The organism is Arthrobacter sp. Y-9 (assembly GCF_029690065.1).
In the GTDB taxonomy this organism is placed as follows: Bacteria; Actinomycetota; Actinomycetes; order Actinomycetales; family Micrococcaceae; genus Arthrobacter_E.
Genome location: NZ_CP121463.1, coordinates 686,254 through 916,939, shown reverse-complemented (window position 1 = coordinate 916,939; position 230,686 = coordinate 686,254). Strand labels below are relative to the sequence as shown.

Below are 230,686 nucleotides of genomic sequence, written 5' to 3'. Positions count from 1 at the left end.
GCGATCCCGGCCACGCCCGCGACGCCGACCGCCACGAAGTACCGCAGCGCCTGGCGCAGGATCACGCCGTCGCGCCATGGGCTGGAGACACGGAGACGCCGTTCCCCGGCGGCCGCGTCGGGAGCCAGCCGCCAGACCACGAGGCTCAGAGCCAGGCTCACCGCCGAGGACGCGCCTCCGACGACGAAGGGCACCCACAGCGGCATGGGGTGGGTGACGGAGGCGGAGGCGCCCAGGGCGAACAGGGCCCAGAACGGCCCCACGGGATTGAGTTTCGCGGCGTCCGCCACCACCGATCCGAATGCGGCGAAGCACGTCTCCACCAGGACCAGGACGGGGGTGGGGGCGTGGAGGTGCGCCAGCACGGTGCCGATCAGGACGGCGGAGACCAGCAGGGCGGACGCTTCGAGCTGGTGGACCACCCGCCACAGATGAGGTTCGCCCCGGCCGTACATGCTGGTGAAGGCGCCGAACACGGCATAGATCGACCATTCGGGATGGCCGATCATCAGAAGCGTGACCATGGGGATCGCCACACTGAGCGCCACGCGAACCGCGGCGACTCCGTGGTTCCCGGCCGGCCCTGTGGCGAAGAATCCGCGACCCGTGCTGAGGAGTGCGCCCACCAAAGCCTTTCCTGGTGAGGCTGCTTCGCCAGGTCAGACCCCGGCCGCGGCAGCCCCGCCCGCTTCCCGGGGATCCTCGCGGATCCCCTCAGGGAAATCCTAGGTCCCCCTCAGGGGTGCGGGCGAACCGGCCCCGTCACGAACCGGCTCCGTCACGAGGTGGCGTTCAGGCGTTCGCGCGGGACACCTCGTGCAGCGCGGCGACCAGCGCCGCCAGCTCCTGGTGCTCGCCGGCGTCGCCCAGGATGCGTTCGAGCGCCTCGTCATGGACGGGCTTCGCCCTCTCATACAGCTCGCGGCCCGCGGCCGTGAGCTCGGTGTAGATCCCCCGGCGGTCGTCCGCACAGAGGATCCGGGTCAGCAGGCCGCGGTCCTCCAGCCGGGTCACGAGGCGCGTGGTGGCACTGGCGCTCAGCGCCGTGGCACGGGCGAGCTGCTGCATGCGCATGTGCCAGCCGTCCTGCCGGCTCAGCGCGTCGAGGACGGTGTATTCGACCACGGAGAGCTTTACCTCGTCACTGAGGGCGCGCTCCAGACCGGCCTCGATCACACCGTGCAGTGCGGCGAGGGTGCGCCATCCCTGGGCGCGCACTTCGACGGCGTCGTCGTCAATGCTCATGGGGACCTCCTGAAGGCTCGGCTTGCATCGCTTGCTTGCGTGTGCAACTATTGCATCTGCAAGTGAAATAACCAGCGCTTGCAACTAAATTCAGTCTAGCAGGAGTGTTCACCACCATGCCTATCGGTCTTCTCGCGCTCTCCGTCGGCGCCTTCGGGATCGGGCTGACCGAGTTCGTCATCATGGGGCTGCTGCCCGAGGTCGCCACCGACTTCGGCGTCTCCGAAGCAACCGCCGGATGGCTGATCTCCGGATACGCCCTCGCCGTCACCGTCGGCGCACTACTTCTCACCGCCGCTACCACCCGGCTTCCCCGCAAGCCCGTGCTGCTCGGGCTCCTCATCCTCTTCATCGTCGGCAACACGCTCTCCGCGATCGCCCCGAGCTACGGGGTCATGCTGACCGGCCGCATCCTCGCGGCGCTCTGCCACGGCGCGTTCTTCGGCATCGGCGCAGTGGTCGCCTCCGGTCTCGTGGCACCCGCCAAGAAGGCCCAGGCCGTGGCCATCATGTTCACCGGTCTGACTGCCGCCAATGTGCTCGGCGTGCCCTTCGGGACGCTGCTGGGCCAGCAGTTCGGCTGGCGCTCGACCTTCTGGGTCATCTCCGCCACCGGCGTCGTCGCCTTCATCGGCATCGCATTCCTGGTGCCGGCGCTGCATCAGGACGGCAAGGCGCCCAGCCTGCGCCACGAGCTCACCGCGTTCCGCAGCGGACAGGTCTGGCTCTCGCTGCTCGTCACGATCCTCGCCTACGGCGGCATGTTCGGCGCTTTCACCTACATGGCCTACACGCTCACCGGGATCTCCGGCTACCCGAGCAGCGCCGTGCCGTGGCTCCTGATGCTTTCCGGCGCTGGCCTGTTCGTCGGCAACTGGATCGGCGGCAAGCTCGCCGATCGTGACATCGACAAGACGCTGATCTTCTTCGTGGCCGGCCTGCTCGTGACCCTGGTGCTCTTCGGGTTCCTCGCCTCGATCCCGTGGGTCGCCGCCGTCGCGCTGTTCGTCATGGGCGGCTTCGGCTTCGGCACGGTCCCCGGACTGCAGTCCCGCATCATGCACTACGCGGGCGGCGCGCCCACCCTGGCGTCCGGCGCGAACATCGGCGCCTTCAACGTGGGCAACGCCCTCGGCGCCTGGGCCGGCGGTCTGGCGATCTCCGCCGGGCTCGGCTACGCCTCCCCCGTCTGGACCGGCGCGCTGATCACCGTCCCGGCGCTGATCATCATGATCGTCGCCGCCCTGAAAGCCCGGCGGGAACAGCCCGCCACCCTCTCCACCGAACCCGAGCAGGCTCCGGCCACCGCCTGAGCCCGCCGAACCATCCAACTCCCAGGAGGACGACACGATGACCACCATCCCCACCATCAGCCTGAACAACGGCATCGAGATGCCGCAGCTCGGCTTCGGCGTGTTCCAGGTCCCGGACGCGGAGACGACGGCGGCCGTCGCCGAAGCGCTCAAGGCCGGTTACCGCAGCATCGACACCGCGGCCATCTACGGCAACGAGCGCGGCGTCGGCCAGGCGATCGCCGACTCCGGCATCGACCGCGGCGAACTGTTCGTCACCAGCAAGGTGTGGAACGCGGACCAGGGCTTCGAGGAGACCCTCGCCGCCTACGACGCGAGCCTGGAGAAGCTGGGCCTGGACTACCTGGACCTCTACCTGATCCACTGGCCGGCCCCCGCGAACGGCCGCTTCATCGACACGTGGAAGGCCCTCGAGAAGCTGTACGCCGACGGTCGCGTCCGGGCGATCGGCGTCTCGAACTTCGAGCCGGATCAGCTGGAGCAGCTGCTCGCCGAGGCCACGGTCGTCCCCGTGGTGAACCAGGTGGAGCTGCACCCGGCCCTGCAGAACCGCGCGGTCCAGGCCTTCGGCGCCGAGCACGGCATCGCCACCGAAGCCTGGAGCCCTCTGGCCCAGGGCGCGGCGCTGCAGGACCTGTCCGTGCTGGCGATCGCTGAAGCCCATGGCCGCACCCCCGCCCAGGTGATCCTGCGCTGGCACCTCCAGCAGGGCCGTATCGTGATCCCGAAGTCCGTCACGCCGTCGCGCATCGCAGAGAACCTGAACGTCTTCGGTTTCGAGTTGAGCGCCGAGGAGCTCAGCGCGATCGACGCCCTGGAGAAGGACGGCCGCACCGGTCCCCACCCGGCGACCTTCAACGGCTGATCCCTGTTTCCGCCCCTGTGCGGGAGACGGCGATGCACCTCGCCGCCTCCCGCACAGGGTTAGGCCCGGGTTCCTAGTCCACCGGAAGCGCTCCGCGAACGGCGTAGCGGTGCAAGGTGACGCCCGCTTCAAAGGAGGCTTGTTCCAGCAGCTCGAGTTCCAGCGGTTCGTCCACCTGGTCGAACAGCGGGCGCCCACGGCCCAGGATCGCCGGGTGCGTGAACAGCATGACCTCGTCCAGAAGGTGCGCGTTCAGTAATTGAGTGGCGAGGGTGGCGCCGCCGACGCCGATGTCGCCGCTCTCCTCCGCCCGCAGCGCTGCCAGCTGGGTGATCGCATCGTCCCCGCCGATGATGCGGGTGTTGTACTCGGCGCTGGTGCGGGTGCGGGAAACGAGCACCTTCGGGACGTCCGTCCAGATCTCGCCGTATTCGCGCATGAAGTCAGGCAAGGAGGTGTCGGTCCGGGCCTTCGGCCAGAACGACTCCATGGTCTCGTAGATGACCCGGCCGGAGACGTCCATGCTGAGGCCCCGGGCCCTCGCGTTGAACTCACGGTGCAGGGACTCGCCGATGCGCATCCAGTCGCCGCCGCCCTCCTCCCCCGGCTCGCCCTCGATCATCAGGTCCAGCGAAACATTCATCCAGTACACGAAACGGGCGGCCATGCCCTCACCTCCGGAAGGTCGGATGGGGTGGCGCCGACGACACGGCACCGGTCTCCGGGGCCCAGGAGGCCGGGTTTCCGCCCGGACGAGGCCACGGACTGTCATCGTAAGACGGCGGGTTCCGGATGACCAGGGCCGGGGGGCGTCGGCGGCATGTGCTTCCTCCCGTCACGCGTCCCTCGTGCGCTCCACTTCGGGGAGCCCTGTCGAGAACCCGTCGATGCTGAAACGGTTATGTTCCTGCTGGTACGCGACCAGACCGTCCTCACCCTTTCGTTCCGCCCAGGAATCCATCAACGGCCGCTGTTCCTGGAATTCGTAGAGTGGCACCCCGAACCCACAGGATGTCTGCACCATCTCGATCTTCAGATCGAACACGTTGCGCGCGCCCCGCAACGGAGGGAACAACGCCACCAGACCATCCCACTCCGGGTCACCCCGATGCACGGCTCTCGCTGAGCCATACAGGCGAAGGATGCTGGGTTTGGCAGTGAAGGCACAGAACATGAGCGTCATCCGTGGCGTATCGCGCAGATGGGCAGCGGTCTCATTGCCGCTGCCGGTGCCGTTGAGCCACACCACGCGGTCCGGACTCAGGACCCTCAGGGAATCCAGCCCTTTGGGCGAGACATTCACCCGCCCGTCCCGTGCCGCCGTCGCGACGAAGAACATCTGCTGTTCGCGAATGAAGTCCGTCAACTGGTCTGTGAGCTGTTCGTACCGTCTCGCCATGACCTCATGGTCGCACGCGGGACATTGTTGGTGCCCCAACAGGGACTCGAACCCTGACTGAGCGGATTTTAAGTCCGCTGCCTCTGCCAATTGGGCTATTGGGGCGCGGATCCATCTTATCCGTGCCACGGCGGTGCGCCGCCGCCGTCGGCACTTGCGTGCTCAGTTGTTGCGGGTTCCGAAGCCGCACACCCGCAACAACTGAGCACGCAAACCAAGGCGACAGGAAAATCCCCGGAAACGACGACGGCGCCGCCCACCTTCTCGGTGAGCGGCGCCGTCGAGCGCTGGCAAGCGGCAGCCGGGCCTCCTCACGGAGGCCGAGGACTTACTTGGCGGCCGGTTCAGCCGGCTTCGGGGCCGGACGAGCGGCGGCCTCGAACGCGCCACGCGGGTTGTCCAGGTCCACGAGCTGAGTGGCGTCACGGCCCGCGAACAGGCTCAGGAACCAGCCACCGACCACGCGGAACTTGCGCTCGAACGTCGGCATCGCCATGCCGTGGTAACCACGGTGGGCGAGCCAGGCCGGCCAGCCCTTGAGGCCGATGCGGCCGAGCAGGTTGATGTTCGCGACACCCTTCCAGGAGCCGAAACCGGCCACGGCGCCGAGGTTCTTGTGCTTGTAGTCGTGCATCGGCTTGTCCCAGCGGGAGGCCCACAGGTTCTTGGCGAGGACCTTGGCCTGGCGCAGCGCGTGCTGAGCGTTCGGCACGCAGGTGCCGTCCGGCAGGCCCTTGCCCGTGAGGTCCGGGACGGCGGCGACGTCACCTGCGGCCCAGGCGTTCTCGATGATGCCTTCGTCACCGGCGATGCGGAGATCCGGCAGCACGCGGACGCGGCCGCGGGGCTCGAGCGGGAAGTCGGTGGAACGGACCATCGGGTTGGCCTGCACACCGGCGGCCCAGATGAGGGTGTCCGCGGCGAACTCGCCGGCCGGGGACTTGTCCGCCATGTTGATGAGCTTGAGCTTGTCCTCGGCGTCGGCCAGGGACGTGTTCAGCAGCACCTCGATGCCGCGGCTGCGCAGGTGCTCGACGACCCACTCGGCCTGCTCGGCCGTGACCTCGGGCATGATGCGGCCCATGGCCTCGACCAGCACGAAGCGGATCTCGCTCTGGTCGACGCGGGGGTTGTCGCGGACGGCCTGACGGGCCATGTCCTCGAGCTCGGTGATCGCCTCGATGCCGGCGAAGCCGCCACCCACGACCACGAAGGTCAGAGCGGCCTTGCGCTTCTCGGGATCGGTCATGGTGGAGGCCAGCTCGATCTTGTTGAGGACCTGGTTGCGCAGGGCCACGGCCTCTTCGATGGTCTTCAGGCCGATGCCCTTGTCCGCCAGACCCGGGATCGGGAAGGTGCGGGTGATGGCGCCGGCGGCCAGCACGACGTCGAAGTACGGGATCTCGAACGGAGCGCCACCGTCCGCGGGGGCCACGACGGCCTTGCGGTTGGCGTGGTCGATCGCGGTGACGCGGCCCTGGATGAGCTCGGTCTCCTTGAGGTGCTGACGGTGGGAGACCACCGCGTGGCGCGCCTCGATGTTGCCGCCGGCCACCTCGGGCAGGAACGGCTGGTAGGTCATGTAGGGAAGCGGATCGACGACGGTGACGATGCCACCGGCCTTCGCGATCTTCTTCTGAAGCTTGAGCGCTACGTACAGTCCGACGTAGCCGCCGCCGACGACGAGAACGCGCGGGCGGTCCTGCAATTGGGGAGCAAGGGGCTGCTGAGTGATTGCCATACCCTCAGGATAGCGCAGTTTGTGAAAACATTCACATAGTGCGAACGGGACCGATCAGCTCCCGGCGGGCGGCCCTCCGGAGGTCTTTTCGGACACGTCCTCATGGGTGGCGGCAGGGGCGCCGCCGGCCTCGCCTCCAGGCGCCGCCGTGGTGTCGCCACCCTCCCCCGGAGCCCCGGGAGCTGCCTCGCCGTTCTCCCTTCGGCCCACTGCGCGGACGTGCAGCACCGCGGCCACCAGCATGGCCAGCAGGACCACCGAGAATCCCAGGACGAGCGTGGCGGGCAGCGCCGAATCGAGCCCGTCCGCGCTCTGCGCGACCGGCGGGGCCGCGTCGCTCGCGGTCGGCTGAGGCATGAGATTGCCGGCCCCCGCCGGAGGCTTCCGGGTCGGCTCCCCGCCGCGCCGGTGCACCCGGATCCACTCCGAGATGCTGCCCAGCGGATTGCTCTGCGCCTCCGGCACCTCGGCCGTGAGCGCCTTCTCCGCGTCCAGGACGCCGAAGCCGTAGAGCGGATCGCGGCCGGGCTCCCCCACGTCCTTCGCGGTGGTGACGATCCGGTTGATGACCTGCTTGGCGCTCATGTCCGGGTACTTCGACCGGATGAGTGCGGCCACGCCCGCCACGATGGGCGCGGCGCCGGACGTCCCGCTCCAGGTGGCGTACCCGCCGCCCGGCAGAGCGCCCTCCAGTTCCTCCGCGGGCGCCGCCACGGCGATGCTGATGCCCTGCGAGGACGAATCCTGGCTGGCGATGTTCTTCCGGTCGAGACCGGCCACCGTCACGACGCCGGGGATGGTCGCGGGAGCGCCCACCTGGAGGTTGCCGCTCCCCCGGTTCCCGGCGGCCGCCACGACCACCACGTCCTTCTGCTCCGCGTAGAGGAACGCGGCGTCCCAGCTCTGAGGCCAGTCCGGGGAGGAGCTGCCCAGCGAGATGTTGATGACCTTCGCACCGTGGTCCACGGCCCAGCGCACAGCCTCGGGGATCTGATCCTCGTCCGACTTGCCCGCCGGGTTGGGCGAGCCGAGCCACGTGGAAACGGAGAGAAGCTGCGCTTCGGGGGCCACGCCCACCATGCCGTCCGGACCGGCGCCCATGTTCTGCACGGTGGGCGCCGCGGGCTTGGAAGCGGACGGCGACGGCGAAGGCTTCGGCCGGGTGCCGTGCCCGCGGCCGGCCAGGAGGCTCGCCACGAGCGTGCCGTGCTCCGGCTTGGCGCCGATGCTCTTGGTGCCCCCGGCGTTCCCGGCGCCCGAGACGTCCGTCCCCTCGACCACGGAACCCTTGAGATCCGGGTGCGCCGTGTCGATGCCGGAGTCGATGATCGCGACCTTGACCCCGGCCCCGCGGCTCTCCTTCCAGGCCTTGGTGACGCCATAACCGTCCAGCCAGTACTCACCCGACCGGATGCTGTCCGCCTGGGCGGGGGCCGCCAGGGAGAGTGATGCCGCGATGGTCAGCACCAGCGCCGTCGACAGGACCCGGACACACCAGCCCCGTCCTCGTGCGCGGTGCGCGTCTTGTGCCCTCATGTGCTCCCGTCGTTCCGTCTCGGGGTCCGGCCAGTCACTCCCGCAACCGGCCGTCCCGGGCGAAGCCCCTCAGGCGATGCTGAGGGCGATTCCGTCCAGAATATCGTGTTCGCTGGTCACGGCCTCCTGAAGACGCCCCTCGCTGAGGTCCTCGAGCCGGCCGAGCACCGTCCGCCACACCAGGGCTCCGGCGCCGATCACGTCGACCCGGCCGGGGTGCATGAACCCGAGCGCGGCGCGCTCGTCACGGGTCATCGCCAGCAGGCTGTCGCACGCGCGGCGCAGCTCGGCGAAGCTCAGGTGCACGCCGTGGATCCGGCCGGAGTCGTACTGCTCCAGGCCCAGCGCGTGCGCGGTGATGGTGGTGATGGAACCCGCCACGCCGACGACGGCGCTCGCGCGGCCGAGCGGGACGGTCTCGAGCACGAGGTCGAGGGCCGCGTTCACATCGGCTTCCGCGGAGGCGGTCTCCTCGGCGGTGGGCGGGTCGCTGCGGAGGTGGCGCTCGGTGAGCCGCACACAGCCGACGTCCACGCTGCGGGCCGCCCGCACGCCGTCGTCGTCGCCCAGAACGAATTCGGTGCTGCCACCGCCCAGGTCCACCACCAGGGTCAGTTCCTCACCGCGCGGCGGCAGGACGCTCGCGGCGCCCGCGAAGGACAGCGACGCCTCCTCGTCACCGCTGATGACCTCAAGCTCGACGCCGAGGCGCTCCCGGATGCCGTCCACGAACACCTGGCGGTTCCGGGCGTCGCGGCTCGCGGAGGTGGCGACGAAGCGGATGTCGGCCGGGGTGAGGGCGACGGTCCCGTCCTCGGCCGAGTCACCGACGGGGGCTGGGTTCTCAGCGATCAGGCGGGCGTACTCCTCGGCCGCGGCGAAGGTGCGCTCCAGCGCCTCCGGGGCGAACTCGCCGGTCTTGTCCACGTCCTGACCCAGGCGCACGACGCGCATCTCCCGGACCACGTCCTCCAGACGGCCCTTGGCGTCGCGGTCGGCCACCAGGAGGCGGATGGAGTTGGTGCCGCAGTCGATCGCGGCGACACGGCGCGTGGTGGAACGGCGGGGCGCGGGACGGCCGACCAGATCGGGGCGTCCCTGCGGGCCGTGACGGCTGAGGTCCTCGGCGGGAGCCTGCCCGCTCGTGTCCCAGGCGCCGTCGCAGGAGCAGCGGTCCGCGGTCCACCACTCGGCGATGCCCTCGAGGGCCTCGTCACCCAGGACGTTGACGCCCGGGCCCGCGGCGAGCGAGTGGCCCACCAGGACATGGAGGCACTTCACCCGTTCGGGCATGCCGCCGGCGGAGATCCCATCGATCTCCGGGACCTCCCCGACGCCGCTGATGCGGCCGATCTCGCGACGCGCCGCCAGGTAGGCCTCGTGCGCGGCGCGGTGGGAGGCGGCCAGCTCGGGATCCTGCGCGAGACGTTCGTTCATCTCGTTCATCCGGCCCGTCGCTTCGAGGCGGGAGACGGCCGAGGTGATGACGGGATGCGTCAGGTAGAAGGTGGTGGGGAACGGCGTGCCGTTGCCCAGCCGCGGGGCGGTGGCCGCCACGAGCGGATTCCCGCACACGCATCGCGCGGAGATCTCCACGACGTCGCGGACGGGACGGCCCAGCTGACGGCTCAGCGTGTCCAGGTCCTGTTCGGTGACCGTGCGGTCCTCGCCACCGGTGGGCTGGTGCGCCGTTGCGCTCATGTTCGAAATCCTCACTGCGACTGTTCAGAGGCGACTGGTCAGACCTGTGGCACGGGGCCCAGGGACGTCGTGTTACTTGGTGGCTTCCCGGACCGAGTCCAGGAACTTCTGGGTCCAGGGGGTGTCCCCCGGCACGGGAGCGGTGGTGCCCTCCGGAGCGCTCACTCCGGCGGTGCCGCCTTCCTTCCCGAAGACCCAGTACCCGATCTCACCGGGCATCACCATGTTAATGCGGTCACGGGCCTGCTGCTGGACGTAGGCGGGATCATGCCAGCGGACGATCTGCTTCTGCAGTTCGTCCTGGTCCGCCTGCTTGTTCCGGATGTCCTCCTGCAGCTGGGCGATCTGCTGGCGCTGATCCCACCAGTTCTTGACCGTGGGCGCCAGGAGGACGGTGATCGCGAGCATGACCAGGCCGAGGGCCAGCAGACGGCCGGAGAACGCCCGCGCGGGAACCGGCGTGGGTTCCGCGGCGGCTTTCCCCGCGCCCCGAGCTGCGGACGACGACGCCGGTCCGGCCGCCTTGGCGGACTTCGCCCCGGTCGCTGCCCCGGACTGCTTCGGCTTGGCCGAGCCGGACGCGCCACCGCTCGCCGGCCTCGCCGCCGTGGACGCCGCCCCCGAGCCGCTCTTCTCCCGGGCCTTCGCCGTGAAATCCGCGACCGTGCGTTCGGCTTCCAACCGCTGGCCTGTGCCCTGCTGTCCTGTGCTGCCCTGCTGTCCTGCCGGGCGGGCTCCGTGCGAACGGGACTCCTCGGAGGCTGACGTGCCTGACCGGGGCGCCGGCTTGCGCGTCGCGGAGGAACCGCCGTCGAGCAGTGTCGCGCGCGGAACCTTGGGGCGGCGGGTGGCCACGGTGATCACCTCGGAAGTTCGGTCGGGGGTGGTGCCGGCAGGTCGGTCATCTGCCGGGAGTTAAACGCCGGAACGGCGGTCATGGTTCCTCAACCATAACCGCCGTTCCGCACAGCGTCCGGGCTTTAGCCCTTGAAACGCGGGAAGGCGGCGCGGCCGGCGTAGACGGCGGCGTCGGCGAGCTCCTCCTCGATGCGCAGGAGCTGGTTGTACTTGGCGACGCGCTCGGAGCGGGCCGGGGCGCCGGTCTTGATCTGGCCGGCGTTGGTGGCGACGGCGATGTCCGCGATCGTGGTGTCCTCGGTCTCGCCGGAGCGGTGGGAGGTGATCGTGGTGTAGCCGGAGCGCTGGGCCAGGGAGACGGCGTCCAGGGTCTCGGTCAGGGAACCGATCTGGTTGACCTTGACGAGCAGGGAGTTGGCAGTGCCCTTCTCGATGCCCTCGCGGAGGCGCTCCGGGTTGGTGACGAACAGGTCGTCGCCCACCAGCTGAACCTTGTCACCGAGGGTGTCGGTGAGGTGCTTCCAGCCGTCCCAGTCGTTCTCGTCCAGCGGGTCCTCGATGGAGACCAGCGGGTAGGCGTCGACGAGCTCCGCGTAGTAGGCGCTCATCTCCTCGCCGGAGAGCTGCTTGCCCTCGAACTGGTAGGCGCCGTCCTTGTAGAACTCGGAAGAGGCGACGTCCAGGGCCAGGGCGATGTCCTTGCCCGGGGTGTAGCCGGCCTTGACGATGGCTTCCTGGATCAGGTCCAGTGCCGCACGGTTGCTCGGCAGGTTCGGGGCGAAGCCGCCCTCGTCGCCGAGGCCGGTGGACAGGCCCTTCTCCTTCAGCACGGACTTGAGGTGGTGGTAGACCTCGACACCCCAGCGGAGGCCCTCGGAGAAGGTCTCGGCGCCGAGCGGGACGATCATGAATTCCTGGATGTCCACATCGGAGTCGGCGTGGGAGCCACCGTTGAGGATGTTCATGAGCGGCACGGGCAGCACGTGGGCGTTCGGGCCGCCCAGGTACTTGTACAGCGGGAGGTCGGCGGACGCGGCGGCGGCGTTGGCGACGGCCAGGGAGACACCCAGGATCGCGTTGGCGCCGAGCTTGCCCTTGTTCGGGGTGCCGTCCAGTTCGATCATGGCGGCGTCGATGCTGCGCTGGTCCGTGGCGTCGAAGCCTTCCAGCGCCGGGCCGATCTGCTCGATCGCGGCGTCAACGGCCAGCTGGACGCCCTTGCCGAGGTAGCGTCCCTTGTCGCCGTCACGCAGTTCCACGGCTTCGTGCTCGCCGGTGGAGGCGCCGGAGGGAACCGCGGCGCGGCCCAGGGAGCCATCGCTCAGGAGGACTTCAACTTCAACGGTCGGATTGCCACGGGAATCGAGGATCTCGCGGGCGTGGATGGCATCAATGAGCGCCATGGAAAAGCTCCTGTTCTTCAGCTGACGTATCACCGTGTGACACATCGCTCACTCAGTCGTGGATGGGCCGTGCGGTGCAGGACGGCCTCGTCCCGCCACAAGCCTAGCGCAGGGCCTCCGCGCATTCCTCCCGGGGCGGGACTTTTGACGCCGCCATCCCGCGGTGTGAAGAAACACCGTCAAGAAACACCCTCGCGGGGCTCTCGACGGCGCAGCGCGGCACGCAGCGACCGTTCGGCGTCGAGCCCCCGTTCCTGAGCGTCCGCGACCAGCGCGAGGAGCACCTCGCCCAGGCTCTCCTCGTCCTCGCACTGCACCGGCGACGCCGACGGCGGGGGCAGCAGCGCGCCGCCGTCGCGCCGGGCGCGGGACAGCAGCTTGGCCGCTCGCGCCAAAGCGGGGAGTGACGCGGGGACCCCTTCGAAAACGGACTCACGCTGGGGCTTCTCCGCCCGTTTCACGGCGTCCCAGCGGGCTTCGATCTCCTCGACCGTGGCCGGAAAGCTCTCCCGGAGGCTGCCGTCCGGGTGGAAGACGTGGGGATTGCGCCGCACCAGTTTGAGACGGAGGCCCTCGGCGACATCCGCGAAGGCGAAGCGGCCGTCCTCCTCGGCGATCCTCGCGTGCAGCACCACCTGAAGGAGCACGTCGCCGAGCTCCTGGGCCAGTTCTGCGGGGTCCGCCGTGCCGTCCTCGACGGTCTCGACCACCTCGTGCGCCTCCTCGATCAGGTACTCGAGGAGACTTTCATGGGTGAGGGCACGGGTCCAGGGACAGTGGGTGCGGAGGGCCGCGATGCAGTCCAGGAGCCTCTCGGTCCTCTCCCCCGCGCCCACTGTCGTCTCCATGGTTCCCGCCGGTCCTCAGGCGAGGTTGGCGTAGGCCTCGTTGATGTACTCCACCAGGGCTTCCTTCTCTTCCAGCGGAAGGAAGGCGGCCTCGGCGGCGTTGAGGGTCAGCTCGAGCAGATCGTCCAGGTCGTAGTCGAACGTCTCGACCAGGAGGTTGAACTCGTCCGTCAGCGTGACGCCGCTCATGAGGCGGTTGTCCGTGTTGATCGTGACGTTGAAGCCCGTCTGGTACAGCATGTCGATCGGGTGTGCGGAGATGTCTTCGCCGAACGACGCGATCGCGCCGGTCTGCAGATTGGACGACGGGCAGACCTCGAGCGCGATGCCGCGATCGCGGACCCAGGCGGCGAGGGTGCCGAAGGACACCATGCCGATCTGCTCGCCGTCCTCGTCGGCCTCGAAGTCGACCGTGACGTCTTCCGCGATCCGGACGCCGTGGCCCAGGCGCAGCGCACGGCCGTCGACCAGGGCGGACTGGATGCTGGCCAGGCCGTCGGCCTCACCGGCGTGGACGGTGGCCGGGAAGTTGTTCTCGGCGAGGTAGGTGAAGGCGTCACGGAAGCGCGAGGCCGGGAAGCCCAGCTCGGCGCCGGCGATGTCGAAGCCGACGGCGCCCTTGTCGCGGTGGCGGACGGCGAGCTCGGCGATCTCCTGGCCACGGTCGGCGTGACGCATGGCGGTGATCAGCTGGCCCACCTGGATCTCACGGCCGGACTCCTCGACGGCGGCCATGCCGGCTTCGAGGCCTTCCTGCACGGCCTCGACGACCTCGTCCAGGGTGAGGCCCTTCTGCAGGTGCTGCTCCGGAGCCCAGCGCACCTCGCCGTAGACGACGCCGTCGTCGGCCAGGTCCTCGACGAACTCCTTCGCCACGCGGATCAGGCCTTCACGGGTCTGCATCACGGCGATGGTGTGGTCGAAGGTCTCGAGGTAACGGACCAGCGAGCCGGAATCCGCGGAGTCGCGGAACCACTGGCCGAGTGCGACCGGGTCGGTCGAAGGAAGGTCGTGCCCGACGGCGGCGGCGAGCTCGATGATGGTCGCGGGACGCAGCCCTCCGTCCAGGTGATCGTGGAGGGAGACCTTGGGCAGGTCCCTCAGGTCGAAGTCGGGGGCGGTTGCGGAATCATTGAGCGCTTCAGTCACGGTGCTAAGCGTAGTCGGGGAGGGGTCCCCATGCGAGGGCCCGTGCTGGGCCCCTGGCGCCGAGGGACCCGCTGTGAGCGAAGCGAACAGTGGGAGGCGCTAGGGAGGTACGAGCGTGGGGAGCCGACTACGCGGTAGTCGGCTGGGCCCACGGGGGCGAGGGCCCCGCCTTCCCCTCACCACTCCCCCTTGTTAGCGTGAAGGCATGGCCGACCTCGACCCACGGCTCGTCGAGCTGTACGACCTCGACAATCCGGATGGCCCGGACCACGACTACTACCGTTCCCTCGTGGACCATGCCGGCGCCCGTGCGGTGCTGGACCTCGGCTGCGGCACCGGGATCCTCACGGTCACCTTCACCGCGCCCGGCCGGCGGGTGGTCGGCGTCGACCCCTCTCCCGCGATGCTGCACTTCGCGAAAAGGCGGCGCGGCGCCGAACAGGTCGACTGGATCCTCGGGGACAGCCGCTCCATCCCGCCCGGCGCGCACGACGTCGCCGTCCTGAGCGGGAACGTCGCCCAGCACATCCCGGACGGCGCGTGGGAGCGCACCCTGGCGGATCTCCACGCCTCGCTCCGGCCCGGCGGGCTGCTCGTCTTCGAGAGCCGCAACCCCTCCGACCGCGCCTGGGAAGCCTGGGCCTCGGCCGCCCCGACGGAGCGGGACACTCCCCACGGCAGACTCCAGGAGTCGTTCGAACTCCTCCACACGGACCTCGCCGAAGCGGGCGACGGCGCCGTCACCCTCCGATCCCGGAACCTCCTGGACGGTGAAGACCTGTCCCACGACTTCACCCTCACCTTCCGGTCCGAGGCCACGCTCGTCGAGCAGCTGGACCGCTCGGGTTTCGACGTCCGGGCCGTCTGGGGCGATTGGGACCGCACTCCCGTCCGCGAGGACTCCCGTCTCCTCGTGATCGAGGCGATCCGCCGCTGAATGGCCGTGTGCCTGCCTCTCGGCTAGGCTCCGGTCATGGGGAACGACGACGGCGCGCCGCGCCCAGGGGGCGATCTCGCGGAGGACTTCGCCCGGGCCATGCTGGGCTCGCCGCGCGGGCTCCGCCTCACCTTCACGTGCTTTCAGAACCACTTGGTGAAGCTCATGGACGGCGACTTCGATGGCCCGGTCGGGCAAGACCACGCGGCGTTTTTCAACGCCTGTCACGACGAGCACGTCGCCACCGAGCTGTCCCGCCGCGCACCAGGCGAGCGGGGCTGGCAGGGACTGCCGCGGCGTTTCGGGCGGGGCGTGCGTGAACCGGCCGAGCCCCAGATGCCGGACCCGCTCCCCTACGAACAGCTCGCACAGCGCATCCGCTGCTACGACCCCTCGCCCGTGACCGGGCCGGAACTCCTCGAAGCCCTGGAGGTCACCGTCGCCGAGGCCTCCTACTGGGGCGACGTCCACGGCGAGGAGATCCTGGCCGCGCAGGAGCCGATCCGCCGGGCGCTGTTCCCCTTCGCCCGAGAGGCCGCCCGCGCCATCCTCGCCTTCGGACTCGACGCGAGTCCCGTGGCGGTCACCTCCTGGGTCGTGGAATTCGACAACAGCGCCGCGGGCCTCCCGTTCGGCGCCCCTCCCGCGCAAGACGACGCCGCCCAGGTGCTCGACCAGTGGTGGGACCGGACCACGGCCTGGGAAAGCAGGATGATCCTCGAGCTTCCGGCGGACCCCTCGACACGTCATTCGGGCGAATGGTGGTCCACCCCGCCGTCGGGGCTCGTCCAGTCCTGCCCCGCCTGGCCCGCCGCCATGATCGATCCACACCACGGCGCCCACCCCGGCGAACCGGTCGGACTGAGGCTCGTGGAGGATCCGCACGGCTGGGAACGCGCCGTGGCGTACCGCCTCGAGATCCCCCGCCCGCCGGAGCCCCTGCGGCTCTTCGTCATCGACAGCCCACGGGACTGGGCCTGGCTGTGCGCCCGCTTCCCGTTCGACGTGAGCGCCACCAAGCGGCACGACTGGCACCGGATCACGGGCGAGATCGAGCCGTGGCTCATCCCCGACTTCGACGCCATGGCGGCGGAGTTCGACGCCGTCCACCTCACCCTGCGCGGATACCTCAGCTCCGCGGGCGTCGCCATCCCGGTGCCTCGTCTGGTGGACCCCGGCGAGGGGCCGGAGGTGCTGGAGCAGGATCTTCCCGCCCGTCCGCCCGCGGGTCACTCGGTCATCGCGGGATGGGCCCCGCTGAGCACGTACTGGCTCGTGGACGCCCGCGTGGATCCGGACTCCGGGACCGCCTGGGCGAGTGACGGGCAGCACGCGTGGTGGCCGGCGTCGTCGTCGGCACCCTGACGCACGACACGACGCAGGAGCCGCCACCAGAGCCCGGAAACACCGAGGCCCCCGCCGAAGCGGGGGCCTCAGTCCGTCACGTGACGGAGATCAGGGGGCCGGCGGATTTTCGGCCGGCTTGGACACGGTCGGCTCGGCAGCGCCGTCCGCACCGGTTCCGATCGCGCGTTCCTTCTTCAGGCTCACGGGGCGCTCCGGGACGTCGTTCCGGCCGAGACGCTTATGCCACCAGCGCAGGACATGGTCGATCACGTATCCCAGGACGATCGCGAAGGCCACGGCGATGCCGGCGCTGGCGAGCGGGTTGTGATGGAGCCACGGGATGGAGCTCGCCACCAGACCGATGATCAGTGAGTACGCCACCCAGGTGACGCAGGCGAAGGCATCGAGGAAGAAGAAGCGACGGTGCGGGAAGCCCGTGGTGCCGGCCACGTAGTTGACGGCCACGCGGCCCCAGGGGATGTACCGTGCCGTGAAGATCAGGACCGCGCCGCGCTTCTGCAGCTCGTAGTCAGCCCATTCGAAGACCTTCCGGACCTTCGGCCGCCGCATCCAGCGCCAGCGGTCCAGTCCGATCTTGCGGCCCAGCATGTACGCCATGTTGTCACCGGCCATGGCGCCGACGAGCGCCGTCAGGCCGAGGATCCAGAGGTTCGGTTCCCCGGCATGCCGGGAGTAGGCGGCCAGGGCCACGATGAGGGTCTCACTGGGGACGACCATCGCGAAGCCGTCCACGAAGAAGAACACCAGGAGGACGGGATAGATCCACCACTGGCCAGCGGCATGGAGGATCGCCTGATCAATGAATTCCACGCGGGCCGTGTCTCCTGTTTGATTTTCGAAACAATGGGGAAAGTGTCCCACGGTGGCCGTGCCGTTCGCTACACGGCCACCGTGAAAGTCACACATTAAACAGTAGGCCCGGGCCCCGCCCCGCGGCGTCAGCCCCTCGGCCGAAATGCGACAGCCCCGCTCTCATACCCAGGACGGACACGATCCGTTCCCCAGGAGGAGAGCGAGGCTGTGCTGCGCCGTCAGACGCAGGCTGCGCACGAGGGTCAGTCGGCCGCGATGCGGTCCAGGACCAGCCGGTTGCCGGCCCGCGAACCCTCCGGAGCGATCAGGGTGGCGCCTTCCAGCGCCTCCTTGGCCCGCTCGAAGCGCTCCGGGGTGTCCGTCAGGAGCGTCATGAGCGGCTCCCCCGCCCGGACCACCGCGCCGGGCTTGGCGTGCAGACGCACCCCGGCCCCGGCCTGGACCACGTCCTCCTTGCGGGCGCGTCCTGCACCGAGACGCCAGGCGGCCACGCCGACCTTCAGGGCGTCCAGTTCCACGAGCACACCGTCGGCCGGAGCCAGGATGGTCTCGCTCTCCTTCGCCACCGGGAGCGGCGCGTCCGGGTCGCCGCCCTGCGCGGAGATCATCCGGCGCCACACGTCCATCGCGCGGCCGTCACGCAGCGCTGACGCGGGATCGGCGTCGCGCACTCCTGCGGCCTGCAGCATCTCCTCGGCGAGGCGGACCGTCAGCTCGACGACGTCCTCGGGGCCGCCACCGGCCAGCACCTCCACAGACTCCTCGACCTCGATGGCGTTGCCCGCGGTGAGGCCGAGCGGCGTGGACATGTCGGTCAGAAGCGCCACGGTGTTCACCCCGGCGTCGTGGCCGAGGGCGACCATGGTGCGCGCGAGCTCACGGGCCTGCTCCTCGTCCTTCATGAAGGCGCCGCTGCCCACCTTGACGTCCAGCACCAGCGAACCGGTGCCCTCGGCGATCTTCTTGCTCATGATCGAGGACGCGATGAGCGGGATGGCCTCCACGGTTCCCGTGACGTCGCGAAGCGCGTAGAGCTTCTTGTCCGCCGGGGCGAGGCCCGAACCGGCCGCGCAGATCACGGCGCCGACGTCCTGGAGCTGGGCGAGCATCTCCTCATTGCTGAGGTCCGCGCGCCAGCCCGGGATGGCCTCCAGTTTGTCCAGGGTGCCGCCCGTGTGGCCGAGGCCGCGGCCGGACAGCTGCGGCACGGCCACACCGTACACCGCCACGAGCGGCGCCAGTGGCAGCGTGATCTTGTCACCCACACCACCGGTCGAGTGCTTGTCCGTGGTGGGCATGGACCCCTGGGCATTGACCGGGCCGCCCGCGCGCGGGCGGAGCGAGGAGAAGTCCATCCGCTCGCCGGAAGCGATCATCGCCGCCGTCCAGCGTGCGATCTCCTCGCGGCTCATCCCGTTGAGCAGGATGGCCATGTTGAGAGCGGCCATCTGCTCCTCGGCGACCACACCGCGGGTGTACGCGTCGATGATCCAGTCGATCTGGCCGGGGCTCAGCACCCCGCGGTCACGCTTGGTGCGGATCACGTCCACCGCATCGAATGCCTCAGTCATGGGTCCCCTCCTGGTGGTCCTGACCCTCCGGCGCTGCCGGACGGTCCTCCTCGAGATGCTGCGGACCGAACGCGTCCGGCAGCACCTCATCCATGGTCTTGATCCCGTGACTCGTCATGAGCACCATGTCCGGGGCCCGGAATTCGTAGAGCAGCTGTCGGCAGCGGCCGCAGGGCATCAGCACGGATCCGGTGCCGTCGACGCAGTAGAACGCGCGGATCAGACCGCCGCCGCCCATGCGGATCTGCCCCAGCAGGGTGCACTCCGCACACAGCGTGAGCCCGTAGCTCGCGTTCTCCACATTGCAGCCCGAGACCACCCGGCCGTCGTCCAGGAGGGCCGCCGCACCCACGGGATACCGCGAGTACGGCGCGTACGCCTTCTCCATGGCGACGACGGCGGCCTGCCGCAGTGCGTCCCAGTCGAGCTCCGCGGTGGCCGCGCCCGCCGTCGTGTCCCCCATGGCTATTCCTTCACGTAGGGGACGCCGCTGGCCGCAGGCGGCCGCGAGCGGCCCACCAGACCGGCGACCGCCAGGATCGTGACCAGGTACGGCAGCATGGCCATGAACTGGCTCGGCACCGGGGTGCCGATGATCGTGACGAGCGACTGCAGATTGTCCGCGAAGCCGAAGAGCAGCGCGGCCAGGAAGGCGCCGATCGGGTTCCAGCGGCCGAAGATGAGAGCTGCCAGGGCGATGAAGCCACGGCCGCCCGAGATCTCCTTGGTGAAGGAGTCCACGGCCACCAGGGTGAAGTAGGAACCGCCGATGCCGGCGATCGCGCCACCCAGGGTGACGTTCCAGAACCGCGTGGCGTTGACGTTGATGCCCAGCGTGTCGGCGGCCTGCGGGTGCTCGCCCACGGCACGGACCCGCAGACCCCACTTGGTCTTGAACAGACCGACCCACACGACGAACACGGCCACGTACATGAGGTAGCCGATGATCGACTGCTTGAAGAGGATCGGGCCGATCAGCGGGATGCTGGACAGCACCGGGATCTCGATCACGGGCAGGTGAGCCGGTGAGTTCAGCTTCTCCGGGTCGCTCTGCATGAGGGTCGAGAAGAAGAAGCCCGTCAGACCGGACACCAGCACGTTCAGGACCACGCCCACGATGATCTGGTTGACCAGGTAACGGATGCTGAAGACGGCCAGGACCATCGAGACGAGAGCGCCCGCCACCGCGGCGGCCAGCAGGCCCGCGAAGGCGTTGTGCGTCACGCTGCCCACGAGGGCCGCGGTGAACGCGCCACCCAGGAGCTGGCCTTCGATGGCGATGTTCACGACGCCGACGCGTTCGCAGAGCACGCCGGAGAGGGAACCGAACACGAGCGGCACGGCGAGGGTCACCGAACCCGCCAGCAGACCGGCCAGGGAGATCTCGTGCAGGCGTGCGCCACCGACGACGGCGGTCAGGAACGCGATGACGAACGCCGCCGCGAAGACGGCCACGGCCCAGATCGGCACCGTGCGGCCACGGTTCCGCAGCAGGACGGACCAGGCGGCGATGGCGAGCATGATGAGACCCAGGATGAGGCCGGTGGCCTTCGCCGGGAGCGTCACCACGGGGAGCTGGAAGAAATCACCGTCCTGGGAGATCTCGAACCCCGCGGTCGAGTCCGGGCCCAGGATCCCGCAGAACAGGAAGGTGGCGACGGCCACCACGCCGAGCATGACGGGGATCTTCCAGCCGACGGGCTTCAGGCCGGCCTCCACCGGGGCGGGACTTGCGACTGCTGTGCTCATACGGCACCTCCGGTGAGCGGGACGGCCTTGGTGGCCTTCTTCTTACGGTTCATCCCGAAGACCGCCTTGACCAGCGGCGGGGCCGCGATGAACAACACGATGAGGGACTGGACGATCAGGACGATGTCGATGGGGGTTCCGGTCTGGATCTGCATCTGGACCGCACCGGCGCGGAACGCTCCGAAGAGCAGGCCGGCGGCGAAGGTGCCCCACGGGGTGGAGCGGCCGAGCAGGGCGACCGTGATGGCGTCGAAGCCGTAGCTCGCGGCCACACCGTCGGTCAGGACCTTCTCGGTGCCCGCGACCTGCGCGACGCCGCCCAGGCCGGACAGCGCGCCGGCGAAGGCCATCACGAGGACGGTGGCACGGGATACGTTGACGCCCGCGGTCTGCGCGGCCTTCGGGTTGGCGCCGACGGCACGGAACTCGAAGCCCCAGGTGGAGCGGTTCAGGAGCCACCAGACGAACACGGTGGCCGCGATCGCCAGCAGGAAGCCGGCGTGCAGACGGTACTGGTCTCCGGCGATCAGCGGGTAGACCGCGTTCGGGTCGAGGGTGGGCGAGATCGGGTTGGTCTCCCCCGGGCGCTGGAACTCCGGAGTGGTCAGCAGGTACCGCAGGAAGTACAGGGCCACGTAGTTGAACATGATGGTCAGGATGACCTCATGGGCGCCGGTGCGAGCCTTCAGGTAGCCCACGAGGCCACCCCAGACCGCGCCGCCCAGGACACCGGCGATGATCACCAGCAGCAGGTGCAGGAACGGGGGCAGGTGCCAGGTGAAGCCCAGGTACGCGGCGAGCGTGCCGGAGACGATGATCTGGCCCTGGGCGCCGATGTTGAACAGGCCCGCACGGAATGCGAGGGCCACGCCCAGCGCCGCCGTGATGAGCGGCGTCGCGATGGTCAGGGTCTCCATGAAGGGCCCGAAGTGACCCAGAGGACCCGTCGCCTCCGGGGAGTACACGGCTCCCTGGAACAGCGCGACGTACGAATTGGTGGCCGCCTTCCAGAGAGCGCTCAGGAAGTCGGTGGGACGGGCGAACAGGTACCCCGCCGTGGTGGCGACGTCCTTGTCCGTGGCCGCGATGAGCAGGCCGCCCAGCACCAGGGCCAGGAACACGGCCAGGAAGGAGACCATCGCGTTGCCCGTGAAGATCTTCTTCACGATCTCCTGACCGTCCAGCCGAGGCTGTTCTTGCTTACTCACCGGCTTCTCCTGCCTGATCCGTCTGAATGTCCGTGGCCTGATGGCGTCCGGGGTGCTGCTGCGTGGCGGTGTTGTGGACCGCGTCCTCCGGCGAGAGGCCCGCCATCATGAGGCCGAGCACGTCGCGGGGGGTGTCCGCGGGGACGATGCCCACCACCTTGCCCTTGTAGAGGACGGCGATGCGGTCCGCCAGTTCCACCACCTCGTCGAGTTCGGTGGACACGATCATCACCGGGATGCCCTTGTCCCTCTCCGACACGATCCGGCGGTGCAGGAACTCGATGGACCCGACGTCCACGCCGCGGGTCGGCTGGGACGCGATGAAGAGGCGCAGCGGCCGGGACAGCTCCCGGGCCATGACCACCTTCTGCTGGTTGCCGCCGGACAGCGATCCCACCGGGGTCGCGCCGGACGGGGTGCGGATGTCGAACTCGTCGATCTTCGCGGTGGCGTTGGCGGCCACCTTGCCCGGATCCATGGCGACACCGCGGGCGAAAGGCGCCTGATCGTAGAGGTCCAGCACCAGGTTCTCCGCGACCGAGAACGGCCCGACCAGGCCGTCCTCCTTACGGTCCTCGGGAACGAAGCCCACACCGGCGTGCAGGACCTCCTTGACGTTACGTCCCAGGAGCTCCTTGCCGTCCAGCGTGATCGAGCCGGCCACGTGATCCTGAAGGCCCAGGATGGCCTCGGTCAGTTCGGTCTGGCCGTTGCCCTGCACGCCCGCGACGGCGAGGATCTCCCCTTCGGCGATGTCCAGGTCGATGCCGTCCACCACCCGCTGGCCGTTCGGGGCCAGGACGGTCAGATCGCGGATCGAGAACGTGGTCTTGCCGGGCTTCGCGGGTTCCTTGTTCAGGGTCAGACTGACGGGACGGCCCACCATGAGCGCGGCGAGTTCCGTGGTGGAAGCACTCGGATCGGCGTTGCCCACCACCTTGCCGCGGCGGATCACGGTGATGGTGTCGGAGACGGCCCGCACCTCGCGGAGTTTGTGGGAGATGAAGAGGATCGAGGTGCCGGAGGCCTTGAGCTGGCGCATGATGTCCAGGAGCTCGTCGGTCTCCTGCGGGGTCAGCACGGCGGTGGGCTCATCCAGGATGAGGACCTTCGCGTCCCGCACCAGGGCCTTGATGATCTCCACGCGCTGCTGGACGCCCACGGGGAGGTCCTCCACCAGGGCGTCGGGGTCGACGTTGAAGCCGTACTGGTCGGAGATCTCGCGGATCCGGGTCTTGGTGGACTCCAGATCCAGGAAGCCGCCGGCCTTGGTGTTCTCGCCACCCAGGGCGACGTTCTCCGCGACGGTGAACACGGGGACCAGCATGAAATGCTGGTGCACCATGCCGATGCCCGCCGCCATCGCATCGCCCGGGCCGCGGAAGCTCATGGGCTTCCCGTCCACCACGATCTCGCCCTCGGTGGGCTCGTAGAGGCCGTAGAGGACGTTCATGAGAGTCGACTTCCCCGCGCCGTTCTCACCGAGGAGGCAGTGGATCTGCCCCGGCTCAACCACCACATCGATATGATCGTTGGCCACGAAAGTGCCGAAGGTCTTGGTGATCCCCCGAAGCTCAAGTTTCACGCTGTTGTTTCCGTTCCATCAGATGATGCCCTGTGCGGTCGTCCCATTGCATCGAATACCCAGCAGGCTATCCCAGCACCGGGTCCACGGTGCAGGTCTTCACTCACGCAAAGCGCCGCCGCCCCCGGCCCGGCGGAATTCACCGGGCGACGGGGGCGGCGGCACTCACGCCGGAAGCCCTACTGCTTGGGGCTGGCCTTGGACTCGACCTTGATCTTGCCGTCGATGATGTCCTTCTTCAGGGCATCCAGCTCGCTCTGGAGATCGGCCGGAACGGCCGAGGCGAGGTCGTGGAACGGCGCCACGTCCACGCCGCCGTTGGCGAGCGTGCCGACGTACGGCTTGGCGGTGAACTTGCCGTCCTTGTCGTCCTTGACCACGGTCTCCACAGCTTCGTCCATCTTCTTGATGACGGAGGTCAGCATGAGGCCCTTGTACTCGGGGGCGGTCAGGTAGCCGTCGGAGTCGACCCACACGAGCTTGACGTCCTTGCCACCGGCCTTGGCTTCCTTCAGAGCGCTGGCAGCGCCCTTGCCCACCGGACCGGCGACGGGCATGATGATGTCCGCTCCGCCGTCGAGCAGGGACTTGGTGACCTGCTTGCCCTTGTCCTGCTTCTCGAAGTCACCGGTGAAGGTGCCGTCCTGCTTGTCCTTGTCCCAGCCGAGGACCTGGACGTTCTTGCCCTTCTTCTCGTTGAAGTACTTCACGCCGTCCGCGAAGCCGTCCATGAAGATGGTGACGGTGGGGATCTTGATGCCGCCGAAGGTGCCGACCTTGCCGGTCTTGGTGGTGGAGGCGGCGGCGTAACCGGCCAGGAACGCGGCCTGAGCCGTGTCATAGATGATCGGCTTCACGTTGGCGATTTCCTTGTCGTACGCGAAGTCGATGATGGTGAAGTGCTTGTTGGGGTTGGCCGCGGCCTGTGCCTTGGTGGCGTCACCCAGGAGGAAGCCGACCGTGACGGTCAGGTTGCAGCCGGCGCTGACCATGGCACGCAGATTCGGTTCGAAGTCGTTGTTCGACTTGGACTCGATCTCCTTGGTCGTGATGCCCAGGTCCTTCTCGGACTTCTTCAGACCTTCGTAGGAGGACTGGTTGAAGGACTGGTCATCGAAGCCGCCGGAGTCGGAGACGATGCACGCCTTGTAGTCACTGCTGCCGGCCGCGGAACCGGACTTCTGCTCCGGGGCTGCGCCACAGGCGGACAGCAGCAGGGCTGCGGCGCTCATGCCTGCGACGCCGACCAGCGAACCGCGCTTGGCTGCGCCGAGGGCGCGCGCCTGCTTGGAAATCTTCAAGGATCCTCCAGAAAACTCGAAATGCCCAAGCATCCATGGCCCGGGCGGTGATGAAGGCAACATTACTCAGTGATCCACGCCGCCCGCTACCACGGACGGCTGGATATGCACTGATCGTTGAATATTTGTTACCTATGGGTAGGCCTAGGCCTCGTCGAGATCCCTGATGGTGCGCAGCGCGGCCCCGGCGAGGACCCTGATCCCGTAGCCGAGCGCACGCTCATCGAGGATGTAGTCGCCGCGGTGCAGATCGTATTCCTCGCCCCCGGGCGTGCGGGTGCCCAGACGCATCATGGCGCCGGGGACGTCGGCCAGGAACCAGGCGAAATCCTCGCCGCCCATGGACTGCGGCGTGAGCACGACGGCGCTCTCGCCGAGCTCCGCGCGGGCCGCGGCCTCGATCAGGGCGGTCTCGTGTTCCGAGTTCACCACCGGCGGCACGCCGCGGGTGTGCTCCAGGTGCACATCCACGCCGTACGGCGCCGCGACCTGCTGCACCACGCTGTCCAGGAGCTCCCCGGCGCCGTGCCAGGCGTCACGGTCCAGACAGCGCATGGTGCCGGCCATGTACCCGCTGGCCGGGATGGCGTTGGGCGCGGAGCCGGCGCTGATCTGCCCCCACACCACGGAGACGGCGCTGCGGACGTCGATCCGGCGCGACAGCACGGCGGGGACGCTCACGGCGATCTGGGAGAGCGCGAACACGAGGTCCTCGGTCAGGTGCGGGCGCGACGTGTGGCCGCCGCGCCCCGTCAGCTCGATCTTGATGGTGTCCGACGCCGAGGTGATCGCCCCGATGCGCGTGCCGATGTGCCCGACGTCGATCTTGGGGTCGCAGTGCAGCGCCATGATGCGCGGCACCCCGTCCAGGACGCCCTGGGCGATGCAGGACAGCGCGCCGCCCGGCATGGTCTCCTCGGCGGGCTGGAAGATGATTCGGACGGAGCCGCCCAGCGGCTCGGCCTGGTGCATTGCGTGCAGGACGAGGGCGACGCCGAGCATGGTGGTGGTGTGCACGTCGTGCCCGCAGGCGTGCGTCACGCCGTGATTGGTGCTCGCGAAGGGAAGGCCCGTCTCCTCGATGATCGGCAGGGCGTCGATGTCCCCGCGCAGCGCGGTGGCGATGGGCCCCTCCCCCACGTCCACCACGACGCCGGTGCCCTCGAGGCGCCGCGGGCTCAGCCCGGCGGCCTCCAGGCGCGCCACGAGTCGGTCCGTGGTGCGGAACTCCTTGAAGGAGAGCTCAGGGTGCGCATGCAGATCCCGGCGGAACTCGATCAGCTCCGGCAGGAGCGGTTCCAGCCAGGGTCCGGCAAGCTGCGGCGGGTTCGATTCGCTGGAGTAGTTGCGCACCCTGACACTTTAGAGCGGGCGTGCGGAAAAACCTCAAAAGGTCACGCGGGGTTACAGAACGTCCGTGTCGCCACTCGCCTTGAAGGCGTCCACGGCGCTCTTCACGCGCTGCGCGTGCTCCGTCGTCGTCACCAGCAGGGCGTCCGGGGTGTCCACGATCACGACGTCCTTGATGCCGATCAGCGCGATCACCCGCTTGGTGTCCGCCACCACGACGCCGCTGGCGTCCTCGGTGAAGACGCGCGGGTCATCGCCCAGGACGGTGACGTCATCGACCTCACGCGCGCTGTTCAGGCGGCCGATCGCCGCGAAGTCCCCGACGTCGTCCCAGCCGAACTCGCCGGGCACGACGGCGACGTCGCCGGCGGCCGCGGCAGGCTCGGCCACCGCGTAGTCGATGGCGATCTTGGGCAGGGTCGGCCAGATGCGCGCCGTGACGGCGTCGCGCTCCGGAGTGTCCCACGCACGGGCGATCTCCAGGAGACCGGCGTGCAGCTCGGGCTGGTTGATCTCCAGGTGCTTGAGCATGAGGGCGACCGGCGCCACGAACATGCCGGCGTTCCAGACGTAGTCACCGCTGTCGAGGTACTGGCGCGCCACGGTCTCGTTGGGCTTCTCCACGAACTCCACGACGGCGTGGGCGTTCGGGGCCTCCTCGACGTTCAGGAGTTCACCGACCCGGATGTAGCCGAAGCCCGTGGAGGGGTGGGTGGGCTTGATGCCGATGGTGACGATCTTTCCGGTGGCAGCGGTGTGGATCGCTTCGCGCACGGCGGCCTGGAAGACGTGAGTGGGGCTGATCACCTGGTCGGCGGCGAAGGAGCCCATGATGGTCTCCGGGTCGCGCTCGTGCAGGATGGCGGCGGCCAGGCCGATCGCGGCGGCGGAGTCCTTGGGCTCGCTCTCGAGCACCAGGTCGCGGTCCGAGAGTTCGGGGAGCTGGCGGCAGACGGCGGCGCGGTGGGCCTCGCCGGTGACCACGAGCACGCGGCCTTCCGCCAGGGGCTCGAGCCGGTCGTAGGTCGCACGGATGAGGGTGCTCCCCGAGCCGGTCAGATCATGCAGGAACTTGGGTGCGGCCGCACGGGAGAGGGGCCACAGACGGGTACCTACGCCGCCGGCAGGGATGACCGCGAAGAAGCGGGCCATCGCGTGGCTGCGGGCGTCCACATTGTCGTTACTCACCCCCACATGGTAGGCGACGGACCCCCTGATGACGGCGCAGGCCTGCCCGGGCGCACCGCGCGTTTGTGGCATTAATCTCATGCGCAGTCGCATTTGCCCGAATTCCGCACTCGCATTATTGGGGCAAGGCAAAGCTAAATTGAATAAGCTGTGAGCGAAGCCTAGATTTGGCTTGGGCCATCAGGCTCACACAGCATGCGTTCCCCCGCATGGACTACATGCCAGCGCTGCCGTGTTCCAGGGAGGTTTATTCAGTGCCGACGAAACCAGCTGGCACCTTGTACCGCGGCCGGGAGGGCATGTGGTCTTGGGTTGGGCACCGCATCACCGGTGTTGTGATCTTCTTCTTCTTGTTGGTGCACGTCCTGGACACGTCGCTGGTCCGCGTGTCCCCGGAGGTCTACACCAGCGTCATCGGGGCGTATAAGAACCCCCTCATGGCCGTGGGCGAGACCGGCCTGGTGGCCGCGATCCTCTTCCACGCCTTCAATGGCCTGCGCGTCATCGCGATCGATTTCTGGAAGAAGGGCGCCAAGTACCAGCGCCAGATGCTCTGGGCCGTGCTCATCATCTGGGTCGTGGTCTTCGCAGCCTTCGCCATCCGTCACCTCAGCCTGGCACTGGGAGGTCACTAAGCCATGAGCACGATTCAGGCTCCTCGCAGCGGCAACAGCCGCATCGCCCCGCAGTACCGCCGCACGTCCGGTTCCAAGGGCAACTTCGAGATGTTCGCATGGCTCTTCATGCGGCTCTCCGGTGTCATCCTGGTGGTGCTGATCTTCGGCCACCTCTTCGTGAACCTCATGGTCGGTCAGGGCATCCACGCCATCGACTTCGGCTTCGTGGCCGGCAAGTGGGCCGACCCGTTCTGGCAGTTCTGGGATCTGGCCATGCTGTGGCTGGCCTTCCTGCACGGCAGCAACGGCGTCCGCACCATCATCAACGACTACGCCGAGAAGGACAGCACCCGCCGCGTCCTGAAGACGCTGCTCTACGTGGCGTCCGCCGTCGTCGTGGTCCTGGGCACCCTGGTGATCTTCACCTTCGATCCGTGCCCGGTGCTCAACGGCCAGCTCATGGACGGCGCGCCGTCCTTCTGCCCGGCCCCGTAGCGTCCAGGCCGTCCGCGGCCTGAGCAGAAGATTTTCCTGGAAGAGAGAAGGCATCTGAGAATGCAGGTCCACAAGTACGATGTTGTGATCATCGGCGCCGGTGGCGCCGGAATGCGCGCAGCGATCGAAGCTGGCCAGCGTGCCCGCACGGCCGTGCTGACCAAGCTCTACCCCACCCGCTCCCACACGGGCGCCGCTCAGGGCGGCATGTGCGCAGCACTCGCCAATGTCGAAGAGGACAACTGGGAGTGGCACACCTTCGACACCGTCAAGGGCGGTGACTACCTGGTGGACCAGGACGCGGCCGAGGTCATGGCGAAGGAAGCCATCGACGCCGTGCTGGACCTGGAGAAGATGGGTCTGCCGTTCAACCGCACGCCCGAAGGCCGCATCGACCAGCGCCGCTTCGGCGGTCACACCCGCGACCACGGCAAGGCGCCTGTCCGCCGTGCCTGTTACGCCGCGGACCGCACCGGCCACATGATCCTGCAGACGCTCTACCAGAACTGCGTCAAGCACAATGTGGAGTTCTACAACGAGTACTACGTCCTCGACCTCCTGACGGTCGAAGAGGACGCGGTCCGCGAGGACGGCACCCCGTACCAGCAGAAGCGCGTCGCCGGCGTGGTCTCCTACGACCTCGCGACCGGTGAGCTGCACGTCTTCCAGGCCAAGAGCGTGGTGTTCGCCTCCGGCGGCGCCGGCAAGGTCTTCAAGACCACGTCCAACGCCCACACCCTGACCGGTGACGGCATGGGCATCGCCTTCCGCCGTGGCATCCCGCTGGAGGACATGGAGTTCTTCCAGTTCCACCCGACCGGCCTGGCCGGCCTCGGCATCCTGCTCTCCGAAGCGGCCCGTGGCGAAGGCGCCATCCTGCGCAACTCCGAAGGTGAGCGCTTCATGGAGCGTTACGCCCCCACCATCAAGGACCTGGCGCCCCGTGACATCGTGGCCCGCTCCATGGCCAACGAGGTCCGCGAAGGCCGGGGCTGCGGTCCGAACAAGGACTACGTGCTGCTCGACCTGACGCACCTGGAGCCGGCTCACATCGACGCCAAGCTCCCGGACATCACCGAGTTCGCCCGCACCTACCTGGGCGTGGAACCGTACACCGAGCCCGTGCCGGTGTTCCCGACGGCGCACTACGCCATGGGCGGCATCCCCACCAACATCGCCACCGAGGTCCTCCAGGACAACGACACGGTGATCCCGGGCCTGTTCGCCGCCGGTGAGGTGGCCTGCGTGTCCGTGCACGGCTCCAACCGTCTCGGCACCAACTCCCTCCTGGACATCAACGTCTTCGGCAAGCGCGCCGGCGTCGCCGCCGCGGAATACGCCAAGGGCGCCGACTACGTCGAGCTGCCGGAGGATCCCGAGGCGTTCACCCTCGGCCTGCTGGACTCCGTCCGCAACGCCAATGGCACCGAGCGCGTCGCCGCGATCCGCAAGGAACTCCAGGACACCATGGACGCGAACATGCAGGTGTTCCGTTCCGCGGAGACCCTGAACCAGGTGCTCCAGGACATCGCCTCCTTCGAGGAGCGGTACAAGAACATCTCCATCCAGGACAAGGGCAAGCGCTTCAACCTGGATCTCCTCGAGGCCGTCGAGCTCGGCTTCCTGCTGGAACTCGCCAAGGTCATGACCGTGGCGGCCCTGCACCGTGAGGAATCCCGCGGCGGTCACTACCGCGAGGACTTCCCCGACCGCGACGATGCCAAGTTCATGAAGCACTCCATGGCTTACAAGGACTCGGAGTCGTCCGCCGAACACGTCGCCGGCATCCGTCTGGACACCAAGCCGGTGATCTTCACCCGTTACGAGCCGATGGAGCGTAAGTACTGATGACTGCCGCAACCGCTGAACCCGCATCCAAGGTGGAGCTGCCGGCGAGTGCCGGAGGCGGCGGGGAGATCCCGTCCTTCGACATCACGCTGCGCGTCCGTCGTTACAACCCGGAGGTCTCGGAAGAGGCGCACTGGGATGACTTCACGCTCACCATGTACGGCACCGACCGTGTCCTGGACGCCCTGCACAAGGTCAAGTGGGACCACGACGGCTCGCTCTCGTTCCGCCGCTCCTGCGCCCACGGCGTGTGCGGCTCCGATGCCATGCGCATCAACGGCCGCAACCGTCTGGCCTGCAAGACCCTGCTGAAAGACCTGGACACGTCCAAGCCCATCACGGTGGAACCGATCAAGGGCCTCCCGGTGGAGAAGGACCTGATCGTGGACATGGAGCCGTTCTTCCAGTCCTACCGCGAGGTCATGCCGTTCCTCATCCCGGGCGGCCACGAGCCGACCAAGGAACGCCTGCAGTCCCCCGAGGACCGTCAGCGCTTCGATGACACCACCAAGTGCATCCTGTGCGCCGCCTGCACCTCGAGCTGCCCGGTGTTCTGGACCGATGGCCAGTACTTCGGCCCGGCCGCGATCGTGAACGCGCACCGCTTCATCTTCGATTCCCGTGATGACGCCGGTGACATGCGCCTGGAGATCCTCAACGACAAGGAAGGCGTGTGGCGCTGCCGCACCACCTTCAACTGCTCCGAGGCCTGCCCCCGTGGCATCCAGATCACGCAGGCGATCGCCGAGGTCAAGCAGGCGATCCTGACCCGCAGCATCTGATCTCAGCAGCCGACGGACGGCGCCGCTCACCTCACGGTGAGCGGCGCCGTTCGCGTTTCCGGGCGCCGTCGTGCACGCCGGGCCGTCCTCGCCGCCTGGGCGTGCGGCAGGCAGCCATGACGCCGAGGCGCTTCACATCCGGCGCGTGCGGCGGCGGCCCGGTACGCTTCTGAGGGCTACGACAGATGAAAGGCGGCCCGATGCCCACCACCCTCAAGGTCAGCTTCGACGGCAGCACGGGCGCACGCCTGGCCGGCATCCTGGACGTCCCGGACGGCCCGGTCCGCGGCTGGGGTCTGTTCTCCCACGGACTGACGCTGGGCAAGGACAGCCCGTCGGCCTCGAGGATCTGCAAGGGCCTCGCCGAGCAAGGGGTGGGGATGCTGCGCTTCGACAATCTCGGGCTGGGCGATTCCGCCGGGGACTGGTCGGACGGCTCCTTCAGCGTCAAGGTGGCGGACACCATCAAGGCGGCGGAGTTCCTGCGCGGCGAAGGCAAGCAGATCAGCCTCCTGGTGGGCCATTCCTTCGGCGGGGCCGCGGTGCTCGCCGCAGCGTCGTCCCTCCCCGAGGTGGCCGCCGTCGCGACCGTCGCGGCGCCGTATGAGCCCCGGCACGTGGAGCACATGTTCGATGCCGAGGTGGACACCATCCTCTCCACCGGAAGCGCCGAGGTGGACCTGGGCGGCCGCCGTCGCGAGGTCCGCCGGCACTTCGTGGAGGACGTCCAGCAGGCCGATCTGCGGGAGTGCATCCGTGGCCTGCACCGTCCCCTCATGGTGCTCCACTCCCCCACGGACAACACCGTGGGGATCGACAACGCCAGTGCCATCTTCCAGACCGCCCGGCACCCCCGGAGCTTCGTCTCGCTGGAAGGCACCGAGCACCTCCTGACGGGCAAGGGTCAGGCGGCGCGCGTTGCCCGCATCATCTCCGCGTGGGCGGAGCAGTACCTGACCGTCTGAGGTCGGCGGGGGACTCAAGGGGCCAGAGGGACCGCGGCGGCCAGGGAGCACGCAGGTGCCGGCGAAGCCCGCCGACGGCCGCTCAGGCCTCGTCAGACCCTGTGGGGGATGCCGCTTCGACGTCGGCCGCACGCACGGTGGTCCACGACGTGCACAGCAGCAGCACCATGCTGAGCAGGTTCAGCCACACCAGGACACCCACGACGATCCCGAACGACGCCATGACCGGGTTCTTGGTGGCCATGCCGAGCAGTTCGCTGCTCAAGGCCTGCATGATCGTCAGGATGACGGCACAGATCACGACGCCCTCGAGGAACGGGCGGCGCGGGAACTTCAGCCGGGCTCCCACGCGCATCAGCAGCGCCCCGGTGCAGCCGTTCAGGATCAGGCCCGCGGCGATCGCCAGGAACGGGAACCGCACGACCCGTTCGAAGGGTGTGCCGGCCAGGAGGTGGGCCAGCAGGTCGCTGGAGAGCAGGGTGATGCCGACGCTGAGCAGCAGAGCCAGCGCCATCAGCAGGAGGGTGGCCAGGTCCAGGAGCCGCGCGACGACGAAGTTCTCCTTGAGAGGCGACTGCACGGCCACCTGCCGCATGCCCTCGCGGGTGCCGCCGATCCAGCCCAGCGAGCTGAACAGGGCGACGATCAGGGACAGGACCACGGTCCAGCTCAGGCCGCCGGGATCGAGGAACTTGTCGGGGTCGATGAGGCCCGGGCCGTCACCGCGTTTGAGCACGCCGGGCAGTGCTTTGGACGCGGCGGTCAGGATGCTGTCACGGAATTCCGGGTGTCCGTTGAGCACCAGGCCACCGATGCCGAAACCGGCCACCGTCAGCGCGCCGATCGAGAAGAACATCCGGAAAGCCACCCCGCCCGCCACGAGCGAGCCGTTGCGGGCCTGGAAGTTGCCCCAGACCCTCAGGGGAAGCCAGGTGGCACTCAGGGCCGCCAGCCAGGCGAAGAAGGCCACGAGGAAGGCGGGAGTCCGCTGACCCTGACCGAATCCGCGCCAGAGGGCGTCCCGGCGTCGTCGTTCCTCACGGCGGAGGCCCGCCCTGTCGAGAGGCGAGACCTCCTCCCCCGCCGGGTCCTCCGGCAAGGGTTCTGTGCTGTTCTCGGGCGCCTCAGCGCTGTTTCGGTGTCCCGCCAAGAGGAACTTCCTCCCGTAGTTTCCAGAATCCGTTGGCCACGTGCTCGTACACACCGATGCGGTCCACCGTGATGGTGGCCGCGTAGGAGGCCAGGGCCTCCTCGGCGTCGGTCAGACTGCTCTCCCCTACATCATGGGCCACGGTGACGTGCGGGTGATAGGGGAAGGCTGGTTCGCGGTCCAGCGGCCCGGCCTGAAGGGCCTCGTGCAGCTGCACGCAGTCTTCGAATCCGTCGACCACGTTCAGGTACACCACGGGTGACACGGGCCGGAAGGATCCGGTGCCGTTCAGGGTGATGGTGAACGGATCCGTGTCCGTGGCGACCGAGCGGACGTGCTCCAGTGCGCTGGGCCAGTCGGCGGCCGGGGTGGTCGTCACCAGCGTGATGTGCGCGGGGACGTGGGAGGCCATGGGATCGCCGAAGGAGGCACGCCAGACCTGGAGTTCGGACGCGATGTCCTCCGGGAAGCCGATGATCACGCCGACGCAGGGCTGCGCCTCCTCAGCAGGGTCGGGACCCTGCTGAGTGACGGCGCCCCCGGCGTTCGGCTCCTGGCACATGGGTTCAGTCTGCCTGTCCTGCAGGAGCCAGGAAACCCACCTTCTCGTAGACGTCCGCGAGCACCGGCGCGGCGACGGCTCGGGCCTTCTCCGCGCCCCGGGCCAGCAGACGGTCGAGTTCGGCCGGATCCTCCAGCAGTTCCAGCGTGCGGGCCCGGATCGGCTCCAGACGCTCGACGACGGCGTCCGCGACGGCGACCTTGAGGTGGCCGTACATCTTGCCCTCGAACTCCCCGACCAGCGTCTCCACGGGGGTGTCACTCACGGTGGAGAGGATCTCGAGCAGGTTGCTGACGCCCGGCTTCTCCTGGCGGTCGAAGGAGATCTCCGTGCCCGCATCCGTCACGGCGGACTTGATGCGCTTGGCGATCACCTTCGGCTCATCGAGGATGTTGATGAGGCCGTTCGGGCTCGACGCGGACTTGGACATCTTGGACGTGGGCGCCTGCAGATCGTAGATCCGGGCGCCGTCCTTGCGGATCAGGGCCTTGGGCAGGCGGAACGTCTCGCCGAAGCGGTGGTTGAAGCGCTGGGCCAGGTCACGGGCCAGCTCCACGTGCTGCTTCTGGTCGTCACCCACCGGCACGGCGTCCGGCAGGTAGAGCAGGATGTCCGCGGCCATGAGCATGGGGTAGGTGAACAGGCCCACGCCCGCCGAGTCCAGACCGCCCTTGGCCGACTTGTCCTTGAACTGGGTCATCCGGGAGGCCTCACCGAAACCGGTGATGCACATCATGACCCAGGCCAGCTGTGCGTGCTCGGGCACGTGGGACTGGACGAACAGCGTGGACTTTTCGACGTCGATGCCGCCGGCGATGTACTGAGCGGCCGTCCGCCGGGTGCGCTCGGCCAGCTCGGCCGGGTCCTGGGGCACGGTGATCGCGTGCATGTCCGGGATGAAGTAGAAGGAGTCGTAATCCTCCTGGGCCTTGACCCAGTTGACCAGGGCCCCCAGGTAGTTGCCCAGGTGCAGCGAATCCGCGGACGGCTGCATCCCGGAGAGGACGCGGGGCCTGCGGTCGGCGTGCAGGGTGAGGAATTCTTCTTCGGTGATGGTGTTGTGGCTCATGGTGTCCTTGGGAACGCGCGGGTCACCCCGGCGCGCTGCCTCTCAGAGGCTGTAGTCGACCACCAGGGGTGCGTGGTCGGAGAAACGGGTGTCGTAGCTGGCTGCGCGGTCCACCACGGCCTGCCGCGCACGGGCGGCGAGGGCGGGGGTGGCCATGTGGTAGTCGATACGCCAACCCGTGTCGTTGTCGAACGCCTGGCCCCGCTGGGACCACCAGGTGTACGGACCGTCCACCGGTCCGGCCAGCTCACGTGCCACGTCCTTGAACCCGATCTCCTCACCGAAGAACCGGTCGAAGTAAGCGCGCTCCTCCGGCAGGAAGCCCGCGCGCTTGGTGTTTCCGCGCCAGTTCTTGATGTCCAGCTCGGTGTGGCCGACGTTGAGGTCACCCGTGATCAGGACGTGGTCGCTCTCGGCGGCCAGTGCCGGCAGGCGGGTGATCATCGTGTCGAGGAAGCGGTACTTGTCCACCTGCTTGGGGGTGTCCACTTCACCCGAGTGCACGTAGGCACTCACGACCGTGAGCTTCTCGCCGTTGGGGAGCCCGAAGTCGGCTTCCACCCAGCGGCCCGTGGTGGCGAAGTAGTCATCACCGATGCCCACGCGCGTGGCGAGGGGCTTCTCCCGGGAGACCAGCGCGACGCCGGCACGGCCCTTGGCTTCCGCCTCGGCGTGCAGGATGTGCCAGCCCTCACCGATCAGGTCGAAGACCACATCGTCAGGGGCGCGAACCTCCTGAAGCGTGAGGATGTCCACGTCCCGGCCGGCGAGCCATTCGGCCATGCCCTTGCGGTAGGCGGCCCGGATGCCGTTGACGTTGACGGTCGCAATGCGCAGATAGTCCTTCTCAGCCACGTTCACCCTCGTAACTCTAGTCGATGACGGTGCCGGTCACCGGTGCCTCGGTGGCCCCGCCGGACTTGATCATGTCACGTGCGTTGGTGGCGGTGATGGTGATGGTCTCGAGGGCGCGGGCGACCATGTCCTGGTCCCCTGCGGAGCCCTTGGCAAGCTCCTCCTCGATCACCCGGGCCTGCACCTGGACGATCTTGAACGAGTGGTCCAGCTTCATGTCCCGCATGCGCGTGGACTCGCCGTCCTGCGCCACCAGGCGGGTCCCCTCGGAGGACGACGTCGGCGCCCGGCCGGCCGCCGCGTTGAAGGCGTTGCTCGCTTCATTCAGCTTGGCCGCGGCGCGCTTGGTCGCACGCTGGATGCTGAACACGACGAACGCCGCGAGGAGCAGCCATCCCAGCGAGATGACGGCGACGAACCAGCCCACCACGCTGTTCTGGTTCGCGGCGAAGATCACGGCCACCAGGAAGGCGAGGACCAGGACGGACATGCCCAGGCCGCCGATCCTGAAGGTGCTCGCCTTGGCGGCGCTGAAGCGCGTGCCGGCGCCGGACTGGGTGTCTTCGGGTCCAAGAGATCGCATGCTTCCATTCTCTCTCAATCCCGGACCCCGCCCGTCCATGTTCCCGCCGGGCGAACGGACGGGGTGGGAGGGGCGTGGTGCGGGGTGCTCGCTGTCCGCCGAAGGGGGCGGGGGCACAGCGGCGAACCCGCTAGGAAGGGGCTGGCCTTGCTGTCTCGCACTCGCCACCGTCCTGAACTCGCTATGAACGGGTTGACCTCGCTACTCCGGGTAGCGATTTCAGTCGATTCGTAGCGAGTTCAGCGAAGTGTGAGTCTCCGCCAGGGTGAGAATGCCGTTGGGAGGGAGGGTCGGGCCGTTCTCACGCAGTCGACGCCTCGGTCCGGGACCCGCTCGGACCGCAGAGATTTCCGAGGGCGATTTCCATGGCTGCGTGAGCCCTGACTTCGGAGTCTATGGTTGCACCGGAGGCTGACCTCGCTATCCGTGGCCCGTTCGGCCGACCGAACTCGCTAGGAACTGGTTGACCTCGCTACTCCGGGTAGCGAGGTCAGTCGATTCGTAGCGAGTTCAGCGGAGGATGGGGCCGGGCCGGCTTGAGGGCTCTCGGGCTGGCCTCGAGTCGGCTGAGTCCGCTGGTGAGGGGGTGAATCCGCTCTCAGATGTAGCGGATTCACCCCTTTGCCAGCGGACTCGAGGGGAAGTGGCTCCCGACACCCGACCGGATCAGGAGTTCGCTCGGAGGACTTCCAGGCGCTGGCGGTACTCGGTCTCGTCGATCTCTCCGCGGGCATAGCGTTCCCGCAGGACCGACTCCGCGCCCATCCGGCCGGCCTGCCCGGCCCAGTGACGCCGGCGACGGGCGAAGAAGAACAGCCCGACGAAGAGCAGGATGAACCAGAACAACGGGAAGATGAGGAACCAGGGAAAGAATCCCCCGGCCCACATGCCATGAGCGGCGATGGCCGGGGCTGCCAGAAGTGCTGTGGTGACCATGATGGAACCTTTCGTGGGGCCGTACTCGACGGCCGTGACGGGCCGGTGTTCCGGCCTGATTCCATCCTTCGCGGATCGTTGTGTTGAGGCGTCTGCCGTGGGGAAACACTTCGCGAGCGCGTGTACTCCCGCGGGAGTACGGGTCCGGAGCACTCCTGGGGCTGGCAGTGACGGAGCGACACTGCCTCGGAGGGCCACAGGGCCACAGGGCCACAGAAGCACAGAGCCACCAATGCAGCGTCGCCGCGGCCCGGTCCCCGAGAGGGTAAGTAGCCACCACTCCCGAGGACCGCGCCGACACGGGATCAGCAGGCCACCGAGCCACGGGACGGGACCACCCAGGTCACCGGGGTCGCAGTGCCACCACCGCAGCGTCGGCGCGTGACGGAAATGCGGCGTCGAATGGGCACCTCGACGCCGGCCTCCCGGGGCGAAGCGGTCCTGCATCTCAGCGTCACAGCATCAGCGAAGACACCTCCAGGTCACGGCGTCCATCCCGGCCTGACCAGCCCGGACTCGTAGGCGGCGACCACCAGCTGCGCCCGGTCCCGGCACCCCAGCTTGCCCATGATCCGGGAGACGTGGGTCTTGGCCGTGAGGGGCGTGATGTAGAGGCGCTCGGCGATCTCAGCATTGTTGAGCCCTTCACCGACCAGCGCCAGCACTTCCCGCTCGCGTTCGGTGATCTCGGCCAGGCTCCGGGGCGCCGCCGAACCGCCCTGGCCCTTGAGGTAGTCCAGGACCCGACGGGTGACCGGCGCCGAGAGGAGCGCGTCGCCGTCGTGGACCGCACGGATGGCCCGCAGCAGCTCCGCCGGTTCGGTGTCCTTGACGAGGAACCCTGCGGCGCCGGCCCTGATCGCGTCCACGATGTACTCGTCCAGCCCGAAGGTGGTGAGGATGATGATGCGCGGCAACGGACCCTGGCGGGCGATGTCCCGGGTGGCCTCCAGCCCGTCGCCATCCGGCATGCGGATATCCATCAGCATCACGTCCGGCCGGGCCCGCCGTGCGAGAGCCACTGCCTCACGCCCGGTGGACGCCTCTCCCACGATCGCCAGGCCGCCCTCCGCGTCGATCAAGGCCCGGAACCCGGCCCGGATGAGACCCTGGTCGTCCGCGAGCGCCACCCGGATGGGACGGTCGGTTTCTGATTCGCTGGTCGTCATAGTGCTCCTTCCGCCCCCGGAGTTCCCGTGCTGTCGTCGTCCGCGCCGCTCGACGGGCTATCCACCGGTCGGGGCACACCGACCTCGAGAAGGAAGCGGCCGCCCTCCGCGAGGACGGACATCCATCCGCCGCACGCGGCCACACGCTCCCTCATGCCGCGGAGCCCATGACCCTCGGATATCGCACTGGTCGTCCCGTCCATCGGGCTGCTGAGCCGGAACCACACCCCGTCCTCGCGGGATCCGCACTCCAGGACGGCTTCCTGGGCACCGGCGTGCCGCCGGATGTTGCTCAGTCCTTCCTGGACCGCCCGGAACAGGGCATCCGCCGTCGCAGGGTTCAGAGACGAAGGTCCGGCCTGCCAGGCCTCCAGACCGTCGGGTGGTTCGATCTCCACCCTCACGCCGACGGCGCGCGCCTCCTCCACCAGGGCCTCCACCTCGGCGAGGGACCGGTGACGCACGGGCGGTGTGCGAGGCGCGCTCCGGGAGGCATCCTCGCCGGCCCTCACGGGCGGGGAGAACTCATGACCCGCCGGGTGCTGCTCCCGCAGGACATCCAGCAGGTCCCGCACCTCGGCCAGGGAGTCCTTGCTCGCGTCCTTGATGTTCCGCAGCGCTTCGGTCAGCCGCGCCGGGTCCTTCTCCCCCAGATGGAGCGCAACGGACGCCTGCACGTTGATCAGCGACAACGAGTGACCGACCACGTCATGAATGTCGCGAGCCAGAGCCAGAAGGTATTCGTCCCGTTCGGCCTGCTCCCGCGCCGCCCGCTGCTCTCTCAGTTCCGCCAGCCTCGACCGACGACGCCGGCCCGCCTCCCCCAGGAGGACGAGGACCGCCAGCCATGCGGTCGCCGCCGCCAGGGCCGGCGTGGCCGCCCAGCGCGAACCGGCCGCCCAGGGCGGCGACCAGAACGCCTCGCGCAAAGGGAGCCATCCGAATTCCTGCAGCACGGCCAGCAGCCCCACGAGGCCCACCACGGCCCACGACTGCCAGCGCCGGCCTCGCAGCGAGGCATTGAACAAGGCCACGGCGAAGGCCACGAAGACCGGTCCCCAGGGCAGGGAAAGAAGCACATAACAGCCCGCGAGCAGCACCTGGACAGCGAGCACCAGGGCCGGCCGGCGGCGCATGAACAGCAGCGCGGCAGGACCGGCGAGCAGGAACAGTATCGTCACCGGAGGCAGATCGAAGCCGCGCCAGTGAGCCATGGCGACCGTGCCCAGAACCTGGACCACCGCCACGGCGCACGGAATGCCGAACTGGACGATCCGGCGTCGGCGGGCACTGTTCATGATCCCGAGCCTAAACGTCGCGGCAGCCGGCCGCGTCCCCCAGGTGGAGTATGTGGAAAAGCGCTGCTCCGGCCGTCACGGCTGTGGTTTGCTCGCCTTGCCGTCGAGCCACAGTTCCGTCGACGCGTCGGCATGGGTGCCGCCACTGCCCACGTGTTTGTCGCTGATGGTGGGTCCGTTCTTCAGGACGTGAACCAGCGCCATGCCATGCCCGCGCCCCAGGCCGTACTCGTCCTTGAGCCACTCGAGAACCACGCCCGCTTTCACCCCCGCCTCGCCGAAGCCCTTGGCCTCGGCCTCCTCGACCAGCTGCCGCGGGGTCTTGCCGGTCTTGTCCTCGATCGCGTCGAGATATGCCTGAAATGACATGTCGTGTCCTTCGTCGTCGTTGGTCGTCGTGTCGTGCTGCTCCGTCGCGGCCGGGTCGGCCGGGACGGATTACCCGTCCTGGTCCCGGAACTCCTGGATGATCCGCGGTGAGTCATGCAGGCAGACCATCAGCAGCGGGACCTGGCCGTGATTCGTGAAACCGTGCCAGCGCCCTGCCGGGACGATCACCGTGGATCCGGCGCCCACAGGGCGGTCGCCGTCGTCGAGGTGGAAGGTCGCTTCGCCTTCCAGCATCAGCCAGGCCTCCACGTAGGGGTGCCGGTGCACGGCGGGGCCCTTCCCCGGAGGGGTCCGGACGAGGAAGTAGGAGAGACCCACCCCGAAGTCCCCGCCTTCGAACCGTTCCGCCGTCCCGCCCGGCAAGGTGAGGCTGCCGGGCTCCAGCAGCACCATGCTCTCCGCGTCAATCTCGTCCTCCTCAGGCACCGCCGTCCGGCGGTGTGCCTTCACTCTCGCGCACTCCGGATGCCGCAGCTAACCTTTCGATATGGATCGAAACATCGTGACATTCCGGCTCGGGCTGGAGGATGTCGCATCCCTGAGATTCGGCATCTCGCCGGGGCACGAACTCGCCGCGGCGGTCCGTCTGGTGCAGACGGCTCAGTCCCGGCCGCTGCATTGGGGCTGGCTCCGGGAAGCGCGGCAGTCCGTGCCGCAGGAGGCGTTCGGGCTCCTGGCGCTCCTCATCGCGCCGCAGGGGTACTTCCCGGACTTCCTCACCGGCCCGCCGGGTCCCGACCTCACCCCGGCCGAGGAACTCGCCACGCTCCGGTCCACTCCCCCGGAGGTCGCAGCGCATCAGCTGCGCAAGGTCCTGCGTCTCGCGGAAGGGCCCCGGCACGCCGCGGTGGAACGGATGGCCGAGCGCCCCACTCTCGCACTGGGACGCATCGCGGAGGCCTGGTCCGCGGTGTGGGACGCGCTGCTGGAGCCGCAGTGGCCGCAGATCCGCCGGCTCCTGCTCGCCGACATCTCCCACCGGACCGGCGTCATGGCCGGACACGGAGCGGGAACGATGGTCGGAGGCCTCCACGACCGCGTGTCCTGGCGGCCTGGCGAGGTCCGCGTGCGGATGAACGCCTGGCAGGAGGAGGTGGACTGCCGCGGGCAGGGGCTGCTGCTGGCGCCCTCGGTGCTGTCGAGCCCGTGGTGTTCGGTCCTCACGGAGGCTCCCGTGCAGCCCACCGTGTTCTATCCGGTCCTCGGCCTCTCACCGGAGTGGCATCGGTCCGGCACCCCGTCCGACGGCCGGGCGCTCGCCCGTCTGCTGGGCACGGGACGGGCCACGGTCCTCAGCGTCCTCGACGGCCTGCGGAACACCAGCGATGTAGCACGCCTGTGCGGAATAGCGCCGTCGACGGCGGTCCACCACCTCGCCGCCCTGCGCGACGCCGGGCTGGTGAGCAGCACACGACGGGGCGCCGCCGTCGAACACCAGAGGACCGCCCTGGGCGACGCACTGCTGTTCACGGCCGGTTCCGCGGGTCCCCGCGAACGCGACCCCGCGCCGAAGGGGCGATGAGCCGCACGCCGGACCAGGACGGAGTCGGGAAACACGACGGCGCCGGAGCCCGCGAAGGGATCCGGCGCCGTCGTGCGTGGTCGGGGACTCAGGCGTGCGCTGCCGCGCGCTCCGCCGCCTCCACCACATTGGTCATGAGCAGGGCCACCGTCATGGGACCCACGCCACCCGGGTTCGGGGAGATCCACCCGGCCACCTCGGCGGCGGCGGGCTCGATGTCACCGTAGACGCGGCTCTTGCCGGTCTCCGGGTCCGTCTCGCGGGTCACGCCGACATCCAGCAGGGCCGCGCCCGGCTTGACGTCGGACGCCTTGACGATGTGCCGCACGCCCGCGGCGCCCACGATCACATCGGCCTGGCGCAGCAGTTCCGACATGTTCGTGGTGCCCGTGTGGGTCAGGGTCACCGTGGCGTTGATCTCGCGACGGGTGAGCAGCAGCCCGATGGACCGGCCGATCGTGACACCGCGCCCGACCACCACCACGTGCTTGCCCTTGAGGTCGTAATCGTTCCGCAGCAGCAGTTCGATCACGCCGCGCGGGGTGCACGGAAGCGGGGTGTCGATGGGGTTGTTCACGTTCAGGACCAGGCGCCCCAGGTTCGTGGGGTGCAGGCCGTCCGCGTCCTTGGCCGGATCGATCCGTTCCAGGATCGCGTCCGTGTCCAGGTGCTTCGGCAGCGGGAGCTGAACGATGTACCCGTGGCAGGTGGGGTCCGCATTGAGTTCATCGATGAGGGCCTCGACCTGCTCCTGGGTGGCATCGGCCGGCAGCTCCTTCTGGATCGAATTCATCCCGATCGCCTTGGACTGCTTGTGCTTCATCGACACGTACAGCTGGGACGCCGGATCGGCGCCCACCAGCACGGTGGCGATGCCCGGGACGACGCCGCGCTCCTTGAGAGCGGCCACGCGTTCCGTGAGCTCCTGCTTGATCTCAGCGGAGGCCTTCCGGCCGTCCAGAATCTTCGCGGTCATGGACTGTTCCGTCACTGAGAGAGGCCGGGGTACAGCGGGAAGGCCGAGGCGAGGACGTCCACGCGGGCACGCAGGGCGTCGATGTCGGCGCCGGGGAGCAGCGCAAGCGCGATCACATCCGCGACCTCGGTGAACTCGGCGTCGCCGAAGCCACGGGTGGCCAGGGCGGAGGTGCCGATACGCAGGCCGGAGGTGACCATCGGCGGGCGCGGGTCGTTCGGGACGGCGTTGCGGTTGACCGTGATGTGGGCCTCGTGGAGGAGGTCCTCGGCCTGCTTGCCGTCGATCGCGGCGTCACGGAGGTCCACCAGGACCAGGTGCACATCGGTGCCGCCGGAGCGGACGGCGATGCCGGCGTCCTTGACGTCCTGCTGGTTGAGGCGGTCGGCGAGGATCGCGGCGCCGCGCAGGGTGCGCTCCTGACGGTCCTTGAACTCCGGGGTGCCGGCGATCTTGAAGGCGGTGGCCTTCGCAGCGATCACGTGCATGAGCGGGCCGCCCTGCTGGCCCGGGAAGACGGCGGAGTTGATCTTCTTGGCGAGATCGGCGTCGTTCGTCAGGATGAAGCCGGAACGCGGGCCGCCGATGGTCTTGTGCACGGTGGAGGACACCACGTGGGCGTGCGGGACCGGGTTAGGGTGCACGCCGGCCGCGACGAGGCCGGCGAAGTGGGCCATGTCCACCCAGAGGTAGGCGCCGACCTCGTCCGCGATCTCACGGAAAGCGGCGAAGTCGAGCTGACGCGGGTAGGCGGACCACCCGGCGATGATCACCTTCGGCTTGTGCTCCAGGGCGAGGCGGCGGACCTCCTCCATGTCCACGAGGGAGGTCTCGGGGTCCACGCCGTAGGCCACGATGTTGAACAGGCGGCCGGAGAAGTTGATCTTCATGCCGTGGGTCAGGTGACCGCCGTGATCCAGGGACAGGCCGAGGAGGGTGTCGCCGGGGCGGGCGATCGCGTGCAGGACGGCCGCGTTGGCGGTGGCGCCGGAGTGCGGCTGGACGTTGGCGAACTCGGCGCCGAAGAGGGCCTTGGCGCGCTCGATGGCCAGCGACTCGGCGACGTCGACTTCCTCACAGCCGCCGTAGTAGCGGCGTCCGGGGTAACCCTCCGCGTACTTGTTGGTCAGCACCGAGCCCTGGGACTGGAGCACGGACACGGGGACGAAGTTCTCAGAGGCGATCATCTCGAGGTAGGTGCGCTGGCGATTCAGCTCACGCTCGAGGACGGCGGCGATTTCCGGGTCGACTTCAGCCAGCGGAAGGTTGCTGACGGATTCCTGCGCGGGTACAGAGGTCACAGAATACTCCTGGCGATACGTGGAGGTGATTGCAGGTCAGGCTCCTGGCGCCGTCGCATGGTCCCCCGGCGCGCCGCTGAAGCGCAGGCCAAGGATCCACGCGGCAACGCGTAGGAAAACGTGACCCTCGGCCCAGGCGGACGATCCGTGGTCTTCGACTGTGCCGCTCCCTGATGGTGACCCATCCGACGCCAGTTGCGACGGCACTAGCGTACCGCACGGCGGATATCCTTAGCCTTGTGATTGAAGCGCCTACGTCATACACGCTGACCCTGTCCTGCCCCGACCGCCCCGGCATCGTCCATGCCGTCTCCGGTGCCCTCCTGACCGTCGGATGCAACATCGCCGACTCGCAGCAGTACGGCAGCGTCACCACCGGCACGTTCTTCATGCGGGTGGAGGTCACGACGTCGGCGGGAGCCGAAGCGGTCCGCGCGGCGATCGCCCCGGTGGCCGACGCCTTCGGGATGCGCTGGGATGTGCACCCGGTCGGCCGGAAGGTGCGCACGCTCGTGCTGTGCTCGACGGCGGCCCACTGCCTCAACGACCTGCTCTTCCTCCACCGTTCCGGGACTCTGCCCATCGAGATCCCGGCGATCGTGTCCAACCACACGGATCTGGCCCCGCTCGCCGAGTTCTACGGCATCCCGTTCCACCACATCCCCGTCACCGCGGACACGAAGGCCGACGCCGAACGGCAGCTGCTGGAGATCATCGAGAAGGAGGAGATCGAGCTGACCGTCCTGGCCCGCTACATGCAGATCCTCTCGAACGACCTCTGCCGCGAGCTCGAGGGCCGCGCGATCAACATCCACCACTCCTTCCTCCCGTCCTTCAAGGGCGCCAAGCCGTACCACCAGGCGCACAAGCGAGGCGTGAAGCTCATCGGCGCCACGGCCCACTACGTGACCGCCGACCTCGACGAGGGCCCGATCATCGAGCAGGAGGTGATCCGCGTCAGCCACGCCCGCACGGCCGAGGAGTTCGTGCAGATGGGCCGCGACGTCGAGGGCCGCACCCTGGCTCAGGCCGTCCAGTGGCACGCGGAGCACCGGGTCCTCCTCGACGGCACCCGGACCGTGGTGTTCAACTAGGGCTTCGCCGTTGTGCGCCCTGATTCACTTCCGGCGGGGATATTGACCCGCAGGAAGTGAATCAGGGCGCAATTCGTTGGGACGACTCAGCACAGAGGCGTCCAGCGGGGCCGCGTGGAAACAGGGAGACCGGCGCTACGGAGCAGAGTCGCCAGCCGCTCCGGTTGCACCACGTCCGCCCAGGTCCAGCGAACCACCGTCAACCCGAGTCTCCTCAGCCGGTCTTCGCGTGTCTTCTCGGCCATGACCACCTGAGAGACGGTTCGGCCCTTCAGGTATTCGGGCTTGACGTACTTCTCGTCCCCGTCGAACTCGCCCACCAGATTCCAGTTCCGCCAATAGAAATCCGTGTATCCGATCAAGCCAGACCGGTCCTGGAATGCGGACTGAAGCTCCGGCTGAGGAAATCCCTGGTCATACATGGCCACTCGACTCAGGGACTCGCCCGGCAGGAACCCGTCACCGTCTGCGAACGCGAGCCTGGCCTCCAGTTTCCTCCGTTTCGGACCGCTCACCACCTGCTCGATCAGCCGTCGGATGGCTGCCCTGTCACACCGCTCCGGTGCACCCGGTGGCGGACCCTGGGTGGGGCCCACGCGTTCCTTGCGCATCAGCCGTTCGGCGCCTGCCGGCGTCGAGCGCCGGTCGACGTGTTCCGCGAATCCCACATCCTCAGGGAGGGACCAGCCCTGAGAAATGTGAGCGATCCTGCGGGGCTCCATCTGCGACCGATCGCCGGGATCCCACCCGCCTACCGCAGCCTCCGAGGGGAGCGGCCGCGGGTTCAGCAAACGATCCAGGATCGCCACACCCCACGCGAAATCCTCTCGAAGTGCGACGTCGAGGGCCGTGTTCACAGGGTCGGAACACGGGAGCGTCCGGACCGTCAGGACGTGCCGATGGCGTCCGTCGGGCTGGTGCCGGACGATCCCAGGCTGTGAGCGGCCTCCGCCCCGGATGGTGTCGGCCAAGTGCGCTTGCTCAGGGAGCCGACGGAGTGGGAGGCCCAGCATGAAGGCGCTGCTGATCCCGTGGAGGGGCAGTCGGACATCGGCGGTCTCCACGGCGACACGAAGAAAGAGCTCGTGACGGTCGGCTGGAGAAGCGTTGTTCCACTCCTCGGAACCGACGTAAAACCCACGTCTAATCCTCCGTAGCTTTCCCTGTTTGGTACGCCGCGCCAGTTCCCCGGAATCCATCCCATGCATCAGCACATCAGCGGTCCGTATGAGGTGGATCGACTTCCTGTTCATACGGAAATCCTGACGGCCAGCGGCGCCGGAAGCTCCTGCGAGAGGACCGATGTGGACAACTGCGGTGAGGAAGGCCAGGAGTGTGTACATACAGAAGCGCGCCCTGATTCACTTTTCGCGAGTCAATATCCCCGCAATAAGTGAATCAGGGCGCGCAATCGGCCAAGCGAGCGGCCCGCCCGAGTCAGGCCAGGCGCTTGGGACCGTACTCGGCCAGGAACTCGCCCGGGCCGGGGTTGCCCTCAGCGGAGGCGCCACCCAGGTGCTTCACGACGCCCCACACGGCGTTCAGGCCCGTGGTGACGGCGCCCTCGGCCCAGCCGGCGGTCCAGGACACGTCGTCGCCGGCCAGGAAGATGCCGCGGTGCGCCTCATCCAGGGACTCCTGGTCGAAGTGGGTGTAGAGGCGCTCCTGGTACCGGTAGTGGCCCGGCAGGTTCGCTTTGAACGCGCCCATGAAGTTGGGGTCGGACTCCCAGGACACCGTGATGGGTGTGCCGATCACGTGGCTGCGGATGTCCACGCCCGGGTAGATCTGCTCCAGGGAGTGGATCATGAGGTCGGCGCGCTGCTCCCCATCGAGGCTCAGCCACTTCAGGGCGTCGTCGTTCCAGGTGTAGGAGAGCAGGATGACGGCGGGCTGGTCCGGGCCGTTGTCCAGCAGGTAGGTGCCGCGGGTCAGACGGTCGGTGAGGGTCATCGACATGACTTCCTCGCCGGTCTCCGGATTGCGGTCCTTCCAGAACGGGCGGTCGACCATCACGAAGGTCTTGGAGGACTGCATGTAGTGCGAACGCTCGATCGCCGTCCACATCTCCGCCGGGAACAGCGCTTCCTCGGTGTGGATGCGCGTGGACAGGAGCCACGACTGGCAGGTCGTCACCACGGCCGCATACTCGCTCGCCCGGCCCCAGCGCTCGGTGACCGCGATGCGGGAGGTGGGGGCGCCGTCGTCGTCCTTCACGCGGGCGATCCGGGCCACCGCGCCACGCGGCGCGCCGCCGTGCAGGCTGGCGAGGGAGGTGCCGGCTGGCCAGTGCTTGAGGTCCGACGGCGCGTGGTTCCACAGTGCCTCCGGGATGCGGGCCGCGCCGCCCACCACGCCGCGGTGGTGGTCATCCGCGTCGGTGTAGACCACGCGCAGGATCTCCAGAATGGAATTGGGGAAATCGGTGTCCCAGCCGCCGGTGCCGAAACCGACCTGGCCGAAAGCCTCGCGGTGCGCGTAGCCCGCCTCCTTGAAGGCGCGGCTCTTGGCGATGAAACCATAGAAGGTCTCCTCGTCCAGCTCCTCGAGGAGCGAATCCCAGATCTCCTTGATCTTCGCGGTGTCGCGGGCCTTGAGCGCGTCCTGCATCTCGGTGAACCGGGCGTTCTCCTCCATGCAGGCCTTCCAGGCGGCGGCCACCTCGTGGAAGAACTCCGGCAGATCCCCGGGCTTCTCGGCGTAGTACTTCCGCCCCTTCAGCTCGATCACGGTGCTCGACGTCACCGGCGCCAGCGGGTTGGGGAAGTCCGTGGTCTCCAGGCCCAGCAGGTCGATGTAGTGGTACAGCGCCTTGCTCGACACCGGGAAGCGCATGCCGCCCAGGTCGGCGGTGACCTCGGGTGCGCTCGGGAAGCTCGCGGTGCGGAGACGCCCGCCGATCCGGTCCGCCTCGTAGACCACGGGCTTCAGGCCGAGCTTCATGAGTTCGTACGCGGTGACCAGGCCGGAGAGCCCGGCGCCCACCACGGCCACCTCGGTGCCGTACAGCTCCTCGGGGACGCTGCCCAGACCCGCGGGGTTCTGCAGGTAGAGGTCGTAGCTGAACGGGAAGTCCGGGTTCAGCATCGTGATGGGCGCGGTGCCCTCGGACGGAGAGGGAAGGGCGGTGGGTTCCATGGGTCCTTGCCTTGTGTTTCGTGTGCTGCGGGTGAAGAGGGAGGGACGGACTCAGTCGTCCTGGTGGCTGAGCTGGTAAGCCTGTTCGTTCAGGCCGCCCACGCGGGAGTTCCGGCGGCCGAAGGCGAGGTAGATCACGACGCCGATCAGCATCCAGGCGCAGAACACCAGCCAGGTCATCCCGTCGAGGTTCGCCATCAGGAAGAGGCAGGCCAGGGCGCCGAGCACCGGCACCACCGGGTACAGCGGGACGCGGAAGCTGCGGGTCTTGCCCGGCTTGGTGACGCGCAGGTAGATCACGGCGACGTTGACGAGGGCGAACGCGAACAGGGTGCCGATGCTGGTCGCGTCGGCGAGGGCGCCGAGCGGGACGAAGGCGGCGGTGAGCGCCACGACGACGCCGACGATCCAGGTGCCCTTGACCGGCGTGTGGGTGCGCGGCGAGACCTCGCCGAACACCTTGGGCACGAGACCGTCACGGGACATGGTCAGCAGGATGCGGGTCTGACCGTAGAGCACGGTGAGGACCACGGAGACGATGGCGAGCACGGAGGTGACCGCGAAGACCAGGGCGATCCACGGCTGATGGGTGATCTCGTTGATGATCTGGACGAGCGGGGCCTCCACGCCGTCGAACCACTGCCAGTTCCGGGCGCCGATCGCGGCCACGGCCACCAGGACGTACACGGTGGTGACGATCAGCATGGACAGCAGGATGGCCCGGGGCAGATCGCGCTTGGGGTTGCGGGCCTCCTCACCGGCAGTGGAGGCGGCGTCGAAGCCGATGTAGGAGAAGAACACCTTGGAGGCGGCGGCGCTCATGCCGGCGGCCCCCATCGGGAGGAGCGGCTCGAAGTTCCCGGCGTTGAAGGCGGTGAAGGCGACGATGCAGAAGAAGACCAGGATGCCGACCTTGGCGAACACGATGATGGTGTTGACCAGGGCGCTCTCCTTGGCGCCGCGCACCAGGAGGACGGTCGCCAGGAGGACGATGATGAGGGCCGGGAGGTTGACCAGGCCACCGCCGCCCGGGGGCTGGGAGATGGCGTCGGGCATCTGGATGCCGAACACCCCGATGGTCTCATTCACATACTGACCTGCGCCGACGGCGACGGCAGCCACGGAGACCGCGTATTCCAGGACGAGGCACCAGCCGCAGATCCACGCCATGCCCTCGCCCATCGTGGCGTAGGAGTAGGAGTAGCTGGAACCGGCCACAGGGACCATGCCTGCCATCTCGGCGTAGGAGACCGCGGAGAGCAGTGCCGCGAAACCGGCCACGACGAAGGAGAGCCAGATGGCGGGGCCCGCGATCGGCACCGCGTCCCCGAGGATGACCAGGATGCCCGTGCCGAGCGTGGCGCCGACGCTGATCATGGTCAGCTGCAGCACGCCGAAGTTCCGCTTGAGGCTGCCGTGTCCGGAGTTGTCCCGGGCGTCGCGCTCCATCTGGGCGATCGACTTGCGGCGGATGAGCTGCCGGCCGAGGCTCGGCGTCGCGCCGGGCAGCGTCTGGGGTGTTGTGGTCATGGGGAGTTCCTTGCGTCTTGGGCGGCCGCCCGGCGTCGTTGCCGGGCGAGGGACCGCACCGTCGAGGTCCCGGGCTGGGCGAGGCCAGGTCCGGGAACCGATGGGGTGGGGAGAAGGCCTAGTACCAAGGCTAGGACTGTGAGCCAGCTCTCACGATGGTGCATTTTGAACTAGAGTCTTGGCTCATGGGACAAAGTGCACATTCCATCCATGGTGCCGCGAGTGCCGGGGAGGCACAACTCGACGTGCTCCCGGGCCTGACGACCCACCGGTTCCTGGGCCGGCTCCCGGACGGAATCCGAGTGCTCCACGACGCCGGAGACGTCCCGTTGCGCTGGGTGGAGACGAGCGAACTCGACGACCCGACGCCGTATCTTCTGGACCACGAGCTCCTGCTCACCGCCGGTCTGCCGTTCCTCGGGGAGGGCGGGACGGAGAAGGCCGTGGACGCGTTCGTGGAGCGCCTGGCCAGGGCCCGTGTCTCCGCCCTGGCGTTCGGGCTCGAACCCCATTTCGACTCCGTCCCCCCGGCGGTGGTGTCCGCCTGCGAGCGCCACGGCGTGACCCTCTGGCAGCTTCCGCCCACCCTTCCGTTCGCGGCGGTCGGCCTCGCGTTCTCCCGCCTCCTGGAATCCGGCAACGCGAGCGTGCTGCGGCAGCTCACCGAGGCCAATCGGCAGCTGATCCGGGCGGCTCTCGGCGAAGGCGGCGAGCAGGAGCTGCTGGACGCCCTGGCGCAGCGGGTCTCCGGCGAGGTGCTGCTCTTCGGCGCTCACGGGCAGCTCCGTCTCACGGCCGGCTCGCGGTCCGCCGGGGCCGAGGTCGTGGCGGAGGCGGCGGAACTGGCCCTGGATCTGTTCGCGGGGAGCGGTCCGCGGGTCGAACTGCGGGAGACGTCCGACGGCGCCCTGCTGGGCCTTCCGCTGCGAGGTTCGCCGGGACGCGGTGCGGCTGCGCGCCCGCCGTCCGGTGCCCGCGCGGTCCCGGCCCAGCGTGGCCCCCGCCGCGGCGAGCCGACGCTCGGGGCCCTCGTGCTCCGCACCGGGCATCCACTCACGGCGACGGAGAACACGATGGTCTCCACCGCCGTCGGGCTCCTGGAACTGCTGGCCCGGCAGCGCGCCGCAGGGTCCCTCTCCCCCGGCCAGCTGGCCACCCTGCTGCTGCTCCGCGGCGACGCGCCCGGCGACGACGCCGCGCTCTCCACCCTGCTCGGCGACAGCGCCCCGGGCACCGGGTCGGGCCTGCGGGTGGTGATCGCCCACCCGCACGCCGAAGACGGCGCCGAGATCCCCGCGGAGGTCCTGGCGTGGCGGCGGCTCTGGGAGACCAAACTCGTGGTCCACGACGGCACGCATCTGCTCGCCGTCACGCGTCAGGAGCCCACGGCCGCGCGGCTGTCCCGGGTGGAGGCTGAGGGTTACGCCTGTGCTGTGTCCCGCCCGGCGCCGCGGCTGGGCAAGGGCGGTTCGCTGGCCGGGCACGCCCTGCAGCACGTCCCGCGGCTGCGACTGGAGGCCATGGCGCTGCTCGCCCGCGCCGAGGAGGAGCGCAGGAGCCTGCTGGCCGAACAGCAGCCGCGCACGTTCGCGGAGCTCATGCCCCGGGAGGCCGGGGCCGGGGTCGCGCGGGAGGTGCTCGGACCCCTGCTCGCCCTCGAACCGCCGCGACGGGATCTGCTCCTGCGCGTGCTGCGGGCGTGGCTCGCGGCGCACGGCTCGTGGGACGGGGCCTCCAGCGCCCTGGACATCCACCGCAACAGCGTGCGGCGGCACGTGGGGGTCATCGGGGACACCCTGGGCCGCGACCTCGGTGACGCCTCGGTCCGGGCCGAGCTGTGGCTGGCCCTCGGCTTCCTCGGGACGGGTCTCCCCGGGGCGGTGCCCGCCGATCCCTCAGCGGCGTCCGACGAGCCGGATCCGGGCGCCGTTCAGGAGAGCCAGGACCGGTAGAGGTCGGGGCGCCGTTCCTCGAGATACGGGACGTCCGCGCGGGCCGTCGCGAGTTGCCCGGGATCGACGTCCACGAAGAGGACGGCCGCATCCTCGTCCGCCTCGGCGAGCGTCCGCCCGAACGGATCGGCCACCACGCTGCCGCCGCTGAGGTGGAAGCCGTCCTCGACCCCGGTGTGGTTCACATAGGCGAGGTACAGGTGGTTCTCCATCGCCCGCGTCGGAATCAGCCGCTGCGGCACCTGCGAGTAGCCGCTGCCGAGCGCGGTCGGCACCATGAGGACGTCCACCCCCCGCAGCGCCGCGGCGCGCACGGTCTCGGGAAACTCGACGTCGTAGCAGATCACGGTCCCGAGCCGGAGTCCCTGATAGTCGACGACGGCGGCGGGCTGGTCCCCGGGGGTGAAGACCTCCTGCTCCTCGGCGCCGAAGAGGTGGACCTTGCGGTAGTGGGACAGCCGGGCGCCGTCGGGGCCGAACAGCGTGGCGCTGATGTACCAGCGGTCCGCTGCCGGGCCCGGGCCGGGCGCGGCGGGCTCCACCTCGGGCAGGCTGGCCAGCAGGGCGAGGCCCGCCGAACGGGCGATGTCCCCCAGCTCCTGTGCGAGGCCGGGCAGGAGGGCAGGGTCCAGCCCGCCGCGCACCGCCCGCGGGGCGTAGCCGACCGGGAAGAGCTCGGGCGTGATGAGGACCTGCGCGCCGCCGTCGGACGCCTGCTGTGCGGCCGCACGGATCGTGGCGAGATTCGCCGCCGTGTCCAGCACGGCGGACTCCCCTTGCATGATCGCCAGACGCATCCCGGTCACTTTCCCTTCCTCGGACATGACACCAGCCTAGGCGGCGCGTCCAGTCCGGATCCCGGGACCCTTTGCACCACCGCCGCAGGATTCCGGTGCTGAACGCACCGGACCGCGCCTCGGCGGGCCGGACGGGCCTGCGTTTCGGAAGCCCCTCGTCCGAGCCTCCTTGCGTTAACTTATTGACCGCATAAGCCGTTTAGGCCATGCTTGCATTCATGGTCAGCCGTGAGGGAAACAGCACACCCACCCGCAGGAATCCGGGTTCCCAGTCGGCCTTGCGCCAGCTCAACCGGGAACGGATCGTGCAGGCACTCTCCGCCGGCCCGGCCACCCAGGCCGAACTCTCCCGCACCACGGGGCTCTCCACCGCGACGATCTCCAACATCGTCAAAGAGCTTGAACGCGACAGCATGGTGCACACGGCCCCCACCACGTCGTCCGGCCGGAGGGCCTTGCAGGTCCGGTTGAACGCGGACAACAGCGTGGCGGTCGGGATCGACTTCGGCCGCCGGCACGTCCGGGTGGTCCTGGCCACCCGCGACTACCGCGTGGTCGCCGAAGCCTCCACGAGCCTGGTCCTCGGCCACCACGCCGAACACGGCATCGCCATGGCCCACGACCTCATGGAACGGCTCCTCCAGGAGAACGGGCTGACCCACGGCGACGTGATCGGCGTCGGCATCGGCATCCCCGGACCTCTCGACCGGCGGAGTCACACCGTGGCCCACGGCGCGGTCCTGCCCGAATGGGTGGGCATCGAGACGGAGGCCCGGCTCCGCGAGGCCCTCGGACTGCCCGTCCACATCGACAACGACGCCAATCTCGGCGCCCTCGCGGAGGCCACCTGGGGGCCGTACGGCGGCGCGGAGAACCTCGTCTTCCTGAAGATCGGCTCGGGCATCGGCGCTGGTCTGATCGTCAACGGCGCCCCGGTGTACGGCAACCTCGGCATCACGGGCGAGATCGGCCATTCGACCATCGACGACCGCGGGGCCGTGTGCCGCTGCGGGAGCCGCGGCTGCCTCGAGACGATCGCGTCCACCACCACCATGATCGAGCAATTGAGCCGCAACGAACCCGGCCCCGTGACCACCCGCAGCATCATCTCCGGCGCGCGGGAGGGCCACCCCGCCACCCTGCGCGTGCTCGACGACGCCGGGCTGGCGATCGGCCATGCGCTCGGCACCGTGGCGAACCTCCTGAACCCCGAGGTGATTGTGGTGGGCGGCCCGCTGGCCGAGCTGGAGGAACTGCTGCTGGAGCCCATCCGCCGCGGAATCCTGCGGCACACGATCCCGATGGTGGGCGCGTCCACGGCGCTCACGGTGTCCTCACTGGGCGAGCGCGCCGAGGCCCTGGGCGCCGCCGCTCTCGTGTTCCGCAAACCGGCGAGTGCCAAGAAGTAACGATTCGGTACGACCTCTGCGTTAAAGGCTTGACGGCAATAGCCCGCTTCCAGTTTACTTATCGGTCAGAGGGTGACACGAGCCACAGGGATCGGGCCCCCACCGGCGGACTTGATTGGTCCGCACTGAACGACTTCGAGGCAAGGACGACCGATGTCTGAGACCAGCACCGCCCCGACGATCCTGGAAATGCGATCCATCACCAAGGAGTTCCCGGGCGTGAAGGCCCTTTCCGAGGTGAACCTGAAAGTGAAGGTCGCCGAGATCCACGCCATCTGCGGCGAGAACGGGGCCGGGAAATCCACACTCATGAAGGTGCTCTCCGGGGTGTACCCCTACGGCAGCTACGCCGGGGACATCGTGTACCAGAACGAGGTCCAGCAGTTCCGGGACATCCGCGCCAGCGAAGCCGCCGGCATCGTGATCATCCACCAGGAACTCGCGCTCATCCCCGAGCTGTCCATCATGGAGAACATCTTCCTGGGCAATGAACCCACCCGGTTCGGGGTGATCAACTGGTCCGAGGCACGCCTCCGCTCCAAGGATCTGCTGGCCCGTGTCGGCCTGAGCGACGATCCCGACACCCCGGTCAAGGAGATCGGCGTCGGCAAGCAGCAGCTCGTGGAGATCGCCAAGGCCCTCAACAAGTCGGTGAAGCTCCTGATCCTGGACGAGCCCACCGCCGCCCTGAACGAGAGCGACTCCCAGCACCTGCTCGACCTGCTGCTCGGCCTCAAGGGCAAGGGCATCACGTCGATCATCATCTCCCACAAGCTCAACGAGATCGAACAGATCGCAGACTCCATCACCATCATCCGTGACGGCAAGTCCATCGAGACCCTGGACGTCAAGGCCGACGGCGTCAACGAGGACCGGATCATCAAGGGCATGGTGGGCCGCAGCCTGGAATCCCGGTTCCCGGACCACACACCGAACATCGGCGAGGTGTTCTTCGAGGTCAAGGACTGGACGGTGGCCCACCCGCAGATCGAGGACCGCCTCGTGTGCAAGGGCTCGAACTTCTTCGTCCGCCGCGGCGAGATCGTCGGCTTCGCAGGACTCATGGGTGCCGGGCGCACCGAACTCGCCCGCTCCCTCTTCGGCCACTCCTACGGCCGCTTCATCTCCGGAACCGTCATCAAGGACGGCAAGGAGATCAGGATGAACACGGTCCGCCAGGCCATCGACCATGGCCTCGGCTACGTGACCGAAGACCGCAAGTCCCTGGGACTGAACCTCCTGGACGACATCAAGACCACCACCGTCGCCGCGAACCTCAAGGGCGTGAGCAAGCACAACGTGGTGAACGAGGACCGTGAGTTCGAGGTCGCGGAGGACTACCGGAAGTCCCTGCGCACCAAGACCCCCTCGGTCGAGGAAGGCGTGGCGAAGCTCTCCGGTGGCAACCAGCAGAAGGTGGTCCTGGCGAAGTGGATGTTCACGGACCCTGACCTCCTGATTCTGGACGAGCCGACCCGTGGCATCGACGTGGGCGCCAAGTACGAGATCTACGGCATCATCCAGCGCCTGGCCAGTCAGGGCAAGGGCGTCATCGTCATCTCCTCCGAGCTCCCGGAACTGCTCGGGCTTTCGGACCGCATCTACACGATCTTCGAAGGCTCAGTGACCGGCGTTCTGGACAAGGACGACGCCACCCAGGAGAACCTCATGAAGCTCATGACCGCCAAACGTCAGGCCGCCTGACACTCCTCCCGCTGCTGTGGGGCCCCGGTCCCATTCACCACGCACCCAAGGAATCACCAATGAACGCACTCAAAAAGATCTTCGGCGGCGACACCCGTCAGTTCGGCATGATCTTCGCCCTCGTCTTCCTGATCGTCTTCTTCCAGATCCTGACCGGCGGCATCACCCTCACGCCCGAAAACGTGATCAACCTCTTCAACGGCAACTCCTACATCCTGATCCTCGCGATCGGGATGGTGCTCGTCATCATCGCCGGGCACATCGACCTCTCGGTCGGCTCGGTGGCGGCCTTCGTAGGCATCAGCGTCGCCCTGATCGTCCGGGACTGGGGCGTCCCCTCCTGGGTGGGCATCCTGATCGGCCTGCTGCTGGGCGCGATCGTGGGAGCGTGGCAGGGCTTCTGGGTGGCCTACATCGGCATCCCCGCGTTCATCGTCACGCTGGCCGGCATGCTCCTCTTCCGCGGTCTGAACCAGCTGCTCGGCAAGTCCAACACCATCCCGGTCCCGGGTGACTTCCAGACCATCGGCGCCGGCTACCTCCCGGAGATCGGGCCGGACACCGGATACAACAACCTCACCCTGCTCCTGGGCCTCGCCGCCATCGCCGCCATCATCTGGGGCGAGCTGCGCCGCCGCAAGGCCGCGCAGGCCCTCGGCGCCGACGTCGACGAGATGTGGGTCGTCGTCACCCGTCTGGTGCTCATCTGCGGCGCCATCGCCTACGCGACGTACCTCTTCGCCACCGGCCGTCCGGGCACGTCCTTCCCGGTGCCGGGCATCATCCTCGCGGTCCTCGTCCTGGTCTACGGCTTCATCACCTCCCGCACGGTCGTCGGCCGCCACATCTACGCCGTCGGCGGCAACAAGCACGCAGCCGAGCTCTCCGGCGTACAGGCAAAGCGCATCGACTTCCTGGTCATGATGAACATGTCGATCCTGGCGGGTCTGGCCGGCATGATCTTCGTCGCCCGGTCCACCGCCTCCGGCCCGTTCGACGGTGTGGGCTGGGAGCTCGACGCCATCGCGGCCGTGTTCATCGGTGGCGCAGCGGTCTCCGGCGGTGTGGGCACCGTGGTGGGCTCCATCGTCGGTGGTCTCGTCATGGCCCTGCTGAACAACGGTCTGCAGCTCATGAGCGTGGGCGCCGACTGGACCCAGATCATCAAGGGTCTGGTGCTCCTGGTCGCCGTCGCGTTCGACGTCTACAACAAGTCCCAGGGCAAGCGGTCCATCACCGGCCTGCTGCTCAAGAACTTCGGATCCAAAACCGAAACCAAGGCCGCCTGAGGCCGAACACCCCGAACCGCTGCGGCACTCCCGTGCCGCCGGATCACCAATAGAAAGAGATTGCACTCATGCGCATGTTCGGAAAAGCGGGCAAAGTCGCCGCCATCACCGCCATCGCCGCGCTGGCTCTCACGGCCTGTGGCCGCAGCGAGTCCGGCTCCAGCGGGAACGCCTCCGGCGCGGCCGGTTTCGCCAAGGACGCCCTGATCGGCGTCGCTCTTCCGCAGAAGACCAGTGAGAACTGGGTCCTCGCGGAGAAGCTCTTCAACGACGGTCTGACCGGAGCCGGTTTCAAGGCTGACGTCCAGTTCGCCAACGGTGGCGTCTCGGAGCAGCAGAACCAGATCAGCTCCATGGTCACCAAGGGCGCCAAGGTCATCGTGGTCGGCGCCATCGACGGCTCCCAGCTCGGCACCCAGCTCAAGCAGGCCCACGACAACGGCGCGATCGTCATCGCCTACGACCGCCTGGTCAAGAACACCGACGCCGTGGACTACTACGTGGCCTACGACAACTTCAAGGTCGGCGAGCTGCAGGGCCAGGCCCTGCTCGACGGCATGAAGGCCAAGAAGGCCAGCGGTCCGTACAACGTGGAGCTCTTCGCGGGCTCCCCGGATGACGCCAACGCGAAGGTCTTCTTCGACGGCGCCATGAGCGTGCTCAAGCCGAAGATCGACGACGGCACCCTCAAGGTCGTCTCCGGTCAGAAGAGCTTCGAGCAGGCCGTGACCCAGGGCTGGAAGGCTGAGAACGCCCAGAAGCGCATGGACACCATCCTGGCCGGCAGCTACGGCTCCGCCTCGCTGGACGGCGTGCTCTCCCCGAACGACACCCTGGCCCGCGCCATCCTGACCTCCGTCAAGGCCGCCGGCAAGCCGACCCCCGTGGTCACCGGCCAGGATTCCGAGGTCGAATCCGTGAAGTCCATCATGGCGGGTCAGCAGTACTCCACCATCAACAAGGACACCCGCAAGCTCGTGGAGCACGCTCTCGAGATGGTCAAGGGTCTGCAGGCCGGCAACAAGCCGGAGATCAATGACGACAAGTCCTACAACAACGGCGTGAAGGTCGTTCCGGCCTTCCTGCTCCCCCCGGTCATCGTGACCAAGGAGAACGTCAAGACCGCTTACGAAGGCGATCCGGTCCTCGGCCCGATCACCAAGTGATCCCCGGGGAGTGATTCCCCTCAGGTGAACCGGCTCCGCTGAGCGGGGCAAGCGAAACGGCGACGGCCGGTGGAAGAGATTCCACCGGCCGTCGCCGTTTCGCTGTCCTGCGGCGTCTTTCAGACGAGCGCCGGGAGATCCGCGACGGACTCGAGAATGGCCTCGTGCGGGTGCGCCGCCAGCTCCTCGCGGCCCAGCTTGCCGGTGAGGACTCCGATCCCGCGGACCCCGGCGTGCTCGGCGGCCTGCAGGTCGTTCACCGTGTCCCCCACCGCGAGGACGTCCCGGACGTCCAGGACCCCCGTGCGCTCCATGGCGCGGTGGATCATGAACGGCGCGGGCCGGCCCGCGCTCACCTCATCGCTCGTGACCACCGCGTCGAGCACGAGCGCCGCCTGGCCTGCGTCGGGGGCGTCCGCGGTCGTCCAGTTCAGCGCGTGCAGCAGCGGATGCGCGACGTCGGCCGAGAAGCCGGTGGTCAGGGCCACCTTCACGCCGCGTGCCCGCAGCCCGTTCAGGGCCTCCTCGACGCCCGGCAGGGCGGTGGGCGGGTTCTCCGCGTACAGGGCGGCGAGGATCTCGCGGAAGCGGGAGAAGGAGTGCGCCACGGTGGCCGGGTCGGCGTCGTGGCCCCCGAGCTTCAGCAGCGCCGTGATGGCCTCCACCTTGTCCGCGCCCATCCAAGCCTGGACGTCCTCCTCGGTGGTGCACACCCCCGCCTCCTCCACGCTCTGAGCCAGGGCGCGGTACACGTCGCCGTGCTCGTCGATGGTGGTGCCGGCCATGTCACAGGCGACCAGATGCGTCATGTCAGTGTCCTTCGGTGTGGATGCGGATCAGCGCTGCCCGCTGTTCCACGGTGTTGTCGATGCTGAAGTTGGTGATGCCCGGCAGGTAGCAGTCCTCGGCGAACTCCACGTGCGTCCCGTCCTCCGTGGCGGTCAGTCGCCGCTCGCGGAGCAGGGGCGAACCCGGCTGGGTCCCGAGCGCCTCCGCCTGAGCCGGGGAGGCCGCGACCGCGTCGATGGTGTGGCGGGCGCTGTGGATCCTGATGCCCTGCTGCCGGAGGAATTCGAAGATGGAACCGCCGTCGGTGTCGAAGTCGAGGAGCAAGCGGCCCACCTCGTGGATGAACGTGCTGGTCTCCAGCATCGCCACCTCGCCGTCGAGGTACCGGACCCGCACGACGTCCACCACCTTGTCCCCCACCGCGATGTCCAGGGCCGCCGCGGCTTCGGGGCCGGCCTGCCGGATGGCGACCTCCACGGTGCGCTGGCCCGGCTCCTTGCCCATCTTCCGGGCCCACTCGGTGAAGGAGTTGAAGGTGGAGAAAGACTGGGACGGCACGCCGCCCCGCACCACCGGCGAGCGCCCGCGCCCGCCACTGATGGCACCTTCGCTCCTGAGGAAGGCGAGCGCCTGGCGGATGGGTCCCCTGCTGGTGCCGAATTCGCGGCACAGCTCGGCCTCGCTCGGGAGACGGCTCCCGGCCGGCCAGGTGCCGTTGTTGATGCGGGCCATGAACTCTTCGCTCAGGCGGCGGTGCAGCGGTGATGTCGGCTGAATGCTCACGACTTGATCATACAAGTGCACTTCCCGGAGAAACCGGGGAAGATGCGCCGAGCTGGGTGAATTGTGTGTGAACGGACCCGGCCTTGGGTGAACACTGCATGAAGCTGTCTATACAACCGCTGTCTGGGGTTGAACCGCAGGCTCCGGCTCCTGCACGCTGGTTCCGTGAACAAGGAAATCTCAACCGACCTCCTGGTGGTCGGCGCCGGCATCGTGGGCCTGGCCCATGCCGCCGTCGCCGCCGAGAGCGGCCTGACCGTCCGCGTGATCGACCGGGATCACCAGGCCGTGGGCGCCTCCATCCGGAACTTCGGCCACTGCTGCATCACCGCCCAGAGCGGCGAGCTGTACGAGCTGGCCCAGGCGTCCCGCCGGCAGTGGCTCAAGTTCTCCGAACTCGCCGGTTTCTGGGCCGCCACCTCGGGGGCCGTCGTCGTCGCCCGCACCGAGGCCGAGCTCGCCGTCCTGCACGAACTTTCCGCCGCCCGCGAACCGGGCCAGGTCACCGTCCTCGACGCGGCCGCCACCCGCGCCAAGCTCGGACCCGCAGGCACGCAGGCGGATTGGCCCGGCCTGATCGGCGGGGCCTTCCTCCGCGATGATCTGCGCGTCGACCCCCGCACGACCGTGGCCCGCATCGCCTCCTGGCTGGATTCGCTCCCGAACGCCGAGGTCTCCTGGAACACGACGGCCGCCGGCTTCACCCCGCTGCCCGACGGCGGCGTCCGGATCAGCACCTCCCGCGGCGACCTCACCGCCTCCCGGGTCGTGGTGTGCGTCGGACACGATCTGGACCACCTCTTCCCGGAGGAGGCGGCGGCCCACCGGATCCAGCGCTGTTCCCTCACCATGGCTCTGGGCCGGATGCCGGACGGCTTCCACCTGGGCCCCGCGGTCCTCACCGCCACCTCCATGCTCCGCTACCCCGCCTTCGTCGAGACCGCCGCGGCAGGAGCCCTGCGCGACGAGGTCTCGACCACCGCGCCCGAGCTGCTGGAGATCGGCGCGAACGTCATGTTCACCCAGCGGCCGGACGGTTCCCTCCTGCTGGGCGACTCGCACCACTACCACCAGAGCGCCCCTCCGTTCCTGGACGAGTCCGTCGCCGAGACCCTGCTGGAACACCTCGAGGCGACCCTGGGATCACGGCCCCGGGTCATCGAGCGGTGGCAGGGCGTCTACGCCTCCTCGGAGATCGCACCGCTCTTCCAGCAGGAGGTCCTCCCGCAGGTCACCGCCGTGTCCGTCACCTCGGGCGTCGGTATGACGCTCTCGTTCGGCCTGGCCGAGCGCACCATCGACTCCCTCTTCGCCTGACCACTCCCTTCCCCTCCCGCCTCTCCGGCACCTCTTTCTCAAAGGATCATCATGAAGCAGCTTTCGCGCGCCCGGATCACCGCCACGGCGGCCCTTTCGCTCACCGCGGCACTCGCCCTCAGCGCCTGCGGCGGCACCTCTCAGGCCGGCACGGGCACCGCCTCGGCGGGCGGCGCCTCCGCCACGTGCCCCAACGGTGAGATCAAGTTCGGCATCGAGCCCTACGAGGCCCCGGACAAGCTGATCCCGGCCTACAACGTCCTGGCCGACGCCCTGTCCCAGAAGCTCAACTGCCCCGTCAAGGTCCAGGTGGTCGACGACTACGCCGCCGAAGTCCTCGCCATGCGCAACGGCAAGCTCGACCTGGGCGAGTTCGGCCCGCTGGGCTTCGTCTTCGCCAGCCAGCAGGCCGGCGCCGAGCCGCTCGCGTCCTTCGCGACCGCGGACAAGAAGCTCTCGAGCTACAAGGCCGGCATCTGGGTGCCCAAGGACAGCCCGCTGAAGTCCATCGCCGACCTCAAGGGCAAGACCCTGGCCCTCGGCTCCAACGGCTCCACCTCCGGTGACGCCCTCCCCCGCTACGCTCTGCAGAAGGCGGGCATCGCGGAGAAGGACGTCAAGCTGGACTACGCCGGCGGCCACCCGGAAGCCCTGCTCGCGCTGAAGAACGGCAAGGTCGACGCTGCCGAGATCAACACGCAGACCCTGGCCACCGCCACCAAGGAGGGCACTTTCAAGGCCTCCGATTTCCGCCAGATCTGGGCCTCCGACCCCATCCCCAACGACCCGATCACGGTCCGCAAGGATGCCGACCCGGCGTTCAAGAAGGCCGTCGCGGAGGCACTGCTTCAGCTCGACACGAAGGACGTCGCCAAGGTCGGCGCCTTCCTCGACGTGACCCCTCCCGGCCCCATGGTCGCCGTCACGAAGGACGACTACCAGCCGCTCTTCGACCTCGCCACCGCCCTCAACCTGACCGAGAAGAACCTCTGATGACCGGCCCGCTGCTTGAGGTGACCTCCCTCGCCAAATCGTTCGGCGGCCGGAAGGTCCTGGACGGCGTCGACTTCACGGTCGCCGCCGGGGAACTCGTCGCCTTCCTCGGAGCCAACGGTTCGGGGAAGTCCACGACGCTGCGCTGCGTCATGGGCATCACCGAACCCGACGCCGGGACCATCAAGCTGGGCGGGCAGGACCTCGGCCTGCTGCAGGGCCGCGCCCTGCAGCAGGCGCGCGGCAAGGCGGCCATGATCTTCCAGAAGATCCACCTGGTCCCCCGCCGCACCGCGCTGGAGAACGTCTGCACCGGCGCCCTCGCCCGGATGAGCACAGGCCGCAGCCTGAGCCCGCTCTTCTTCCCGGACTCCGTGCTGGAGGAGGCCATGGACTGCCTCGATCGCGTGGGACTCGCGGACCGCGCCCACGACCGCGTGAGCCGCCTGTCCGGCGGGCAGCAGCAGCGCGTCGCGGTCGCCCGAGCCCTGTGCCAGCGGGCCGATGTGGTGCTGGCCGACGAACCGGTCTCCGCCCTCGACCCCCACGCTGCCGAGCAGGTCATGCAGCTGCTGGCGGGCCTGGCTCATGAGCACGGCCTCGCGGTGGCGGCGGTCCTCCACCAGCCGGACCTCGCGCTGCGTCATGCGGACCGCGCCATCGGCCTGATGAACGGCCGCATGGTGTTCGATTCCCCCGTGTCCGGGCTGGGCGCCGCCCAGCTGGACCACCTCTACGCACCGGACAGGAAGGTGGCGGCATGAGCGCGCCGACCCTGAAGCCCGTGGCCACGCGGCCCGGGAAGGCCCCCCGGCCCGCCCTGCGCGGGCGGAAGCACTGGCTCCGCTGGACGGTGGTGGCCGCCGTCGTCGTGTTCCTCCATGTCCTGGCGATCCAGGGCACCGACTTCCAGCCGCAGCTGCTGGTGGACGGCTGGAAGGGCATGGCCCAGTTCCTCGCGGACGCCTTCCCGCCGGACCTGAACTGGGAGAAGACCATCCAGCCCGGCCTGGACGCCACCTTGGTGACGCTCTGGATCGGTCTGCTCGGGACGACCTTCTCCATTCCGACGGCCCTCCTGCTCGCCGTGCTGGGCGCCCGCACCACCAGCCCCGCGGGCTGGGTCTACCAGGTGGCCCGCGCCATCCTGTCGTTCTTCCGCGCGGTCCCTGACATCGTGTTCGCGCTGATCTTCGTGACGGCCGTCGGCCTGGGGCCGTTCCCCGGCGTGCTGGCGCTGATCTGCCACAACACCGGTGTCATGGGCAAACTCTGGGCAGAAGCCATGGAGGAGATCGACGCCGGCCCGCAGGAGGCCCTGCGCGCGGCCGGCGCCAACCGGATCCAGCAGGTGGCGAACGCGACGCTGCCCATGGTCGTGCCCCAGTTCGTGGGTCTGCTGCTCTACCGTTTCGACGTCAACGTCCGCTCCTCGCTGGTCCTCGGACTCGTGGGCGCGGGCGGCATCGGGCTGCTCATCAACCAGTCCATCAAGACCTTCCGCTTCGATGCGATGCTGACCCACATCATCATCGTGCTCGTCCTGATCGTGGTGGTGGATCAGCTCTCCGCCTTCGTCCGCAAGCGCCTGGCGGCCTGAGCGGAGGCCCGCTCTCCCGCGCTGTCCACTGCTGCGCTGTTCACCTGCGTGCCGAAGCCATGGACCCGTTCCCTCGCCGGAGACCCCGGTGCGATGATGGGTCCATGGCTTCCCTCATCCCCCGTCCATGGCTCCTGTCCCAGGAGGAGCAGAATCCCGCGATCGCCACCGGCCGGACCTTGCGCTGGGGTGTGGTCTCCACGGGCAACATCGCCCGCTCGGTGACGGCCGATCTGGCCCTCCTGGAGGACGCCGAACTGTACGCCGTCAGCTCCCGCACCCAGGCCGCCGCGGACGCCTTCGCGGAAGGCCACGGTTTCGCAGTGGCCTATGGCGACGACGACGGCGTCCTCGGCTACCAGCGCCTCTTCGCCGATCCGGCGGTGGACGTCGTCTACGTCGCCACCCCGCACGGCCAGCACTTCGAGATCGCCCGCGCGGCGCTGGAAGCCGGAAAGCCTGTCCTGGTCGAGAAGGCCCTGACCATCAACGCCCGGGAGGCCGAAGAGCTCGTCCGGCTGGCCGAGGCGAACGGCCTGTTCCTCATGGAGGCGATGTGGAGCCGCTTCCTGCCGTCCATCCAGCGGGCCTTCGAGATCGCGGCGAGCGGCGAGCTCGGCACCGTGCACTGGATCTCGGCCGACCTCGGTTTCCCGTGCCCGCCGAACCCGGACGCCCGGATCTGGGCCCGCCGCGACGGTGGCGGCGCTCTTCTGGACCTCACGGTGTACCCGCTGCTCTGGCCGCTGGGCATCCTCGGCTTCCCCGACGCCGTGGACGCCCGCGGCACTCTCACGGAGCAGGGCGTGGACGCCCAGAACATCCTGAGCCTCGGCTATTCGGGCGGCGCCATGGCCACCCTCACCTCATCCCTGCTGGCCCACGGACCGCGCAGCGCGACCGTGGCCGGCGACCAGGGCGTCCTCCAGACCTTCGGCTCCGTCAACAACCCGAAGGAACTGCACATCCAGACCGGCTGGGACCAGCAGCGGGTGGAGACCTTCGACACGGTCGGCACCGGCTACACCTACGAACTGCGCGAGGTCACGCGCAGTGTCCAGCAGGGCCTCACGGAGAGCCCCACCATGCCGTGGCGCCAGTCGGTGGACGTCATGCGGCTGTTCGACGGGGTGCGGGCTCAGCTCGGCGTCACCTACCCCAACGACGAGCGCTGACCCCTTCCCTCTCTCGCGAGATGACAGTTGGCGCCCCTCTCCGCAGTGGAGAGGGGCGCCAACTGTTACTTCGCAAACCCGTTGGGGTGAGAGGTCAGGCGAGCTGCGCCACCCGGCCACCACGGCGGCCGAAGAGGAGCGCGTCGAGCGAGAACCGCCCGGCGCCTGCGAGGGCGAGGGCCAGCGAGCCGACGCCGAGCACCAGGACGAGCTCCATGCCGCCCTGATCGACGAAGATCCCGGACCCGCCGTGGACGAGGACGATGGCGCCGAGCATGTCGAGCGCGAGCAGGGCGCCGGCCACACGGGTCACCAAGCCGAGGATGAGCGCTGCGCCGCCGATCAGCTCGAGGAACGCGACGGCCGGGCCGACGATGTCGGCGGCGGGAACACCCATCTGGCCGAAGGAGCCCTGCACTCCGGGAAGGGTGAAGGTGAAGATCTTCTGCCAGCCATGAGCGAAGAACACGACACCCAGGGCGATCCGGAGAACGGCCAGAGCGGTGTCGGTGGTGCGGGAGGTGGAAACGGAAGCCATGCGGGGGTCCTCGCTATCAGTGGTCATCGGTCACGGTGGCCTCGGGACGGGGGCGAATCGTTTGAAGCTTCAAGTTCATCCTCGCAAGGACCCGACAAGGCTGTCAACAGTTGTGACACATCCCACTGGGGACGCGACTTCCCGCGACTCACTCCGGAGACGACGACGGCGGCCGGCCACCTCCCGGAGAAGGTGACCGGCCGCCGTCGTGCCGGAGTCCTGAACGGACCCGCGCAGCCCGTCGCCGGGCGCGGAGTGGTGACTAGGCGCCGAAGCCGTCGATCAGCCCGTTGAGCGTGGCCGAGGGACGCATGGCCGCGGTGGCCTTGGCCTCGTCCGGACGGTAGTAACCGCCCAGGTCGACCGGGTGGCCCTGCACGGCCAGGAGCTCGGAGACGATGGTCTCCTCCTGGGCGGCGAGAGCCTCGGCCAGCGGGGCGAAGGCCTCGGCCAGGGCGGCGTCGTCCTTCTGCGCGGCGAGCTCCTGCGCCCAGTAGAGGGCCAGGTAGAAGTGCGAACCGCGGTTGTCGATGGTGCCGAGCTTGCGGCCCGGGGACTTGTTCTCGAGCAGGAAGGTGCCCGTGGCGCGGTCCAGGGTGTCGGCCAGGACCTTGGCGCCCGGGGTACCCGCCTGCTCGGCGTAGAGCTCCAGGGACGGGACCAGGGCGAAGAACTCACCGAGGGAGTCCCAGCGCAGGTAGTCCTCGGCCACGAGCTGCTGCACGTGCTTCGGGGCGGAGCCGCCGGCGCCGGTCTCGAACAGGCCGCCGCCGTTGATGAGCGGCACCACGGAGAGCATCTTGGCGGAGGTGCCCAGCTCCAGGATCGGGAACAGGTCGGTGAGGTAGTCACGCAGCACGTTGCCGGTCACGGAGATGGTGTCCTCGCCGCGGCGCAGGCGCTGGACGGTGAACGTGGTGGCTTCCTCCGGGGTGAGGATGCGGATGTCGAGGCCCTCGGTGTCGTGCTCCTTGAGGTACTCGTTGACCTTCGCGATGAGCTGCGCGTCGTGGGCGCGGCTCTCATCCAGCCAGAACACGGCCGGGGTCTGGGAGGCGCGGGCACGGGTGACGGCCAGCTTGACCCAGTCGCGGACCGGGACGTCCTTGGTCTGGCAGGCGCGCCAGATGTCGCCCGGCTCCACGGAGTGCTCCAGGAGGACGGTGCCGTCCGAGGAGACGACCTGGACGGTGCCGGCCTTGGCGATCTCGAAGGTCTTGTTGTGGCTGCCGTACTCCTCGGCGGCCTGGGCCATGAGGCCGACGTTCGGGACGGTGCCCATGGTGGTGGGGTCGTAGGCGCCGTTGGCACGGCAGTCCTCGATCACGGCCTGGTAGACGCCGGCGTAGCTGGAGTCCGGCAGCACCGCGAGGGTGTCGTGCTCCTTGCCGTCCGGGCCCCACATGTGACCGCCGATGCGGATCATGGCCGGCATGGAGGCGTCCACGATCACGTCGGACGGGACGTGCAGGTTGGTGATCCCCTTGTCCGAGTCGACCATGGCGAGGGCCGGGCCCTCTTCGAGCGCCTTGGTGATGAGGCCGCGGACGTCGTCGCGGATCTCCTCGGGCAGCTCGTCGATGCCGGCCAGGATGGCGGCCAGGCCGTTGTTCGGGCTGAGCTCGGCGGCGGCCAGCTGCTCGCCGTACTTCTCGAAGAGCTCGTGGAAGTAGGCCTTGACCACGTGGCCGAAGATGATCGGGTCGGAGACCTTCATCATGGTGGCCTTGAGGTGAGCGGAGAAGAGGACACCCTCCTCCTTGGCGCGCTGCACGGCGCCGGCCAGGAACTCGTCCAGGGCCGCGGCACGCATCACAGTGGAGTCGACGACCTCGCCCGCCAGGACCTTGAGGTCCTTCAGAAGGACCTTGACGGAACCGTCCGCGAACACCTCCTGGATGGTCAGGACGTCATCCGTGGCCAGGGTCACGGACTTCTCGTTGGAGCGGAAGTCGTTCTGGCCCATGGTGGCCACGTTGGTCTTGGAGTCGGACGACCAGGCGCCCATGGAGTGCGGGTTCTTGCGGGCGTAGGTCTTCACCGACAGCGGCGCACGGCGGTCCGAGTTGCCCTCTCGCAGGACCGGGTTCACGGCGGAGCCCTTGATCTTGTCGTAGCGCGAGCGGATGTCCGTCTCCTCATCCGAGGAGGGGTTGTCCGGGTAGTCCGGCAGCGCGTAGCCCTGGCTCTGGAGCTCGGCGATGGCGGCCTTGAGCTGCGGGATGGAGGCGGAGATGTTCGGAAGCTTGATGATGTTCGCTTCCGGGGTCTTGGCCAGCTGACCCAGCTCGGCGAGGGCGTCCCCGATGCGCTGGTCCTCTTCGAGGAAGTCGCTGAACGCCGAGATGATGCGACCGGAGAGGGAGATGTCCCGGGTCTCGATGTCCACACCCGCGCTGGAGGCGTACGCCCGGACCACCGGAAGGAAGGAATGGGTGGCGAGCATGGGCGCTTCGTCAGTGTGGGTGTAGATGATCTTTGCCATCAGGGGCCTCTCCTACTGTTACTGGTTTACCGTCTAAGAATCAGGCTCTCCCAGCGTACTAGCTGGCCTGCGGAGAGCCGGGTCGAGCACTGCGGCAGAGGACGACGGCGGCGCGCGGCCGCCGTCGCCCTCTCGCCGTCAGTGGAAGAAGTGGCGCGAACCGGTGAAGTACATGGTCACGCCGGCCGCCTGGGCCGCCTCGATGACCTCTTCGTCACGCACCGAACCGCCGGGCTGGACCACCGCGCGGACACCGGCGGCCAGCAGGATCTGCAGACCGTCGGCGAAGGGGAAGAAGGCGTCGGAGGCGGCCACGGCGCCACGGGCGCGCTCGGGTGCCTCGGCGGCGGTCACGTTGGAGGCGCCACCCGCGGCGTCCACCGTGGATTCGACCGCCACACCGAGCGTGTTCGCGCGCTCGACGGCCAGACGGCAGGAGTCCACGCGGTTGACCTGGCCCATGCCGATGCCGACCGTGCCGCCGTCGCGGGCGAGCAGGATGGCGTTGGACTTGGCGGCCCGGACCGCGCGCCAGGCGAAGACCAGCTCGGCGAGCGTCTTCTCGTCCGCGGCCTCACCGCTGGCGAGGGTCCAGTTCGCGGGATCGTCGCCGTCGGCGTCGATCACATCGGACATCTGGACGAGCATGCCACCGGAGACCTGGCGCAGTTCCGCCGGGTAGCGGCCGTAGCCGTCCGGCAGAGCCAGGAGTCGGATGTTCTTCTTCTTGGAGAGGATCTCCACGGCCTCCGGATCGAAGGACGGCGCGATGACGACCTCGGTGAAGATCCCGGCCAGGGTTTCGGCCATGCCCTTGGAGACGGCGCGGTTGGCCGCGACGACCCCACCGTACGCGGAGACGGGGTCGCAGGCGTGCGCCTTGCGGTGGGCGTCGGCGATGGGGTCCTCGGCGCCCGGGGTCGCCACGGCGACACCGCACGGGTTGGCGTGCTTGATGATGGCCACGGCCGGCTCGGCGAAGTCGAAGGCGGCGCGCAGTGCGGCGTCGGCGTCCACGAAGTTGTTGTAGCTCATGGCCTTGCCGTGCAGCTGGTCGGCCTGGGCGATGCCGGCCGGGGCGGCCTTGTCCACGTAGAGGGCGGCCTGCTGGTGCGGGTTCTCGCCGTAGCGGAGCACCTCGGAGCGCTCGAGCGAGACGCCGGCGTAGGCGGGCCAGTCGATGACGCCGTCGCCGTCCTCGTCCAGGAACTGCGTGGCGGTCCAGCTGGCCACGGCGTTGTCGTAGCTGGCGGTGTGGGCGAAGGCGCGAGCCGCCAGGACGCGGCGCTGCTTGAGGCTGAAGCCGCCTTCGGCCGCAGCGGCGATCACCTGCGGGTAGAAGCCGGGATCCGTCACGATCGCGACGGCGGCGTGGTTCTTCGCGGCGGAGCGCACCATGGCGGGGCCTCCGATGTCGATCTGCTCGACCACGTCATCGAGGGCGGCGCCGGACTTGACCGTCTCGACGAAGGGGTAGAGGTTCACGACCACCAGATCGAAGGTCTCGATCTCCATCTCGGTCAGGGTGTCCATGTGGGCCGGGACGCGGCGGTCGGCCAGGATGCCGCCGTGGATGCGTGGGTGGAGGGTCTTGACCCGTCCGTCCAGCATCTCCGGGGAGCCGGTGACCTGCTCCACCTCGGTGACGGGGATGCCGAGGGCCGCGATCTTCTTGGCGGTGGAGCCGGTGGAGACCAGTGCCACCCCTGCGGCGTGCAGGCCGCGGGCCAGATCCTCCAGACCGGTCTTGTCATAGACCGAGATCAGGGCCCGGCGGATGGGAACACGGTCAAGCTGCGTGACGGACACGAATGGCACTCCAAAGTGGCACGGATTCGGCGTACGCAGCCAGCACGGGCCCACGCACGGCGACATCGATTGGCGGGATGAGGCCATTTTATCGCGCGGGACGGTCGATCCCTACCGCGTGACCCGAGGGCCCCACGCAGGGCGGAGAATGATTGAAGATGGCGCATCGAGGCCTCTTTCGATCTTGTTCACACAGGCACTGTGGTTCTTAATAGGCTGTTGCACGCGCGTGAGCGGCACTAGTGTGGGTGTGCATGACAGTCTTTCCGGACCAGAGCGACCTTCAGGACCTCTCGTCCTCCCGCCTGCCGGGACATCTGCCTTCCGACTCCGCCGCGCTCTCGGCCCAGCCGGTCGTCGAATCGGGGCCCGTGCTGATCGCCGACATCGGCAAGAGCCGCTGCCGCCTGGAGCTCCGGAGCCACCCGACCGAAGGTTCCGAGGTCCTCGCCTCCACCGTCCTGGAGGGGTTCCCCGGACTGGCCACGGCCGGCGGGGTCAACAACGCCTTCCTCATGATCACGGACGGTTCCGCGCATCTGCGCATCTCCGACACGGAAGGCACGCCGCTCCCCCGGCCCAGCGGCATCGGCGCCGCCATCGCGGGGGTCGCCTCGGATGAGGCCGGATCCCGCGAACTCGCCCACCGGCTGGCCGGGCACTTCTCCGTCCCGGCTGCGGTCATCTCGGACGCCACCGCCGCCCATCTGGGCGCCTTCGGGTCCTCCCCGGGCGCGGCCGTGATCATCGGCACCGGCGCGGTCGTCTTCCGCTTCGACGGCGAGGGCACGCTGCACCGCGCCGACGGCTGGGGGCCGCTCCTCGGCGACCGGGGCAGCGGCCGCTGGATCGGGCAGGAAGGCCTCTCCGCCGTGCTCCAGGAGCTCGACGGCGGCCCCGCCACCCTCCTCTCCGACCCGGACGGCCTGCCCGTCCCCGTTCTCGACCTGCCCGGCTGGCTCGGCTCCGTGAGCAACCCGTACCGCGCCATGGGGTCCTTCACGCCCCGCGTCCTCGACGCCGCCACGGCGGGTGACGCGGTCGCGCTCGGCATCGTGGACCGCGCGTGCGCCCACGTCGCCCGGTCCGTGGGACGGGCCCTCGCCTCCGGACCGCCCACCCATGCCGGGGATCCTTCCCGTCGCGTCGCCCTGCTGGGCGGCGTGAGCGAGTCGCCCCTGTTCCGGGACCGCCTCACCTCGGCCCTCAAGAGCATCCAGGCCACCGTCGTCCCGGCGCTCGGGACCGGCCTCGACGGCGCCGCGCTCGCCACCCAGCCGGATCTCCTCCAGGAAAGGTACATCTACCGTGACCAGCCAGCCTGAATCCCAGGATTCCCTCGCGGAACTCCGCGCCCAGCTCCAGGGCCTGTCCACGGAGGCGGCCAATCCTGAGCTGAGTTCCATCGACACCATGACCACGGCGGAGCTCGTCACGGCGATGAACGGCCAGGACGCCCTCGTGGCCGGCGCCGTGGAGCGCGAGCTGGGCTCGGTGGCCGCCGCCGTCGACGGGGTGTACGCCAAGCTCGCCGCCGGCGGACGGCTGATCTACATCGGCGCGGGCACCGCCGGACGCGTCGGCGTCCTGGACGCCAGCGAGTGCCCTCCCACGTACGGCACGGATCCGGACATGGTGGTGGGCGTGATCGCGGGCGGCCCCCGCGCCATCCGTGAGGCGGTCGAGAACGCGGAGGACGACGCCGAAGCCGGCGCCGCTGATCTGGCGGCCCTCTCGGTGGGTGCCGGGGACGCCGTGGTCGGCATTTCCGCGTCGGGCCGGACCCCCTATGTGGTCGGCGCGCTGGAGGCCGCACGGGCCGCGGGCGCGTTCACGGTGGGCCTGGCCTGCAACCGGAACTCGGTCATCGGCGCCACCGCGGAGGTGGCGATCGACGTCGAGGTCGGGCCGGAATTCGTGGCGGGGTCCACCCGGCTGAAGTCCGGCACCGCCCAGAAGCTCGTGGTCAATATGATCAGCACCCTGAGCATGGTCAAGCTCGGCAAGACCTACGGCAACATGATGGTGGACCTCCAGGCCACCAACGCCAAGCTCCGCGCCCGGTCCCAGCGGACCGTGCTGCAGGCCACCGGCTGCTCGGTGGAGGAGGCGTCCCAGGCGCTGGACGCCGCCGGTGGATCGGTGAAGCTGGCCATCCTCATGGTGCTGACCGGGGTCGACGCCGACGCCGGCCGGGCAGCGCTGGACGCCACCGGCGGTCGGCTCCGCCAGGCCGTCGCGCAGGCCTCCTGAGGCCCGGCCACCGATGGACAGGTCTGTGGTTGGCGGGGTTCCGGAAGACAGCGTTTCAGAGGACGAGGTTCCGGAAGACGGGGTTCAGGAAGACCGGGTTTCGCAGGACGGGGTTTCGCAAGACGGAGTTTCAGAGGACGAGGTTTCAGAGGACGGGGTTCAGGGTGCGGGGGCTCAGGACGTAGGAGCTCCGACTGACGGGGCGCCTGTGTTCGGGGCGCCTGTGTTCGAGACGCCGGCGTCTGAAGCCCCGCCGTTCAGTGCCCAACCGTTCGATTCCCAGCCGCCCGCCGACGCGGGCGCCTACACCCCGTCCCCGGCGCAGGCCGGGGCCGTGGCACCCCCTGCCTACGGACAGATGGCCGGCGGCCACGCGCCGTCGTACGCTCCCGGGGCACCTCCTGCCTACGGACAGATGGCACCCGGCCCGGTGCCGTCGCATGGGCCCTTATCCCCGCCCACGCCGCCTCCCGCGCCGCGGAAGAAGCGCACCGGGTGGCTCGTCGCGGTGCTTGCGATCTGTGTGCTGGGTCTGCTCGCCGTCGGCGTGGCCGTCCTCCGCCCGGCGATCACCGCCGCTCCGGCAGCCTCCGCACCGCCCCGGTTCGTCATGGCGGAGCTGCCCGGCTACGACGCCGCCGTGTCGGAGACCCGCAACACCATCAACCGCTACGTTCTCGCCGCCAAGACCGACAAGCCAGGGTTCCTCCTGCCCGGCACCCCGGCGGGACGGGCCTACGTCCTGGAGTTCCAGGCGGACCTCGCCGAGCGGTTCGCCACCCTGCAGAAGATGGGCGAGCGCACGAGCGCGGACCGGGCCGTCCTGCGCAAGGATCTGAACGCCCTGCTCGGGACGGTGCGGACGCTCGAGAAGAACTACCTCGCCCAGGCTCCCCTGGGCCGCAAGGGCCAGTTCAAGGATCCGTCCACCGGCAAGACACACCCGTTCACGGGTGCGGCGTCGCCGAAGGCGGAGAACGCGCGGCTCGAGGCGCTCGCACGGACGTTCGTCGGGGAACCGGATGCGGAAGGTTCCTACATCCCGTCGGCCGAGCAGCTCGTGCGGAGCTTCGGGCTCTCGGTGAACTGGGACTTCGCCCAGCTGACGAAGAGCTGTCCGAGCACCAAGAAGAACGATCCGGACGTCGTCGCGGCCTTCTGCACGGCTGCGCCCCGCCTGATCTACGGCAACCGGGAGACCACCGGCGCGGCTGTGGTGTTCTACTCCCCCGTGGTGGTGAGCGTGATGAAGCACGAACTGTCCCACTACCGGATCACCCAGATCTGCGGGACACCGGTCCCTTCCCGGGCGGGCGACTCGGTGGAGGCCGTGACCAACTCGTACGCCGTGCTGTTCCTCGGCGCGTCGTACGATGATCTCCAGCCGTTCGACGGCAGCCCCCACCCGGAATACCGGATGACGCCCCAGAGTGACGCCATCGCCAAGAAGCTCCACGCCGGCAGCTGCTCCTGAGCGACGGGCCACGGTGCGGCCGGACGCATGAAGGAGCACCGAAGGAGATCATGAACAGCCACTCCACCGTCCCCCGCGGCGATGTGCTCATCCAGGATCTGCCCTGGCGCTGGCGCGTGCAGGGCAGGATCTTCCTCATCGGCGGGCTCGGCTTCATGTTCGACGCCTGGGACGTCACCCTCAACGGCATCCTCATCCCCCTGGTCGGGAAGGAATGGGGTCTCGGTCCGGCGGACGCCGCCTGGGTCGGGACGGCGAACCTGGTGGGCATGGCCCTGGGCGCTTTCCTCTGGGGCACCATCGCGGACACGCTGGGCCGGAAGAAGGCCTTCACGGCCACGCTCCTGATGTTCTCCCTCTTCACGGTGGCCGGCGCGCTGGCCCCGGACTTCGCCTGGTTCTGTGCGTTCCGCTTCCTGGCCGGTTTCGGGCTGGGCGGCTGCATCCCGGTCGACTACGCGCTCGTGGGAGAGTTCACGCCCACCAGGCATCGTGGCCGGGTGCTCACCGCGATGGACGCCTGGTGGCCGTTGGGCGCGGCGCTGTGCGGAGTGATCTCCGCGTGGCTCGTGGGCACCTGGCACGACTGGCGGCTCACCATGCTGGTCATGGTCCTCCCCGCGTTCCTGGTGTTCTGGATCCGGCGCGGGGTGCCGGAATCCCCGCTCTACCTCGTGAACAAGGGACGCAACCGGGAGGCGGCCGCGGTCATCGACCGGCTGGTGCGGGACACCGGCGCCCCGGCACGCCCTTACACCCTGCCCGAAGCGCGGCCGCTCCCCCGCCTCACCGCCCGCGGCGTGTGGGACCAGCTCGCCGCACTCTGGCGGTTCGACTGGCGCATCACCGCCACGTCGTGGGCCCTCTTCCTGACGATCCTGCTGGTGTACTACCTCTCCCTGACGTGGATGCCCAAGATCCTGATCGGCGCTGGCTTCGCGGATTTCCGGGCCTTCCTCACGACCGCCGGAATGGCCGCCGTGGGCCTTCTAGGGGTGCTCGTGGCCGCGCTTCTGGTGGAACGGGTGGGCCGGCGCTGGATCCTGGGCGTCACCGGCCCGCTCTCCGGGCTGCTGCTGGTCGTGGTGTCGTTCTCGCTCGGCGACCCGGTGCTCGCGGTCCTGTGGCTCCTGGCCTTCGGTTTCGTCGTCCAGATCGCGATCCCCGTGCTGTACACCTACGTGTCCGAGCTGTACCCGACCTCCCTGCGAGCGAGCGGCTTCGGCTGGGCCTCCACCATCTCGCGGCTGGGCGCCGGATTCGGGCCGCTGCTCTTCGCCGGGTACTTCTGGCCGCAATGGGGGCTGGCGAACACCTTCCTCGCCGCGACGCTCCTCGTGGTGCTGGCAGTCGCGGCGATGGCGCGCGTCGCGCCGGAGACGGCCTCCCGGCAGCTGGGCTGACGGCTCACGGGGCCGACGGGTCACGGGGCTGCCACGACGACGGCGGCCGGCACGGTCCGTCGGCTGCCCGCCGCGGCGGGCTCAGTCCTTCCGGCCCAGACTCCTGGCCAGGGCCACGGCCTCGCGGGTCGAGACGTCGGGCAGATACGCCTTGCCCAGCGCCACCCCGATCCCCGGCAGCGCCAGCACGTCCTGGTACGCCATGGACAGCGTGACGTACTCGGGGTGGAACTTGGCCTTGAAACGGAACAGCGAACTGAAGCCGTACGCCGGTTCCAGGGTCCGGGACAGCCAGGCGAGGAAGGCGTCCATGCCGGCCACCTCCTCCGGCTCCTCGGCGCCGGGCGCGGTCGGCTTGGTGGCCAAGGGGGCGCCGGACAGGCTCATGTAGAGGCACCCCTCGTCCCGCATGTGCAGCGCCGCGGAGGCGATCAGGAACTCCATGACACCGTTGAACGACTCCGGCGAGCGCCGCATGAAGTCGAGCGTCCAGCCGATGATCTCGCCGTCCTGGTACATGGGCATCCAGGACGTCACGGCCTCGATCCGGCCGTCCTCGGCGAGGGCCAGCATGAGCTTGACTTCAGGGTCCCGGAGTTCGTCGAGCCCACCGAGGGTGAAGCCCATCTCCGGCAGTTCGCTCTCCGCGACCCACGCCTCGGAGATCGCGGCGATCTCCGAGGTGGCGGCGAACGGCAGCTCGGCCCAGGTGGTCCAGACCGTGGTCTTGCCCTCGCGGACGGCCTTGTTGAGCGCCGTGCGGACGCTCTGCCAGTGCTTGCCCTTCATCGTGAAGTCGGCCGTGTGGACGACGGTCTCCTCGCCCACGGACATGTGGTGCCAGCCGAGGTCCTCGAATACGGGCAGGTACTGCGGGTGGATCGAGTAGAACACCGGGGTCCAGTTGTGTTCGTCGCAGAACGCCAGATACTCCCGCAGGGTCTCCTCGGCTCGCTGCGGAGCGCAGACGGGGTCCCCCAGGGCGATCGCGTTGCCGTTCACCACCCGGTACGGAAGGGCGCCCTCGCCATCCTTCGTGAACCACGGGGTGTTGCCCTCCCAGGTTCCCATGTGGCCCAGCGAACCGCCGCCGTGGCGCCGCAGCAGCGCACGGAAGGCGTCGGCGTCGTGCGCCGTGGTCAGTCGGGGTGACCTCGAGAGGACCCACACCACGAGGCCCGCGAAGAACGCCCAGAAGACGGGTCCGCACCACTGATAGGCCCAGCTGACGGCGGAGTGCCGCGGCATGACGACGTGCGTGGGGCGCCCCACGAAGTGCGGCGGGATGAACCGGCGGGGTGCCTCCAGGATGACCTGCAGAGGGTTGGTGTGCGGCACGATCGCCGCGAGGTTGGCCAGCGCGGAGAGGATGTAGGCGGCGGTCAGCACGACGAATCCGGTGGCGAGGACCAGCCAGAATCGGCGCACCGCGCCGCGTGGCGCCCGGATGCCGAAGTGCTTCCGGGTGGCGACCAGCATGATCAGCGAGCCGACCGGCACCAGTGCCGCCGTGACCACCCAGATGACGAGCTCGGAGGCGTCGAACGGCCGGTGTGACCCCGAACCGCCCTGGGCGATCACGCGGACCACGCCGAACGAGCCCGGCGCGAAGAGCAGGATCGCGGAGTTGACGCTCACCGCCAGCCACCAGCCGAAACGGCGGCCGCGGTACAGGCCCCAGGCCGCGAGTCCCAGCAGGATGACCGGGACGAACGACATGACGTACATCCCCGGACCCTGTGACCCGAGCCGTGCCAGCTGTCGGATGCACTGCCGGGTGATCGGCATGTCGCCGCGGCAGACGGCAGTGAGAGTGGAGGGGTCGATCGGGTCGTTCATGAAGAGGTAGGACCCGAACGCGAACGGCGTCAGATCCGTGCTTCCGAGGAACGCCACGATCGGCCCGATCGCCGTGACGAGCACGACGGCGGCCACCAGGGTGCGCGTCTCGCGGTGGGAGCTGTGGGGCACCTTGACCGTGAGGGGCTTGCTGCGGGGAGCCAGAAGAACGCCGAGCGGCAGACCGATGAGGACCGCTACGAGGCGGTACAGGTCCTCCGGGTCGCCCGAGTACAGGACGAAGATCAGCATGAAGGCGAACAGGACCACCCGGATGCGGCGGCGCCAGAGCGGCCCCATCGAGGCCGTGGCGGCGGCGATCGCGCCGATCACCCCGGTGAGCGGATCCACCGTGATCGCGGTGGACGCCCCGGTGGACCACCATTCCCAGGTCAGGGTGCCGAGCCACTGCAGCAGCACGCCCAGGGTTCCGGCGATCAGACCCGTCACGAAGAAGGCGAGCGCCGCCTTCCGGGTGCCCATGGTCCGTTCGGCGAGGCCGAGGAGCAGCACCGAACCCAGGATCGCCACCACGGTGGCCGTGACGTCCTGCGGGATGAGCAGGGCGGACAGGGGCGTCCACCACTGACCGGCGTCCAGGGTCGTGTCCACGCCCAGACCCCAGGCGGCCTTGACCGCGTTGGAATCCCCATGGAGCACCGTCCAGCTGCGGATGCTGGTGGTCAGGAAGACCGCGGCCATGAGGAAGGAGAAGGGGATACGGCGGAAGAAGCCGTCGAGCCACTCCTTGGTGTTCCTCAGCCGGCCGGTGGGCGGCTGAGTCACGGCCTCCGCTGCGGCGCCCGCTCCGTGCGGGGCAGCCTCCGGCGCCGGTGGCTGCTCATCGTTCATGGTTCTCCGCCATTCTGGTGGTGGTGCTGTTCGGGGCGGTGATCAGGCTCCGGCTCATGACGGGGACAGCCCCCAGAGAGGATACAACGCGCTGAACGCCGCCGAGGCGCCCCCTTCGAAGGCCTTGCCCACATGTCCGGCCCCGGCCACGGAGAAGAAGTAGCTCTTGATCCCCACCTGGCGCGCGGTCGCCATCGAGCGGTGCGCCGCCGCCGTGTAGGCGGGGTCCTTGCTGCCGGCCGTGTAGACGGCGGTCATGTCCGTGTAGCGGCCATGTGCCAGCATGATGTTGCGCGGTTTCACGGCGTCGTACGCCGCCTGATTGCCGTTGAAGAACGTGGCCAGGGTCTGGGCGGGCTTCTCCGAGCCCTGGAATTCCTCACCGGACACGGAGATGAAACTGCCGAAGTCCTGCGGATACTTCGTGGCGAAGTAGCTGGCGCAGACACCGCCGTTTGAATAGCCCAGGAAACTCCAGTGCTTCCGGTCCTGCATGATGGGCAGATTGGCGCGTGCCCACGGCAGCACGTCCTTCATGACGTACGTCTCGACTTTGCCGAGCGGGCCGTCGAGGCACAGCGGATCCTGGGTGGGATCGCCCAGCTGGTCCACGATCAGGACAATCGGCGCCAGACCGTGGTGCTTCTTGGCGTACGCGTCGGCCACGTTACCGATGCCGATCGGGCTGGGGCTGCCCGGCTGGCCCATCATCATGAGGACGAAGGGCAGCAGTGGCGGATTCTTCACGCGTGCGGCCGGGGGAAGATACAGGCTCGCCCACCGGGCCGGGAACCCGGAGTGCCGGGCCGGGATCTGGACCGGAGTCTTGCCCCGGAGGCCCTGGGCGGGCATGCCGACAGGCGCCACCCAGGTCTTGTAGAGCGGTTCCTTCGGGTTGTACTCCCGCCAGTCCGCCTTCGGCGCGATGTGGACCGGGCTGGCGGTGTTGATGTTCAGCAGGGAGCCGAGCGTGGGATTCAGCCCGTACGACGCATTGATCTGGAAGGCCGCCGTCGCGACGAACACGAGCACCGAGATCACCGCGGTGACGCTGCGCCACCACCGGCCGCCGCGCAGGTTCACCACGGCCAGCAGGATCGCGGCCAGGGCCGCAGGGAACCAGAACCAGACGTCGGGAAGCAGAGGCTCACCGAAGGTGTTGTCCACGTAGACGCAGTACCAGAGGATGCCCAGCCCCAGGGCGGCGCCCACGGCCACGGCGGCCACGGCCAGCACGAACCACCGGAACCGCCACTTCTTCAGCAGCAGGAAAGCGAGCAGGACAAGGCTGATGACCGTCCAGAGAAGGAGGAAACTCGGGGTGATGATCACCGTGTCCAGCACCGGTTTCCAGAATTCCACGGCCACTCCTCAGCAGTCTGCAGCACGCTCCCTGTGAGCGGGCTTTGCAGTCGGTGACCGCTTCCCGTGTGGCGTGCGATTCTTTATAGCAAGCGAGACTGAACGATGTCTGACAGAGTGCTGATGAGTAGCCGACGTTCCACGAGCTTGATCCGTTCGTGCAGCGCCTCCTCGGTCTCGCCGTCCTCGATCGCGACGGCCTCCTGGGCGATGATGGGCCCGGTGTCGACCCCGGCGTCCGCCCAGTGCACCGTGCAGCCCGTGACTTTGACCCCGTAGGCGAGCGCGTCCCGGACGCCGTGCGCCCCGGGGAAAGCCGGAAGCAGTGCCGGGTGCGTGTTGAGGTAGCGTCCGCCGAACGTCTCGATGAACCGGGCCGAGACGATCCGCATGAAACCGGAGGAGACCACCACCTCGGGCTCATAACCCGCGACGACGCGCGTGAGTTCAGCATCCCACTCGGCGCGGGTGCCGTACCCGCGGAAGTCGACCACGAAGGTGTCGATCCCGGCGGCCCGGGCGCGTTCCAGCCCGTAGGCGTCCGCGCGGTCCGCTCCCACCGCGGCGATCTCGAGGTCGAGCTCCCCCGCCTGGACGGCGTCGATGACCGCCTGCAGATTGGACCCACTCCCTGACACCAGCACCACGATTCGCATGAGGTCCAGTTTAAGTCAGGGTCCGGCCAAAGCTTTCACGGTGACGGCAGCCGCTCCGCAGCGATCGGTGAGGTGTCAGTCGGCGCTCTTGCTGGCCGAGAAGGACTCGCGCGCGGAAGAGGTGCTCAGGGCGGAGGGCTCGTCGTCGTACCCGCTGAGCTGATGGCGTTCCAGCCACGGCGCCACCGAATGACCGATCACGACGCCGACCGCGACTTCGCAGCCGACGTACAGGGCCGTCTGCAGCGGCGGGGCGCCCAGGTGGCTGAGTCGTCCAAGGCCCAGTGAGCCGCTGGTCATCCAGGCGAGCACCAGCGTCACCGCACCCGTCACGGCGCCGACGGCGGCCGCCAGCACGAGCGTCGACGCCGGCATGGTGAACCAGCGGGCCTTGACCCGGATGGAGAGCCACTCGTCGAAGTGGTTCTCGCCTTCGCGCAGGAACCACCAGCCGGCGAGGATCCCTGCCAGGACGGGGACCAGGAGAGCCACCAGTCCAAGCGGCAAGGGACCCGTGGGCAGTGCTGCCAGGACCGGGACGGCCGGGACCGGGCCCACGGCGGTGCCGAGCGCTCCGGCCGTGGAGCCCACCCCGAGGGTGATCCCCGCGCCGCTGAGCCACGCCAGCGCGTACACCGTCAGATGGGGAAGATAACCGAGCTGCGCCAGAGTCAGTGCCGCCCCGCCGGGGATCCCGCCGCCCAGGCCCTCATAGACACTGACCACATCGGCCCAGTGCGCCACCAGGGTGATCGCGAGCATGAGCGCGGCGAGCGAGAGGGCGGCCATCGCCGCGAGGAAGCCCGCGCGGACGACGGTCCACAGGTAGGAGCCGGCCCAGCGTGAATGCTGGCTGGTCCGGGAGATCCAGTCCACGGCCTCCACGCCGATCAGCCGGGACCAGGACCGGGACTCACGCCGCGCTCCGAGCACCAGACCGAGGAACACGGGCAGCAGCGGGATGAGGGCCGCCTGCACCAGGTTGATCCGCACGTCCACCGTGCCGCAGACGAACGCGGTGGCGAAGGAGAACGCGCCGTACACCAGCAGCGCTCCGAGGGCCGCCTGCCAGAGCTGATCCGAGTAGGAGGCGCGTGCCAGGCGCTTGCCGGCGCGCCAGGAGAGCCCGAACGGGATCAGCGCCAGGCCCCACGGCAGGAGGGTCAGCGGTCCGCCCAGGTCCTGGGACGTGGCGTTCCCCGCGTAGAGGTGCACGCTGACCGGGACGCCGTGGATGAGGAGCCAGGCCTGCCCGGCCAGACGTGCCATGAAGTCGGGGCCGGTGGGACCGAATCCGCCGGTCGCCCACACCCAGAGGACGGGCAGCAGCACGAGCAGCGCGGAGATGATCGCGGCCTGGGCGGCCTCGAGCCCGCCTTGCAGCCACAAGGGCATGGGAAGGCCACGGTTTCCGCTCTGGTCTGCACGCAATTTCATCCCTTCCATCCTGCCACGCCGCGGGCTGAGCCGGTGTGAAGCGCCGACGTCGGACGGCCGGGTCCGGACTGCGCGTTAACCGAAGCTTTCCCTTCCGGCCAGCTCAGGGATGCGCCGCGGTCAGGAGCGGCGCGCACCGTGGAAAGCGTGAGGATCGCAATCGTGGCAGAGTCCTTCCTGCCCTTGATGAACGGTGTGACGCACTCGATCCTGAGGGTTCTGGATCATCTTCAGGAACGGGGCGACGACGTTCTGGTCATCGCCCCCTCCTCCGGCGCCGAGGATGCGCCCTCGCAGGTCTCCGGAGCGGCCGTCCACCGGCTGCCCGCGGTTCCCCTGGCCGGCTATACGAACGTCCGCGTGGCCCTGGGAGGTGTCAACCGGGTCAAGAGAATCCTTGCCGGTTTCGCCCCCGACGTGGTGCATCTCGCCTCCCCGTTCGTGCTCGGCTGGCGCGCGGTGCAGGCCGCGCAGCAGCTGGGGATCCCGACGGTCGCCGTGTACCAGACGGAAGTCCCCGGCTACGCGGCACGCTACGGGGTGCCGTTCCTGGAGAACTGGGCGTGGCAGCGCGTGGAGGACATCCATGTGCTCTCCTCCCGCACCCTGGCGCCGTCCACCTTCGCCAGGGACCAGCTGCAGGGCCGCGGCATCCCGCGGGTCCACCTGTGGCGGCGCGGCGTGGACACCCGGCGCTTCCATCCCTCCAAGCGCGACGACGCCTGGCGGCGCTCGGTGGCCCCTCACGGCGAGCGCATCATCGGCTTCGTCGGGCGCCTCGCAGTGGAGAAACAGGTGGAGGATCTGCAGGTTCTGGCGGACCTGCCCGGGACGCGGTTGGTGATCGTCGGCGAAGGGCCTCAGCGCGAGTCGCTCGAGAAGCTCCTGCCCGGCGCCGTCTTCACCGGATTCCAGGGCGGCGAAGACCTGGCCCGCCTCGTGGCGTCCTTCGACCTTTTCGTCCATCCCGGCGAATTCGAGACGTTCTGCCAGACCATCCAGGAGGCCATGGCCTCCGGAGTGCCCGTCGTGGCGACCGGCAGGGGCGGCCCTCTCGACCTCGTGGACAATTCCCGGACCGGCTGGCTGTACCAGCCGGGCGATCTCGCACAGCTCCGCGGGCATGCCGCCGATCTGCTGGGCGACGAGGTCAAGCGCAGGGCCTTCGCCCGCGCCGCGCTGCAGAGTGTGCAGGGCAGGACGTGGGAGGCGATCGGCCGAGAACTCGTGACGCACTACGAGGCCGCACTCGACGCCGGGGTCCCCCACCCGCCTGCCCCGACGCCCGCCCTGCGCGCGGCGGCCCGTGAAGGAGCGGTCCGGTCCTGGGCGCGCTCGCTCGTCGAACCGCCCGCGCCGTTCCGCAATCCACGGACACAGACGGCGCCGGCGCCGTGGGGGCCGCAGCGCATCGCATCATCCAAGAAGAACCGCTGAAAAGCACTGAGAAGCACGCTGAGAAGCAGAGGAGCCGGAACATGAAGATCTCCGTCATTGGCTGCGGATACCTGGGAGCCGTCCACGCCGCCACGCTGGCGTCCATGGGCCATCAGGTGGTGGGCATCGACACGGATCAGGCGAAGGTCCGTCAGCTCTCCCGCGGCCAGTCCCCCTTCTACGAACCCGGCCTCGATGAGCTGCTGCGTCACGGCACGGCGAACGGCTCGCTGACCTTCTCGTCGGATTTCTCCTCCGTGGCGGATTGCGAGGTGCACTTCCTCTGCGTCGGCACGCCGCAGTCGAAGACCGGCGAGGGCGCCGATCTCGGGTATCTGCTGTCCGCCACGCGCGAGGTGATCGCCCATGCTCCAGCCGGCTCGGTGCTGGCCGGCAAGTCCACGGTCCCAGTCGGGACGGTGGACATGCTGGGTGAGCTGGTCACGCAGGGTGAGGATCTGGTCCTGGCCTGGAATCCGGAGTTCCTGCGGCAGGGCACCGCGGTCAAGGATTCCCTCGTTCCGGACCGGCTGGTCTACGGGGTCGCGGGACGGAGCGGCGACACCGCGGTGCAGGCGCTCGACGAGGTCTACGCCCCTCTGCTCACGGCCGGCGTGCCCCGGCTCGTCTGCAGTTACGCGACCGCGGAGCTGATCAAGTCGGCGTCGAACGCCTATCTGGCCACCAAGCTCTCCTTCATCAACGCGATCGCCGAACTGTGCGACGCCGCGGGCGCCGACGTCGTCGAGCTCGCCTCCGCCATGGGCCTGGACCCCCGGATCGGCGCGCGGTACCTGCACGCCGGGCTCGGGTTCGGCGGCGGATGCCTGCCGAAGGACATCCGCAGCCTGCGGACCCAGGCCCGCAGCCTCGGGGTCTCCAGCCTGGAGGACTGGATGGGCACGGTCGACGGGATCAATCAGGCACAGCGCGTCCGGAGTGTCGAGGCTGCGGCCCGGCTCCTGGGCGGCTCGGTCGCAGGGCGGCAGATCACCGTCCTGGGCGCGTCCTTCAAGCCGGACACCGATGACATCCGCGACTCCCCCGCCATGGACGTCTCGGTCCGCCTGGCCGAGGCCGGCGCTCATGTCACGGTGACCGATCCTCGGGCCATCAACAACGCCTGGCTGCGGTTCCCCCAGCTGCGCTTCGAGCTCCGCCCGATGGCCGCGCTGGAAGGGGCCGAACTGGTGGTGCTCGCCACCGAGTGGGAGGAGTTCCGGGCGCTCGACCCGGTCCGCACCGCGTCGGTCGTGCGCCGCCGTCTTCTCCTGGACACCCGCAACGCCCTCGACGCGGCCCAGTGGTCGGAGGCCGGGTGGACCGTGCACGGCCTCGGCGTGCGACCGCGGCTGGCCGGCGCGGGCACCGGAGCGGTCAGCCCCGTCTTGTCCTGAGCTGAGAACGCGACGCCGGGCCGGGCCAGGTCGGGTCGGGTCGGGACGGGTCTGGGCTGAGCCCAGCTGGCCTGGCCGGGCCGGGCCAGGCTGGCCTGGGCCTCGCGGGCGGGCGGGTCGGCTGGGACTGACGATCGACCGGCGGGCGTCAGGGCCGGCTGCACGGGTCTGGCGTCGGCGAAACGGTGGGCACCCACGGCCGCGGGGCGAGGGTGGCGAGGCGGCGACGACCCGCATGGTCCCTCAACCCGATGCGCTCCACCGCGGGCACGCGAAAGGGCCGGTCGCTTTCGCGACCGGCCCTTTCAAAGTTCTAAGAGTGCCCTGCCCTGATCGGCATCGGGCTCTTCGGAGAACCTCAGATAGCGGTGATGTTCACGGCCTGGGGACCCTTGGGACCCTGCTCGATGTCGAACGACACGCGCTGGTTCTCCTCGAGAGAACGGTAGCCGTTGCTGTTGATTGCGGAGTAGTGCGCGAACACATCCTGGGAACCATCCTCAGGTGCAATGAAGCCGAAGCCCTTTTCCGCGTTGAACCACTTGACGCTGCCTGTTGCCATGTCTTTCTTACTTTCCTTACTGAAGGTTTACGGATCCCCGGTATATGAGACCCGGCGAGTGGATGCTTCAACCATGCTTCAGAAAGATGGGCGAGGACGCCACGGTACTACCTGAACTGCTGAGTGCCAAACACTTCGACCGTTCCAGTTTACAGGTAGTGACTCGGATTTCCATAGGCTTTTGTGAAAATCTTCGTGACCCGCAAACGTCCAACGATTCTTCGGCGAGTCGTCGCAAAACCGCGACATTTGGCGACATACAACCGCGATCGATGAAAGCTTCGGCGGAAACCGCCGCCAGTCCGCGGCCGGATCCACCCTCGACCGGTCGCAGGCGGAGGCGGATCACAGGGCGAAACTTGAGATCTCAAGCATTGAAGTGTCAATCAAGCGAGGATTGTGACCCAGCGTGGGAATTCCTGTCATAATCCGTCATGCGCCGCGTCGGACGGCCCGGGTTACAGCTGCCGGTCGCGGTTGCCGATGGCTGCGATCAGCTGTCGATCGCCTGTCGGGCCGCCCGGACCACGGCGGCGTCGGTCACCAGGTAGGCCGTCGGATCCGCACCGTCCGCGGCGCCCAGGGACACCGAGTCCCCCTGGGCGGTCGAGATCACCTTCTTGGCGGAGAGGTGGACGGCATCCAGCCCTGCGGCCCGCACCGCCGGGATGTCCTCCAAGGACAGGCCGCCACCGGCCATGATCTGGATCCGGTCCTGCCCGTGGCGACGCATCTTCCCGAGTTGCTGGAGGCCTGCCGCGACCGTCGCGTGCTGCCCCGACGACAGCACCCTCGTGAATCCCAGGTCGATCACGGTGTCCAGCGCGCGCTCCGCGTCCTGGACCTGGTCGATCGCCCGGTGGAGCGTCAGCTCGGCGTCATCGCGGACCTCACGGGCGGCTGTCGACAAACGCAGAAGCGCCTCGCGGTCGACCTCGCCGTCGGTCGTCAAGGCTCCGACCACCACACCTGAGGCGCCCTGACCCAGGAGCGCCCGGATCTCGCGTTCCATGAGACTCAGCTCGTCAGCGGAATACAGGAAGTCACCGGGACGGCACCGGATGAGCGGGTGGACCTCCACCGATCCCCCGGCCGCCTCCATGCCAGCCTCCATGAGGCCCTGAGAGGGGGTCAGTCCCCCGAGTTCCAGAGCCGTGGTCAGCTCGACCCGGTCTGCTCCCTCGTTGGCGGCGATCGCCACTCCGCTGGGCGAGGTGACGGCGATCTCAAGCAACATGCGATTCCCCTGTTGTTCCTGTGTTTCGTGGTTCCGGCGTTCTGGGTTTCCGGTGTTCCGGGTTTCGTGATCCCAGTGTTTCGTGGATCCGGCGTTGCGCGGGCACCCGGCTCGCGGTTCGCCCGGTACCCGGGCCTGCGAGGAGAGCCGGCCCGCGAAACGGTTCAATCGCGAAGAGTGCCGTGCCCCGGCGTCGTGCGGATCAACTGACCTGCGCGACGCCGGGGCGATGACGTCCTGCTGTCGACTCTCTGCCTGCTTACTCTCCGGCGCCGACCGGCGCGGGCTCTTCCTCCTCCTCGATGCCACCTGCGAACTGCGACATGTAGAGGCGGTAGTACGCACCCTCACTGGCGAGGAGCTGGGCGTGGTTGCCCTGCTCCACGATGCGGCCGTCCTCCATCACCAGGATGGTGTCGGCGTCGCGGATCGTCGAGAGACGGTGAGCGATCACGAAGCTGGTCCGGTCGGTCCGCAGGGCGGCCATGGCCTTCTGCAGCAACAGCTCGGTGCGGGTGTCGACGGAGCTCGTGGCCTCGTCGAGGATGAGCAGCGACGGATCGGACACGAAGGCCCGGGCGATCGTGATGAGCTGCTTCTCACCCGCCGAGACGTTGTTGCCCTCCTCGTCGATCACGGTCTCGTACCCGTCCGGGAGGGCCCGCACGAAACGGTCCACGAACGTGGCCTTCGCCGCCGCCATGATCTGGTCCTCGGTGGCGTCGAGGTTTCCGTAGCGGATGTTCTCGTAAATGGTGCCTCCGAAGAGCCACGCATCCTGGAGGACCATGCCGATCTTGGAGCGGAGTTCCGCCCGGCTGAGGTGCGTGATGTCCACCCCGTCCAGCGTGATCCGTCCGGAGTTCAGCTCGTAGAAGCGCATGACCAGGTTCACCAGGGTGGTCTTGCCCGCACCCGTCGGACCCACGATGGCCACGGTGTGGCCGGGTTCGGCGGTGAAGGAGAGGTCCTCGATGAGCGGCTTGTCCGGCGTGTAGCTGAAGCTGACGTTCTGGAACTCCACATGGCCGTCCGTCTTGGCCGGGAGATGCTCCGTGGCGGTCTCCTCGTCCTGCTCGTCGGCGTCGAGGAACTCGAATACGCGCTCCGCGGACGCCACACCGGACTGGAGCATGTTCGCCATGCCGGCGATCTGGCCCAGCGGCTGGCTGAACTCGCGGGAGTACTGGATGAAGGCGGTGGCATCACCCAGCGACATCTGGCCGGCGGCGACCCGGAGACCACCCACGACCGCGATGCCCACGTAGCTCAGGTAGGAGATGAACTGCATGACCGGGAAGATCATGCCGGACACGAACTGAGCGCCGAACGCCGCCTTGTTCAGCGACTCGTTCTTCTCATCGAAGCGCTCGAGCATGTCCTGCTCGCGACCGAAGATCCGCACGAGATCGTGACCGGAGAAGGACTCCTCGATCTGGCCGTTCAGGTCACCCGTGTTCTTCCACTGCGCGGCGAACAGCTTCTGGCTGCGGCTGCCGATCACACCGGCGGCGATGCCGGACAGCGGCAGCGCGATCAGGGCGATCAGGGCGAGCTGCCAGGAGACCACGAACATCATGACCGCGATGCCGAGCACGGTCAGCACGGAGGACACCAGCTGGGAGAACGCTTGCTGGAGACCCTGCTGGACGTTGTCGACGTCGTTGGTCACGCGGGACAGGATGTCGCCGCGCTGCCGGGTGTCGAAGTAGTTCAGCGGAAGCCGGTTGAGCTTGGCCTCCGTGTCGTCACGCAGGCGGCGGACCACCTTCATGACGATCCGGTTCAGGATGTATCCCTGAGCCCACAGGAACAGGTTCGCCGCGAAGTACATGAGCAGCACCGAGGCGATCAGGAAGCTCAGTTGCTGGAAGTCGATGCCCTGGCCCGGGACAAGATCCATCTTGGACACCATGTCCGCGAAGTTGTTCTGTCCCGATGCCCGCAGACCCTGGACCACCTGGTCCTTGGTCACGTCCGCCGGAAGGGGCTTGCCGATCACGCCCGCGAAGATGACGTCCATGGCCTTGCCGAGCACCTTGGGCGCGATCACGTTGAGCACGACCGAGATGATCACGAGGACCACCACGAACCAGACTCCCGCGGCCTCCGGCTTCAGCAGGCCGAAGAGGCGCTTCGCGCTGGGCCAGAAGTTCTTGGCCTTCTTGGCCGGCACGTCGCCGAACATGCCGCCGTCGGCCTCGGTGGGCTGGTACTCCTGCTCCTCGATCCCGTCATCATCGGGCGTGACGGAGGGAGCGACCGCAGCGTCTTCCGCCACGGCTCCGCCCTTTCCGCGCTTGCCGCGACCTGCGAACTTGCTGTCGCCGCTCATGCTGCCTCCTCGGCACTCAGCTGGGATTCAACGATTTCCTGGTAGGTGGGACTCGTGGCCAGGAGTTCCTGGTGGGTGCCACGGTCCACGATCCGGCCGTTGTCCAGGACCAGGATCTGGTCCGCCTCGGTGATGGTCGAGACGCGCTGCGCCACGATGATCACCGTGGCGTCCGACGTCTGCTTCTTGAGCGCGGCGCGGAGCTTGGCGTCCGTCGTGACGTCCAGAGCGGAGAACGAGTCATCGAAGACGTAGACCTTGGGCCGGCTCACCAGGGCCCGTGCGATGCACAGGCGCTGGCGCTGACCGCCGGAGACGTTGGTGCCGCCCTGGGCGATCCGGGAGTCGAGTCCCTTGCTCTTCGCCCGGACGAAGTCCTCGCCCTGCGCCACGCGCAGCGCGTTCCAGAGGTCCTCGTCCTCGGCCTCGGTCCGCCCGAACCGCAGATTGTCACCGATCGTTCCGGAGAACAGGTACGGCTTCTGCGGCACCATGCTCACGCGACGGGTGATGTCCTGACGGGCCAGCTCCGGAACGGGCACCCCGTCCAGGATCACTTCGCCCGACTCGGCGTCGTAGAGGCGGGACAGCAAGGAGACCAGCGTCGTCTTGCCGGAACCGGTGGAACCGATGATCGCCAGTGTCTGGCCGGGCTCCGCCGTGAAGGAGATGTTGCTGAGCACGGGCTCCTCGGCGCCGGGGTACGCGAAGGTCACGTCGCGGAACTCGACGCGACCGGCCAGCTCGGCCGGCTGCTTCGGGTCGCTCGGCTCCTTCATGGACGGCTCGACGTCGAGCACCTCACCGATGCGGTCGGCGCAGACCGAGGCGCGCGGGATCATCATGGCCATGAAGGTTCCCATCATGACCGCCATGAGGATCTGCAGAAGGTAGGACAGGAACGCGGTGAGCGACCCCACCTGCATGCTGCCCTGGTCCACGCGCTGTCCGCCGAACCACAGCACGGCGGCCGTCGAGAGGTGAAGGATCATGCCGATCGCTGGGAACATCAGCACGAAGAGGGCGCCGATCTTCAGCGAGACGTTGGTCAGGTCCTGGTTGGCGACGCCGAACCGGTCCTTCTCGAAGGGTTCGCGCACGAAGGCACGCACCACGCGGATGCCGATGATCTGCTCGCGCAGCACACCGTTGATGCGGTCGATCTTGCCCTGCATCCCCCGGAAGAGGGGCATCAGACGGACGACCAGGTAGCCGACGACGGCCACCAGGATCGGCACGGAGACCCACACGAGCCAGGACAGGCTGATGTCCTCCTTCAGGGCCATGATGATGCCGCCGACGCACATGATCGGTGTGGAGACCATGAAGTTCAGGCCCATCAGGACGACCATCTGGATCTGCTGGACATCGTTGGTCCCGCGCGTGATCAGAGTGGGGGCGCCGAACCTGTTGACGTCCTTGGCGGAGAAGCTGGTCACCTTGCGGAAGATCCCGCGGCGCAGATCGCGTCCGATCGCCATGGAGGCTTTCGAACCGAAGTAGACGCCGAGGATGGCACAGATGACCTGGATGAAGGCCACCATCAGCATCACGCTGCCGGTGCGCCAGATGTAGTCGGTGTCGCCCTTGGAGACGCCCTGGTCGATGATCTGGGCGTTCAGGCTGGGAAGGTAGAGGGCCGCGATGGTGGAGCCCAATTGGAAGAGGAGCACGGCCAGGATCTGGCCGAGATAAGGCTTTGAGTAGCGCTTGATGAGCGTCAGGAGCATGGAATCCAGCCTAGTGAACAGGGTCTGACAAAAAAGGGGAAATGCAGCGAGATCATCCTTCAGGACGACGGTTTTCCGGGTCGGAACGGCAACAATCCGCCTGGAGGGTACTCCTGCTCCGGCTCAGCGGAGGGGCCGGGGCCACCGACCGCTTCGGCCAGGAGGAATCGACGGTGCCCGAAGGCCTCTTGGTTGCGGGAGGCAACCGTATCATGGGAACTCACCCTGTGGACATGCCTTCAGGCTAAGCTCTCCGGGCCGTCCAGACCAGAGTTCCGAAGCAGTTCTTGCAGAAATGAACGGGCTCCCCCGGCCGGGTTTAAACGCAGCAGCGCCCCGGATTCCCGGGGCGCTGCTGGAGGAAACCTGCTGTCAGAGGACCGCGTCGGTCAGACCCCGACGCTGGAACCCCTCACGCTGGCGGACGTCACTCAGGCGTTGAAACCGGCCGGACGGTGATCCGTCTGGCCGAGGGCCTGTGCCGCGTAGCCGTTCGGAGCGCCGAAACGGTCGCCTTCCAGGGCGGAGTCGGCCATGAGGGTGACGAGCTCGTAAGCCACGTGGCTGCCGGACACACCCGTGATCTCCGCGTGGTCGTAGGCCGGAGCGATCTCGACGACATCGGCGCCCACGAGGTTCATGCCGCGGAAGCCACGGATGATCTCAAGAAGCTCGCGGCTTGTGATGCCGCCCGCTTCAGGAGTTCCGGTGCCCGGGGCGTGGGCCGGGTCCAGCACGTCGATGTCGATGGAGATGTAGAGCGGACGGCGGCCGATGCGGTCGCGGATCTTCTCCACCGTCTCGAGGACGCCCTGGTAGTAGACGTCGGCGGAGGTGACGATGCCGAAGCCGAAGCGGTGGTCGTCGTCGAGGTCCTTCTTGCCGTACAGGGGGCCGCGGGTGCCGATGTGGCTGATCGCCTCGGTGTCCAGGATGCCCTCCTCGACCGCGCGGCGGAACGGGGTGCCGTGGGTGTACTCGGCGCCGAAATAGGTGTCCCAGGTGTCCAAGTGGGCGTCGAAGTGCAGCATCGCGATCGGCTCACCGGCGCGCTCGGCGGCGGCGCGCAGCAGTGGCAGGGCGATGGTGTGGTCCCCGCCGAGGGTGACGAGCTTGCTGCCGTTCGCCGTCAGGTCCAGCGCGTTCTGCTGGATGGTCTCGATGGCTTCGTTGATGTTGAACGGGTTGACCGCCATGTCGCCGGCGTCGGCCACCTGGACGTTCTCAAACGGGCTGACGTCCCAGGCCGGGTTGTACGGGCGGAGCAGACGGCTGGCTTCACGGACATGGTTGGCGCCGAATCGCGCGCCCGGACGGTACGAAACACCCGTGTCGAAGGGGACGCCGACGACCGTGACGTCGGCCTTCTCCACCTGATCCAGGCGCGGGAGGCGGGCGAACGTCGCAGCCCCCGCGTAGCGCGGGATCCGGGAGGAGTCGATGGGACCCAGGTTGCCATTGGCTTCGATGCGGAGCTCTTCCATATCCGTCCTTCACTCTCCATTGAACGGCCCCGGCGGGGGCGAGTCTGTGATCACCATCATAAGGACATTGTTTTCTTTTATGCAACAGCTGTTTACTTGGCATCCGAGCTCTGGGAGGCCCTCCGTCGCCGCCCGAAGCTGCGGCCGGCCCCGCCGCGGGACCGGCCGCCGTCGTCGTCCATGCCGGCTCGACAACACGGCGGAACGGCCGTAAAGGATTCATAAAGATCACCGGCAGCCGTCCCCGGCCGGGCCTAGCGTGAAAGCGTCCACAGCGAACGGTTCCACCATCACAGGAGATCTCGTGACCACGCTCACCCGCGTACCCGCGGATCCTTCCGACCCCCGCAAGCGCACCACGCTCCGGGAATGGCTGATGGCGGAGACCGCCGAAGGCGCTGGAAAGCAGACCGGCCCCCACGGCCTGGCCGACCAGCACCACCGGAAGACCTGGTGGCAAGTGATGTGCCTGACCGGCGTCGATTACTTCTCCACCCTCGGTTACCAACCGGCGATCGCCGCGCTCGCTGCCGGACTGCTCTCCCCCCTGGCCACCATCATCCTGGTGGTCGTCACCCTGGCCGGCGCACTCCCCGTGTACCGGCGTGTGGCGAAGGAGAGCCCTCGCGGTGAGGGCTCCATCGCCATGCTTGAGCGCCTCCTCCCCCGTTGGGGCGGCAAACTCGTGGTCCTCGCGCTCCTCGGGTTTGCCGCCACCGACTTCATGATCACCATGACGCTTTCCGCGGCCGACGCCTCCGCGCACCTCACGCACAACCCCTTCGCGCCCGACTTCCTGCACGGCCAGGAACTCGTGATCACCCTCGCGCTGCTGGCCGGGCTCGGCGTCGTGTTCCTGCGCGGCTTCTCCGAGGCCATCAAGGTGGCGGTGCTGCTGGTCGCGGCGTTCCTCGCCCTGAACCTCGTGGTGGTCCTCGTCTCCCTGGTCCACGTCTTCACCTCGCCCGTCCTGGTGGGCGACTGGTGGTCCGCCCTCAATCAGCAGCACGGCAACCCGGTCATGATGATCGCCCTGGCCGTCCTGGTGTTCCCGAAGCTCGCGCTGGGCCTCTCCGGCTTCGAGACCGGTGTCGCCGTCATGCCGCAGATCCGCGGCGCCCAGGGCGACACCGAGGAGAACCCCGCCGGCCGCATCCGCGGCGCCCACAAACTCCTCACCACCAGCGCGATCATCATGTCCGCGTTCCTGGTGACCAGTTCGCTGTCCACCGTCATCCTCATCCCGGCCGAGGAGTTCCAGCCGGGCGGGAAGGCGAACGGGCGCGCCCTGGCCTTCCTGGCCCACCAGTACCTGGGCGACGGTTTCGGCACGGTCTACGACATCGCCACGATCGCCATCCTCTGGTTCGCCGGCGCCTCGGCCATGGCCGGACTTCTCAACCTGGTTCCCCGCTACCTGCCGCGCTACGGCATGGCCCCGGCCTGGGCCCGCGCCATCCGGCCGCTGGTCCTGGTGTTCACCGTGGTCGCGTTCGTGATCACCGTGATCTTCGACGCCGACGTCGACGCGCAGGGCGGAGCGTACGCCACCGGCGTGCTGGTGCTGATCACCTCGGCCTCCGTCGCCGTGACGCTCGCCGCCCGCGACGCCGGGCAGAAGAAGACCATGCTGGCGTTCGGGCTCGTGGCCACGGTCTTCGTCTACACGACGATCGCGAACATGGTGGAGCGCCCGGACGGCATCAAGATCGCCGCCGTCTTCATCCTGGGCATCCTCGTGGTGAGCTTCGCATCGAGGGTTCGGCGGTCGTTCGAGCTCCGGGCCACCACCATCAAGCTCGACGAGCAGGCCCTCCAGTTCCTCGCCTCCGAAGAGGAAGGGCCCATCCGTCTGATCGCCCACGAACCCAAGTCCACGGCGGCCCAGCGGTACATCACCAAGTTCAAGCACGCCCAGCTGGCCAGCCACATGCCCGGCACGGACGCCATGTTCATCGAGGTGGTGGTGGAGGACAGCTCCGATTTCGAGGAGGAACTACTCGTCCAGGGCAAGATCCGGCACGGCTACCGCGTGCTGGAGGTCCACAGCGGCAACGTCCCGAACACACTCGCCGCAGTGCTGTTGCACCTGCGGGACGTCACCGGTCTCATGCCCCACATCTACTTCCGCTGGACCGAGGGCAACCCGATCTCCAACCTCCTGAAGTACCTGTTCTTCGGAGAAGGCGAGATCGCGCCCGTGACCCGCGAAGTCCTGCGCGAGGCCGAACCCGACATCACCCGGAGGCCCTGGGTCCACGTGGGGTGAGGACGGGGGCTGCTCGAGGGACGCCTGGATCGCGGCTCTTGCAGGTCCGCCCGCTCCTGAACGCTGAACTCGCCATGGAGGGTCTGAGATCGCTACCGGTTGTAGCGATCTCAGACCCTCCATAGCGAGTTCAGCCTGTCACCCCGTGCTTGTGGAGAGACCTGGCCGCCAGGCATCCACATGGCCGTCCGAGTTCACATGACCTCGGGCTGGACTCCGCAGGATGGGGACATGACACCTTTCCCCGCCACCGCATGGCTGCCATCGGACCAGGAGCACTGGACCACCGCGGAGCTTGAGCACCTCGGCATCGGACGCAGCGCACGACGACGCTTGCTCACCACCGGGGACATCGTGCGGCTGCGCCCGGGCCTCTTCGCCCGGAGGCGTGCTGCTCCCGCGCCGGGTATGCGTGACCTCGCTGACCAGACGCTCCACGCCCACGTGCACCGGTCCGCGGCCAGACCCGATGCCGCCTATGTGTACAGCCATACCTCCGCGGCGCGGCTCAGGGGTTTGAGGTTCCTCCGCGACAGCAGCACCATCCATGTGTCCTGCACCAGTAACCCCTGTACGCGACGCCTCGGTGCCGGCGTCCGGACCCACATCGTCCACCTCCCGGAGGACCACGTCGAGAACATCGCCGGAATCCGCTGCACCACGCTGGAGCGCACCATCATCGATTGCGCACGGATCATGCCCCTCGAGGACGCGGTCATCCTGGCGGATCAGGCGCTCGGGCTCGGAGCGGACCTCGCCCTTCTGCTGAGAATGCTGGAGGGGATGACCGGATACCGAGGGGTCGTGAACGCTCGACGAGTCGTGGAGCTGGCAGATCCGCGGAGTGAATCCGTGGCGGAATCCCGGGCCCGGCTCCTCTTCCATCTCGAGGGCCTTCCGAATCCGATTCCGCAATGGGAGGTGCAGACGCCCATTGGCCGGCGATTCCTCGACTTCGCCTGGCCAGAAAAGATGCTGGCCGCGGAATTCGACGGCGAAGTGAAGTACTTCGGGTCGACTCCAACGGATCGCGCCCTCTACGAGGAACGGCTCCGCGAGCGGCACTTGATGGAACTCGGGTGGCGCTTCGTCAGGCTCACATGGTCGGATCTGGAACGACCTGGCGAGGTCCGCCGCAGGATCACGTCCGCACTACGCGGACCGGCGCCGCCTCCCCGCACCTGAATTCGCAGCTGCATTGCTCACCTCGCAGTGTCGCGCTGACCTCGCTATGGAGGGTCTGAGATCGCTACCGGTTGTAGCGATCTCAGACCCTCCATAGCGAGGTCAGCGGTGGTCCGGCACTGCCATAGCGAGTTCAGGGGACACTCCACTCCAGCCTTGCGGATTCACTGCACAGAATGACCCGCCAGCGAGCGCCCGACCCCCGCGAACCACTCCCCTACGCCGCGGCGGCGGGAACCAGGACCCAGAGGACCTCGACTTCTTCATCGGTCGGGTTCAGCCAGGTGTGCGGCTCACGGCCGGGGAAGCTCAAGGTGTCGCCGGCGGAGAGTTCGTAGCGCTCATTGGAGAGGATCAGCACGATCCGGCCCTTGACCACGTGCAGCACATCGACGTCGCAGTCCACGGAGTAGAGTTCCGACTCGCCCTTGCCTCCGGGCTCGATGACTCCCCTCAGCAACTGCACCCGGCGTTCGGACCGTGCGGTGAGCAGGGTCTCGATGATCCCGTCGCCACCGAACGAGATCTTGGGAGCCTCGTCGGCCCGGGTCAGCGCCACGTCGGTCGCCGCGAACAGATCACCGATGTCCACCGACAGCACCTGGCAGAGCGTGACGAGGGACGCCACGGAGGGCGAGGTCAGATCGCGTTCCACCCGGGACAGGAAGCCCTTGGTCAGGCCGGTCACCTCGGCCACCTGCTCGATCGTCATGCGCTGAGCCTTGCGGGCCGCACGGATCCGCGAGCCGATGTTGATCGGCGCGTTGCTCGGCTCGATGGGGAGGGCTTTCATGGTGGCCTTTCAATCGCGGGCGCCGCTCGAGGTGGGGGGATCCACGAGTTGGGCACGGAAGTGTTCCCGGTCACGTTGGGCAGCTTCTGGAAGCGAGTTTAGTACCAGGGATCAAGTTATGCCTGCACCTCAACTTGGATCCGTCGCAACCGGAGTCTCCCCAGCTCAACACCGCGTCACAGGACCCCCGGCCGACCGCAGATCCCTGCCGCGCTCCGCCGTCGTCCGCTACAGTGTAGTCAGCTTCACGAGAGGTGGCGCCAAGCTCCGACTGGCCACCCGCCAACCCCATGTTCACGGGTGGCTCGGATGCAGAAGCGGCCCCGTTCTCCTGGCGGGGCAAGAGCACACGCAAGGATTCTCATGTCCGTCACCGTCCTGCCCGCCGTCGACCTCCAGAGCGGCCGGGTCACCCTGTTCCTCCACGGCGCCAGCCACCACTACTTCTGCGCGCAGCCGCATCAGCTGATCGACGCGCTGAACCGGGCGGTCCGGCCCCCTGTCTGGGAGGACGACGGCGTGCTGACGGTCCGCGTCGCGGTCACGGGTCTGCGGGCCGGACGGGAGCTCAGATTCAGCCTTCAGCCGCTCTCCCGATTGCGGTCCACCGAAACCGGAAGCGTCGGTGAACCGTCCGAAAATCCGCGGAATTTCGCGCTACAGTGAGGGCTGCGCAATGGGGCGCCACCTCCGACCACACCTCAGGAGCAGGATCCCATGAACACCCCTCAAGCGTCACCCGCCGATATCCGGCGCTGGCAGCAGTACCTTGCGGACGAACGCGCCGAAGCCTCCGTGTACCGCGATCTGGCGGCCCGTCGCGAAGGCGAGGAGAAGGCGATCCTCCTGGCTCTCGCGGAAGCCGAGGGCCGGCATGAAGCCCATTGGCTGACACTGCTGGGCGATCAGGCGGACAAGCCCCGCCATGCCTCCCTCAACAGCCGGTTCCTGGGCTTCCTGGCCCGGAACTTCGGCTCCGTATTCGTTCTGGCGCTGGCTCAGCGCGCCGAGGGCCGCTCCCCGTACGCGACCGATCCCCACGCCACCCCCGCCATGGCCGCCGATGAGCAGATCCATGAAGAAGTGGTGCGAGGCCTCGCCACCCGCGGCCGCGCCCGGCTGTCCGGGACGTTCCGCGCCGCCGTGTTCGGGGCGAACGACGGCCTGGTCAGCAACCTCTCCCTCGTCATGGGCATGGCGGCCACCGGCGTCGACAGCCAGGTGGTCCTCTTCAGCGGCGTCGCGGGCCTGCTGGCCGGCGCCCTCTCGATGGGCGCGGGCGAATACGTCTCGGTCCGTTCCCAGCGGGAACTCCTGGAGGCCAGCCGCCCCACACAGATCACGCTCGACGCCGCACCGCGCCTCGATCTGGAGCACAACGAGCTCGTCCTGGTCTACCTGGCGCGCGGCATGAGCCGCGAAGCCGCCGAGCACCGCGCCGCGGAACGGATGGGGCGCTTCAGCTGCGACTGCGACCCGAGCCTCTCCCTGCATCCCGAGGCCCCCGAGACGACGAACGACCATGAGGAGATCGGCACCGCCTGGGGCGCCGCCTCGTCCAGCTTCTGCTTCTTCGCCTCCGGCGCGCTCATCCCGATCCTGCCGTTCCTCTTCGGCATGAGCGGTTTCGGCGCGCTGGCGCTGTCGGTGGTCCTGGTGGGCCTGGTGCTGCTCGGCACGGGCGCGGTCGTTGGGCTGCTCTCCGGCACGTCGCCGCTCAGCCGTGCGCTGCGTCAGCTGCTGATCGGACTCGGCGCGGCCGGGGCCACCTACCTTCTGGGCCTGCTGTTCGGGGCCACGATCGGCTGATCCGCTCACTGACCGACGACGGCGCACCCTCCCCTGGCACACAGGCGGAGGGTGCGTCTTTGCCCACATACGGCTCGCGGCCACCCGTCCCCTCCCGGCCTCTGCGTAGAGTTACGTGCGGGAGGAACGTATGGACAACATCACCAGGGTGATCCTGGAGAACATCACCACGGTGCTCGCCATCGTGTTCGCACTGGCCGCCGCCGTGAGCACCTGGAGGGACCGCCGCCGCATGAGGAACGGGGTCTTCCTGCTCCTCGCGCTGGGCTTCGCGCTGCTGAGCCTGGGCCGGAACGACGACACGGCGTGGCTGCTGCTGATCGTCGTGCTGCTCGCCATCCTCGCGGTGCCCGTGCTCGGACTCTTCCTCGTGGTGAACGGCGTCGTCATGCTACGGCGCGAGGGACGGTCCATGGCGAATCTGCTGTCTCTCGCCGTGGGCCTGCTCGTGCTGTTCGCCCCCTTCCTGCTGGGGCTGCTCGAACGGTTTGCCGGAGGTCCCGAGGCACCCCTCTGGGTGAGCATGGTCCCCTTCCTCCTCTTCATGCTGGTGGCCTATGTGGGCTTCGTGTTCTGCGCATTCCTCCTGTACTCCTTCATCTACGCGCGTACCCGGAGCAAACAGGTGCCGGATTACGTCATCATCCTCGGGTCCGGCCTGATCGGCGGGAAGGTCCCCCCGCTGCTCGCAGGGCGTCTGGACAAGGCGGTGCAGATCCACCGGGCGGCGCCCGAAGGGTCTCGCCCGGTGCTCATTCCGAGTGGCGGCCAGGGCCCTGACGAAAGCCGCAGCGAGGGCGCAGCCATGGCCGAGTATCTGGTGGACGCCGGCGTTCCCGAGTCCGATGTGCTGCCGGAGACCGAGGCTCGCACCACGATGGAGAACCTCGAGTTCTCGCGTGCTCTGATGACGAAGAACGATCCGGTCGTCACGGTGACGACCAGCAGTTATCACGTCTTCCGGGCGGCGATGTACACCCGCCGTGCGGGGATGAAGGCAGTGGTGCGTGGCTCGAAGACCGCGGCCTACTTCGTCCCCAGCGCATTTCTGCGCGAGTTCGTCGCCGTGTTCCTGCAGTACAAGTGGATCAACTTCGGCGTGTGCGCGGCGATCGTGCTCGGCTGCCTCGCGCTGCTCTGGGAGTCATACCGCTGGTCATGACGTCTTCCGGAAGACGCCTGAGCCGGACTCCCGCAGAGCGGCGATGCAGTCCGTGAGGAACCCCTCCACGATCGAGAGTTCCTCATCGTCGAAGGACCGGGCCACCGCGGTCAGGGCTTCTGCCTGGACTTCCAGGATCGAATGGACCACGGTCCGTGCACGTTCGGTCGGATGCAGGATGTTGAACCGCCGGTCCCTGGCATCGGGCTCGCGGACCAGATAACCGGCCCTCTCCAATCGCGCCACCAGGGTGGTGGTGGAGGCAGACGAGAGACCCAGATGTCTCTCGATCCTGGAGGCCGTGACCTGCCGGTGTCCGGACTCGGCGAGCAGGTACCGCAGCGCGGCGAGGTCGGTGGAGTTCACGTTCAATTCCTCGCGGAGGCCTTCACGGGCCTGTTCCGCGGCGATCGTGAACTCACGGAGATGATGGAGGGCGGAAAGCGCCTGGTCGTGACGATCGCTTTCCTGCCAGCGCCTGTCGATCAGTTCGAGCGCCATCGAAAATCAACCTTTTCGATTTCGGGGTACTACGGGCCCGCTCTCCCGGGATGTCTCGTCACCGCACGGGACCAGCGGGGCGATGCGCCACCGGGGTCTTCACGCTCCCCCGGCGCGCTGACGAGCGGGAATCTCTTCCCGCCGGCAACCCGTCAGGGCCGGCACCCCCACGATGATGTGGGTCGATGCCGGCACCGACGAAGGCGCAGGGTCAATGACCTTGGGTCACTTGTCTTTGAAGGCGTCCTTGACGTCCTCGCCGGCCTGCTTGACGTCACCCTTGGCCTGCTGAAGCTTGCCTTCAGCCTCCAGCTTGTGGTTGTCCGTCGCCTCGCCGATGACTTCCTTGGCCTTGCCGACCGCCTGATCGGCAGCGTTCTTGGCCTTGTCGATGAAACTCATGATGTTCTTCCTTTCAGTGAGTGCTGAAAACCGTGGCGGGCCGTGAGGGCACGACACTGCGGACGGCTGTGAGGGTCCGAGTCCTCAGGCCCGGCTCTTGCGGGTCAAAGCCCCCCAGACGACCAGGACCAGCACGGCGCCGCCGATCGCGAGCAGCCAGGATCCGAGGGACCAGAAGCTGTTGACGCCCTCGTGGAACAGTGCCGATCCGATCCAGCCACCGACCAGCGCGCCGACGACGCCCAGGACGAGCGTCGAGAGCCAGCCGCCCCCGTGCTCACCCGGAGTGATGGCCTTGGCGATGGCGCCTGCGATCAGGCCCAGAATGATCCAACCGAGAAATCCCATGATTTCCTCCTCAAATAGTGCTGAACAGTGTGTCGGTGAAGATTGTCAGGCGGTGGCCAGGGCGGGCTGGGAACCCGACCGGTGATCCGCGGGGTGCGCGTCGGCCGTGGCTTCGACGGCGAAGCGGACGTGACGCTGGACGAAGCTCGCATCGAGCAGCTTCTCCATGTCCGGAATGAGCCGCTCCTCGACGAGGGCCATCACCGCCACGGGGTCGGCGGTGCCGCTCATCGTATAGACGGCGTGCAATACGAGCCCGTCGGAGTCACCCTCGACCCGGACGCTCGCGTCGGCAAGCGCAGGGTGCGCCTTCGCCGCATTGACAGAGGCCCTGGCAACCAGGCTCTGGTAGCTTTCCATCTCGCTCTCCCGAATTCTCTGAAGTGTGCAACTCAAGAAATGCAACCGCCCGCAGGCGGGGGAACCGTGATCCGCTCCTCCCCCAGCCGGCGGCGGAATGGATCATGCGCATCACGCTAACACATAGCTCGCTTGTCTAGCTAGTCGTCGAATCAACGCTTCGCACTGAGTGCAGTTCCCCTACATTCGTGATCTTTTGGCGATCAGCGGCACGCATCTCTTTAGATAGCTAGACTTCCGATCCACCGAGACCCCGCGGTCGAATGGCTCTTAACGGTCAGCGCGCTGCTCAGATCACCCGCCCCGGGACGCACGAAACCCGCCCCGGTCGGTGACCGGGACGGCTTGCGTGTGGAGTGGACTTCAGTGCCGCAGCGCGGCGCCGACGACCCCATCCAGGGATCCGGCGTCGCTCCTCACACCAGGCTCTGGACGGAGGTGCGGCTACGCCGTCAGTGCGCCGGGATGACCGGCTCTTCTTCGGCGTTCGCGCCGGCCAAGCGGGCGTTCCACGCCTCGATGACCTTCGTGTCCGTGGGCGGGGTCATGAGCGACACCGCGATGTAGACGACGGCGGAGGAGATCAGGCCGTAGTAGATCGGCTCGTTGGCGTAGACGCCGTCGAGCGGGACCTTGGCGTTGATCTCGAGGATGATCATGGTGCCGAGGGTGACCACGGTGCCGACGGCCATGGAGACTGCGGCGCCCATTCCGGTGCCGCGCTTCCACACGAGACCGCCCAGGATCGCGACCAGGAGGCCGCCCACCAGGATGTCATACGCGATGGTGAGAGCCGCGACCACGTCCTTGACCAGGATGGCGAGGATGATCGCCACCACGCCGAGGCCCAGGACCCAGAGACGGTTCTCCTTGACGTCCTCTTCGGGATTCTTATCGTGCTCGACGGCCACGTTGCGGCCGAACCAACTCGCCACGAACGGAGCGACGTCGGTGCGCGCCACAGTGGCTGCCGCGATCAGAGCGCCGGAGGCGGTGGACATCATGGCCGCGACGGCGGCGGCGAGTACCAGGCCGCCGATGGCGACCGGCAGGATGTGGGTGGCGACCTCGGCGTAGACCACGTCCTTGCCGAGGTTCGCGACGTCGATGTTCGGCAGGGCCACGTGGGCGGCCATGCCGATCACGGCGCCGGCCAGGCCGTAGAGGATGCAGTAGACGCCCGCCGTCGCGCCGCCCCAGCGGGCCACGCCGGGGGTCTTGGCGGTGAACACGCGCTGCCAGATGTCCTGGCCGATCAGCAGGCCGAGGGTGTAGACCACGAAGTACGTGATGATGGTCTGCACGCCGATGCCGTCCCACTGGAAGAACGAGGCGTTCACGCGCTGCTTGATGCCGTCCCAGCCGCCGGCCGCGCCCAGGGCGAAGGGCAGCATGAGGAAGAAGACGCCGATGGTCTTGATGAAGAACTGCACCTGGTCGGCCAGGGTGATGGACCACATGCCGCCGATGGTGGAGTAGACCAGCACGATCGCGCCGCCGATGGCGATCGCCAGCCAGCGGTCCCAGCCGAAGAGCACCACGAAGATGGTGGCGTAGGCACTGGTGGACGTGGCGCAGAGCATCAGCGTGTACGCCAGCATCACGATGCCGGAGGTCTGCGTGGCGCGCGTGCCGTACCGCAGCGTCAGCATCTGGGACACGGTGTAGATCTTCAGCTTCTGGATCATGCCCGCGAACAGCAGGCTGAGCAGCAGGACGCCGACGCCGATCGCCACCACGAGCCACATGCCGGAGATGCCGAACTTGTAGCCGAGGCCGACACCGCCGACCGTCGAGGCTCCGCCGAGGACCACGGCGGCCATGGTGCCGGTGTACAGCAGGGGGCCGAGGCGGCGGCCCGCCACCAGGAAGTCGCTGTTGTTCTTCGTCCGGGATTTGCCCCAGAAACCGAAGGCCAGCATTGCCGCGAGATAGAGGATCACGATCCCCGAATTGATGATGTTTCCGTCCATGGTGAACCTTACTCAAAGGGTGGTGCGCTGGGTCACGACCGAGCGTGACGACTGACACAAGGGTAAGTTTCCGCTTCAACCAAAGTCAACCAATCAGCAACAACGGGTGCATATTGGAAAACTCCTGGGTAGCATGGTGTTGCGCGCATCACCTTCCACGGAAGCCGCCGAAGGCCGGTCCGCGCCCACACGAACTGCTACCCGAGGGGGAGAAATGTCCGGAGAGCACCCGGCAGTACGCAACGGCGGCGACCTGGTGGTCGAGACCCTGCAGGCCCTCGGCGCCCGCACGGTCTTCGGCATCCCCGGCCAGCACGCGCTGGGCCTCTTCGACGCCATGGGCTGCGGACGGCCGCACTTCGTCTCCAGCCGCATCGAGAACAACTCCGCCTTCGCCGCGGACGGGTATTCCCGCGCCACCGGACAGCCGGGCGTCCTGTTCCTCTCGACCGGCCCCGGGGCCCTGACCTCCCTGGCCGGGTTGCAGGAGGCCTACGCCACGGGCGTTCCGATGGTCGTCGTCGCCAGCCAGATCCCCACGCCTGGTCTCGGGGCACGGCGCCGCGGCATGCTCCACCAGCTCGACGATCAGGCCCTCGCCGCCTCCCAGGTGACGAAATCCCAGCGGACCATCCAGCACGCCTCCGCCATCCCCTCCGCCCTCCGCGACGCCTGGGCCGAAGCCATCACCGCACCTCAGGGACCGGTCTGGGTCGAGGTGCCGCAGGACATCCTGCTGGAACCCGTCAGCACTCCCCCGGTCCGGGACATCACGGCCGAAGCCCACCCGGTCCCCGCCCGCGCCGAGCTGATCGAGGAGGCCGCCCGAATTCTGACGTCGGCCCGGCGGCCACTCGCGATCGCCGGTGGCGGCGTCCGTCGCGGGCAGGCCGAAGCCGCGCTCCTGGAACTGGCGGAAGCCCTCGACGCCCCGGTCATCTGCTCCCCCGGCGGCAAGGGCGCCTTCCCGTGGGAGCACCCGCTCTCGCTGCAGTCCTGGATCGAGGACGTGCACATGAGCGAGTTGATCGAGGACGCCGACGTGCTCCTGGCCGTCGGGACGTCGCTCGGCGAGGTCACGTCCAACTACTTCACCCTGGCTCCGCGGGGGCGTCTCGTCCAGATCGACGCGGAAGCCCGCGTGCTCGAGTCCAACCATCCCGCCCTCGGGATCCACGCCGACGCCGGTGAGGCGCTGCCGGCGCTGCGGGCCGCCGTCGTCGGGCTGCTTCGGGACCACGAGCCGCAGGACCACGACGGCGCCGCCCGCGACTGGCACGGCCGCTCCCCTCGCGAGGTGGTCGCCACCGCCCTGGACACCGTCCGCGACCGGCTCGCCGGTCAGGGCCTGGACCATGAGCTGGACTTCATGGCGGCCGTCCGCGCAGCCGTGCCCGACGGGATGCAGACCTTCTGGGACATGACGATCTCCGCCTACTGGGGCTGGAGCTGCTGGGACGCCCGCGCGGGCCAGTTCCACTCCGCCCAGGGCGCCGGCGGCATCGGGTGGGCCTACGGGGCCGCGATCGGCGGGTCCGTCGGCCTGGGCGAGCGCGTCCTGGCGGTCTCCGGCGACGGGTCCTCGATGTACTCGATCTCCGAACTCGCCACGGCCCGGCAGCACGACGCCCCGGTGACCTGGCTGATCGTGGACGACGGCGGCTATGGCATCCTGCGCGAATACATGGAGGGCGCATTCGGCAAGGCCACAGCCACCGAGCTGTCCCGGCCCGATTTCGTCGCCCTCGCCGAGTCGTTCGGAGTGCCGGCCCGCCGTGTCGCCGCGGAGGACGTCGAGCAGGCGCTGCGGGAAGCCCTCGAGGCGGAGGGGCCGAACGTCGTCGTCGTCGACACGAAGCTGCGGATGTTCGCCCCGACCCACCTGGACCGCCCGGTCACCCTCTGACCCCGCGGCACAGGCCCGTTAACGCCGTCGGCCCCGGGCTGGCGCGGTCTGCTGGTGACCACAGCACGCCGCCTCCGGGGCTGACAACGGGATTCGGGTAGTAAAGGGCCTCCGTCGATCGGCGTCACCGTCCCCTCTCGCATCATCCACGGCCCGGCGCTTCCGTTCCGTACTCACCACTGTGGCCGAGCAACATGGGACGCGCCTTGCCGCTGCCTGGGGCGTGACTGGGAATCGCGTCGCCTCAGAAACTCGACGAGCTCCCCGAGCCCGAGAAACTGCCGCCGCTCGACCCATAGCCCGTGCCGCTGCTCGAGGAGGACGACGACGCGGCGCTGCGCGCCGAGTCCACAGCCTGCTGGCCGGCGTCGAGACCGCTGCCGAAGTTGATCACCGAGATGATCGGGACCCGCGGGAAGGCGACGTCCACGATGCTCCCGTTGTAGCGCCGGGTGTCCGGCCGGGACGCGGACGCGGCGTCGATCTTCTCCCGCATGAGTTCGGCCTCGCGCTCGGACCGCGTGGTGGCCGCGATCACGGCGTCGGCGTGCCGCTGCAGCAGATCCGCCATCTGCTCGCGTTCGGCTTTGAGGGCGTCGAGTGCCGCGTCCGGGGTGACGCTGCGGTCGTCCAGTCCGGCTTCCAGCCCCGAGAGCCGTTGCAGCGCCCCCGCGGCATGGGCCCTGAGCGCCGCGGCGGATTCGAGGCCTGCCCCGGTCGGGTTCCCGTTGAGCATCTGTTCCACCTCGGACAGCTCCGCCACCAGGGCCTCGGACTGCCGGCGCCACGCGTCCCGCCAGCTCGAATTGAGGTTGAGGAGCGCGTTGGAATCGGCGATCGCATCGTCGAGGCCGTCCAGGGTCTCCGCCTGTTCCTGGAAACGGGTGGCATCGGAAACGGCCGTGGCGACGGACCGCTCCTTGGGGGTCATGGCCGCGAGCTTGTCCCGGAGCGTCGTGGTGTCCCGCAACTGCTCCTCCAGGGTGTGCCAGCGTTCGAGCACGCGGGACCCGTACGCGGAGGTGTCCGGGATGGTCGACGCGTTCAGCTCGGTCTCCTGGAGCTGGAGGGTGACCGAGGCGTAGGCGCGGTCGCCGGCGTCGAACGCCTCGGCGAACTTGCGCCGGTTGTTGGCGCGGACCCCCGCCCAGATGCCTCCGCCGACCAGCGCGCCGCCCCCGACGATCCCACCCGTCCACAGCGTGGCGGGCGACAAGTACCAGGGCCGTGCGATCCGGGACGCCGCGGACCGGACACCCTCGATGGTGCCGTCGGTCCACTGGGCCTCACGGAAGAGCGACTTGGTGTCTTCCTGGATCGCTGTCTGCTCGTCCAGGGGGATCTTGCGGTCCTCGCCGAAGTACGTGCCCACGTGACGGCCGGTGGTGTCGAGGGCGAAGACGAAGAGGCCATCGGCCCACTTCTGCCCGTCCGCGGTGATCCATTCGGGGTGCCGGGACCGTGCGAAACGGAGCACTTCCTCGTTGAGATCGTCCGAGCGGCTGCCGGCGCGGGTGAAGATCACGACCTTGGTGGGCTGGTAGAAGGAGATCTTCTCGATCGCCGGGCGGAGCTGCGGGAGGTACAGCGCACCCGCCGTGTCCTCGATCTCGAGGCTGGTCACGCCGTCGGCGCGTGCGGGCAGCGCGCCGGCCAGGATCGGCACGACGGCGGCGAACAGCAGCGCCGTCACCGCCCGGGCCGTGCGGATCGCGATGTTCACTGACCGGTTCATGGAGTCCCCCTGCCGACGCGGTGTGATGTCAGCGCCAGCCTAACCGGTCCGCCGGAGGTGTCCAGAGCCGTGGAGCCCGACGCCCGGCTCAGAACTCGCTGACGTGCACCTTCTCCCCGGCCGGGCTGAAGATGCCCAGGAACTCCGTGGCGACCGGCCCGGCGGCGCCGAACCAGTGGGGCGTGGTGGTATCGAACTCGGCTGCTTCGCCGGGACCCAAGCGGTATTCCGCGCCCCCGAGGACGAGCCGCAGCTCCCCCGCCAGGACGTACAGCCACTCATGGCCGGGGTGGACCTTCGGCTGAGGTTCCTCGGGCGTGGACTTCCCGTGGAGGACGTGTTTGTACGCCCGCATCCCGCTGTCGCCGCGGCTGAGGGGCAGGAGCGTCTGGCCGTACTTGGTGATCGGCTTGATGTGCACCCGGGGATCGCCGACGGCCGGAGCGCCCACCAGCTCATCCAGCGGCACGCGGTAGGCGCGGGCGAGTGGATACAGGAGCTCCAGCGTCGGCTTGCGACCCCCGGATTCGAGGCGCGACAACGTGCTGATGGACGTGCCGGTGAGTCCGGAGAGCTCGCCCAGCGTGAGGTTCCGGGCCTCACGGATGGCCCGAAGTCGCGGACCGACTCCCGCCAGAAGGGCGTTCAGCTCGGAATCTTGGGGTTCCTGCGAGGAAGGCATGGAACCGATTTTGCCACCTCGGCAAGGTCGATTGCCAATTCAGCACGGCCAGATGAGAATCGTTCACAGGACACTCAAGGAGGACCACATGACCACCACACCGTACGACGTCGCCATCATCGGAGGCGGGCCCGCCGGGCTCGGAGCCGCCGTCGCTCTGGGACGGTCCCGCCGCTCCGTCGTCGTGATCGACGCGGACGAACCGCGGAACGCCCCCGCCGCCGGCGCCCACAACGTGCTCGGACTCGAGGGCATCGCGCCCGCCGACCTCCTCGCCCGGGGCCGCACCGAGGCGTCCAGCTACGGGGTCACCTTCCTGGACGACGCAGTCCGCACCGCCGCCCACGACGACGGCGGGTTCCTCCTGACCGTCGGGCCGGCGCGGCCGGGTGGAGACGCCGTCGTCGCCGGGGCCGGCGAAACGGGCGCCACCCAGCTCACCACCGTCCACGCGCGCCGCCTCCTCCTGGCCACGGGCCTGGTGGATGTCCTGCCGGAGGTCCCGGGAGTGCGCGACGGCTGGGGACATTCCGTGCTCCACTGCCCCTATTGCCACGGCTGGGAGGTGCGGGACCGGCGCATCGGCATCCTGGCGGGCGACGCCCGCGCGGCCCACCAGGCCCTCCTCTTCCACCAGTTGAGCGATCAGGTGACCCTCCTCCCCGGCTGGACCTCGCCGGCCGACGGGACCCCCGGCGCCGAGTGGGAGCCCGGAGAGGACGCGGCGCTGTTCGAGGCCCTCGGGATTCCCGTGGCGTCCGCACCGGTGACCGCGCTGAGCCTGGACGGGACGCAGGTACGCGGCGCGGTCCTGGCGGACGGCAGCAGTGTCGAGCTGGACGCGGTGGTCGTGGCGCCGTCGTTCGTCGCCCGCACGGAGCTCTACGAGCAGCTCGGCGGCGATCCCGAGGAACACCCCATGGGCCGCTTCATCCCCGCCGATCCCACGGGCAGGACCCCGGTCCCCGGCGTCTGGGCCGCGGGCAACGCCCAGAACCCGATGGCCATGGTGTCGGCGTCGTCGGCCGCGGGAGTCCAGGCCGGAGCCGCGATCAACGCGGATCTCGCCATGGATGAAGCCGCGCGGTTGCAACAGACCCCTTAAACACCATCGACTGCTCCCTACGATGCCGGAATCCCCGGAAAACCCGGGGAAACGGCGTCGTACGGAGCAGTCGATGACTGCGTTTCAGACTCAGAGAGCCGAGTAGACCTCGCGGAGCAGCGCGGCGGTCTCGGACGGCGTCTTGCCGACCTTCACACCGGCGGCCTCGAGGGCCTCCTTCTTGGCCTGAGCGGTGCCCGCGGAGCCGGAGACGATGGCGCCGGCGTGGCCCATCGTCTTGCCCTCGGGAGCGGTGAAGCCCGCCACGTAGCCGACGACCGGCTTGGTGACGTTGGCCTTGATGAAGTCGGCGGCACGCTCTTCGGCGTCGCCACCGATCTCACCGATCATGACGATGGCCTTGGTCTCCGGGTCAGCCTCGAACGCGGCCAGGGCGTCGATGTGCGTGGTGCCGATGACCGGGTCGCCGCCGATGCCGATGGCGGTGGAGAAGCCCAGATCGCGCAGCTCGAACATCATCTGGTAGGTCAGGGTGCCGGACTTGGAGACCAGACCGATCGGGCCCTTGCCGGTGATGTTCGCCGGGGTGATGCCCACGAGCGACTCACCCGGGGTGATGATGCCGGGGCAGTTCGGGCCGATGATGCGGGTGATCTGCTTGCCGTCGGCGTCGACCTTGGACTGAGCCAGGGCCCAGAACTCGGCGGAGTCCTGCACCGGCACCCCTTCGGTGATGACGACGACGAGGCCGATCTCAGCCTCGATGGCCTCGACCACGGCGGCCTTGGTGAATGCCGGTGGCACGAAGACGATCGAGACGTCAGCGCCGGTCTCGGCGATGGCTTCCTTGACGGTGCCGTAGACGGGGAGCTCGACGGCGGAACCGTCAGCCGCGTTGTGACGCACGGTGGTCCCGGCCTTGCGGGCGTTCACGCCACCGACAACGTTGGTGCCGGCCTTGAGCATCAGGGCGGTGTGCTTGGTGCCTTCGCCGCCGGTGATGCCCTGGACGATGACCTTGGAGTCCTTGTTCAGGTAGATAGACATGTTTTTACCTCTGTTATCCGGGCTTAGCGGGCGTTGGCGAGCTCGGCGGCCTTGTCGGCGCCCTCGTCCATGGTGGCGGCGAGGGTCACCAGCGGGTGGTTGGCCTCGTTGAGGATGCGGCGGCCTTCCTCCACGTTGTTGCCGTCCAGGCGGACCACCAGCGGCTTGTTGGCAGAGGAGCCGAGCTCGGCGAGTGCGCCGACGATGCCCTTGGCCACGGCGTCACAGGCGGTGATGCCGCCGAAGACGTTCACGAAAACGCTCTTGACCTGCTCGTCACCCAGGATGACGTCCAGGCCGGCGGCCATGACCTCGGCGGAGGCGCCGCCTCCGATGTCGAGGAAGTTGGCGGGCTTGACGCCGCCGTGGTTCTCGCCCGCGTAGGCGACGACGTCCAGGGTGGACATGACCAGACCGGCGCCGTTGCCGATCACGCCGACCTCGCCGTCGAGCTTGACGTAGTTGAGGTCAGCGGCCTTGGCCTTGGCTTCGAGGGGATCAGCAGCGTCCTTGTCCTCGAGGTCCTCGTGACCCGGGTGGCGGAAGCCGGCGTTCTCGTCGAGCGAGACCTTGCCGTCCAGGGCGAGGATGTCACCTGCGCCGGTGCGGACGAGCGGGTTGACCTCGACCAGCGTGGCGTCCTCACCCTTGAAGACGTCCCACAGCTTGATGAGGACGGCGGCGACCTTCTCGCGGATGTCCTCGGCGAAACCTGCGGCGGCGACGATCTCGTCAGCCTTGGCCTGATCGATGCCGACGGCCGGGTCGACAGCGACCTTGGCCAGAGCTTCGGGGCGCTCGACGGCGAGCTGCTCGATCTCCATGCCACCCTCGACGGAGCACATGGCGAGGTAGTTGCGGTTGGCGCGGTCCAGCAGCACGGAGAAGTAGAACTCCTCGGCGATGTCGGCACCCTGGGCGATCATGACCTTCTTGACCGTGTGGCCCTTGATGTCCATGCCCAGGATGTTGTCGGCGTATTCGAACGCCTCATCTGCGGTCTTGGCCACCTTCACACCGCCGGCCTTGCCGCGGCCGCCGATCTTGACCTGTGCCTTGACGACGGTGACGCCGCCGATCTTCTCAGCTGCGGCCTTGGCTTCTTCAGGGGTGGTCGCGACGATGCCAGCGAGCACGGGAACGCCGTGCGCCTCAAACATGTCGCGAGCCTGGTATTCAAACAGGTCCACGGTTCGGTGTCCTTCTACGTCGAGGTAGGTGTGCAGGCGCCTCCCCGTGACGGGTTATTGCGACCGTTCCGCAGGAGGTGCTCCACTGGGAACTTTAGCCCTGTGCGGGGCTGCGCCGCTCCCAGACTACCGGTTTCGTGACCAAGGCCACATTTCTATGATTTGTAGAACTCGCACCGGTTTTGTTATGAGCACCACGAGCCCTTGTGGAGCCCCTGATGAGGACCGAATTCGGGCCTCAGCCTTCCACCTTGGTCACCGGCGCATACCGCAGCAGGAGCCGCTTCTCCCCTACCGGGAAACGGACCTTGGCCACGCTCTTGTCGCCGGCCCCCTCCACGCTCAGCACGACGCCTTCACCGAAGGCATTGTGATTCACGCGGTCCCCGGGCGAGACGCTGACGACTTCCTTCTGCGGCTGGACCCGTCCTCGCACCACGGACGCGGGAACATCGGCGTCGAAGCCGGCAGTGCTGCTGGCCGCTGCGCCCCTGGCGTTGCGCGACGTCCCCGCACCCCAATACGAGCCGCCGTAGCGGCTGGTGCCGATGCCGTCGTTCGCCCACCCTGGATTGACGGGCCGGGCGGTCCCCTCGCGCTCCCACTGGATCAACTCGCCGGGGATCTCATCGAGGAACTGGCTGGCAGGGTTGTACTGACTCTGGCCCCACAGGCTGCGCACCTCGGACCGTGTCACGTACAGGCGCTGCCGGGCGCGTGTGAGCCCCACATACGCCAGGCGCCGCTCCTCGGCGAGTTCCTTCGGATCCGTCGCGGAGCGGGCATGAGGGAAGATGCCGTGCTCCATGCCGGTCAGGAACACCACAGGGAACTCCAGACCCTTGGCGGTGTGCAGGGTCATGAGGGTCACCACTCCGAGCCGCCTGGCTTCCGCGACGGCCTCATCCACGTCACCCGGTGTGTCCGGGATCTGGTCCGCATCGGCCACGAGCGACACCTGCTCCAGGAAGTCCCCGAGCGTGCCCTCCGGATTCTCATTCTGGAACTCGCGGATGACGGCCACGAGCTCGGCGAGGTTCTCCACTCGGGACTCATCCTGAGGATCCGTGCTCAACCGCAAGGCCGCCAGATAACCGGTCTGTTCGAGCACGGCCTCCAGCGCGGCCACCGCACCGGATCCGGATGCGACCTCAGCCAAGTCGTCCATCAGCTTCACGAAGCCGAGCACGGCGTTGACGGAGCGGGTCGCCATGGCGGGGGCCTCGTCCGCGCGCCGCGCGGCGGCCATGAACGAGATGCGTTCCCTTTCGGCGAGGGATGCCACGGCGGCCTCCGCACGGTCGCCGATGCCGCGCTTCGGCTCGTTGAGCACGCGGCGGAGGTTGACGTCGTCGTCCGGGTTCACCAGGACCCGCAGGTAGGCGAGCGCGTCCTTGATCTCCTTGCGCTCGTAGAAGCGCGTGCCGCCGACCACCTTGTACGGCAGGCCCATGCGGACCAGGACGTCTTCGAGGGACCGCGACTGCGCGTTCGTGCGGTAGAACACCGCGACGTCGCCGGGCCGGAGTCCCTCGGCATCCTGGAGCCGGTCGATCTCGCGGGCGATGAACGCCGCTTCCTCATGTTCGTTCTCGCCGACATAGCCGATGATCTTGGGGCCGTCCCCGGACGCGGTCCAGAGGCGCTTCTCCTGGCGGTCCGGATTGCGGGAGATCACGGCGTTGGCGGCGGAGAGGATGTTCTGGGTGGACCGGTAGTTCTGCTCCAGCTTGATGACTTCTGCGTCCGGGTAGTCCTTTTCGAACTCCACGATGTTGCGGATGTCGGCGCCCCGGAAGGCGTAGATCGACTGGTCCGAGTCGCCCACCACGGTGAGTTCGCTCGGGGGGACAGGGCCGCCGGCGCCGGTGCCGACGATCTCCTTCACCAGGGCGTACTGGGCGTGGTTGGTGTCCTGGTACTCGTCGACCAGGACGTGGCGGAAGCGCCGCCGGTAGGACTCGGCGAGCGCGGGGAACGCCCGGAACATGTAGACGACCTGGGCGATCAGATCATCGAAGTCCATCGCGTTCGCCTGCCGCAGGCGTTGGGTGTACCCGAGATAGACGTCGGCGACAGCCCGTTCCATCGGGTTGTTCTCGCTCGCCGTGGAAGAGAATTCCTCGGCGTCGATCAGCTCATTCTTGAGCGCGGAGATCTTGTGCGCGATCGCCTTGGGAGCGAACCGTTTCGGATCCAGGTCGAGATTCTTGGCGACCAGGGTGATCAGACGCAGGGAATCCGCCGAGTCGTAAATGGAGAAATTCGAGTTCAGACCCACATTCGCCGCCTCACGCCGCAGGATGCGCACGCAGGACGAGTGGAACGTGGAGATCCACATGCTCTTGGCCCGCGGGCCGATCAGATTCTCGATGCGTTCCCGCATCTCGGCGGCGGCCTTGTTGGTGAAGGTGATGGCCAGGATCTCCCCGTGGTGCGCCCGCCCGGTTGCCAGAAGGTAGGCGATGCGGTGGGTCAGCACCCGCGTCTTGCCGGAGCCGGCGCCCGCCACGATCAGCAAGGGACTGCCGGAGTGCACGACGGCGGCGTGCTGCTGCGGGTTGAGGCCTTCGGTCAGAGCGTCAGCCGAAGGGCCGCGGAAACCCTCGCGCTCCTGAGGAGCCAGGCCGCCTCCCGGGGCGTCGTTCATCCGCCCTCCTGCGCCGTTCTCGTCACGAGGGGCTGCTGGTGCGGGCGTGCTGGCATAGGGATCGAAGAGCATGTCCATGGTCCCTCCAGTTTAGGCGGGCCGTCTGACAGTCACCGTCGCACCGGCAAACGGCCCTCCAGGGCGGGCCGAGGACGGCTAACGAGCGCCTAAACCGATTAACCACTCAATTTCCGCGCAGGATGTCGACAGTATCCGCAAGACCTCTCGAGACTTTCGGAAACAATTTGTACCCCCGGCCCCCTGGATTTAGGATTGTTCTCGACGTGTCAAGTCACGAGAACTCGCACTTCGAATACGTCATATTATTGGGTCTGCCGTGAGGCACTCGGGGGAAGCTGTGGGGGCTTAAATCATGAATAGGTGTCTCATCCGAACAAGGACGGACTGCCTTGGATCAGCTGCAGCGTGTTCGCATCGTCTGCAGAAGTGACGGACACCCGATGACTGCGTCGGTGACCACCACCAGCGAATTCCGCGCCATAAGTTCTGCCACGTGGCTGCGATCGCATGCGCTCCGTATGCGAGTGACGGACATGTTGTGTGTCGTGCTTGCCGTCTCGGGCGCCTACTTGCTTCGCTTCGGATTCGAGGACAGCATCGCGGTCAATGGCCGGGGAGTCGATGTTTCATACGTGACTCTGTCGTTGTTCCTCATTGCCGCCTGGTGGCTCGTCCTCGAGTACATGGGCACCCGGGACCCGAAGGTCATCGGCACCGGCCTCGAAGAGTATCGACGTGTGACTGCAGCGTCCCTCTGGCTCTTCGGCGCGGTCGCCGTTTTCTCCTACGTCCTGAAAATTGACACGGCACGTGGTTATGTTGCGGTCGCACTGCCTCTGGGTGTCGCATTCCTCATCACCGCTCGATGGACTTTCCGTAAGGCGCTTCATCGCACTCGCCTCCGTGGCTTGAACTTGCATCGGGTCTTGCTGCTGGGGGCGGCTCACAGCGTGCAACATCTCAACGAAAAACTGGACCGGCATATCATCTCCGGATATAAGCCGGTTGCCTGCATTCTGACCGACACAGACCTGACCGCTGGGTCTCTGCCGGTGATCAGGACATCCCCTACGGTCGAAAATGTTCTGGAAGCGATCGAACGATCCGAGGTGGACACCGTTGCCATCACCAGTGGCGCGGAGCTCGACCCGGTGTTCCTCCGCCACCTCGGCTGGGCATTGTCCGCCCGAGACGTTGCCATGATCATGGCTCCAGCCCTGACCGACGTTTCCGGCCCCCGAATCCACATGCAACCGGTCGCAGGTTTGCCCCTCATTCACGTCACGACACCGAAACTTGACGGGATGAAAGCGCTCGCCAAGCGATCGCTCGACATCGTCGGTTCGTTGAGCATTCTCGCGATTCTCGCGCTGCCCATGTTGATCATCGCGGCGATCGTCAAACTCGATAGCCCGGGTCCTGCCCTCTTTTATCAGGAGCGTATCGGCAAAGGTGGCCAGCCGTTCAAGATGATCAAGTTCCGTTCCATGCGGACTGACGCGGAAGACCTCTTCCAGGAGCTCCAAGCACAAACGGGAGGCAGCATGATCTTCTTCAAGATGAAGAAGGATCCTCGGGTCACCCGCTTCGGAGCGTGGATTCGCCGGTATTCGATCGACGAACTACCGCAGCTCCTCAATGTGTTCAATGGAACGATGAGCTTGGTCGGCCCCAGACCGCAGGTGGCCCGGGAGGTGGAGATGTATGACAGCGCTTCCCACCGGCGGCTTCTTGTCAAGCCCGGTATGACTGGATTGTGGCAGGTCAGCGGACGGAACGACCTCTCCCTGGAGGAGTCCATCCGCCTTGATCTCTACTACGTCGAGAACTGGTCACTTGCCCAGGACATCCTGATCCTCTTCCGTACGGCGAAGGCGGTCGTCGCCAAGGATGGCGCCTACTGATCAGCCTTTCCGTCCGGAAGCCACGTCCGTCGAGGTTCAGGGCCTGGGAAAGCAGAGAAAAGCACTTCGGGTTTTTCCTGGCCACCCTGGCTCTCCGGGCAGCCGGGACCTTCGCCCGAAGAAATACCTTCGGATACGCTGACCGGTGAAGCTGAGCATCTCCCTCGCATCATCCATCATTCCCGACTCACTTCGTCTCGTGATACCACCACGAAAGGAATCAATGACCGACTGGGTTGCCGTCGCCTATGGCGTTCTCGACCTCCGTGAATGGCCCCAGAACAGTTCAGAAGCGGAGATCATGGTTCTGGCGACAAAGCCCACCGAGCCTATCGGACTCTCCGGCCCGACGGCTGCGTTGTGGCTCCGGCTCGTTGACGGGCCGGTCTCCGAAGGCGATCTGGATTCGGCCGACGTGGAGTTGGTGCGTGAGTTCGAGGCTTTCGGGATCGCCTCCCAGGACGAACATCATCCAGCGCGGACCAGGAGAGTATCTCCCCCGCGGCTTTCCTCTCCCCTTCATGAAATGGTCTATGCGCTGGTCGGCAGCGTGGCCCGCGAGGAAGGCATTCCCTTGATCTTCATCAAGGGACCTGTTCTTCATGTCCAGGGCCTTCGGGAGCGGGAACACTCAGGGGATGTCGATGTCTGGGTCGATCCCCAACGCTCCGAGGACCTCGTCCATTCCTTGACATCGTGGGGCTGGCTTCCGGTTCCGGACGTGTGGAGTGGTATTCCCATCGACCACTCCATCACTCTCAAGCCCGACAGCTGGGGCTGCGAGCTCGATATCCACCACCACTTCCCGGGCGTTTCCTTGCCGGAGGAAGAAGCGTTCGCCGAGCTGGCTGCCCGGACAATGCACATGGAGTTCGCATCGGTCGACGTCACCGTTCCGTCGACACCCGCTCATACAGTCATCGAAGCGCTCAACCTGACCCGGCCGGAAATCGGTGTCCCTCCCAACCAGGAGCGCAGGAAACACGCCGCTATGATCCTCAAAGGTGGCGGGCTGGACGCACTCGAATTCACCGTGCGGCTCAAGGCCGATGCCGCGTTGGAGGACACTCTTCGTTCCGCATTTCCTGAAGATTTTCACGGAAGCAGCAGCAAACCGCCCTTGAACTGGCGGTGGCGCGAAGAAAAAAACCAGGCAAGAGCTTATCTGCTGGCGCTCCGGTTGGTACCCCGTGGGTCCAGAGCGAAGGTCCTGTTCCGATTGATCTGGCCAAAGTCAGATGTGGCAATCGCATCGAACAGCAGAGTGGGAGCGCAAACGAATAAGGTGCTCGCCGCACGATTGCAAAGACTTTCCCGAGCCTTCAAGAGCCACCGTTGAGTGAACGCTTGGAGAAGTCACGGCGCTGCTCCTCGCCGACGGCTGCCGCTCGGGCCTATGACAGAATGAGTCGGATATGAAAGTAAAAGTGGGGGAACTATGCGCCTATCGGTGATCGGTTGTGGCTACCTTGGCGCCGTCCATGCGGCAGCAATGGCATCCATTGGACATGAAGTTGTCGGAATCGACGTCAATGAGGAGAAGGTCAATTCACTTTCTCAGGGACGAGCACCGTTCTTCGAGCCACAACTCCAGGAGATCCTTCAGAGCGGACTGGATTCGGGACGGTTGTCGTTCAGCACGGATATGTCGCGCGTTCACGGCGCCGCAGTGCATTTCGTCGGTGTGGGCACCCCCCAGCAGGCCGGCGGTCACGCCGCCGACCTTCGCTACGTCGATGCTGCCGTGAATGAGCTGCTCCCTTTCCTCAGCCCTGGTGACGTCGTCGCAGGCAAATCCACTGTTCCAGTGGGTACAGCCGCTCGCCTCGCTGAGCTGCTGGCGCCCACGGGGGCAACCCTCGTGTGGAATCCGGAGTTTCTTCGTGAAGGGTGGGCCGTGCAGGACACGATCGACCCCGACCGCTTCGTGACCGGAGTGCCTTCCGGGCCCGAAGGTGAAGCCGCCGCCAATGTCCTCCGGGACGTTTACCACTCTGCGGTCGCCAAGGGAACCCCGTTCATCGTGACGGACTACGCGACTGCCGAACTGGTGAAAGTCGCAGCCAATGCCTTCCTCGCGACCAAGATCTCGTTCATCAATGCCATGGCCGAAATCGCCGAGGCAACGGGCGCGGACGTGACGCAGCTCGCCGACGCCATCGGTCACGACCCGCGGATCGGGCGACGGTTCCTGGGCGCCGGCATCGGATTCGGCGGCGGTTGCCTGCCCAAGGACATCCGCGCGTTCGCGGCTCGTGCCGAGGAATTGGGGCGTCGAGAGTCTGTCAATTTCCTCCATGAGGTCGACGCCATCAATTTGCGGCGCCGCGAACGGGCTGTGCAGCTCGTGATCGACGGGCTCGGCGGCAGTGTCTACGGAAAGCGTGTGGCCGTTCTGGGCGCTGCTTTCAAACCGCACAGTGATGATGTCCGCGATTCGCCCGCACTCGACGTGGCCATCAGACTTCACGGCCTGGGCGCCGACGTCGTCGTGACGGATCCTGAAGCCCTCGACAACGCCAGCGCTCTGCATCCGCAACTCACCTATGTCGCGGAGAGGGACGACGCGCTGCGCGGAGCTGACGCCGTCGTGGTCGTGACCGAATGGGACCAGTACCGTCGAGAAATGAGTCCCTCTCACGTGAACGGACTCGCGTCCGGCCGTGTCATCGTGGACGGCAGAAATTGCCTCGATCCGGCGGCTTGGCGTTCAGCTGGATGGACTTATCTCGGGATGGGGCGGCCCTGAGCCATGAGCGGTCTGATTGTTCACGAATGGATTGCAGCTTCTGGCGGGTCCGAGAAGGTCCTCGAGTCCATGGCGGCTGCGTTTCCCGATGCGGCCATCCAGTGCTTGTGGAATGACGCGCCGGGACGCTTCGGCGAGCGCGAAGTCCGCGAGACTTGGCTGGCCAAGACTCCCTTGCGACGGCGGAAGGCGCTGGCCCTGCCGCTCATGCTCCCCACCTGGCGCCTGCTTGAGAGCCCTGAGGCTCATGACTGGACGCTGGTGAGCTCGCACCTCTTCGCGCACCATGTCGGGTTCCGGAATCGGCGCGACCCTGCCCCGAAGTACGTTTACGCGCACACCCCGGCCCGCTACATCTGGACTCCGGAGCTCGACCTTCGAGGCTCCAACGCCGCCGTGCGCACGGTCGCCCCTCTGCTGAAATCCATCGATCGGCGCCGAGCCCAGGAGCCGACGGCGATTTCGGCCAACAGCAAGTTTGTCAAGGATCGCATTGAGGCAACCTGGGGGCGTGAGGCATCTGTCATCTACCCACCGGTTGCTGTGGAGCGAGTGCAACGGGTCGACGACTGGCGCTCCGAAGTCTCCAGCTCCCATGAGCTGACGCTTCTGGACGGCCTCCCCGACGACTTCGTCTTGGGCATGTCCCGCTTCATTCCTTATAAGCGGCTCGACCTGGTGATCTCCGCAGGCGAGGCCGTGGGACTTCCCGTCGTGATCGCGGGCAAGGGCCCCGAAGAGGAGCGTCTCCGCGCACTTGCCGCTCAGTCCTCCGTCCCGGTCCACTTCGTCATCGCACCGTCCGATGCGCTCCTGTTCTCCCTCTACCAAGCGGCGAGGGTGTTGGTCTTCCCCGCCATTGAGGACTTCGGCATTGTTCCGGTCGAAGCACAAGCGGCTGGAACTCCCGTCGTCACCGGCCCGATCGGAGGCCAGCTGGAGAGCCTGACCCCGGGACGCACCGGGGTGATCGCTGCGTCCACCGACGTCATCGACCTCGCTCTCGCAGTCGACGAGGCCCTGCGCCTGGATCCGTTCGACGGATTCGAAGCGACCGCACGTTTCGCAACCGCGCGATTCGAAGATGAGCTGAGGGCGTTCGTCTCATGATCGTCGTGAACTGCCGCTTCCTGACCCAGAAGGTGACCGGCGTCCAGCGATTTGCAGAGGAGATCGTGACGGCGTTGGCGCCACTCCGCGACGACCTGGTGCTGGTCGCCCCGCCGGGGCCCCTCCGCGAGACGTCCATTGCGGGAGTCTCTGTGCAGCAATGGGGCAAACACCAGGGCCACCTTTGGGAGCAATGGGACTTGCCACGTGCGCTCGCTCGGACCAAGAGGGACCCTCTGCTGCTCTCCCTGACGAACACCGGACCGATCCTGCGACGTCGTCAGGTGGTGACACACCACGATGTCACCTACGTTCGTCAGCCCCAGACCTATTCATCGCGGTTCCGGGCGGCGTACAGGCTCCTTTCAACACTGACGCTTCGGCCGGCAGCGGCTGTCATCACGGTCAGCGAATTCTCCCGCCAGGAGATCGCTTCCGTGTACCACCTTGATCCGGCCAAGATCACGGTGGTCCCCAATGCGGCTGCACACGGATTCCACCAGGAGCCCGCCGGCGAAGCTGATACCCCTTATTTCCTCGCGGTCTCCTCCCTCTTGCCGCACAAGAACATCGACCTTCTGGTCCGGGCGTTCCACCGGTATGCGGAATCGACAGGTAGCAGCACACGACTGAAACTGGTCGGAAGCACACCAGAAACAGTTTCCCGCACGAATAAGGGGAGAACGTCCACCCAGGCCGTGGAGTACCTGGGGAGAGTGGACGACGACGAATTGCGGCGCCTTTACGCCGCTGCCCGCGCTTTCGTGTTCCCTTCGCGCTACGAAGGTTTCGGCATCCCCCCGCTTGAAGCCCAGGCGTCCGGCGTGCCTGTCCTTGCGTCCGATGCCCCTGCGCTCCGGGAAGTGCTGGGGTCCTCAGCGCGCTACTTCGCGAGGGAGTCCGAAGCATCACTTGTGGAAGGTCTCAGGGAACTCGATACCGACCTCACGCTGCGTCAGGATCTCATCGATCTCGGGCGTAAGAACACCGCAAGATACTCCTGGGCGCGTTCCGCCGCGGCACTTGATCGGCTTCTCAATACGCAGGTCGATACCCGGAGCGAAGGAGAACGAGCATGATCACCTCCCGGTCTGCCTCGAACCGCCCGGCAGGCCGTGCAGTCGCCGTCTCGAGCGCCTTCGATGAAAATGCGATCCGGGCCATCGCAGCCGGTGCAGATCGGCACGGGCTCTTGACTCGCCGAGCCATTCGAAACCAGGCCCCGCTGTTGTCCATCGCGCGGGCCTCATCTCGCGTGCTTCCACAGTTCGCCCTGCTTCAGCAGTTCGTCAGGAAGCAGAGCGCCCGCGTCGAGAGTGGTCGGCTCCGCCAGGATGTGCGGCTTGCTCCGATGGCGGAATTCACCAGAGTTCTCGGTGGCCGCATGCGATCGCCCCTCACCCATACCCTGGGCAACGCCGCGTGGAAGGTCGCATACGACAAATCCGCGCAAAATGTGGATTTCGGAGACGCCGAGATTCTCTTTTCCATGCCGGGATCTTCGCTGGAGACCTTCAAACGCAACTCCGACCGTGAACGCGTCCTCCACGAGATCGATGCGCATCCTCGCGTGAGAAACACGATGCTGGAAAGCTTCTTCGGCGCGCGACGGGCGCACGCGGAAATGTATCCGGAATGGTTCGTAGAGCGCATCGAAGCCGAACTCGACCTCGCTGACAAGGTGCTGGTCCCCGGGAGGGTAGTGGCCGAGCAGATGCTCTCCCAGGGTATATCCGCGGAGAAAATCATCCAGATCCCGTACGGGGTGGACCCGGCCATCTTCCAGCCCCGCGAACATTCCGATGACGCGGACACGAGTAACGGCCGCCGGGTACAGATTGTATGTACAGCACAGATCTGTCTTCGCAAGGGAATTCCATTCCTGCTGGACGCAGTGCGGGGGCTTCCTGTGGACTTGACGCTCGTGGGCCAAGTCTTCGACCGTCGGATCCTGCGCAACGCGCCTGACAACGTCCGGCTGGCCGGGGTGCTCACTGCGACTGAACTAGCAGCGTTGTACGCCCGCTCAGACGTTTTTGTGCTCCCCTCGATCGAAGACTGCTTTGCTCTGGTGGTTGCCGAAGCCGCCGCGGCTGGCCTTCCCGTGGTCACGACGCGCGAGAATGGCGCGCACGAAGTCCTTTCGAACCTCCACACTGTGCTTGATGCGGGCGATACCGGCAGTCTTCGAACCGTCCTAGCTGGAGCACCCAAACTCAGCTGGGAACGCCGTCAGGCGATCTCTCAGGAAGCAATTCAAGCAGGTTGGACAGATTGGTCCAGTTACGCAGATGGCGTACTTTCAGCGACAGGTGCAGTGTCATGACCGAGAGAATCACAAACGGCCGCCGGGTCAGTGCGGTAATCCCGACGATCGGGCGCCCAGAGTTGTATGACGCCGTCGCATCGGCACTTGCTCAGACCGAATCGCTGCACGAAGTCATCGTGGCCGCGGACACCTCGGACGAACTGATGCTTCCCGCCGACCCGCGGGTCACGGTCGTTCGCACCGGCCCCCGCGCCGGTGGGAATGTGGCGAGAATGGCAGGAATCTCCGCTGCAAGCGGCGATGTGATCGCGTTACTCGATGACGATGACGTCTGGCACCCGGAGAAGCTTGCACTTCAACTTTCGTTGCTGGACGACTCGCAACGCCATTGGTTGTCAACGACAACGGTTCAGGAACCGAGTGGTAGGGTCTGGCCGCAGCGACTCTGGCATGCCGGCGAACGGCTGCCGCACTACCTATTCCGGAAGACGGCCGTGAAGGGAGGGCAAGGAGCCATGCACACATCCACGCTGGTCTTTCCGCGCGACATGGTGCTGGATCACCCCTTCGATGTAACCCTTCGCTTCCACCAGGACACCGACTGGCTGCTACGGCTCGACAAGGAAATCCCTGGTCTCGATATCCGCCAAGTAGTTCAGCCGCTGACCGAGCTGCGCGATGGGGGAGGCTCTGTTTCACGCGGTATCAAGCCCTCAGATTCATTGGCCTGGGCCCGGCGTGCCCTGGACCACCTGGACAAACGTACTCGAGGAGACTTCCTCATCACCGTGACGTACTTTCAGGCATGGCGTCACCGCGATATCAAGACCGCGCTGAGGGTTCTAGGCACAGCCTTCACGTGGGGACGCCCGGGGCTTAAGACGCTCCCCGCCGTCGCAATCCTGCCGTTGAAGGTACTCACCGGGCGCGGAATTGCATAGCGAATCGGGCAAGGAGGAGACACCGTTGAAGAAGCTGGATTCCCGTGACATCGGACGCAACGCCCTCCTTTCAGCGATCGGCAATCTCGCGTTGCCCCTGTCCACCTTCCTCGCGGCTCCCCTGCTCGCCCGGGCGCTGGGGGTCGACGGTCGAGGAGAACTGGCCGCGGCGACTGCCCCTCTCATGCTTGCCCTCACCATCGCGATGTTCGGCATCCCGGAGGCATTGACTTTCGCAACAGCCAAGGCGTCTGCAGCAAGTCTTCAAGGACTCCGCAGTGGAGGAGTGCTCTTGCTTCTTACCGGTGCTCTCGCCGGCATTGCGACGTTTTTTGCAGCACCATTGCTCTCCGCAGGAAACCAGGCAGTGGAACAGATCATCCAGCTGACCTGTATTGCAATCGTCCCGTCAGTGCTGCTCGGGGCGCCCCGCGGGCTCGCATCGGGCATGCATCGCTGGAACCTCGTGAATCTGGAAAAGCTGCTCACCGGTATCGCCCGCTTCGGAGGAACATTGGCAGCGTTCCTCACGGGGACCTTGACTGTCGAGACTGCCACACTTTTCATAGCGTTAGCCCCGATCGTCGGAGGTTTGGCCTACATCGGTTCAATCCGGGAGCTTGTCAGGGGGCCGCGGACCGTGACGAACGAGGCCCGGCCCGCGAATTTGGCACACTACGGCTTTCGAATGTGGCTCGGATCCGTCTCTGGAATCTTGCTCAGCCGCGTCGCACAGCTGATCATGCTGCCGCTCGCCGGTCCAGTCGCGCTCGGTTACTTCGCAGTCGCGGTCAATATTTCGGATGCCTCTCTCCTCCTGAACAACGCAATCCGTGACGTCACGATGTCAGCTGACGCCGCAGATCGGTCGACCCCGCGTCTGACAGCGACAGCCAGAATCTCCTTCCTTCTGTCGATGCTCGGCGGTATCGCCCTCGCCGCGTCGCTTCCGCTCTGGTTCGTTCCCGCATTCGGAAGCGAATTCACGGGGGCGATCCCGAGCGTGCTGGTTCTCATCTCAGTCGGGGTGTTCGGAGTGCCCGGATCCATCGCCGGCGCGGGCCTCGCTGCGCGAGGCCGGCCGGGCCTGCGGAGCCTCTCCCTCTTCATCGCACTCGTGTTCAATGTCAGCGTGCTCGTAGTGCTGTGTCCCCCGCTCGGTGCTCTGGGAGCTGCAATAGCAACGCTGACCGGAAGCCTGATCGCCTCAAATCTGAACATTCACTTCCTGAACCGCCAGCATGGCACCCGATTCATCGACTTCTACGCGATCCGCAGTGATGACCTCCGCGCGGCCGTCAGGCTGAGCCGACGGGTTCTTAACATGAGGGGACGGTGACCCGTTATGTCGACTGAACGGCCCCGTGTTGCCATCTTCCGGGAGCTTCTCCTGGCAGGCTCTGAAACATTCATCCGCAATCAGGTAGACGCGCTGACGACGTGGGAAGGCGTGCTCTTCGGCCTGGACCTGGTGGATTCGCCGATCGCGTCCAGCGCAGATGTCCCCGTGATGCCGGGGGCAAGCAGAAACCGACGTCGCCTGCTGAAGATCACCCGATCAAGCAGGACTCTGCGCAAGACGTTGATGGAAATCGACCCATCTCTGGTCCATGCTCACTTCGGGATGGACGCGGTCATGCTCGTCCCCACCCTTCGCAAGCTCGGGCTGCCACTCGTGGTGACTTTCCACGGCGTTGACGTGAATGTGCTTCCACATCAGAATGACCCGCTTTCCCGGCTCTACCGTGCGCGCCTTCAGGAGTTGTTTTCCTACGCCTCCGCGCTCGTCACCAACTCTTCGTTCATGGCTGCGCGATTGGAATCTCTCGGCGCACCTCCAGACCGAATTCACACTGTGCCGATCGGCATACCCCTTCCGGCCCCGGTTTCTGAGACACAACCACGTCAGGGTGTCATTTTCTTAGGTCGTCTGGCCGATGTGAAAGGCGTCGACGACGGGCTCCGTGCCTACGCGAGACTTCCTCAAGATCTCCGTGATGCGCACCCTCTGACGATCGCCGGTGACGGTCCTATGCGCACTTACCTGGAAAAACTGGATTTCGAACTCGGTGCAGGCGCGCAATTTGTCGGCGCCATCTCGCCCACGGACGCCGCGCGGCTTCTGTCCTCGTCTGCGGTCTTCCTCGGTCCGTCGAAGACCGCGGCCAACGGAGCCGTGGAGGCGTTTGGAATGGTTTTCCTCGAAGCAGCCGCGGCGGGTATCCCCTCCGTGGCTTACCGCTGTGGGGGCGTGCCCGAGGCGGTGCTTCACGAGCGCACCGGTCTGCTGGCTGAGGAAGGCGATGTCGCCGCACTCAGCACGAACCTCGAACGCCTGCTCGGCGACTCGCCGTTCGCACACCTTCTTGGGTGCCAAGGTCGCGAACATGTTCAGAAACGCTTCGACATCCAGCGCTGCACTCAGGTTTTGGAGACGCTCTACGACTCGATCGCGCACCGAAACAGGCAGTGAAGTCCGCTCCAGGCCTCGCGCCGGCACGGTCCGTCTCGCCCTGGAGTACCCTAAACCGACCGTCGGCCCGGGCTACCATGAGCACCAGAATGCGTTCGGGGAACGTTCGGATTGACTCGAGAAAATCACTAGAGAGTCAACTCTCGGATTGTTTCATGGGTGTTTCGACACTAGGATGACAGAACATAACAAAGACCGCAGGGGGTCCTTGAGTGTTCACCGCGAAACGATTAGATGTTTGGATCATGAACAGGGTGTTCGGGTCCTCGCTCATTCCCAACAGATTCCGCGCCGAGTTGCTCCACCGAGCCGGTTTGGCGTGTCGAGGGGCGCTCATCAGCGATGGCGTCCATTTCTCTGGGTCCGAAGTGAGTATTGGCGATGGCTCTTTCATCAACCGCGAAGTTTACTTTGACCACGGGGCACAGATCACCATTGGTCGCAATGTGGCAGTAGGGATGCGCGCGATGATCGTGACGAGCACACACTCTCTCGGGACTTCGATGCACCGAGCTCCGAGAGGTTCGTGGAAGCCTGAACCAATCACAATCGACGACGGATCCTGGGTCGGGGCAGGTTCGATCCTGTTGCCCGGCGTGACGATTGGAAAAGGATCAGTGGTCGCGGCGGGATCCGTCGTCACCAAAGACGTTCCCCCGAACGTCCTAGTCGCTGGTATTCCCGCTTCAGTGATCAGGTCCCTCTAAGCCCTGGAGCATCTCGACGCGCCTCCACACTCCACGTCCACCAAGCGGTCCACGATGACCGGGGCCCATCAATAGCGGATGAAACCGCACAGAGTATTGAGCACTTCGTTCTCAGTGGTACCGCCAATCAGAGACCGCTGGACCGCGACGCTAAGATGGCCCGAAGGAGCGGCCCCACCGCCTTTGAAGAAGCATCGGTCAGGTGGGTGTTGTCGGTTCTCGAGACGTTTCCCCCGATCACCAAGGGACATTGACCGTCACTACAGAACCATGACTCAGTGTCGACGAAAATGGCGTTCGAATGACCTGAGACAGCTGCCCGCTCCGCCCCGGACTTATCAAGGTATTCCTTCTCCACCGGCGCTGTACATAGCGAGGGCCCCGTGACTCTCGTCGCGCAGCCATCTGGGAACACAGTTCGAGGAGGGTTGCTGAGCAGGATAACCTTCGGAACGTGCGAAAGCCTGGTTAAGAGGCTCGCGGTGCCCTTTTGCCATGCTGCAGGACTGGCACCCGGTGACTCCAGGTAACTTTGAGCCGACGAGAGAACCACCACGTCAGGTCTGGTGGAATCAATGATGCTCAACATCTCCTGGCGGCGCGTTCCACACGCACGATTGAACGACTCTCCGCCGGGCGCCACCCCGGGCATCTCCACCAAAGGGCAACTGGCATAGCCAACGGCCGCCACGTTCAGCTTGCTCGTCCTAAATGCCTCTCTGATCGCGGGCACCCAAGATAGGGCCACTGAGTCCCCGACCACAAGAACCCCACCGGGGGTTGGATCTCCACAAAGCCGAGGGCGACCGCCCTGGGCGACATCATTTCGGCACCCGGGCGCCTTCGTGGACATCTCAGGGGGCAATTGGTCCGCAAAGAGTCCGTCCAGCTGTCCCCTGATGGGAGCTGTCCAGCTTCGCGCGCGAAGGCTACTGACCAGTTCCGCTTCTCGTGCGCCCGCCGACTCGGCATACGTCTGCACACTCACAGGACTACGTCCGATCAGTTTCACAAGAGCCGAAGCGTCCCTGGCCGCCCCTGGGCCCTGTAATTGAGCGAACGAAAGGACGAGTATCGCGATGAAAGCACCCCCGGCGATAAGGAGTTCGCGGTGTGGACCCGCCGCCCGTGGCGGTCGATTTCGACGGGATCGACGCCCTCGGTGCCCTTGAAAGGGAGCCTCAAGGAACCTGTGGGAAATCGCGGAGAGAACCAGCATCAGGAGCAAGGCGAGAACCGACGGCCCTACCGCTGCCCCCCACACGGAGTGAGCGAAAACGATGACGGGGAAGTGCCACAGGTACAGGCTGTACGACACCTTCCCAAGCCACTGCGACACGGGATTCCCCAACAAGGAGCGAGGCCCCGAATAACTACTGGCCACGATCACCGTTGCAGTCCCGAGCACGGGGAGAACAACTGCCGGAAAAGGCGCCGTCCAACGCTGATCGATCGCCAATGCCGGCACGACGATCAACAACAAGCCTGCCCAGGTGATCGCAACACGAAGACCTTCGTTTTCCATCCTCAGTCGTCGTCTACCGCGGACTCCGGAAGCTAGGGCGATCATCGCACCGATCAGGAGCTCCCAAGCTCGACCGAAGGTATCGAAGTACGCCGCAGCCGGAGAGCTCACAGAGCCCCAGACACTCCATGCCAGACTGCACAACGCGATGACCCCCGCGACCACCGAGATCTTCGCGCGCGATCCCCGGAAGAGTTTGTACAGGACGAACAGAAAAAGCGGCCAGACGACATAAAACTGTTCCTCAACAGAAAGAGACCAGTAATGCTGGACGGGAGACACAGGCTTGGCTGCCTGGAGATAGTCTGTGCCGAGCGCCTGAAAGTGCCAGTTCGCGGCGAAGAAGAGGGCGCTAGCTGCATCCAACAACGTCTGCAGTGCTCGAGGAATGAACCAAAGGCAGAACGCAGCAATGACTGTCACTGCAAGCACTGTCACTCCGGCTGGCAGAAGCCGCCTCATGCGCCGCCGGTAGAACGCTGAGAATGACAGACTTCCGCTGGCCTCCATCTCCTTGATCAAGATTCCTGTGATCAGGAAACCCGAAATCACGTAGAAGACGTCAACCCCAACATAGCCCCCATATGGAACACCGAATGAGTGTGCCGTGACAACCAGGACAACCGCAAGCGCACGGAGGCCTTGAATGTCCGTTCTCTTCGACATGTCTACCCCTGAATCATGCGCAAGTCCCATCACGCCACCCAAAATTCTGTGGTGGCGACATGATGGAAGCTGACTGGAACTTCTCGAATTTACTGGAATACGGTAGCTTTGCGCGTCTTTTCAAAGTCTGTCGACCTTGATGCATCTTTCCTGAACGAGTAGCAGCGCCAGATCATCAATGCGGCGAAAGGAATTGTCTGGGGAGTCCCGTAGAAGTCAGTGTTGTCATACATCGAGTGTGCGATCATCCACGTGAAGGCCGCCAGCTCAAATGAGAGAGCCCAAGCATCACGCTTCAGCTCAGCCCGCCGAATCCTGCGGATGTACGTGACACCCACCATACCGATGATGGCCAGGATCAACAGCGCAGCGCCCGCCCCAGCTGACGCCCAAGCCGCGATGACCATGTTGTGCGGCGGAAGCATCGGCAACCCGTAACCTGACGCATCCCGGGCCCACCGCTCGCTCCAGCCGCCAGCTCCCAGCCCTAGCCACGGGCTCTCCTGGAAATAGCCCGCTGCCGCCGCCCACAATCGGTCCCTCGCACTCGCGGATTCGTCGAGACCCACAAGATACTCCGAGAGCTTCGACGCAATCAGGGCAAGCCCAAGCCCAACTGCCAGGAGCGATACCAAGCCGAGAACGGAGGAGGCGGAGTGCCGCTGGCGTCGAATGACGGTCGGAAGAATCAAGAACACGGGGATCATGGAGAAGGCCAAGATCATTGCGGTCTTCGAATTCGTCGCGATAGCCCCGGTAAGGCAGAGTGCCGCCATGGCACCTGCCGGGAACGAGCGCCTCCGGACGCACAACGCCAAGTAGATCAGCGCCCACACCGCCATGACCATCGAGGCCTTATTGCCGTTCACGAAGAGCACCCCGCCTGATTTCAGCGGGTCGAGGACGTTGTTTCCCATCGTTCCGAACAAGTCTCGTCCCTCAGCGCCCAACAGCAGAGTCGGAATCGAGGAATGAAGATACGCATCTTTGAGAGAAAGATCAAACCTGAAGACAATCGTACTGATTGACTGAATCGCAGCGATCGGCGCCGTGACGATGGCAGTCAACGCGAAGAGGTCTTTTGGCTCGACGTCTCCTATTGAAGCCGTCGCCAGACTGACTGCGCCCACTATACATAACACGGTCAGCGAACTTCCCAATGCCGCCAACGGCCTGGGAGACCACGCCGCCGAGAGTGCGTAGGTGACTGTCAACGCGAACAATGCCAACATCACTGGCTGACTCAGCATCCGGACCGCCGTAGAAAAGGTTCGGAACAGCGTGGCGCCTGCGAACAGAGCTGAAGGGCTGGCGGCCAGCAGAACGGGCGCTGGGCTCACCGACGCAAAGATCGCATACACACCCCACACAAACTTATATCGAGGCAGAAAGATCCCGAGCAGGAGTACCACTACGGCGACTGTGCCGATCAAATAGTCAACCATCATTCACCCTTCGGGCCACGGAGAGCTCGCAAAGATCCCCGGCTGCTTCCACGATGTCCACAATAGATCGGAACGCCTTGCTGCCGAGCAACAGGTCCGGATATTTTCACCCAACGCCTTTACCCCACTTGCTGAACGGGAACAGGAACCAGTCCACCCGGCCGATGATCTCCTCGCGGGATGCCGTGCGGGCGCACCCGGGCGTGGCCGCGGCGTTGCGGCAGGAGATCACCGAATCCGACGAATTGGAGCGGTGATCGCCCAGCAACAGGTATTCGTCCGCCCCGAGCGTGACGGACCGGAAACACCGCGCCGTCCTTTGCGCGCCCGTGCACGTCGAGGTCCCGTTGACCCACGGCAGATCCTGATAGATGTACGGCTCGTCGATCGCGGCGCCGTTCACGGTCACTTTGCCCTGCGCATCGCAGCAGGCTACGGTGTCGCCGGGCATCCCGATCACACGCTTGACCATGTACTCCGTGTTGCCCGGGCCGATCCCCGTCAGATCCCCGAACCAGCCGACGGCTGTGCGCAGGGCGCCGTGCTCACTCTGGGGACCCCAGGAGGCGGGCTTGCGGAAGACCACCACATCGCCCCTCTGAGGCGACGAACCGGCATACGCGACCCGGTTGACGAGCAGCCGGTCCCCCACGTTGAGGGTGTTCTCCATCGAGCCGGAGGGGACCTGGTACACCTTGACCAGGAATCCCTGCACGAGGGCCACCACCACCACGGCGAGGAGGATCTGGAACCACAAGGACTTGTGAAGAGGACGACGACGGCGTCCACCCCGTGCCGGCGACGCCCCGCCTTCTCTGCCATCCGGCGTCGTCGTGCGCGGCTCGGGCTGCGGTGCGCCCATTGCTCCGGCGCTCATGCCGCCCGATCGGGGATCCGGCGCAGGAGCCCGGCATCCGCGAGGGCGCGGAGAACACCGCTGACCGCTTCCTCCAGCCCTCGGTCCGGCGGGGTGCCGAACATCGCCTCGACGTCGTGGGCGACCTTCTCGAAGTCTCCGCCCGCGCACAGTGAGCGCCAGATGACCGGCCCGACGCCGTCGAGGATGTGCACCACCCGGCTCGTGTCGATGATGGCCGTCTGCCCGGAGGCTTCGACCGCGTCCAGTACCGGCTCCGGCACGTAGGTCACCTCGTGCAGAGAGCTGCGGGCACCGGGCGGATCCTGGACTGGAAGGACGGGCTCCCACGTCTCGGAGGGGCTCGCCGTGAGAAGCTGTGGGACCAGGGGCGGCACATCCGAGGCCTCCCGATAGGTGACCTGCCGGATGGCGCCGCAGCGGTCCACCAGCCGCGCCATCATCTGAAGGGGTTCCTCAAGGTCCGCGAGGTAACTGACTTCGGGGACGATCGCCGCGAGAGCCTCGCACAGTTCGAGCGTGGTGATCTCTGGCCGGCCCTGCAGATCCGGCACCCGGGACACCAGGACCAGGCCGGCCAGGCGCAAGTCAGTCCCGGGCAGTTCCTTGAGACCGAGGAGCGAAGGAGCGACCTGCTCCTTGTGCGCCTCCCCTTCGCGGATGATGGAGAGGGGCTTCCGGTAGGAATGGACCGTGCCGTCGGGTTCGATGCCCACAGTCTCGTCCGTGACATACGCATAGTGCTGTCCGAGCGTGCGGGCGAGCGTGGTCTTCCCACGGCCCGAGGGCCCGATGAAGGCGACAACCCGCCCGTCCTCATCCGCCACTCCGGCCGCGTGGAGCATCAGCAGCCGGCCGCGACGGCCTTCAATCGCCGCGAGCGTTGCATGAGTGGAGAGATCCGCGATCGAGCGCCCCAGATTCTCCTCGTCGGGAAAGGGCCAACTGAGCTCGAAGACGTCGGTCTCTCCCGACGTCACGTCCTGGTCCATTGCGGCGGCATCGACCCACGGATCCCGCAGAGCATGGAGACGCGTCTCATCGAGGGGATGGGCCGAATAGTCCAGGCGCACCCGCACCACTCCACCCAAGGCATTCACGAGAATGTCGTCGGACTGCAATTTCCCCCCACCACCAATGATTTCTTCAACCAAAAGTCATGCCATACGACAATGTCGTCGACCCCTCCGAATACCCTAGTTCACTCCCCAGGAAGCGCGAAACGCGCCAGCAGAATTGCTGACGCGTTTCGCGATGCTGGTGGACGGAAGATTCCTGCCCTCTGCGATCCTCGTCCGACCGGCCTGAAAGCCGGTGCCGGCGAGGTGGTGGCCCCGGGCATTCCGCCAGCCCCTCCGATGAGGGGAATGATCAGGCTGCGCTGCAGAGCACCAGCGTGGAGCTGACCGAACCGGCGAGCTTGCCGCCGGTGGCCGTGTAGCCACTGGGCAGGGCGACGGTGGCGTTCAGGTTGAATGCGACGCTGATCGACAGCGTCGTGCGCAGGTTCAGCGTGGTGCCGGCCGCGAGAGGGGCGGTCAGCGTGATCTGACGGCTGGTGCCGCTCAGGACGTTTACCGTGGCCACGCCACCGGTGACGCTGAAGACACCGATGTTGGCCACGCCGGAGCCAGTGATGGTGATGGTGGTACCAGCCGGGATCGCGGCGGTGGGAGATGCGGTCAGGGTGAAGCCCGGGCCGAGGACACCAAGAACGCCACAGGAGCCGTTCAGCGCCAGGGCGCCCAGTTCGGAAGTGGACGCGCTGGCTGCGGGAGCCGCAACTGCGGCAGCGATGACGGGCACGGACCACGCGGCGCCCTTGACGACGGCGCGACGGCTGGCGGAGTTGGAAATCTTAAGTTCGCTCATGGTTCCTCAATGTTTCGAATCACGACAAAAGTCTGTGGGCAACGGAACCCTGCGAATGCTGGTTCCCCCCTGGTAATTGAGAGCCTAACCACGGGCTTGAGCGCCCGGACGCCATTCCGGGAAAGTTGGCGCTTAACGACACAAGATCTGCGCGAAACGTGCTTTATGGCGATCTCTGCGACCTTGCTTTACCCCTCATCGTCCGAGGTCGAAGCGCACACGCCGCGCTCAGGAGAACGTTTTCGGGAGCCTCCTCTCGAATCTTAAAGCGGACTTATTCCGAGAGAGGGGTACGCACTTCACGCACTTCACGCATTTCGCGCGGTCCGCAGCCATAGAGTTCATCCAGCGCCCGCCGAAGAGCGGCCGTGGTGCCAAAGCCGGTCTGTTCCGCGATCTGCTGCACGCTCAGCACGTCGTAGCGGGAATCCGTCAAGAGGTTTTTCGCCAACCGGCCCCGCTGGCGCCGGATCTCGGCGGCAATGGAATTTCCGACCTCCGCAAAGGAGGCCTGGACCCGGCGCAGAGACGATTGCACGGCCTTCGCCACGGCCTCGGGATTCAACTGCTTGTCAGCGCATCGCTGAGCGATCACGGCCATGGCCTCGTCGCGCAACGCGGAGGACGCCGAGCCCGGCGCCCAGGACGAGCCGCAGTGTTCCAGCAGCACGCTTCCGGCCAGTTCCAGGACGATCTGCTCCGAGGCATAGTCCTCGATCGAAGATCTCCGATGCTCCACCGGATGTCCCATCATCGCGCGGATGAAACTGTGGGTCGCTCTGTCGAGCCTGGTCAGAGCGGGGAAGAACTGAACACCGGACAGTGCGTGCGGAGCGAACGTCTCCGCCGTGCTCCGGGACAGCCGGATCCGGTCGACGTCGCCGTGGTCACGAAACGGGGACCTCACCCCGGTCCCACCGGGAATGACCAGCAAGGCGTCACGGTGCTCCCTCGATGTCCCGTCCGCCGGATTCACGACGACTGCTCGGTTCAGAAAGAAGAGGTCCACCCACTCTGCGGGGAAAATCAGAGCCGAAAGCTCGCCCTCGAGGTGGCTGAGCACGATTTCCCCCACCACACACTCCGTGGCATTCCCCGCGTCGGGGTTTCCACTGTCCAACGACGGCGGCCCACCCGGCTCTGACTGGCTCACCAGAACATCTTGCCCTTCCACATTTCCCCCCACCAGGCGGACCACGAACCATTCGCCGCCCGCACATCACTTTGCCGCCAGCTCCGGGCGATTTTCGCCTCTAGCTTGCGACACCAATGTCAATCTCAAGTTATTGAGTAACACTTTAGATCCACGCGCTAGGATGTTCAGGATGCCAGGCCTCTGCACTGGCGCTGGGACTCTTTCTTCGCCGCACCACCAAGGGGATATGTACATGGAGCTGACCGATTACTGGAAAATTCTCAGGGCACACTGGGTTTCCGTCCTCGGCATCACGGTTCTGGGCGTCCTCGTGGCGTTCGGCTGGAGTCTGCTGCAGCCCAAGGTGTACAGCGCCGATGCCAGCGGCATCGTTTCGATCGGCGTGAACAAAGACATCGGAACTGCCATGGCCGGCGAGAGCTACTCCAAGTCCCGCGCGAAGTCCTATTTGGATGTCGCCAAGTCCAGGACCGTCGCCGAGCGAGTGATCACCGATCTGAAGCTCAAGGACATCGCTCCGGAGCAGCTCATCAGTCGAATTTCCGCACAAAATCCACTGGATACAGCGACGCTGAAGTTCACGGCTGAAGCGAACACGCCCGAAGGCGCCCGCGATCTTGCCGAAGCCTGGGTGAAAGCTGTAGGACAACAGGTTGCCCAGATCGAGAATGCCGGCGGAACCTCTAAAGAAAAGTCGATCGTCGTCTTCCAGTCGCTGGACTCGGCACAATTGCCCACTTCCCCGACCTCACCCAACACGAAGCTGGCACTGATCATCGGTCTCGCCGCAGGCTTCATCGTGGCGATCTTGTATGCGTTCCTGCGAAACGTCTTCGACCGCCGCGTCCGCTCCGCCGCGCAGGTGGAGGCGGAGACCGGGCTGTCCGTGATCGGCACGGTCCCCTTCAACAAGGACTTCGACAGCACCCACCGCATCGTCGCCTCACACGGCGGCAACGACCTGGACAACACGAGCCAGCAGGACCACGCCGTCGCGGAGGCGATCCGCGAGCTGCGCACCAACCTCCAGTTCATGGATGTGGACAACCCGCCGCGCATCATCGTGGTCAGCTCGGCTCTGCCGGGCGAAGGAAAGACCACCGTGGTGGCGAACCTCGCCCAGACCATCGCGGCTTCCGGCCAGCGCGTCGTCGTCGTCGACGGCGACCTCCGCCGCCCGACGGTGGCCAAGACGTTCGGCCTGCTCACCACGATCGGCCTCACCGACGTGCTGATCGGCCGGGCGAACCTGAACGAGGTCCTGCAGCCCTGGGGCGAGAGCGGCAACCTCTACGTCCTCGGCGCGGGCTCCGTTCCGCCGAACCCCAGCGAACTGCTCGGCTCCAATGTCATGCAGAAGATGCTGCAGGACATCGCCAAGCACGCGATCGTCCTGATCGACGCTCCCCCGCTGCTCCCCGTCACTGACGCCGCCATCCTGACGGCTCAGACGGACGGCGCCCTCGTGGTCACCCGCTCCGGGAAGAGCACCTACGACGAGCTCAAGCGCGCCCTCCAGAACCTGGAGCGCGTCAAGGGCCGTCCGCTCGGCATCATCATCAACGGCGTGCCCCGGAAGTCCGCCTCGGGCGCCGGGTACGGCTACCAGTACTACACGTACTACAACCGCAAGGATGCCGGCGACAAGTCGCCCCGTGCGAGCCACGTGCCGGCCACCGAGTCCACTCCGGTGAGCGAGACCGAGCCGGTGGAGCTCGAGCCGCAGCGCCACATGCGCCGTCGGGACCGTAGCAGGGCCTGATGTCCCGTTCCGCCGCCTCCGCCCGGAAGCCGCCGTCGACCGTCCTGACCGTGTGCATTGGCAACATCTGCCGCTCGCCCCTGGCCGAACAGCTGCTGAGGGCTCGCCTGGCCCAAGTCGGCCTGAGCGATTTTGAACTGCTCAGCGCCGGTCTCCAGGCTGTGGTGGGGGCGCCCATGGAGCCGTGGCCGGCCGCCCTGTCCCAGGAGTACGGGGGAGATCCCACAGGGGCCGTCGGGCGTCAGATCTCGGCGGAAATCGTGGGGGCTTCGGATCTGGTGCTGACCATGACCCGTGGCCAGCGCGACGACCTGGTCAAGCGCTACCCCACCGCCGCGCAGCGGACGTTCACCCTGGCGGAGTTCGGCCGGATCCTCGAGACGTTGCCGCCCGCGGAGGACAGCGCGACGGCGACCGACGCTCCATTATGGGGTCAGCCGACGGAAGCGGCGGCTGGCTCAGCCCTGAGCGGCGTGGTGCGCGCGGCGTCGTCGTCCCGTCATCTGGCGCCGCTCTCGGCGGAGGACGATGTGCAGGACCCGATCAACAAGCCGGAAGACGTGCATCGTGCGGTGGGGCGCCAGATCAGTGAGTTGACCCAGCGGATCGCCGCAGGCCTCAGCCGGCGCCTCGCGCACTGAGGCGGGACGTGATGGCCAGGAACGCCTTCAGCACCAGCACACCGGCCACAGTGCCCAGGGTGTTGGCGATGACGTCAGACAGAGCTGTCACCCGGCCGGGAATCACCAGCTGCAGGAGCTCGATCGCGGTGGAGAGAACGGCGCCGCTGAGCACCACGGCCCAGCTCGGGAAACCCGGACGGGTCAGCAATCGGAGGAAGAATCCCCACGGCATGAACAGCACGATGTTGGACAGGAACTCGACCGCCACTTCGGTCGGCTGATGGGGGATCCCGACCGTGGAGAGGACATCGGCGATGACGGAGACGAATCCGGTCACATGGCGCGCGTCATCCGCCGGGAGAAGCACGACCAGAAGGAGCGCCACCATGTACAGGGCGAACACCCCACGGGCCGAGGCCAGCCATCCGCGCGTCATGGAACACCTTTCTCCGACGGAACGACTTCAGCAGGCTACAGGACATGACCACCTGATCACGCCGGGAGGATCCTCTCTTCCCGCCCGAGCAACACCGAGGAAGCCATGAGCCCCACAGATCTCCCGTCGGAATCCTCCGCGGACTCGACCCCCGACCCGTCGGCGGAGCCCCGGAGACGGAAGAAGCGGGTCGTCCTCTGGACCCTGGTCAGCTTCGCCACGATCGTGGTGCTGGCCGGCGTGGCCGCGTTCATCTACATCGCCGGTCTGATGAACACCTTCGACTCCAAGACGGCCAAACTCCCCTCGGCATTCCCCGCGGAGAGCCAGCGGCCCTCCGTCACCAAAGTGGGCGACAAGGCGGCGGTCAACATCCTCCTGGTGGGTTCGGACAGCCGCGGTGCCACGAAGGACACCGCCGAGGCCGGAAACGCCTCGGACCAGCGATCCGACAGCCTCATGCTGTTCCACGTGCCCGCCGACCGGAAGAACGCCTACCTCATCTCGATCATGCGCGACACCTGGGTGCCCATCGCCGGGCACGGTGAGGCGAAGATCAATGCGGCCCTGGCCTTCGGTGGGGTGCCGCTCCTGGTCCAGACGGTCGAGGGTCTCCTCAAGCAGAGGATCGACCATGTGGCCTTCATCGACTTCGAGGGCTTCAAAGGGCTCACCGACGCGGTCGGCGGCGTGGACGTGGACGTGCCCGTGGCATTCACTTCGACCGGGTACGGGAAGAAGGGCGTCTACTACCCCAAGGGCACCATGCACATGGACGGAACGACCGCCCTGGCCTTCGTCCGTGAGCGGTACGCCTTCAACGATGGCGACTACCAGCGGGTGCGCGACCAGCGGATCTTCCTGCGTTCCCTGATGAACAAGATCGCCAAGCCTGAAGTCCTCGCCAACCCGGGGACCCTCAGCTCGATCGTCAACGAGATCTCCCCGTTCATCACGGTCGACTCGGCGCTCACCGGGCAGAAGGCCGGAGAGCTCGCGCTGGACCTCAAGGACATCCGTCCGTCGACCACGGTCATGTTCACGCTTCCCACGCTCGGAACCGGCTGGTCCCCGGACGGGCAGTCGATCGTGAACCTGGACACCGCAAAGGCGGCTGGTCTGGCCGACGCATTGAAAGCCGGGAAGATGCCCGATTTCGTGGCGGCCAATAATCTGAAGAACGGCAACTGAACATTTCCACCGCTTTCGTGCACGCACGGAAACCGCACTAAGGAATCAGTGGAGGAACTTTGACACCGGATGCGCTCGTCCTCGCCCCGATCGGTCTCGCGGCCGTTCTCGTCCTGAGCGGGATCGCCAAACTGCGAGACCGCGAATCCACGCTCAGCGTGGTGACGGAACTCCGCCTGCCGGGATTCCTGCGCCATGACTATTTCGCATGGCTGCTGCCCTGGAGCGAAATCGTTCTCGCGGTTCTGCTGCTGTCCCCGTGGCAGGGCGCCTTCACGATCGCCGCGATTCTCTCGCTGGGTCTGTTCGTCGCGTATTGGGCGGTCATCGCCCGTGCCCTGACGTTCGATCCCCGGCCGAATTGCGGTTGCTTCGGCCGGATCGGGGATCAGAATGTTTCGGTCAAGACGCTCGTCCGGAATTCCGTTCTGGTGCTCCTCGGCGCCCTCACGCTCTGGCTGGCCCTCAGCGGCAGCACCGTCCCGGCCGTGATCGGCCGAGACTTCATGGTTCTCTGGTGGATCGCCGACGTCGCGCTGCTCGTGGCCCTCACGGTGCTGATCGTGACCCGGCCGGGGCCAGACCAGCCCGGCCCCGCGCCGCTCGCTGCGAGTGGAAGCACGGGCGCGGATGCGTCGGATCCCGAGGACGACGACTACGCGCGCGACCCGATTCCCGCGGCCCTGCTGCAGTCCGAGGACGGCGGGGTCCAGACGCTGCGGGAACTCGCATCGGCCAAAGCCCAGCTTCTGGTGGCTTTCAACTGTGTCTGCAAGCCGAGCCACGTGGCGGCCGGCAAGGTGGCCGAGTGGAGCGAGCGCCTTCCCGAGGTCGATGTGAGGATCCTCAGCACGGTGCCCCACAAGCCGCTCCGTCGCTCCATCCCGACGGCCGAAGGCGTGCTCTACGACCACGAGAGCCTCGCCTGGAGGGCACTCGGCCTGACGAGTTCCCCATCCGCGGTGCTCCTGGGCGCGGACGGCTATCTGGCCGGCGGTCCGGTGGAAGGCCTCGACGAAATGGAGAGTTTCGTCGAGGAGATAGCGGAGGTCCTGCGCGAGGCAGCAGAGCAGCGCTGACTCTCCGCGCATTACCTTCACCTGCGAATTTCAGAACGACGACGTCGGCGGCCGGCCCGCCGGCGTCGTCGCATTTCCGGGCTTCCTGCGAGGCGACCGGAAAGGGGCTGCGGATTTTCCCGGCCTACCGGGAAACAGTCCCCTTCCAGACCGGCTCCGAGAGACGCCTATCAAATACGTATGACTATCTGTCGCAGACTTTTAAATCATTGACAAATGGCTCTGACATCGTGATACAACTCTCTAGAAGCCGGAATTAGGGATCCGGCTCATCACCCGCATCTTCCAGGAGCCAATAATGAGTAACGAGACGAGCAAGTCCGTCGAGCGACGCCGGGTTCTCCGCGGCGCGGCATGGGCTACGCCGGTGCTGGCCGCGGCCATCGGCACCCCCGCAGCGGCCGCCTCCGGCGGTCCCGTCTGCCCCACCTGCATCCAGCCGGGCGTCCTGCTCGGCGGCGCCACCACGAGCCAGTCCGTCGTGGTCGGCAACACTGGCGCCCTCGCCTTCGCCGGCGTGTTCGGCATGGATTCCAGCAACTGTAATCTGAACCTGTTCCAGCCGCTCTACACTTCCGTGGTCACCTCGGCCACGCTGACCATGAGCGACGGCAGCACCCACACCGGCACAGGCCTCGGCACCGCCACCGGCACCTTCGGTCAGATCGGGGCACTCCCGGGCACCTGGCTGTTCAGCGGGATCAACTTCCCCTCCGGCACCTATGTGCTCAACAACAACCCGGTTCGCCCCACCCGCGTCACCGCCACGGTGAACGTGATCCTCGTGGGCCTGCCGTCGCTGCTGCAGATCACCTGCCCCGTCACCCTGACCTGGGACCTCAACGTCTTCGCCACGGGTGTCGTCACGCCGGCCTTCCTCGGCGGCACCGGCACCCTCAACTACACGGGCACCGCAACTCCCGTCCTGTAGTAGCTGTCAGAGACACGCAGAGGGCCCCAGGCATCCGCCTGGGGCCCTCTGCGTGTCGGGTGCGCCGGAAATCCGGCCTGGGAGCTCAGCCGCCCACGTGCGTGGTGAGCATCGCGGCGCGCAGCTGCGCCACCGCCGTCGTGCTTCCGGCCAGGAACCAGCGGAGGCCGTTGACCGTCACGATGTCCACCGCGCCACCCGACGCCAGCACGAGCGCGGCGCCCGGGAACCAGTCCCAGTCGGGGCAGGAGTGCTGGAACCAGCAATCGATCTCGCCCTGAGCCACCCGAGAGAGATCGCAGGAACCCGAGCCCAGCATCCTCAGGGACGCCGCGCCAACGGCCGCCGCGTGCCACGGCATGGCGCACAGCGGATCCTGCAGCCAGGTGGGGTGGATGTAGGTCGCGGCGCTGGACTCGGCCAGATCCTTCCCAGCCGGACCGCTCAGCGGCCTGCCGTTGAGCGTCGCGGGATGGCCCTCCCCGCCCAGCCAGAGCTTGTCCTCCTCCGGCTGATGGACGGCTCCGAGCAGCGGTCGGCGCGCGCCGTCCTCCTCCGTCACGAGTGCGACGGTGGAGCACCAGTACGTGGAGCCGCGCAGGAAGTTGTAGGTGCCGTCCACGGGGTCGATCACCCAGGTGCGGCCACTCACGGAAGGATGGGCCGAGCCCTCTTCACCGAGGATCCCGTCGTCCGGACGGCAGCGTCGGAGCTGCTCCACGATGTACGCCTCGGCCGCGCGATCGGCCTCGGTCACCACATCGGCGACATTCGTCTTCTGCTGTGAAGTGACCCCTGCCGCACGCATCAGCTGCGCCAGCGAGCCGGCCTCCCGGACCAGCACTTCCGCCAGGGCGGCGTCGCTCAGAGAAGGGTCAGGGTTGGCTGTGCTGTGGCTGCCGATGCTCATGCGTCCAGCGTATCCGCGATAATGGAGGACATGTCCAAAACGCCTGCCCAGCGCATCAAGAAGCACGGCTCCCGGGCCGACGTCCCGGACACCGCTCCCCCGCCGGTGATCAACCCGCTGAAGCAGCGCGCCACGCCGGGACAGCCCGCGCAGCAACCGCAGTCGAGCGCGAAGATGCTGATCATCGCCGCGGTCGTCGCCGCCTTGTTCATGTTCTGGTACCTGCACCTCATGGCGCTCTCGCAGATGACGCAGCTCAGTGGCGGTCTCACCATGCCCGATTCGCGGGTCTTCGGCTTCGACGCCGCCGCCATCGACCAGCTGCGCAGCGCCATGGACGATGCCGCCCGCGGCCAGCTCAACTGGGTGCACAAGACCGCCGGCATGCTGTTCCCGCTGCTGTTCGGGCTGGCCTGGGCCCTGGTGATCGGGGTCAACACCACCCGCTCCTGGTTCCGCACCGTCCTCTGGTCGCTGACCGGGCTGTTCGTGGTCGTCCGGATCATCGGCAACTTCGCCATCGACGGGCTGTTCGCAGCGGCCGCGCCGTCCGACGGGGCCGTCGCCTGGGCCTCGACCCTGGTGGTCATCGGCTGGGTGCTTTTCGTGCTCTGCCTGGCGAGCGCGGTCCTCGTCCTGCTGCCTCGCCGGAAGAAGGCCCAGGCCTAAGCCCGGTCATCGAGCTTGTATGCTTAAAGGCGTTGTCCGCCCGCCCTCGTAGCTCAGGGGATAGAGCACGGCTCTCCTAAAGCCGGTGTCGTTGGTTCGAATCCAATCGAGGGCACACAGAGTTCGACGCCGGAACCGCGGCACGCAGCAGCGTGCCGCGGTTCCGTGCCTTTATCGAGGGTGGTCGCCCTACGCCGTGAACTCCCGTTCGCCGGGGCTTGCTAGGGTACTGATCCATGAGTTCACCGCATTTCCTCACCGTGTCCGCCGTCTGTGTCTACGACCAGGAAGGGCGCCTTCTGACCGTCCGGAAGCGTGGCACGGAGAAGTTCATGCACCCCGGAGGGAAGCCTGAGCCCGGCGAAACCGCGGCGCAGGCGGCAAGCCGTGAACTCGAGGAGGAAGTCGGCATCACGATCCCTGCCGACGATCTTCAGCACCTCGGAACCTGGGACGCGGCCGCGGCCAACGAGGCGGACACCGTCATCAAGGCCAGCGTGTTCACCGCACCGGGTGTCTGGGAGGCCACCCCCGCCGCGGAGATTGAGGCGATCCGCTGGCTCGACCTCGACCGGGAGTGGCCCGGCGACCTGGCTCCGCTGCTGACCGAGCACGTCCTTCCCGCGCTCCTGGAGGCCCGCGGAGAGCGCTGAGCAGGCGTCCGTCACCGGCGCGCGGTGCACCCGTCGCCTGAGAAAACCGTAGCGCCCGACGCACCCGACGGCTCGCGATCAGGAAAAGGCCCCCGGAAGCCCTTCGGCTTCCGGGGGCCTTTTCCGTCGCCAGAGCCGCTGGTGTCACACCATTCCCGGGCTCCGGACCGTCATGAATTCCCCGGCACAGCGAATTCCGGCATGTGAAATTCTCATCCCGGGACGTGCTCCGTCCCAGGTCCAGGGCCGGTCCTGAAACGGCACCAGGCATTCTGGTCCGACCGTCCGGGATATTCCGAAAACACCTGGATGTGGACACTTATTGACACCGATTTACCAAGATGTCAACGTTTGTGATGTCAGTTCCAACACCCATTGAGAGAAATCTCAAGGTTCATTCACTCCTAAGGAATCTGTCATGACCCCATCACCGCACTCTCATGCCTCCATGCGATGGCAGCAGGGCCGGCGTCTCGGCGCCGTCACCGCCGTCGTGGCACTCACCACGGTGAGCGCCGGCCTCTCCCCCGCCGTCGCGGACACCCCGTCGTCGTCCTCGGCCTCCTCCGCCCCCGTCTCGGTGTCCTTCACAGGGAAGAACGCCGTCACCTGGGGCGGCAGCTCCGCGGCCTACCCCTCCAACCCCGGACCCAACTACGGCTACGTGCCGAACGACGTGCAGCTCGGCTCCGCGAGCACCAGCATCGGCGGCTCGTCCGTGGCGCTCTCCAGCCTCGTCCGGCTGGACTCCGGCGGCCTGCTGACCAGCATCAGCCAGGCCGGCTCGGCTCTCAACTCCCGTGGCGCATCAGGGGCGCTCGGGCAGAACTTCACGTTCCCGACCACCGGTGATCCGTCTCAGGCCGCGCACATCGATCTGATCAAGGCCGGCGCCGGGTCCACCATCCCGGCCGGCCTCGTGGACAGTGTGACGCTCGACCTCGGTGCCTTCGCCTCGGAGACCAGCTTCGTCAACGGACGTCTGCAGGATCCGGACGGCGTCGGCGGACCGGGCCGGTACCGCGTGGGCCAGGCCGACGTCACCGTGAAGTCCTCCGCCGTGAAGAACGCCGCCGCCCAGCTCTACAACGGTCTGGGCGCCGTGGACCGGAAGATCGAGCAGATCGTCAACCAGGGCATTCCGCTGAACAAGCTCAACGGCCTGCTCGGCGTCGTTCTTCCCACCCCGACCATGACCGTGCAGAGCAACACCCGTGACAAGGTGTTCTCGAAGCTGCTGGCGCAGCCGCTGACCTCCAAGAACAAGCTCGTCACCATCGATCTGTCCACGGGCACCGTCAAGGTCCACCTGGATCAGCTGGCCTCCGGCGGGCTGAACTCGCAGAGCCCGAACAAGGAGCTCATCGATTCCAAGGACTACCCGCTGATCGCTCAGACCGTCCACGATCTGATGCATGACGCCACCAACATCGCGGTCGGCGCCGTGGAGAACTCGCTCGACGCCGTGAAGATCAAGCTCAGCTGGGTCGGTCCGCTCCTCCTGAGCCCCAACGGCCTCAACATCACCTGGAGCTTCACACTGAAGCAGGCCGCGACGGGCACCCTCCCGGCGCCGGTCAACAACAGCAGCGGGCTGCTCGGCGGAGTGGTGGGCACGCTCGTAACCACCCTGGCCAAGTCCGCCAATGTGGTCGGCACGGTCTTCCGGCCGGTCTACAACCTGGTGATCGCCAATGCCGGCGACGGCGTGTTCGATCTGCTGATCAACCAGATCAAATTCGGGTTCACCTCGACCGTGGTGAACATGCTCCAGCCGGTCTTCACCGCGGCCACCCAGGTGGTCTCCGTGAAGGTCAACAGCCAGAGCACCGAAACCTGCACCCCGGCGGGTGGAGTCCCGGTGCCGAGCTCGCATTCGCTCTCGGCGCTGAGCCTGTCTTTCCTGAAGTCCGCCGACGGCGCACGTCTGGATCTGGGCAAGTCCACCGCCAAGGCGACCCCGGCCGGCTGCTGACCGCTGCCTGTCCGAACCGAGGGTGTGCCGTCGCAGGACGGCACACCCTCGGTGCGTCCGCTGCCTGACGTGTCGTCGGGCCCCAGAAATCTCCAGGAGGAACGGTGACCCGAAGGAACAAGCTCCTTCTCACTCTTGCCACCGCGGTTCTCGTGTTCCTCGGCGGGTGGGCCGGGGGAACCCTCGCGGCACCCGGCCACACTGCTTCCGCGGAGCCTACAACGGCGTCGTCGTCCGCGGCGCCCGAGGCCGCTGCCCCGGAGTGCGGCGACGGCGCGAAGGCCCTCACGCATCGTTTCCCGGCCGGCAGCTCCTGGAGCATGTGCTGGAGCGTCGATCCGCAGCAGGGCCTCACCCTCACCAAGGTGAGCTACACGGCGCCGGGTAAGGAGGCGCTCCCGGTCGTCCAGGAGATCTCGCTCTCGCAGCTGGAGGTCCCCTACGACACCGGCGCCCGGACCACCAAGGACACCACCGAGCACGGTTTCGGGGGACGCAACATGAAGACGCTCGGCTCGGCCGAGTGCTCCGGCACGAGGGTCGCCGCGACGCTGCCCGACTTCGGCACGGGCGCGGTCGGCGGGTCGGAGACGCGCGAGGTGCTCTGCACGGAGGAGGTCGACGCCGGTCTGGGCCGCCGCAGCGAGTACACCGGAAGCCCGGTCGCCCAGCGTGGCCGTTCCTTCGACATCAGCACGCTCTCCGTGGTCGGCTGGTACGAATACCTCTCCCTCTACCGCTTTGGCGAAGACGGCAACATCACCCCGCGGCTCGGCGCCACCGGCGACCTCTCCCCCGAGGACTACTCCCACGAGGCGGCGCACGGTTCACCCGTGGGACCGGGCACGGCCGAAGCCGCCACGAGCCACAGCCACAATGCGGTCTGGCGGATCCACTGGGGGCTCCCGGGACCCCAGAGGGTCCAGGAGTACAACGCCGACTTCACGGGGCAGCGGGGCAAAGACGCGGCGATCGTGAACGGCACGTTCACCCCTCTCGTCACAGAGACCCAGCGGCTCCGGAATGACCGCCGCTGGTGGCGGGTGCTCGGTGATGCCAAGAACCAGGACGGCCACCAGATCTCCTACCGTGTCCAGCTCGATCAGAGCGACGGGTACACCCCGCACAGCCACGGCGACCACGCCGGCCAGGCCGGGCCCGGTGCAGGCGACGCGGCCTTCGGCTACGACGTGGCGTTCACCCAGTTCAAGGACTGCGAGCGCTACGCCACCCAGAACCTGTCCGCCGGCTGCCCCTCGTCGGGGATTCCGCAGTTCGTGTCCGGGGAGAAGCTCGACGACGTCGTCTCCTGGGTGGCCGTCTCCTATCACCATGTGCCGCGGGACGAGGATCAGAGCCCCATGGACGTGCACTGGCAGGGATTCTCCCTCCAGCCCCGGGACGCGTTCAGCCAGAACCCGCTGACACCCCCGGAGCGCTCTGCGGTGAACGGGGAACCCGCGGCCAAGTGATGCCCGGTGCTCTCAGCGGCTCAGCCCTGTGCGGGCCGGCCGCTCTCGCCGCCCTCTGAGGAATCCGGCTCGAGGTCCTGGCCGGCCTCCTGGAGGGCGTCGTGGGCCTCGGCGAACTGCGTCGTGTACAGCTCGGCGTAGCGTCGGCCGGCGCTGAGCAGCTCGGTGTGGGTGCCGCGCTCGACGATCCGCCCTCCTTCGACCACCAGGATCTGGTCGGCGTCCCGGATGGTCGACAGACGGTGGGCGATCACGACGGCGGTCCGCCCACTCAGCGCCGCTGCGAGCGCCTCCTGCACCGCGGCTTCGTTGGCGGAGTCCAGGGCTGCGGTCGCTTCGTCGAGGATGACCACACGCGGGCCGGCCACCAGGAGGCGGGCGATCGTCAGGCGCTGGCGTTCGCCGCCGGAGAGACGGTAGCCGCGCTCCCCCACCACGGTGTCCAGGCCGTCGGGCAGCGACCGCACCATGTCCTCGAGCCGGGCCTGGCGGAGCGCGTCCCACAGTTCATCATCGCTCGCGTCCGGGCGCGGGAGCCGGAGGTTCGAGCCGATGGTCTCGTGGAACAGGTGTCCGTCCTGCGTCACCATGCCGACGCCCTGGCGCAGGGAGTCGAAGCTCAGCTCGCGGACGTCGACGCCATCGCCCGGCTGGGAGCCGCCCAGCAGCACCGCCCCCGAGTCGACGTCGTACAGCCGCGCGAGCAGCTGCGCGACGGTGGACTTGCCGGCGCCCGACGACCCGACCAGTGCCACGGTCTGGCCCGGCTCGGCGCGGAAGCTCAGACCATGCAGCACCTCCTCGCCCCCGCGGGAGTCCAGCACCGCGACGTCCTCCAGGGAGGCCAGGGACACCTGCTCGGCGGACGGGTAGGAGAACCGGACGTCCTTGAACTCGACGGCGAGCGCCCCCGTGGGCAGCGTCCGCGGCTGCTCGACCTCCCGGATGATGGGCCGGAGGTCCAGCACCTCGAAGACCCGCTCGAAGCTCACGAGCGCGCTCATGATCTCCACGCGCGCGTTGCTGAGGCCGGTGAGCGGCACGTAGAGGCGCGTGAGCAGCAGCGCCAGCACGACGACGTCGCCCGCTCCCAGCGTCCCGTGCAGCGCCAGCCAGCCGCCGACCCCGTAGACGAGGGCCAGCGCGAGCGCCGAGACGAGTGTCAGGCTCGTGACGAACGTGAACTGCAGCATGGCGGTGCGGACACCGATGTCCCGCACGCGATGCGCCCGGGCTTCGAACTCCCGTGATTCATCCGCGGGCCGGCCGAAGAGTTTGATGAGGGTGGCGCCGGGCGCCGAGAAGCGCTCCGTCATCTGCGTGCCCATGGAGGCGTTCTGCGCGGCGGCTTCACGGCGCAGCGCGGCGAGTCGTCCGCCCATGAGCCGTGCGGGCACCAGGAACAGCGGGAGCAGGACCAGCGCAAGGAGGGTGACGAGCCAGGATTTGTCGAGCATGACCACCAGGGTCAGCGTGAGGGACACCAGGTTGCTGACCACCGAGGACAGTGTTCCGGCGAAGGCCGCCTGCGCGCCCACGACGTCATTGTTCAGTCGGCTGACGAGGGCGCCCGTGCGGGTCCTGGTGAAAAAGGCGACCGGCATGCGCTGCACGTGGTCGAAGACGGCGGTGCGGAGGTCCAGGATGACGTCCTCGCCGATCGTGGCGGAGAACCACCGGACCAGCAGCCCGACCCCGGCTTCGGCCACGGCGACCACCGCGATCAGCACCGCGAGCCTGACCACCAGGTCGACGTCCTTGCCGGCCACGATCGCATCGACCACCTGCCCTGCGAGCAACGGCGTGGCCACGGCCAGGAAGGCCGCCACGACGGAGAGCAGGATGAAGCCGACCAGACGCCCGCGGTGCGGCACGGCGAACGCCAGCACGCGCCGGATGGTCTCCCGGGAGAAGGGGCGCCGGCCTTCCTGCGCACGGGAAAGGTTGTAGAGGGAGCTCATCGCCGCCCGGTCCATACTCATGGCTTGTCCTCCTCGGACGTGATCCGGCGGCCAGGTTCCGCGGTGAGGCCGTTCCGGGACAGGGAAAAACCCGCCGCTCCGAACTTGGGGGGTATCCGGCGCGGCGGGCTCCGGGCAGAAACTCTAACAGAGGCGCGAGAGACGGCGCAAAGCTCCGTCCGGTCCCCGAGCGGGGCTCCGGGATCCGGCCTCGACGGCGGGCTTCGTCCGCGCTCCCTGACCGAGGTCCCGCAGCCGAACTAGTCAGTACGCGAACCTTTACCAAACGGTGATCTGATCACGGATGTGTTTTGTACAGAACCTGGGATAATAGAAAACGTGTGATCGTGGCGTCTGGGGAGGCGCTCACACATTGGGGGGATGAGCGGCGGCGAACCGGGGGGTTCGCCACCGCTCAGCCTTTTAACGGCGCCTTCACGCCGCTGGAACGTCTGCGAAACCCTCCGCCGGTCACGCTGCGCACGGCTCTGTGACCTGTTTGACGTCAGATCGTCAGTTTCCGCCGGCCGTGTTCCGCCTCGCAGGCCCGCCTCCGACACATCCCCTCCCCTGTCCGCGGAACATCCGGTCAGGGCTGATGACCCACTCCCGAACAGTCACAACTGCCTGCTTACAGCCGTGACGAGGGCCGGCCACTCGTGATTATTGGTCCAGACCACGGCGATCCCTAGCATGGGCATGTTATCCACCCTTAATTGTGAGTTATTCGAAAGAGGAAACATGTCTGAGTCAATGACGACTGCTGCTCCCTCCGTGGCCGCCAAGCTCGGAGCCGAGATCGTCGGCACGTTCTTCCTGGTCTTCGGTGTCATCGGCACCGCTCTCTTCACCGCAGGATTCGCCGCCGGCGAGGGCGGTCTCAACGTCGGCTTCCTGGGCGTCGCCCTAGCACTCGGTCTGTCCGTGATCATCGGGGCGTTCGCCTTCGGGCCCATCTCCGGCGGCCACTTCAACCCGGCTGTGACGCTCGGTCTCGCGGCCGCAGGGCGCTTCGCCTGGAAGGACGTCGCCGGATACCTCGTGGCTCAGGTGACCGGGGCCGTCCTCGGAGCCACCGCGCTCGTCGCCATCCTCGCCGGCGGCAAGGACGGCGCCCTCTCCGCAGCCCAACAGGGCGGTTTCGCGTCCACCGGCTGGGGCGAGCTGTCCCCCGGCGGTTACAACGCCGTGTCGTTCTTCATCGCCGAGATCGTCGCGACCGCGCTGTTCGTCACGGTCATCCTCGCCGTCACCGGCAAGCGAGGTGCGGGCAGACTGGCGCCCCTGGCCATCGGGCTCACGCTGGTAGTCATCGCCCTTCTGGCCATCCCCGTCACCAACGGATCCTTCAACCCGGCCCGCTCCATCGCCACCGCCGTCTACGGAGGCCCGGCCGCGCTGGCACAGCTCTGGGCTTCGATCGTGGCGCCGATCGCCGGTGGCTTGATCGCAGGGTTCGCCCACAAGGCGCTCTTCGAGGGCGAAGCGAAGTAACGACTGGCGCGTCCGGCTGGAGGGCGCCGGGTCAGGACCCGTCGGGGCCGCTGCTCTCCGGCCCCGGCGGGGTTCTGAGCGAGTCCCAGTCCTGGGCCGCCCAGTCGATCGGCCCCGAGTTCCTTGCGGCTTTGGGAGCACGCTTGCCGTCGGGTGAGGCGGCGTCGGCACGCGACGACGGCGAAGCCCCCGGCCTGGTCGGCTTCGTCGGCTTCGGGGCGCCCGTGCCCCACTCGCCGTCCTTCCACGGCAGAGGGAGAGCCATCAGCTCATCCCCCATCCGGACGCCATGGGGCGGGACCACGAGCAGCAGCTCGGCATCGGCCCACTCGGCCAGGCCGTAGCGAGGCCCGCACGGGGAAGCCATCCCGAAGACCGTATGGCCGGGCAGCAGCCGCGTGGGGCGGAGCTCAGCCTCCACGGCACGGCCGGAGGGCACGGGACGGAACGCCCGGACCTCACGGCGTCCCAGAGCGGCAAACAGCGGCTCCCCGAGCAGCGCCAGAGCGGCCAGGGCCTCGGCGGGTGTGCCCGGCAGACCTAGGACATGGCGCCCGTCCGGCAGCACCCCGGCCACAGCGGTCTGCAGCGGGTCGCAGGACACACCGTCCACCACGTACTCCACACCCAGCGCCTCCAGCGCTTCACGCAGGTGGTCCGCCTCGCCCGCTCCGGTCCCACCGACCGTCACGACCACGTCGACGGGCGCCGCCGCGCCGTCGGCGTCCTCCTCCAGCGCCGCACGCCACTCAGCCGCCGTGCCGGCGATGCGGACCCTGTTCTCGACCAACACACCCCAGGCGTCCAGCAGCGGAGCGAGGACCGGCCCCAGCGCATCGCGGTCCTCTCCCCAGCCGGGGCGGCCCTGCGTCACGAGGCGTCCGGACTGGATCACCTGGACCCGCGGCTTCGGCACCGCAGCGACCGTGTCGAAGCCTGCCCCGGCCAGCAAGGCCAGACGCAGGGGGTCGAGGACCGCGCCGCGGGCCAGCAGCGGCGCACCGGTGGTGAGTCCCTGGCCGGACGGAGTGATGTTCTCGCCATTGCGGGGCGCTCCGGGACGGGCGCCCGGCGCACGCTCGACGACGGCGAGCCCCTCCTCATCGAGCGCCACCCGGGCGTCGTGGAGCGCCAGCACCCCCTTGCCACCGGGCGGCAGCGGCCGGCCCTTCTCAACCCGGCTGCTCTGACGCCCCGCGAGCCGGTCACCCGGCTCCGCGATGACCCAGGGAGGGGTGCCATTGACGGCCCAGCCGTCGAGCGCCGCACGGGGCCCGGACGGAAGTTCATCCTCCGCGAAGACGTCTTCGGCCGCAAGGAGTCCGACCGCCTGCGCCAGAGGGACGTGCACCGCGGGCAGGGCCTCCACCCGATCCTGCAGCAGGGCCCGCGCCTCGTCCCAGTTCAGACGCACCGCGCGGCTCTCGTCACGCTCCGTCATGACCGGCCTGTTCCAGGGCCGAGCCGGCTCAGAGAAACCTGGTCCGGGGCAACCCGGCCCGGGGCAACTCGGCTCTGGGCAAACCCGTTCGGGAAAAGGCGGCGGGACATCGCCGCGGCACTCCGCTGGATCCGTGACATCGGTCCGTGCCTCCCTGTTCGTCGTCGCTTTCGCCACCCGGCCCCAAAGGCTGGACACTCCAGCCTAGAACGGGAGCCGGAGGCGCGCCGGTCCCCCACGGGTCGTGTCGCCGTTCTCAACCTGGACCAGGACGATGAACCGGGCACGCCGAAAGCCGCCACGACTCACGGCACAGTGACCCGCCGGCAGGCAGGGAGCGGACGGCTCAGGCGGCGTCCTCGGCAGGGAGGTAGGCGCTCCACTCGGGAGTGGGCTTCTCCAGCTCTTTGATCTGCCACATGGTTCCCACGGGCGGGCGCGGACTGAATCTCAGGTGCCAGCCCATCTCCGACGGTGTGTGGTCCCCTTTGGTGTTGTTGCACTTCAGGCAGCACGCCACGAGGTTCTCCCAGGAGTCCCGACCGCCGCGCGACCGCGGCAGGATGTGGTCGATGGTGTGGGCGGCCTTGCCGCAGTATCCGCAGCGATGCCCGTCACGGCGCAGGACTCCTCTCCTGCTGACCGTCGAGACCACGTTGTGCCGTGGTCTGATGTAGCGGTTCAGCAGGATCACCGAGGGCCGGCCCAGGACTTCCCGAGGGCCGACGACGGGTTCGCCGCCCTCCGAGACCACGCTGGCCTTTCCGGCCAGCACGAGGACCAGCGCCCGGCGGAAGGTGACCACCGCGAGCGGTTCATATCCAGCATTCAGAACGAGAGTGCGCATGCACATACCTCTTCACGGCCGCACCCGGCAGGGGCACGAGGGCCGGCTGCCCCCGGCGTGTCCGGGCTATGGATCGACGTAACCAGCCTAAACACGCCCGGGCGCGTGCGCGATGCCCTGGACCATATTGCGGACGTGTCGTGCGAAAAATTCACCCCTCGTTGGGGCGTCCGACAGCTGACGCCTCAACGACAGAAGGACCCCGCCACAGGCGGGGTCCTTCTGACAATCTCCAGCGGGAGAGGCTGGTGGTTCAGACCGTGGTCTTAGCCACCCACGCGGATGAAGACGGGGCCGGAGCCGACGAACGCGTCGTACACCTTGGTGGTGTAGCCGAGGAAGCCGCCGTGCACGGCCTGGCCGTTGCCGATGTAAACGGCCACGTGAGGCACACCGATGCCACCGTCGGCGTAGTAGATGACGTCGCCGGGCTGAGCCTCAGCGGCGGACACCGTGCGGCCCAGGGAAAGGTAACCGGCGGGCCAGTCGTGGAAGTTGATGCCCACGGCACGCAGAGAGTTCGACACCAGAGCGGTGCAGTCCTGGTTGACACCGAGCTGAGCCAGCGCGGCAGCGGCGATAGCGGCGCCCTTGCCCGAGGCGGAAGCGGTGTTGATCGTCTTCGGAGCCGGGGTGGCGGCGGCGACGTTCGAACCGGTGACCTGGGTGTTGGTGTTCGCGGTGTTGTCGGCGACCGGGACGGTCTGGGTCTCAGTGTTGGACTGAGCCTCGACGACGGGGGCCTCGACGACCGGAGCCGGCTCGGTCTTGACCGCGGTGCGGACGAAGCTGAGCTTGGCGGTGGAGGATGCGGCGACGGCCTTCGGAGCAGCCTTGACCTCGAGGGTGGTGGCTGCGGAGGAATCGCGCTGCACGCTGGTCTCAGCGGCGTTGGCGGCGATGCCGCTGGTGAGCACCAGGCCCGAAGCCGCTGCGATCACTGCGGCCTGACGGCCCATGGATCCGGCGTTCGACGAAACGGCCTTGGAGATTTCAAGAAGCGAAGTGGTGGATGCCTGCTTAGCGCGATGGCGCGCAGAGGTAGTGCCAAAAGACAAGGAAAAGCCTCTCCCGATGCCTACGAGGTGAGCTGTCGGATTCGGATGGGAGCCATCCGGCCGTCCGTCGCTTGCGCGATCTGACGACTTAACCCCAAGGCCTTGCACGCAAGGCCAAAATTGGTTCCCCCGCCTCTGCCAGACGAAGTAGTTACGAACGGACCTCGGTTGGTGGCAGAGCTCGGCAATCCAACCCAGGGCTCCCCCTCTTGCGAGGAGGCGCGATCTATAAATTACAGGAGTCCCGGCAGAATGTCACGTTAAGGTTACGGAACATACCGCGAGACCGAGAGATGGCTCTCAGAGCCATCCGGACGGGTCGACGACCTGGCCGTTGACCATCACTTCAAAATGGAGGTGGCAGCCGGTGGAGGCGCCGGTGGTGCCACTGAGCGCCACCACGTCGCCCCGCTGGACGGTCTGTCCGGGCTGCACGGTGAAGGAGCTCAGGTGGTTGTAGGTGGTCTCGAGACCATTGCCGTGATCGACCACGACGCGGTTTCCGCCGCCGGTGTCCACCCAGCCGGCGAACACGACCTTGCCGGCCGCGGCAGCCATGACCTGAGTGCCGCACTGGGCCACGAAGTCCTCGCCGCTGTGGAAGTCGGACGGGCCGCCGAGCGGGTTGATGCGCCAGCCGAACGGCGACGCCTCGGTCAGGGAGGCCAGCGGGGATCCGAGGGAGCCCTTCGCGGTGGCAGGGGTCACCTTGCCGGACTGAGCGCTCATGAGCGCCTTGAGGCGCGCATCAGGGTCCTGGCGGCTGGTGGCCGAGGTGCGGCTGAAGGAGATCTTCGCCCCGGTGGAGGCGGTGACGGGAGCCTGAACGGCGCCAGTGGCGGTGATGCTGGCGGTGGTCTGCGCGCCGTCGCGGCCTGCAGCTTCGGCCAGAGGGCCGGTGCTGGCAGGGAACGCCACGGTCAGGGCGAGGCCGCCTGCCGCGAGCGCGAGACCACCCTTGTGGATCGCGCCGCTCTTCACTGCCAGATCGGCGATCTGCTGCAGAGGACCCTTCCGCTTCGCCTTACGAGGCGTGGCAGGAAGGACGGTCCGCGCGGGACCACCGGCCTGGGCGGCCGGTCCACTCGCGCGACGACGTCCGCGCAGCTTGTCATTGCTCACGTATGCATTCCCTCTCATAGCGCCTTCGAAGTTAGCTGTCGGATTCGGGCCTGAGAGTCAGCTGCCCGGCCTGCGGAGGCACACGGGAATCCAGAGAATCGGCGCGAACCGCATCTGAAAAGTTCCCTGCACCGCCGCGGGCTTCACCCCAAGGCGACCTGATCCAGGCCGCCGAAAGTGGTTCCCCCGCCTCTGCTGTCATGCTTCACACCCTGATTCGCCAGCAGAGCTCGGCGTACGAAACAGGTCACGCTTAGGTTTCAGCGCTGAGACATCACTATACGCGAACGGGCCCAAGAGTAATAAATTCGTTATCTAGTATGTGGATAAACCCCGGCCGGGCGAGAGGAGAGACGAAGAACGCGCCCGCGGGGCCGCGGACGCGTTCTGAGACGTGAAGATGCAGCTCAGCGTGGTGTTCAGCCGAGCGACACGAAGACGTGCGCGGCGACTTCGGGCGGAAGCTCGAGCGCTCCTTCGATGCCGGCCACTCGCACCGCGATGTAATCTCCGGCACGTTCCAGACTGATCGCCGCACCCGGGCGGATCCCGCCCTCATCGAGCTGCTGCAGGAGTTCCGGCTCCACCTGAGCGGGTTCCGCGAGACGACGGACCGTCACGACCGATCCCGGAGAGTACTCGCTCATGGCCTGGACCAGCGTCATCAGGCCGGCCGCGAACGGCTCGCCTTCCAGGCCACCGAGCTGCTCGAGCCCGGGGATCGGGTTGCCATACGGGGAATCGGTCGGGTGACCCAGCAATTCGTAGATGCGGCGCTCCACCCGCTCACTCATGACGTGCTCCCAGCGGCAGGCCTCGTCATGGACGAACGCCCAGTCCAGGCCGATCACATCGGAGAGGAGCCGCTCCGCGAGGCGGTGCTTGCGCATGACCTCGACCGCACGGCGTCGGCCGTGGTCCGTCAGTTCCAGGTGGCGGTCGCCGGTCACCACCACGAGGCCGTCGCGCTCCATGCGGCCGATCGTCTGGGAGACGGTCGGTCCGGAGTGGTGGAGGCGCTCCGCGATCCGGGCACGGAGGGGGACGATCTTCTCCTCTTCCAACTCCAGGATGGTCCGCAGGTACATCTCCGTGGTGTCGATCAGATCAGTCATCCCGTCCTACCCTCACTCGCGTCGTGTGCGCCATGGCGTCCGCGCCCAAGCTTCATGTCGTCAAGCTTAGAACGCCGCCCCCTAGTCTAGCTTATTTGGACTCTCTCTGAATAACGGAGGCGGCAGATGACGCTCCCGGTCTCCGGAATCCGGACCCGCTTGGGAAGAGACACCCGCACTGCGGCAAAATGTCCTCAGGACGGGCGCACCCCGGAAGGACCCGTCCTCTCTGCCACACACCAGAACTGGAGCAATCTGTGAGCGATCAGGCACACCTCACCATCCCCGCCCATCTCCTTCCCAAGGACGGCCGCTTCGGCGCCGGTCCTTCCAAGGTCCGTCCCGAGCAGGTCGAGGCTCTGAGCACCGCCGCCACCTCTCTGCTGGGCACCTCACACCGGCAGGCCCCGGTCAAGAACCTGGTGGGCTCCGTGCGGTCCGGCCTGAAGTCCTTCTTCAACGCCCCGGAGGACTACGAAGTAGTCCTCGGCGTCGGCGGCTCCACGGCCTTCTGGGACATCGCGACGTTCGGTCTCGTGGAGAAGAAAGCCCAGCACCTCTCCTTCGGTGAGTTCGGCTCCAAGTTCGCCTCCGCCACGAAGAAGGCCCCGTTCCTCGAGACCAGCTCCATCATCACGGCCGAGCCCGGCACCCGGCCGGAAGCGGTGGCCGAGGCCGGCGTCGACGTTTACGCCTGGCCCCAGAACGAGACCTCCACGGGCGTCGCCGCCCCCGTGCGCCGGGTGAGCGGCGCCGATGACGGTTCGCTCGTGGTCGTGGACGCGACGTCGGCGGCAGGCGGCCTGGACGTAGACGTCCGCGAGGCGGACGTCTACTACTTCGCCCCGCAGAAGAACTTCGCGTCCGACGGCGGGCTGTGGCTCGCGCTCTTCTCCCCCGCGGCGCTGGAACGCGCGGAGCGGATCGCGGCGAGCGATCGCTGGGTCCCGGACTTCCTGAACCTGAAGACGGCGATCGACAACTCGGTGCTCAACCAGACGTACAACACGCCGTCGCTGTCCACCCTCGTCACGCTGAACGCGCAGGTCGAGTGGCTGAACGCGCAGGGTGGCCTGGACTTCGCCAGCAAGCGCACCGCCGACTCCGCGGACCGCGTCTACTCGTGGGCCGAGGCGAGCGAGTACGCGACGCCGTTCGTCCAGCGTCCCGAGGACCGCTCCAACGTCATCGCCACGATCGACTTCGACGACTCCGTGGACGCCGCCCAGGTCGCCAAGATCCTGCGCGCCAACGGCGTCGTGGACACCGAGCCGTACCGCAAGCTCGGCCGCAACCAGCTGCGCATCGCGACCTTCGTGGCGATCGACCCCGAAGACGTGAGCGCGCTGACCGCCTCCATCGATTACATCGTCGGAGAGCTGCGCAAGTAACAGCGCATCGGGCAGGCACCTTGGAGGGCCGGTCCGACGGGAAACGCCTGTGGGCCTGGAAATCCGGGCCCACAGGCGTTTAAGGACCAGCATTCACAGCCGGCGATCCTGGCCTCGATTTTCATAGCACGGCAGTGCTATTCAGGGCGTCGTCTCGTCGGCGTCTTCTTCGTCATCCTGCTCGGAGCCGCCGTTGGCCTCGGCGGATTCGACGGCGGCCTCCTCCGCGCCAGAGGCGGCGTCGTCCGCGAGGGGCGCGCCGGCGTCGTCGGTGGAGTCTGCGCCCTCGGACGGCACGGCATCCTCAGCCGGCGCCGGGTTCCCGGCGTCCGCCGCTCCCGCGGCCTCCGCCTCCTCGGCCTGCAGCGCCTCGACGTCCTCGGGACGCACCCGCTCGGACCACGGCACCCACGGCGGCGCCAGGACGGCATCATCGCTGGGCAGGAGCCCGATCTCGCTGACCGTCACCACCTTGGAGCGGGAGTTGCGGGTCAGCACGGCGAACCATTGCCAGCCGACGTACCCGGCCAGCCGCGACGCGAACAGGTGGGTGACCACCCGGTCCTCCTCGCGCTTGGCCCCCAGGTGCTCGCCGATCGTGCCGGCGGGGGTGATCGTCTCCAGCTCACGGCGCGCCTGGTCCACTGCCGCAGCGAGCATCGCGTCCGGCTTGCCGGTCTTCCACTGCGGGACGCCCGGCTTGGGGGCGGGGGTGCGAAGGGTGTTCTGACGCTCGGCAGTCATGTCTCAGGCTTCCAGTTGATCTGCGACCTGGCGGAGGGCCGCCGCGATCGCGGCGCCCTTCTTGCCATCCGGGTACTTACCCGAGGAGAGCATCCCGGACAGGTTGTCCAGGACGGTGGAGAGGTCCTGGACCATGGGGGCCAGTTCCTTCGGAGAGGTGCGCTTGGCCTTCGACACGGAGGGGAGCTTGTCCAGGAGCCGGATGCCCATGGCCTGGGCGCCGCGGCGGCCTTCGGCGATGCCGAATTCGATGCGGGTGCCCTTCCGGAGCTCCCCCACGCCGGCGGGCAGCGCGGAAGAGGGCAGGTAGTACTCCTGCCCGTCCTCGGACGCTGCGAAGCCGAAGCCCTTGTCCTTGTCGTACCACTTGACGCTGCCGGTAGGCACTTCTTTACCTCTGTCTGTCTTAGCTTGCGGTCAGGCCATGCCCCACCTGGTTCAACCGGTCTGGGTGGCACGGCTCGCGGTCTGCGTATCCACACTATTTTACCCGGGCATGAACGTTCACCCCGCATGTGTCGCGGACCGCTTCTCCTGCGCATACAGAAATCTTCCAGACAACACTCAGGGTCGGAGCGGAAGATGGAGGACATGAAGACTGAAACGCCTGAAGCCAAACTCCTGGTCGTTGACGACGAACCCAACATCCGGGAACTGCTCTCGACGTCTTTGCGCTTCGCGGGCTTCGAAGTGGTGGCCGCCGCGAACGGCCGGGACGCCCTCGCCAAGGCCGAGAGCGAGTCCCCCGATCTGATCGTCCTGGATGTGATGCTCCCGGACATGGACGGATTCAACGTCACCCGCAAGCTCCGCGCCGCCGGACGCCACATCCCGGTGCTCTTCCTGACCGCCAAAGACGACACCGAGGACAAGGTCAACGGCCTGACCGTCGGCGGGGACGACTACGTCACCAAGCCGTTCAGCCTGGATGAGGTCGTTGCCCGCGTGCGCGCCGTGCTGCGCCGCACGCAGCCGCTGCTCGAGGATGAGGCGATCATCCGCGTCGATGACCTGGAGCTCGACGACGACGCCCACGAGGTGCGCCGCGGCGGGACCACCATCGAGCTGTCCCCCACGGAGTTCAAGCTGCTCCGTTACCTCATGCTGAACCCCAATCGCGTGCTGTCCAAGGCGCAGATCCTCGACCACGTCTGGGAGTACGACTTCAACGGGGACGCCTCGATCGTGGAGTCCTACATCTCCTACCTGCGCCGCAAGATCGACATCGTCCCGGACGCCCCCACGCTGATCCAGACCAAGCGAGGCGTGGGATACGTCCTGCGGACTGCCGAGAAGCGCTGACTTGCTCCGCCGGTGGAAGTCCGCGTCCCTGCGGGCACAGCTGATCGCAACCATCATGGGCCTGTTGCTGGTGGCCCTCGTGACCACCGGCGCAGGCACCATGGCGCTGCTGCACAGCTATCTCCAGTCACAGATCGATGACCGGCTGAGCGTCGCCACCACGAGCATGCAGAAGTACGGCGGGTACGCTCAGTTGACCAGCGGTCTGAGCAGTGTCCCCACCGACTATTCCGTGGTGGTCCTGCGCCCCGGCGCTCCTGTCTACCGGACCGGGGCGAATCAATCGGGCTATCCGGACATCGAGCAGATGAGCCTGGCACAGGCCACCTCGCTGCATCGGAAGCCCTTCGACATCGCGGGCACCACGGGTCACGACTGGCGAGCTGTCGCGGTGCCGTTCGTGGACCAGAGCGGCCACGGGTACGTGGTGGTGGTCGGACTCCCCCTGGCGCCGGTGGACGAGATCATGGAGCACGCCATCCTGGTGGTGGTGGGCGTCGGGTTGCTGACCCTCATCCTGGCGTTCTTCATCGCCACCTGGACGGTCACCCGGTCCTTCCGCCCTCTGGCGCGGGTGGAGCGGACTGCGGCGGCGATCGCCTCGGGCGACCTGTCCCAGCGAGTAGACATCCGCACGCCGCACACCGAGGTCGGGCGACTGGCGACCTCGCTGAACACCATGCTGGCCAACATCGAATCGGCGTTCGCCGCACGCACGGCCTCGGAGCAGCGCATGCGCCGTTTCGCGGCCGACGCCTCCCACGAACTCCGCACCCCGCTGGTGACCATCCGCGGTTTCTCTGAGCTCTACCGCCATGGCGCCCTGCGCACCGACGCCGACGTGGCCACCGCCATGGGCCGGATCGAGAGCGAAGCCAAACGCATGGGGTCCATGGTCGAGGATCTGCTGACCCTCGCCCGCCTCGACGAGCAGCGGCCACTGCAGGAAAAGCCCTTCGATCTGATGCTGCTGGGCAACGACGCCGTGGTGGACACCCGCGCAAGCGCGCCGCAGCGCGAGGTCCGCCTGGTGGGTCTGAACTCCGCCCAGCCCGTCCCGGCTCCCGTGCTGGGTGATGAGGCGAAGATCCGCCAGGTGGTGAGCAACCTGGTCGGCAACGCGCTCCGGTACACCCCGGAGGAATCGGCGCTCGAACTCGCCGTGGGACGCCAGCTGGACGAAGACGGATCCTGGTCCGTGCTGGAAGTCCGCGACCACGGCCCCGGCATCTCCGAGGAGGATCAGGCCCGGATCTTCGAACGCTTCTACCGCGCAGACACCTCACGCACCCGGGAAACCGGCGGCAGCGGCCTGGGGCTCGCGATCGTCGCCGCCATCGTGGGCAGCCACGGCGGGACCGTGCGGATCCTCGACACTCCTGGAGGTGGCGCGACCTTCCAGGTCCGGCTCCCCCATTCCGAGGACGGCGCTCTCTCGGCCGACGTCACGGACTGAGCGCTCCTTGGCACGACACCTTTCCCCGCACGACGACGGCGCGCCCCCACGGCGGGTCTGTGGACGGCGCGCACGGGGCACTGTCCACATAGGCCACTGCGCTCAACCCGCCGGCCACGTGCCTTCCTAGGCTGAAACCAAAGACCCTCCAGGGTCCGTCTCAGCGAAAGGAACACCATGAGCGTCATCTCCGTCGACACCGAACTTCTCCACCTGCAGTCCGGCCGGGTGCGCAGCACGATGGAACGTATCTCCGCGGACATCAGGGCCATGAACCAGGGATTGACCGCCCTGCAAGGCAGCTGGCGGGGGAACGCCTCCGCCAGCTTCCAGTCCCTCGTCACGGAATGGGTCGCCACCCAGAACCGGGTCGAAGCGTCCATGTCAGCCATCACCTCGGCCCTCGCGCAGGCCGCGGCACAGTACCGGGATGTCGAGCTGACGAACGCGCAGCGCTTCGCTCACTGAGCACGGCGCTGCGGCGCGGAACACGGGGGCCATGTGATCCCTGGCGCGGGTTCGGGACGCAGGTCCCGGACTCGGGTCCCTGGCGGGCGGCCTGCTTACTCCGGCGTCCCCTGGTGGAACCGCAGACGCCACGTGCTCTGAGAGGCGGCGTCCTGTGGCCCTGCGTTCTGGCCCGCGGCGCCGCGGCCTCCCGTGCCAGGGGACCCCGTGCCACGGGAGGCCGCGGGCTCGGTCAGGATCCAGAGCGAGCTGCGGAGGACCGTGCGGCCGGCCGACCGCGTCCGGTACTGGAGCAGGATGGTGCTCTCGGTCAGGCGGTAAGCGGACAACGGGGTGATGTCGATCGGCTCGTGATCCTCATCGGCCAGGGCGAGGAGCATTTCGTCGCGGGACCAGGTGCGGCCCGAACTTCCGATCTCCTCGAAGTCGGGATGCAGGATCCGCGCCACCTCGCCGAGGTCGGCACGGACGGACGGCTCCAGAAGGCGCTTCTCCAGTGCGGTCACGGTGGCCACCGCGTCCTGCTGTCCGGCGGAGTCCCGGAAGTCCTCCTCCAGGACAGAGAACAGATCGGGCTCCGCCTCGTCCGCGCCGGACACAGACAAATACGCAGAAGCGGAAGGAGAAGCAGAAGCAGACTGCCGAGCCTGGACCGTCGCACTCGGCGCGGAGCCCGTTGCCGCGTGCGGGTTCTGGGACAAGGCAGAACTTGCCGGTGTGGTGCGAGCGTCGGGGCGTCGGGTGCTCAGGTCTCGGGTTTCCGCGCTCTGGGGCTCAGCAGGTTGAGCACCCGGAAAGCCGGGGCCGGACGGGATCGACTTCCCCCCGCGCTGGTAAGCGGTGGCGACGGCGCGGGCACGGTCGTCGGCAGCCTCATTCAGAGAGTGTCCGGCATGACCCTTCACCCACTCGAAGGCGACGTTCCGGCCCTTGAGGGCAGCGTCGAGTTCCTTGAGCAGATCCACGTTCAGGACGGGCTTGCCGTCCGCCTTGCGCCAGCCCTTGCGCTTCCAGCCCGGCATCCACTTGGTCAGGCAGTTGATGACGTATTGGCTGTCGCACAGGATCTTCAGCGGCTCGTCGGACCGGTGAGCCGTGCTGCGGAGCAGATCCAGCACCGCCATGAGTTCGCCCTGGTTGTTCGTGCCGTGCGGCCAGCCGCCGGCCCTCCAGGTGTCATCGTCGATGTACCAGGCCCACCCCGCGGGTCCAGGATTGCCCAGCGCGGAACCATCTGCAGCAGCCGTAATCGTCACCCGACAATCCTGCCACAAGGCCTCCGTCATCCAGCCTCACACCCGGACGCGGCCGCTGCGGCTTCCGACGTGCGCACAGGCCGCATACACAGTCCTCCAACACCACCCTCAAACGCAGCCCGCCGGCACCGCCTGAGAGACGGCCCTCCACCGCAGCCCTTAAACGCGGCGGCGGGCCGCACCTCGAAAGGTGCGGCCCGCCGTCGTGCGCTGTCCGGTGAGACACCGGCGAGCAGAGCAGGGGATCAGAACCCGCCCATGCCGCCCATCTCGTCGGCGCCGGCGGCCGGAGCGTTCTTCTCCGGCTTGTCGGCCACGACTGCCTCGGTGGTGAGGAACAGACCGGCGATGGAGGCCGCGTTCTGCAGAGCGGAACGGGTCACCTTGACCGGGTCGTTGACGCCGGCGGCCAGCAGGTCCACGTACTCGCCGGTGGCGGCGTTCAGGCCGTGACCGGCAGGCAGGCTGCGGACCTTGTCGGCGACGACGCCCGGCTCGAGGCCTGCGTTGAAGGCGATCTGCTTCAGCGGGGCGTCGATGGCGACCTTGACGATGTTGGCGCCGGTGGCCTCGTCACCCTCGAGCTGCAGGTTGGCGAACGCCTTGGCGCCGGCCTGGATCAGAGCAACGCCACCACCGGCGACGATGCCTTCCTCGACGGCGGCCTTCGCGTTGCGGACGGCGTCCTCGATGCGGTGCTTGCGCTCCTTGAGCTCCACCTCGGTGGCCGCACCGGCCTTGATGACGGCCACGCCGCCGGCCAGCTTCGCCAGGCGCTCCTGGAGCTTCTCGCGGTCGTAGTCCGAGTCGGAGTTCTCGATCTCGGAGCGGATCTGAGCCACGCGGCCGGCGATGGCTTCGGCGTCGCCTGCACCCTCGACGATGGTGGTCTCGTCCTTGGTGACGACGACCTTGCGGGCCTGGCCGAGGTCGGCCAGGGTGGCGGCGTCCAGCTTGAGGCCGATCTCCTCGGAGATGACGTTGCCACCGGTGAGGATGGCGATGTCGGCCAGCTGAGCCTTGCGGCGGTCACCGAAGCCCGGAGCCTTGACGGCGACGGACTTGAAGGTGCCCTTGAGCTTGTTGACGATCAGGGTGGCCAGAGCCTCGCCCTCGACGTCCTCGGCGATGATCAGCAGCGGCTTGTTGGCCTGCATGACCTTCTCCAGGACGGCGACCAGGTCCTTCACGGAGCTGATCTTGGAGTTCACGATGAGGATGTAGGGATCCTCGAGCACGGTCTCCTGGCGCTCTGCGTCGGTGACGAAGTACGCGGAGATGTAGCCCTTGTCGAAGCGCATGCCCTCGGTGAGCTCGAGCTCCAGACCGAAGGTGTTGGACTCCTCGACGGTGATGACGCCTTCCTTGCCCACCTTGTCCAGGGCTTCGGCGATCAGTTCACCGATCTGAGCGTCACCGGCGGAGATGGACGCGGTGGCGGCGATCTCTTCCTTGGTCTCGATCTCCTTGGCGGAGCCGAGCAGTTCCGCGGTGACGGCCTCGACGGCCTTCTCGATGCCGCGCTTCAGGGACAGCGGGTCGGCGCCGGCGGCGACGTTGCGCAGGCCTTCCTTCACGAGAGCCTGAGCCAGCACGGTGGCGGTGGTGGTGCCGTCACCGGCGACGTCGTCAGTCTTCTTGGCGACTTCCTTGACCAGCTCTGCGCCGATCTTCTCGTAGGGATCCTCGAGCTCGATCTCCTTGGCGATGGACACACCATCGTTGGTGATCGTGGGAGCGCCCCACTTCTTCTCGAGCACCACGTTGCGACCACGCGGGCCCAGGGTGACCTTGACGGCGTCGGCGAGGATGTTCAGGCCCCGCTCCAGGCCGCGGCGTGCCTCTTCATCAAATGCAATGATCTTGGCCATGACGGCAAAGGTCCTTTCGGGTCAGTACGTTTCCGGACTGTCGTTGAGGGATGAAGGGTCCTGGCTGCCCAATGCCCGCGACGGACGGCACGGCCCGCCGGCATCCGTACGCCGGCGCACCGGGCCTCATTGAGACCGGGGTTGCCTTCTCTCCGGCGGGCCGGCCATCCTCCGCGGAACGGATTCATTAGCAGTCGGCACTCCGGAGTGCTAACTCCATAATTAGCACTCTCGCCAGGTGAGTGCAAGGCGTTCACGCCAGCGGCGAAACCTCGGGACCGCGTCGCTCCACACCATCCGGCAGGGCCCGACGGCCCCGGGTCCTGCGGAAGCAGCGTGTGACCTGCCCCGGCATCCACGAACCGCGCGCCGGGAGTGCCGAGAGCGGCACACGCACGCCGGGAGCCGCTCAACGCGGCCGGTCACGCGACAGCAGTGGGAAAGGCCCGGCCGATGATCCCCGGTGGGGACGACCGGCGGAAGGGGTCGGTTAGCCGGCACCCGGACCCAGGACCACGGCGAGCGGGTCCTGGAGGTTCGAGGCCAGTTCGACCCGGGCGATCCCCAGGGCGCCGGCCAGCTCGGTCGCGGACGCCTTGAGGCTCTCGGCGCTGTAGAAGACCACCGAACTCGGCTGCGCCACGCCCTGCCAGTTGCCGACGGGTCCCAGGGTCCAGCCGGCGGCCGTGACCTTGGCGCCGTAGCCGGCCGCGAGGCCCGGAGTCGTGGTGCCGTTGTACACGGACACGGGGCGTGACTTGTCCACGGCGGCCGTGGTCGTGGGCGGAGCGGACGGGGTGGTCGCGCTCGGCGAAGCGGACGGAGCGGAAGGCTTCGCCGACGGCTTGGCGGACGGTTTCGCCGAAGCGCTCGAGGAGGCGGACGGTGAGGCCTTGGCCTCGGCGCGGACTCCCATGGACGGGAAGGCGAAGTAGGCCACGAGGCCGATCAGGAGGGAGACGACGCCGGTCGCCAGCAGGGGACGCAGCGCGGCGCCGGCGGAGGCCCTGGCGACACGGTGCACCCCGCGGCGTTCGGTGCCTTCCGGCACATCATCGAATTCGTCCCGGGCGTATTTGGTCATCGAGGCGCGTCCTCACGGAGTGGCAGGTGGTCCTACAGGTTCACGCGCCGTTGCCCAGGCGACGAGCAGTCCTGGCCCGGTGGCGCGACGTACGTAGTCTACGCAATCTCTTGACGAGCATGGGGTCATGCGCCAGAGCGGCCTGGCTGTCGATGACCTGATTGAGCTGCTGGTAGTAATGCGTGGCGGAGAGATCGAACAGCTCACGAATGGCCTGTTCCTTGGCTCCCGAGTACTTCCACCAGGACCGTTCGAACTCGAGGATCCGCTGGTCACGCTCCGACAATCCCGGAGTCGGCTGCGACCCCTCCGGGAATCCAGGGTGGGCCGGAACACCATCCGGCGACACTGCTGCCTCGGCCATGTTTCCTCCCTTCACCGTGCGTCCTTTCCATGATAGATCCGAAATCACAACGATGTCATTTGGCACAATCAAGGGCATGGACCAGCGCAGCCCCGCCCCCAGCCCCTTCGGTTCTCAGGAGGCCTTCGCCTTCCCCGGAGAGGAGACCGGCCCGGGCGACGTTGCGGGCGGAAGCGGCTCCTTCCGTCAACTGGCCGACGGCGGCTGGGACGGCCTCGTGGAGAGCGGCGCCCTGCACCCGAGCTGGGCCGAGGCTCTCGCGGAGGAGGGTCCCGTGGTCGGCGAAGTGATCCGCCGGCTCGCGATCGAGGAGGAACACGGCTCACGGATCCTCCCCCCGGCGCCGGCGCTCTTCACGGCCTTCCGGCGCCCGCTCGATGCCGTGAAGGTTCTGATCCTGGGCCAGGACCCCTATCCGACGCCGGGTCACGCCATGGGGCTGTCCTTCTCGGTGGCCCCGGACTGCCGTCCGGTGCCCCGCAGCCTGGGCAACATCTTCCGGGAGCTCCACGACGACCTGGGCCTCCCCACGCCGGTCCACGGCGATCTGAGCCGGTGGGCCGACCAGGGCGTCCTCCTCCTGAACCGGGTGCTCAGCGTCGAGGCCGGGAACGCCGGCTCGCATCGCCGGCGCGGCTGGGAGGAGTTCACGACGGCGGCGATCCGGGCCGTCGTCGTGCGCAGGACTCCGGACGGGAAGCGTCTCCCCCTCGTGGCGGTCCTCTGGGGCCGCGACGCCGAGAGCGTCACCCCCTTGCTGGACGGCTGCCCGACGGTCAGCAGCGCCCATCCCAGCCCTCTCTCTGCCTCGCGCGGCTTCTTCGGTTCGCGGCCCTTCAGCAAGGTCAACGAGCTGCTCGCCGAGCAAGGGGCCGAACCTGTCGACTGGAGCCTCTGAGCCCGGATCGAGGCGGGCCCTGACGGGTCATTAGGGTAGGCTCACCTCATGACTGAAACCCCCGCGCGCCGCCCGTCGAAGCCCTGGTGCACCCTCGAGGTGCTCCGTACCGAACGGGTCAGCGAACACATGGTGCGGGTGCATGCGGGAGGCCCGGGATTCGCCGGTTTCGTCCTGAACGACTACACGGACCGCTACGTCAAGATCGCCTTCCCCCGCCCCGGCGTGACCTACCCGGATCCGTTCGACCCGGCCTGGGCGCAGGAGAACCTCTCCCCCGCGGAACAGCCCGTGACCCGGACCTACACGATCCGTCACGTGGACCTGGACGCACAGGAACTGTCGATCGACTTCGTGGTGCACGGCGACGAGGGGCTCGCGGGTCCGTGGGCGGCCCGCGCGGTCCCCGGCGACCGGTTCACCTTCCGCGGACCGGGCGGCGGCTACTCCCCCAGCCCCGACGCCGACTGGCACCTCCTGCTGGGTGACGATTCGGCGCTGCCCGCCGTCTCGGCAGCCCTGGAAGCCCTGCCGGCCGACGCGCGCGGCCTGGCCCTGATCGAAGTGGACACCGAAGCCGATGTCCAGGAGCTCACGGTGCCCGCCGGCGTCGAGCTCTCCTGGCAGTTCCGCCGCGGCGTGCCCGCCGGCGAGAGCACGGTGCTGGTCGACGCCGTCTCCGCGGCCGCGTTCCCGGAGGGCAAGGTCCAGGCGTTCGTGCACGGGGAGCGCGGGCTGGTCAAGGCATTGCGCGACGAACTGATCAAGAGGCGCGGCCTGGACCGCAAGGACCTGTCGATCTCCGGGTACTGGGCGTACGGCAGGGTCGAAGATCAGTTCCAGGCCGAGAAGAAGACGGAGATCGGCAAGATCTGACATCCCACCCTGATCGACTGCTCCATAGGACGCCGAAAACCCCCGGATTCCGGGGGTTTTCGGCCTTTAACGGTGGGCCCACACCGGCGAGGGCCCCGGGGTGAGGCACGAGCCCTGGGAGCAGGTGGGGACAGTCAATGAGTGGAGGGATCAGCGGCGGCGGGTCCTGCGGCGCTCGTTGCTGGACAGTCCCGACGTCAGCGGCCGGGCGAGACTGTCGCCGAGCACGATGCCCGCGGCGATCCCCAGCACCACGGCCACCGCATTAAGCATGCCGCCCGCGCCGTTGAGGAAGTCGTCCCCGTTGATCGTGAGGGTGTACATGGACCGGAAGATCCGCAGACCCGGCAAGAGGATGAGCGCCGCAGGGACGGCGACCACCAGCTGAGGGGCGCCCATCCGCAGGGCCACCACGCGGGCCAGGAATCCGATCACCACGGCCGAGACCGCGGGACCCATGCGGTCCCCCACTCCGATCTGGCCGACGCCCAGCAGCACGAAGTACCCGATGATCCCCACCGCCATGGTCGGGAGCACGAGCCGCACGGGCGACTGCTCCGTCACGGTGATCGCCACGAGGGACACGGCCACCAGAACCACCTGGAACCAGAAGTCGTACGCCGGCGGGAAGGTCGCGGTGACGTTGATGTCCGGCATGCCGGTGAGGTTCCCGGCCACGAACGCGACACCGATGCCGGACACGATTGCCCCGAACGTCAGCATGGCCGAGAGCAGACGCCCGGCGGCAGTCACCGGGAAGCCGTTGATCGCATCCTGCACCGCGGAGACGAGCCGACCCGTGGGCAGCAGGAGCAGGATGCCGCCCGCCACCACGATCGACGGCGCGATGTTGGCCCCGAACCGCCAGAGCAGCAGGGCCAGGAACGTCACGAAGAAGGACGACGCCGCCGTCGCGTAGAAGTCCGGGACGCGCCAGCGAGCGAGCTGGCGGGACACGAGGTCGACCACGAGCGAGGAGACGAACGCGATCGACGAGGCCAGGAGGCCGCCGCCCAGCACGCCGACGAAGGCCGCGGCGAACACGCCGAAGGCCAGGGTGACCATCCAGCGTGCGAAGGGCTTGGGCCTCTTGAGGATCTCATCAAGCCGCTTGTTGGCCTCCTTGCGGCTCACGCCACCCGCAGCGATGTCCGAGACGAGCTGGTGCACCTCGGACAGTCCGGCATAGTTGCTGGTCCAGGACCGCACCACGCGCAGGAGCGTGATGGGGGTCTGGTCCTTCGGGGCGTAGTTGATGGACACCGACTGGTTGGTGATATCCACCTCGACGTTCTTCAGCCCCAGCGCCGCCGTGACCGCGATGATGCTGGTCTCGACCTCGAGGGCGCCGGCGCCGTACCGGAACATCGTCTCGGCCAGGCGGAGCGCGAAGTCGATGGTCTTGCGCGCGGACTCGTCGACGCCGCCCACCCGGATGGTCGGGTTGGCGTACGGGCTGCCGGCCAGCCGGTCCACGATGCTCAGCGGAGCCGTCGGGGGCTGTTCGCCGCGCACGAGGTTCCGCAGCATGCGCTTGGCCGACGTGGTGGCGCGCAACTCAGCCGGGGTCAGCGGCTCGGTCTTGGGCAGACCGTCCGTGGTCGGCCGGGACTGTGCGGCCGGGGACTTTCCGGGCTTCGTTCCGGACCGTGCGGGGCCGGGCGTGCGGCCAGGAGTCCGGCCGGGCGTGCGGGGCGAGGAGGCGCCCGCGGCGGGCCGCGCCGGGACGGGGACCGGGATGCGTCCCGTGCCGGCGCTCTGCACAGGTGCGTTCGGCACAGGGGCGTTCGACACGGGCACACGCGGCATCGGGCCTGCGGCGTCCAGGGGGCGGTCCGTTCGCGGGCCGGACGACGACGTCGCGCCCTCCCCGGACTGCGCCGCGCCCTGGGCGGGGCGCGGGTCGGCGGCGGGCGGCTGTGCGCCGTCGTCGCCGTGCTGCGTGCTCTTCGCGGCGGACGTCGTCCTGGCGTCCGGATCGCTGCGGTGCGGCTCTCTGGCGTTCATGAGGACTCCCTGCGCTTCGGTGCCGCGGTGCGGCTCAGTAGAACTGCTGGCCGGTGCGACGGGTGTGGATCTGGCGGACCACCCGTTCACCGATCCTTGCCCACACTGTGTACTTCAGGGGGCTGAGCACTTGGTCATAACATCCCACGAAGTCCGTGACAGTCTTCGAGAAGCTGGTCTTGAACAAGCCGAGCCCGTAGTGCGGGTGCTCCGGATCCTTGATGCTCGCCGCGGGCGGGGTGCCGCACAGGTCGTATTCGGTGCAGCCGAGGGCCTTCATGTCGTTCATGGCCTGCCACTGGACCAGGTGCGAATCACCGTACTGGTTCCGCTTCTGCAGCGATCCGCCGTCCTTGTACGTGCCCTTGTGGCCGTAGTTGATGACGAAGGCTCCCACCGAAGGCACACCGTTTTCGTGGACGAAATACAGGTGGCCCTGCCCGCGCTCCATGAAGCCGCCCCAGAAGCGGCGGAAGTAGTCGTACTCGCGGGGCCGGACGGTGGCCTTGGTCTCGAGGGTGCCGTTCATGAGTGAGTACATCGCGCGGAAGTCCTCCTCCGTGGCCTGGCCCTTGCGGACCTCGACGCCCTCGCGGAGGGCACGGCGGACCGCGTTGCGGCCGCGGGAGGAGAAGCTCTTGAGGATGTCCTCGGTCTCCGGCGAGATGTCCAGGATGACCGTGTGGTCGTTGGGCTGCAGGTTCGGCATCTTCAGCGCGCCCAGGCCGTTGAGGACGGCGCGCGAGGTGTCGGTGGCCACGATGTCCGGTTCGATCTTGATGGCGAAGACTCCGAGGCGCTCACGCTTCACGAACTCGGCGTTGGCGGTGAAGATCCCCGGGAGATCCTGGACTCCGGAGACGTCCGGGCCCTTGATCATGTACCAGTAGCGGCCCAGGAGCGGGATGCGCTTCTCCAGCACCAGGTTGTAGCTGCTGTACTCCGCGCACTCGTGGACCACGTGCCGGATGTCCCAGCCGTAGTGCTTCTTGACCGACGCGTAGGCCTCGGACTGCAGCAGATTGCCGCCGTTCGGGTTGGCCGTGACCAGCTCGTCCCAGCGCGCGATCTCATCGTCGGTGGCAAAGCGGGCGGTGAAGGTTCGCAAGGTCACGGCTTCCAATCCTGAAGTGGCTGAACGGCTGTCGTCAGTCTATCCGGCGGCCCCTGTCCGGATGCTGTGGAACGGGTCTCAGAGCGCCGTCCGGAACGCCACAGGGCGGCGGGGATCCGCCCCCCTGTGGCCGCCCCGGAGCCTTGGTCGGCTCAGAGGTGATCTTGCTCCCAGGCGTGTCCCGGGAACGCCTGGGAAGGCGTCCTCAGCACTCCACGACGTTGACGGCGAGTCCGCCCAGCGCCGTCTCTTTGTACTTGGTGGACATGTCCTTGCCGGTCTCCCGCATCGTGATGATGACCTCGTCCAGCGAGACGCGGTGCGTGCCGTCGCCCCAGAGGGCCATCTTGGTGGCGTTGATGGCCTTCGCCGCGGCGATGGCGTTGCGCTCGATGCAGGGCACCTGGACCAGGCCGCCGATGGGATCGCAGGTCAGACCCAGGTTGTGTTCCATCGCGATCTCCGCCGCGTTCTCCACTTGTGCGGGGGTGCCGCCCATGACCTCGGCGAGTCCCGCGGCCGCCATGGAGGAGGCCGACCCGACCTCGCCCTGGCAGCCGACCTCGGCGCCGGAGATGGAGGCCTGCTCCTTGTAGAGCACGCCGACAGCGCCTGCGGCGAGCAGGAACCTGACCACCACGTCGTCCTTGTCCTGCTGCGTGGCGTTCTCCATGCCGGGAGCGTAGTTCAGCGCGTAGTAGAGCACGGCCGGGATGATGCCCGCGGCGCCGTTGGTGGGCGCTGTGACGACGCGGCCGCCGCTCGCGTTCTCCTCGTTGACCGCCAGGGCCACGAGATTGACCCACTCCTGCCAGTACTTGGGGTCGCGGTCCTTGTCCTCCTTGAGGAGGCGATCATGCCAGTCGGGAGCGCGACGGCGGACGTTCAGGCCGCCGGGCAGCAGGCCTTCGCGGTGGATGCTCTTCTCGACGCACGCCTCCATGACGGCCCAGATCTTGAGCAGGCCCTCGCGGATCTCCTCCTCCGTCCGGCTCGCCTTCTCATTGATGAGCATGATGTCGGAGATCCCGAGGCCCTTGCTGTGGCAGCGGCCGAGCAGCTCGGCGGCCGTGCGGAACGGCAGCGGAAGCTCCTTCTTGGACTCTTCCAGCTCCTGCTTGGCCTGCTGCTCCTCGCCCTCGCGGACGATGAATCCGCCGCCCACGGAGAAGAAGGTGGCCTCGTGGAGGATCTCTCCGTCGGCGTCCTTCACGGCGAACTTCATGCCGTTGGTGTGGCGCGGGAGCACGGTCAGCGGGTGCTGGATCATGTCCGCGACGCCGTACTCGAGGCGCACCTCACCGGCGAAGGTGACGGTGCCGCTCTCCTCGATCGCGGCGAGCCGCTCCTCCACCTCTTCCGGCAGGATGCGGTCCGGGTAGTAGCCCTCCAGGCCGAGGAGCACGGCGGTGAAGGTGCCGTGCCCCCGGCCGGTGGCTGCGAGGGAGCCGTAGAGGTCGACGCCGAGGCCCGCCACGCGGGGCAGCAGGCCGGCGTCGCGCACCTCCTGGGCGAAGACCGCGGCCGCCAGCATCGGCCCCACGGTATGGGAGCTGGACGGGCCCACGCCGATCTTGAAGAGCTCAAAAACACCAACGGCCACGGTTCTTACCGCCTAACGCTCACGCTTGTAGAAGGGCAGGGAGACCACTTCGAACGGTTCCGCCTTGCCGCGCAGATCGATGTCCAGCGCGGTGCCCGGTTCAGTGTAAGCCACATCCACGTAGGCCAGAGCCACCGGATATCCGAGGGTCGGGCTGGGCTGGCCGGAGGTGACCTCGCCCACCACGACGCCGTCCTTCAGGACGTCGTAGTGGCTGCGGCCGGCGCGGCGTCCCAAGCCCTTCAGGCCCACCAGGCGGCGGCCCGAGGTGGTCCCCACGCCGTTCTCCTTGGCGGCTTCGAGGGCGGCGCGGCCGACGAAATCGCCGTCCTTGCTCTTGAGCGCGACCACGGGGCCGAGGCCCGCGGCGAAGGGGGTGCCTTCCCGGGAGAGCTCGTTGCCGTAGAGCGGCATGCCGGCCTCGAGGCGGAGCGAGTCACGCGACGCCAGACCGGCCGGCACCAGGCCGTGGCCCTCGCCGGCGGCCAGGAGCGCCTGCCACAGGGCCGGAGCGGACTCGTTGGCCACGAAGATCTCGAAGCCGTCCTCGCCCGTGTAGCCCGTGCGGGCCAGCAGGAGGGACTCCCCATTGATGGTGACCTCGACGGCCGCGTAGTACTTCAGACCGGTGACGGTCTCGTGCTCGTCCTCCGGCACCAGGGTGAGGAGGATGGCCTCCGCGTTCGGGCCCTGGACCGCGATGAGGGAGGTCTCGGCCGAGGCGTTCGTGACAGTGACGTCGAAGCCCTCCGCACGCTGCTGGAGCTCCTCGGCCACGACGGGGGCGTTGCCCGCGTTCGGCACCACGAGGAACTTGTCCTCGCCGCGGCGGTAGACGATGAGGTCGTCGATGATCCCGCCGTCCTCCTGGCAGATCAGCGAGTACTTCGCCTTGCCCTCCGCGATCGCGGACAGCTTGCCTACCAGGGCGTGGTCCAGGAAGGCGCCCGCGCCGGGGCCCTCCACCCAGACCTCACCCATGTGGGAGAGGTCGAAGAGGCCGGCCGCCTGGCGGACGGCGTGGTGTTCCGCCAGCTCGGAACCGTACTTGAGCGGCATCTGCCAGCCGCCGAAGTCGGTGAACGAGGCGCCCAGTTTCTCGTGCTCGGCGTACAGGGCTGTGTGGTTCTCAGTCATGGAGTGGATGTCCTTCGGTCCTGTGCGGCGGATTCAGTTCTCGAACGCTTCGATGGGCGGGCAGGAGCAGACCAGGTTGCGGTCGCCCGAGGCGCCATCGATGCGTCCCACCGGCGGGAAGTACTTGTCCTGGCCGTGAGCGTGACCGGAGTGGTCCGGGCGGGCCGGGAAGGCGGCCTGCTCGCGGCTGTAGGAACGATCCCACTCCGACGTCACGACGGCGGACGCCGTGTGCGGGGCGTGGCGCAGCGGGCTGTCCTCGACGCTGAAGTCACCGTTGCGGACCTGCTCGATCTCGCCGCGGATGACGATCATGGCATCGATGAAGCGGTCCAGCTCACCCAGGTCCTCGGACTCGGTGGGCTCCACCATCAGGGTGCCGGCCACCGGGAACGCCAGGGTCGGCGCGTGGAAACCGAAGTCGATGAGGCGCTTGGCCACGTCCTCCGCGGTGACGCCGGTGTCGGCGGTCAGCTGACGGAGGTCCAGGATGCACTCGTGGGCCACGAGGCCGCCTTCGCCGGTGTAGAGGACCGGGAAGTGCTCGTCGAGGCGCTTGGCCACGTAGTTGGCGGCCAGCAGGGCGGACTTGGTGGCCTCGGTGAGGCCGTCGCCGCCCATGAGGCGGATGTAGGCCCAGGAGATGGGCAGGACGCCGGCCGAGCCGAAGCGGCTCGCGGAGATCGGGGCGCCGCCGGCGCCGTTGGCCGGGTCGGCTGCGTTGCCGGGCATGAACGGCGCCAGGTGGGCGCGGGCCGCGACCGGTCCGACGCCGGGGCCGCCACCGCCGTGCGGGATGCAGAACGTCTTGTGGAGGTTCAGGTGGGAGACGTCGCCGCCGAACTTGCCGGGCTGGGCGAGGCCGACGAGCGCGTTCAGGTTCGCGCCGTCGATGTAGACCTGGCCACCCGCCTCGTGCACGGCGTCGCAGATGTAGCGCACATCGGCGTCGTAGACACCGTGGGTGGACGGGTAGGTGATCATGATGGCGGCGATCGCGTCGCGGTGCGCCTCGATCTTGGCCTTGAGGTCCTCGTGGTCGATCGTGCCGTCGGGCGCGGTGGCCACGACGACGACCTTCATGCCGGCCAGGACGGCCGAGGCCGCGTTGGTGCCGTGAGCCGACGCCGGGATGAGGCAGATGTCGCGCTGCACATCGCCGCGGGAGTGGTGGTAGCCGCGGATGGCCAGGAGGCCGGCCAGCTCGCCCTGCGAACCGGCGTTCGGCTGGATGGAGACCTGGTCGTAGCCGGTGATCTCGGCGAGATCGGCTTCGAGGCCGTCGATCAGCTCACGCCAGCCGGCGGTCTGGGAGTCCGGGGCGAACGGGTGGATGGAGGCGAACTCCGGCCAGGAGATGGCTTCCATCTCGGCGGTCGCGTTGAGCTTCATGGTGCAGGAGCCCAGCGGGATCATGGTGCGGTCCAGTGCCAGGTCGCGGTCCGAGAGGCGGCGGATGTAGCGCAGCATCTGGGTCTCGGAACGGTGCGTGTTGAACACCGGGTGCGTCATGAACTCGGTGTTGCGGCGCAGGGCCAGCGGGTACTCCGCGCCGGAGGTCTCCACGGCGGAGGCGTCCGCGCCGAAGAAGGACGCGACGGCGGCGACCGTCTCCGGCGTCGTGGTCTCGTCGAAGGAGACGCCCAGGGTGTCCGCGTCGATCGCGCGGAGGTTGTAGCCGGCTTCCTCGGCGGCGGCGAGGATCGCGGCGGCGCGGCCCGGGACGATGACCGTCACGGTGTCGAAGAATTCGGTGTTCGCGGTCTGCACACCGGCGGCGCGCAGGGCGGCGTCGAAGCGTGCGGCGTGCGCGCGGACCTGGGAGGCGATGGCCTTCAGGCCGTCGGGGCCGTGGAAGACGCCGTACATCGAGGCGACGATCGCCAGCAGCGCCTGCGCGGTGCAGATGTTGGAGGTGGCCTTCTCGCGGCGGATGTGCTGCTCGCGGGTCTGAAGGGCCAGACGGTAGGCCGGGGTGCCGGCGTCGTCCTTGGAGACGCCGACCAGACGGCCCGGCAGGGAGCGCTCGAGGCCCTTGCGGACGGCCATGTACGCGGCGTGCGGGCCGCCGAAGAACAGCGGGACGCCGAAGCGCTGGGCGCTGCCGACGGCGATGTCCGCGCCCTGCTCGCCCGGAGGGGTGATGAGGGTGAGGGAGAGCAGGTCGGCGGCGACGGTGACCATGGCGCCGCGTTCCTTGGCGGCGGCGATGACCGGCGCGTGGTCGAAGACCTTGCCGGAGACGCCGGGCTGCTGCAGCACGATGCCGTTGATGGCGCCTTCCGGAAGGCCGGCGGACAGGTCCGCGACCTCGACCTCGAAGCCGAGGGCCTCGGCGCGGCCCTTCACGAGGGCGATGGTCTGCGGGAGGAGGTCGGCGTCGAGCACGGTCTTGCCGTCGGCGGCTTCCTTCGCCTTGTTCGCGCGGCGCATGAGCAGGACGGCCTCGACGACGGCGGTGCCTTCGTCCAGCAGGGAGGCGTTCGCGATGGGCAGGCCGACGAGGTCCTGGACCATGGTCTGGAAGTTCAGGAGCGCTTCGAGACGGCCCTGGGAGATCTCGGGCTGGTACGGGGTGTACGCGGTGTACCAGGCCGGCGCCTCGAGGATGTTCCGGCGGATCACGGCGGGCGTGACGGTGTCGTAGTAGCCCTGGCCGATGAGCTGGACGGCGGTCTTGTTGAGCGAGGCCAGGCGGCGCAGCTCGGCGAGGACCTCGACCTCGGAAAGTGCCGGGCGCAGCGTGAGCGGGGTGGGCTGCTTGATGTCATCCGGGACCGCGGTGTTGACCAGGGCGTCGACCGAGCTGTAGCCCACGGCCTGCAGCATGGTGTCGATCTCGGTCTGACGGCGTGAGCCGATGTGGCGGTCCACGAAGCTGCCGGACTTCGCCAGATCAAGGACGGCGGAGGGATTCGTCACGAAGGAACTCCAGTGCTTGGCCGGCGAATGGTACGCCGGAACGGGTTGGGCTCCTCCCCGCTCTGTGTGGGACCTGAGAGTTTTCATACCCACCACTGAGGGCGGGCACCTGCACCGTCGGTGAGCCGGATGTCCGGCTGCTTTCCAGAGTTGCCTCGGCGCGGCGGTACGGGGGCCTGAGAGATTCCTGGGGAGGTTTTGCTCCTACGGCGCCTGCGTAATACCCGTTCGCAGGACTCTCCCGCCGCGGATCGATGGCTTATTCACTTGTGCATGACCGCGGTGATAGCAGTCACAACTTCAATTGTCTCCCCTGCGGCCTGGGAGGGCAAACGGGGCGGAGCCGGTGGGCTCAGATCTTGCCACGGACCAGCTCGAGCACCCGCAGGAGGCTCTGCACCTCGGCGTCGGTCTTGGCACGGTCCATCTCCTGACCGCCGCCGTTCTCCAGGACCGCGTTGAAGTACAGCCCGTCGGACATGTACCGGACGGCGCGGGCCAGGTCCTCGCCGAGTTCCTCCGTGAGGACCTCGAGCCACTGCTTCTGGATCCTCGCGAAGCGGCGCTGGGTCTCGGCATGGGCCACTTCCGCGAGGCGGGTCGCGGCGACGAAGGAGCGGTCCAGAGGTCCACCGTCCCAGATGGCCTCCTTGATGAAGTACACGCCCGCGCCTTCCGGAGCCGTCTTCATGGCCTCGATCTCCTCCTGGGCCAGGGCGTCGAAGCGGTCCAGGAGGGCTGCGACCAGCGCTTCCTTGTTCGGGTAGTGGTAGAGCAGACCGCCCTTGGAGACCCCCGCGCGCGCAGCCACCGCATCCAGGGTGGCGCCCCGCTCCCCCACTTCGATCAGCATCGATTCGAAGGCGTCGAGGACGGCGTTCCTGGCTACGGGCTTTCGTGACATGGCTTCCATTCTGCATGGTTCGGTGACGGCGCGGGAGGATGACGCCCGGATTGAAACTATACAGTCCAGACGGTACAGTTATGATCATGACGACCAAGACCTTGACTCAGAACACGAGCAACGGGACGGCGCCATGGCAGAAGTGGGCGGCCCTGGCACTGCTCATGGTGCCCGTGCTGCTCGTGGCAGTGGACAACACCGCCCTCACTTTCGCACTCCCCGCCATCGCCAGCTCCCTGCAGGCGAGCGGCGTGGAACTCCTCTGGATCATCGACGCCTACCCGCTCGTCCTGGCCGCGCTTCTCGTGGCCATGGGCAATCTGGGTGACCGCATCGGACGCCGGAAGCTCCTCATGATCGGCAGCGCCGGCTTCGGCCTGGCCTCCATCGCGGCGGCCTTCTCGCCCACCGCCGGCGCCCTGATCGCCGGACGTGCGGCCCTCGGCCTCTTCGGCGCGACCCTCATGCCGAGCACCCTGTCCCTGATCCGGAACATCTTCACGGACAACAACCAGCGCCGGCTGGCCATCGCCATCTGGGCGGCCTTCTTCTCCGGCGGCGCAGCACTCGGCCCGATCGTGGGCGGCTGGCTCGTGGACCATTTCTGGTGGGGCGCGGTCCTCATGATGCCCGCCTTCCTGCTGGCGCCACTCCTGGTGCTGGGCACCCGGATGATCCCAGAGTCCAAGGACAACTCGCCGCACCCCATCGACGTCCCCAGCGTCTTCCTGTCGATCCTCTCGATGGGTCCTGTCGCGGTGGCCATCAAGGAGCTCACGGTGCACGGCTTCGAGCCGCTCCCGCTGGCCCTGGCGTTCTTCGGCCTGGGCATGGGCGTGCTGTTCGTCCGCCGTCAGCGCCGGATCCCGGCCCCCATGCTGGATGTCACGCTGTTCACCAACCCGGTGTTCAGCACGTCGATCGCGGCGAACATCCTGTCCTTCGTCTCCATGACCGGCTTCATCTTCTTCTTCTCCCAGCACTTGCAGCTGGTGGAAGGCATGAGCCCGTTCCAGGCCGGCATCACCCTGCTGCCGGCCTCCGTGGCGACGATCGTCGCAGGCCTGTCCTCGGTCCCGCTGGTGCGCGCCCTGCGCCCTGGCACCGTGGTCACGGCAGGCCTAGCCCTCAGCACCACCGCTTACGTCCTGGTGGCGCTGTTCGGCAACAGCGTCGGCATGCCGGTCTTCCTCCTGGCCGTGTACCTGCTGTCGATCGGCATCGGCGCGGCCGAGACCATCTCGAACGACCTCATCATGGGGTCGGTGCCGCCGGAGAAGGCCGGCGCGGCCTCCGCGATCTCGGAGACCGGCTACGAGTTCGGGGCCCTGCTGGGCACCGCGATCCTCGGGTCGATCCTGACCGCGAGCTATCAGCAGCATCTGCGGCTGCCGGCCGGGCTGAGCGAGGCGGACGGCCATGCGGCGAAGGAGACGCTCGCCGGAGCGATCGACGTCGCGCACCGAGTGGGCGGCGAGCTGGGTCATCAGCTCACGACGACGGCGCAGCACGCCTTCGACTCGGGCGTCACCATCACGGCCGCCATCGGCGCCCTGCTGATGGTCAGCGTGACCGTCGCCGCGGCGATCGGCCTGCGCAAGGTCCCGCGCGCCACCAAGGAAAGCCAGCAGGAGCGCCCCGGTCACTGACCGGCTCCTGCGCACGACCGGTCAGTCTGGGGAGGCTGACCTGGGCCGGAGTCATCTCCGGCCCCTGGGGAGAAGCGCCTCGGGCGTCTGCCAGTGAATCCGCTGGTCAGACGCTCGGGGCGTGCCGCCCGCCGTCGACGGCTTGCCAAATGTGAAGCGCACCACCCATACTAAATGAACATTGTTCATTTTTGTGGCCCTCCTCACAAGCTAGCCATCACACATTGGAGTCTGACGTGGCTGACGAAACCACTCCCGCCGACAACACCCAGCGCTGGGTCATGCCTTCTGAGACCGCCGAGCAGGAACGTCTCTGGATGGCCTTCCCGCACGAGGGCTACACCCTGGGCGAGACGGCGGAGGACGCCCACGCCGCCCGCACCACCTGGGCCGCCGTGGCCAACGCGGCCGTGCGCTTCGAGCCGGTCACCATGGTCGTCGATCCTGCGGACACCGAGATCGCCGCCCAGTACCTGGATCCGCGCGTCGAGGTCGTCACCGCCGAGCTCAACGACGCCTGGATGCGCGACATCGGCCCGAGCTTCGTCCTGGACGCCGAGGGCCGCCTCGGCGCCGTGGACTGGGTGTTCAACGGCTGGGGCGCCCAGGACTGGGCCGCCTGGGACAAGGACTCCAAGATCGGCGCCTTCGTGGCCGGTCAGACCCCCGCGGAGCTGATCTCGTCCCCCATCGTCAACGAGGGCGGCGGCATCCACGTGGACGGCGAAGGCACCGTGCTCCTCACCGAGACCGTGCAGCTGGATCAGGGTCGCAACCCCGGCGCCACCAAGGAGCAGATCGAGGCCGAGCTGGCCCGCACCATCGGCGCCACCAAGGCCATCTGGCTGCCCCGCGGCCTCACCCGCGACTCCGAGGAGTTCGGCACCCGCGGCCACGTGGACATCGTCGCCACGCTCTCCTCCCCCGGCACGGTCCTGGTCCACCACCAGGAGAACCCGGAGCACCCCGACTACGAGGTCTCCCAGGAGATCATCGCGCTCCTCAAGGACAGCACCGACGCGGCGGGCCGCACGCTCACCGTCATCCCGGTGCCCGCTCCCGCCACGCTCACCGATGAAGAGGGCTTCGTCGACTTCAGCTACATCAACCACGTGGTCCTCAACGGCGCCGTCATCGCCTGCTCGTTCAACGACGCCAACGACGCCCGCGCCGTCGAAGCCCTCTCCGCCGCCTACCCGGGCCGCGAGATCGTCACCGTCGACGCCCGTGAGCTCTTCGCCCGCGGCGGCGGCATCCACTGCATCACCCAGCAGCAGCCGCGCGCCGCTCGCTGACCCGTCGCGCCGGGCCCCGCCCGGCCCGGCCAGACCCGTTCTTCCGGGTCGACGGGCAGGCCCTCCGGCCTGCCCGTCGCGGCGACGCTGCCGCCTGGCCATGCACAGAAAGCCACCCATGGAACAACATCACCCCCGCAGCGCCCACCAGGATGTGGACGGCAAAGGGCTCAAGTCCGGTCAGCTCGGCCTGCTGGCGATCGTCGTCATCGGCCTCTCGACCATCGCCCCCGCGTACACCCTGACCGGCGCCCTCGGCCCCACGGTCCAGGAGGTGGGCGCGCAGCTCCCCATCATCTTCGTCATCGGCTTCATCCCGATGATCCTGGTGGCCCTGGCGTACCGCGAGCTCAACACCGACTCCCCGGATTCCGGCACCACCTTCACCTGGAGCACCAAGGCCTTCGGACCCTGGATCGGCTTCATGGGCGGCTGGGGCCTGCTCGCCGCCAACATCATCGTGCTGTCCAATCTGGCGGGCGTGGCCGTGGACTTCTTCTACCTCTTCCTGGCCCAGGTCACAGGCGTGGCGGGGCTGGCCGATCTGGCAGGCAACCAGTGGGTCAACGTGGCCACGTGCCTCGTCTTCGTGGTGGCGGCCGTGTGGATCAGCTACCGCGGTCTGGAGACCGCCAAGAACGTCCAGTACGTCCTGGTGGGCTTCCAGCTCCTGGTGCTTGGCCTCTTCGCCGTCATGGCGATCGTGAACTGGGAGAACTCCGGCCAGGGCATGGCCTTCTCCTGGGACTGGTTCGACATCACCAAGGTCGACAGCTTCAGTGCGATCACCGCCGGCATCTCCCTTTCGATCTTCGTGTACTGGGGCTGGGACGTCTGTCTGACCCTGAATGAGGAAGCCAAGGACGGCCGGAAGACCGCCGGCAAGGCGGGCACCATCACGGCTCTCTCCGTGCTGGCCATCTACCTGCTGGTCGCCATCGCCTGCATCATGTTCGCCGGCATCGGGGAACAGGGCTTCGGCCTGCGGAACCCCGAGAATTCGGGCAACATCTTCACGGCGCTGGCCTCGCCCATCATGGGCCCGCTCGCCATCCTGATGTCCCTGGCCGTGCTCTCCAGCTCGGCGGCGTCCCTGCAGTCGACCTTCATGTCCCCGGCCCGCGGCCTGCTCGCCATGGGCCACTACGGCGCCCTGCCCAAGTCGATGGCCAAGGTCGACCCGGTGCACTTCACCCCGGCCAATGCCACCGTCGCGGCCGGCGTGATCTCGTGGGGCTTCTACGCGGTGATGCACATCGTGAGCCAGAACGTCCTCAATGACACCATCCTGGCCCTCGGCCTGATGATCTGCTTCTACTACGGCCTCACGGCGTTCGCCTGCGTCTGGTACTTCCGCAAGACCCTCTTCGCGAGCCCTCGGAACTTCCTCCTGCGCGGCCTGGCGCCGGTGGTGGGCGGCATCATGCTGTTCGTCGTGATGATCCAGACCGCGGTCGACTCCTGGGACCCGGCGTTCGGCTCCGGCACGGCCGTGTTCGGCGTCGGCCTCGTGTTCGTCGTGGGCGTGGGGATCCTGCTGCTCGGCGTCGTGGTGATGTTCGTGATGTCCCGCAAGCGGCCCGAGTTCTTCCGCGGGGAGACCCTGAAGATGGACACCCCGGCCCTGGTGGACTGAGCGGTCCCCTTCCGGACGCACTGCACAGACGACGACGGCGCCGCACCCTCCCGGGGTGCGGCGCCGTCGTCGTGTCAGTCGGCCGTCAGGGCTTCATGTTCTCCGCGCCGATGAGCCAGGCCTGCTGCTCGAGTCCCTCGAGCACGGTGTGCAGGAGGTCCGCCGAGGTGGGGTCCTCCTCGTCCACCTGGTCGTGGACCTTGCGAGTGGTGCCCACGGTGGCGTTGATGGCCGCGACGATGCGGTCGATGGCGTCGTGCGTGGAGATCAGGCCCTCGGGGAACGCCGCCAGGCTGGTGTTCTTCTCGACGGTGACGCTGCGGCCGTCCGGGACGGCCTCCAGGGCGCGCATGCGCTCGGCGACGTCGTCACTGAGGTTGCGGGCCAGGTCGATCAGGACGTCCAGCTGGAGGTGCAGATCGCGGAAGTTCGGGCCCACGATGTTCCAGTGGGCCTGCTTGCCCTGCAGGTGCAATTCGATCAGGTCGGTCAGCACGGCCTGGAGATTGGCCGCGAGCGTGGGTGATGCCTTCATGCTTCCTCCTGTGTGGTGAATTGTTCCGTACCTCTGACGCTATCCCACTTCGGCAGGGGCGAGACAACTCAGATTCCGAGGAACTCCTCCAGACGGACCACGGTCAGTCCGGAGGCCTTCTGTGCCTGGTGAAACGCTGCGAGGTCCCGTTTGAATTCCGGCCGGAAGTGCATGAGGCAGATGTCACCTGGGCGCAGGCCGTTGCCGACCTGGTAGTCCATCCGTCCGGCGTTCGCCTTGCACTCCCAGTCGATGACGGCTTTCAGACCCGCCGCGGCCACGGCGGTGCGCATGGCATTGGAGTACGCCCCTCCGGGCGGACGGAAGAGCGTGGGCGTGGTACCGTAGTGGCGCTTGATGTAGTCCTGCATGCCGGTGACCTCGCCGAGCTGGTACTCGTAGCCCGCCTGGACCATGGAGGTGTTGTGGCTGATGGTGTGGTTCTGGATGCGGTCGCCGCGCGCCTGGAACTTCTTGAAGAAGTCCGGGTTGCCCGCGATCGCGCTCTTCGTCAGGAACAGCGTGGCCGGGTAGCCGTACTCGTCCAGCAAGTCGAGCGACTCCTGGGTCTTGACCACGCCGTCGTCGATCGTCAGGAAGACCACCGGCTGCTTCGTCGGCACCCGGGTGATCACCGGCGCCAGGCCGTTCTCGACGGGCGGCAGCCTGAAGTCACCCACGAAGGTCTTGCGGGGCGTGGGGGTGGCACTCGGCGTCAGGCTCGGCGACGGGGTGGCCGACGCCGTCGCGCCTCCGCTCGCGGATGGGCCCTGACTGCCACTCGTCTTCCCGGTGGGAGCGACGGTCGGCGAGTCGGCGCAGGCCCCAAGCAACGGGGCCGTGGCGGCTCCCAGGGCCAGCAGAGCCGCGCGGCGGCTGATGAATGATTCCGGCATGACTGGTGGAGCCCCCCCTACGATGATGTCGAGCTGATCATAGGTCCCGAAGGTGTCGAAAACCTGCGTCGAATCCTCGGAGTTTTGCGCATGACCGGTGATTGCGGATATCGTGTGAGCCGCATCACCGGCAGGTGATGCGACGCTGTTGATCCGCGGCGGGAGAGACCTCCCGGCACCCCGGGCAGGCGCCGTAGGAGCAAACCCTCCCCGGGAATCTCTCAGGCACCCGTACCGCCGCGGCGAGGCGACTCTGGAAAGCAGCCCGGTCCGCCGGGCTCACCGACGGTGCAAGCGGGCCCCTTCAGCCCGCGGAATCTCTCAGGTCCCATACAGAGCGGGGAGGAACGCCTGTCATCGTGGCGCCCTCAGGGCGCCTGAGCCGAAGGGTTCCTCATGTCCGCCGGACCGACCGTCCTCCCTCCCCTGCAGTGGAATGCCGCGCGTGCTCGCGCCGCGTCCACGCCGCAGCGGGTTCCGGCATCAGGACCCCTCCTCTCGACGATACAGTCAGCACGGCCCGCGCCTCCCCCGCGCCGGATCTCCGGGGCTTCGGAAGGAACGGGCCGTGACGCCCAGCGCAGGAGCAACAGCGGAAAGAGGAAATGAAGATGAGCACAGTGGACGCCGGCCTGAGGTACTCGGCCGAGCACGAATGGGTCGCGCAGGACGGGGACGGCGCCGTGCGCGTCGGCATCTCCGCCGTGGCGGCGGATGCCCTGGGAGACATCGTCTATGTGGATCTGCCCGAGGTCGGCGCCGTCATCACCGCCGGGGAGACCTGCGGCGAGGTGGAGTCCACCAAGTCCGTGTCCGATCTGTACGCCCCGGTCTCGGGCGAGATCACCGCGGTCAACGCCGCGGCGTCGGACGATCCGGCCCTGATCAACAGCGACCCGTACGGCGAGGGCTGGCTCTTCACCGTGGCCGTCACCGCCGAGGGCCCGCTGCTGTCCGCCGAGGAGTACGCCGCGGCCAACGGAGGCGAACTGTGAGCGCCGCCGTCACCGAGTACGAGCAGGTGGTCCCGGCGTCGCTGAACGCGTCCCTCGCGGAGCTGGATCCCGAGGTCGCGGCGAAGATCGATGACGAACTGCACCGCCAGCGCGAGGGCCTCGAGATGATCGCGTCCGAGAATCACACCGCGTTCGCCGTCATGCAGGCCCAGGGCTCCGTCCTGACCAACAAGTACGCCGAGGGCTACCCGGGCAAGCGCTACTACGGCGGCTGCGAGCACGTGGACGTCATCGAGCAGCTCGCCATCGACCGGATCAAGGACCTCTTCGGCGCGGAGTTCGCCAACGTCCAGCCGCACTCCGGCGCCCAGGCCAACGCCTCCGTCATGCACGCGCTCATCAAGCCCGGAGACACCATCATGGGCCTGAACCTGGCCCACGGCGGCCACCTCACGCACGGCATGCGGATCAACTTCTCCGGCAAGCTCTACAACGTCGTCCCGTACGGGGTCCGCGAGGACACGCACACCGTGGACATGGCCGAGGTCGAGCGCCTGGCGCAGGAGCACCGGCCCGCCCTGATCGTGGCCGGCTGGTCCGCCTACGCGCGGCAGCTGGACTTCGCCGAGTTCCGCCGGATCGCCGACTCCGTGGGCGCCTACCTCATGGTGGACATGGCGCACTTCGCCGGGCTGGTCGCAGCCGGTCTGCACCCCTCGCCCGTGCCGTACGCCCACGTCACGACCTCCACGACGCACAAGACGCTGGCAGGCCCGCGTGGCGGCATCATCCTGTCCAATGACGCGGACATCGCCAAGAAGATCAACTCGGCCGTGTTCCCCGGCCAACAGGGCGGCCCGCTGGAGCACGTGATCGCGGGCAAGGCCGTGGCCTTCAAGATCGCGGCGTCCGAGGAGTTCCGTGAGCGCCAGGAGCGCGTCCTGGTGGGTGCCCGGATCCTGGCCGAGCGTCTCACACGGCCCGACGTGGCCGGAAAGGGCATCTCCGTGGTCTCGGGCGGCACCGACGTGCACCTGGTGCTCGTGGACCTGCGGGATTGCGAGCTGAACGGCCAGCAGGCCGAGGACCGCCTGGCTGCCATCGACATCACGGTCAACCGCAACGCCGTCCCGTTCGACCCGCGTCCGCCGATGGTCACCTCGGGCCTGCGGATCGGCACCCCGGCCCTGGCCACCCGCGGCTTCGGCGAGGCCGCCTTCCGTGAGGTCGCGGACATCATCGCGGAGGCACTGATCGCCGACGACGACGCCGACCTCACCGGCCTGCGGGACCGTGTGCAGGCGCTTGCCGCGGCCCACCCGCTGTATCCGGGCGTGAACGGCCTCAGCTGATCGTCTCCGGTGCTGCGTGGACGGGGGTCCGCGCAGCACCGGCGGCTACGCTGTTCCGAACGTGTTTCGAACGCCACCGCATCACTCGTTCCACCGCAGAAACTGCTGCACCGCTTCACCCGACGACGAAGGACCCGTGCTGTGACTCTTGTCCCCGAAGGCCGTAAACTCCTGCGGATCGAACAACGCAACGCCGCCACCCCCGTGGAACGCAAACCCGACTGGATCAAAGCCAAAGTCCAGATGGGACCCGAGTTCGTCGGCCTGAAAAACCTCGTCAAAAAAGAAGGCCTGCACACCGTCTGCGAAGAAGCCGGCTGCCCCAACATCTTCGAATGCTGGGAAGACAAAGAAGCGACCTTCCTCATCGGCGGCTCCGAATGCACCCGCCGCTGCGACTTCTGCCAGATCGACACCGGCAAACCCTCACCCCTGGACCGGCTCGAACCCACCAAAGTCGCCCGCTCCGTGCAGTCCATGAACCTGCGCTACGCCACCGTCACCGGCGTCGCCCGCGATGACCTCGACGACGAAGGCGTCTGGCTCTACGCCGAAACCGTGCGCAAAATCCACGAACTCAACCCCGGCACCGGCGTCGAGCTGCTCATCCCCGACTTCTCCGGCAAACCCGAACACATCCAAGCGATCTGCGACTCCCGCCCGGAAGTGTTCGCCCACAACGTCGAAACCGTCCCCCGCATCTTCAAACGCATCCGCCCCGCCTTCCGCTACGAACGCTCCCTGGATGTCATCACCCAAGGCCGCACCCACGGCATGGTCACCAAATCCAACCTCATCCTCGGCATGGGCGAAACCCGCAAAGAGATCAGCGAGGCCCTGCGTGATCTGCACGAAGCCGGCTGCGACCTGATCACCATCACCCAATACCTCCGACCCTCCGAACGGCACCTGCCCGTGGACCGCTGGGTCAAACCCCAGGAATTCGTCGAACTCGCCGACGAAGCCGAAGACATCGGCTTCCTCGGCGTCATGTCCGGACCCCTGGTCCGCTCCTCCTACCGCGCCGGACGCCTCTGGGCCACCGCCATGCGCAAAAAAGGCCGCGACATCCCCGAAAACCTCGCCCACATCGCCGACGGCATCCAAGACTCCGGCACCACCCGCCAAGAAGCCCGCACCCTCATCACCACCCACGGCTGACGGGATCGACTGACATGGAAAACCCGGAAGCCGGCATGCTGTCCATACATCTCGAGGTCATCCCGGCCCCCGGCATCGTGGACGCGGTGCGGAAGGCCGTGCCGCCGTCGTCGTCCTGCACGATCAGCATCACCTGCCTGCCCAAGCACGGCGTGGACGCCACGCTCGCGGTGGCCACCGAGCTCGCACAGGACGGTCACCGGGTGGTGCCGCACCTCGCGGCGAAGGGACTGAGCAGCCGGGAGCGCCTGCGCGAGATCCTGGAGGAATGCGCGGGCGCGGGCATCGCCGAACTCTTCGTGGTGGGCGGCGACGCCGGCACTCCCGACGGGCCGTATGCCGACGGCGAGGCGCTGCTGCGGGATGTCGTGGAGCTGGACGGCGGGCGCTTCACCGTCGGCGTGGCCGGGTATCCGGAAGGGCACCCGGGGATTCCTGATCACGTGCTTCTCGAATCCCTGCGGCGCAAACAGGAGCATGCGAGCCGGATCGTGACCCAGATGTGCTTCTCGGCCGAGAGGATCGGCGAATACGTCGCCGGTCTCCGCCGCGAAGGGGTGGACCTTCCCGTCCGGGCGGGTGTGGCCGGGGCGGTCCCCACGGCCCGGCTCCTGACGCTCGCCGCGAAGATCGGGGTGGGGTCGTCCCTTCGTTTCCTCAGCGGCAAGGCGTCCCTGGCGCGGAATCTGCTGCCTAGCAGCAGGTATGCGCCCGGGGAGATGATCGCCCGGCTCGGGAGGACGCCGGACATCGACAGCGTACAGCTCTACACCTTCAACTCTCTCGACGCGCTCCCGGCGCTCGGCTCCGGGAGCGCCCCTCACGCCTGAACCGAGGCACGGCTCGCAGAACCGTTCACGCCGCGTTCATCCAGCTGTATAGACAAGTGCAATCAAGAAGCGAATGCCCTTCACTCAGCCTTCCTACCGTGGAAGCGACCACTCCCCCAGTGAAGGATCCACTCCGCCATGAAACCCCTCACCCGCCGCACGGCGATCGCCACCTCCCTGGCCGGGCTCGCCGCCGTGGGCACCGCATCGGCAGCTCAGGCCGGCAGCACGTCCGCACCCACCACGTCCGGCTGGGGCCGTGCCCGCAGCGTCTTCTCCGTCATCAGCGACATCCAGGGTGATCTGCACGATTTCGCCATGGCCCTGCAGGACATCGAGACCACCAACCCCCGGACCCGCAGCGCCGGCCTGGTGATCAACGGCGACATCACCCCGCGCGGCTACGACTTCGAATATGCCGACGTCCGGAAGGTGCTGGATTCCAACCCGCGCCCCCGCAACGCCCACTGGGTGATCGGCAACCACGAGTTCTACGTCCCGAAGTGGCTGAACCCCACCACGCTCCGTCAGGACACCTGGCCGAACGGGTGCACCGAGGAGAAGCTGTACAACAACTTCTACGACTTCACGGGCCGCAAGAAGGTCTACACCGAGGTGGACCTGGGCGGTGTCCCGGCGCTCCTGCTCGGCACCGAGAAATACATGCACTACCACGACAGCAAGCTCTGGGACGAGGTGTGGCTGAGCGAGGAGCAGTTCGCCTGGCTCGAGTCGCGCCTGGCCTACTACGCCCGCCGTCGCAAGCCCGTGATGGTGTTCTGCCACCACCCGCTGCCCAACACCGTCTCCGGCACCCGGAACGCGCTCTACAAGAGCGATTACCTGCAGGCCGACCGGCTCCTCAAGATCCTGGGCCAGTACAAGAACGTGTTCTTCTTCAGCGGTCACACCCACTGGGACCTGAACCTCTCCGACTGGGCCGTCCGCCGTGTGGTGCCGGGCACCGGGAACCCGGAGGGCTTCATGACCGTCAACACGGGCGCCATCCAGACCCTCTGGGAGGACGACGGCCACGGCGGCGAACGCGCGCTGGATCCCCTGGAGGCCAGCGGTCTCCAGGTGGAGGTCTCCCACGACTCCGTGCTGCTCCGGGCCCGGGACTACCGGCGTCGGCAGTGGATCAAGGAACTGCACGTCCCGCTCTCCTTCTGAGATCCCCTTCGGAGCGTTCCTTCGGAGCGGCCTCGGTCGGGCGGCCTGGGTCGGGCGGCCTGGCCCTGGCCTCGCTGAAGGGCGGCCCACCCTCCGAGACGGCCCGCTCGTCGCATGGAGCAACAATGCTTCCGTGCGCGGGCGGGCCGTCCGTAGTCTGGCAGGGTGACCACTTCCACCAGCTCCGGATTGAAGCGGCTGTTCGCGTTCCCGAACCCGGTGAACGAGTACGCCGCCCGTTCCACCGCGGGCATCATCGTGGTGCTGAGTGTCATCACCCTGGTCCTCGGCCTGACGGCCGGCTGGGGCTGGCTGCTCTGGCTCATCGCCCTGGGCTTCTGGCTCCGGGTGGCCGGCGGCCCGCGATACTCCCCCGCCGGACGCCTCGCGGTGCACGTCATCGCCCCGCGGCTCGGTGCGCCGCGCCTGGTGCCCGGCCCTCCGAAGAGGTTCGCCCAGACCATCGGCGCCGTGCTCTCGACCGCCGCGGCCATCTTCTGGACCGTCGGTCTCGCCCCGGTGGCGTGGGTCCTGCTGGGCCTGCTGATCGTGGCGGCGTCCCTCGAATCCTTCGCCGGGTTCTGCCTGGGCTGCTGGATCTTCGGCAAGCTCCAGAACGCCGGCGTCATCCCGGAGAGCGTCTGCGAGGCCTGCAACAACATCTCGCTGCGACGAGCCTGAACCCGCCGCTGTCCCCGCGGCCGGCACGCCGCGCCCCGAACGCCGAACGGGCGCCCTCCTGAGCTTCAGGAGGGCGCCCGTTCGTCATAGCGCCGTGCCCGCGGCGGGAGCCGCCGCTCAGGCGCCCCGGCGCTCCACGTAGACACGGAGCGCATCGCGGACGAATTCCGCTCCGCCCTGCCCGCCGTAGTTCGCCGCGAATCGCGGGTCCGCCACGTACATCTCGGCCAGGCCGAGCAGGTACTCCTTCGGAGCGCCGGTCGGATGCCCGGGCGTTCCGGGGATCCCTGAGAGCCAGGCGTCGTGCCGCGCGGCGAGAGCCTGCGCTTCGTCGCCCGCCGGGTCGACGAAGCGGGCCGCCGCGGCCGTCCAGTCGGCGCCCAGCCGCTGCTGGCGTTCCTGCCAGGCGCGCCTGCCGTCCTCACCGAGACCGCGCCACCAGGCATCCGAATCCGCGTAGGCCTTGGCGCCCCAGCGCTGCTCGACCTCTTCCTTGTACTGCGTGTGGTCGAATCCATCGAACATGTCCTGCGCCATGAGCCGACCACCTCCTTTCACTTGCCTGATCGTGTGCTCCACCGCCTGGATCTGACGGGCCAGTCGTTCCTGGTCCTGCCGCAGCAGTTCCAGGTGCCGGCTGAGCGCCTCGGCCTGATCGGCCTGCCGGGACAGCACTTCACCGATCGCCGGCAGTCCGAGTCCCAGTCCGCGGAGCAGGAGGATCCTCTGCAAGGTGACCAGGGCGTCGCGGTCGTAATGGCGATACCCGTTGTGCCCCACCCGGCTCGGCTTCAGCAGCCCCACCTGCTCGTAGTGCCTCAGGGTGCGGCTGGTGGTCCCGGCCATGCGGGCCACTTCCTGGATGCTCCAGTCCTCGTCGTCCTCCATGATCACCAGCATAGAAGTTGACGCAGCGTCAAGGTCAAGCGGGCGATCTGGAAAGCTCGACGGCGGCGTCCCGGCGTCGTGCCACAGAGCGCAGCGTGGGCCTCTAGCATTGCCGTTATGGGCCGGAGCAGCAGAAGATCACGCAGCGCCACGAAGCGACGTCCGCAGAACAGGGCCGTGAGCGCCGGGTTCATCGTGCATCTGATCGCCCAGCTGGGACTCTGCGTGCTGGGGTTCTTCCCCGTCGTGGTCGCGGAGAAGGACCAGAGCATCCTGGAGCTCCTGGGCCTGTGGTGTCTGCTGGGATCGGTCTATTCGGTGGTCATCCTGGTCCGCCTCAGCCGGGAGGCCCGCATCATCCCGCCGGCGTCACAGGCCGTCCCGGCAGCGGCCGAGATCGCTCCCGCGGTCCGGATCCTGACCGTCGTCGCAACCGCGCTGGCGAGCCTGATCGGTCTCACCGCGGCAGCGCAGGTGCTCCTGACCCCGAGTTCCGTGGACGAGGACATGAGGGTCTTCTCGAACGTGGTCGGCGTGTGGAGCATGCTGCTGTCCTGGGCCCTCATGCAATGGGGGTTCGCCCAGATCTACTTCCAGCGGCACTACGGGAAGACCGGGCCGCTCCTGCGGGTGCCGGGGACCACGACGCCCCGGATGGTGGATTTCGTCTATTTCGCCTTCACCATGGGAACCACGTTCGCGGCGTCGGACTGTGAGGTGCTGGACTCCCGCGGACGCTGGCTGGTCACGTGGCACTCGGTGCTCAGCTTCTTCTTCAACGGCTTCATCATCGTCCTGGCGCTGAACACGATCACCGGGAAATGATCAGGGGAAGTGAGCGGAGGGCTCACTTCCCCTGATCGGCGCATTCAGGCGCGTCCAACGTACTCAGGCTAGACCAGCGCCGGCTGCCGAAGGCCCGTGAAGGTCGAGGAGTGGAACACGAGCGGGTCCACGTGCCCCTCGCGCACTTCGTGCCCATGCACGCGCAGCAGCACGACGGCGTGATCCCCGGCCGGGACCTCCTGCTCCACCGAGCAGTCGAGCCAGAGCGCGGCCCCCGGCAGGAGCAGCGCACCTTCGCTGCTGACACTCACGGGAAGCCCGGCGAAGCGGTCCCCGTCCTTCGACGCGATCTGCCGTGCGGCGTGTTCCTGATGAGCAGAGAGCACCGAGACTCCCAGGCGGGCCGAGCTCCGCAGGACGGGCCAGGTGCGGCTGGAATTCTGGACGGCGAACATCACGAGCGGCGGGTCCAGGGAGACTCCGACCGTAAAGGTCGAGACCACGAGTCCCTGCGGGGCGCCGTCCACGAGGGCGGCGAGCGCCGCCACCCCACTCGGCACCTTGGCGAACGCGTGGCGCAGCTGGGTGCTGTCCGGATCACTGACGAGCGGCACGAGCGGCACCTCCCCCGAGCAGGACGGACTGTTCCCCCACGGCGGCGCCACCGGGGCTTCCGGGTGAGGCGGCGTCGTCGTGCTCCGCCGGATCGCGGCGGGCGGCGAAGAGGTTCGCCGGGCGCGGCAGACCGTAGTGCTCCCGCAGCGTGGCGCCCGTGTACTCGGTGCGGAAGAGCCCGCGCTCCTGAAGGATCGGGACCACGTCGCGCGTGAAGACGTCCAGGCCCGACGGCAGGACCGGCGGCATGATGTTGAAGCCGTCCGCGGCGCCGGTGGTGAACCAGTGCTCGATGCGGTCGGCCACCTGCTCGGCCGTCCCCGCGAAGGTCTGGTGCCCCCGGCCCCCACCCAGCCGGCCGATGATCTGGCGGACCGTCAGGCCCTCACTGCGGCCCAGCTCCACGATCAGGGTGCGGCGGCTCTTGTTGGCCTCGATCTGGGACTCCTCCGGAAGATCGTCCGGAAGCTGCTCGTCCAGGGCCAGGGTCGACGGGTCGACGCCGATGACCCCGGCGAGGTGCCGCAGCGCGTGTTCGGGCAGGATGAGACGGTTCAGTTCCTCGTCGAGGGCCCGCGCCTCCTCCTCGGTGGCGCCGATGACGGGAACGATCCCGGGCAGGATCTTCACCGCGTCGGCGTCGCGCCCCGCGAGCGCCACCCGGCGCTTGAGGTCGGCGTAGAACTCCCGGGCGCTCTCGACGGTCTGGTGCGCCGTGAAGATCGCCTCGGCCCAGCGGGCGGCGAAGTCGCGGCCGCTCTCCGAGGAGCCCGCCTGGATGATGACCGGGCGGCCCTGCGGCGAGCGCGGCGCGTCGAGGGCGCCCTCCACCTGGAAGAACTCGCCACGGTGCAGCACCGGGTGGACCCGGGCCTGGTCACCCCACACGCCGCGGTCCTTGTCCCCCACATGGACCTCGTCCTCCCAGCTGTCCCAGAGCTTCTCCGTCACCTGCAGGAACTCCTCGGCCCGGGCATAGCGGTCGGCATGAGCAGGCTGGCTGTCCAGGGAGAAGTTGCGGGCCGCGGCGTCGCCGGCCGTGGTGACCACGTTCCAGCCGGACCGTCCGCCGCTGATCTGCTCCAGCCCGGCGAAACGGCGGGCCAGGTTGTACGGCTCGTTATAACTCGTGGAGGCCGTGGCCACGAGACCGATCCGCTCGGTCACTGCGGCGATGGCGGCCAGGAGAACGGTCGGCTCGATCACGCCGTAGGGGCGCTGGGTGACGTCCCCGTGCAGCAGCGGCGAGTCCGCGAAGAACACGGCGTCGAAGTGCGCCTTCTCCGCGGTCTGCGCGAGCCGCTGGTAGTGCTTCACGTCGGTGGCGGCCCGGGTGTCGCTCTCCGGCAAGCGCCAGGAGGCCTCGTGGTGCCCATTGCTCATGAGGAACGCGTTCAGGATGAGTTGGCGTGGCATGGTGTTCCTTCCTCTTCAGACAGGTGGGGTGTTCAGCGGCTGGACTCGGCCAGGCGCCAACGGGAGAAGTGGCGTTCCAGAGCCACCAGGAGGTAGTTCACGGTGAAGCCCAGCACCGCGACGGTCAGGATGCCCGCGTACATGTCGGGGATCAGGAAGCTCGACTGGGCATTGGTGATCAGGTAGCCGAGGCCGGCCTTGGCCCCGACCATTTCCGCGGCGATCAGGACGAGCACGGACGCGGTGCCCGCCATCCGCACGCCGGTGAAGATGGTGGGGACGGCGGAGGGCAGGATGACCTTGAGGAACAGCCGCCCGCTCCCGAGGCCCAGGGTCCGCGCGGCCCGGATCAGGAGCGGATCCACGCTCCGGGCGCCCAGGATGGTGTTGAGCAGGACCGGGAAGAACGCGGCGTACGCGACGATACTGATCTTGGAGACCTCCCCGATGCCGAGCAGCAGGGTGAACACCGGCAGCAGCGCGAGCGCCGCGGTGTTGCGGAACACCTCGAGCAGCGGGTTGAGGAAGCGGTCGAGCCCGCGGTACCAGGCGATGAGGAGCCCGAGAGGGACACCCAGGCCGACCGCGATCGCGAAGCCGCTCACCGACCTGCCGAGGCTGGCCAGCACGTGCTCCTGCCACTGCCCGGACTCGATCAGCTTGCCCAGAGCGGCGAGCACCTCGTGGAGCGGGGGCAGGAAGACCCGCGTGGCCTCGTCGAGGAACAGCCCCGGGCCGAACTCCCACAGGAGCAGGAACAGCGCGATCGCGCCGGTGGACCACAGCACCCGGCCGGAGACCCTGCCGATCGCGCCTGCCACCCGCCGCGCGGTCGCCCCTGCGGACGACGCCGGCTCCCCCTCCCGCGCTCCCTGACCGGCCGCCGTGGGACGGTCAGCCGTGGTCACCCCACCGGGAGTGCCGCCGGCCGCCGCGGTGGCGGGCTGTGTGGACGCCGCGGAGCCGGCCGCGCCGGCACCGGGACCGGCCGCCGCCGTCGCGCCCGCCGCATCCGCAACCGCCCCGGCCTCCACCCTCGTGATGATCTCGTCGTTCACGGTACTCGTGCTCATCAGGCCGCACTCCTTTCACGTCCGGCGCCCGCCCCGGCGGTGACCCCGGCCGGGACTGCGCCCGCCCCCGCCGGAACCTCATCCGGCGCCGAGCCGTCCGGGCGGATCTTCGCGTGGCCGGAGGCCTGAGCCCGCCGGACCTCGTCGTGCAGGAGTTCCCAGAGCAGGTGACGCTGGCGGACGAAGGCCGGGCTGGACCGCAGATCGCCCTCGGCGTCCCGGTCCCCCAGGTCGATGTCCACGATCGTCTTGACCCGCCCGGGACGCGAACTCAGCACGGCGACCCGCTGCCCCAGGTACACCGCCTCTTCGATCCCATGAGTGATGAAGATGATGGTCTTGCCGGTCCGCTGCCAGAGCCTGACCAGTTCGTCCTGGAGCTGTTCGCGGGTCTGGGCGTCCAGCGCCGCGAACGGCTCGTCCATCAGGAGGACGTCCGGTTCATAGGCCAGGCTCCGGGCGATCGCGACGCGCTGCCGCATGCCGCCCGAGAGCTCGTGCGGGTACCGGTCCTCGAACCCTTCGAGCCCCACGAGCGACAGGTATTCAAGGGCCCGGGCCCGGCGTTCCTTCCGGTTGAGCGTCCTGCCCTCGAGCTGGCGGTCCTCCAGACCGAACGCCACGTTCTCCGCGGCGGTGCGCCACGGGAAGAGGGCGTACTGCTGGAACACCACGGCCCGGTCCGGACCGGGCCCCGTGACGGGACGGCCGTCCAGGAGGACCTCCCCGCTGTCGGGCGAGGCGAGGCCCGCGAGGATGTCGAGCAAGGTGGTCTTGCCGGAGCCGCTCGGCCCCACGAGGGTCAGGAACTCCCCCGCGGCCACGTCCAGGCTCACCTCCTGGAGCGCGGTGAGGCGGACCCCTTCTCCGGACTTCGACCCCTTGCCGGGCCGGAGACGGAAGGACTTGCTGACGTTCCGGAGGCTGATCTTCGGGGTGCTCATTTCTTGCCCTCCGTCCCGGTGCCTGCGAGCGCGTTGAACTCGTTGGTGTAGTACTTGGACGGCTGCACATCCTTGTTGAGGATCCCGGTGTCCTTGAGCCAGGTGTTCCAGCGCTGGAAGTCCTCGTCCTGGATCGCGCCGTTCGCCGGGATGGCGATGCTCTTGAAGTACTTCAAGGTCGCGGTGCTCTCGTTGCGGCGCCGCTTGGTGATGATGTCCGTGAACCGCTGGATGACGGTGGCGCGCGGTGTGGTGCTGGCCCACTGGATCGCCTTGGCCACTCCGGTGGTGAAGGTGCGGACCGTGTCCGGGTTCTTCGCGATGAAGTCGTTCCGGAAGACGTACTGGCCTCCGGCGAACGCGCCGAACAGTCCGTAGTCGCTGAAGAGGGACCGCAGGCCGCCCGTGGCCACCGCGTTGTCCTGGAGGACGCCGCTGAGTGCGCCGGCGTCGACCTGTCCGCGGCGGATCGCCTGTTCGGTGTCGTTCGGCGCGACCACCACGAGCTGGACCTGCTTGATCTCGTCCTTGCTGAGGCCGTTCTTCTGCAGATACGTGGTGATCACGGCATCGGCATGGGCCCCGAGCGTGTTGACGGCGATCTTCCGCCCGATGAGGTCCTTCGCGGTCTTGATCGGGCTGTCCGCCTTCACGTAGAACCCGTAGAAGGACTTCGCGTCGGAGCCGTAGTAGTTGATCACGGCCTTGACCGGGGCGCCGGCCTCCTGGAGCTTCACGACGGCCCCGGCGAACGCGCCGCCGAACTCCGTGTTGCCTGTGGCCGCGTTCTGGATGCTGGCCGGTCCGCTGATGGTGTTACCCACCCAGTCGAGCTTCAGGTCCCCCAGGTACCCGAGATCCGCAGCCAGTTCCGGGAGCGTCACGCTGTTGGCGCTGCCTTCGTAGCGGAGGGTCTTGACCTGGTCCTTCGCGCTCTGGGCCGTGGCGGCCCCGCCGCAGGCGCTCAGCACGAGTGCGGTGGCACTCATGATCGCGGCTGCGATCACAGTCCTGCTCACGGTTCTCTTGCTGGTGCGCTGGCCCACGGGGCTTCTCCTCGATTGCTCTGGCGGACCCGGTGGCCCGCCGTGTGGGAACCATCTGAGCAGAAGCGGAACGGAAAATCGCGGGCCCGTTCACGGGAGGAAAGGCGGCTCAACATTGCGCATCAGGCGGGCGTGCGACGGCGGATGACGCCCGGCGTCGCTCCGTGAGCATCGACTCGGCGAACCGCTCCCGAAGGAGGCGCACCGCCGTGCCAGGTGTGACGCTCCGTGGCTCACGATCACGCCGTGTGAAGCCGGATCACGGCGCATTGCGCGACGCCGGACGCACTCCGCGCCGCCGGCCGGCGGCGGTTCGTGACGGAGAAAGTCGCTCCGTGACCCGGCTTCCGGCCACGGAGAAGGGGACGGCCTCAAGCCGTCCCCTCAGTCGCTCACATACTGCTCTCACCAGTAATGCGCCACATCCACCACCAGGCGTGAGCCGCCCCCGGGTCCGTCCAGGATGAACGCCCGGAACGGCAGCCGGGCCCTCACACCCAGGCCGATCGACGTCTTGCCCTCGAAGGATCCGGCGAACGCCACCTGGCGGAAGGCCGAGTAACCCGACACAGTGGACAGTTCCCGGGGATTGGCCGGGGTGTAGCTCGCGGTCCCGTCAGCCCGGTAGGCCGGGTCGTTGACCACGATGTTCAGGAACGCCCCGCCGCGCAGCGGAACCACTTGCCCGCTGGCGATCTGCCGCACCTGAGTGACATAGCTGACGGTGAAACCCTTGGCCTTGCCCTGGAGGTCCACCACGAGGCGGTCGTAACAGGTCTGCTGGCCTGTGCGGACGTTCGTCACGGGTGCCGTGGACATGCCGCCGGCGCTCTTCGCCAGCGACCCCCAGGTGATGCCGCAGTACGGGCTGGCCTGCGCCCCTGCGGGGGCGATCAGACCGAGTCCGGCCAGCAGGAGAAGTGCCATCAGCAGCGCACGGATCTTTTTCATGACCGCTCCTCCGCAGAATGAACGCTGATAGGCCCACGCTACGCCGGTTCGGGCCTCTGGGATCCTGCCGGAGCCGCGATGAGCACTGGATCGTTAACCACGCCGGAAGGCCGAGTCCGAACAGTGATCCGGGGGGCGGGATCAGTCGTCCCCGCCGAGCTCCAGCGCATGCCAGCGGACGGCGGTCACCTCGGGGATCGGCACCACGGTGGCGATGGCCTTCTCCAGGGCGGCGTCGCTCCGTTCGGCCGCGCTGAGGACCACGGTGAGCTCGGTCTGCCCCTCCTGGATGTCCCGGGCCTCCACCGAGTGGACCGTGAACTCGGGGCGCTGCACGGCCTCCACGACGGCGGACCGGACGGCGACCTCGGCCAGAGTGCTGGACCGGACCACGAAGTGATACTCCGTGGCCACGGTCTCCCGGGCGGCCGGGCCTCCGCGGCGGTCCAGCAGACGTCCCAGGGGACGCAGCAGCAGATTGGACAGCACGACGGCGAGTGTCCCGCCGAGCGCCGGCAGCAGCATCCCGCCCCCGGCGAGCGCTCCGACCGCGGCAGAGGCCCAGAGCGTGGCGGCCGTGTTGAGTCCCGAGATCGAGGCCCCCTGCTTCATGATCACGCCGGCGCCGAGGAAGCCGATGCCGGAGACGATCTGTGCGGCCACGCGCGTGGGGTCCGCGCGTTCCCCGGTGAAGCTGAAGGCGCCCATGATCACGAACAGGGCGGCCCCCAGGCTGACGAGGGCGTTGGTGCGCAGACCGGCGGTGCGGGACCGGAGCTGGCGTTCGAAGCCGATCGCAGCTCCGAGGCCCAGCCCGGCCACCATGCGCAGGGTGAGGTCGAGGGCGTCCATGGGGTTCCTCCCAGTCTTCGGTGACGGTGCGGCGAAAGGCCGCGGAAGTGCGGAGCGCACGACGGCGGGCGGCGGCTCGGCGCGCAGCCGCCCGCCGTCGTCGTGCGCTCCGGAGAGGGTGGCGAAGGCTCAGATCCAGGCGCCGAAGCGGCGGATGAAGAGCCGCTTCGCCAGCTGGACCACGGCGCAGTATGCGGCCAGGGTGAGCACGAGCCAGGGGAAGTACGTCCACGGCAGCGGCACCAGGCCGAGGCCCGCGCCGAAGCCGGTGAACGGCAGAACCAGCCCGAAGACGCAGACCGCCACGGTCGCGACCAGCACGGGCAGGCTCGCCCGCGAGCGCAGGAACGGCACTTTCCGGGTGCGCAGGAAATGCACGATCAGGGTCTGCGAGATGATCGACTCCACGAACCAGCCGGACTGGAAGAGTGCGGCGTGCTCGGGGGTGCTGGCCGCGAACACGAACCACATCAGGGCGTAGGTGCTGATGTCGAAGATCGAGGACAGCGGCCCGATCCGCACCATGAACCGGGACAGGCTCTCGGCCTCCCAGACCCGCGGACGGCTCAGTTCCTTGCGGTCCACCCGGTCCCACGGGAGCGTCAGCATGGACACGTCGTAGGCCAGCCCCTGGATGAGCGCCACCACGGGGATCATGGGCAGGAACGGCAGCATGGCCGAGGCCACGAGGACGCTGAACATGTTGCCGAAATTGCTGGACGCGGTCATCTTGATGTACTTCATCGTGTTCACGAACGTCCTGCGGCCCTCGATCACCCCGGCCTCCAGGACCGTCAGATCCTTGTCGAGCAGGATGATATCCGCGGACTCCTTGGCGATGTCCACCGCAGTGTCCACGGAGATCCCGACGTCGGCGGTGCGGAGCGCCGGAGCGTCGTTCACGCCGTCGCCCAGGTACCCGACCGTGTGGCCGTGCTCGCGCATGGCCTCGAGGATGCGGGCCTTCTGGGTGGGGTTGACCTTGGCGAAGAGCGTGGTGCGCTCCGCCAGTTCACCCAGCTGCTTCAGGTCCAGGCCCTCGGTCTCCTGGCCGAGGACCACCCGGCCGGTGTCGAGCCCGACGTCGGCGCAGACCTTCCGCGCCACGAGGGCGCCGTCCCCGGTGATCACCTTCACGGCCACGCCGTTGCGGGCCAGACTCGCCAGCGCGGGCCCGGCGCTCGCCTTCGGCGGATCCAGGAAGGTGAGGAATCCGAGCAGCGTCATGTCCCGTTCGTCGTCCACGGTGTACGCGGTGCGCGGCAGCTCCTCCTCCGCCCGCGGCCCGTCCGCGGAGAACGGGATCTCCCGGACCGCGACGGCCAGGACCCGCAGCCCGAGCGCGTTCTGAGCGGCCACCAGCTCCTCGATCTCCCGGCGGCGGTCCTCGCCGAGCGGCGCCGCACGTCCCCCGGGCACCCGGCCCACGAGTTCGTGCGTGCACAGCGAGAGGACCTCTTCGACCGCGCCCTTCGTGACCACGGTGTGGCCGTCCAGGTCCTCCACGACCACGGAGAGGCGGCGGCGCGCGAAGTCGAACGGCATCTCGTCCACGAGGGTGAACGCCCCCGTGAGGCGGGGCAGCTCGTCTCCGGCCGCGTCGAGGATGGCCCGGTCCAGCAGGCCGCGGAGGCCGGTCTGGAAGTGGGCGTTGACCGCGGCCGAGAGCAGGGTCCGCTCGCTCGGGCGGCCCGTGCTGTCGAGGTGCTGCTCCAGGACGATCCGGTCCTCGGTGAGCGTGCCGGTCTTGTCCGTGGCCAGCACGTCCATGGCGCCCAGGTTCTGGATGGAGTTCAGACGCCGGACGATCACCCGGTGCTTCGCCATCAGGTTCGCGCCCTTGGCGAGGTTCGCGGTCACCACCAGCGGCAGCATCTCCGGCGTCAGGCCCACGGCGGTCGTGACGCCGAACAGGAACGCGCTGGTCCAGTCCTTGGTCAGTCCGTTGATGATGAACACGGTGGGCACCATGATCAGCATGAACCGGATCAGCGTGGTGCTGACCTTCCGGATGCCGACGTCGAACGAGGTCTCGGGCCGGGTGCCGGACAGGGACGCGGCGAGGGAGCCGAACGCGGTGCGGTTCCCGGTGGCGACGACCACTGCCGTCCCCGACCCGGACACCACCGACGTGCCCATGAAGCCGAGGTTGTCGGCGTTCAGGGGGTCGACGTCGTCGGACGCGTCACCGTCTGCCCCGGCCACGGCCGGCGGCAGAGGCTCTGCGCTCTTCTCGACGGGCATGGCCTCGCCCGTCAGCATGGACTGGTTGAGCTGGAGGTCCTTGGTCCGGAGGAAGCGCACGTCCGCGGGGAGCATGTCCCCCGCTGCCAGCGTCAGGATGTCCCCGGGGACGATCTCCTGGATGTCGAGTTCGCCGCTCACCGGCTTGCCGCCCACGCACCGGGTCACGGCCGCGGTGGTGGTGACCATGGCGCGGAGCTTCTCGGCGGCGTTCCCGGCCCGGTACTCCTGCCAGAAACGGAGGACGGCGCTGATGGTCGCCATCACGGAGACGGTCAGCACGCCCTTGTAGTCGGGGCCGTCGGCCGGATCGGCCATCACGACGTCGGTGATGAACAGGACGCCCGCCAGGAACAGCAGGATCAGCACGAACGGGTTCCCGAACGCCTTTACGAACTGGACCACGGCCGGGGCCGGACGGTCGTGACGGATGTCGTTGGGGCCGAAGCGCTGGGTCAGCTCGCGGACGTCGTGGGCGGTGAGGCCTTCGGGGGCGGTGCCCAGGTGGCGCAGGGCCGCCTCCGGGGTCATCCGGGCGACGTCCAGCAAGGCGGTGGAACGGCGGGCGGTGGCCTGCCGGGTGGTCTCGGAGAACGCGGTGCGCTCGGCGCCGCGCGTGAGGAAGGTCAGCATGAGGTACTCCTTGGCTGCCGCAGGGCCGGATGGTGACCGGCGGGCGGCGGGGCAAGGGGATCCGGCTCGGCGCTCGGCCGCTCCCGGCCTGTCGGTGCTGAAGCGCACGACGGCGGACCACGGGCAGGCGCCCGCCGTCACCGGTGCGGTGGACGGGGCTGCCGTGGGCAGGAGGGGTTCAGGAGCGGAGGCGGCGCGCGGAGGCGGTCCCCTGGGTATGACGGGGTTGACTGCAACTGTCCGCTGACATGGGACTCACCTCCTGTGAAGCTCGTGCGCGCCTCACGAACGGGGAGGTCCCGGGCGCTGTGGTCCCGGGCTGGTGGACTGGCGTGGCCGGACAGGGTCATGGCGTGTGTCATGGATGTTCCGGTGCTGCCGTGGTCGCCTCCACGTAAGAGCTTTGGCACTGCACGACGTATCCGCTGCTCTCGGCAACCGGAAGCCACTTTGGGTCAACCCTTAATCCGGGAGGACCTGTCCTAACCTTGGGCGTCTCTCGACGTCGTCAGATCAGTGGCCTTTGTTCGTACAGGAACCTCGCCTAACGAAGCGCTGCCTTTTCAGGCTAAGCCGGTCCGCCGGGAATGGCAATTCGGGGTGGGGGTGATCACTGACAAGGTGCCGGGGCACACCACGCCCACCCCACCCGCCGAGTCCGCTGTCCGAGTGGTGAATCCGCTATCAGATGTAGCGGATTCACCGCCCGGACAGCGGACTCAGGACACGCCGAAGGCCCCCGGAATCACGCGGATTCCGGGGGCCTTCTCGTGGAGCCCCCTGCCGGATTCGAACCGGCGACCCCCTGTTTACAAGACACTTCACCGCCATCGCAGCAGGCATACGCTGGTAACGCATAGTCCAAAATTGCCCAGGATCACGCGGTTTCTCACCGCGTCCCATGACGGCCCACCCCGGGGGGACTCATGTGGTTGGTGCTCACACCGTGCGCACGCGCAGTCAGTACGCCCCGTGCGGCGTCTCCTCTGGTCGGGAATGCACCCCCAGCGAATGAACCAGCCATCCACGTCCGCCGCCGTAAACAGGCACCCCATCCCGTAGGACCAACGTGACTACCGCTGCGGCCAGGATAGGCTGGCCTTCAAGAACCTGAAATCCCTCAGTGACGCCGCTCAGGATTTTGAGGTATGCAACGTCGGGGTCATCGTATGCCCGCTCAGCAATGGACCCATATGCGGCGTCCTCAATATTGGACAGCAGTGCAGCCGCAGAGGCGAAGTCTCCCCACGCCTCCGCAGATTCGGGGGTGACGAGCATTCTGAGCTGTTCAAGATACTCTTCGCGGCGCCCGAGTGCAGTGCAAAATGCCACCCCGACGCGTACTGCTGGGTCTGCCGAAAGCACTTCCTCGACGTGGGCTGCGTCCTCGTCGTTATGCGGCCGATACCAGCTTGCGGCATCATCGTTTGTCATCATTCCCCCGTGCTATGCGTACTGCGCCCCGCCATGTGATGTGCACAACATTACGGGACCCACCGACGTCGAAATAAATGGGTCTAGGCAGACCCCGCGGCGCGGGGCTGGGTGCGGCGGTAGCGGTCAACGTCCGCTGCCGGGATGCGGACCGGGGAGCTGACGCCACCCCGTCCCGCCTTGTACGCGTTCGGAAAGCGGCCCATCCGGACCAGATCAGAGACCACGCGAGTGCTCTGCTGTGTCAGCTCAGCCACCTCCTTGATCGACAGGTCCCGATCCAACCGATTCGCTGCATCCATGACAAATCCTCTCCAGTGTTCCTAACCGATGAGGTCAGAATGCACCAGGCGACCGACAAGAATTAGCCGCCCGTACCGGCCACGGCGCCCCACCCGGTGGTGGAGGCCGCAGCCGGGTTGGTTGCACGGTTCGTTCGGATCGTGACGGTCACGTCAGCTCACTCCAATCCTTCGGCGGGAGGCGTCTTTCCACGACGCGTTGATGCGCTCGTCCGCAGTGCTAACCATGACGGCCTGCACCATCTCCCCTGTGAAGGGGTTCTGCACGAGGATCGTGGGGTTGAAGTTGATCGGGCCCTGACCCTGCGGCGGCAGCGTGCCGTACTGGTTGATGTACTCCAACGCCCCAGGGTGGTTCCGACGCATCGACATGGCAGCAGGCCGGCGCACGACTTCCTCACCCACGGTGAGGACCGCACGCACCGTGTCAGTGCCGCGCGACGCGGAGCCGGCGGAGCCGCCCCAGTCGTGGTACTCGACCGTGCCGCCGTCAGCGAACGGCGCCTCAGTCTGCTTCCCGAACCCCATGGACCCGCCACGGTTCACCGTGTCGATGTACGTGGTCACGCTCATGCCGTTCAGGTTGCGGAGCTGCTGAGTGATGAACGCGAGCTTCGACTGCGCAGACGAGGTGTTCACGTCAATCACAGTGGCCGGAACTTTGAGGTTCTTCACGTCGTAGAGCTTGTTGATATATGCCTGGACTTCGCCCGTGAGGAGGCCCTGGGACCGGAGGTTCTGCTCTAGCTGTGCCTTGGCATTCGCGTACGCAGCCGTGCCCTTCACCGTGGACCTGGTGGCGTCCCCGACGGCGATGGCGACCTGCTGGTCCGCCTGAGCCTTCTGGACCAGGGCTACGCGGTTCGCGATGGCCTTCTCGCTGTTGCCCGCGAGGGACGTGGTGTTCTGTTGGAACGACTTGGTGACAGCGTTCGTCGCGGATGCGGCGTTGTTCTGCGCCTGTTCCAGGCTGATCGTCTTGCCGTTCAGCGCATCGAGGGCCTGCCGGAGCAGACCCGCGGCGTTGTTTTGGAGCTGCATCGCGACGGTGGCCTGCTCCGTCGAGGTCTTGTTCTGATCCTGCTTCTTCTGGGCGTCAGCGACCGCACCAGCCGTGACCCCGAGCTGAGTAGCGAGCTGCTGCTGCACGAGCTGCTGGGTCGTGAGTTCGCCGCTGCCCTGCTTCATTGCCTCGGTGAGGCTGCGCTGCTTCTGGGCCTGGTCTTGGAGCGCCGCGGAATTGGCCGTCAGGAACCCGTGGACCTTGTCGGCGTTTGCCGCGTACGCATCACCAGCTTCGTTCGCCTCATCCAAGCTGCCCTTGGACTGCATGATGGCCTTGGCCTGGTCCTTGAAGGCCTGCCCATTCGTGTCAGACGCCTTGGCGACCTTGTCCATGGCTTCCGGCTGCCCCATGATGGCGTCCGTGATGTCACCGAGGGACAGGCCCAGGGCGTGAGCGGCGTCAGCGAGGCCGCCGTCAGCTACCTGCTTGGCGACGACGGCACGGATCGACTCGTCGATCACGCCGTTGGTCTGTTCCAGTTCCGACCGGTATGCCTGCTGGGCCTGGGCGGCGTCGGCAGTCGTTCCATTTGCGGACAGGAAGCCCGCGGTGAGGGCGACGACCCCGGCGAGGAGGATGCCGATGACCGGTACAGCGAGGCTCGACTCTATGCCGAACGTGACCGCAGCGACCTTCGCGATGTCGAACGCCGTGGACAGGGAACCCAGGCCCGCGATAAGGCCAGCGACGACCGGCAGCGGGAGCCCATTGAGGCCCTGCACGATGGCGGTGATCACCGGGATCGTGACCGATGCCAGCGGAGCGAACGCGGCGACGACGTGCGCCACAAGTACGACGAGCTGGCCGATGAGACTCAGCAGGTTGGGCATGTTCTGCATGGCGTAGTCCACGAACTGGCCGAACCCCTGCGACTTGCTGATCTGCAGGAGCTTGACAGACAGGTCCTCGAACGCACGCGAGCCCTGCATGATCAGCGGTTCAAGGCCCCGGAGAGCGGTGAACAGTGCGTCAAGAGTGATCGAACCGGTAACGCCAAGACGGTACGACATTTCCCCGATGAGCTGGTTGAGGAAGGGGAGATTCGAGTTGATATCCCCGACGACCTTCTGAAAGCCCACGAGCATACCGACGGCGGCGGTCCGGGACAGGGTTTCGAAGTTGTCTTTCAGGAGGCCGAGGCCCTGGGAGTATGCGGCACCGACGCGGGTGCCGTCGGCCATCTCTTTCTTGATGCCGAAGATCGCCACGAGCCCCGCGGCGCCCATCACACCCATGGCAGCGCCGAGGCCAATAGCCGCAGCACCCATGCCGACGAGCATGCCCATCAGGGGGACTATTGCTGCGCCAACAAGCTTGAATCCGCTCGTCTGGATGTTGAGGGCCTTGATGTTCTTCCAGAGCGAGCCCGTGTGTTCGTCCTGGCCCTTACTCATGCGCTGCTGCACAGTGATCAGCGCGTCGGATGCATCCTTCACGACACGCTCCGCGCGGGCCTTCTGTGCCTGCGTGGCCGTCGCGTTCATCTCGATACGATCACGAGCCAAAACCGCCGCAGCGAGATGTTTCTCCGCCGCTTGCAGTTCGCGGAGTTGGGCCATGGCCCGGGCCGTGTCGGCGTCGGCCTTGATGTGGACCTCGGTGTCACCGAGTTCCTTGGCCTTCGCCTTCGCGATCGCTACTTTTCGCTCAAAGTCGTCGATGTCGAGGTTGAGCTTCGCGTCGATTGAGCCAGCGGTGGTGGGTCCCTCAGTTGCCAAGGTGACCTCCTGACATGGTTACGACAAGGGGCGGCTGATTGGTTGTCAGCCGCCCCATGCCTGAACTGGGCAAATAGTCGTCACAAGCACGATGTGTGCACGCGCAGCGCGCGGATCGCCTACTCATTCGTTTTCGCTTCTGCGACTGCATCGACGAACGCCCGCACTGAGTCGGCAGGCGGACCCTGACGCCATGCCCTTTCCGCGGCCTGACGCCCAACCTTGTGGTCGGTGAGGACCACCCAGAGCGCCCGGGCAATGGCCTCTATTGAAACGCCGGCTTCCAGCATTTCTCGGTACACGCCGCCGCTGAGAAACAGTTGCGCGGCCTCCCCAGCGGTGACCTCACCGCGCCGGTTCTCATGCTCGACGTGTTTCCGGGAGCACCCTTGGCTCAGACGTGGAAGCATCCATTCGCGACCACCGATAGGCAGCACGATGGATGGCTCGCTGACAACCCTGGGCGCGAAGCTCATGCGGCGTGCCTTCCGTCGCCGCCCACTGATGCTTGGTCCGGGGTCATGTGGTGGTAGAGCGTTCCGCCGACCGCTGTGGTGTTCGGGGGCAGAATGCCGGCGGTGACGATCTGTTGGAGGTATGCCTGCTGTGCTGAGCTGAGGCTGCTCACGAAGTCCTCGGGACTCTCGAACTGCTCGACGGTGTCCCCCTCGGTGACGTGGGTCAGGTCGTCGATGATCCGACCGTGATGGGCGGCATCGAGGATTTCGGCGCGGTTCGCCTGGTAGAACGCGGGGTCTGCGAGCTGCGACCGGTTGAACGTCTGATCGGTCATAGTGACTCCAGCCAGTCGATGTGCCGGCCTCCGCGGTGGGTGAGAAGCAGCGGCTTGATCGGCTTCAAGAGCTTCGTCAGGACCTTGTCACTGGTGATGAACCATGACTTGGTACCGTTCGGGCGTTGCACCCACGCCTGGGCGGGGACGTGGTTCATCCCGGGGATATGGGCGGTGGTGACGTGTTCGTGTGGCAGTTCGTCGGCGTGTTCGCTGATGTAGCGGCTCAGCGCGTACACGGCGGCGTTCTGGTCGTCGATCAGCGCGAACGCGTCGGAGAGTGCCGCACGGGCAGTGGCGAGGTGCTCCTCGATGGCTTCGCTCTGGTCTCCGGTGGCGAGTTCGTACAGGGCGCCGACGTGTTCCTCATACGCCTTGTGTGCCAGTTCGACGCGGAGCCGTTCGGCCTTGACCTTGGCTGCGTCGAGTTGGAGCTGTGCCCACTCAGCGCGGGATCGGGCTTCGTCGAGGTCGGACTGCGTCACCGTTTCGTCGGCGCTCCGGATGCGCTGTTCCAGTTCACCGACGAATGCGGCTGTGCTGTGTGCGGTGGCGTGGGCCTCGGCGAGAATTTCCTCTGGGGTGCCGGGAGACGCCTTGACTGTCTTGCGGGTAACCATCAGTTGGCCGCTCGTCGTGCGGCCATGTTCTGTTCGCTGAGCTCCAAGAGGCGTTGCTCGCTGCGCTCTCGGTCGATGAGGCGGGTCAGCTCGTCGGGCCGGTACACTACCGAGAGGTCCGGGGCGCCGAGGAGCTGCGGGTGTGCTTCCCGGGCTTCGTCCTCGGTGAGTTCGGTGAAGCCGTGCTTCGGGTACCGGACTCCCTCTTCCAATACGGTGAGGTAGTGGTTCCAGTGTTCGCGGGTGCAGGAGTTGACGCCGCCAGCGGGATTCTTGAAGTAGACCGTGTCGCTCATGGTTGGCCCCTTTCTCAGGGCTCTGGGGCGGGGCCGACCGCGTCGGGATCGATGACCCATTGGTGGCCCTGCCGGGTGGCTGGTAGTTGGCCGTTGCGGGCCATTCGACGGATTAGGCTTTCGGAGCATCCACGCCTGGTGGCTGCTTCTCGTACCGTCAATCCCATGGTGCGGTGATGGCTCTCCCCCGGTTCCGAGAACGGAACCGAGGGTGTGATTGTTGCGCGGCCTACTGCGTTGACGAAGTCCAAAGCCTCGCGGCTGAAACCGCCGCCGTCGCGGTGTGATTGGTTGCGGATTGCGCGCTGGACGATCATGGCGACTTTCCAGAGTTCCTCCGGTGCGCCGGTGATACGGCCTTGACGGTCGGCTTGGATTGTCATTCGGCCTCGTCCCAGGGGAGTACCCATGCTTCGGCGTCGTCGTGTTCGCGCCAGTTGACGGGCGGGCCGTCGAGGATTCGGTACTTGGCGGTCTGCCCGTCGTCCGCGATGCGGAACTCTGGGGCCAGCCCCGTCAGTTGGTAGTAGGTGACGAGTTCGGTGGCGCGTTCGAATGTGAGGAAGAGTTCCCAGGATTCTTCGGCGCCCATGATCCAGGCTCGACCGACCCCGGCGACGGGCGTGGAGTCAGGGATTTGGAGGGCTTCGCGGATTTCCTCAGGGGTAGTGAGTTGGATCCGGGCTGGGATGCGGTCATAACTCACGCGCGCTCCCCTCCTGCGGCGTATACGGGAGCCCACTCACGCCGCCAGCTCAACCACTCTTCGGGCCAACCGAGTGTCACCCACCCGGTCAGTTCGCCGCCGAGCACGAGCATTTCGCCAGGGTCGTGGCTGATCGCTTCTAGAGCCATCATCGCGGTATCTCTCTCGACAGCTACGGTGACGTGCTGGCCCTCGAATTCGGACACCATCAGTGCATGTCCGTCGGCCTCTAGTGGGAGACCGTGAAATCCGGGGTCGATCACCCATGCTCGCCATGGTGTGGACTTGTCAGGGATTTCCATGTGGGAACCTTTCCGCGGTGATCACACCGCTCATTGCGCAGTTATTCGCCCATGTCAGAGGCTGGGCGACTGATACCTCACCAGTTGGCCGGGCCGTCAAGATCGGGCAAGACCGTCATTCGCTCTTCCATCACTGCGTGAAGCGCCGGTCCAGCCAGCTCACGCACGTCCGCCAACAGCGGGACTCGCGGGTTGACTCTCACCTGCGCGTCGGGGGCGAGCATTAGCTCGGGACCGCGATCCCGCACCGCCGCCCCATGCACAAGCCGTTCACGAGCCACAAGGTCCGCCAGGTGGCCCCGCGCCGTCCTGGACAGCCTCCGGGAACTCCCATTCCCCAGCGACGCCCCTACGGCCTCCAAGAGCCTTGCAAGGGCAACCATGGGATCACTTGGCCGGCGCGTGAAGACGACCGCGAGGACCGCGAGCATCTCACCGGAGGGGCGCCGACGCCCGTGCTCCAGACGCCGCAAGTAGGACACCGAGATACCCGCTCGCGCTGCCGCCGCTTCTTGAGACATATGCACTGATTTCCGCAGCTCCACCAGAAGCGACCCGACGCCGGCAGCGAGTTGTTCCTGCTCGTTCTGAGAGGGGGTGCCGCTCCGAGGCGTAGGCCCATCATGTGCGTGCGCGCGGGGGTCGGCAACGTTGCCGTTGCTGTTCACGTGGTTCCTCCTGTGGCATTGGGGGTGGGGTGTTGGGTGGTTGGGCCTTGTTCGCGTTCGCGGGCCCGGTAGAGGGCGTTTTCGGCGCGTAGGGCTTTGTTCGCCCGGTGGAGTGTTTGGGCTTTCTCTTGGTGTCGGACTGCGAGACGGGCGAGGTCGAGTTTGGACCAGGTCTTCGCGAGGGTCGCGGCTTGGTGTTCGAGGTCGGGGTTCATGGGCTGATCCGTTCGAGGGTTTCGTCAGTCAGGGCGTCGCTTGGGTTTTCCACAGCGACGCTCGCGCGCGTTACGGGTGGCGACGATCTGATTGAAGTGATGTTGGAGTTCCTTGTAGTTGGGGGGTCGCTGAGTGACCACCTTTCCGACCAGTGAGTGACCACCTTTCCGACCAGTGAGTGACCACCTTTCCGCTGGATTGGTGGTCACTCAGCGACCACCTTTAGGGCGGGTTATCCACAGATGCTTCGGGCGGATCGCGGTTATCAAGAATCCATGTGATGTCGCGTCCCGAACCGGTGGGGCGCCACCTGACGGTGGGGTCCAAGCAGAGGGCGTAGCTTGATCCGACGCCTCGATAGGCTTGACCGGACCAGGTGATCGCGCCGGCGTTTTGGAGATCCTTCAATGCGCGGCGAACAGCTCTTCCGGCGGCATCGGCGTTGTCTGGTCCAACCCCGATTGCATGGGCAAGTTCTTCACGCTGACCCCAGAACACGGGTGGTCGGTCGTCGTCGCGAGCCTGTGAACTCATCCAGATCAGGGCGAGCTTTGGTTTGTCGTTTAGCCCTGGCCAGTTCTCGAAGACTTTCGCCACGTTCTTGGACCCCATCTGCTCACCTCCTTCCGGGTCTGGGAATGGCGGACCCCGCGACCTGATGCGGTGCAGGGTCCGTGTGGTTGGTCAACGGCGGCTGTTCCTTCCGAGGTGGAGGATGCCCGCCCTGACGTGGGCGCCGTGGGCTTCTACGGGTGGGTGCTCAATGAGGCGTGCCTCCGCGTAGAGGCCTCTCCTGGTGAGGTTTCGGGCCGCCGCGGACGGGGTCGGCCACCCTGCCCGTACTGCGGCCCTGGGAGGCCACTCTCCTGTCTCGATGAGTTCATGGAAGTCCTCCACGCGGCACTGGAATCGTTCCGCATGGCCCACCTTCCGCGGCTCCTGCGGCGCTGCTGCCGCCGCGACGGCGGTCATAGCGTCACCTGTGGTGGTGTGTTCGTGATGAGGGCGCCGAGCTCTTCGAGAGTGAGAGGGCCGGCGACATACTCCCGCGTCCTCCACTGGCCCGCAGGCGCCTCGACGGCGAAGACGTAGTACTTGCCGTAGTCAGGACTGCGGTCGTTCGTTGTGCGGCATTTCTGAATCCGCCAACCCTGCTTCCTGGCCCGGTGGCGGAGCTTGTCCAGTTCCATGCGCTCAATCCACGCCAGACGGTGTTCCGCAGTGTTCACGCGATCACGTCCAAGACATCATCCAGATGCACCATCGAGCTAAGAGTCCGACCGGTCGCGGCGTGCACTACGTTGTACGTCCCGTAGCCGTCCTGCCATGGCATCCTGCCCGAGTTCTTACGGAGCCGAAGGCCCAAGGGCCGCAGAGCCCTACGAATCTCGTTGGCCCGAGCTTTCTCCCGCTCCTGCTCGATCTCGCCGCCGTGGTAGACCTTCACGCCTTCCCAGAGGACGACGGGTACGAAGTTGTCCTCTTCCCGGACCAACTGCGATGTGGCGATTCCCTGCCAGCTATCCATGCCGTCGAACTGGACCGGGACGCCGCCGTGGGTGAGCCAGACCATGTCGGCGGTGATCGGCACAACGACTCCGCAATCCCCGGTCACGGTGTGGGTGACGCGCTGCCCTGGTTTGAAATCGACGTGGAGCTTGACGAGTTCACTGAGTGCGACGGTGTTGCTCATGGCGAGCTCGTCCCACTCGACCGTAGCGATATCGTCGAGGGTCATCCCAGTGATCGTCCCGGTTGCCAGGTTCCGCTTGTAGACCACCCGGGTCCCGGACGAAAACGACTCACGCCAGACCGACATGTAGGCTGCGTGGCGATCCTGCCTGAGCGCTTCGGGCGACTTGGGGTTGAACATGGTCTTCATGTGCTGAACCGCCTCACGTGTCAGGGCCGAACGAATGTCTGCGGCTGGTGTTACCTTGGTGTTCATAGCGAATGCCTTTCCTTGCTGGTTGGTGGTTGCTTGCGCCGGCCTTGGACGTTGCACCGTCCAGGCCGGCATTTTTGTGCGGGTCATTCCTCGCCGCGCAGCCAGCGGAGGCCACGCTCTCTTGGCACAAACAGTCGGCGTCCCACCCGGAGGGACGGGATCGTGCCGTCCTTGATCCCCTGGTAGATCGCCACTTCCGTCATGCCTGCGATCTTCGCGAACTCCGAAACTCGGTAAGGGGCGTAGCTGACGCCCGTGTGATCGACCATGGGGACCTCCTCTGTCCAAGTTGATTTTCACAGTGTGTTTGTCGATACACACAGCGTAATGATTTCCAGCCTCATCTTCAAGCATCCTGTGTTGAATAGTTACATCTTGTGTTGGAAGATGTGCTTATGAAGAACCCCGGAACCCCTGATGAACTCTTCGGACTCGCAGTGAAGCAACTGCGAGAGAACGAAGGCTGGACCATGTCAGAGCTTGCAACCAGGCTCTCCGACGCAGGCCTTACCAACTTCCATCCCACGACCGTCGCTCGAATGGAGCGGGGTGAGCGCCCAGTTCGGTTGAGCGAGGCCGTGGTCATCGCTCGGCTGTTCGATGTAGGCGTCGATGATCTTGTCGCCGAAACGCGAAGCGAGGTCATGGAACTTGAGGAGTACATCGCCAGTCTCAAATCCGCTCACAAATTGGCCGGTCGCTGGCTTCACAGCGTCGAGTTCTACTCGGGGCTGCTCCGCGACCTTGCTAGCCGGCTGGAACGCGATTTGGCGGAGGGGCAAGTGATCCCCGAGGACGCGGAAGCCATCCAAGAGGGTTGCGACCAAGCACGCGCGATTCTCTCCGGCCCTGACCTGACACAGCAATGGTTGGAGCGCATCAGAGAGATGTCCGAGGAAGAGTTCTGGGAGTTCGTTACCACGGACTATGAGCTGCAGCCCGGCTGGGTGACGCCGACAGACAGGGACATGATCGTGTCCGCCGTTGCCCGCTTGAAGAACGCTGCAGCAGGGCAAGTTGAACGAGGGAGTGAGACCGATGGCTGATGTGAGCCGGCGGTGCGGTTGCCGGGACGAGAGCGGGAAGCAGTTCACCGCGGGGCGGCCCTGCCCCAAACTGAAGGACCCGCGGCACGGCACATGGGGTTACCGGGTCAGCGCCGGCACCGTGGCGGACCCGCAGCCTGGGAAGCCTGAACACCGGAAGCGCCGCTACCTCTCGGGTAGCGGCTATGAGCGGCGGAAGGACGCGCAGGAAGCCCTAGAGCGGGCCCTGAGGGCCTATCGCGGACAAGGTGACCAGTTCTTCAATCAGACCACCGTTGCCGACTACATGGCTGCCTGGCTTGACCGGCTTGAACGGGACGGCGAGCACAAGCCGACCACCATCTACATGTACCGGACCTACACGGACGCACACATCGTCCCGACACTGGGTGAAAAGCGGCTCACGGCGCTCAAACGCGCGGATGTCGCGCACTTCATCGACACGCTCCGGGCCAAGACAGTGACAGGGCAGGACTATCGACCGCGGCCCCTTGGGGCTGTGACAGTACGCCGAGTCGTCGCGTGTCTGTCCAGTGCGCTCGGGGACGCGATGCGCCGAGGCCTTATCGAGTCGAACCCCGCGGTTCAGCACGAGCTTCCCGCAGCAGAGCGACCGAGGGTCACCGTGTGGGAGCGGGCTGACGCGATCCGTTTCCTCGAAGAAGCCCGCACCACGCGTCTCGGCCCTCTGTTCGAGTTCGCAATCAGTACCGGTCTTCGGCGAGGTGAAATCTGCGGTCTCCGCTGGGCCGATGTGGACCTAGCTCAGGGGCGCCTCACGGTGAACGTCAACCTTGTCGAGGTGAATGGGCGGGTGACGGAAGGCGCACCGAAGACGAAGGCCGGCGCCCGGACCGTGCTCCTGTCGCCGGACGTCGTTGATCTCCTGACGCTTGTTCGGACCCGCACGGAGATGGAACGCGCGGAGTGGGGCGATCACTACGCGGACAGTGGGAGGGTCTTTGTCCACGAGGACGGCACGCAGCTCCGCCCGGGGCATCCGTCCAAGTGGATGGAGCGAGCGGTCAAGCGTCTGGGTCTGCCGCCTGCCCACTTCCACAGCTTGCGGCACCAGTACGCGTCCATCCAGATCGACATGGGCACTGAGCTGACACTCCTGTCGAAGATGATGGGTCACTCGAATATCGCCATCACTTCGAACACGTACAGCCATCTGTTCGAGGAGCGTGAGAGAAAGCAGGCGGCGGCGGTTTCGGCATGGCTGAGGCCGTCTCCTGAAACGGTGTGATGTCATGGCGTGCTCACAACGTGCGCACATCGCCTGATTCCGGACAAAAAAGTAGGCCCGCCCAGTTTCCTGGGCGGGCCTACTTCGTTGGATTTGCGCGGTAAATCTCGTGGAGCCCCCTGCCGGATTCGAACCGGCGACCCCCTGTTTACAAGACAGGTGCTCTGGCCAACTGAGCTAAGGAGGCAGACGCCGCGTGAAGCCACGGCAGCGCGGCTTAAAGCGTAGCCGAGAGCGGGAGGACTCCCCAAACGGGCGGCCCGGAAGCCGCACCGCGGCCCACCCGGGACAGCACGACGGCCCGCCACCTCTCAGGGTGACGGGCCGTCGTCGGGAACTCAGTCCGTCTCGAAGGACGGGAGCGCCGCAATTACTTCTTGGCGGTCTTCGCGGCGATCGCCTGGGTGATCATGTCCGGGAACTGAACGTTCGCGGAGTCGCCGACGCCGTACTGCTTGCCGTCCACGAAGATGGTCGGGGTGCCGTTCACGCCCACCGCGGTGGCCTCCATGGTGGCGACCTTCACGAACGGGCGGTACGTGCGCTCGTCCACGCAGGTGGCGATGTCCTTCGCGCCGACCTCTTGCGCGATCGACTTCAGCTGGTCATTGGTCAGACCGGCGCCGCCCTCGGCGGGCTGCTTGTCGAACAGGGCCTTGAAGTACGCCGGGTACTTGTCCGGGGACACGTTCAGGACACAGGCCGCTGCGGCGGCGGCACGGGAGGAGTAGTTGGTGGTCGAGCGAGAGTCGAGCAGACCGATCGGGCGGTACTCCACCGTGATCTTGCCGCTCTTCACGTTCTCGTCCAGGAGCGAGCCGTACGTGGTCTCGAAGTTCTTGCAGACGGGGCAGATGAAGTCGACGTAGGCGACCACCTTGACCGGCTTGCCGGCTTCCGCCTCGACACCCGGGGCCTTCGCAGAGGCGCCCTGGCTCGGCGCGGCCGTCGGCTGAGCAGGCAGCGTCGCGGTGTTGACCTGAGCCGCCGTCTGAGCGGCCACGCCGTCCTTCGTCAGGATCACGCCGCCGTGGATGTTGGCGTTGGCGGGGGTGCTGCCGGAGTCCGGGATGGGCGCGTTGTTCGCGTTGTTGGCCATGATGGCCCAGATGACGATCGCGACCACGAGCACGGCGGCGACCACCACACCCCAGATGAGCAGAAGCTTGTTCCGCTTCTCCTTCTTCACCTGCTGTTCACGGATGATGCGGGCCTGCTCACGGGCCTGCGCGGTACGTTCGGCCTTGCTGGGGCGCGGTTCATTAGAAGGGCTCATGCTTCCTCAGGGGGATAGTGGGCCTCGGGGCCCTGGGCTACCTCATTCAGCACGATTTTAGGCCAGATGTCTGGGAAACCGCTGGTCGGCGACACGAGCGGACCTTGGAACCGGCCGTCCGCCCCTCAGCTGACCCGCACGGTCACACATCCACCCCGCACCCGACGTGCGACTAGGCTGGAAGCAGGAATCGAGAAGCCAACCTCTGAGGGGGCGCCGTGCACGCCGAGGACAACAGCAGTACCGCGGGGGAATCCTCGCGTCAGTTCGATTTTGTGGTGGTGGCCAACCGCCTGCCCGTGGACCGTGTGGTGGACGACGACGGCGGCGCGCACTGGCGCCGCTCCCCCGGCGGCCTCGTGACGGCCCTCGCCCCGGTCATGCAGGGCGCTGATGGCGCCTGGGTCGGGTGGCATGGCGCACCGGACGAGACGGTGGAACCCTTCACCCACGGGGACACGGACATCGTCCCGGTCGCCCTGAGCACCGAGGACGTGGAGCTCTACTACGAGGGCTTCTCCAACGCGACCCTCTGGCCGCTCTACCACGACGTCACGGCCCGCCCCGAGTTCCACCGCACCTGGTGGGACTCCTACCGCCGGGTGAACCGCCGCTTCGCCGAGGCCACCGCCAAGGTGGCCGCTCCGGGCGCGACGGTCTGGGTGCAGGACTACCAGCTCCAGCTCGTCCCGCGGCTGCTCCGGCAGATCCGCCCGGACGTGACGATCGGCTTCTTCAACCACATCCCGTTCCCGCCGCCGGAGATCTTCGCCCAGCTGCCCTGGCGCCGTGAGGTCCTCGAAGGCCTCCTGGGCGCCGATCTGCTCGGCTTCCAGCGCACGAGCGACGCACGGAACTTCGTCCGCGCCGCGCTCCGCCTGACCGGCGCCTCCTCGGCGCGAGTGACGGTGGAGGGCAAGCCGCAGACCGGCAAGTCCCAGTCCCTCATGGTCGACCCGGGCCTCCCCACCGCGCACCTCTGCGTGGCCGAGGCGTTCCCCATCTCGATCGACGTGGGCCAGATCGAGGCGCTCGCCAAGGATCCCGCCGTCGTGGACCGGGCCCGCCAGATCCGGCACGAACTCGGCAACCCGCGGACGGTCCTCCTGGGCGTGGACCGGCTGGACTACACCAAGGGCATCCGCCACCGCCTCAAAGCGTTCGAAGAACTCCTCGCGGACGGGGACCTCACCGTGGAGGAGGCATGCCTCATCCAGGTGGCCAGCCCCAGCCGCGAGCGCGTGGATCAGTACCGCCGGCTCCGTGAGGAGATCGAGGGCACGGTGGGCCACATCAACGGCGCCTTCGACACCCTGGGCCGCACCGCGGTCCGCTATCTGCACCACAGCTACCCGGTCGAGGAGATGGTGGCGCTGTACCTCGCGGCGGACGTCATGCTCGTCACGGCGCTGCGGGACGGCATGAACCTGGTGGCCAAGGAGTACGTGACGGCCCGCGTCGACAACACCGGCGCCCTGGTCCTGTCCGAGTTCACCGGCGCGGCGGATCAGCTCAAGCAGGCCTTCCTGGTCAACCCCCACGACATCGACGGGCTCAAGTCGGCCATCCTCGCGGCCACGACCGTGTCCCGCCCGGACGCGGCCCGCCGGATGCGGTCCATGCGCCGACAGGTCTTCACCCACGACGTCCAGGGCTGGTCCACGGCCTTCCTGGACCGGCTGTCCGACCTCACGCGGGCGGAGGGCCACCGGCATGAGTGAGCCCATCTGGCCCGAGCAGACGCGCGGCAGCCTGAACGCGGAGCTGCGCCGCGCCGTCGAGCATCTGGCCGACGCCCCGCAGCTGCTCGTGGCCCTGGACTTCGACGGCACCCTCTCCCCTCTGGTCGCTCACGCCGACGAGGCGCGCCCCCTCCCCCGCGCGGCCGCGGCGTTCCGCCGCCTCTCTTCGCTGGAGAGCACGACGACGGCGCTCGTCTCCGGCCGCTCCCTCGCGAGTCTGCGGGCCGTGGCTCAGCCCACGCCGGACACCCTGCTGGTCGGCAGCCATGGCGCGGAGGTCTGGCTCGGCGCCGGGAGCGCGGGCCTGGTGCTGGACCCGGCCCAGCAGGCCCTGCTGGAGAAGGTCCACCAGGTGCTCGAGGAGGTCGCCCAGGTGGCGCCCGGCTGCTGGGTGGAGGAGAAGCCGGCCGGCGCCGTGCTGCACACCCGCCAGGCCACGGTGGAGGACGCCGTGGACGCCGAGGCCGCGGCCCGTCATCTGCTCGAACGCGAGCAGGGCGTGCACCTCATGTCGGGCAAGCGCGTCCTGGAGGCGTCCGTGGTCCGCTCCTCGAAGGGCGAGGCCCTGGACTTCCTCCGCACGGTGCTCGGCCCGGTCACCGTGCTCTACGCCGGGGATGACACCACGGACGAGACCGCCTTCGCCCGCCTCGACACCAACCCCGGACTGCCCCACCCCGATCTGGGGGTGAAGGTCGGCGAGGACTTCACCGCCGCGCAGTTCCGCGTGCCCTCCCCCGAGGGGGTGGCGGACCTGCTGGAGATCCTGTTCAGCCACCGTTCACGTCATCAGGGAGACAAAGGTCACAACGATCTGCCATACTGAGGATGTGATGTGGCGCACATTACCGTGCGGCATCGCCTGAGTGCGGGATCCACGTGGCAGGGCTAGGCCCGGCCGAAGGACCCCGCACTTTCATGACAACTGAATACTCACCATTCACTACGGATCGTTCGGCACGTACCTGCCGATGAAGGGACACGATAACTGTGGCTACAGTTACCTATGACAACGCAACCCGGCTGTACCCGGGGACCAACAAGCCCGCCGTTGACAAGCTCAACATCCAGATCGAAGATGGCGAATTCCTCGTTCTGGTCGGCCCGTCCGGCTGTGGCAAGTCCACCTCCCTGCGCATGCTCGCAGGCCTTGAGGATGTGAACTCCGGCCGGATCCTGATCGGCGACCGTGACGTCACCGACGTCCCGCCGAAGGACCGTGACATCGCGATGGTGTTCCAGAACTACGCGCTGTACCCGCACATGACCGTGGCGGACAACATGGGCTTCGCCCTGAAGATCGCCGGTGTGCCGAAGGAAGAGCGCATGACCCGCGTTCGCGAGGCCGCCAAGCTCCTCGACCTCGAGCAGTACCTGGACCGCAAGCCGAAGGCCCTCTCCGGTGGTCAGCGTCAGCGTGTCGCCATGGGCCGCGCCATCGTGCGTAACCCGCAGGTGTTCCTCATGGATGAGCCGCTCTCCAACCTGGATGCCAAGCTCCGTGTCCAGACCCGTACCCAGATCGCGTCCCTGACCCGTCGTCTCGGCGTCACCACGGTCTACGTGACCCACGACCAGACCGAAGCCATGACCATGGGTGACCGTGTGGCAGTGCTCAAGGACGGCCTGCTGCAGCAGATCGACACCCCGCGCAACCTGTACGACCGCCCGAACAACGTCTTCGTCGCCGGCTTCATCGGCTCCCCGGCCATGAACCTGCTGGAACTGCCCGTCGTCGGTGACGGCGTCCAGTTCGGCGGCACCGTGTACCCCGTCCCGCACAGCGTCCTCGAGGACGCCACCGGCAAGACGGTCACCCTGGGTGTCCGTCCGGAGGACCTGGAGACCGCTCCCGAGGGCGAGGGCCTGCAGGTCGAGGCCGACGTCGTCGAGGAGCTCGGCGCCGACGCCTACGTCTACGGCCACACCACGCTGGACGGCAAGCGCCATGACATCACGGCACGCGTCGACGGCCGCCGTCCCCCGCTGAAGGGCGACACCATCTGGGTCCGCCCGCAGCAGGGCCACGTGCACCTGTTCGACACCAAGACCGGCGAGCGCCTGGGCGACTAGTCCTCGGATCGCTGACTCGACGGTTCTCTGAACCCTCAGCCTCGACGGCCCGTTCCTCACGGAACGGGCCGTCTTTGGTACATCCTCTTCGGCGTCTCTTCGTGGCGCCCGCCAGCAAGTCCTCCACTCCAGCGACCCTGTCAGGAGCACTCGTGTCATCTCAGCACCTCATCACCCCCGCACCCCGTTCCACCGTCACCGCCGACGGCACCCTCGTCCTCACGTCCGCTACCCAGGTGGTCGCGGGCCCCGGCGCCGAAGCCGTGGCCGGGGCCTTCGCCGGCTGGCTCCGTGCCGGCACCGGCTGGGCCGTCCCCGTCCTCACCGCCGCGACCGGCGGGCCGGTCATCAGCTTCGGGATCGACTCCGCCCACCCCGACGGGAGTGAGGCCTACACCCTGACCGTGGACGACGACGGCGTGCGGCTGAGTGCCGCACACGCCACGGGCCTGTTCCACGCGTCGTCGTCGCTGCGGCAGCTGCTGCCCGCCGCCCTGGAATCCGGCTACACCGCGACGCCGGCCGAAGACATCCCGCTCGGCCACGTCGAAGTCCGGGACGCTCCCCGTTTCGCGTACCGCGGCATCATGCTGGACGTGGCCCGCAGCTACTACCCGATCGACGAGATCCGCCGGCTGATCGACGTCATGACCCGGTTCAAGTACAACGTGCTCCACCTGCACCTGGCCGACGACCAGTCCTGGCGCATCGAGCTGGACACCCCGGAGGACAACCCCACCGGCATCGACTTCACCGAGCTCGCGCGCATCGGCAAGGACGGGGCGGTGAACCGTGAGGGCTGGGGCCTCGGCCCGGGCCGCACCGGGTATTACACCAAGGACGACTACCGCCTGATCGTGGCCTACGCGGCCGAGCGATTCGTCACAGTGGTCCCGGAATTCGACGTGCCGGGTCACGTGAACTCCGCGCTGGCCGCGATCCCGGAGCTGAACCCGGACGGGATCGCCACGAGCCCCACCGCCACGGGCGAGGTGGGTTTCTCCACCCTGTACAACGACAATCCGCTCACCCGCCCGTTCGTGGCCGAGGTGTTCCGGCAGCTGGCGGAGCTGACGCCCGGCCCGTACCTCCACCTCGGCGGCGACGAGGCCCTGGTCACCTCCAAGGAGGACTTCGTGGCCATGGTGACCGACTTCGCTGCGTCCGTGGCGGCCACCGGCAAGACGGTGATGGGCTGGAACGAGTACGCCCAGGCCGAGCTGCCCTCCGGCGCCGTCATCCAGTACTGGGACGGTGACCTGGAGCCCACGCTGCGTCAGGTCCGGGAGAACGCGGCCCGCGTGGTCATGTCCCCCGGCAAGGGCAGCTACCTGGACCAGAAGTACGTGGAATCGGACCCGATCGGCCTCAAGTGGGCGGCCATGGGCGACTGGGACCTCTACTACGGCTGGGATCCGGTCCGCGACGGGCTCGAGGAGGACCAGGTGCTGGGCGTCGAGGCGCCGCTCTGGAGCGAGACCATCCGGAGCCTGGACGAGGCCCACTGGCTGATCTACCCGCGGGCCATCGCTCTCGCGGAGACGGCCTGGAGCCAAGCCGCGGCGAAGGATGCGCCGGAGTTCGCCTCCCGCCTGGGCCGGCTGGGTGAGCGTCTCGTGGCGCTCGGCGTGACCTTCCGGCCCAGCCCGGACATCGAGTGGAACGCCACTCCGCGCGATCCGTTCGAAGGGGTCGATCTCTCCGCAGTCACCGCGCTGCCGGAGAACGCCGGCGTCGCGGGTGCTGCCGGCGTCGCCGCCGCGGAGTGATCCGCACGGAGTAAACCTCCCTGGCCCTTCACGGGGCCCGGTGAGCTTAAGGGAAGATGGAACCATGAGTGAGAACACGCCCTCCAACGGGGCACAGTGGCACGACGAGCCCACCGACTACGATCAGGTGGGAAAGCTGCCCCGTGCCGAGGCGGCGAGCGTGGACGAGGCGCCCTCGGGGCCCGTCGGCTCTCTGAACATCACCGCGGCCAGTGCGGACCCTGAGCTGCTGGACCTGCCATGGCACATCGCCCTGGAGGAGTGGCCGCAGGCGAACCTCGCGGCCCTCCCCCGCGGCATCTCCCGCCACGTGGTGCGGTTCGCCCACCTGGGCGGCACGGTGATCGCCATCAAGGAGACCAGCGAGCACGTGGCGCGCCACGAGTACCACATGCTCCGCAAGCTGGCCCGGCTGGACGTCCCGGCCGTGGAACCGGTGGCCGTGATCACCGGCCGCACCACCCCCGACGGGCGGCCCCTCAACCCCTGCCTGGTGACCCGGCATCTGAAGTTCTCCATGCCGTACCGGGCGCTCTTCTCCCAGATGCTCCGCAAGGACACCCTGACGCGCCTCATCGACGCCCTGGCGCTGCTCCTGGTCCGGCTTCACCTCGTGGGGTTCTACTGGGGCGACGTGTCCCTCTCGAACACCCTGTTCCGCCGCGACGCGGGCGCGTTCGCCGCCTACCTCGTGGACGCGGAGACCGGCGAGCTGTACCCGGACCTGTCCACCGGCCAGCGCGAGTACGACCTCGAGATCGCCCGCGTCAACATCGCCGGTGAGCTCATGGACCTGCTGGACGGCGAACTGATCGACGAGCTCGTGGACCCCGTGGCCACGAGCGAGCGGATCATGGAGTCCTACCGCCGGCTCTGGGACGAGCTGACGGCCAAGGAGTCCTTCGAGCTGGGCGAACGCTGGCGCGTGGGCGCCCGCATCCGCCGCCTGAACGAGCTGGGCTTCGATGTGGAGGAATACGCCATCAAGACGACGGCGGACGGCTCCACCATCCAGCTGCAGCCGAAAGTGGTCGACGCCGGTCACCACCAGCGGCGCCTGCTGCGCCTCACCGGCCTGGACGCTCAGGAGAACCAGGCCCGCCGGCTCCTGAACGACATGGACGCCTACCGGGCCGACAACTACCCCGGCCAGGACGAGGAGATCAGCGCCCACGCCTGGGTCTCCCAGGTCTTCGAGCCGATCGTCCGCTCGATCCCGCGCGAGCTCTCCGGCAAGCTGGAACCGGCCGAAGTGGTCCACGAGGTCCTCGAGCACCGCTGGTACATGACGGAGAAGCGCAATCAGCACGTCCCCATGGCGGAGGCCCTGCAGTCCTACATCGACGACGTGCTGCGTCACCGGCGGGACGAGGCCACCTTGCTCCTGAACCCGGACACCGACCTGATCAAGGTCCTGGAGGCCGGCGTCATCAAGGCGGACGACGACGATGAGGACTACGAGGACTGATCGCGCGGTCGTCGGAGTATCAGCCTGCGGACGCGGTTCCGGGAACGACCCGGAACTGAAGTGGCCCGGCCGTGTTAACACGGCCGGGCCACTGCGTTTCCGCTGTTCAGAGCGCTGACTCCCCGCTTCAGATGACCTCGTCCGCGCGGCGTTCTCTCAGAACCGGATGGCGTCGATGACCTTCACCCTGATGGCGATGAGCGCGGGGATCGCCCCGGCGAGTGCGCCCACCACGATGGCGGCGCCCATGCCGATCAGGGCGGCTCCCAGGGGGAAGGGCGGATAGGCGTCCAGTCCCGGTGCGAGGTTCGACTCCACCCAGGGATTCTTCACCACGGCGACGGCGAGCATGACACCCAGCAGCCCCGCGACGGTCGTCGCGACCAGGGACTCCATCATGACCCCCACGAAGATCCGGCCGGACGTGGCCCCGAAGCTCCGCCGGATGCCGATCTCCCGGACGCGGTACTTCACCGTCACCAGCGCCACGGTGAGCATGCCCAGGGCGCCCAGCAGCAGGATCACCGCCGCCACTCCTGCCACGGCCCATTGCAACGACGCCAGGGGGTCGCCGTACGCCAGGTAATCCATCCGGTGCACTGAGGCGGCGGCCCCGGGAAGTTGCGCCCCCAGATCGGCTTCCAGAGCCTGCCGGAGCTGATCCGCCTGGGACGGGTCCACCCACACCCGGTACTCCGGACGCTCGTCTCCCATGCCGGGCCTCTTCCCGTCGCCGCTGAGGAGATACGCCGACGGCGGCTCCTCCGGCCATTGGGACCGTGCCACCCCCACGACCACGGCGCTCTGCGCGCCGTTCTGGTAGAGCGTCACGCCCGGCCGCCGGGACAGCGGCGGGGAACCCAACTGCCTCCACGCGTTCTCATTGACGATCACCGCCGGCGCCAGCCGCTGCGCGTCGTCGGCCGTGAACCAGCGGCCGTGCACCACCGTGGTGCGGAGGATCGTGGCATACGCGGGATCCACCACGGTCGCCTCAATCGGCTCGACGCCCCGCGGGAACTGGACGCTCAGCTGACCGTGAGAGATCCGGGAGACCTTGTCCAGCCTGTAGCGCTCCGTCATCTTTTTCATGAGGGGGTCACTCTGCGACGCCGCGACCTGGCCCGATTCCGCGTAGAAGCTCACGCTCAGAGTGGCCCCACGTCCCCCAGTCCGTTCGGCCTGATCCTTCATCCCTTCCCGGACCGCATCGCCCATCCCGAGGACACCGGTCAGAGCCGCGACGGAAGCTGCGACGCCGATCAAGGAGAGCAGCACCCTGACCTTGTGGACACGGAGTTCATGCCAGGCCTCGAGGATGGCCGCCAGCAACGAGGTCATGCCGTCACCAGCCCTTCCTCGGGCGCCACATTCTCGTCCCCGGAGAGAACCCCGGCGTCCAAGTGCAGTCGCCAGGCCGAACGGTCCGCCACGGCGCGGTCGTGCGTGATCGTCACGAGCGCGGCCGAGGTCTCCTCGGCGACCTCCTCCAGCAGGCTCATGACGGATTGCCCGGTCTCGACGTCGAGCGCACCTGTCGGTTCATCGGCGAGGATGAGGCGCGGGCGGCGCACCAGGGCCCTGGCGATCGCCACGCGCTGCTGCTCACCGCCCGAAAGCCGCACGGGCTTCACGTCGGCACGGGCGGCCAGTCCCACCCGGTCCAAGAGCCGCAGGGCCAGTTCGCGGCGGCGCCAGAAGGACCGCCCCGACGCGTAGTACAACGGCGTCATGACGTTCTCCAGGGCGGTGCGCTCCGGCAGGAGGTTGAACTGCTGAAACACGAATCCCACGCTCTCCCCGCGGATCCGGGCCCGGCGGGCTTCGCTCATACGCTGCGCCGGGAGACCCAGGAACTCGAGCTCACCGCTCGTCGGGACATCGAGCAGTCCCAGGAGATTGAGCAGCGTCGACTTCCCCCCTCCCGACCGCCCGACGACGGCGAGACGGTCGCCTTCGTGGAGGTCCAGTGAGATGCCTTTGAGAATGTGGAGCTCGGTGTCATCGGGCAGCGTCACCGACTTGGTGACCTCCCGCAGGCTGACCAGCAGACTCATCTCAGCCGCCCATCGGGCTGAAGCCGGCAGGAGCTGAGCCGGGACCACCCTGCCCCTGTGGGGAGGGCACCCCGGGCAGGAACTCAAGGATCTGCTCGCCCTCCTTAAGGCCCTTGGTGACCTGGACCTGCACACCGTCACTCAAACCGAGCGACACCTTGCGCTCGACGAATCCCGCGGGTGTCACGGACGTGCCGCCAGCGGCCGCCAGCGGGCCGTTCTTTGCAGCACCGCCTTGCCCGGGATTCCCCCGGTCTGGATCCCCCTCGAGCGCGGTGCCCTTCCCTGCCGTGCCGTCACCCGGTTCCGTCGACCTCACCCAGACCGTTCCTTCCTGGAAACTGCCCTTCACCGCGGTCAACGGCACCGTCAGGACGTTCTCCGCCACCCCGGCGGTCAGCTTGAGAGTGGCCCCGAGGCCGGGGAACACCTTCACTGCGGACGGCACAGGACAGGAGACCGTTCCCGTCGCCGCGGCACCTCCGTCAGATGACCCCGTCCCCGGACCGGGACCTTGCTGAGCGGGTGCACCCCCACTCGTGCCAGTGGAGTCGGCCGGCTTCGACGCGCCGCCGCCCGTGACGTGTCCCAGCGAGATGTCCGAACAGGTGAACGGAGCAGGACCGCCTGTCACAGTGACCTCGGCCTTCGCCGGCCGGTCGAGCAGCCGGTACTGCTGCTGAGCATCAAGGGAGCCGGAGACACTGAAGGTTCCCGGTTCCACCGCACCCACGTTCTCGCCCACGGAGACCTGCTGTCCCAGCAACGCGGTGAAATCCTTGAGGACGCCGGCGGACGGGGCCAGAACGTCCAGGTAGTCGTACTGTGGCGCTGCCGGTTTGGCGGGGACCGCGGCGGAGTCCTTGCCCTGAGCCGACTCACCGGCGCCGGAAGAGTCGGCAGCGTCGGCAGGAGCCTCACGAACCCTGCGGACCTGGAACAAGGGGCTACCCTGAGCCACGGGCTTTCCGGCTGAGATGTACAGGAACACCACCGTGCCGGCTTCCGTGCTCCGCACGGGGATGGCAGGGTCTGCCTGAACCGAACCTTTCACCTCGACGACATTCGTCACCGTCGCCCGGCCGGCCGGAACCACCGGCGCCTCGAAGCCGACCTCGGGAGCTGACACCTGTTCAGCACCGCGCACCCCATCGACGAAGGCGATCTTGACGAGTGATGCCGCGATCACGGCCCCGAGCACCAGCCATAGAGATGGCAGAACGGCACGCCGGAAGAATTTCATATTGCCCCCAATACTCATGATGAGCCACCTCAGACTGTGGCCTCCGGCACAGTCTATCCAGCGACCAAACGATCGTCTTGTCACAGGAGCACGGCCTCCCTGGAGCAGGAGCGCGCCCCTCAGGGTGAAGAGTGCTGCGCCTGCCATGTCAATGGCCGCTGAGGGTAAGAGAAGAGCCCCGTGACCGTAAGCCTTAGCCGTGGCCTGGCATTTGCTGGATGGCCCGCGACGCCGGCGCTTGCGTGAGCGGTTGGGCGTTGGGGCAGAGGAGTGGGAGCGCGGAGCCGGCTGGGCGTTCCAGCAGGCGATGGGCCTGGTCTGGTACTACCGGGAGTCGAATCCGGACATGAGCGAGCTGGGCCGGAGCACGCTGGATCGGCTGCTCGGGCGTGGAGACGGTGGCTGACTGCCGGGGGTGTGCCCTTAAAGACGAACAGCCCCGTGCTGGTTGGCTGGGGGCTGATGCTCGTGGTTGGTGGTTAAACGCGAACTGCCCCCTGTGTGTGGGGGGCTGTTTGGTTGTTAATGCAGTGATGGCCCGGGCGTCGTTGCCTGGGCCATCTCTGTGTGGTTGTGTCCGGCGGTGTCCTACTCTCCCACACCCTCGCGAGTGCAGTACCATCGGCGCTGTGGGTCTTAGCTTCCGGGTTCGGAATGGGACCGGGCGTTTCCCCCACGCTATGACCGCCGTAACTCTTTCAAACACCCCACCCGTGGTGGGGGTTGGTTTGTAAGGGTCACTGGATCGTTTCCGTGACACGCAACACCAATCCATTGATTCCCCGTAGGGGTGGTGGTGTTGCTGTATTTAGTTATGTCTGGTTCCCTCGGAACAAACTGGTGGGTTTGTTGTTTGGGGACCGCATGGTGGACGCGTAGCACAGTTTTTTCACTCCACACCCGTATGGGGTGTGGTGTGTGGTCAGGTTGTCGGCTTATTAGTACCGGTCAGCTTCACAGGTCGTTAGTCCCTGCTTCCACGTCCGGCCTATCAACCCAGTGGTCTGCTGGGAGCCTCTCGACCCCGAAGGGTCATGGAAATCTTATCTTGAAGCGGGCTTCCCGCTTAGATGCTTTCAGCGGTTATCCCATCCGAACGTAGCCAATCAGCGGTGCACTTGGCAGTACAACTGACACACCAGAGGTTCGTCCGTCCCGGTCCTCTCGTACTAAGGACAGCCCTTCTCAAATTTCCTGCGCGCGCAGCGGATAGGGACCGAACTGTCTCACGACGTTCTAAACCCAGCTCGCGTACCGCTTTAATGGGCGAACAGCCCAACCCTTGGGACCTACTCCAGCCCCAGGATGCGACGAGCCGACATCGAGGTGCCAAACCATGCCGTCGATATGGACTCTTGGGCAAGATCAGCCTGTTATCCCCGAGGTACCTTTTATCCGTTGAGCGACGGCCATTCCACAATGTACCGCCGGATCACTAGTCCCGACTTTCGTCCCTGCTCGAGATGTCTCTCTCACAGTCAAGCTCCCTTGTGCACTTACACTCGACACCTGATTGCCAACCAGGCTGAGGGAACCTTTGGGCGCCTCCGTTACTTTTTAGGAGGCAACCGCCCCAGTTAAACTACCCATCAGGCACTGTCCCTGACCCAGATCATGGGCCGAAGTTAGATGTCCAAAGTGACCAGAGTGGTATTTCAACGATGACTCCACGAACACTGGCGTGTCCGCTTCACAGTCTCCCACCTATCCTACACAAGCCACTCCGAACACCAATACCAAACTATAGTAAAGGTCTCGGGGTCTTTCCGTCCTGCTGCGCGTAACGAGCATCTTTACTCGTAGTGCAATTTCGCCGAGTTCATGGTTGAGACAGTAGGGAAGTCGTTACTCCATTCGTGCAGGTCGGAACTTACCCGACAAGGAATTTCGCTACCTTAGGATGGTTATAGTTACCACCGCCGTTTACTGGGGCTTAAATTCCCGGCTTCACACCAAAGGTGTTGACCGGTCCTCTTAACCTTCCAGCACCGGGCAGGAGTCAGTCCGTATACATCGTCTTGCGACTTCGCACGGACCTGTGTTTTTAGTAAACAGTCGCTTCCCCCTGGTCTCTGCGGCCCTTATCCGCTCCGAGGAGCAAGTCCTCTTCACAGTCCGGGCCCCCCTTCTCCCGAAGTTACGGGGGCATTTTGCCGAGTTCCTTAACCATGATTCTCTCGATCGCCTTAGTATTCTCTACCTGATCACCTGTGTCGGTTTCGGGTACGGGCGGCTGGAACCTCGCGTCGATGCTTTTCTCGGCAGCATAGGATCACTGAATCCCCCACAAGGTGGGGTCCCATCACGTCTCAGCCTTATATGCTCCCCGGATTTGCCTAGGGAACGGCCTACCTGCTTAGACCGGGACTACCATCGCCCGGCTCAGCTACCTTCCTGCGTCACACCTGTTAATACGCTTACCTCCCCCGATCAGTTCCCAGCCTCACCACACACCACTTGCCCGAAGGCTCCTGGAGGCGGATTGGGTGGTTAGTATCCCGGGCTCAGTATGGGCGGTTCTTCGCCGGTACGGGAATATCAACCCGTTGTCCATCGACTACGCCTGTCGGCCTCGCCTTAGGTCCCGACTCACCCAGGGCAGATTAGCTTGACCCTGGAACCCTTGATCATCCGGCGGACGGGTTTCTCACCCGTCTTTCGCTACTCATGCCTGCATTCTCACTCGTGTGGTCTCCACCACTGGTTTACACCGCGGCTTCACCGTCCACACGACGCTCCCCTACCACTCCAGACGACTGAACCACGAAGGCTTGTCTACTATCTGAAATCCACGACTTCGGCGGTGTACTTGAGCCCCGCTACATTGTCGGCGCGGAATCACTTGACCAGTGAGCTATTACGCACTCTTTCAAGGGTGGCTGCTTCTAAGCCAACCTCCTGGTTGTCTAAGCAACTCCACATCCTTTCCCACTTAGCACACGCTTAGGGGCCTTAGTCGGTGGTCTGGGCTGTTTCCCTCTCGACCATGAAGCTTATCCCCCACGGTCTCACTGCTGCGCTCTCACTTACCGGCATTCGGAGTTTGGCTGACGTCAGTAACCTTGTAGGGCCCATCGGCCATCCAGTAGCTCTACCTCCGGCAAGAAACACGCAACGCTGCACCTAAATGCATTTCGGGGAGAACCAGCTATCACGAAGTTTGATTGGCCTTTCACCCCTACCCACAGCTCATCCCCTCCATTTTCAACTGAAGTGGGTTCGGTCCTCCACGACGTCTTACCGTCGCTTCAACCTGGCCATGGGTAGATCACTTCGCTTCGGGTCTAGATCACGCCACTCAAACGCCCTATTCAGACTCGCTTTCGCTACGGCTTCCCCACACGGGTTAACCTCGCGACGTAACACTAACTCGCAGGCTCATTCTTCAAAAGGCACGCCATCACAGGTACAAGCCTGCTCTGACGGATTGTAGGCACACGGTTTCAGGTACTATTTCACTCCCCTCCCGGGGTACTTTTCACCTTTCCCTCACGGTACTGGTCCGCTATCGGTCATTAGGTAGTATTTAGGCTTATCAGGTGGTCCTGACAGATTCACACGGGATTTCTCGGGCCCCGTGCTACTCGGGTATCATCCCTCGAGCGGTGCATCAACGCGACAATTACGGGACTCTCACCCTCTATGGTCGACCATCCCAGGCCGTTCATCTACGCCAGCACATTCACACCCGACCAGGTCAGTGACCCTGGTACGGAACAACCCCACAACCCCGACCATGCAACGCCCACTGGCTATCACACATGGACCGGTTTAGCCTGATCCGCTTTCGCTCGCCACTACTCACGGAATCACATGTTGTTTTCTCTTCCTGCGGGTACTGAGATGTTTCACTTCCCCGCGTTCCCTCCACACAGCCTATGCGTTCAGCTGCGGGTGACTACCCATAACAGGCAGCCGGGTTTCCCCATTCGGACATCCTGGGATCAAAGTTCGGTTATCAACTCCCCCAGGCTTTTCGCAGATTCCCACGTCCTTCATCGGCTCCTAATGCCAAGGCATTCACCGTGCGCCCTTAAAAACTTGGCCACACAAAAACCAAGACAAACACCACAACCCACACAACCCCCCAAAAGAAGGGCCACCCAGGCCATGACGCTCGCCTTATAAGATGCTCGCGTCCACTATGCAGTTCTCAAACAACAACCCCACACCCCCATCCAACACACCCAACCGGGCACGCCTTCCAGAAGCAGGGCAACCAAACGAAACAACAACCACCACACACCCCCAAAGGAGACATGCGACGGGCCTGTTGCTTCAGGACCCAACAGTGTGTCAACAACCCCAGCACCACCACAACACCACACCCGTTCCAACCAACCGTCACCGGCCGGCGTACTAAAACGCAGCATCACAGCACCCGTGCAGGAACCGCACCCCCAGCCAACGGGCCCCCTTGTTTCACAGGAACCCACCAACCATCACGAGGATGTGTTTCTTCGATATTCCACCCATGAGCACCACACCCCAGGAACGAACGCCCTGGCAGGCGGGTTCTACACTCAACCACCACCACAACCCATGCAGGAAGCGGCCATGATCTCGTTTGCTCCTTAGAAAGGAGGTGATCCAGCCGCACCTTCCGGTACGGCTACCTTGTTACGACTTAGTCCCAATCGCCAGTCCCACCTTCGACAGCTCCCTCCCACAAGGGGTTAGGCCACCGGCTTCGGGTGTTACCAACTTTCGTGACTTGACGGGCGGTGTGTACAAGGCCCGGGAACGTATTCACCGCAGCGTTGCTGATCTGCGATTACTAGCGACTCCAACTTCATGGGGTCGAGTTGCAGACCCCAATCCGAACTGAGACCGGCTTTTTGGGATTAGCTCCACCTCACAGTATCGCAACCCTTTGTACCGGCCATTGTAGCATGCGTGAAGCCCAAGACATAAGGGGCATGATGATTTGACGTCGTCCCCACCTTCCTCCGAGTTGACCCCGGCAGTCTCCCATGAGTCCCCGCCATTACGCGCTGGCAACATGGAACGAGGGTTGCGCTCGTTGCGGGACTTAACCCAACATCTCACGACACGAGCTGACGACAACCATGCACCACCTGTGAACCAGCCCCGAAGGGAAACACCATCTCTGATGCGATCCAGTCCATGTCAAGCCTTGGTAAGGTTCTTCGCGTTGCATCGAATTAATCCGCATGCTCCGCCGCTTGTGCGGGCCCCCGTCAATTCCTTTGAGTTTTAGCCTTGCGGCCGTACTCCCCAGGCGGGGCACTTAATGCGTTAGCTACGGCGCGGAAAACGTGGAATGTCCCCCACACCTAGTGCCCAACGTTTACGGCATGGACTACCAGGGTATCTAATCCTGTTCGCTCCCCATGCTTTCGCTCCTCAGCGTCAGTTAATGCCCAGAGACCTGCCTTCGCCATCGGTGTTCCTCCTGATATCTGCGCATTTCACCGCTACACCAGGAATTCCAGTCTCCCCTACATCACTCAAGTCTGCCCGTACCCACTGCAGAACCAGGGTTGAGCCCTGGCCTTTCACAGCAGACGCGACAAACCGCCTACGAGCTCTTTACGCCCAATAATTCCGGATAACGCTTGCGCCCTACGTATTACCGCGGCTGCTGGCACGTAGTTAGCCGGCGCTTCTTCTGCAGGTACCGTCACTTTCGCTTCTTCCCTACTGAAAGAGGTTTACAACCCGAAGGCCGTCATCCCTCACGCGGCGTCGCTGCATCAGGCTTTCGCCCATTGTGCAATATTCCCCACTGCTGCCTCCCGTAGGAGTCTGGGCCGTGTCTCAGTCCCAGTGTGGCCGGTCACCCTCTCAGGCCGGCTACCCGTCGTCGCCTTGGTGAGCCATTACCTCACCAACAAGCTGATAGGCCGCGAGTCCATCCAAAACCACAAAAGCTTTCCACCACCAACCCATGCGGGCAATGGTCGTATCCGGTATTAGACCCAGTTTCCCAGGCTTATCCCAGAGTCAAGGGCAGGTTACTCACGTGTTACTCACCCGTTCGCCACTAATCCACCCAGCAAGCTAGGCTTCATCGTTCGACTTGCATGTGTTAAGCACGCCGCCAGCGTTCATCCTGAGCCAGGATCAAACTCTCCAAAAAGAAATTCAAAACCCAGCAAACACCAATCCACCACAGGGGCGGCAAGATCGGTGATTACCAAAAAAACATTGGTATCAAAAAAACATGACACACTATTGAGTTCTCAAACAACAGACTGCTTTCGGATCTCCAAGCCGGCTTGTTAGCCCTGCTTGCCGTTCCCGAAGCAACTTTTCAAGCTTAGCACCCCGAATTCCTCGGTGCAAATCGCTCAACTTCTCACAATTTCTTGGTGAATGTTGTGCGATCCGCGGCGTGTCCGGTTGACTCCCTCAGAAGCTTTCCTTCGCTGCGGTGCGGGTATCAACTCTACCACCGTTCGGCGGCCATGCCAACTCTCGGCGCCGAAGGCTCTTCGCACCACGGCGTGAGGCCCGGAATCCGCATGATTCCGGGCCTCACGCCGTGGTGCTGGTCGTCGGGGAGGATCCTTCCGGCCCTCGATCCGCTCAGGACAGTTTTGTGAAGTACACCGCACCCAGCGGCGGGAGGGTCACCTTCGCCGAGGCGGGCTGGCCATCCCACGGTCCGTTGTCCGCCACCACGGTTCCGCCATTGGTGACCCCGGACCCACCGAACTCGTGGGCGTCCGTATTGAGGATCTCCACCCACTCGCCGTCGGAAGGGAAGCCGAGCGGGTAGTCGTGGTGCGGCGCTCCCCCGAAGTTGACCGCACACACCAGTTCCTCGCCGTCGGCGCTGATGCGGATGAAGCTGAGAACGTTCCGGTCGGCGTCGCCGCCATTGATCCAGCGGTAACCCTCCCCCGTGTTGTCCTGCTCCCACAGGGCCGGCGTGTCCTGGTAGATCGCGTTGAGCTGCTTGACGAGGAGCTGGACACCGCGGTGATCCGGGCCGTCGGCGAGCCACCAGTCCAGCCCGTGCTGCTCGCTCCATTCGGCTTCCTGGCCGAACTCGGTGCCCATGAAGATCAGCTGCTTGCCCGGATGGGCCCACTGATACGCCAGGAACGCGCGCAGATTGGCGAGCTGCTGCCAGCGGTCACCGGGCATCTTGCGAAGCATGGATCCCTTGCCGTGGACCACTTCGTCGTGGCTGATCGGCAGGAGGAAGTTCTCCGTGAACGCATAGACCAGGGAGAAGGTGATCGTGTTGTGGTGCCAGCGCCGGTTGACCGGGTCCTCGGCGATGTACGCCAGGGAATCGTGCATCCAGCCCATGTTCCACTTGAGGCCGAAGCCCAGGCCGCCCTGGGAGGTGGGCGCCGTGACGCCCGGGAACGCGGTCGACTCCTCCGCGATCGTCATGGCACCGGGATTGCGCTTGTAGACCGTCGCGTTGGTCTCCTGCAGGAAGCTGATGGCGTCCAGGTTCTCGCGGCCGCCGAACTGATTAGGCACCCACTGTCCCTCTTCACGGGAGTAATCCAGGTACAGCATCGAGGCCACGGCGTCGACACGGAGGGCGTCCACGTGGAACTCCTCGAGCCAGTACAGCGCGTTGGCCACGAGGAAGTTCCGGACCTCCTTGCGGCCGAAGTTGAAGATGTACGTGCCCCAGTCCGGGTGCTCCCCCAGACGGGGATCGGCGTGCTCGTACAGCGGTTCGCCGTCGAAGCGGGCCAGGGCCCACTCGTCCTTGGGGAAATGAGCGGGGACCCAGTCCATGATCACGCCGATGCCGGCCTGGTGCAGCGCGTCCACGAGGAAGCGGAATTCGTCGGGATGCCCGAAACGGGAGGTCGGAGCGTAGTAGGACGTGACCTGGTAGCCCCAGGAGCCGCCGAAGGGGTGCTCCGCCACCGGCATGAACTCCACATGGGTGAAGCCGAGCCACTGGACGTACTCGACCAGCTCTCGCGCCAGCTCGCGGTAGCTCAGACCCAGACGCCAGGAGCCGAGGTGGACTTCGTAGACACTCATGGGCGAATTGTGCGGATCGCGCGCCGCACGGGCGGCCATCCACTCCTGGTCCTTGAACTCGTAGGAGCGCTCCACCACCACGGACGCGGTCATCGGCGGGACCTCGGTCCCGAAGGCCAGCGGATCCGCCTTCTCCACCCAGTGGCCGTGCCGCGTGCGCAGGGCGAACTTGTAGCGGGTGCCCGGCCCGAGGCCCGGGATGAAGAGCTCCCACACGCCGCTCGAACCGAGGGACCGCATCGAGTGCTGACGTCCGTCCCAGGAGTTGAAGTCGCCGATGACCCGCACGGCCTGAGCGTTCGGGGCCCAGACGGCGAACGAGACGCCGGTGACCTCGCCCATCACGGAGCTGTAGCGCTGCACCCGGGCGCCGAGCACGGTCCAGAGCGTCTCGTGACGGCCCTCCTGCAGGAGGTGGAGATCCAGCTCGCCCAGTGTCGGCAGGTAGCGGTACGGCTCATCGACCACGACGGGCTCGGCGTTCTCGTAGGCGACCTCGATCCGGTAGTCCGGCACGTGCGCCCCGTCGGGCGAGACGTAGGTGCCTACCCAGACGCCGAAGCCCTCGTGATGCAGGGGGATCCGCGCGTCGTCGGCGAGGATGACCGTCACCGCCTCCGCGAGGTGCTTGACGGTGCGGAAGGTGACCACGCCGCGGTCATCCAGATGGGCGCCGAGCACGGAGTGCGGTGCGTGATGTTCACCATGAGCCACCTGGCCCAGCGTGGCCTGATCGATCGGCAAGGGAGCCGGCGCAGCGGCTTCCGGGGTGGGGGTCATGGTTTCCCTTTCGCGTCGGGACCTGCGAGTTCGTCCAGCGTCGCGCGCGCCGCGCTGACCGGGATGTCCAGCCAGCCGGGGCGGTTGCTCTGCTCGTAACGGACCTCGTACAGGGCCTTGTCCAGCCACAATGCCATGAAAAGGGGAGAACGCTGGTCAATCCTCCCGGGCACCACACTCGAATAACCCTCCAGGAAGGCCGCCGAGCACTCGGCCACCCACCCGTCGGCGACGTCGGCTCCCGCCACCTGGCGCTGAGCGGCGCCGGCGGCGTAGTCCAGGGAACGGAGCAGCCCGACCACGTCCCGCAAGGGCAGGTCCGGAAGCGCCCGCTCGGAGACGGGCCGGAGCGGCTCGCCCTCGAAGTCCAGGAAGATCCAGCGGTCGGCCCCGGCGGCGGGCGCCTGCACGGTGAGGATCTGCCCCAGATGCAGATCACCGTGGATCCGCTGCGGCTGCGCCGGCACCGCGGACAGCGAGGTGAGCAGTGCCTCGATCTCGGCGTCGTACGGCCCGACGACGGCGCGCACCTGCGCCCAGCTGTCCCGCACCCTCGCGGCCAGCCGGCTCAGCACGCCCTCCGGCGCAGTCGACACCGGCAGCCCTTCGGCGAGACGGCGGTGAATCCGGGCCGTTCCCTGCCCGATGGCGTGCGCCTGCCGAGCGAAGGACTCACCCCGGGCGGCAGCGTCCAGTGCAGCTCCCCACGCGTCGG

Annotated in this window: 195 protein-coding genes, 3 tRNA genes, 3 rRNA genes and 6 riboswitches (2 of these 207 running past the window's edge); of the genes, 79 read left to right on the top strand and 122 right to left on the bottom strand. The window is 67.3% G+C overall.

The window, feature by feature from the left end; genetic code table 11:
* Positions 1 to 626: the 5' portion of an FUSC family protein gene (locus P9849_RS04055; RefSeq protein WP_278268417.1), read on the bottom strand. Its footprint begins 403 nt before the window's first position; the window shows 626 of its 1,029 coding nt (coding positions 1–626); it begins with the start codon at positions 624 to 626; its stop codon lies off the left edge, out of view.
* A gap of 166 nt (positions 627 to 792) precedes the next feature.
* Complete coding sequence (locus tag P9849_RS04050; protein WP_278268416.1) at positions 793 to 1,245, bottom strand: MarR family transcriptional regulator; 453 nt, start codon at positions 1,243 to 1,245, stop codon at positions 793 to 795.
* Positions 1,246 to 1,361: 116 nt separating this feature from the next.
* Between P9849_RS04050 and P9849_RS04045 the strand changes: the two genes are divergently transcribed.
* Positions 1,362 to 2,558 carry an MFS transporter gene (locus P9849_RS04045; protein WP_278268415.1) on the top strand — a complete coding sequence of 399 codons (1,197 nt, stop codon included), beginning with the start codon at positions 1,362 to 1,364 and terminating at the stop codon, positions 2,556 to 2,558.
* Between the two features lie 37 nt (positions 2,559 to 2,595).
* Complete coding sequence (locus P9849_RS04040) at positions 2,596 to 3,423, top strand: aldo/keto reductase (RefSeq protein WP_278268414.1); 828 nt, start codon at positions 2,596 to 2,598, stop codon at positions 3,421 to 3,423.
* A 73-nt stretch (positions 3,424 to 3,496) separates the two neighbouring features.
* Here P9849_RS04040 and P9849_RS04035 read toward each other — a convergent pair whose 3' ends face one another.
* The 10 genes from P9849_RS04035 to P9849_RS03990 form a co-directional block, all read right to left on the bottom strand.
* Positions 3,497 to 4,090 (bottom strand): dihydrofolate reductase family protein, encoded by a 594-nt coding sequence (locus tag P9849_RS04035; RefSeq protein ID WP_278268412.1) that lies wholly within the window; start codon positions 4,088 to 4,090, stop codon positions 3,497 to 3,499.
* 168 nt (positions 4,091 to 4,258) lie between these two features.
* Positions 4,259 to 4,822, bottom strand: coding sequence for a pyridoxamine 5'-phosphate oxidase family protein (locus P9849_RS04030; protein WP_278268411.1), 564 nt, complete (start codon positions 4,820 to 4,822; stop codon positions 4,259 to 4,261).
* A gap of 28 nt (positions 4,823 to 4,850) precedes the next feature.
* A tRNA-Leu gene (locus tag P9849_RS04025) sits at positions 4,851 to 4,927 on the bottom strand.
* A 223-nt stretch (positions 4,928 to 5,150) separates the two neighbouring features.
* The gene (locus P9849_RS04020; protein ID WP_066214499.1) at positions 5,151 to 6,563 is read right to left on the bottom strand and encodes an FAD-dependent oxidoreductase; all 1,413 of its coding nucleotides are present in this window, start codon (positions 6,561 to 6,563) and stop codon (positions 5,151 to 5,153) included.
* A 54-nt stretch (positions 6,564 to 6,617) separates the two neighbouring features.
* Positions 6,618 to 8,099, bottom strand: a complete 1,482-nt coding sequence (locus P9849_RS04015) for a S8 family serine peptidase (RefSeq protein WP_278268410.1) — start codon at positions 8,097 to 8,099, stop codon at positions 6,618 to 6,620.
* A 69-nt stretch (positions 8,100 to 8,168) separates the two neighbouring features.
* A complete protein-coding gene (locus tag P9849_RS04010; RefSeq protein WP_278268409.1) occupies positions 8,169 to 9,800 on the bottom strand; it encodes a DUF501 domain-containing protein in 1,632 nt (543 codons plus the stop codon).
* A gap of 72 nt (positions 9,801 to 9,872) precedes the next feature.
* A complete protein-coding gene (locus P9849_RS04005; RefSeq protein WP_278268408.1) occupies positions 9,873 to 10,655 on the bottom strand; it encodes a septum formation initiator family protein in 783 nt (260 codons plus the stop codon).
* Positions 10,656 to 10,780: 125 nt separating this feature from the next.
* Positions 10,781 to 12,061 (bottom strand): phosphopyruvate hydratase, encoded by a 1,281-nt coding sequence (gene eno, locus P9849_RS04000; RefSeq protein ID WP_278268407.1) that lies wholly within the window; start codon positions 12,059 to 12,061, stop codon positions 10,781 to 10,783.
* Between the two features lie 179 nt (positions 12,062 to 12,240).
* A complete protein-coding gene (locus P9849_RS03995) occupies positions 12,241 to 12,909 on the bottom strand; it encodes a MazG nucleotide pyrophosphohydrolase domain-containing protein (RefSeq protein ID WP_278268406.1) in 669 nt (222 codons plus the stop codon).
* A gap of 15 nt (positions 12,910 to 12,924) precedes the next feature.
* Positions 12,925 to 14,058, bottom strand: a complete 1,134-nt coding sequence (locus P9849_RS03990) for an adenosine deaminase (protein ID WP_278268405.1) — start codon at positions 14,056 to 14,058, stop codon at positions 12,925 to 12,927.
* A 205-nt stretch (positions 14,059 to 14,263) separates the two neighbouring features.
* Here P9849_RS03990 and P9849_RS03985 point away from each other — a divergent pair, with 205 nt between their 5' ends.
* Both P9849_RS03985 and P9849_RS03980 read left to right on the top strand, forming a co-directional pair.
* On the top strand, positions 14,264 to 14,995 hold the full coding sequence (locus P9849_RS03985; RefSeq protein ID WP_278268404.1) for a class I SAM-dependent methyltransferase: 732 nt from the start codon (positions 14,264 to 14,266) through the stop codon (positions 14,993 to 14,995).
* Positions 14,996 to 15,031: 36 nt separating this feature from the next.
* Positions 15,032 to 16,360, top strand: coding sequence for a hypothetical protein (locus P9849_RS03980; protein WP_278268403.1), 1,329 nt, complete (start codon positions 15,032 to 15,034; stop codon positions 16,358 to 16,360).
* Positions 16,361 to 16,450: 90 nt separating this feature from the next.
* On the opposite strand, the gene P9849_RS03975 is transcribed toward P9849_RS03980, so the two are convergent.
* The 9 genes from P9849_RS03975 to P9849_RS03935 form a co-directional block, all read right to left on the bottom strand.
* Complete coding sequence (locus tag P9849_RS03975) at positions 16,451 to 17,173, bottom strand: DedA family protein (RefSeq protein ID WP_278268402.1); 723 nt, start codon at positions 17,171 to 17,173, stop codon at positions 16,451 to 16,453.
* 245 nt (positions 17,174 to 17,418) lie between these two features.
* Positions 17,419 to 18,747, bottom strand: coding sequence for a thymidine phosphorylase (locus P9849_RS03970; protein ID WP_278268401.1), 1,329 nt, complete (start codon positions 18,745 to 18,747; stop codon positions 17,419 to 17,421).
* Positions 18,740 to 19,210 carry a cytidine deaminase gene (locus P9849_RS03965; protein WP_278268400.1) on the bottom strand — a complete coding sequence of 157 codons (471 nt, stop codon included), beginning with the start codon at positions 19,208 to 19,210 and terminating at the stop codon, positions 18,740 to 18,742. Before P9849_RS03965 ends, P9849_RS03970 begins: the two co-directional genes overlap by 8 nt.
* A gap of 2 nt (positions 19,211 to 19,212) precedes the next feature.
* Positions 19,213 to 20,496 carry an ABC transporter permease gene (locus P9849_RS03960; RefSeq protein WP_278268399.1) on the bottom strand — a complete coding sequence of 428 codons (1,284 nt, stop codon included), beginning with the start codon at positions 20,494 to 20,496 and terminating at the stop codon, positions 19,213 to 19,215.
* On the bottom strand, positions 20,493 to 21,704 hold the full coding sequence (locus P9849_RS03955) for an ABC transporter permease (RefSeq protein WP_278268398.1): 1,212 nt from the start codon (positions 21,702 to 21,704) through the stop codon (positions 20,493 to 20,495). The genes P9849_RS03960 and P9849_RS03955 overlap by 4 nt, the downstream gene beginning before the upstream one ends.
* The gene (locus P9849_RS03950; protein WP_278268397.1) at positions 21,697 to 23,289 is read right to left on the bottom strand and encodes an ABC transporter ATP-binding protein; all 1,593 of its coding nucleotides are present in this window, start codon (positions 23,287 to 23,289) and stop codon (positions 21,697 to 21,699) included. The genes P9849_RS03955 and P9849_RS03950 overlap by 8 nt, the downstream gene beginning before the upstream one ends.
* A gap of 179 nt (positions 23,290 to 23,468) precedes the next feature.
* Positions 23,469 to 24,521, bottom strand: coding sequence for a BMP family ABC transporter substrate-binding protein (locus P9849_RS03945; RefSeq protein ID WP_278269085.1), 1,053 nt, complete (start codon positions 24,519 to 24,521; stop codon positions 23,469 to 23,471).
* A gap of 213 nt (positions 24,522 to 24,734) precedes the next feature.
* Positions 24,735 to 25,943 (bottom strand): amidohydrolase, encoded by a 1,209-nt coding sequence (locus P9849_RS03940; protein ID WP_278268396.1) that lies wholly within the window; start codon positions 25,941 to 25,943, stop codon positions 24,735 to 24,737.
* Positions 25,944 to 25,994: 51 nt separating this feature from the next.
* Positions 25,995 to 27,092: a sugar phosphate nucleotidyltransferase gene (locus P9849_RS03935; protein ID WP_278269084.1), complete on the bottom strand. Its 1,098-nt coding sequence runs from the start codon at positions 27,090 to 27,092 to the stop codon at positions 25,995 to 25,997.
* Positions 27,093 to 27,427: 335 nt separating this feature from the next.
* Here P9849_RS03935 and sdhC point away from each other — a divergent pair, with 335 nt between their 5' ends.
* The 5 genes from sdhC (at position 27,428) to P9849_RS03910 (ending at position 31,835) form a co-directional block, all read left to right on the top strand.
* Positions 27,428 to 27,763: a succinate dehydrogenase, cytochrome b556 subunit gene (gene sdhC / locus P9849_RS03930; protein WP_066214465.1), complete on the top strand. Its 336-nt coding sequence runs from the start codon at positions 27,428 to 27,430 to the stop codon at positions 27,761 to 27,763.
* A gap of 3 nt (positions 27,764 to 27,766) precedes the next feature.
* The gene (locus tag P9849_RS03925; RefSeq protein ID WP_278268395.1) at positions 27,767 to 28,240 is read left to right on the top strand and encodes a succinate dehydrogenase hydrophobic membrane anchor subunit; all 474 of its coding nucleotides are present in this window, start codon (positions 27,767 to 27,769) and stop codon (positions 28,238 to 28,240) included.
* 60 nt (positions 28,241 to 28,300) lie between these two features.
* Entirely contained in the window at positions 28,301 to 30,088 is a 1,788-nt protein-coding gene (gene sdhA, locus P9849_RS03920; protein WP_278268394.1) for a succinate dehydrogenase flavoprotein subunit, read from the top strand.
* On the top strand, positions 30,088 to 30,870 hold the full coding sequence (locus P9849_RS03915) for a succinate dehydrogenase iron-sulfur subunit (RefSeq protein ID WP_278268393.1): 783 nt from the start codon (positions 30,088 to 30,090) through the stop codon (positions 30,868 to 30,870). Before sdhA ends, P9849_RS03915 begins: the two co-directional genes overlap by 1 nt.
* Before the next feature lie 200 nt (positions 30,871 to 31,070).
* Entirely contained in the window at positions 31,071 to 31,835 is a 765-nt protein-coding gene (locus P9849_RS03910; protein ID WP_278268392.1) for an alpha/beta fold hydrolase, read from the top strand.
* An 82-nt stretch (positions 31,836 to 31,917) separates the two neighbouring features.
* Here P9849_RS03910 and P9849_RS03905 read toward each other — a convergent pair whose 3' ends face one another.
* The 10 genes from P9849_RS03905 to P9849_RS03860 all read right to left on the bottom strand — a co-directional run bounded on the left by P9849_RS03905 (position 31,918) and on the right by P9849_RS03860 (position 40,273).
* Entirely contained in the window at positions 31,918 to 32,985 is a 1,068-nt protein-coding gene (locus P9849_RS03905; protein ID WP_278268391.1) for a YhjD/YihY/BrkB family envelope integrity protein, read from the bottom strand.
* Positions 32,960 to 33,547, bottom strand: coding sequence for a 2'-5' RNA ligase family protein (locus tag P9849_RS03900; RefSeq protein WP_278268390.1), 588 nt, complete (start codon positions 33,545 to 33,547; stop codon positions 32,960 to 32,962). Before P9849_RS03900 ends, P9849_RS03905 begins: the two co-directional genes overlap by 26 nt.
* 4 nt (positions 33,548 to 33,551) lie before the next feature.
* On the bottom strand, positions 33,552 to 34,616 hold the full coding sequence (gene trpS / locus P9849_RS03895; protein WP_278268389.1) for a tryptophan--tRNA ligase: 1,065 nt from the start codon (positions 34,614 to 34,616) through the stop codon (positions 33,552 to 33,554).
* 42 nt (positions 34,617 to 34,658) lie between these two features.
* The gene (locus P9849_RS03890; protein WP_066214451.1) at positions 34,659 to 35,477 is read right to left on the bottom strand and encodes an exodeoxyribonuclease III; all 819 of its coding nucleotides are present in this window, start codon (positions 35,475 to 35,477) and stop codon (positions 34,659 to 34,661) included.
* A 10-nt stretch (positions 35,478 to 35,487) separates the two neighbouring features.
* Positions 35,488 to 36,054 carry a hypothetical protein gene (locus tag P9849_RS03885; protein WP_278268388.1) on the bottom strand — a complete coding sequence of 189 codons (567 nt, stop codon included), beginning with the start codon at positions 36,052 to 36,054 and terminating at the stop codon, positions 35,488 to 35,490.
* 666 nt (positions 36,055 to 36,720) lie between these two features.
* Positions 36,721 to 36,990, bottom strand: coding sequence for an SHOCT domain-containing protein (locus P9849_RS03880; protein ID WP_278268387.1), 270 nt, complete (start codon positions 36,988 to 36,990; stop codon positions 36,721 to 36,723).
* A 482-nt stretch (positions 36,991 to 37,472) separates the two neighbouring features.
* Positions 37,473 to 38,159, bottom strand: a complete 687-nt coding sequence (locus P9849_RS03875) for a response regulator transcription factor (protein ID WP_278268386.1) — start codon at positions 38,157 to 38,159, stop codon at positions 37,473 to 37,475.
* Complete coding sequence (locus tag P9849_RS03870) at positions 38,156 to 39,457, bottom strand: histidine kinase (RefSeq protein ID WP_278268385.1); 1,302 nt, start codon at positions 39,455 to 39,457, stop codon at positions 38,156 to 38,158. The genes P9849_RS03875 and P9849_RS03870 overlap by 4 nt, the downstream gene beginning before the upstream one ends.
* A gap of 75 nt (positions 39,458 to 39,532) precedes the next feature.
* The gene (locus tag P9849_RS03865; RefSeq protein ID WP_278268384.1) at positions 39,533 to 39,826 is read right to left on the bottom strand and encodes a DUF4287 domain-containing protein; all 294 of its coding nucleotides are present in this window, start codon (positions 39,824 to 39,826) and stop codon (positions 39,533 to 39,535) included.
* A 69-nt stretch (positions 39,827 to 39,895) separates the two neighbouring features.
* Positions 39,896 to 40,273, bottom strand: coding sequence for a cupin domain-containing protein (locus P9849_RS03860; RefSeq protein ID WP_278268383.1), 378 nt, complete (start codon positions 40,271 to 40,273; stop codon positions 39,896 to 39,898).
* 61 nt (positions 40,274 to 40,334) lie between these two features.
* Here P9849_RS03860 and P9849_RS03855 point away from each other — a divergent pair, with 61 nt between their 5' ends.
* Positions 40,335 to 41,369, top strand: a complete 1,035-nt coding sequence (locus P9849_RS03855; protein WP_278268382.1) for a DUF5937 family protein — start codon at positions 40,335 to 40,337, stop codon at positions 41,367 to 41,369.
* 88 nt (positions 41,370 to 41,457) lie between these two features.
* Here the strand turns inward: P9849_RS03855 and P9849_RS03850 are convergent, their stop codons facing one another.
* Both P9849_RS03850 and glyA (P9849_RS03845) read right to left on the bottom strand, forming a co-directional pair.
* The gene (locus P9849_RS03850; RefSeq protein ID WP_278268381.1) at positions 41,458 to 42,345 is read right to left on the bottom strand and encodes a bifunctional methylenetetrahydrofolate dehydrogenase/methenyltetrahydrofolate cyclohydrolase; all 888 of its coding nucleotides are present in this window, start codon (positions 42,343 to 42,345) and stop codon (positions 41,458 to 41,460) included.
* A gap of 11 nt (positions 42,346 to 42,356) precedes the next feature.
* Positions 42,357 to 43,646, bottom strand: coding sequence for a serine hydroxymethyltransferase (gene glyA / locus P9849_RS03845; RefSeq protein ID WP_066214432.1), 1,290 nt, complete (start codon positions 43,644 to 43,646; stop codon positions 42,357 to 42,359).
* Between the two features lie 242 nt (positions 43,647 to 43,888).
* Between glyA (P9849_RS03845) and purU the strand changes: the two genes are divergently transcribed.
* Positions 43,889 to 44,740, top strand: a complete 852-nt coding sequence (gene purU / locus P9849_RS03840; RefSeq protein WP_278269083.1) for a formyltetrahydrofolate deformylase — start codon at positions 43,889 to 43,891, stop codon at positions 44,738 to 44,740.
* Between the two features lie 86 nt (positions 44,741 to 44,826).
* On the opposite strand, the gene P9849_RS03835 is transcribed toward purU, so the two are convergent.
* The 3 genes from P9849_RS03835 to P9849_RS03825 form a co-directional block, all read right to left on the bottom strand.
* Entirely contained in the window at positions 44,827 to 45,993 is a 1,167-nt protein-coding gene (locus P9849_RS03835) for a type IV toxin-antitoxin system AbiEi family antitoxin domain-containing protein (protein ID WP_278268380.1), read from the bottom strand.
* A gap of 184 nt (positions 45,994 to 46,177) precedes the next feature.
* Positions 46,178 to 47,878: an NAD(P)/FAD-dependent oxidoreductase gene (locus P9849_RS03830; protein WP_278268379.1), complete on the bottom strand. Its 1,701-nt coding sequence runs from the start codon at positions 47,876 to 47,878 to the stop codon at positions 46,178 to 46,180.
* Positions 47,879 to 47,929: 51 nt separating this feature from the next.
* Positions 47,930 to 49,408 carry an amino acid permease gene (locus P9849_RS03825; RefSeq protein ID WP_278268378.1) on the bottom strand — a complete coding sequence of 493 codons (1,479 nt, stop codon included), beginning with the start codon at positions 49,406 to 49,408 and terminating at the stop codon, positions 47,930 to 47,932.
* A gap of 185 nt (positions 49,409 to 49,593) precedes the next feature.
* Here P9849_RS03825 and P9849_RS03820 point away from each other — a divergent pair, with 185 nt between their 5' ends.
* The gene (locus P9849_RS03820) at positions 49,594 to 51,360 is read left to right on the top strand and encodes a PucR family transcriptional regulator ligand-binding domain-containing protein (RefSeq protein WP_278268377.1); all 1,767 of its coding nucleotides are present in this window, start codon (positions 49,594 to 49,596) and stop codon (positions 51,358 to 51,360) included.
* Here P9849_RS03820 and P9849_RS03815 read toward each other — a convergent pair.
* Positions 51,339 to 52,184: a carbon-nitrogen hydrolase family protein gene (locus P9849_RS03815; protein ID WP_278268376.1), complete on the bottom strand. Its 846-nt coding sequence runs from the start codon at positions 52,182 to 52,184 to the stop codon at positions 51,339 to 51,341. The genes P9849_RS03820 and P9849_RS03815 overlap by 22 nt on opposite strands.
* 191 nt (positions 52,185 to 52,375) lie before the next feature.
* Here P9849_RS03815 and P9849_RS03810 point away from each other — a divergent pair, with 191 nt between their 5' ends.
* From P9849_RS03810 to P9849_RS03795, 4 genes are all read left to right on the top strand, one after another.
* Entirely contained in the window at positions 52,376 to 53,566 is a 1,191-nt protein-coding gene (locus tag P9849_RS03810) for an ROK family transcriptional regulator (RefSeq protein WP_278268375.1), read from the top strand.
* 153 nt (positions 53,567 to 53,719) lie between these two features.
* Positions 53,720 to 55,270, top strand: coding sequence for a multiple monosaccharide ABC transporter ATP-binding protein (gene mmsA, locus P9849_RS03805; protein WP_066214422.1), 1,551 nt, complete (start codon positions 53,720 to 53,722; stop codon positions 55,268 to 55,270).
* Between the two features lie 59 nt (positions 55,271 to 55,329).
* Positions 55,330 to 56,559 (top strand): multiple monosaccharide ABC transporter permease, encoded by a 1,230-nt coding sequence (mmsB, locus tag P9849_RS03800; RefSeq protein WP_107002255.1) that lies wholly within the window; start codon positions 55,330 to 55,332, stop codon positions 56,557 to 56,559.
* Positions 56,560 to 56,627: 68 nt separating this feature from the next.
* Complete coding sequence (locus P9849_RS03795; RefSeq protein ID WP_278268374.1) at positions 56,628 to 57,725, top strand: sugar-binding protein; 1,098 nt, start codon at positions 56,628 to 56,630, stop codon at positions 57,723 to 57,725.
* Positions 57,726 to 57,844: 119 nt separating this feature from the next.
* Here the strand turns inward: P9849_RS03795 and P9849_RS03790 are convergent, their stop codons facing one another.
* A complete protein-coding gene (locus P9849_RS03790) occupies positions 57,845 to 58,534 on the bottom strand; it encodes a phosphonatase-like hydrolase (protein WP_278268373.1) in 690 nt (229 codons plus the stop codon).
* A 1-nt stretch (position 58,535) separates the two neighbouring features.
* Positions 58,536 to 59,297 (bottom strand): GntR family transcriptional regulator, encoded by a 762-nt coding sequence (locus tag P9849_RS03785; protein ID WP_066214415.1) that lies wholly within the window; start codon positions 59,295 to 59,297, stop codon positions 58,536 to 58,538.
* Positions 59,298 to 59,462: 165 nt separating this feature from the next.
* Between P9849_RS03785 and P9849_RS03780 the strand changes: the two genes are divergently transcribed.
* The 5 genes from P9849_RS03780 (at position 59,463) to P9849_RS03760 (ending at position 64,382) form a co-directional block, all read left to right on the top strand.
* The gene (locus tag P9849_RS03780) at positions 59,463 to 60,614 is read left to right on the top strand and encodes a TIGR03364 family FAD-dependent oxidoreductase (protein WP_278268372.1); all 1,152 of its coding nucleotides are present in this window, start codon (positions 59,463 to 59,465) and stop codon (positions 60,612 to 60,614) included.
* Between the two features lie 51 nt (positions 60,615 to 60,665).
* Positions 60,666 to 61,607 (top strand): phosphate/phosphite/phosphonate ABC transporter substrate-binding protein, encoded by a 942-nt coding sequence (locus P9849_RS03775; protein WP_278268371.1) that lies wholly within the window; start codon positions 60,666 to 60,668, stop codon positions 61,605 to 61,607.
* Positions 61,607 to 62,371, top strand: coding sequence for a phosphonate ABC transporter ATP-binding protein (locus tag P9849_RS03770; RefSeq protein ID WP_278268370.1), 765 nt, complete (start codon positions 61,607 to 61,609; stop codon positions 62,369 to 62,371). Before P9849_RS03775 ends, P9849_RS03770 begins: the two co-directional genes overlap by 1 nt.
* Positions 62,368 to 63,207: a phosphonate ABC transporter, permease protein PhnE gene (phnE, locus tag P9849_RS03765; RefSeq protein ID WP_278268369.1), complete on the top strand. Its 840-nt coding sequence runs from the start codon at positions 62,368 to 62,370 to the stop codon at positions 63,205 to 63,207. The genes P9849_RS03770 and phnE overlap by 4 nt, the downstream gene beginning before the upstream one ends.
* Positions 63,208 to 63,311: 104 nt before the next feature.
* A complete protein-coding gene (locus tag P9849_RS03760) occupies positions 63,312 to 64,382 on the top strand; it encodes a Gfo/Idh/MocA family oxidoreductase (RefSeq protein ID WP_278268368.1) in 1,071 nt (356 codons plus the stop codon).
* A gap of 94 nt (positions 64,383 to 64,476) precedes the next feature.
* Here P9849_RS03760 and P9849_RS03755 read toward each other — a convergent pair whose 3' ends face one another.
* The 3 genes from P9849_RS03755 to purH all read right to left on the bottom strand — a co-directional run bounded on the left by P9849_RS03755 (position 64,477) and on the right by purH (position 69,214).
* The gene (locus P9849_RS03755) at positions 64,477 to 64,920 is read right to left on the bottom strand and encodes a DoxX family protein (protein ID WP_278268367.1); all 444 of its coding nucleotides are present in this window, start codon (positions 64,918 to 64,920) and stop codon (positions 64,477 to 64,479) included.
* A 262-nt stretch (positions 64,921 to 65,182) separates the two neighbouring features.
* On the bottom strand, positions 65,183 to 67,405 hold the full coding sequence (locus tag P9849_RS03750; RefSeq protein ID WP_278268366.1) for an NADP-dependent isocitrate dehydrogenase: 2,223 nt from the start codon (positions 67,403 to 67,405) through the stop codon (positions 65,183 to 65,185).
* 138 nt (positions 67,406 to 67,543) lie between these two features.
* Complete coding sequence (purH, locus tag P9849_RS03745) at positions 67,544 to 69,214, bottom strand: bifunctional phosphoribosylaminoimidazolecarboxamide formyltransferase/IMP cyclohydrolase (RefSeq protein WP_278268365.1); 1,671 nt, start codon at positions 69,212 to 69,214, stop codon at positions 67,544 to 67,546.
* A gap of 254 nt (positions 69,215 to 69,468) precedes the next feature.
* On the opposite strand from purH, the gene P9849_RS03740 reads away from it, so the two are divergent.
* The 4 genes from P9849_RS03740 to P9849_RS03725 all read left to right on the top strand — a co-directional run bounded on the left by P9849_RS03740 (position 69,469) and on the right by P9849_RS03725 (position 74,344).
* Positions 69,469 to 70,539, top strand: coding sequence for a BadF/BadG/BcrA/BcrD ATPase family protein (locus tag P9849_RS03740; RefSeq protein WP_278268364.1), 1,071 nt, complete (start codon positions 69,469 to 69,471; stop codon positions 70,537 to 70,539).
* On the top strand, positions 70,523 to 71,467 hold the full coding sequence (gene murQ / locus P9849_RS03735; protein WP_278268363.1) for an N-acetylmuramic acid 6-phosphate etherase: 945 nt from the start codon (positions 70,523 to 70,525) through the stop codon (positions 71,465 to 71,467). The genes P9849_RS03740 and murQ overlap by 17 nt, the downstream gene beginning before the upstream one ends.
* 508 nt (positions 71,468 to 71,975) lie before the next feature.
* A complete protein-coding gene (locus P9849_RS03730; RefSeq protein WP_278268362.1) occupies positions 71,976 to 72,941 on the top strand; it encodes a hypothetical protein in 966 nt (321 codons plus the stop codon).
* Between the two features lie 50 nt (positions 72,942 to 72,991).
* Positions 72,992 to 74,344 (top strand): MFS transporter, encoded by a 1,353-nt coding sequence (locus P9849_RS03725; RefSeq protein WP_278268361.1) that lies wholly within the window; start codon positions 72,992 to 72,994, stop codon positions 74,342 to 74,344.
* Positions 74,345 to 74,425: 81 nt separating this feature from the next.
* Here the strand turns inward: P9849_RS03725 and P9849_RS03720 are convergent, their stop codons facing one another.
* The 4 genes from P9849_RS03720 to P9849_RS03705 form a co-directional block, all read right to left on the bottom strand.
* The gene (locus tag P9849_RS03720) at positions 74,426 to 77,035 is read right to left on the bottom strand and encodes a phosphatidylglycerol lysyltransferase domain-containing protein (protein WP_278268360.1); all 2,610 of its coding nucleotides are present in this window, start codon (positions 77,033 to 77,035) and stop codon (positions 74,426 to 74,428) included.
* A 54-nt stretch (positions 77,036 to 77,089) separates the two neighbouring features.
* A complete protein-coding gene (locus P9849_RS03715) occupies positions 77,090 to 78,397 on the bottom strand; it encodes an alpha/beta hydrolase-fold protein (protein ID WP_278268359.1) in 1,308 nt (435 codons plus the stop codon).
* 83 nt (positions 78,398 to 78,480) lie between these two features.
* Positions 78,481 to 79,053, bottom strand: coding sequence for a phosphoribosylglycinamide formyltransferase (purN, locus tag P9849_RS03710; RefSeq protein WP_278268358.1), 573 nt, complete (start codon positions 79,051 to 79,053; stop codon positions 78,481 to 78,483).
* Positions 79,054 to 79,128: 75 nt separating this feature from the next.
* Positions 79,129 to 80,490 (bottom strand): DUF6350 family protein, encoded by a 1,362-nt coding sequence (locus tag P9849_RS03705; protein WP_278268357.1) that lies wholly within the window; start codon positions 80,488 to 80,490, stop codon positions 79,129 to 79,131.
* A 147-nt stretch (positions 80,491 to 80,637) separates the two neighbouring features.
* Here P9849_RS03705 and P9849_RS03700 point away from each other — a divergent pair, with 147 nt between their 5' ends.
* Positions 80,638 to 81,927 carry a glycosyltransferase family 1 protein gene (locus P9849_RS03700; protein ID WP_278268356.1) on the top strand — a complete coding sequence of 430 codons (1,290 nt, stop codon included), beginning with the start codon at positions 80,638 to 80,640 and terminating at the stop codon, positions 81,925 to 81,927.
* Between the two features lie 41 nt (positions 81,928 to 81,968).
* Positions 81,969 to 83,324, top strand: a complete 1,356-nt coding sequence (locus P9849_RS03695; protein ID WP_278268355.1) for a UDP-glucose/GDP-mannose dehydrogenase family protein — start codon at positions 81,969 to 81,971, stop codon at positions 83,322 to 83,324.
* Between the two features lie 358 nt (positions 83,325 to 83,682).
* Here P9849_RS03695 and P9849_RS03690 read toward each other — a convergent pair whose 3' ends face one another.
* The 5 genes from P9849_RS03690 to speB form a co-directional block, all read right to left on the bottom strand.
* Positions 83,683 to 83,886, bottom strand: coding sequence for a cold-shock protein (locus tag P9849_RS03690; RefSeq protein ID WP_066214383.1), 204 nt, complete (start codon positions 83,884 to 83,886; stop codon positions 83,683 to 83,685).
* 493 nt (positions 83,887 to 84,379) lie between these two features.
* Positions 84,380 to 85,123 carry a copper homeostasis protein CutC gene (locus tag P9849_RS03685; protein ID WP_278268354.1) on the bottom strand — a complete coding sequence of 248 codons (744 nt, stop codon included), beginning with the start codon at positions 85,121 to 85,123 and terminating at the stop codon, positions 84,380 to 84,382.
* Between the two features lie 259 nt (positions 85,124 to 85,382).
* Positions 85,383 to 87,311 carry an ABC transporter ATP-binding protein gene (locus tag P9849_RS03680; protein WP_278269082.1) on the bottom strand — a complete coding sequence of 643 codons (1,929 nt, stop codon included), beginning with the start codon at positions 87,309 to 87,311 and terminating at the stop codon, positions 85,383 to 85,385.
* Positions 87,312 to 87,454: 143 nt separating this feature from the next.
* A complete protein-coding gene (locus tag P9849_RS03675) occupies positions 87,455 to 89,188 on the bottom strand; it encodes an ABC transporter ATP-binding protein (protein WP_278268353.1) in 1,734 nt (577 codons plus the stop codon).
* A gap of 431 nt (positions 89,189 to 89,619) precedes the next feature.
* On the bottom strand, positions 89,620 to 90,672 hold the full coding sequence (speB, locus tag P9849_RS03670; protein WP_278268352.1) for an agmatinase: 1,053 nt from the start codon (positions 90,670 to 90,672) through the stop codon (positions 89,620 to 89,622).
* A gap of 304 nt (positions 90,673 to 90,976) precedes the next feature.
* Between speB and P9849_RS03665 the strand changes: the two genes are divergently transcribed.
* Complete coding sequence (locus P9849_RS03665; protein ID WP_278268351.1) at positions 90,977 to 92,941, top strand: amino acid transporter; 1,965 nt, start codon at positions 90,977 to 90,979, stop codon at positions 92,939 to 92,941.
* 231 nt (positions 92,942 to 93,172) lie between these two features.
* Positions 93,173 to 94,126 carry a type IV toxin-antitoxin system AbiEi family antitoxin domain-containing protein gene (locus P9849_RS03660; protein WP_278268350.1) on the top strand — a complete coding sequence of 318 codons (954 nt, stop codon included), beginning with the start codon at positions 93,173 to 93,175 and terminating at the stop codon, positions 94,124 to 94,126.
* A 217-nt stretch (positions 94,127 to 94,343) separates the two neighbouring features.
* Here the strand turns inward: P9849_RS03660 and P9849_RS03655 are convergent, their stop codons facing one another.
* Entirely contained in the window at positions 94,344 to 94,919 is a 576-nt protein-coding gene (locus P9849_RS03655) for a cupin domain-containing protein (RefSeq protein WP_278268349.1), read from the bottom strand.
* Positions 94,920 to 95,162: 243 nt separating this feature from the next.
* Positions 95,163 to 95,271: riboswitch (SAM riboswitch) on the top strand.
* Positions 95,272 to 95,282: 11 nt separating this feature from the next.
* Here P9849_RS03655 and P9849_RS03650 point away from each other — a divergent pair.
* The 3 genes from P9849_RS03650 to P9849_RS03640 all read left to right on the top strand — a co-directional run bounded on the left by P9849_RS03650 (position 95,283) and on the right by P9849_RS03640 (position 97,890).
* Positions 95,283 to 95,585 (top strand): hypothetical protein, encoded by a 303-nt coding sequence (locus P9849_RS03650; protein ID WP_278268348.1) that lies wholly within the window; start codon positions 95,283 to 95,285, stop codon positions 95,583 to 95,585.
* A gap of 51 nt (positions 95,586 to 95,636) precedes the next feature.
* Complete coding sequence (locus tag P9849_RS03645) at positions 95,637 to 96,728, top strand: VIT1/CCC1 transporter family protein (protein WP_278268347.1); 1,092 nt, start codon at positions 95,637 to 95,639, stop codon at positions 96,726 to 96,728.
* Positions 96,729 to 96,858: 130 nt separating this feature from the next.
* On the top strand, positions 96,859 to 97,890 hold the full coding sequence (locus P9849_RS03640) for a YdcF family protein (RefSeq protein ID WP_278268346.1): 1,032 nt from the start codon (positions 96,859 to 96,861) through the stop codon (positions 97,888 to 97,890).
* Here the strand turns inward: P9849_RS03640 and P9849_RS03635 are convergent.
* The 5 genes from P9849_RS03635 to P9849_RS03615 all read right to left on the bottom strand — a co-directional run bounded on the left by P9849_RS03635 (position 97,885) and on the right by P9849_RS03615 (position 101,474).
* Positions 97,885 to 98,391: a MarR family transcriptional regulator gene (locus tag P9849_RS03635; protein WP_278268345.1), complete on the bottom strand. Its 507-nt coding sequence runs from the start codon at positions 98,389 to 98,391 to the stop codon at positions 97,885 to 97,887. The genes P9849_RS03640 and P9849_RS03635 overlap by 6 nt on opposite strands.
* 225 nt (positions 98,392 to 98,616) lie before the next feature.
* Positions 98,617 to 98,793 carry a CsbD family protein gene (locus P9849_RS03630; RefSeq protein WP_107002284.1) on the bottom strand — a complete coding sequence of 59 codons (177 nt, stop codon included), beginning with the start codon at positions 98,791 to 98,793 and terminating at the stop codon, positions 98,617 to 98,619.
* A gap of 84 nt (positions 98,794 to 98,877) precedes the next feature.
* Complete coding sequence (locus P9849_RS03625) at positions 98,878 to 99,141, bottom strand: GlsB/YeaQ/YmgE family stress response membrane protein (RefSeq protein WP_066214358.1); 264 nt, start codon at positions 99,139 to 99,141, stop codon at positions 98,878 to 98,880.
* A gap of 45 nt (positions 99,142 to 99,186) precedes the next feature.
* The gene (locus P9849_RS03620; RefSeq protein ID WP_278268344.1) at positions 99,187 to 99,501 is read right to left on the bottom strand and encodes a hypothetical protein; all 315 of its coding nucleotides are present in this window, start codon (positions 99,499 to 99,501) and stop codon (positions 99,187 to 99,189) included.
* A gap of 452 nt (positions 99,502 to 99,953) precedes the next feature.
* The gene (locus tag P9849_RS03615; RefSeq protein WP_278268343.1) at positions 99,954 to 101,474 is read right to left on the bottom strand and encodes a sodium:solute symporter; all 1,521 of its coding nucleotides are present in this window, start codon (positions 101,472 to 101,474) and stop codon (positions 99,954 to 99,956) included.
* A gap of 214 nt (positions 101,475 to 101,688) precedes the next feature.
* On the opposite strand from P9849_RS03615, the gene P9849_RS03610 reads away from it, so the two are divergent.
* Positions 101,689 to 103,380, top strand: coding sequence for a thiamine pyrophosphate-binding protein (locus P9849_RS03610; protein WP_278268342.1), 1,692 nt, complete (start codon positions 101,689 to 101,691; stop codon positions 103,378 to 103,380).
* Between the two features lie 244 nt (positions 103,381 to 103,624).
* Here the strand turns inward: P9849_RS03610 and P9849_RS03605 are convergent, their stop codons facing one another.
* On the bottom strand, positions 103,625 to 105,115 hold the full coding sequence (locus P9849_RS03605) for a DUF5129 domain-containing protein (protein WP_278268341.1): 1,491 nt from the start codon (positions 105,113 to 105,115) through the stop codon (positions 103,625 to 103,627).
* A gap of 88 nt (positions 105,116 to 105,203) precedes the next feature.
* Positions 105,204 to 105,797, bottom strand: coding sequence for an XRE family transcriptional regulator (locus P9849_RS03600; RefSeq protein ID WP_278268340.1), 594 nt, complete (start codon positions 105,795 to 105,797; stop codon positions 105,204 to 105,206).
* Between the two features lie 88 nt (positions 105,798 to 105,885).
* Between P9849_RS03600 and P9849_RS03595 the strand changes: the two genes are divergently transcribed.
* Positions 105,886 to 106,902: an NAD(P)/FAD-dependent oxidoreductase gene (locus P9849_RS03595; protein ID WP_278268339.1), complete on the top strand. Its 1,017-nt coding sequence runs from the start codon at positions 105,886 to 105,888 to the stop codon at positions 106,900 to 106,902.
* A gap of 90 nt (positions 106,903 to 106,992) precedes the next feature.
* On the opposite strand, the gene sucD is transcribed toward P9849_RS03595, so the two are convergent.
* From sucD to pcrA, 3 genes are all read right to left on the bottom strand, one after another.
* Positions 106,993 to 107,910 (bottom strand): succinate--CoA ligase subunit alpha, encoded by a 918-nt coding sequence (gene sucD, locus P9849_RS03590; RefSeq protein WP_208188095.1) that lies wholly within the window; start codon positions 107,908 to 107,910, stop codon positions 106,993 to 106,995.
* Positions 107,911 to 107,933: 23 nt separating this feature from the next.
* Positions 107,934 to 109,100, bottom strand: coding sequence for an ADP-forming succinate--CoA ligase subunit beta (gene sucC / locus P9849_RS03585; RefSeq protein WP_278268338.1), 1,167 nt, complete (start codon positions 109,098 to 109,100; stop codon positions 107,934 to 107,936).
* 238 nt (positions 109,101 to 109,338) lie between these two features.
* Entirely contained in the window at positions 109,339 to 111,822 is a 2,484-nt protein-coding gene (gene pcrA, locus P9849_RS03580) for a DNA helicase PcrA (RefSeq protein WP_278269081.1), read from the bottom strand.
* Between the two features lie 401 nt (positions 111,823 to 112,223).
* Between pcrA and P9849_RS03575 the strand changes: the two genes are divergently transcribed.
* The 10 genes from P9849_RS03575 to P9849_RS16220 all read left to right on the top strand — a co-directional run bounded on the left by P9849_RS03575 (position 112,224) and on the right by P9849_RS16220 (position 123,924).
* A complete protein-coding gene (locus P9849_RS03575; RefSeq protein ID WP_278268337.1) occupies positions 112,224 to 113,675 on the top strand; it encodes a sugar transferase in 1,452 nt (483 codons plus the stop codon).
* Positions 113,676 to 113,898: 223 nt separating this feature from the next.
* Positions 113,899 to 115,014, top strand: a complete 1,116-nt coding sequence (locus P9849_RS03570) for a nucleotidyltransferase family protein (protein ID WP_278268336.1) — start codon at positions 113,899 to 113,901, stop codon at positions 115,012 to 115,014.
* Between the two features lie 99 nt (positions 115,015 to 115,113).
* Positions 115,114 to 116,424, top strand: a complete 1,311-nt coding sequence (locus tag P9849_RS03565) for a UDP-glucose/GDP-mannose dehydrogenase family protein (protein WP_278268335.1) — start codon at positions 115,114 to 115,116, stop codon at positions 116,422 to 116,424.
* A gap of 69 nt (positions 116,425 to 116,493) precedes the next feature.
* Positions 116,494 to 117,534: a glycosyltransferase gene (locus P9849_RS03560; protein WP_278268334.1), complete on the top strand. Its 1,041-nt coding sequence runs from the start codon at positions 116,494 to 116,496 to the stop codon at positions 117,532 to 117,534.
* The gene (locus P9849_RS03555) at positions 117,531 to 118,613 is read left to right on the top strand and encodes a glycosyltransferase family 1 protein (RefSeq protein ID WP_278268333.1); all 1,083 of its coding nucleotides are present in this window, start codon (positions 117,531 to 117,533) and stop codon (positions 118,611 to 118,613) included. The genes P9849_RS03560 and P9849_RS03555 overlap by 4 nt, the downstream gene beginning before the upstream one ends.
* Complete coding sequence (locus P9849_RS03550) at positions 118,610 to 119,860, top strand: glycosyltransferase family 4 protein (RefSeq protein ID WP_278268332.1); 1,251 nt, start codon at positions 118,610 to 118,612, stop codon at positions 119,858 to 119,860. The genes P9849_RS03555 and P9849_RS03550 overlap by 4 nt, the downstream gene beginning before the upstream one ends.
* Positions 119,857 to 120,744, top strand: coding sequence for a glycosyltransferase family 2 protein (locus P9849_RS03545; protein ID WP_278268331.1), 888 nt, complete (start codon positions 119,857 to 119,859; stop codon positions 120,742 to 120,744). The genes P9849_RS03550 and P9849_RS03545 overlap by 4 nt, the downstream gene beginning before the upstream one ends.
* Positions 120,745 to 120,769: 25 nt before the next feature.
* Complete coding sequence (locus P9849_RS03540) at positions 120,770 to 122,083, top strand: oligosaccharide flippase family protein (protein ID WP_278268330.1); 1,314 nt, start codon at positions 120,770 to 120,772, stop codon at positions 122,081 to 122,083.
* A 6-nt stretch (positions 122,084 to 122,089) separates the two neighbouring features.
* Positions 122,090 to 123,217, top strand: a complete 1,128-nt coding sequence (locus P9849_RS03535) for a glycosyltransferase (RefSeq protein WP_278268329.1) — start codon at positions 122,090 to 122,092, stop codon at positions 123,215 to 123,217.
* Positions 123,218 to 123,462: 245 nt separating this feature from the next.
* Complete coding sequence (locus P9849_RS16220) at positions 123,463 to 123,924, top strand: acyltransferase (protein ID WP_347567914.1); 462 nt, start codon at positions 123,463 to 123,465, stop codon at positions 123,922 to 123,924.
* 2,280 nt (positions 123,925 to 126,204) lie between these two features.
* Here the strand turns inward: P9849_RS16220 and P9849_RS03525 are convergent.
* The 5 genes from P9849_RS03525 to P9849_RS03505 form a co-directional block, all read right to left on the bottom strand.
* Entirely contained in the window at positions 126,205 to 127,563 is a 1,359-nt protein-coding gene (locus P9849_RS03525; RefSeq protein ID WP_278268328.1) for an O-antigen ligase family protein, read from the bottom strand.
* Between the two features lie 103 nt (positions 127,564 to 127,666).
* Entirely contained in the window at positions 127,667 to 128,437 is a 771-nt protein-coding gene (gene lepB / locus P9849_RS03520) for a signal peptidase I (RefSeq protein ID WP_278268327.1), read from the bottom strand.
* Positions 128,434 to 129,537, bottom strand: a complete 1,104-nt coding sequence (locus P9849_RS03515) for a hypothetical protein (RefSeq protein WP_278268326.1) — start codon at positions 129,535 to 129,537, stop codon at positions 128,434 to 128,436. The genes lepB and P9849_RS03515 overlap by 4 nt, the downstream gene beginning before the upstream one ends.
* Before the next feature lie 271 nt (positions 129,538 to 129,808).
* Positions 129,809 to 130,309, bottom strand: a complete 501-nt coding sequence (locus P9849_RS03510) for a hypothetical protein (protein ID WP_278268325.1) — start codon at positions 130,307 to 130,309, stop codon at positions 129,809 to 129,811.
* Positions 130,310 to 130,583: 274 nt separating this feature from the next.
* Positions 130,584 to 131,384 (bottom strand): helix-turn-helix domain-containing protein, encoded by an 801-nt coding sequence (locus P9849_RS03505; RefSeq protein WP_278268324.1) that lies wholly within the window; start codon positions 131,382 to 131,384, stop codon positions 130,584 to 130,586.
* A gap of 313 nt (positions 131,385 to 131,697) precedes the next feature.
* Here P9849_RS03505 and P9849_RS03500 point away from each other — a divergent pair, with 313 nt between their 5' ends.
* Together P9849_RS03500 and P9849_RS03495 are read left to right on the top strand one after the other, a co-directional pair.
* Entirely contained in the window at positions 131,698 to 133,227 is a 1,530-nt protein-coding gene (locus P9849_RS03500; protein ID WP_278268323.1) for a polysaccharide biosynthesis tyrosine autokinase, read from the top strand.
* Positions 133,227 to 133,868 carry a low molecular weight phosphatase family protein gene (locus P9849_RS03495; protein WP_278268322.1) on the top strand — a complete coding sequence of 214 codons (642 nt, stop codon included), beginning with the start codon at positions 133,227 to 133,229 and terminating at the stop codon, positions 133,866 to 133,868. The genes P9849_RS03500 and P9849_RS03495 overlap by 1 nt, the downstream gene beginning before the upstream one ends.
* On the opposite strand, the gene P9849_RS03490 is transcribed toward P9849_RS03495, so the two are convergent.
* Positions 133,846 to 134,286, bottom strand: coding sequence for a VanZ family protein (locus P9849_RS03490; RefSeq protein WP_278268321.1), 441 nt, complete (start codon positions 134,284 to 134,286; stop codon positions 133,846 to 133,848). The two genes, P9849_RS03495 and P9849_RS03490, sit on opposite strands and share 23 nt — an antisense overlap.
* A 105-nt stretch (positions 134,287 to 134,391) precedes the next feature.
* On the opposite strand from P9849_RS03490, the gene P9849_RS03485 reads away from it, so the two are divergent.
* The 3 genes from P9849_RS03485 to P9849_RS03475 all read left to right on the top strand — a co-directional run bounded on the left by P9849_RS03485 (position 134,392) and on the right by P9849_RS03475 (position 137,487).
* Positions 134,392 to 135,477: an LCP family protein gene (locus P9849_RS03485; protein WP_278268320.1), complete on the top strand. Its 1,086-nt coding sequence runs from the start codon at positions 134,392 to 134,394 to the stop codon at positions 135,475 to 135,477.
* A gap of 59 nt (positions 135,478 to 135,536) precedes the next feature.
* A complete protein-coding gene (locus P9849_RS03480) occupies positions 135,537 to 136,556 on the top strand; it encodes a MauE/DoxX family redox-associated membrane protein (RefSeq protein ID WP_278268319.1) in 1,020 nt (339 codons plus the stop codon).
* Between the two features lie 298 nt (positions 136,557 to 136,854).
* On the top strand, positions 136,855 to 137,487 hold the full coding sequence (locus P9849_RS03475; protein ID WP_278268318.1) for a hypothetical protein: 633 nt from the start codon (positions 136,855 to 136,857) through the stop codon (positions 137,485 to 137,487).
* An 85-nt stretch (positions 137,488 to 137,572) separates the two neighbouring features.
* On the opposite strand, the gene P9849_RS03470 is transcribed toward P9849_RS03475, so the two are convergent.
* Positions 137,573 to 138,397, bottom strand: coding sequence for an inositol monophosphatase family protein (locus P9849_RS03470; RefSeq protein WP_278268317.1), 825 nt, complete (start codon positions 138,395 to 138,397; stop codon positions 137,573 to 137,575).
* Between the two features lie 30 nt (positions 138,398 to 138,427).
* Here P9849_RS03470 and P9849_RS03465 point away from each other — a divergent pair, with 30 nt between their 5' ends.
* The 5 genes from P9849_RS03465 to P9849_RS03445 all read left to right on the top strand — a co-directional run bounded on the left by P9849_RS03465 (position 138,428) and on the right by P9849_RS03445 (position 143,166).
* Complete coding sequence (locus tag P9849_RS03465; protein ID WP_278268316.1) at positions 138,428 to 139,066, top strand: hypothetical protein; 639 nt, start codon at positions 138,428 to 138,430, stop codon at positions 139,064 to 139,066.
* Positions 139,067 to 139,108: 42 nt separating this feature from the next.
* A tRNA-Arg gene (locus P9849_RS03460) sits at positions 139,109 to 139,181 on the top strand.
* A 121-nt stretch (positions 139,182 to 139,302) separates the two neighbouring features.
* A complete protein-coding gene (locus tag P9849_RS03455; protein ID WP_278268315.1) occupies positions 139,303 to 139,719 on the top strand; it encodes an NUDIX domain-containing protein in 417 nt (138 codons plus the stop codon).
* A 418-nt stretch (positions 139,720 to 140,137) separates the two neighbouring features.
* Positions 140,138 to 141,694, top strand: coding sequence for a choice-of-anchor G family protein (locus tag P9849_RS03450; protein WP_278268314.1), 1,557 nt, complete (start codon positions 140,138 to 140,140; stop codon positions 141,692 to 141,694).
* Between the two features lie 104 nt (positions 141,695 to 141,798).
* Complete coding sequence (locus P9849_RS03445; protein ID WP_278268313.1) at positions 141,799 to 143,166, top strand: copper amine oxidase; 1,368 nt, start codon at positions 141,799 to 141,801, stop codon at positions 143,164 to 143,166.
* Positions 143,167 to 143,186: 20 nt separating this feature from the next.
* On the opposite strand, the gene P9849_RS03440 is transcribed toward P9849_RS03445, so the two are convergent.
* The gene (locus P9849_RS03440) at positions 143,187 to 145,148 is read right to left on the bottom strand and encodes an ABC transporter ATP-binding protein (RefSeq protein WP_278268312.1); all 1,962 of its coding nucleotides are present in this window, start codon (positions 145,146 to 145,148) and stop codon (positions 143,187 to 143,189) included.
* Between the two features lie 720 nt (positions 145,149 to 145,868).
* On the opposite strand from P9849_RS03440, the gene P9849_RS03435 reads away from it, so the two are divergent.
* Entirely contained in the window at positions 145,869 to 146,621 is a 753-nt protein-coding gene (locus tag P9849_RS03435; protein ID WP_278268311.1) for an aquaporin, read from the top strand.
* Between the two features lie 31 nt (positions 146,622 to 146,652).
* Here P9849_RS03435 and P9849_RS03430 read toward each other — a convergent pair whose 3' ends face one another.
* The 5 genes from P9849_RS03430 to P9849_RS03410 all read right to left on the bottom strand — a co-directional run bounded on the left by P9849_RS03430 (position 146,653) and on the right by P9849_RS03410 (position 152,204).
* A complete protein-coding gene (locus P9849_RS03430; protein WP_278268310.1) occupies positions 146,653 to 148,062 on the bottom strand; it encodes a molybdopterin-binding protein in 1,410 nt (469 codons plus the stop codon).
* A gap of 346 nt (positions 148,063 to 148,408) precedes the next feature.
* Entirely contained in the window at positions 148,409 to 148,909 is a 501-nt protein-coding gene (locus P9849_RS03425) for an HNH endonuclease (RefSeq protein WP_278268309.1), read from the bottom strand.
* Positions 148,910 to 149,175: 266 nt separating this feature from the next.
* Complete coding sequence (locus P9849_RS03420; RefSeq protein ID WP_278268308.1) at positions 149,176 to 149,868, bottom strand: NlpC/P60 family protein; 693 nt, start codon at positions 149,866 to 149,868, stop codon at positions 149,176 to 149,178.
* A gap of 102 nt (positions 149,869 to 149,970) precedes the next feature.
* Positions 149,971 to 150,131: riboswitch (cyclic di-AMP (ydaO/yuaA leader) on the bottom strand.
* A gap of 136 nt (positions 150,132 to 150,267) precedes the next feature.
* Entirely contained in the window at positions 150,268 to 151,089 is an 822-nt protein-coding gene (locus tag P9849_RS03415; protein ID WP_278268307.1) for a M23 family metallopeptidase, read from the bottom strand.
* Positions 151,090 to 151,095: 6 nt separating this feature from the next.
* Positions 151,096 to 151,335, bottom strand: a riboswitch (cyclic di-AMP (ydaO/yuaA leader).
* Positions 151,336 to 151,508: 173 nt separating this feature from the next.
* Positions 151,509 to 152,204 carry a metal-dependent transcriptional regulator gene (locus P9849_RS03410; RefSeq protein WP_278268306.1) on the bottom strand — a complete coding sequence of 232 codons (696 nt, stop codon included), beginning with the start codon at positions 152,202 to 152,204 and terminating at the stop codon, positions 151,509 to 151,511.
* Positions 152,205 to 152,461: 257 nt separating this feature from the next.
* Here P9849_RS03410 and serC point away from each other — a divergent pair, with 257 nt between their 5' ends.
* Entirely contained in the window at positions 152,462 to 153,595 is a 1,134-nt protein-coding gene (gene serC, locus P9849_RS03405) for a phosphoserine transaminase (RefSeq protein WP_278268305.1), read from the top strand.
* A gap of 141 nt (positions 153,596 to 153,736) precedes the next feature.
* Here the strand turns inward: serC and P9849_RS03400 are convergent, their stop codons facing one another.
* Entirely contained in the window at positions 153,737 to 154,339 is a 603-nt protein-coding gene (locus tag P9849_RS03400) for a DUF3027 domain-containing protein (RefSeq protein ID WP_278268304.1), read from the bottom strand.
* Positions 154,340 to 154,342: 3 nt separating this feature from the next.
* Positions 154,343 to 154,726: a cold shock domain-containing protein gene (locus P9849_RS03395; protein WP_278268303.1), complete on the bottom strand. Its 384-nt coding sequence runs from the start codon at positions 154,724 to 154,726 to the stop codon at positions 154,343 to 154,345.
* Positions 154,727 to 154,930: 204 nt separating this feature from the next.
* Between P9849_RS03395 and P9849_RS03390 the strand changes: the two genes are divergently transcribed.
* The 3 genes from P9849_RS03390 (at position 154,931) to P9849_RS03380 (ending at position 157,565) form a co-directional block, all read left to right on the top strand.
* Positions 154,931 to 155,641 carry a response regulator transcription factor gene (locus tag P9849_RS03390; RefSeq protein ID WP_278268302.1) on the top strand — a complete coding sequence of 237 codons (711 nt, stop codon included), beginning with the start codon at positions 154,931 to 154,933 and terminating at the stop codon, positions 155,639 to 155,641.
* Position 155,642: 1 nt separating this feature from the next.
* Positions 155,643 to 157,097: a HAMP domain-containing sensor histidine kinase gene (locus P9849_RS03385; RefSeq protein WP_278268301.1), complete on the top strand. Its 1,455-nt coding sequence runs from the start codon at positions 155,643 to 155,645 to the stop codon at positions 157,095 to 157,097.
* A gap of 177 nt (positions 157,098 to 157,274) precedes the next feature.
* Positions 157,275 to 157,565, top strand: a complete 291-nt coding sequence (locus P9849_RS03380; protein ID WP_278268300.1) for a WXG100 family type VII secretion target — start codon at positions 157,275 to 157,277, stop codon at positions 157,563 to 157,565.
* A gap of 95 nt (positions 157,566 to 157,660) precedes the next feature.
* Here P9849_RS03380 and P9849_RS03375 read toward each other — a convergent pair whose 3' ends face one another.
* The 4 genes from P9849_RS03375 to P9849_RS03360 all read right to left on the bottom strand — a co-directional run bounded on the left by P9849_RS03375 (position 157,661) and on the right by P9849_RS03360 (position 162,140).
* A complete protein-coding gene (locus P9849_RS03375; protein ID WP_278268299.1) occupies positions 157,661 to 158,821 on the bottom strand; it encodes a ribonuclease HI family protein in 1,161 nt (386 codons plus the stop codon).
* A gap of 245 nt (positions 158,822 to 159,066) precedes the next feature.
* Positions 159,067 to 160,692, bottom strand: coding sequence for a chaperonin GroEL (gene groL / locus P9849_RS03370; protein WP_278268298.1), 1,626 nt, complete (start codon positions 160,690 to 160,692; stop codon positions 159,067 to 159,069).
* Between the two features lie 490 nt (positions 160,693 to 161,182).
* Positions 161,183 to 161,776: a LytR C-terminal domain-containing protein gene (locus P9849_RS03365; RefSeq protein ID WP_278268297.1), complete on the bottom strand. Its 594-nt coding sequence runs from the start codon at positions 161,774 to 161,776 to the stop codon at positions 161,183 to 161,185.
* Positions 161,777 to 161,816: 40 nt separating this feature from the next.
* Positions 161,817 to 162,140 (bottom strand): DUF3263 domain-containing protein, encoded by a 324-nt coding sequence (locus tag P9849_RS03360; protein WP_278268296.1) that lies wholly within the window; start codon positions 162,138 to 162,140, stop codon positions 161,817 to 161,819.
* Positions 162,141 to 162,216: 76 nt separating this feature from the next.
* Between P9849_RS03360 and P9849_RS03355 the strand changes: the two genes are divergently transcribed.
* Both P9849_RS03355 and P9849_RS03350 read left to right on the top strand, forming a co-directional pair.
* Positions 162,217 to 163,038 (top strand): uracil-DNA glycosylase, encoded by an 822-nt coding sequence (locus tag P9849_RS03355; protein ID WP_278268295.1) that lies wholly within the window; start codon positions 162,217 to 162,219, stop codon positions 163,036 to 163,038.
* 48 nt (positions 163,039 to 163,086) lie between these two features.
* A complete protein-coding gene (locus P9849_RS03350; RefSeq protein WP_278268294.1) occupies positions 163,087 to 163,914 on the top strand; it encodes a siderophore-interacting protein in 828 nt (275 codons plus the stop codon).
* A gap of 150 nt (positions 163,915 to 164,064) precedes the next feature.
* Here P9849_RS03350 and P9849_RS03345 read toward each other — a convergent pair whose 3' ends face one another.
* The 6 genes from P9849_RS03345 to P9849_RS03320 form a co-directional block, all read right to left on the bottom strand.
* Positions 164,065 to 165,921, bottom strand: a complete 1,857-nt coding sequence (locus tag P9849_RS03345; RefSeq protein ID WP_347567913.1) for a threonine/serine exporter family protein — start codon at positions 165,919 to 165,921, stop codon at positions 164,065 to 164,067.
* A gap of 34 nt (positions 165,922 to 165,955) precedes the next feature.
* A complete protein-coding gene (locus P9849_RS03340) occupies positions 165,956 to 167,029 on the bottom strand; it encodes a peptidoglycan bridge formation glycyltransferase FemA/FemB family protein (protein ID WP_278269078.1) in 1,074 nt (357 codons plus the stop codon).
* 211 nt (positions 167,030 to 167,240) lie between these two features.
* Positions 167,241 to 168,638, bottom strand: coding sequence for an L-serine ammonia-lyase (locus P9849_RS03335; RefSeq protein ID WP_144628972.1), 1,398 nt, complete (start codon positions 168,636 to 168,638; stop codon positions 167,241 to 167,243).
* Positions 168,639 to 168,650: 12 nt separating this feature from the next.
* Entirely contained in the window at positions 168,651 to 169,775 is a 1,125-nt protein-coding gene (gcvT, locus tag P9849_RS03330; protein WP_278268293.1) for a glycine cleavage system aminomethyltransferase GcvT, read from the bottom strand.
* A gap of 33 nt (positions 169,776 to 169,808) precedes the next feature.
* The gene (gcvP, locus tag P9849_RS03325; protein ID WP_278268292.1) at positions 169,809 to 172,697 is read right to left on the bottom strand and encodes an aminomethyl-transferring glycine dehydrogenase; all 2,889 of its coding nucleotides are present in this window, start codon (positions 172,695 to 172,697) and stop codon (positions 169,809 to 169,811) included.
* Positions 172,698 to 172,851: 154 nt separating this feature from the next.
* A riboswitch (glycine riboswitch) is annotated at positions 172,852 to 172,951 on the bottom strand.
* Between the two features lie 98 nt (positions 172,952 to 173,049).
* Positions 173,050 to 173,601: a TetR/AcrR family transcriptional regulator gene (locus tag P9849_RS03320; RefSeq protein WP_066214228.1), complete on the bottom strand. Its 552-nt coding sequence runs from the start codon at positions 173,599 to 173,601 to the stop codon at positions 173,050 to 173,052.
* An 86-nt stretch (positions 173,602 to 173,687) separates the two neighbouring features.
* On the opposite strand from P9849_RS03320, the gene P9849_RS03315 reads away from it, so the two are divergent.
* The 3 genes from P9849_RS03315 to P9849_RS03305 all read left to right on the top strand — a co-directional run bounded on the left by P9849_RS03315 (position 173,688) and on the right by P9849_RS03305 (position 178,181).
* Complete coding sequence (locus P9849_RS03315; RefSeq protein ID WP_278268291.1) at positions 173,688 to 175,250, top strand: MFS transporter; 1,563 nt, start codon at positions 173,688 to 173,690, stop codon at positions 175,248 to 175,250.
* A gap of 281 nt (positions 175,251 to 175,531) precedes the next feature.
* Positions 175,532 to 176,545, top strand: coding sequence for an agmatine deiminase family protein (locus P9849_RS03310; protein WP_278269077.1), 1,014 nt, complete (start codon positions 175,532 to 175,534; stop codon positions 176,543 to 176,545).
* 118 nt (positions 176,546 to 176,663) lie between these two features.
* Positions 176,664 to 178,181, top strand: a complete 1,518-nt coding sequence (locus P9849_RS03305; protein ID WP_278268290.1) for an APC family permease — start codon at positions 176,664 to 176,666, stop codon at positions 178,179 to 178,181.
* Positions 178,182 to 178,266: 85 nt separating this feature from the next.
* Here the strand turns inward: P9849_RS03305 and P9849_RS03300 are convergent, their stop codons facing one another.
* Both P9849_RS03300 and P9849_RS03295 read right to left on the bottom strand, forming a co-directional pair.
* Positions 178,267 to 178,716: a DNA starvation/stationary phase protection protein gene (locus P9849_RS03300; RefSeq protein ID WP_278268289.1), complete on the bottom strand. Its 450-nt coding sequence runs from the start codon at positions 178,714 to 178,716 to the stop codon at positions 178,267 to 178,269.
* A 68-nt stretch (positions 178,717 to 178,784) separates the two neighbouring features.
* A complete protein-coding gene (locus P9849_RS03295; RefSeq protein ID WP_278268288.1) occupies positions 178,785 to 179,612 on the bottom strand; it encodes a polysaccharide deacetylase family protein in 828 nt (275 codons plus the stop codon).
* Between the two features lie 149 nt (positions 179,613 to 179,761).
* Positions 179,762 to 179,859, top strand: a riboswitch (glycine riboswitch).
* 364 nt (positions 179,860 to 180,223) lie between these two features.
* Between P9849_RS03295 and gcvH the strand changes: the two genes are divergently transcribed.
* The 6 genes from gcvH (at position 180,224) to P9849_RS03265 (ending at position 185,765) form a co-directional block, all read left to right on the top strand.
* The gene (gene gcvH / locus P9849_RS03290) at positions 180,224 to 180,607 is read left to right on the top strand and encodes a glycine cleavage system protein GcvH (protein WP_278268287.1); all 384 of its coding nucleotides are present in this window, start codon (positions 180,224 to 180,226) and stop codon (positions 180,605 to 180,607) included.
* The gene (gene glyA, locus P9849_RS03285; protein WP_278268286.1) at positions 180,604 to 181,920 is read left to right on the top strand and encodes a serine hydroxymethyltransferase; all 1,317 of its coding nucleotides are present in this window, start codon (positions 180,604 to 180,606) and stop codon (positions 181,918 to 181,920) included. Before gcvH ends, glyA (P9849_RS03285) begins: the two co-directional genes overlap by 4 nt.
* 141 nt (positions 181,921 to 182,061) lie before the next feature.
* Positions 182,062 to 183,081 (top strand): lipoyl synthase, encoded by a 1,020-nt coding sequence (lipA, locus tag P9849_RS03280; RefSeq protein WP_278268285.1) that lies wholly within the window; start codon positions 182,062 to 182,064, stop codon positions 183,079 to 183,081.
* 14 nt (positions 183,082 to 183,095) lie between these two features.
* A complete protein-coding gene (locus tag P9849_RS03275) occupies positions 183,096 to 183,911 on the top strand; it encodes a methylenetetrahydrofolate reductase (protein ID WP_278268284.1) in 816 nt (271 codons plus the stop codon).
* 138 nt (positions 183,912 to 184,049) lie between these two features.
* Positions 184,050 to 185,084: a DUF4073 domain-containing protein gene (locus tag P9849_RS03270; protein ID WP_278268283.1), complete on the top strand. Its 1,035-nt coding sequence runs from the start codon at positions 184,050 to 184,052 to the stop codon at positions 185,082 to 185,084.
* Positions 185,085 to 185,249: 165 nt separating this feature from the next.
* On the top strand, positions 185,250 to 185,765 hold the full coding sequence (locus tag P9849_RS03265; RefSeq protein WP_278268282.1) for a DUF4395 domain-containing protein: 516 nt from the start codon (positions 185,250 to 185,252) through the stop codon (positions 185,763 to 185,765).
* Positions 185,766 to 185,882: 117 nt separating this feature from the next.
* On the opposite strand, the gene P9849_RS03260 is transcribed toward P9849_RS03265, so the two are convergent.
* Positions 185,883 to 186,653 carry a MerR family transcriptional regulator gene (locus P9849_RS03260; RefSeq protein ID WP_278268281.1) on the bottom strand — a complete coding sequence of 257 codons (771 nt, stop codon included), beginning with the start codon at positions 186,651 to 186,653 and terminating at the stop codon, positions 185,883 to 185,885.
* A 177-nt stretch (positions 186,654 to 186,830) separates the two neighbouring features.
* Between P9849_RS03260 and P9849_RS03255 the strand changes: the two genes are divergently transcribed.
* Positions 186,831 to 187,478 (top strand): DUF1345 domain-containing protein, encoded by a 648-nt coding sequence (locus tag P9849_RS03255; RefSeq protein WP_278268280.1) that lies wholly within the window; start codon positions 186,831 to 186,833, stop codon positions 187,476 to 187,478.
* A gap of 68 nt (positions 187,479 to 187,546) precedes the next feature.
* On the opposite strand, the gene P9849_RS03250 is transcribed toward P9849_RS03255, so the two are convergent.
* The 22 genes from P9849_RS03250 to P9849_RS03145 form a co-directional block, all read right to left on the bottom strand.
* Positions 187,547 to 188,053, bottom strand: a complete 507-nt coding sequence (locus P9849_RS03250; RefSeq protein ID WP_278268279.1) for a flavin reductase family protein — start codon at positions 188,051 to 188,053, stop codon at positions 187,547 to 187,549.
* Positions 188,037 to 189,470, bottom strand: a complete 1,434-nt coding sequence (locus P9849_RS03245; RefSeq protein WP_278268278.1) for an LLM class flavin-dependent oxidoreductase — start codon at positions 189,468 to 189,470, stop codon at positions 188,037 to 188,039. Before P9849_RS03245 ends, P9849_RS03250 begins: the two co-directional genes overlap by 17 nt.
* Positions 189,471 to 189,502: 32 nt before the next feature.
* Complete coding sequence (locus tag P9849_RS03240) at positions 189,503 to 190,543, bottom strand: ABC transporter permease (protein WP_278268277.1); 1,041 nt, start codon at positions 190,541 to 190,543, stop codon at positions 189,503 to 189,505.
* On the bottom strand, positions 190,543 to 191,487 hold the full coding sequence (locus P9849_RS03235; protein WP_278268276.1) for an ABC transporter ATP-binding protein: 945 nt from the start codon (positions 191,485 to 191,487) through the stop codon (positions 190,543 to 190,545). The genes P9849_RS03240 and P9849_RS03235 overlap by 1 nt, the downstream gene beginning before the upstream one ends.
* Entirely contained in the window at positions 191,484 to 192,506 is a 1,023-nt protein-coding gene (locus P9849_RS03230; protein WP_278268275.1) for an ABC transporter substrate-binding protein, read from the bottom strand. Before P9849_RS03230 ends, P9849_RS03235 begins: the two co-directional genes overlap by 4 nt.
* A 432-nt stretch (positions 192,507 to 192,938) precedes the next feature.
* Positions 192,939 to 193,484, bottom strand: a complete 546-nt coding sequence (locus tag P9849_RS03225) for a hypothetical protein (RefSeq protein ID WP_278268274.1) — start codon at positions 193,482 to 193,484, stop codon at positions 192,939 to 192,941.
* A gap of 141 nt (positions 193,485 to 193,625) precedes the next feature.
* A complete protein-coding gene (locus P9849_RS03220) occupies positions 193,626 to 194,336 on the bottom strand; it encodes an MgtC/SapB family protein (protein WP_066217404.1) in 711 nt (236 codons plus the stop codon).
* Positions 194,337 to 194,465: 129 nt separating this feature from the next.
* Positions 194,466 to 197,213: a magnesium-translocating P-type ATPase gene (mgtA, locus tag P9849_RS03215; RefSeq protein WP_278268272.1), complete on the bottom strand. Its 2,748-nt coding sequence runs from the start codon at positions 197,211 to 197,213 to the stop codon at positions 194,466 to 194,468.
* Between the two features lie 381 nt (positions 197,214 to 197,594).
* Positions 197,595 to 197,772: riboswitch (M-box (ykoK) riboswitch) on the bottom strand.
* 401 nt (positions 197,773 to 198,173) lie between these two features.
* On the bottom strand, positions 198,174 to 198,650 hold the full coding sequence (locus P9849_RS03210; RefSeq protein WP_278268271.1) for a hypothetical protein: 477 nt from the start codon (positions 198,648 to 198,650) through the stop codon (positions 198,174 to 198,176).
* Between the two features lie 80 nt (positions 198,651 to 198,730).
* Positions 198,731 to 198,949: a helix-turn-helix domain-containing protein gene (locus P9849_RS03205; RefSeq protein ID WP_278268270.1), complete on the bottom strand. Its 219-nt coding sequence runs from the start codon at positions 198,947 to 198,949 to the stop codon at positions 198,731 to 198,733.
* 153 nt (positions 198,950 to 199,102) lie between these two features.
* A complete protein-coding gene (locus P9849_RS03200; protein WP_278268269.1) occupies positions 199,103 to 201,733 on the bottom strand; it encodes a hypothetical protein in 2,631 nt (876 codons plus the stop codon).
* 119 nt (positions 201,734 to 201,852) lie between these two features.
* Positions 201,853 to 202,209: a hypothetical protein gene (locus P9849_RS03195; protein WP_278268268.1), complete on the bottom strand. Its 357-nt coding sequence runs from the start codon at positions 202,207 to 202,209 to the stop codon at positions 201,853 to 201,855.
* On the bottom strand, positions 202,206 to 202,526 hold the full coding sequence (locus P9849_RS03190) for a hypothetical protein (protein ID WP_278268267.1): 321 nt from the start codon (positions 202,524 to 202,526) through the stop codon (positions 202,206 to 202,208). The genes P9849_RS03195 and P9849_RS03190 overlap by 4 nt, the downstream gene beginning before the upstream one ends.
* Positions 202,523 to 203,146, bottom strand: a complete 624-nt coding sequence (locus P9849_RS03185; RefSeq protein ID WP_278268266.1) for a hypothetical protein — start codon at positions 203,144 to 203,146, stop codon at positions 202,523 to 202,525. The genes P9849_RS03190 and P9849_RS03185 overlap by 4 nt, the downstream gene beginning before the upstream one ends.
* A complete protein-coding gene (locus P9849_RS03180; protein ID WP_278268265.1) occupies positions 203,146 to 203,442 on the bottom strand; it encodes a hypothetical protein in 297 nt (98 codons plus the stop codon). The genes P9849_RS03185 and P9849_RS03180 overlap by 1 nt, the downstream gene beginning before the upstream one ends.
* 379 nt (positions 203,443 to 203,821) lie before the next feature.
* The gene (locus tag P9849_RS03175; protein ID WP_278268264.1) at positions 203,822 to 204,148 is read right to left on the bottom strand and encodes a hypothetical protein; all 327 of its coding nucleotides are present in this window, start codon (positions 204,146 to 204,148) and stop codon (positions 203,822 to 203,824) included.
* On the bottom strand, positions 204,145 to 204,450 hold the full coding sequence (locus P9849_RS03170; RefSeq protein ID WP_278268263.1) for a hypothetical protein: 306 nt from the start codon (positions 204,448 to 204,450) through the stop codon (positions 204,145 to 204,147). The genes P9849_RS03175 and P9849_RS03170 overlap by 4 nt, the downstream gene beginning before the upstream one ends.
* A 77-nt stretch (positions 204,451 to 204,527) precedes the next feature.
* The gene (locus P9849_RS03165; protein ID WP_278268262.1) at positions 204,528 to 205,118 is read right to left on the bottom strand and encodes a helix-turn-helix transcriptional regulator; all 591 of its coding nucleotides are present in this window, start codon (positions 205,116 to 205,118) and stop codon (positions 204,528 to 204,530) included.
* 438 nt (positions 205,119 to 205,556) lie between these two features.
* Positions 205,557 to 205,946: a hypothetical protein gene (locus P9849_RS03160; RefSeq protein ID WP_278268261.1), complete on the bottom strand. Its 390-nt coding sequence runs from the start codon at positions 205,944 to 205,946 to the stop codon at positions 205,557 to 205,559.
* Positions 205,947 to 206,302: 356 nt separating this feature from the next.
* Positions 206,303 to 206,524, bottom strand: coding sequence for a hypothetical protein (locus P9849_RS03155; RefSeq protein ID WP_278268260.1), 222 nt, complete (start codon positions 206,522 to 206,524; stop codon positions 206,303 to 206,305).
* A 35-nt stretch (positions 206,525 to 206,559) separates the two neighbouring features.
* Positions 206,560 to 207,282, bottom strand: coding sequence for a hypothetical protein (locus P9849_RS03150; protein ID WP_278268259.1), 723 nt, complete (start codon positions 207,280 to 207,282; stop codon positions 206,560 to 206,562).
* Positions 207,283 to 207,365: 83 nt separating this feature from the next.
* Positions 207,366 to 207,551, bottom strand: a complete 186-nt coding sequence (locus P9849_RS03145; RefSeq protein WP_278268258.1) for a helix-turn-helix domain-containing protein — start codon at positions 207,549 to 207,551, stop codon at positions 207,366 to 207,368.
* A 126-nt stretch (positions 207,552 to 207,677) separates the two neighbouring features.
* On the opposite strand from P9849_RS03145, the gene P9849_RS03140 reads away from it, so the two are divergent.
* Together P9849_RS03140 and P9849_RS03135 are read left to right on the top strand one after the other, a co-directional pair.
* Positions 207,678 to 208,328: a helix-turn-helix transcriptional regulator gene (locus tag P9849_RS03140; protein ID WP_278268257.1), complete on the top strand. Its 651-nt coding sequence runs from the start codon at positions 207,678 to 207,680 to the stop codon at positions 208,326 to 208,328.
* On the top strand, positions 208,321 to 209,577 hold the full coding sequence (locus P9849_RS03135; protein ID WP_278268256.1) for a site-specific integrase: 1,257 nt from the start codon (positions 208,321 to 208,323) through the stop codon (positions 209,575 to 209,577). Before P9849_RS03140 ends, P9849_RS03135 begins: the two co-directional genes overlap by 8 nt.
* A 110-nt stretch (positions 209,578 to 209,687) precedes the next feature.
* On the opposite strand, the gene P9849_RS03130 is transcribed toward P9849_RS03135, so the two are convergent.
* Positions 209,688 to 209,764, bottom strand: a tRNA-Thr gene (locus tag P9849_RS03130).
* A 183-nt stretch (positions 209,765 to 209,947) separates the two neighbouring features.
* Entirely contained in the window at positions 209,948 to 210,853 is a 906-nt protein-coding gene (locus P9849_RS03125) for a thioredoxin domain-containing protein (RefSeq protein ID WP_278268255.1), read from the bottom strand.
* Between the two features lie 218 nt (positions 210,854 to 211,071).
* Between P9849_RS03125 and P9849_RS03120 the strand changes: the two genes are divergently transcribed.
* From P9849_RS03120 to P9849_RS03100, 5 genes are all read left to right on the top strand, one after another.
* The gene (locus P9849_RS03120; RefSeq protein WP_278268253.1) at positions 211,072 to 212,574 is read left to right on the top strand and encodes a trehalose-6-phosphate synthase; all 1,503 of its coding nucleotides are present in this window, start codon (positions 211,072 to 211,074) and stop codon (positions 212,572 to 212,574) included.
* Positions 212,567 to 213,421: a trehalose-phosphatase gene (otsB, locus tag P9849_RS03115; protein WP_278268252.1), complete on the top strand. Its 855-nt coding sequence runs from the start codon at positions 212,567 to 212,569 to the stop codon at positions 213,419 to 213,421. Before P9849_RS03120 ends, otsB begins: the two co-directional genes overlap by 8 nt.
* A 164-nt stretch (positions 213,422 to 213,585) precedes the next feature.
* Positions 213,586 to 214,668: a sn-glycerol-3-phosphate ABC transporter ATP-binding protein UgpC gene (ugpC, locus tag P9849_RS03110; RefSeq protein ID WP_066217483.1), complete on the top strand. Its 1,083-nt coding sequence runs from the start codon at positions 213,586 to 213,588 to the stop codon at positions 214,666 to 214,668.
* 152 nt (positions 214,669 to 214,820) lie between these two features.
* Complete coding sequence (locus P9849_RS03105) at positions 214,821 to 216,437, top strand: beta-N-acetylhexosaminidase (protein WP_278268251.1); 1,617 nt, start codon at positions 214,821 to 214,823, stop codon at positions 216,435 to 216,437.
* A gap of 64 nt (positions 216,438 to 216,501) precedes the next feature.
* The gene (locus tag P9849_RS03100; RefSeq protein WP_278268250.1) at positions 216,502 to 217,905 is read left to right on the top strand and encodes a DUF4032 domain-containing protein; all 1,404 of its coding nucleotides are present in this window, start codon (positions 216,502 to 216,504) and stop codon (positions 217,903 to 217,905) included.
* A 156-nt stretch (positions 217,906 to 218,061) separates the two neighbouring features.
* Here the strand turns inward: P9849_RS03100 and P9849_RS03095 are convergent, their stop codons facing one another.
* The 3 genes from P9849_RS03095 to P9849_RS03085 are packed head-to-tail and all read right to left on the bottom strand — an operon-like array spanning position 218,062 to position 221,205.
* Complete coding sequence (locus P9849_RS03095) at positions 218,062 to 219,246, bottom strand: ABC transporter permease (protein ID WP_278268249.1); 1,185 nt, start codon at positions 219,244 to 219,246, stop codon at positions 218,062 to 218,064.
* Entirely contained in the window at positions 219,243 to 219,962 is a 720-nt protein-coding gene (locus P9849_RS03090) for an ABC transporter ATP-binding protein (protein ID WP_278268248.1), read from the bottom strand. Before P9849_RS03090 ends, P9849_RS03095 begins: the two co-directional genes overlap by 4 nt.
* Position 219,963: 1 nt before the next feature.
* Positions 219,964 to 221,205: a hypothetical protein gene (locus tag P9849_RS03085; RefSeq protein ID WP_278268247.1), complete on the bottom strand. Its 1,242-nt coding sequence runs from the start codon at positions 221,203 to 221,205 to the stop codon at positions 219,964 to 219,966.
* A 250-nt stretch (positions 221,206 to 221,455) separates the two neighbouring features.
* On the opposite strand from P9849_RS03085, the gene P9849_RS03080 reads away from it, so the two are divergent.
* Positions 221,456 to 221,611, top strand: a complete 156-nt coding sequence (locus P9849_RS03080; protein ID WP_278268246.1) for a hypothetical protein — start codon at positions 221,456 to 221,458, stop codon at positions 221,609 to 221,611.
* Positions 221,612 to 221,780: 169 nt separating this feature from the next.
* Here the strand turns inward: P9849_RS03080 and rrf are convergent.
* The 5 genes from rrf to P9849_RS16210 form a co-directional block, all read right to left on the bottom strand.
* Positions 221,781 to 221,897 (bottom strand): 5S ribosomal RNA (gene rrf, locus P9849_RS03075).
* A 226-nt stretch (positions 221,898 to 222,123) separates the two neighbouring features.
* Positions 222,124 to 225,252: ribosomal RNA gene (locus P9849_RS03070) — 23S ribosomal RNA — on the bottom strand.
* A 531-nt stretch (positions 225,253 to 225,783) separates the two neighbouring features.
* A 16S ribosomal RNA gene (locus P9849_RS03065) occupies positions 225,784 to 227,308 on the bottom strand.
* The 16S, 23S and 5S rRNA genes sit together here, the layout of an rRNA operon.
* A gap of 449 nt (positions 227,309 to 227,757) precedes the next feature.
* Entirely contained in the window at positions 227,758 to 229,971 is a 2,214-nt protein-coding gene (gene glgB, locus P9849_RS16215) for a 1,4-alpha-glucan branching protein GlgB (RefSeq protein ID WP_347567912.1), read from the bottom strand.
* A protein-coding gene (locus tag P9849_RS16210) for a phosphotransferase (RefSeq protein WP_347567911.1) crosses the window boundary here: on the bottom strand, positions 229,968 to 230,686 show its 3' portion. Its footprint extends 739 nt past the window's final position; 719 of the gene's 1,458 nt are visible here — the last part of the coding sequence; its start codon lies off the right edge, out of view; its stop codon occupies positions 229,968 to 229,970. The genes glgB and P9849_RS16210 overlap by 4 nt, the downstream gene beginning before the upstream one ends.

Bases quoted from the DNA above. Each gene is read 5' to 3' on its own strand.
- P9849_RS04050 (WP_278268416.1), bottom strand. From the start codon at position 1,245: ATGAGCATTGACGACGACGCCGTCGAAGTGCGCGCCCAGGGATGGCGC.
- P9849_RS04045 (WP_278268415.1), top strand. From the start codon at position 1,362: ATGCCTATCGGTCTTCTCGCGCTCTCCGTCGGCGCCTTCGGGATCGGG.
- P9849_RS04040 (WP_278268414.1), top strand. From the start codon at position 2,596: ATGACCACCATCCCCACCATCAGCCTGAACAACGGCATCGAGATGCCG.
- P9849_RS04035 (WP_278268412.1), bottom strand. From the start codon at position 4,090: ATGGCCGCCCGTTTCGTGTACTGGATGAATGTTTCGCTGGACCTGATG.
- P9849_RS04030 (WP_278268411.1), bottom strand. From the start codon at position 4,822: ATGGCGAGACGGTACGAACAGCTCACAGACCAGTTGACGGACTTCATT.
- P9849_RS04020 (WP_066214499.1), bottom strand. From the start codon at position 6,563: ATGGCAATCACTCAGCAGCCCCTTGCTCCCCAATTGCAGGACCGCCCG.
- P9849_RS04015 (WP_278268410.1), bottom strand. From the start codon at position 8,099: ATGAGGGCACAAGACGCGCACCGCGCACGAGGACGGGGCTGGTGTGTC.
- P9849_RS04010 (WP_278268409.1), bottom strand. From the start codon at position 9,800: ATGAGCGCAACGGCGCACCAGCCCACCGGTGGCGAGGACCGCACGGTC.
- eno (WP_278268407.1), bottom strand. From the start codon at position 12,061: ATGGCGCTCATTGATGCCATCCACGCCCGCGAGATCCTCGATTCCCGT.
- P9849_RS03995 (WP_278268406.1), bottom strand. From the start codon at position 12,909: ATGGAGACGACAGTGGGCGCGGGGGAGAGGACCGAGAGGCTCCTGGAC.
- P9849_RS03985 (WP_278268404.1), top strand. From the start codon at position 14,264: ATGGCCGACCTCGACCCACGGCTCGTCGAGCTGTACGACCTCGACAAT.
- P9849_RS03980 (WP_278268403.1), top strand. From the start codon at position 15,032: ATGGGGAACGACGACGGCGCGCCGCGCCCAGGGGGCGATCTCGCGGAG.
- P9849_RS03970 (WP_278268401.1), bottom strand. From the start codon at position 18,747: ATGACTGAGGCATTCGATGCGGTGGACGTGATCCGCACCAAGCGTGAC.
- P9849_RS03965 (WP_278268400.1), bottom strand. From the start codon at position 19,210: ATGGGGGACACGACGGCGGGCGCGGCCACCGCGGAGCTCGACTGGGAC.
- P9849_RS03960 (WP_278268399.1), bottom strand. From the start codon at position 20,496: ATGAGCACAGCAGTCGCAAGTCCCGCCCCGGTGGAGGCCGGCCTGAAG.
- P9849_RS03945 (WP_278269085.1), bottom strand. From the start codon at position 24,521: ATGAGCGCCGCAGCCCTGCTGCTGTCCGCCTGTGGCGCAGCCCCGGAG.
- P9849_RS03935 (WP_278269084.1), bottom strand. From the start codon at position 27,092: ATGGCCCGCTTCTTCGCGGTCATCCCTGCCGGCGGCGTAGGTACCCGT.
- sdhC (WP_066214465.1), top strand. From the start codon at position 27,428: ATGTGGTCTTGGGTTGGGCACCGCATCACCGGTGTTGTGATCTTCTTC.
- P9849_RS03925 (WP_278268395.1), top strand. From the start codon at position 27,767: ATGAGCACGATTCAGGCTCCTCGCAGCGGCAACAGCCGCATCGCCCCG.
- sdhA (WP_278268394.1), top strand. From the start codon at position 28,301: ATGCAGGTCCACAAGTACGATGTTGTGATCATCGGCGCCGGTGGCGCC.
- P9849_RS03915 (WP_278268393.1), top strand. From the start codon at position 30,088: ATGACTGCCGCAACCGCTGAACCCGCATCCAAGGTGGAGCTGCCGGCG.
- P9849_RS03910 (WP_278268392.1), top strand. From the start codon at position 31,071: ATGCCCACCACCCTCAAGGTCAGCTTCGACGGCAGCACGGGCGCACGC.
- P9849_RS03900 (WP_278268390.1), bottom strand. From the start codon at position 33,547: ATGTGCCAGGAGCCGAACGCCGGGGGCGCCGTCACTCAGCAGGGTCCC.
- trpS (WP_278268389.1), bottom strand. From the start codon at position 34,616: ATGAGCCACAACACCATCACCGAAGAAGAATTCCTCACCCTGCACGCC.
- P9849_RS03885 (WP_278268388.1), bottom strand. From the start codon at position 36,054: ATGCGATCTCTTGGACCCGAAGACACCCAGTCCGGCGCCGGCACGCGC.
- P9849_RS03880 (WP_278268387.1), bottom strand. From the start codon at position 36,990: ATGGTCACCACAGCACTTCTGGCAGCCCCGGCCATCGCCGCTCATGGC.
- P9849_RS03875 (WP_278268386.1), bottom strand. From the start codon at position 38,159: ATGACGACCAGCGAATCAGAAACCGACCGTCCCATCCGGGTGGCGCTC.
- P9849_RS03870 (WP_278268385.1), bottom strand. From the start codon at position 39,457: ATGAACAGTGCCCGCCGACGCCGGATCGTCCAGTTCGGCATTCCGTGC.
- P9849_RS03865 (WP_278268384.1), bottom strand. From the start codon at position 39,826: ATGTCATTTCAGGCATATCTCGACGCGATCGAGGACAAGACCGGCAAG.
- P9849_RS03855 (WP_278268382.1), top strand. From the start codon at position 40,335: ATGGATCGAAACATCGTGACATTCCGGCTCGGGCTGGAGGATGTCGCA.
- P9849_RS03850 (WP_278268381.1), bottom strand. From the start codon at position 42,345: ATGACCGCGAAGATTCTGGACGGCCGGAAGGCCTCCGCTGAGATCAAG.
- P9849_RS03835 (WP_278268380.1), bottom strand. From the start codon at position 45,993: ATGAACAGGAAGTCGATCCACCTCATACGGACCGCTGATGTGCTGATG.
- P9849_RS03830 (WP_278268379.1), bottom strand. From the start codon at position 47,878: ATGGAACCCACCGCCCTTCCCTCTCCGTCCGAGGGCACCGCGCCCATC.
- P9849_RS03825 (WP_278268378.1), bottom strand. From the start codon at position 49,408: ATGACCACAACACCCCAGACGCTGCCCGGCGCGACGCCGAGCCTCGGC.
- P9849_RS03820 (WP_278268377.1), top strand. From the start codon at position 49,594: ATGGGACAAAGTGCACATTCCATCCATGGTGCCGCGAGTGCCGGGGAG.
- P9849_RS03815 (WP_278268376.1), bottom strand. From the start codon at position 52,184: ATGTCCGAGGAAGGGAAAGTGACCGGGATGCGTCTGGCGATCATGCAA.
- P9849_RS03810 (WP_278268375.1), top strand. From the start codon at position 52,376: ATGGTCAGCCGTGAGGGAAACAGCACACCCACCCGCAGGAATCCGGGT.
- mmsA (WP_066214422.1), top strand. From the start codon at position 53,720: ATGTCTGAGACCAGCACCGCCCCGACGATCCTGGAAATGCGATCCATC.
- mmsB (WP_107002255.1), top strand. From the start codon at position 55,330: ATGAACGCACTCAAAAAGATCTTCGGCGGCGACACCCGTCAGTTCGGC.
- P9849_RS03795 (WP_278268374.1), top strand. From the start codon at position 56,628: ATGCGCATGTTCGGAAAAGCGGGCAAAGTCGCCGCCATCACCGCCATC.
- P9849_RS03790 (WP_278268373.1), bottom strand. From the start codon at position 58,534: ATGACGCATCTGGTCGCCTGTGACATGGCCGGCACCACCATCGACGAG.
- P9849_RS03775 (WP_278268371.1), top strand. From the start codon at position 60,666: ATGAAGCAGCTTTCGCGCGCCCGGATCACCGCCACGGCGGCCCTTTCG.
- P9849_RS03770 (WP_278268370.1), top strand. From the start codon at position 61,607: ATGACCGGCCCGCTGCTTGAGGTGACCTCCCTCGCCAAATCGTTCGGC.
- phnE (WP_278268369.1), top strand. From the start codon at position 62,368: ATGAGCGCGCCGACCCTGAAGCCCGTGGCCACGCGGCCCGGGAAGGCC.
- P9849_RS03760 (WP_278268368.1), top strand. From the start codon at position 63,312: ATGGCTTCCCTCATCCCCCGTCCATGGCTCCTGTCCCAGGAGGAGCAG.
- P9849_RS03755 (WP_278268367.1), bottom strand. From the start codon at position 64,920: ATGGCTTCCGTTTCCACCTCCCGCACCACCGACACCGCTCTGGCCGTT.
- P9849_RS03750 (WP_278268366.1), bottom strand. From the start codon at position 67,405: ATGGCAAAGATCATCTACACCCACACTGACGAAGCGCCCATGCTCGCC.
- P9849_RS03740 (WP_278268364.1), top strand. From the start codon at position 69,469: ATGACAGTCTTTCCGGACCAGAGCGACCTTCAGGACCTCTCGTCCTCC.
- P9849_RS03725 (WP_278268361.1), top strand. From the start codon at position 72,992: ATGAACAGCCACTCCACCGTCCCCCGCGGCGATGTGCTCATCCAGGAT.
- P9849_RS03720 (WP_278268360.1), bottom strand. From the start codon at position 77,035: ATGAACGATGAGCAGCCACCGGCGCCGGAGGCTGCCCCGCACGGAGCG.
- purN (WP_278268358.1), bottom strand. From the start codon at position 79,053: ATGCGAATCGTGGTGCTGGTGTCAGGGAGTGGGTCCAATCTGCAGGCG.
- P9849_RS03705 (WP_278268357.1), bottom strand. From the start codon at position 80,490: ATGAAATTGCGTGCAGACCAGAGCGGAAACCGTGGCCTTCCCATGCCC.
- P9849_RS03695 (WP_278268355.1), top strand. From the start codon at position 81,969: ATGAAGATCTCCGTCATTGGCTGCGGATACCTGGGAGCCGTCCACGCC.
- P9849_RS03690 (WP_066214383.1), bottom strand. From the start codon at position 83,886: ATGGCAACAGGCAGCGTCAAGTGGTTCAACGCGGAAAAGGGCTTCGGC.
- P9849_RS03685 (WP_278268354.1), bottom strand. From the start codon at position 85,123: ATGTTGCTTGAGATCGCCGTCACCTCGCCCAGCGGAGTGGCGATCGCC.
- P9849_RS03680 (WP_278269082.1), bottom strand. From the start codon at position 87,311: ATGTTCGGCGACGTGCCGGCCAAGAAGGCCAAGAACTTCTGGCCCAGC.
- P9849_RS03675 (WP_278268353.1), bottom strand. From the start codon at position 89,188: ATGCTCCTGACGCTCATCAAGCGCTACTCAAAGCCTTATCTCGGCCAG.
- speB (WP_278268352.1), bottom strand. From the start codon at position 90,672: ATGGAAGAGCTCCGCATCGAAGCCAATGGCAACCTGGGTCCCATCGAC.
- P9849_RS03660 (WP_278268350.1), top strand. From the start codon at position 93,173: ATGACACCTTTCCCCGCCACCGCATGGCTGCCATCGGACCAGGAGCAC.
- P9849_RS03655 (WP_278268349.1), bottom strand. From the start codon at position 94,919: ATGAAAGCCCTCCCCATCGAGCCGAGCAACGCGCCGATCAACATCGGC.
- P9849_RS03650 (WP_278268348.1), top strand. From the start codon at position 95,283: ATGTCCGTCACCGTCCTGCCCGCCGTCGACCTCCAGAGCGGCCGGGTC.
- P9849_RS03645 (WP_278268347.1), top strand. From the start codon at position 95,637: ATGAACACCCCTCAAGCGTCACCCGCCGATATCCGGCGCTGGCAGCAG.
- P9849_RS03640 (WP_278268346.1), top strand. From the start codon at position 96,859: ATGGACAACATCACCAGGGTGATCCTGGAGAACATCACCACGGTGCTC.
- P9849_RS03635 (WP_278268345.1), bottom strand. From the start codon at position 98,391: ATGGCGCTCGAACTGATCGACAGGCGCTGGCAGGAAAGCGATCGTCAC.
- P9849_RS03630 (WP_107002284.1), bottom strand. From the start codon at position 98,793: ATGAGTTTCATCGACAAGGCCAAGAACGCTGCCGATCAGGCGGTCGGC.
- P9849_RS03625 (WP_066214358.1), bottom strand. From the start codon at position 99,141: ATGGGATTTCTCGGTTGGATCATTCTGGGCCTGATCGCAGGCGCCATC.
- P9849_RS03620 (WP_278268344.1), bottom strand. From the start codon at position 99,501: ATGGAAAGCTACCAGAGCCTGGTTGCCAGGGCCTCTGTCAATGCGGCG.
- P9849_RS03615 (WP_278268343.1), bottom strand. From the start codon at position 101,474: ATGGACGGAAACATCATCAATTCGGGGATCGTGATCCTCTATCTCGCG.
- P9849_RS03610 (WP_278268342.1), top strand. From the start codon at position 101,689: ATGTCCGGAGAGCACCCGGCAGTACGCAACGGCGGCGACCTGGTGGTC.
- P9849_RS03605 (WP_278268341.1), bottom strand. From the start codon at position 105,115: ATGAACCGGTCAGTGAACATCGCGATCCGCACGGCCCGGGCGGTGACG.
- P9849_RS03600 (WP_278268340.1), bottom strand. From the start codon at position 105,797: ATGCCTTCCTCGCAGGAACCCCAAGATTCCGAGCTGAACGCCCTTCTG.
- P9849_RS03595 (WP_278268339.1), top strand. From the start codon at position 105,886: ATGACCACCACACCGTACGACGTCGCCATCATCGGAGGCGGGCCCGCC.
- sucD (WP_208188095.1), bottom strand. From the start codon at position 107,910: ATGTCTATCTACCTGAACAAGGACTCCAAGGTCATCGTCCAGGGCATC.
- pcrA (WP_278269081.1), bottom strand. From the start codon at position 111,822: ATGCTCTTCGATCCCTATGCCAGCACGCCCGCACCAGCAGCCCCTCGT.
- P9849_RS03570 (WP_278268336.1), top strand. From the start codon at position 113,899: ATGACCGACTGGGTTGCCGTCGCCTATGGCGTTCTCGACCTCCGTGAA.
- P9849_RS03565 (WP_278268335.1), top strand. From the start codon at position 115,114: ATGCGCCTATCGGTGATCGGTTGTGGCTACCTTGGCGCCGTCCATGCG.
- P9849_RS03560 (WP_278268334.1), top strand. From the start codon at position 116,494: ATGGCGGCTGCGTTTCCCGATGCGGCCATCCAGTGCTTGTGGAATGAC.
- P9849_RS03555 (WP_278268333.1), top strand. From the start codon at position 117,531: ATGATCGTCGTGAACTGCCGCTTCCTGACCCAGAAGGTGACCGGCGTC.
- P9849_RS03550 (WP_278268332.1), top strand. From the start codon at position 118,610: ATGATCACCTCCCGGTCTGCCTCGAACCGCCCGGCAGGCCGTGCAGTC.
- P9849_RS03545 (WP_278268331.1), top strand. From the start codon at position 119,857: ATGACCGAGAGAATCACAAACGGCCGCCGGGTCAGTGCGGTAATCCCG.
- P9849_RS03535 (WP_278268329.1), top strand. From the start codon at position 122,090: ATGTCGACTGAACGGCCCCGTGTTGCCATCTTCCGGGAGCTTCTCCTG.
- P9849_RS16220 (WP_347567914.1), top strand. From the start codon at position 123,463: ATGAACAGGGTGTTCGGGTCCTCGCTCATTCCCAACAGATTCCGCGCC.
- P9849_RS03525 (WP_278268328.1), bottom strand. From the start codon at position 127,563: ATGATGGTTGACTATTTGATCGGCACAGTCGCCGTAGTGGTACTCCTG.
- lepB (WP_278268327.1), bottom strand. From the start codon at position 128,437: ATGAGCGCCGGAGCAATGGGCGCACCGCAGCCCGAGCCGCGCACGACG.
- P9849_RS03510 (WP_278268325.1), bottom strand. From the start codon at position 130,309: ATGAGCGAACTTAAGATTTCCAACTCCGCCAGCCGTCGCGCCGTCGTC.
- P9849_RS03500 (WP_278268323.1), top strand. From the start codon at position 131,698: ATGGAGCTGACCGATTACTGGAAAATTCTCAGGGCACACTGGGTTTCC.
- P9849_RS03495 (WP_278268322.1), top strand. From the start codon at position 133,227: ATGTCCCGTTCCGCCGCCTCCGCCCGGAAGCCGCCGTCGACCGTCCTG.
- P9849_RS03490 (WP_278268321.1), bottom strand. From the start codon at position 134,286: ATGACGCGCGGATGGCTGGCCTCGGCCCGTGGGGTGTTCGCCCTGTAC.
- P9849_RS03485 (WP_278268320.1), top strand. From the start codon at position 134,392: ATGAGCCCCACAGATCTCCCGTCGGAATCCTCCGCGGACTCGACCCCC.
- P9849_RS03475 (WP_278268318.1), top strand. From the start codon at position 136,855: ATGAGTAACGAGACGAGCAAGTCCGTCGAGCGACGCCGGGTTCTCCGC.
- P9849_RS03470 (WP_278268317.1), bottom strand. From the start codon at position 138,397: ATGAGCATCGGCAGCCACAGCACAGCCAACCCTGACCCTTCTCTGAGC.
- P9849_RS03465 (WP_278268316.1), top strand. From the start codon at position 138,428: ATGTCCAAAACGCCTGCCCAGCGCATCAAGAAGCACGGCTCCCGGGCC.
- P9849_RS03455 (WP_278268315.1), top strand. From the start codon at position 139,303: ATGAGTTCACCGCATTTCCTCACCGTGTCCGCCGTCTGTGTCTACGAC.
- P9849_RS03450 (WP_278268314.1), top strand. From the start codon at position 140,138: ATGACCCCATCACCGCACTCTCATGCCTCCATGCGATGGCAGCAGGGC.
- P9849_RS03440 (WP_278268312.1), bottom strand. From the start codon at position 145,148: ATGAGTATGGACCGGGCGGCGATGAGCTCCCTCTACAACCTTTCCCGT.
- P9849_RS03435 (WP_278268311.1), top strand. From the start codon at position 145,869: ATGTCTGAGTCAATGACGACTGCTGCTCCCTCCGTGGCCGCCAAGCTC.
- P9849_RS03430 (WP_278268310.1), bottom strand. From the start codon at position 148,062: ATGACGGAGCGTGACGAGAGCCGCGCGGTGCGTCTGAACTGGGACGAG.
- P9849_RS03425 (WP_278268309.1), bottom strand. From the start codon at position 148,909: ATGCGCACTCTCGTTCTGAATGCTGGATATGAACCGCTCGCGGTGGTC.
- P9849_RS03420 (WP_278268308.1), bottom strand. From the start codon at position 149,868: ATGGGCCGTCAGGCCGCAGTGATCGCAGCGGCTTCGGGCCTGGTGCTC.
- P9849_RS03410 (WP_278268306.1), bottom strand. From the start codon at position 152,204: ATGACTGATCTGATCGACACCACGGAGATGTACCTGCGGACCATCCTG.
- P9849_RS03400 (WP_278268304.1), bottom strand. From the start codon at position 154,339: ATGACTGCCGAGCGTCAGAACACCCTTCGCACCCCCGCCCCCAAGCCG.
- P9849_RS03390 (WP_278268302.1), top strand. From the start codon at position 154,931: ATGAAGACTGAAACGCCTGAAGCCAAACTCCTGGTCGTTGACGACGAA.
- P9849_RS03380 (WP_278268300.1), top strand. From the start codon at position 157,275: ATGAGCGTCATCTCCGTCGACACCGAACTTCTCCACCTGCAGTCCGGC.
- groL (WP_278268298.1), bottom strand. From the start codon at position 160,692: ATGGCCAAGATCATTGCATTTGATGAAGAGGCACGCCGCGGCCTGGAG.
- P9849_RS03365 (WP_278268297.1), bottom strand. From the start codon at position 161,776: ATGACCAAATACGCCCGGGACGAATTCGATGATGTGCCGGAAGGCACC.
- P9849_RS03360 (WP_278268296.1), bottom strand. From the start codon at position 162,140: ATGGCCGAGGCAGCAGTGTCGCCGGATGGTGTTCCGGCCCACCCTGGA.
- P9849_RS03355 (WP_278268295.1), top strand. From the start codon at position 162,217: ATGGACCAGCGCAGCCCCGCCCCCAGCCCCTTCGGTTCTCAGGAGGCC.
- P9849_RS03350 (WP_278268294.1), top strand. From the start codon at position 163,087: ATGACTGAAACCCCCGCGCGCCGCCCGTCGAAGCCCTGGTGCACCCTC.
- P9849_RS03345 (WP_347567913.1), bottom strand. From the start codon at position 165,921: ATGAACGCCAGAGAGCCGCACCGCAGCGATCCGGACGCCAGGACGACG.
- gcvT (WP_278268293.1), bottom strand. From the start codon at position 169,775: ATGACTGAGAACCACACAGCCCTGTACGCCGAGCACGAGAAACTGGGC.
- P9849_RS03320 (WP_066214228.1), bottom strand. From the start codon at position 173,601: ATGTCACGAAAGCCCGTAGCCAGGAACGCCGTCCTCGACGCCTTCGAA.
- P9849_RS03315 (WP_278268291.1), top strand. From the start codon at position 173,688: ATGACGACCAAGACCTTGACTCAGAACACGAGCAACGGGACGGCGCCA.
- P9849_RS03310 (WP_278269077.1), top strand. From the start codon at position 175,532: ATGCCTTCTGAGACCGCCGAGCAGGAACGTCTCTGGATGGCCTTCCCG.
- P9849_RS03305 (WP_278268290.1), top strand. From the start codon at position 176,664: ATGGAACAACATCACCCCCGCAGCGCCCACCAGGATGTGGACGGCAAA.
- P9849_RS03300 (WP_278268289.1), bottom strand. From the start codon at position 178,716: ATGAAGGCATCACCCACGCTCGCGGCCAATCTCCAGGCCGTGCTGACC.
- P9849_RS03295 (WP_278268288.1), bottom strand. From the start codon at position 179,612: ATGCCGGAATCATTCATCAGCCGCCGCGCGGCTCTGCTGGCCCTGGGA.
- gcvH (WP_278268287.1), top strand. From the start codon at position 180,224: ATGAGCACAGTGGACGCCGGCCTGAGGTACTCGGCCGAGCACGAATGG.
- P9849_RS03275 (WP_278268284.1), top strand. From the start codon at position 183,096: ATGGAAAACCCGGAAGCCGGCATGCTGTCCATACATCTCGAGGTCATC.
- P9849_RS03270 (WP_278268283.1), top strand. From the start codon at position 184,050: ATGAAACCCCTCACCCGCCGCACGGCGATCGCCACCTCCCTGGCCGGG.
- P9849_RS03260 (WP_278268281.1), bottom strand. From the start codon at position 186,653: ATGGAGGACGACGAGGACTGGAGCATCCAGGAAGTGGCCCGCATGGCC.
- P9849_RS03245 (WP_278268278.1), bottom strand. From the start codon at position 189,470: ATGCCACGCCAACTCATCCTGAACGCGTTCCTCATGAGCAATGGGCAC.
- P9849_RS03240 (WP_278268277.1), bottom strand. From the start codon at position 190,543: ATGAGCACGAGTACCGTGAACGACGAGATCATCACGAGGGTGGAGGCC.
- P9849_RS03235 (WP_278268276.1), bottom strand. From the start codon at position 191,487: ATGAGCACCCCGAAGATCAGCCTCCGGAACGTCAGCAAGTCCTTCCGT.
- P9849_RS03225 (WP_278268274.1), bottom strand. From the start codon at position 193,484: ATGAAAAAGATCCGTGCGCTGCTGATGGCACTTCTCCTGCTGGCCGGA.
- P9849_RS03220 (WP_066217404.1), bottom strand. From the start codon at position 194,336: ATGGACGCCCTCGACCTCACCCTGCGCATGGTGGCCGGGCTGGGCCTC.
- mgtA (WP_278268272.1), bottom strand. From the start codon at position 197,213: ATGCTGACCTTCCTCACGCGCGGCGCCGAGCGCACCGCGTTCTCCGAG.
- P9849_RS03210 (WP_278268271.1), bottom strand. From the start codon at position 198,650: ATGATGACAAACGATGATGCCGCAAGCTGGTATCGGCCGCATAACGAC.
- P9849_RS03205 (WP_278268270.1), bottom strand. From the start codon at position 198,949: ATGGATGCAGCGAATCGGTTGGATCGGGACCTGTCGATCAAGGAGGTG.
- P9849_RS03195 (WP_278268268.1), bottom strand. From the start codon at position 202,209: ATGAGCTTCGCGCCCAGGGTTGTCAGCGAGCCATCCATCGTGCTGCCT.
- P9849_RS03190 (WP_278268267.1), bottom strand. From the start codon at position 202,526: ATGACCGATCAGACGTTCAACCGGTCGCAGCTCGCAGACCCCGCGTTC.
- P9849_RS03185 (WP_278268266.1), bottom strand. From the start codon at position 203,146: ATGGTTACCCGCAAGACAGTCAAGGCGTCTCCCGGCACCCCAGAGGAA.
- P9849_RS03180 (WP_278268265.1), bottom strand. From the start codon at position 203,442: ATGAGCGACACGGTCTACTTCAAGAATCCCGCTGGCGGCGTCAACTCC.
- P9849_RS03170 (WP_278268263.1), bottom strand. From the start codon at position 204,450: ATGGAAATCCCTGACAAGTCCACACCATGGCGAGCATGGGTGATCGAC.
- P9849_RS03160 (WP_278268261.1), bottom strand. From the start codon at position 205,946: ATGGGGTCCAAGAACGTGGCGAAAGTCTTCGAGAACTGGCCAGGGCTA.
- P9849_RS03155 (WP_278268260.1), bottom strand. From the start codon at position 206,524: ATGGAACTGGACAAGCTCCGCCACCGGGCCAGGAAGCAGGGTTGGCGG.
- P9849_RS03150 (WP_278268259.1), bottom strand. From the start codon at position 207,282: ATGAACACCAAGGTAACACCAGCCGCAGACATTCGTTCGGCCCTGACA.
- P9849_RS03145 (WP_278268258.1), bottom strand. From the start codon at position 207,551: ATGGTCGATCACACGGGCGTCAGCTACGCCCCTTACCGAGTTTCGGAG.
- P9849_RS03140 (WP_278268257.1), top strand. From the start codon at position 207,678: ATGAAGAACCCCGGAACCCCTGATGAACTCTTCGGACTCGCAGTGAAG.
- P9849_RS03135 (WP_278268256.1), top strand. From the start codon at position 208,321: ATGGCTGATGTGAGCCGGCGGTGCGGTTGCCGGGACGAGAGCGGGAAG.
- P9849_RS03125 (WP_278268255.1), bottom strand. From the start codon at position 210,853: ATGAGCCCTTCTAATGAACCGCGCCCCAGCAAGGCCGAACGTACCGCG.
- otsB (WP_278268252.1), top strand. From the start codon at position 212,567: ATGAGTGAGCCCATCTGGCCCGAGCAGACGCGCGGCAGCCTGAACGCG.
- P9849_RS03100 (WP_278268250.1), top strand. From the start codon at position 216,502: ATGAGTGAGAACACGCCCTCCAACGGGGCACAGTGGCACGACGAGCCC.
- P9849_RS03095 (WP_278268249.1), bottom strand. From the start codon at position 219,246: ATGACCTCGTTGCTGGCGGCCATCCTCGAGGCCTGGCATGAACTCCGT.
- P9849_RS03090 (WP_278268248.1), bottom strand. From the start codon at position 219,962: ATGAGTCTGCTGGTCAGCCTGCGGGAGGTCACCAAGTCGGTGACGCTG.
- P9849_RS03085 (WP_278268247.1), bottom strand. From the start codon at position 221,205: ATGAAATTCTTCCGGCGTGCCGTTCTGCCATCTCTATGGCTGGTGCTC.
- glgB (WP_347567912.1), bottom strand. From the start codon at position 229,971: ATGACCCCCACCCCGGAAGCCGCTGCGCCGGCTCCCTTGCCGATCGAT.